This window comes from Pseudomonas sp. lyk4-R2A-8 (assembly GCF_030209095.1).
GTDB lineage: Bacteria > Pseudomonadota > Gammaproteobacteria > Pseudomonadales > Pseudomonadaceae > Aquipseudomonas > Aquipseudomonas quebecensis.
On sequence record NZ_JARVSS010000004.1, the window covers coordinates 172,003 to 382,663 of the forward strand.

General features: G+C 61.4%; 195 protein-coding genes, 1 other RNA gene and 1 riboswitch (1 of these 197 cut by a window edge). Of the genes, 86 read left to right on the top strand and 110 right to left on the bottom strand.

Annotated features, from left to right (window positions below; all coding sequences use genetic code 11):
• The 24 genes from QRN10_RS05135 to QRN10_RS05250 all read right to left on the bottom strand — a co-directional run.
• Positions 1 to 126, bottom strand: the beginning of a protein-coding gene (locus QRN10_RS05135; protein WP_181075843.1) for an STAS domain-containing protein. 180 nt of this gene lie to the left of the window's left edge; only the first 126 of its 306 coding nucleotides appear in the window; its start codon is at positions 124 to 126; its stop codon lies beyond the left edge, outside the window.
• A gap of 76 nt (positions 127 to 202) precedes the next feature.
• A complete protein-coding gene (fliJ, locus tag QRN10_RS05140; protein WP_181075845.1) occupies positions 203 to 652 on the bottom strand; it encodes a flagellar export protein FliJ in 450 nt (149 codons plus the stop codon).
• A gap of 3 nt (positions 653 to 655) precedes the next feature.
• Positions 656 to 2,014 (bottom strand): flagellar protein export ATPase FliI, encoded by a 1,359-nt coding sequence (gene fliI / locus QRN10_RS05145; protein WP_181075847.1) that lies wholly within the window; start codon positions 2,012 to 2,014, stop codon positions 656 to 658.
• Positions 2,004 to 2,768, bottom strand: coding sequence for a flagellar assembly protein FliH (gene fliH, locus QRN10_RS05150; protein ID WP_285427956.1), 765 nt, complete (start codon positions 2,766 to 2,768; stop codon positions 2,004 to 2,006). Before fliH ends, fliI begins: the two co-directional genes overlap by 11 nt.
• Before the next feature lie 10 nt (positions 2,769 to 2,778).
• Complete coding sequence (gene fliG / locus QRN10_RS05155) at positions 2,779 to 3,795, bottom strand: flagellar motor switch protein FliG (protein WP_181075851.1); 1,017 nt, start codon at positions 3,793 to 3,795, stop codon at positions 2,779 to 2,781.
• The gene (gene fliF, locus QRN10_RS05160) at positions 3,788 to 5,566 is read right to left on the bottom strand and encodes a flagellar basal-body MS-ring/collar protein FliF (RefSeq protein WP_181075853.1); all 1,779 of its coding nucleotides are present in this window, start codon (positions 5,564 to 5,566) and stop codon (positions 3,788 to 3,790) included. The genes fliG and fliF overlap by 8 nt, the downstream gene beginning before the upstream one ends.
• A 16-nt stretch (positions 5,567 to 5,582) precedes the next feature.
• Positions 5,583 to 5,912, bottom strand: coding sequence for a flagellar hook-basal body complex protein FliE (gene fliE, locus QRN10_RS05165; RefSeq protein ID WP_181075854.1), 330 nt, complete (start codon positions 5,910 to 5,912; stop codon positions 5,583 to 5,585).
• 128 nt (positions 5,913 to 6,040) lie between these two features.
• A complete protein-coding gene (locus tag QRN10_RS05170) occupies positions 6,041 to 7,417 on the bottom strand; it encodes a sigma-54-dependent transcriptional regulator (protein ID WP_266246284.1) in 1,377 nt (458 codons plus the stop codon).
• Between the two features lie 6 nt (positions 7,418 to 7,423).
• Positions 7,424 to 8,635: a sensor histidine kinase gene (locus tag QRN10_RS05175; RefSeq protein WP_181075858.1), complete on the bottom strand. Its 1,212-nt coding sequence runs from the start codon at positions 8,633 to 8,635 to the stop codon at positions 7,424 to 7,426.
• A 110-nt stretch (positions 8,636 to 8,745) separates the two neighbouring features.
• Positions 8,746 to 10,221 (bottom strand): sigma-54 dependent transcriptional regulator, encoded by a 1,476-nt coding sequence (locus QRN10_RS05180; RefSeq protein WP_181075861.1) that lies wholly within the window; start codon positions 10,219 to 10,221, stop codon positions 8,746 to 8,748.
• A 169-nt stretch (positions 10,222 to 10,390) separates the two neighbouring features.
• A complete protein-coding gene (gene fliT / locus QRN10_RS05185) occupies positions 10,391 to 10,687 on the bottom strand; it encodes a flagellar protein FliT (RefSeq protein ID WP_181075863.1) in 297 nt (98 codons plus the stop codon).
• A 25-nt stretch (positions 10,688 to 10,712) separates the two neighbouring features.
• On the bottom strand, positions 10,713 to 11,117 hold the full coding sequence (gene fliS, locus QRN10_RS05190; protein ID WP_181075865.1) for a flagellar export chaperone FliS: 405 nt from the start codon (positions 11,115 to 11,117) through the stop codon (positions 10,713 to 10,715).
• A 140-nt stretch (positions 11,118 to 11,257) separates the two neighbouring features.
• Complete coding sequence (fliD, locus tag QRN10_RS05195) at positions 11,258 to 12,658, bottom strand: flagellar filament capping protein FliD (protein ID WP_181075867.1); 1,401 nt, start codon at positions 12,656 to 12,658, stop codon at positions 11,258 to 11,260.
• 81 nt (positions 12,659 to 12,739) lie between these two features.
• Positions 12,740 to 13,090: a flagellar protein FlaG gene (locus QRN10_RS05200; RefSeq protein WP_285427957.1), complete on the bottom strand. Its 351-nt coding sequence runs from the start codon at positions 13,088 to 13,090 to the stop codon at positions 12,740 to 12,742.
• A gap of 74 nt (positions 13,091 to 13,164) precedes the next feature.
• Positions 13,165 to 14,580 carry a flagellin N-terminal helical domain-containing protein gene (locus QRN10_RS05205; RefSeq protein WP_253508763.1) on the bottom strand — a complete coding sequence of 472 codons (1,416 nt, stop codon included), beginning with the start codon at positions 14,578 to 14,580 and terminating at the stop codon, positions 13,165 to 13,167.
• Positions 14,581 to 14,855: 275 nt separating this feature from the next.
• A complete protein-coding gene (locus QRN10_RS05210; protein WP_181075873.1) occupies positions 14,856 to 15,785 on the bottom strand; it encodes a ketoacyl-ACP synthase III in 930 nt (309 codons plus the stop codon).
• 278 nt (positions 15,786 to 16,063) lie between these two features.
• The gene (locus QRN10_RS05215; protein ID WP_181075874.1) at positions 16,064 to 17,668 is read right to left on the bottom strand and encodes a flagellar hook-associated protein 3; all 1,605 of its coding nucleotides are present in this window, start codon (positions 17,666 to 17,668) and stop codon (positions 16,064 to 16,066) included.
• Positions 17,669 to 17,682: 14 nt separating this feature from the next.
• Positions 17,683 to 19,731 carry a flagellar hook-associated protein FlgK gene (gene flgK / locus QRN10_RS05220; RefSeq protein ID WP_181075876.1) on the bottom strand — a complete coding sequence of 683 codons (2,049 nt, stop codon included), beginning with the start codon at positions 19,729 to 19,731 and terminating at the stop codon, positions 17,683 to 17,685.
• Positions 19,732 to 19,741: 10 nt separating this feature from the next.
• Positions 19,742 to 21,010 (bottom strand): flagellar assembly peptidoglycan hydrolase FlgJ, encoded by a 1,269-nt coding sequence (flgJ, locus tag QRN10_RS05225; protein ID WP_285427958.1) that lies wholly within the window; start codon positions 21,008 to 21,010, stop codon positions 19,742 to 19,744.
• A gap of 4 nt (positions 21,011 to 21,014) precedes the next feature.
• On the bottom strand, positions 21,015 to 22,103 hold the full coding sequence (locus QRN10_RS05230; RefSeq protein ID WP_034099860.1) for a flagellar basal body P-ring protein FlgI: 1,089 nt from the start codon (positions 22,101 to 22,103) through the stop codon (positions 21,015 to 21,017).
• A 27-nt stretch (positions 22,104 to 22,130) separates the two neighbouring features.
• On the bottom strand, positions 22,131 to 22,826 hold the full coding sequence (gene flgH / locus QRN10_RS05235) for a flagellar basal body L-ring protein FlgH (protein WP_181075879.1): 696 nt from the start codon (positions 22,824 to 22,826) through the stop codon (positions 22,131 to 22,133).
• Between the two features lie 52 nt (positions 22,827 to 22,878).
• Positions 22,879 to 23,664: a flagellar basal-body rod protein FlgG gene (flgG, locus tag QRN10_RS05240; protein ID WP_181075881.1), complete on the bottom strand. Its 786-nt coding sequence runs from the start codon at positions 23,662 to 23,664 to the stop codon at positions 22,879 to 22,881.
• Positions 23,665 to 23,732: 68 nt separating this feature from the next.
• Positions 23,733 to 24,473: a flagellar basal body rod protein FlgF gene (locus QRN10_RS05245; protein WP_181075883.1), complete on the bottom strand. Its 741-nt coding sequence runs from the start codon at positions 24,471 to 24,473 to the stop codon at positions 23,733 to 23,735.
• A gap of 265 nt (positions 24,474 to 24,738) precedes the next feature.
• Positions 24,739 to 26,301: a sigma-54-dependent transcriptional regulator gene (locus QRN10_RS05250; RefSeq protein ID WP_181075885.1), complete on the bottom strand. Its 1,563-nt coding sequence runs from the start codon at positions 26,299 to 26,301 to the stop codon at positions 24,739 to 24,741.
• A 258-nt stretch (positions 26,302 to 26,559) separates the two neighbouring features.
• Between QRN10_RS05250 and phhA the strand changes: the two genes are divergently transcribed.
• From phhA to QRN10_RS05265, 3 genes are all read left to right on the top strand, one after another.
• Positions 26,560 to 27,351: a phenylalanine 4-monooxygenase gene (phhA, locus tag QRN10_RS05255; RefSeq protein WP_181075887.1), complete on the top strand. Its 792-nt coding sequence runs from the start codon at positions 26,560 to 26,562 to the stop codon at positions 27,349 to 27,351.
• A gap of 99 nt (positions 27,352 to 27,450) precedes the next feature.
• The gene (locus tag QRN10_RS05260; RefSeq protein ID WP_003192995.1) at positions 27,451 to 27,807 is read left to right on the top strand and encodes a 4a-hydroxytetrahydrobiopterin dehydratase; all 357 of its coding nucleotides are present in this window, start codon (positions 27,451 to 27,453) and stop codon (positions 27,805 to 27,807) included.
• On the top strand, positions 27,807 to 29,000 hold the full coding sequence (locus tag QRN10_RS05265) for an amino acid aminotransferase (protein WP_285427959.1): 1,194 nt from the start codon (positions 27,807 to 27,809) through the stop codon (positions 28,998 to 29,000). The genes QRN10_RS05260 and QRN10_RS05265 overlap by 1 nt, the downstream gene beginning before the upstream one ends.
• Before the next feature lie 106 nt (positions 29,001 to 29,106).
• Here QRN10_RS05265 and QRN10_RS05270 read toward each other — a convergent pair whose 3' ends face one another.
• The gene (locus tag QRN10_RS05270) at positions 29,107 to 29,925 is read right to left on the bottom strand and encodes a UDP-2,3-diacylglucosamine diphosphatase (protein WP_253508770.1); all 819 of its coding nucleotides are present in this window, start codon (positions 29,923 to 29,925) and stop codon (positions 29,107 to 29,109) included.
• Positions 29,926 to 30,062: 137 nt separating this feature from the next.
• Between QRN10_RS05270 and QRN10_RS05275 the strand changes: the two genes are divergently transcribed.
• From QRN10_RS05275 to QRN10_RS05285, 3 genes are all read left to right on the top strand, one after another.
• Positions 30,063 to 30,812: an AraC family transcriptional regulator gene (locus tag QRN10_RS05275; protein WP_285427960.1), complete on the top strand. Its 750-nt coding sequence runs from the start codon at positions 30,063 to 30,065 to the stop codon at positions 30,810 to 30,812.
• Between the two features lie 99 nt (positions 30,813 to 30,911).
• On the top strand, positions 30,912 to 31,796 hold the full coding sequence (locus QRN10_RS05280) for a DMT family transporter (protein ID WP_253508773.1): 885 nt from the start codon (positions 30,912 to 30,914) through the stop codon (positions 31,794 to 31,796).
• A gap of 130 nt (positions 31,797 to 31,926) precedes the next feature.
• Entirely contained in the window at positions 31,927 to 32,208 is a 282-nt protein-coding gene (locus tag QRN10_RS05285) for a hypothetical protein (protein WP_181075896.1), read from the top strand.
• A 39-nt stretch (positions 32,209 to 32,247) separates the two neighbouring features.
• Here the strand turns inward: QRN10_RS05285 and QRN10_RS05290 are convergent, their stop codons facing one another.
• Entirely contained in the window at positions 32,248 to 32,535 is a 288-nt protein-coding gene (locus QRN10_RS05290) for an Rdx family protein (protein ID WP_181075898.1), read from the bottom strand.
• Positions 32,536 to 32,618: 83 nt separating this feature from the next.
• Between QRN10_RS05290 and QRN10_RS05295 the strand changes: the two genes are divergently transcribed.
• Entirely contained in the window at positions 32,619 to 34,808 is a 2,190-nt protein-coding gene (locus tag QRN10_RS05295) for a patatin-like phospholipase family protein (protein ID WP_285427961.1), read from the top strand.
• 64 nt (positions 34,809 to 34,872) lie between these two features.
• On the opposite strand, the gene QRN10_RS05300 is transcribed toward QRN10_RS05295, so the two are convergent.
• Positions 34,873 to 35,307, bottom strand: a complete 435-nt coding sequence (locus QRN10_RS05300) for a MarR family transcriptional regulator (RefSeq protein WP_181075901.1) — start codon at positions 35,305 to 35,307, stop codon at positions 34,873 to 34,875.
• A gap of 121 nt (positions 35,308 to 35,428) precedes the next feature.
• Positions 35,429 to 37,555: a DNA helicase RecQ gene (gene recQ, locus QRN10_RS05305; RefSeq protein WP_181075903.1), complete on the bottom strand. Its 2,127-nt coding sequence runs from the start codon at positions 37,553 to 37,555 to the stop codon at positions 35,429 to 35,431.
• A gap of 274 nt (positions 37,556 to 37,829) precedes the next feature.
• Between recQ and QRN10_RS05310 the strand changes: the two genes are divergently transcribed.
• From QRN10_RS05310 to QRN10_RS05320, 3 genes are all read left to right on the top strand, one after another.
• On the top strand, positions 37,830 to 38,417 hold the full coding sequence (locus tag QRN10_RS05310; protein ID WP_253508779.1) for a UPF0149 family protein: 588 nt from the start codon (positions 37,830 to 37,832) through the stop codon (positions 38,415 to 38,417).
• 20 nt (positions 38,418 to 38,437) lie between these two features.
• Positions 38,438 to 38,821, top strand: a complete 384-nt coding sequence (locus QRN10_RS05315) for a YbaN family protein (RefSeq protein WP_181076170.1) — start codon at positions 38,438 to 38,440, stop codon at positions 38,819 to 38,821.
• 119 nt (positions 38,822 to 38,940) lie between these two features.
• Positions 38,941 to 42,411, top strand: coding sequence for a hybrid sensor histidine kinase/response regulator (locus QRN10_RS05320; RefSeq protein ID WP_285427962.1), 3,471 nt, complete (start codon positions 38,941 to 38,943; stop codon positions 42,409 to 42,411).
• A gap of 21 nt (positions 42,412 to 42,432) precedes the next feature.
• Here QRN10_RS05320 and QRN10_RS05325 read toward each other — a convergent pair whose 3' ends face one another.
• On the bottom strand, positions 42,433 to 43,797 hold the full coding sequence (locus QRN10_RS05325) for a DNA recombination protein RmuC (protein WP_285428013.1): 1,365 nt from the start codon (positions 43,795 to 43,797) through the stop codon (positions 42,433 to 42,435).
• Positions 43,798 to 43,972: 175 nt separating this feature from the next.
• A complete protein-coding gene (locus tag QRN10_RS05330; protein ID WP_181075909.1) occupies positions 43,973 to 44,296 on the bottom strand; it encodes an SEL1-like repeat protein in 324 nt (107 codons plus the stop codon).
• Positions 44,297 to 44,751: 455 nt separating this feature from the next.
• Here QRN10_RS05330 and QRN10_RS05335 point away from each other — a divergent pair, with 455 nt between their 5' ends.
• The 4 genes from QRN10_RS05335 to QRN10_RS05350 all read left to right on the top strand — a co-directional run bounded on the left by QRN10_RS05335 (position 44,752) and on the right by QRN10_RS05350 (position 47,912).
• Positions 44,752 to 45,057, top strand: a complete 306-nt coding sequence (locus QRN10_RS05335; protein WP_181075910.1) for a hypothetical protein — start codon at positions 44,752 to 44,754, stop codon at positions 45,055 to 45,057.
• 441 nt (positions 45,058 to 45,498) lie between these two features.
• On the top strand, positions 45,499 to 45,723 hold the full coding sequence (locus QRN10_RS05340; RefSeq protein ID WP_007898912.1) for a hypothetical protein: 225 nt from the start codon (positions 45,499 to 45,501) through the stop codon (positions 45,721 to 45,723).
• Positions 45,724 to 46,002: 279 nt separating this feature from the next.
• A complete protein-coding gene (locus tag QRN10_RS05345; RefSeq protein WP_181075913.1) occupies positions 46,003 to 46,485 on the top strand; it encodes a hypothetical protein in 483 nt (160 codons plus the stop codon).
• Between the two features lie 146 nt (positions 46,486 to 46,631).
• Entirely contained in the window at positions 46,632 to 47,912 is a 1,281-nt protein-coding gene (locus QRN10_RS05350) for an OmpP1/FadL family transporter (protein ID WP_181075914.1), read from the top strand.
• Between the two features lie 66 nt (positions 47,913 to 47,978).
• On the opposite strand, the gene QRN10_RS05355 is transcribed toward QRN10_RS05350, so the two are convergent.
• Genes QRN10_RS05355 through cobO form a run of 14 tightly spaced genes read right to left on the bottom strand, consistent with a single transcriptional unit; the run spans position 47,979 to position 59,212 of the window.
• The gene (locus QRN10_RS05355; RefSeq protein ID WP_181075916.1) at positions 47,979 to 48,530 is read right to left on the bottom strand and encodes a glutathione peroxidase; all 552 of its coding nucleotides are present in this window, start codon (positions 48,528 to 48,530) and stop codon (positions 47,979 to 47,981) included.
• Positions 48,531 to 48,564: 34 nt separating this feature from the next.
• Entirely contained in the window at positions 48,565 to 48,687 is a 123-nt protein-coding gene (locus QRN10_RS05360) for a hypothetical protein (protein WP_259743746.1), read from the bottom strand.
• Positions 48,684 to 49,892, bottom strand: coding sequence for an MFS transporter (locus tag QRN10_RS05365; RefSeq protein WP_409567520.1), 1,209 nt, complete (start codon positions 49,890 to 49,892; stop codon positions 48,684 to 48,686). The genes QRN10_RS05360 and QRN10_RS05365 overlap by 4 nt, the downstream gene beginning before the upstream one ends.
• 54 nt (positions 49,893 to 49,946) lie before the next feature.
• Entirely contained in the window at positions 49,947 to 50,351 is a 405-nt protein-coding gene (locus QRN10_RS05370; RefSeq protein WP_285427963.1) for a MarR family winged helix-turn-helix transcriptional regulator, read from the bottom strand.
• A gap of 42 nt (positions 50,352 to 50,393) precedes the next feature.
• Positions 50,394 to 51,122 (bottom strand): adenosylcobinamide-GDP ribazoletransferase, encoded by a 729-nt coding sequence (locus QRN10_RS05375; protein WP_285427964.1) that lies wholly within the window; start codon positions 51,120 to 51,122, stop codon positions 50,394 to 50,396.
• A gap of 2 nt (positions 51,123 to 51,124) precedes the next feature.
• Positions 51,125 to 51,700 (bottom strand): alpha-ribazole phosphatase family protein, encoded by a 576-nt coding sequence (cobC, locus tag QRN10_RS05380; RefSeq protein WP_253508786.1) that lies wholly within the window; start codon positions 51,698 to 51,700, stop codon positions 51,125 to 51,127.
• A complete protein-coding gene (gene cobT / locus QRN10_RS05385) occupies positions 51,697 to 52,752 on the bottom strand; it encodes a nicotinate-nucleotide--dimethylbenzimidazole phosphoribosyltransferase (RefSeq protein WP_285427965.1) in 1,056 nt (351 codons plus the stop codon). The genes cobC and cobT overlap by 4 nt, the downstream gene beginning before the upstream one ends.
• Entirely contained in the window at positions 52,749 to 53,270 is a 522-nt protein-coding gene (cobU, locus tag QRN10_RS05390) for a bifunctional adenosylcobinamide kinase/adenosylcobinamide-phosphate guanylyltransferase (RefSeq protein ID WP_285427966.1), read from the bottom strand. Before cobU ends, cobT begins: the two co-directional genes overlap by 4 nt.
• Positions 53,258 to 54,724, bottom strand: a complete 1,467-nt coding sequence (locus tag QRN10_RS05395; protein ID WP_285427967.1) for a cobyric acid synthase — start codon at positions 54,722 to 54,724, stop codon at positions 53,258 to 53,260. The genes cobU and QRN10_RS05395 overlap by 13 nt, the downstream gene beginning before the upstream one ends.
• Positions 54,721 to 55,710 carry a threonine-phosphate decarboxylase CobD gene (gene cobD / locus QRN10_RS05400; protein ID WP_285427968.1) on the bottom strand — a complete coding sequence of 330 codons (990 nt, stop codon included), beginning with the start codon at positions 55,708 to 55,710 and terminating at the stop codon, positions 54,721 to 54,723. The genes QRN10_RS05395 and cobD overlap by 4 nt, the downstream gene beginning before the upstream one ends.
• Positions 55,703 to 56,611 (bottom strand): adenosylcobinamide-phosphate synthase CbiB, encoded by a 909-nt coding sequence (cbiB, locus tag QRN10_RS05405; protein ID WP_181075932.1) that lies wholly within the window; start codon positions 56,609 to 56,611, stop codon positions 55,703 to 55,705. The genes cobD and cbiB overlap by 8 nt, the downstream gene beginning before the upstream one ends.
• Positions 56,608 to 57,258 (bottom strand): 5,6-dimethylbenzimidazole synthase, encoded by a 651-nt coding sequence (bluB, locus tag QRN10_RS05410; RefSeq protein ID WP_181075934.1) that lies wholly within the window; start codon positions 57,256 to 57,258, stop codon positions 56,608 to 56,610. The genes cbiB and bluB overlap by 4 nt, the downstream gene beginning before the upstream one ends.
• A complete protein-coding gene (locus tag QRN10_RS05415; RefSeq protein WP_181075936.1) occupies positions 57,255 to 58,604 on the bottom strand; it encodes a cobyrinic acid a,c-diamide synthase CobB in 1,350 nt (449 codons plus the stop codon). The genes bluB and QRN10_RS05415 overlap by 4 nt, the downstream gene beginning before the upstream one ends.
• Positions 58,601 to 59,212 (bottom strand): cob(I)yrinic acid a,c-diamide adenosyltransferase, encoded by a 612-nt coding sequence (gene cobO / locus QRN10_RS05420; RefSeq protein ID WP_181075938.1) that lies wholly within the window; start codon positions 59,210 to 59,212, stop codon positions 58,601 to 58,603. Before cobO ends, QRN10_RS05415 begins: the two co-directional genes overlap by 4 nt.
• A gap of 79 nt (positions 59,213 to 59,291) precedes the next feature.
• A riboswitch (cobalamin riboswitch) is annotated at positions 59,292 to 59,545 on the bottom strand.
• 99 nt (positions 59,546 to 59,644) lie between these two features.
• On the opposite strand from cobO, the gene QRN10_RS05425 reads away from it, so the two are divergent.
• A complete protein-coding gene (locus QRN10_RS05425; protein WP_285427969.1) occupies positions 59,645 to 60,958 on the top strand; it encodes a PQQ-dependent sugar dehydrogenase in 1,314 nt (437 codons plus the stop codon).
• Between the two features lie 47 nt (positions 60,959 to 61,005).
• On the opposite strand, the gene QRN10_RS05430 is transcribed toward QRN10_RS05425, so the two are convergent.
• The 5 genes from QRN10_RS05430 to QRN10_RS05450 all read right to left on the bottom strand — a co-directional run bounded on the left by QRN10_RS05430 (position 61,006) and on the right by QRN10_RS05450 (position 65,587).
• On the bottom strand, positions 61,006 to 61,545 hold the full coding sequence (locus tag QRN10_RS05430; RefSeq protein ID WP_181075942.1) for a C40 family peptidase: 540 nt from the start codon (positions 61,543 to 61,545) through the stop codon (positions 61,006 to 61,008).
• A gap of 144 nt (positions 61,546 to 61,689) precedes the next feature.
• Complete coding sequence (locus tag QRN10_RS05435; RefSeq protein ID WP_181075944.1) at positions 61,690 to 62,319, bottom strand: C40 family peptidase; 630 nt, start codon at positions 62,317 to 62,319, stop codon at positions 61,690 to 61,692.
• 209 nt (positions 62,320 to 62,528) lie between these two features.
• Positions 62,529 to 63,233, bottom strand: coding sequence for a DnaA regulatory inactivator Hda (gene hda / locus QRN10_RS05440; protein ID WP_025855817.1), 705 nt, complete (start codon positions 63,231 to 63,233; stop codon positions 62,529 to 62,531).
• A gap of 204 nt (positions 63,234 to 63,437) precedes the next feature.
• Positions 63,438 to 64,511, bottom strand: a complete 1,074-nt coding sequence (locus QRN10_RS05445; RefSeq protein WP_181075946.1) for an AI-2E family transporter — start codon at positions 64,509 to 64,511, stop codon at positions 63,438 to 63,440.
• Between the two features lie 44 nt (positions 64,512 to 64,555).
• Entirely contained in the window at positions 64,556 to 65,587 is a 1,032-nt protein-coding gene (locus QRN10_RS05450; RefSeq protein WP_253508797.1) for a DUF2066 domain-containing protein, read from the bottom strand.
• 356 nt (positions 65,588 to 65,943) lie between these two features.
• Here QRN10_RS05450 and purM point away from each other — a divergent pair, with 356 nt between their 5' ends.
• The 7 genes from purM (at position 65,944) to QRN10_RS05485 (ending at position 74,467) form a co-directional block, all read left to right on the top strand.
• The gene (purM, locus tag QRN10_RS05455) at positions 65,944 to 67,002 is read left to right on the top strand and encodes a phosphoribosylformylglycinamidine cyclo-ligase (protein ID WP_181075949.1); all 1,059 of its coding nucleotides are present in this window, start codon (positions 65,944 to 65,946) and stop codon (positions 67,000 to 67,002) included.
• The gene (gene purN / locus QRN10_RS05460) at positions 67,002 to 67,652 is read left to right on the top strand and encodes a phosphoribosylglycinamide formyltransferase (protein ID WP_181075951.1); all 651 of its coding nucleotides are present in this window, start codon (positions 67,002 to 67,004) and stop codon (positions 67,650 to 67,652) included. The genes purM and purN overlap by 1 nt, the downstream gene beginning before the upstream one ends.
• 8 nt (positions 67,653 to 67,660) lie before the next feature.
• Positions 67,661 to 68,374 (top strand): DUF3108 domain-containing protein, encoded by a 714-nt coding sequence (locus tag QRN10_RS05465; protein ID WP_181075953.1) that lies wholly within the window; start codon positions 67,661 to 67,663, stop codon positions 68,372 to 68,374.
• A gap of 275 nt (positions 68,375 to 68,649) precedes the next feature.
• Positions 68,650 to 68,838 (top strand): hypothetical protein, encoded by a 189-nt coding sequence (locus QRN10_RS05470; protein WP_266246295.1) that lies wholly within the window; start codon positions 68,650 to 68,652, stop codon positions 68,836 to 68,838.
• A gap of 370 nt (positions 68,839 to 69,208) precedes the next feature.
• Positions 69,209 to 71,134, top strand: coding sequence for an IucA/IucC family protein (locus QRN10_RS05475; protein WP_285427970.1), 1,926 nt, complete (start codon positions 69,209 to 69,211; stop codon positions 71,132 to 71,134).
• Positions 71,124 to 72,350, top strand: a complete 1,227-nt coding sequence (locus QRN10_RS05480; RefSeq protein ID WP_285427971.1) for an MFS transporter — start codon at positions 71,124 to 71,126, stop codon at positions 72,348 to 72,350. Before QRN10_RS05475 ends, QRN10_RS05480 begins: the two co-directional genes overlap by 11 nt.
• Complete coding sequence (locus QRN10_RS05485) at positions 72,347 to 74,467, top strand: TonB-dependent receptor (protein WP_285427972.1); 2,121 nt, start codon at positions 72,347 to 72,349, stop codon at positions 74,465 to 74,467. The genes QRN10_RS05480 and QRN10_RS05485 overlap by 4 nt, the downstream gene beginning before the upstream one ends.
• Positions 74,468 to 74,554: 87 nt before the next feature.
• On the opposite strand, the gene QRN10_RS05490 is transcribed toward QRN10_RS05485, so the two are convergent.
• The 7 genes from QRN10_RS05490 to QRN10_RS05520 form a co-directional block, all read right to left on the bottom strand.
• Positions 74,555 to 75,100 carry a DUF2058 domain-containing protein gene (locus tag QRN10_RS05490; RefSeq protein ID WP_034114768.1) on the bottom strand — a complete coding sequence of 182 codons (546 nt, stop codon included), beginning with the start codon at positions 75,098 to 75,100 and terminating at the stop codon, positions 74,555 to 74,557.
• Positions 75,101 to 75,125: 25 nt separating this feature from the next.
• Positions 75,126 to 75,959, bottom strand: a complete 834-nt coding sequence (gene mazG, locus QRN10_RS05495; RefSeq protein WP_181076174.1) for a nucleoside triphosphate pyrophosphohydrolase — start codon at positions 75,957 to 75,959, stop codon at positions 75,126 to 75,128.
• Between the two features lie 8 nt (positions 75,960 to 75,967).
• Entirely contained in the window at positions 75,968 to 78,214 is a 2,247-nt protein-coding gene (relA, locus tag QRN10_RS05500) for a GTP diphosphokinase (RefSeq protein ID WP_181075962.1), read from the bottom strand.
• 139 nt (positions 78,215 to 78,353) lie between these two features.
• The gene (rlmD, locus tag QRN10_RS05505; protein WP_285427974.1) at positions 78,354 to 79,706 is read right to left on the bottom strand and encodes a 23S rRNA (uracil(1939)-C(5))-methyltransferase RlmD; all 1,353 of its coding nucleotides are present in this window, start codon (positions 79,704 to 79,706) and stop codon (positions 78,354 to 78,356) included.
• The gene (cysM, locus tag QRN10_RS05510; protein ID WP_181075966.1) at positions 79,706 to 80,608 is read right to left on the bottom strand and encodes a cysteine synthase CysM; all 903 of its coding nucleotides are present in this window, start codon (positions 80,606 to 80,608) and stop codon (positions 79,706 to 79,708) included. The genes rlmD and cysM overlap by 1 nt, the downstream gene beginning before the upstream one ends.
• A gap of 185 nt (positions 80,609 to 80,793) precedes the next feature.
• Complete coding sequence (locus QRN10_RS05515; RefSeq protein ID WP_285427975.1) at positions 80,794 to 81,399, bottom strand: tRNA-uridine aminocarboxypropyltransferase; 606 nt, start codon at positions 81,397 to 81,399, stop codon at positions 80,794 to 80,796.
• Between the two features lie 7 nt (positions 81,400 to 81,406).
• Positions 81,407 to 82,300, bottom strand: coding sequence for a LysR family transcriptional regulator (locus QRN10_RS05520; protein ID WP_253508810.1), 894 nt, complete (start codon positions 82,298 to 82,300; stop codon positions 81,407 to 81,409).
• A gap of 148 nt (positions 82,301 to 82,448) precedes the next feature.
• Between QRN10_RS05520 and speB the strand changes: the two genes are divergently transcribed.
• Genes speB through QRN10_RS05540 form a run of 4 tightly spaced genes read left to right on the top strand, consistent with a single transcriptional unit; the run spans position 82,449 to position 86,747 of the window.
• A complete protein-coding gene (gene speB, locus QRN10_RS05525) occupies positions 82,449 to 83,399 on the top strand; it encodes an agmatinase (RefSeq protein ID WP_181075972.1) in 951 nt (316 codons plus the stop codon).
• Positions 83,399 to 83,821 (top strand): nuclear transport factor 2 family protein, encoded by a 423-nt coding sequence (locus QRN10_RS05530; RefSeq protein WP_253508811.1) that lies wholly within the window; start codon positions 83,399 to 83,401, stop codon positions 83,819 to 83,821. Before speB ends, QRN10_RS05530 begins: the two co-directional genes overlap by 1 nt.
• A 21-nt stretch (positions 83,822 to 83,842) precedes the next feature.
• Positions 83,843 to 85,339: a purine-cytosine permease family protein gene (locus QRN10_RS05535; RefSeq protein ID WP_285427978.1), complete on the top strand. Its 1,497-nt coding sequence runs from the start codon at positions 83,843 to 83,845 to the stop codon at positions 85,337 to 85,339.
• A gap of 25 nt (positions 85,340 to 85,364) precedes the next feature.
• On the top strand, positions 85,365 to 86,747 hold the full coding sequence (locus QRN10_RS05540) for a sodium:solute symporter family protein (protein WP_181075978.1): 1,383 nt from the start codon (positions 85,365 to 85,367) through the stop codon (positions 86,745 to 86,747).
• Positions 86,748 to 86,797: 50 nt separating this feature from the next.
• Here QRN10_RS05540 and QRN10_RS05545 read toward each other — a convergent pair whose 3' ends face one another.
• From QRN10_RS05545 to ptrR, 3 genes are all read right to left on the bottom strand, one after another.
• Positions 86,798 to 88,900 carry an FAD-dependent oxidoreductase gene (locus QRN10_RS05545; protein ID WP_253508813.1) on the bottom strand — a complete coding sequence of 701 codons (2,103 nt, stop codon included), beginning with the start codon at positions 88,898 to 88,900 and terminating at the stop codon, positions 86,798 to 86,800.
• Positions 88,901 to 89,120: 220 nt separating this feature from the next.
• On the bottom strand, positions 89,121 to 89,243 hold the full coding sequence (locus tag QRN10_RS05550) for a PA1414 family protein (protein WP_017737772.1): 123 nt from the start codon (positions 89,241 to 89,243) through the stop codon (positions 89,121 to 89,123).
• 159 nt (positions 89,244 to 89,402) lie between these two features.
• Complete coding sequence (gene ptrR, locus QRN10_RS05555) at positions 89,403 to 90,296, bottom strand: putrescine utilization regulator PtrR (RefSeq protein ID WP_181075982.1); 894 nt, start codon at positions 90,294 to 90,296, stop codon at positions 89,403 to 89,405.
• Between the two features lie 102 nt (positions 90,297 to 90,398).
• On the opposite strand from ptrR, the gene QRN10_RS05560 reads away from it, so the two are divergent.
• Positions 90,399 to 91,604: an MFS transporter gene (locus QRN10_RS05560; protein ID WP_285427979.1), complete on the top strand. Its 1,206-nt coding sequence runs from the start codon at positions 90,399 to 90,401 to the stop codon at positions 91,602 to 91,604.
• Here the strand turns inward: QRN10_RS05560 and QRN10_RS05565 are convergent.
• The 3 genes from QRN10_RS05565 to QRN10_RS05575 form a co-directional block, all read right to left on the bottom strand.
• Positions 91,516 to 92,958, bottom strand: a complete 1,443-nt coding sequence (locus QRN10_RS05565; RefSeq protein WP_181075986.1) for an NCS1 family nucleobase:cation symporter-1 — start codon at positions 92,956 to 92,958, stop codon at positions 91,516 to 91,518. The two genes, QRN10_RS05560 and QRN10_RS05565, sit on opposite strands and share 89 nt — an antisense overlap.
• A gap of 196 nt (positions 92,959 to 93,154) precedes the next feature.
• Positions 93,155 to 93,553, bottom strand: a complete 399-nt coding sequence (locus QRN10_RS05570; RefSeq protein ID WP_253508818.1) for a DUF2177 family protein — start codon at positions 93,551 to 93,553, stop codon at positions 93,155 to 93,157.
• A 52-nt stretch (positions 93,554 to 93,605) separates the two neighbouring features.
• Positions 93,606 to 94,442 (bottom strand): CvfB family protein, encoded by an 837-nt coding sequence (locus tag QRN10_RS05575; protein ID WP_181075990.1) that lies wholly within the window; start codon positions 94,440 to 94,442, stop codon positions 93,606 to 93,608.
• Between the two features lie 322 nt (positions 94,443 to 94,764).
• Between QRN10_RS05575 and QRN10_RS05580 the strand changes: the two genes are divergently transcribed.
• The 3 genes from QRN10_RS05580 (at position 94,765) to QRN10_RS05590 (ending at position 96,807) form a co-directional block, all read left to right on the top strand.
• Positions 94,765 to 94,944 carry a PFL_1563 family small protein gene (locus tag QRN10_RS05580; RefSeq protein ID WP_003193095.1) on the top strand — a complete coding sequence of 60 codons (180 nt, stop codon included), beginning with the start codon at positions 94,765 to 94,767 and terminating at the stop codon, positions 94,942 to 94,944.
• A 207-nt stretch (positions 94,945 to 95,151) separates the two neighbouring features.
• On the top strand, positions 95,152 to 95,874 hold the full coding sequence (locus tag QRN10_RS05585) for a TorF family putative porin (RefSeq protein ID WP_181075992.1): 723 nt from the start codon (positions 95,152 to 95,154) through the stop codon (positions 95,872 to 95,874).
• A gap of 66 nt (positions 95,875 to 95,940) precedes the next feature.
• The gene (locus tag QRN10_RS05590) at positions 95,941 to 96,807 is read left to right on the top strand and encodes a DUF6279 family lipoprotein (protein WP_253508823.1); all 867 of its coding nucleotides are present in this window, start codon (positions 95,941 to 95,943) and stop codon (positions 96,805 to 96,807) included.
• 44 nt (positions 96,808 to 96,851) lie between these two features.
• Here QRN10_RS05590 and QRN10_RS05595 read toward each other — a convergent pair whose 3' ends face one another.
• Positions 96,852 to 97,253, bottom strand: coding sequence for a transcriptional regulator (locus QRN10_RS05595; protein WP_253508825.1), 402 nt, complete (start codon positions 97,251 to 97,253; stop codon positions 96,852 to 96,854).
• Positions 97,254 to 97,407: 154 nt separating this feature from the next.
• Here QRN10_RS05595 and QRN10_RS05600 point away from each other — a divergent pair, with 154 nt between their 5' ends.
• Entirely contained in the window at positions 97,408 to 97,683 is a 276-nt protein-coding gene (locus QRN10_RS05600) for a hypothetical protein (RefSeq protein WP_253508827.1), read from the top strand.
• Positions 97,684 to 97,732: 49 nt separating this feature from the next.
• Here the strand turns inward: QRN10_RS05600 and QRN10_RS05605 are convergent, their stop codons facing one another.
• On the bottom strand, positions 97,733 to 99,079 hold the full coding sequence (locus QRN10_RS05605; protein WP_285427980.1) for a DEAD/DEAH box helicase: 1,347 nt from the start codon (positions 99,077 to 99,079) through the stop codon (positions 97,733 to 97,735).
• Positions 99,080 to 99,272: 193 nt separating this feature from the next.
• On the opposite strand from QRN10_RS05605, the gene QRN10_RS05610 reads away from it, so the two are divergent.
• From QRN10_RS05610 to QRN10_RS05635, 6 genes are all read left to right on the top strand, one after another.
• Positions 99,273 to 100,562 (top strand): mechanosensitive ion channel family protein, encoded by a 1,290-nt coding sequence (locus QRN10_RS05610; protein ID WP_266246301.1) that lies wholly within the window; start codon positions 99,273 to 99,275, stop codon positions 100,560 to 100,562.
• Between the two features lie 610 nt (positions 100,563 to 101,172).
• A complete protein-coding gene (locus tag QRN10_RS05615) occupies positions 101,173 to 102,195 on the top strand; it encodes an iron-containing redox enzyme family protein (RefSeq protein WP_285427982.1) in 1,023 nt (340 codons plus the stop codon).
• A gap of 12 nt (positions 102,196 to 102,207) precedes the next feature.
• A complete protein-coding gene (locus QRN10_RS05620) occupies positions 102,208 to 102,525 on the top strand; it encodes a Rieske 2Fe-2S domain-containing protein (protein ID WP_181076004.1) in 318 nt (105 codons plus the stop codon).
• 5 nt (positions 102,526 to 102,530) lie between these two features.
• On the top strand, positions 102,531 to 103,712 hold the full coding sequence (locus QRN10_RS05625; RefSeq protein ID WP_285427983.1) for an MFS transporter: 1,182 nt from the start codon (positions 102,531 to 102,533) through the stop codon (positions 103,710 to 103,712).
• Positions 103,713 to 103,724: 12 nt separating this feature from the next.
• A complete protein-coding gene (locus tag QRN10_RS05630) occupies positions 103,725 to 104,951 on the top strand; it encodes an ATP-grasp domain-containing protein (RefSeq protein ID WP_266246303.1) in 1,227 nt (408 codons plus the stop codon).
• A gap of 16 nt (positions 104,952 to 104,967) precedes the next feature.
• Complete coding sequence (locus tag QRN10_RS05635; RefSeq protein WP_181076008.1) at positions 104,968 to 105,633, top strand: phenylalanine--tRNA ligase beta subunit-related protein; 666 nt, start codon at positions 104,968 to 104,970, stop codon at positions 105,631 to 105,633.
• Positions 105,634 to 105,657: 24 nt separating this feature from the next.
• On the opposite strand, the gene QRN10_RS05640 is transcribed toward QRN10_RS05635, so the two are convergent.
• The 4 genes from QRN10_RS05640 to QRN10_RS05655 form a co-directional block, all read right to left on the bottom strand.
• The gene (locus QRN10_RS05640; RefSeq protein WP_181076010.1) at positions 105,658 to 106,074 is read right to left on the bottom strand and encodes an Lrp/AsnC family transcriptional regulator; all 417 of its coding nucleotides are present in this window, start codon (positions 106,072 to 106,074) and stop codon (positions 105,658 to 105,660) included.
• Between the two features lie 67 nt (positions 106,075 to 106,141).
• Positions 106,142 to 107,017, bottom strand: coding sequence for a carboxylate/amino acid/amine transporter (locus QRN10_RS05645; protein ID WP_253508841.1), 876 nt, complete (start codon positions 107,015 to 107,017; stop codon positions 106,142 to 106,144).
• A gap of 203 nt (positions 107,018 to 107,220) precedes the next feature.
• Entirely contained in the window at positions 107,221 to 107,820 is a 600-nt protein-coding gene (locus QRN10_RS05650) for an FMN-dependent NADH-azoreductase (RefSeq protein ID WP_253508843.1), read from the bottom strand.
• Between the two features lie 150 nt (positions 107,821 to 107,970).
• Positions 107,971 to 108,285: a 3-phosphoglycerate kinase gene (locus tag QRN10_RS05655; protein WP_253508845.1), complete on the bottom strand. Its 315-nt coding sequence runs from the start codon at positions 108,283 to 108,285 to the stop codon at positions 107,971 to 107,973.
• A 49-nt stretch (positions 108,286 to 108,334) separates the two neighbouring features.
• Here QRN10_RS05655 and QRN10_RS05660 point away from each other — a divergent pair, with 49 nt between their 5' ends.
• The 4 genes from QRN10_RS05660 to QRN10_RS05675 all read left to right on the top strand — a co-directional run bounded on the left by QRN10_RS05660 (position 108,335) and on the right by QRN10_RS05675 (position 112,557).
• On the top strand, positions 108,335 to 109,258 hold the full coding sequence (locus QRN10_RS05660; protein WP_181076018.1) for a PA3225 family LysR-type transcriptional regulator: 924 nt from the start codon (positions 108,335 to 108,337) through the stop codon (positions 109,256 to 109,258).
• 14 nt (positions 109,259 to 109,272) lie between these two features.
• A complete protein-coding gene (locus QRN10_RS05665) occupies positions 109,273 to 110,085 on the top strand; it encodes an alpha/beta fold hydrolase (protein WP_285427984.1) in 813 nt (270 codons plus the stop codon).
• Positions 110,079 to 110,642: a peptidylprolyl isomerase gene (locus QRN10_RS05670; protein ID WP_253508849.1), complete on the top strand. Its 564-nt coding sequence runs from the start codon at positions 110,079 to 110,081 to the stop codon at positions 110,640 to 110,642. Before QRN10_RS05665 ends, QRN10_RS05670 begins: the two co-directional genes overlap by 7 nt.
• Before the next feature lie 82 nt (positions 110,643 to 110,724).
• Positions 110,725 to 112,557 carry an ABC transporter ATP-binding protein gene (locus QRN10_RS05675; RefSeq protein ID WP_181076023.1) on the top strand — a complete coding sequence of 611 codons (1,833 nt, stop codon included), beginning with the start codon at positions 110,725 to 110,727 and terminating at the stop codon, positions 112,555 to 112,557.
• A 204-nt stretch (positions 112,558 to 112,761) separates the two neighbouring features.
• On the opposite strand, the gene QRN10_RS05680 is transcribed toward QRN10_RS05675, so the two are convergent.
• The 3 genes from QRN10_RS05680 to QRN10_RS05690 form a co-directional block, all read right to left on the bottom strand.
• The gene (locus QRN10_RS05680) at positions 112,762 to 113,010 is read right to left on the bottom strand and encodes a BrnA antitoxin family protein (protein ID WP_181076025.1); all 249 of its coding nucleotides are present in this window, start codon (positions 113,008 to 113,010) and stop codon (positions 112,762 to 112,764) included.
• Positions 112,988 to 113,266 (bottom strand): BrnT family toxin, encoded by a 279-nt coding sequence (locus tag QRN10_RS05685; RefSeq protein WP_181076027.1) that lies wholly within the window; start codon positions 113,264 to 113,266, stop codon positions 112,988 to 112,990. The genes QRN10_RS05680 and QRN10_RS05685 overlap by 23 nt, the downstream gene beginning before the upstream one ends.
• A gap of 79 nt (positions 113,267 to 113,345) precedes the next feature.
• The gene (locus QRN10_RS05690; RefSeq protein WP_285427985.1) at positions 113,346 to 114,470 is read right to left on the bottom strand and encodes a GNAT family N-acetyltransferase; all 1,125 of its coding nucleotides are present in this window, start codon (positions 114,468 to 114,470) and stop codon (positions 113,346 to 113,348) included.
• Positions 114,471 to 114,753: 283 nt separating this feature from the next.
• Here QRN10_RS05690 and QRN10_RS05695 point away from each other — a divergent pair, with 283 nt between their 5' ends.
• Positions 114,754 to 116,076, top strand: a complete 1,323-nt coding sequence (locus QRN10_RS05695) for a putative porin (RefSeq protein ID WP_181076031.1) — start codon at positions 114,754 to 114,756, stop codon at positions 116,074 to 116,076.
• 107 nt (positions 116,077 to 116,183) lie between these two features.
• Here QRN10_RS05695 and QRN10_RS05700 read toward each other — a convergent pair whose 3' ends face one another.
• The 4 genes from QRN10_RS05700 to hrpA all read right to left on the bottom strand — a co-directional run bounded on the left by QRN10_RS05700 (position 116,184) and on the right by hrpA (position 122,351).
• The gene (locus tag QRN10_RS05700) at positions 116,184 to 116,429 is read right to left on the bottom strand and encodes an anti-sigma factor family protein (RefSeq protein ID WP_181076033.1); all 246 of its coding nucleotides are present in this window, start codon (positions 116,427 to 116,429) and stop codon (positions 116,184 to 116,186) included.
• Complete coding sequence (locus QRN10_RS05705; protein WP_181076035.1) at positions 116,423 to 117,037, bottom strand: RNA polymerase sigma factor; 615 nt, start codon at positions 117,035 to 117,037, stop codon at positions 116,423 to 116,425. The genes QRN10_RS05700 and QRN10_RS05705 overlap by 7 nt, the downstream gene beginning before the upstream one ends.
• Positions 117,038 to 117,054: 17 nt before the next feature.
• Positions 117,055 to 118,176, bottom strand: a complete 1,122-nt coding sequence (locus QRN10_RS05710) for a beta-ketoacyl-ACP synthase III (protein WP_181076037.1) — start codon at positions 118,174 to 118,176, stop codon at positions 117,055 to 117,057.
• A gap of 263 nt (positions 118,177 to 118,439) precedes the next feature.
• Positions 118,440 to 122,351, bottom strand: coding sequence for an ATP-dependent RNA helicase HrpA (hrpA, locus tag QRN10_RS05715; RefSeq protein WP_266246308.1), 3,912 nt, complete (start codon positions 122,349 to 122,351; stop codon positions 118,440 to 118,442).
• On the opposite strand from hrpA, the gene QRN10_RS05720 reads away from it, so the two are divergent.
• Positions 122,301 to 123,047, top strand: a complete 747-nt coding sequence (locus tag QRN10_RS05720) for a hypothetical protein (RefSeq protein WP_285427986.1) — start codon at positions 122,301 to 122,303, stop codon at positions 123,045 to 123,047. The genes hrpA and QRN10_RS05720 overlap by 51 nt on opposite strands.
• A gap of 91 nt (positions 123,048 to 123,138) precedes the next feature.
• On the opposite strand, the gene aceK is transcribed toward QRN10_RS05720, so the two are convergent.
• The gene (gene aceK / locus QRN10_RS05725; protein ID WP_285427987.1) at positions 123,139 to 124,860 is read right to left on the bottom strand and encodes a bifunctional isocitrate dehydrogenase kinase/phosphatase; all 1,722 of its coding nucleotides are present in this window, start codon (positions 124,858 to 124,860) and stop codon (positions 123,139 to 123,141) included.
• A gap of 204 nt (positions 124,861 to 125,064) precedes the next feature.
• On the opposite strand from aceK, the gene QRN10_RS05730 reads away from it, so the two are divergent.
• The 3 genes from QRN10_RS05730 to QRN10_RS05740 all read left to right on the top strand — a co-directional run bounded on the left by QRN10_RS05730 (position 125,065) and on the right by QRN10_RS05740 (position 128,459).
• Entirely contained in the window at positions 125,065 to 125,961 is an 897-nt protein-coding gene (locus QRN10_RS05730; protein WP_285427988.1) for a DMT family transporter, read from the top strand.
• A gap of 67 nt (positions 125,962 to 126,028) precedes the next feature.
• Positions 126,029 to 126,820 carry a CPBP family intramembrane glutamic endopeptidase gene (locus tag QRN10_RS05735; RefSeq protein ID WP_253508859.1) on the top strand — a complete coding sequence of 264 codons (792 nt, stop codon included), beginning with the start codon at positions 126,029 to 126,031 and terminating at the stop codon, positions 126,818 to 126,820.
• A gap of 73 nt (positions 126,821 to 126,893) precedes the next feature.
• Positions 126,894 to 128,459 carry a methyl-accepting chemotaxis protein gene (locus QRN10_RS05740; protein ID WP_181076047.1) on the top strand — a complete coding sequence of 522 codons (1,566 nt, stop codon included), beginning with the start codon at positions 126,894 to 126,896 and terminating at the stop codon, positions 128,457 to 128,459.
• 80 nt (positions 128,460 to 128,539) lie between these two features.
• Here the strand turns inward: QRN10_RS05740 and QRN10_RS05745 are convergent, their stop codons facing one another.
• Positions 128,540 to 129,232 (bottom strand): alpha/beta family hydrolase, encoded by a 693-nt coding sequence (locus QRN10_RS05745; protein WP_285427989.1) that lies wholly within the window; start codon positions 129,230 to 129,232, stop codon positions 128,540 to 128,542.
• Between the two features lie 78 nt (positions 129,233 to 129,310).
• Between QRN10_RS05745 and ccoN (QRN10_RS05750) the strand changes: the two genes are divergently transcribed.
• The 18 genes from ccoN (QRN10_RS05750) (at position 129,311) to QRN10_RS05835 (ending at position 145,590) form a co-directional block, all read left to right on the top strand.
• A complete protein-coding gene (gene ccoN, locus QRN10_RS05750) occupies positions 129,311 to 130,735 on the top strand; it encodes a cytochrome-c oxidase, cbb3-type subunit I (RefSeq protein WP_181076051.1) in 1,425 nt (474 codons plus the stop codon).
• 10 nt (positions 130,736 to 130,745) lie between these two features.
• Positions 130,746 to 131,354: a cytochrome-c oxidase, cbb3-type subunit II gene (ccoO, locus tag QRN10_RS05755; protein WP_181076053.1), complete on the top strand. Its 609-nt coding sequence runs from the start codon at positions 130,746 to 130,748 to the stop codon at positions 131,352 to 131,354.
• A 3-nt stretch (positions 131,355 to 131,357) separates the two neighbouring features.
• A complete protein-coding gene (locus tag QRN10_RS05760) occupies positions 131,358 to 131,564 on the top strand; it encodes a cbb3-type cytochrome oxidase subunit 3 (RefSeq protein WP_003175459.1) in 207 nt (68 codons plus the stop codon).
• Positions 131,561 to 132,508 carry a cytochrome-c oxidase, cbb3-type subunit III gene (ccoP, locus tag QRN10_RS05765; RefSeq protein WP_285427990.1) on the top strand — a complete coding sequence of 316 codons (948 nt, stop codon included), beginning with the start codon at positions 131,561 to 131,563 and terminating at the stop codon, positions 132,506 to 132,508. The genes QRN10_RS05760 and ccoP (QRN10_RS05765) overlap by 4 nt, the downstream gene beginning before the upstream one ends.
• Positions 132,509 to 132,878: 370 nt before the next feature.
• Entirely contained in the window at positions 132,879 to 134,321 is a 1,443-nt protein-coding gene (gene ccoN, locus QRN10_RS05770) for a cytochrome-c oxidase, cbb3-type subunit I (protein WP_181076057.1), read from the top strand.
• Positions 134,321 to 134,929, top strand: a complete 609-nt coding sequence (ccoO, locus tag QRN10_RS05775; protein WP_181076059.1) for a cytochrome-c oxidase, cbb3-type subunit II — start codon at positions 134,321 to 134,323, stop codon at positions 134,927 to 134,929. The genes ccoN (QRN10_RS05770) and ccoO (QRN10_RS05775) overlap by 1 nt, the downstream gene beginning before the upstream one ends.
• A gap of 6 nt (positions 134,930 to 134,935) precedes the next feature.
• Positions 134,936 to 135,121: a CcoQ/FixQ family Cbb3-type cytochrome c oxidase assembly chaperone gene (locus QRN10_RS05780; protein ID WP_016775513.1), complete on the top strand. Its 186-nt coding sequence runs from the start codon at positions 134,936 to 134,938 to the stop codon at positions 135,119 to 135,121.
• Positions 135,118 to 136,080 (top strand): cytochrome-c oxidase, cbb3-type subunit III, encoded by a 963-nt coding sequence (gene ccoP, locus QRN10_RS05785; protein ID WP_181076061.1) that lies wholly within the window; start codon positions 135,118 to 135,120, stop codon positions 136,078 to 136,080. Before QRN10_RS05780 ends, ccoP (QRN10_RS05785) begins: the two co-directional genes overlap by 4 nt.
• A gap of 178 nt (positions 136,081 to 136,258) precedes the next feature.
• Positions 136,259 to 136,513, top strand: a complete 255-nt coding sequence (locus QRN10_RS05790) for a type II toxin-antitoxin system Phd/YefM family antitoxin (protein WP_181076063.1) — start codon at positions 136,259 to 136,261, stop codon at positions 136,511 to 136,513.
• Positions 136,513 to 136,923 carry a type II toxin-antitoxin system VapC family toxin gene (locus QRN10_RS05795; protein ID WP_285427991.1) on the top strand — a complete coding sequence of 137 codons (411 nt, stop codon included), beginning with the start codon at positions 136,513 to 136,515 and terminating at the stop codon, positions 136,921 to 136,923. The genes QRN10_RS05790 and QRN10_RS05795 overlap by 1 nt, the downstream gene beginning before the upstream one ends.
• Positions 136,924 to 137,130: 207 nt before the next feature.
• Positions 137,131 to 138,546, top strand: a complete 1,416-nt coding sequence (ccoG, locus tag QRN10_RS05800; protein ID WP_285427992.1) for a cytochrome c oxidase accessory protein CcoG — start codon at positions 137,131 to 137,133, stop codon at positions 138,544 to 138,546.
• Between the two features lie 30 nt (positions 138,547 to 138,576).
• A complete protein-coding gene (locus tag QRN10_RS05805) occupies positions 138,577 to 139,116 on the top strand; it encodes a FixH family protein (protein WP_266246315.1) in 540 nt (179 codons plus the stop codon).
• Positions 139,117 to 139,244: 128 nt separating this feature from the next.
• Entirely contained in the window at positions 139,245 to 141,695 is a 2,451-nt protein-coding gene (locus QRN10_RS05810; RefSeq protein WP_285427993.1) for a heavy metal translocating P-type ATPase, read from the top strand.
• A gap of 22 nt (positions 141,696 to 141,717) precedes the next feature.
• Complete coding sequence (ccoS, locus tag QRN10_RS05815) at positions 141,718 to 141,936, top strand: cbb3-type cytochrome oxidase assembly protein CcoS (protein ID WP_181076073.1); 219 nt, start codon at positions 141,718 to 141,720, stop codon at positions 141,934 to 141,936.
• On the top strand, positions 141,929 to 142,612 hold the full coding sequence (locus tag QRN10_RS05820) for a sulfite exporter TauE/SafE family protein (protein ID WP_181076075.1): 684 nt from the start codon (positions 141,929 to 141,931) through the stop codon (positions 142,610 to 142,612). Before ccoS ends, QRN10_RS05820 begins: the two co-directional genes overlap by 8 nt.
• 101 nt (positions 142,613 to 142,713) lie before the next feature.
• Complete coding sequence (hemN, locus tag QRN10_RS05825; RefSeq protein WP_181076077.1) at positions 142,714 to 144,096, top strand: oxygen-independent coproporphyrinogen III oxidase; 1,383 nt, start codon at positions 142,714 to 142,716, stop codon at positions 144,094 to 144,096.
• 129 nt (positions 144,097 to 144,225) lie between these two features.
• A complete protein-coding gene (gene fnr, locus QRN10_RS05830) occupies positions 144,226 to 144,960 on the top strand; it encodes a fumarate/nitrate reduction transcriptional regulator Fnr (protein ID WP_181076079.1) in 735 nt (244 codons plus the stop codon).
• An 81-nt stretch (positions 144,961 to 145,041) separates the two neighbouring features.
• Entirely contained in the window at positions 145,042 to 145,590 is a 549-nt protein-coding gene (locus QRN10_RS05835; protein ID WP_181076081.1) for an adenine phosphoribosyltransferase, read from the top strand.
• 199 nt (positions 145,591 to 145,789) lie between these two features.
• On the opposite strand, the gene recR is transcribed toward QRN10_RS05835, so the two are convergent.
• From recR to dnaX, 4 genes are all read right to left on the bottom strand, one after another.
• The gene (gene recR / locus QRN10_RS05840) at positions 145,790 to 146,392 is read right to left on the bottom strand and encodes a recombination mediator RecR (protein WP_014719453.1); all 603 of its coding nucleotides are present in this window, start codon (positions 146,390 to 146,392) and stop codon (positions 145,790 to 145,792) included.
• Positions 146,393 to 146,458: 66 nt separating this feature from the next.
• On the bottom strand, positions 146,459 to 147,493 hold the full coding sequence (gene curA, locus QRN10_RS05845; protein WP_181076083.1) for an NADPH-dependent curcumin/dihydrocurcumin reductase: 1,035 nt from the start codon (positions 147,491 to 147,493) through the stop codon (positions 146,459 to 146,461).
• A gap of 132 nt (positions 147,494 to 147,625) precedes the next feature.
• Positions 147,626 to 147,964 (bottom strand): YbaB/EbfC family nucleoid-associated protein, encoded by a 339-nt coding sequence (locus tag QRN10_RS05850; RefSeq protein WP_017527493.1) that lies wholly within the window; start codon positions 147,962 to 147,964, stop codon positions 147,626 to 147,628.
• 44 nt (positions 147,965 to 148,008) lie between these two features.
• Positions 148,009 to 150,054: a DNA polymerase III subunit gamma/tau gene (dnaX, locus tag QRN10_RS05855; protein WP_181076085.1), complete on the bottom strand. Its 2,046-nt coding sequence runs from the start codon at positions 150,052 to 150,054 to the stop codon at positions 148,009 to 148,011.
• Positions 150,055 to 150,187: 133 nt separating this feature from the next.
• Between dnaX and QRN10_RS05860 the strand changes: the two genes are divergently transcribed.
• Both QRN10_RS05860 and QRN10_RS05865 read left to right on the top strand, forming a co-directional pair.
• Positions 150,188 to 150,949 (top strand): substrate-binding periplasmic protein, encoded by a 762-nt coding sequence (locus tag QRN10_RS05860; RefSeq protein WP_253508874.1) that lies wholly within the window; start codon positions 150,188 to 150,190, stop codon positions 150,947 to 150,949.
• Positions 150,950 to 151,003: 54 nt separating this feature from the next.
• Positions 151,004 to 151,375 (top strand): VOC family protein, encoded by a 372-nt coding sequence (locus QRN10_RS05865; protein ID WP_181076089.1) that lies wholly within the window; start codon positions 151,004 to 151,006, stop codon positions 151,373 to 151,375.
• On the opposite strand, the gene QRN10_RS05870 is transcribed toward QRN10_RS05865, so the two are convergent.
• On the bottom strand, positions 151,349 to 152,248 hold the full coding sequence (locus tag QRN10_RS05870) for a DMT family transporter (protein WP_285427995.1): 900 nt from the start codon (positions 152,246 to 152,248) through the stop codon (positions 151,349 to 151,351). The genes QRN10_RS05865 and QRN10_RS05870 overlap by 27 nt on opposite strands.
• 102 nt (positions 152,249 to 152,350) lie before the next feature.
• On the opposite strand from QRN10_RS05870, the gene QRN10_RS05875 reads away from it, so the two are divergent.
• Positions 152,351 to 153,214, top strand: coding sequence for a LysR family transcriptional regulator (locus QRN10_RS05875; protein ID WP_285427996.1), 864 nt, complete (start codon positions 152,351 to 152,353; stop codon positions 153,212 to 153,214).
• 75 nt (positions 153,215 to 153,289) lie between these two features.
• The gene (locus tag QRN10_RS05880) at positions 153,290 to 154,201 is read left to right on the top strand and encodes a DUF2167 domain-containing protein (protein ID WP_253508878.1); all 912 of its coding nucleotides are present in this window, start codon (positions 153,290 to 153,292) and stop codon (positions 154,199 to 154,201) included.
• A gap of 58 nt (positions 154,202 to 154,259) precedes the next feature.
• On the opposite strand, the gene QRN10_RS05885 is transcribed toward QRN10_RS05880, so the two are convergent.
• From QRN10_RS05885 to QRN10_RS05930, 10 genes are all read right to left on the bottom strand, one after another.
• Complete coding sequence (locus QRN10_RS05885; RefSeq protein ID WP_253508880.1) at positions 154,260 to 154,856, bottom strand: hypothetical protein; 597 nt, start codon at positions 154,854 to 154,856, stop codon at positions 154,260 to 154,262.
• Between the two features lies 1 nt (position 154,857).
• A complete protein-coding gene (locus tag QRN10_RS05890) occupies positions 154,858 to 155,904 on the bottom strand; it encodes an N-acetylmuramidase family protein (RefSeq protein WP_285427997.1) in 1,047 nt (348 codons plus the stop codon).
• 156 nt (positions 155,905 to 156,060) lie between these two features.
• A complete protein-coding gene (locus QRN10_RS05895; RefSeq protein ID WP_285427998.1) occupies positions 156,061 to 158,022 on the bottom strand; it encodes a hypothetical protein in 1,962 nt (653 codons plus the stop codon).
• Positions 158,023 to 158,081: 59 nt separating this feature from the next.
• Entirely contained in the window at positions 158,082 to 158,510 is a 429-nt protein-coding gene (locus QRN10_RS05900) for a hypothetical protein (protein WP_181076102.1), read from the bottom strand.
• 172 nt (positions 158,511 to 158,682) lie between these two features.
• Positions 158,683 to 158,779, bottom strand: an RNA gene (gene ffs, locus QRN10_RS05905) — signal recognition particle sRNA small type.
• A gap of 147 nt (positions 158,780 to 158,926) precedes the next feature.
• Positions 158,927 to 160,093, bottom strand: coding sequence for a zinc-binding metallopeptidase family protein (locus tag QRN10_RS05910; RefSeq protein WP_285427999.1), 1,167 nt, complete (start codon positions 160,091 to 160,093; stop codon positions 158,927 to 158,929).
• A 105-nt stretch (positions 160,094 to 160,198) separates the two neighbouring features.
• Positions 160,199 to 162,565 carry an NAD-dependent DNA ligase LigA gene (gene ligA, locus QRN10_RS05915; protein WP_285428000.1) on the bottom strand — a complete coding sequence of 789 codons (2,367 nt, stop codon included), beginning with the start codon at positions 162,563 to 162,565 and terminating at the stop codon, positions 160,199 to 160,201.
• Positions 162,566 to 162,650: 85 nt separating this feature from the next.
• On the bottom strand, positions 162,651 to 163,511 hold the full coding sequence (gene zipA, locus QRN10_RS05920; RefSeq protein WP_253508888.1) for a cell division protein ZipA: 861 nt from the start codon (positions 163,509 to 163,511) through the stop codon (positions 162,651 to 162,653).
• A gap of 292 nt (positions 163,512 to 163,803) precedes the next feature.
• Positions 163,804 to 167,292 carry a chromosome segregation protein SMC gene (gene smc / locus QRN10_RS05925; RefSeq protein ID WP_253508890.1) on the bottom strand — a complete coding sequence of 1,163 codons (3,489 nt, stop codon included), beginning with the start codon at positions 167,290 to 167,292 and terminating at the stop codon, positions 163,804 to 163,806.
• Between the two features lie 2 nt (positions 167,293 to 167,294).
• Entirely contained in the window at positions 167,295 to 167,954 is a 660-nt protein-coding gene (locus QRN10_RS05930) for a GntR family transcriptional regulator (RefSeq protein WP_253508892.1), read from the bottom strand.
• A gap of 279 nt (positions 167,955 to 168,233) precedes the next feature.
• Here QRN10_RS05930 and xdhA point away from each other — a divergent pair, with 279 nt between their 5' ends.
• The 4 genes from xdhA to guaD all read left to right on the top strand — a co-directional run bounded on the left by xdhA (position 168,234) and on the right by guaD (position 174,345).
• Positions 168,234 to 169,682: a xanthine dehydrogenase small subunit gene (gene xdhA / locus QRN10_RS05935; protein WP_285428001.1), complete on the top strand. Its 1,449-nt coding sequence runs from the start codon at positions 168,234 to 168,236 to the stop codon at positions 169,680 to 169,682.
• The gene (gene xdhB, locus QRN10_RS05940; protein WP_285428002.1) at positions 169,675 to 172,074 is read left to right on the top strand and encodes a xanthine dehydrogenase molybdopterin binding subunit; all 2,400 of its coding nucleotides are present in this window, start codon (positions 169,675 to 169,677) and stop codon (positions 172,072 to 172,074) included. Before xdhA ends, xdhB begins: the two co-directional genes overlap by 8 nt.
• A 116-nt stretch (positions 172,075 to 172,190) precedes the next feature.
• A complete protein-coding gene (gene xdhC / locus QRN10_RS05945) occupies positions 172,191 to 173,033 on the top strand; it encodes a xanthine dehydrogenase accessory protein XdhC (RefSeq protein WP_181076117.1) in 843 nt (280 codons plus the stop codon).
• Between the two features lie 7 nt (positions 173,034 to 173,040).
• Positions 173,041 to 174,345, top strand: a complete 1,305-nt coding sequence (guaD, locus tag QRN10_RS05950; protein WP_253508898.1) for a guanine deaminase — start codon at positions 173,041 to 173,043, stop codon at positions 174,343 to 174,345.
• Positions 174,346 to 174,421: 76 nt separating this feature from the next.
• Here guaD and QRN10_RS05955 read toward each other — a convergent pair whose 3' ends face one another.
• Positions 174,422 to 175,186 carry a GntR family transcriptional regulator gene (locus tag QRN10_RS05955; protein WP_016979279.1) on the bottom strand — a complete coding sequence of 255 codons (765 nt, stop codon included), beginning with the start codon at positions 175,184 to 175,186 and terminating at the stop codon, positions 174,422 to 174,424.
• 225 nt (positions 175,187 to 175,411) lie between these two features.
• On the opposite strand from QRN10_RS05955, the gene QRN10_RS05960 reads away from it, so the two are divergent.
• Complete coding sequence (locus QRN10_RS05960) at positions 175,412 to 176,599, top strand: benzoate/H(+) symporter BenE family transporter (protein ID WP_253508900.1); 1,188 nt, start codon at positions 175,412 to 175,414, stop codon at positions 176,597 to 176,599.
• Positions 176,600 to 176,694: 95 nt separating this feature from the next.
• On the opposite strand, the gene QRN10_RS05965 is transcribed toward QRN10_RS05960, so the two are convergent.
• On the bottom strand, positions 176,695 to 177,039 hold the full coding sequence (locus QRN10_RS05965) for a YggL family protein (RefSeq protein WP_090400317.1): 345 nt from the start codon (positions 177,037 to 177,039) through the stop codon (positions 176,695 to 176,697).
• Positions 177,040 to 177,277: 238 nt separating this feature from the next.
• On the opposite strand from QRN10_RS05965, the gene dacB reads away from it, so the two are divergent.
• Positions 177,278 to 178,738, top strand: a complete 1,461-nt coding sequence (gene dacB / locus QRN10_RS05970; RefSeq protein ID WP_253508902.1) for a D-alanyl-D-alanine carboxypeptidase/D-alanyl-D-alanine endopeptidase — start codon at positions 177,278 to 177,280, stop codon at positions 178,736 to 178,738.
• Between the two features lie 73 nt (positions 178,739 to 178,811).
• Here dacB and QRN10_RS05975 read toward each other — a convergent pair whose 3' ends face one another.
• Together QRN10_RS05975 and rlmKL are read right to left on the bottom strand one after the other, a co-directional pair.
• On the bottom strand, positions 178,812 to 181,199 hold the full coding sequence (locus tag QRN10_RS05975; RefSeq protein WP_285428003.1) for a sensor domain-containing diguanylate cyclase: 2,388 nt from the start codon (positions 181,197 to 181,199) through the stop codon (positions 178,812 to 178,814).
• A 139-nt stretch (positions 181,200 to 181,338) separates the two neighbouring features.
• Positions 181,339 to 183,603, bottom strand: coding sequence for a bifunctional 23S rRNA (guanine(2069)-N(7))-methyltransferase RlmK/23S rRNA (guanine(2445)-N(2))-methyltransferase RlmL (gene rlmKL / locus QRN10_RS05980; RefSeq protein ID WP_181076127.1), 2,265 nt, complete (start codon positions 183,601 to 183,603; stop codon positions 181,339 to 181,341).
• A gap of 530 nt (positions 183,604 to 184,133) precedes the next feature.
• Between rlmKL and rmf the strand changes: the two genes are divergently transcribed.
• Entirely contained in the window at positions 184,134 to 184,349 is a 216-nt protein-coding gene (gene rmf / locus QRN10_RS05985; protein ID WP_002553055.1) for a ribosome modulation factor, read from the top strand.
• A 123-nt stretch (positions 184,350 to 184,472) separates the two neighbouring features.
• On the opposite strand, the gene QRN10_RS05990 is transcribed toward rmf, so the two are convergent.
• The 5 genes from QRN10_RS05990 to sctC form a co-directional block, all read right to left on the bottom strand.
• Entirely contained in the window at positions 184,473 to 185,501 is a 1,029-nt protein-coding gene (locus QRN10_RS05990) for a quinone-dependent dihydroorotate dehydrogenase (RefSeq protein ID WP_253508908.1), read from the bottom strand.
• 90 nt (positions 185,502 to 185,591) lie between these two features.
• Positions 185,592 to 186,050, bottom strand: a complete 459-nt coding sequence (locus tag QRN10_RS05995) for a transglycosylase SLT domain-containing protein (protein WP_181076131.1) — start codon at positions 186,048 to 186,050, stop codon at positions 185,592 to 185,594.
• Positions 186,043 to 186,432 carry a winged helix-turn-helix domain-containing protein gene (locus tag QRN10_RS06000; protein WP_253508910.1) on the bottom strand — a complete coding sequence of 130 codons (390 nt, stop codon included), beginning with the start codon at positions 186,430 to 186,432 and terminating at the stop codon, positions 186,043 to 186,045. Before QRN10_RS06000 ends, QRN10_RS05995 begins: the two co-directional genes overlap by 8 nt.
• A gap of 154 nt (positions 186,433 to 186,586) precedes the next feature.
• Positions 186,587 to 186,841, bottom strand: coding sequence for a FliM/FliN family flagellar motor switch protein (locus QRN10_RS06005; RefSeq protein WP_266246334.1), 255 nt, complete (start codon positions 186,839 to 186,841; stop codon positions 186,587 to 186,589).
• Entirely contained in the window at positions 186,828 to 188,279 is a 1,452-nt protein-coding gene (gene sctC, locus QRN10_RS06010; RefSeq protein ID WP_431196892.1) for a type III secretion system outer membrane ring subunit SctC, read from the bottom strand. The genes QRN10_RS06005 and sctC overlap by 14 nt, the downstream gene beginning before the upstream one ends.
• Positions 188,280 to 188,525: 246 nt before the next feature.
• On the opposite strand from sctC, the gene QRN10_RS06015 reads away from it, so the two are divergent.
• The 5 genes from QRN10_RS06015 (at position 188,526) to cobA (ending at position 194,195) form a co-directional block, all read left to right on the top strand.
• Positions 188,526 to 189,752: a CmpA/NrtA family ABC transporter substrate-binding protein gene (locus QRN10_RS06015; protein ID WP_285428004.1), complete on the top strand. Its 1,227-nt coding sequence runs from the start codon at positions 188,526 to 188,528 to the stop codon at positions 189,750 to 189,752.
• A gap of 13 nt (positions 189,753 to 189,765) precedes the next feature.
• Positions 189,766 to 190,341 carry an ANTAR domain-containing response regulator gene (locus QRN10_RS06020; protein ID WP_181076139.1) on the top strand — a complete coding sequence of 192 codons (576 nt, stop codon included), beginning with the start codon at positions 189,766 to 189,768 and terminating at the stop codon, positions 190,339 to 190,341.
• A gap of 208 nt (positions 190,342 to 190,549) precedes the next feature.
• On the top strand, positions 190,550 to 191,761 hold the full coding sequence (locus tag QRN10_RS06025) for a nitrate/nitrite transporter (protein WP_253508916.1): 1,212 nt from the start codon (positions 190,550 to 190,552) through the stop codon (positions 191,759 to 191,761).
• The gene (locus QRN10_RS06030) at positions 191,761 to 193,431 is read left to right on the top strand and encodes a bifunctional protein-serine/threonine kinase/phosphatase (protein ID WP_285428005.1); all 1,671 of its coding nucleotides are present in this window, start codon (positions 191,761 to 191,763) and stop codon (positions 193,429 to 193,431) included. Before QRN10_RS06025 ends, QRN10_RS06030 begins: the two co-directional genes overlap by 1 nt.
• 20 nt (positions 193,432 to 193,451) lie before the next feature.
• Complete coding sequence (gene cobA / locus QRN10_RS06035; protein WP_253508920.1) at positions 193,452 to 194,195, top strand: uroporphyrinogen-III C-methyltransferase; 744 nt, start codon at positions 193,452 to 193,454, stop codon at positions 194,193 to 194,195.
• A gap of 59 nt (positions 194,196 to 194,254) precedes the next feature.
• Here the strand turns inward: cobA and QRN10_RS06040 are convergent, their stop codons facing one another.
• From QRN10_RS06040 to ppsA, 8 genes are all read right to left on the bottom strand, one after another.
• Positions 194,255 to 195,235, bottom strand: a complete 981-nt coding sequence (locus tag QRN10_RS06040; RefSeq protein ID WP_181076146.1) for an OmpA family protein — start codon at positions 195,233 to 195,235, stop codon at positions 194,255 to 194,257.
• 107 nt (positions 195,236 to 195,342) lie between these two features.
• Positions 195,343 to 195,933 carry an RNA polymerase sigma factor SigX gene (sigX, locus tag QRN10_RS06045; protein ID WP_003193286.1) on the bottom strand — a complete coding sequence of 197 codons (591 nt, stop codon included), beginning with the start codon at positions 195,931 to 195,933 and terminating at the stop codon, positions 195,343 to 195,345.
• A gap of 87 nt (positions 195,934 to 196,020) precedes the next feature.
• Complete coding sequence (locus QRN10_RS06050; protein ID WP_181076148.1) at positions 196,021 to 196,845, bottom strand: mechanosensitive ion channel family protein; 825 nt, start codon at positions 196,843 to 196,845, stop codon at positions 196,021 to 196,023.
• Positions 196,846 to 196,849: 4 nt separating this feature from the next.
• Positions 196,850 to 197,095 carry a hypothetical protein gene (locus QRN10_RS06055; protein ID WP_005790375.1) on the bottom strand — a complete coding sequence of 82 codons (246 nt, stop codon included), beginning with the start codon at positions 197,093 to 197,095 and terminating at the stop codon, positions 196,850 to 196,852.
• Positions 197,096 to 197,181: 86 nt separating this feature from the next.
• Positions 197,182 to 198,177 carry a divalent cation transporter CmaX gene (cmaX, locus tag QRN10_RS06060; protein WP_181076150.1) on the bottom strand — a complete coding sequence of 332 codons (996 nt, stop codon included), beginning with the start codon at positions 198,175 to 198,177 and terminating at the stop codon, positions 197,182 to 197,184.
• 25 nt (positions 198,178 to 198,202) lie between these two features.
• A complete protein-coding gene (rraA, locus tag QRN10_RS06065) occupies positions 198,203 to 198,694 on the bottom strand; it encodes a ribonuclease E activity regulator RraA (RefSeq protein WP_181076152.1) in 492 nt (163 codons plus the stop codon).
• Between the two features lie 187 nt (positions 198,695 to 198,881).
• A complete protein-coding gene (locus QRN10_RS06070; protein ID WP_285428009.1) occupies positions 198,882 to 199,871 on the bottom strand; it encodes an alpha/beta fold hydrolase in 990 nt (329 codons plus the stop codon).
• A gap of 106 nt (positions 199,872 to 199,977) precedes the next feature.
• Positions 199,978 to 202,353, bottom strand: a complete 2,376-nt coding sequence (ppsA, locus tag QRN10_RS06075) for a phosphoenolpyruvate synthase (protein ID WP_181076156.1) — start codon at positions 202,351 to 202,353, stop codon at positions 199,978 to 199,980.
• Between the two features lie 177 nt (positions 202,354 to 202,530).
• Here ppsA and ppsR point away from each other — a divergent pair, with 177 nt between their 5' ends.
• On the top strand, positions 202,531 to 203,349 hold the full coding sequence (gene ppsR / locus QRN10_RS06080) for a posphoenolpyruvate synthetase regulatory kinase/phosphorylase PpsR (RefSeq protein ID WP_003193298.1): 819 nt from the start codon (positions 202,531 to 202,533) through the stop codon (positions 203,347 to 203,349).
• Between the two features lie 104 nt (positions 203,350 to 203,453).
• Here ppsR and QRN10_RS06085 read toward each other — a convergent pair whose 3' ends face one another.
• Positions 203,454 to 204,878: an aminotransferase-like domain-containing protein gene (locus tag QRN10_RS06085; protein WP_253508923.1), complete on the bottom strand. Its 1,425-nt coding sequence runs from the start codon at positions 204,876 to 204,878 to the stop codon at positions 203,454 to 203,456.
• Between the two features lie 160 nt (positions 204,879 to 205,038).
• Here QRN10_RS06085 and QRN10_RS06090 point away from each other — a divergent pair, with 160 nt between their 5' ends.
• From QRN10_RS06090 to QRN10_RS06110, 5 genes are read left to right on the top strand one after another with little or no spacing between them, the layout of a single operon-like run.
• Complete coding sequence (locus QRN10_RS06090; RefSeq protein WP_253511897.1) at positions 205,039 to 205,932, top strand: DMT family transporter; 894 nt, start codon at positions 205,039 to 205,041, stop codon at positions 205,930 to 205,932.
• 38 nt (positions 205,933 to 205,970) lie between these two features.
• Positions 205,971 to 207,833: a molybdopterin-synthase adenylyltransferase MoeB gene (gene moeB, locus QRN10_RS06095; RefSeq protein WP_285428010.1), complete on the top strand. Its 1,863-nt coding sequence runs from the start codon at positions 205,971 to 205,973 to the stop codon at positions 207,831 to 207,833.
• A 24-nt stretch (positions 207,834 to 207,857) separates the two neighbouring features.
• A complete protein-coding gene (locus tag QRN10_RS06100) occupies positions 207,858 to 208,772 on the top strand; it encodes a PLP-dependent cysteine synthase family protein (RefSeq protein ID WP_253511900.1) in 915 nt (304 codons plus the stop codon).
• Between the two features lie 37 nt (positions 208,773 to 208,809).
• Entirely contained in the window at positions 208,810 to 209,802 is a 993-nt protein-coding gene (locus tag QRN10_RS06105) for a serine O-acetyltransferase (protein ID WP_181076160.1), read from the top strand.
• A 2-nt stretch (positions 209,803 to 209,804) separates the two neighbouring features.
• The gene (locus tag QRN10_RS06110) at positions 209,805 to 210,533 is read left to right on the top strand and encodes an alanyl-tRNA editing protein (protein ID WP_253508927.1); all 729 of its coding nucleotides are present in this window, start codon (positions 209,805 to 209,807) and stop codon (positions 210,531 to 210,533) included.
• Positions 210,534 to 210,661: the final 128 nt, after the last annotated feature.

The window sequence follows — 210,661 nt, forward strand, 5'->3', positions numbered from 1 at the left end:
CTGCGGGACCTTGTAGAAACGCTCGTAGGAATCACGAAACTTCTGATGCTGGCCGAAATCGAACCGGCCTTTGATCACGATCGTCAACTTCTTCCCGTCCGGGGATACTTCTGACTCGACTGCCATGCGACTGCTTCCTTGTCGTGGGACTACACACAAGGTTTAGCAGGTGAACGGGATGTGAGCAACAGCGCACCCTGATTTAGAACTGCTCCGGACGCGGCAGACGCTGCGACAGTTCATCGAGCAGTTTCTGTTCGCGCTTGTCTTCGATCGCGCGTGCTTCGTCAATGTAACGCTGCACCAGCTTGCGCAGGCCTTCGACGCGGGCGAATGCCTGTTGCCAGCTCTCGCGGGCTTTTTCCAGGTTGTTCTGATGCCAGGCCAGGCTCTGGCGCTGCTGGCCGACTGCTGTTTCCAATTGGTTGAGAAAACCCTGATAACCCATCAGCCACTGGCCCGACACGCCTTTGGTGCCACGCTCGATCCATTGCTGCTGGTACTCGCCGCGAAAACGTTCGAGGTCGCCCAACTTGCTTTCCGCCAGGCGCACTTGGCCCTGGAAATACCCCAGGCGCTGCACGGCGGTTTTTTCGGCCTTCTCGGCCATTTCCACCACCGGGGCCAGGCGTGACGCGCGGCTGCTGGCCATGGCTTAGCCGCCTGGCGCCGGGGCGAAGATCGACTGCAGGTGCGCTTCGCTTTCGCCCATGCTGATCTTGTCGTTCAGGCCCTGGCGCAGGTAGGTCACCAACTGCGGCTGCAGGGCGATGGCCAGGTCGGTGTCGCGATCGCCGCCGGCCACGTAGGCACCGACACTGATCAGATCGCGGCTCTGTTGATAGCGCGACCACAACTGTTTGAACTGCTGCGCGCGAACCATGTGCTCGGGCGTGACCACCGCCGGCATCACCCGGCTGATGGACGCTTCGATGTCGATGGCCGGGTAATGCCCCTCCTCCGCCAGGCGCCGTGACAGCACAATGTGCCCATCGAGCACGCCACGCGCCGAGTCGGCAATCGGGTCCTGCTGGTCGTCACCTTCGGACAGCACGGTATAGAACGCAGTGATCGATCCTCCGCCGGCCTCGGCATTACCGGCCCGCTCCACCAACTTGGGCAGCTTGGCGAATACCGACGGCGGATAGCCCTTGGTCGCGGGCGGCTCGCCGATGGCCAGGGCGATTTCCCGCTGGGCCTGGGCGAAACGCGTGAGTGAGTCCATCAGCAACAGCACGTTCTTGCCCTTGTCGCGAAAATATTCGGCGATGCGCGTGCAATACATGGCGGCGCGCAGGCGCATCAGCGGCGCATCGTCGGCGGGGGACGCGACCACCACCGAGCGCTTGAGGCCCTCTTCACCCAGGCTGTGTTCAATGAACTCCTTCACTTCGCGACCACGTTCGCCGATCAGCCCGACCACGATAATGTCGGCCTCGGTAAAGCGCGTCATCATGCCCAGCAACACCGACTTACCCACGCCGGTACCGGCGAACAGGCCCAGACGCTGGCCGCGGCCGACCGTCAATAAACCGTTGATGCTGCGAATTCCCACGTCCAGCGGCACGCTGATGGGGTTGCGGTTGAGGGGATTGATGGTGGGGCCGTCCATCGGCACCCAGTCTTCGGCCTTCATCCCGCCCTTGCCGTCCAGGGCGCGGCCGGCGCCGTCGAGCACGCGACCGAGCATGCCCATGCCCATCGGCAGGCGACCGGTATCGGCCAGCGGCACCACGCGGGCGCCGGGGGCGATGCCCGCCAGGCTGCCCACGGGCATCAGGAAAATCTTGCTGCCGGAAAAGCCCATCACCTCGGCCTCGACCTGTACCGGATGATAGCTGTCGTCATTGATGACCATGCAACGGCTGCCCATGGCGGCGCGCAAGCCCTCGGCTTCGAGGGTCAGGCCGACCATGCGCAGCAGGCGACCTTCAAGGATCGGCTGGCCGGGCAACTCGGTGGCTTCGGTGTAAGCGCTCAAGCGCTTGGCGAAGCTGGTGCGATCAAGGCGCATCTGGGGTGTCCAGGTCGATGCTCAGGTCAGGTTCGGCAGGATTCAGGACCTGTTCGTGCTGCTGATCGAGCAACTTGGCCATGATCTGGCTGATACGGGTTTCCACCGTGGCATCGATACGGCTGTGCTCGGTCTCGACGCGGCAACCGCCGGGCTGCAGCGCCGCGTCCTCGACGATGCGCCAGGTTTCCTCATGGCGCTCGCGCAGGGCTTTGACCTGTTCGAAATCCTGCGGGTTGATGTACAACCGCACATTGCCGACGCCCAGGGGCAGCAGCTTGAGGGCCTCGCGCATCACGCTTTCGATCTGGCTGGAGTCCAGCGCCAGCTCACGCTGGATCACCTGGCGAGCGATGTGTTCCAACAGGCGCACCATGGCCTTTTCGAGCTGTGTGTCCTGCTCGGCGATCGGGTCGAACAGGCTGCCCATCAAGCGTTCCAGGCTGGCCAGCTTGACCGCCAGCGCCGCGTCGGCCTCCTGGCGCACCTTGAGGGTGGTGCTGCGAAAACCGTCTTTTTCACCGGCGGCAAAGCCCTCGTTGTAGGCTTCCTGGCGGATGCTTTCCAACTCTTCCAGGGTCAGTGGCTGGACTTCTTCCAGCGGCACTTCTTCCATTTCCACCGGAAGTTCTTCCACCGGTTCCGGCTCGGGCTCGGGCACGTGCGGATCGAAGCTGGGCAACGACCAGATGTCGAACCCGCCGACATCCCGCGCGCGAATCAGATCGCTGGGAGCCTCATCTTTGTTCGACATGGACAACGCCTTAGATCATTTCTTCGCCGCCCTTCCCACCGAGAACGATTTCTCCGGCTTCGGCCATACGGCGGGCAATGGTGAGGATTTCTTTTTGCGCGGTTTCCACGTCGCTGACGCGCACCGGCCCCTTGGCCTCCAGGTCGTCGCGCAACAGTTCGGAGGCACGCTTGGACATGTTCTTGAAGATCTTTTCCTTGACCCCGTCGTCGGAACCCTTGAGTGCCAACACCAGCACGTCGGAGGACACTTCGCGCAGCAACGCCTGGATGCCACGGTCGTCGACATCGGAGAGGTTGTTGAACACGAACATAAGGTCTTCGATCTGGCCGGACAGGGTGTCGTCGATCTCGCGGATCGAGTCCATCAACTGGCCTTCGACCGAGCTGTCGAGGAAGTTCATGATATCCGCCGCGCGCTTGATGCCACCCAGGGTGGTGCGCGAAGCATTGGAATTGCCCGAGAACTGCTTCTCCAGGATGGTGTTCAATTCTTTCAACGCCGCCGGCTGCACGGTATTAAGCGACGACACCCGCAGGATGATGTCCAGGCGCACTTTATGGTCGAAGTGGCCCAGCACTTCACCGGCCTGGTCGGGGTCGAGGTAAGCCACCACGATGGCCTGGATCTGCGGGTGCTCATAGCGGATCACATCGGCCACGGCGCGCGGCTCCATCCACTTGAGGCTGTCCAGGCCGCTGGTGTTGCCGCCCAGCAGGATGCGATCGATCAGGCCGTTGGCCTTGTCTTCGCCCAGGGCCGAGGTGAGCATTTTGCGAATGTAGCTGTCGGAGCCGACGCCCAGGCTGGTCTGGTCGCCGACGATCTCGACGAACTCGCTCATCACCTGTTCGACTTGCTCGCGGTGCACATTGCGCATTTGCGCCATGGCCACGCCCACCCGTTGAACCTCTTTGGGGCCCATGTGCCGCAGCACTTGGGCGGCGTCGGTTTCCCCCAGCGACAGCAGCAGGACTGCGGCTTTGTCGACCCGGGAGAGCTTGGCAACAGCGGCTCGATCACTCATCTGCGTTAATCCACTCTTTCACGACCTGGGCCACACGGCCCGGGTCTTCTGCTACCAGACTCTTGATTGCGTTCAACTGAGCGTCATAGCCTTCGCTCGGGCTCGGCAACAGGATGCTTTGCGGGCCGCCGAGGCTGACGCGGTCGTTGGCCAGTTCGCCGTCCAGGCCGCCCATGCCACCCAATTCGACATCGCTGCCGCCGGCCAGGGCCAGTTGTTTCTTGCCGTTGCCGGTGATGTTGTTCAGCACCGGACGCAGTACGCCGAACACCAGCACCAGGATGAACAACACGCCCAGCACTTGCTTGACGATGTCCCAGAACCAGGGCTGCGAGTAGAACGCAGGCTCGGCAATCACTTCGCCACGCTCGGCGGAGAACGGCATGTTGATCACGCTGACGCTGTCGCCACGGCTGGCGTCGAAACCGACGGCGTCCTGCACCAGACGGGTGAAGCGCGCCAATTCGTCGGCGCTCCACGGGGCACGGGTGACCGCACCGTCGGCCGCGTTGACCTTGACTTGGTCATCGACCACCACCGACACCGACAGGCGATTGACACGGCCCTGTTGCTGCTTGGTGTGGCTGATGGAACGGTCCAGCTCAAAGTTTTTGGTGGACTGGTTACGCTTGTCCGCCGGGTACGGCGCGAGCATCGGCTGGCCGGTCGCCGGGTCCATGATCTGTTGGCCGTTGGCGTCCAGCAGCGGTTGGCCAGGCTGGATCGCGCCGGCGGTGGCGGCGGCGCCACCGGTGGTCTGCGGAGCCGAAGCCGGCGAAGGCGGTTGGTTGCTCAGCGCGCCCGGTACGCCTTGCGGGCCATTGCTGGCGGTGCGTTGTTCGCTGGTGGACTGCTCGCTGCGCAGGGCCGGCTGGTCCGGGTTGAACTGCTCGGAGGTCGACTCGACGGCGCTGAAGTCCACGTCGGCGGAAACTTCGGCTTTATAACGGTCGTTGCCCAACACCGGTTGCAGAATGTTATGCACGCGCTGGGTCAGCATGCTTTCCACGCGGCGGCTGTAGTCGAACTGCTTGCCGGCCTGGGTCAGCGCCGAGTTCTCGGCCTGGTCGGACAGCAGGTTGCCCTTCTGGTCCACCACGGTGATCTGCGATTTGCTCAGTTCGGGAACACTGGTGGCCACCAGATTGATGATCGCCATGACCTGGCCCGGCTCCAGGGAGCGGCCGGAAAACAGCTCCACCAGCACCGACGCGCTGGGCTTGCGCTCATCGCGCACAAACACCGAGCTTTTCGGAATGGCCAAGTGCACACGGGCACCCTTGACGTTATTCAGGCTGGAGATGGTGCGTGCCAGTTCGCCTTCCAGGCCACGACGATAACGTGTGGCTTCCATAAACTGGCTGGTACCCAGGCCCTGGTCCTTGTCGAGGATCTCGAAACCGATGTTGCTGTCAGACGGCGTGACACCCGCAGCGGCCAGCTTCATGCGCGCACGGGCGACGTCGTCGGCCTTGACCAGCAGCGCGCCGGAGTTGGGCTCTACGGTGTAGGCGATGTCGGCCGCGGCCAGGGTTTCCATGATCTGCTTGGAATCCATGCCCGCCAGGCTGCCGTACAGCGGCCGGTAATCGGGCTGCTGCGACCACAACACCACAGCGAAACCAATCGCCACGCTGGCGGCCAGACCGACCAACAGGCCGACCTGACGCAACATGGTCATTTCCGAGAGGTTTTCCAGGAACGACAGGCCAAACAGCGGCGGCTTGCCGTCTGTCTTGGCGGGTACGTTGTCCACGACTGCTTCTGCCATGACTTAAATCTCGCCCTTAAACCGGCATCTGCATGATGTCTTGATAGGCCTGTACCAGCTTATTACGCACCTGGGTCAGAGCCTGGAACGAAACGCTGGCCTTTTGCGACGCGATCATCACGTCGGTGAGGTCCACGCCGCTCTTGCCGATTTCGAACGCGCTGGCCAACTGGTTAGAGGCTTGCTGGGTGTCGCTGACTTTGTTGATGGCCTGGCCGAGCATGTCGGCAAAGCTGCTTTGGCCCAGTTGCGGCGCTGGCGCGACGGATTTCGGTTGAGCCATGGCATCCATCTGCATGGAGCGCATATCCAACATCAACCGATTGAACTCAATACCCTGGCTCATGACCTTCTCTCTCCGACCCGCAAAAATTTGACACTACGCAGCAGTTACTAGGGGAGGTAGCAACAAGGGTGCCAGATCCGTGGCGACTCGTAAGAAAAGGCGACAAACCCTGTACGCCTTAGGAAATTTCAGGTGGCGAAAAGATACGCTTCCACATCCATGCCAGCGTCGCGCATCTGCGCCAGCTTGTAGCGCAGCGTGCGCGGGCTGATGCCCAGGCGCTCGGCGGCCTCTTTGCGGCGGCCGCGCTCGGCGCGCAGGGTGTCGATGATCATCTGGAATTCGCGGCGACGCAGGTCATCGCCCAAAGCGCTGACGGTTTCCACCTCGGCGACCAACGGTGCGGGGGCCAGTGTCGGCAGCGGCGCCGCGCCACTGCCCATGGCCAGGCAGAAATCCTGGGGCTGGATCAAGCCGCCCTGCTGCAGGATCAGGGCGCGCTGGATGGCGTTGTCCAGCTCTCGCACATTGCCCGGCCAGGGGTAAGCGATCAGGCACGCCTGCGCCTCGGCCGACAGCCGCGCCTGGGCGTGCTTCATTTTTTTGACGTGGTTATGCAGCAGGCGCTCGGCCAGCGGCACGATGTCCGCCGGGCGCTCGCGCAATGGGCGCCAGGCCAGGGGAAATACCGACAGGCGGTAGAACAAATCTTCACGGAAACGCCCCGCCGCGACTTCGCCGGCCAGGTCGCGGTTGGTGGTGGCAATCACGCGGATATCCAGCTGGATCGGCTTGCGCGCACCGACGCGCTCCACTTCGCGCTCCTGCAGCACCCGCAACAACTTGGCCTGCAGACCCAGGGGCATTTCTGAAATTTCATCGAGCAAAAGCGTGCCGCCGTCGGCCTGTTCGAACTTGCCCGCTTGCGCGGCGATGGCGCCGGTGAACGAACCTTTTTCGTGACCGAACAGCGTGGCTTCCAGCATGTTATCGGGGATCGCCGCGCAGTTGATGGCGATAAACGGCTGACTGGCGCGGGTCGATTGCTGATGGATGTAACGCGCCAGCACTTCTTTACCGGTGCCCGACTCGCCGGATATCAACACCGTGGAATCACTGCGCGCCACGCGGGCCGCCAACTCCAGCAACTGGGCACTGGCCGGCTCGATGGCGATCGGCCCCTCCCCTTCGCTCGCTGCGATCACGCCCAGGGCGTGACGCGCCACCAGCTCGATCAATGCCTTGGGCTCGAACGGCTTGACCAGATAATCCGCCGCGCCCTGGCGCATGGCATCCACCGCGCGCTCCACGGCGCCATGGGCAGTCATCAACAGCACCGGCAGTTGCGGCTGACGGGCGCGCAACAGGGCCAGTAACTGGTGACCGTCCATGCCGGGCATGTTGACGTCGCTGACCACCAGGCTGAACGCCTCCCGGGCCACTGCCTCCAAGGCCTCTTCGGCCGAACCGACCGCCCGGTAGTCATGGCCCGCCAGCAGCAGCGTGTCAGCCAATGCTTCACGCAGGGCGCGGTCGTCTTCGACCAATAGAACCTTGATAGCCATCGTTCGTTACTCCGTGCCGGCCGCGCCTGAAAACAGCGGCAAGCTCATCAATGCACAGGTGCCGCGCCCCAGTCGGGAACGCAGTTGCAAGTGTCCCTGATGCGCGCGTGCCACAGCCTTGACCACGGTCAGGCCCAGGCCGGTTCCGTTGGTCTTGGTGGTAAAAAAGGGTTCTCCCAGGCGCCGCAGCACCTCAGGGTCGATGCCGCTGCCGCTGTCGCTGATGCACAGGCGCAGCGTGTCTTCGCGACGGTACAGGTGCACCTTGAGCCGCGCGCCGGACGCGCTGGCCTGGGTGGCGTTTTCGATCAGGTTGAGCAGCGCACCTACCAGCGTGTCGCGATTGCACAGCAGCTCGCCCTGGTGGCTGTCGCACTGCCAGCGCACCTGCGCGTCCTGAATGTGGGGGGCGGCCGCAGCCTGCAGCGCGTGCATCAGTTCGGCCGGCGTGATGCGGTCGGTCAGCGGCAATTCTCCGCGAGCAAACACCAGCATGTCGCGAACCTGATGCTCCAGCTCATGCAGGCGCTCCTTGAGGCGCCCGGCAAAACGCTGGTGGGTGGCGGCCGGCAATTGCTCGTCAGTCAAATGACTGGCGTAGATCAATGCCGCCGACAATGGCGTGCGGATCTGGTGCGCCAAAGAAGCGACCATGCGCCCCAGGGACGACAATCGCTCATGGCGTGCCAACTGGTCCTGCAGGTGACGGGTTTCAGTCAGGTCGTTAAGCAGCACCAATTGGCCAGGTTCGGCGTCCAGGGAACGGGTGGAAATCGACAGGCGCCGCCCGTCCTTGAGGGACACTTCATGGCCGTCATCCTCACGCGGGGCGAAGCAACGGGTGATGACGTGACGCCACAGCTCGCCTTCCAGCGGCAGGCCCAACAGGTCGCAGGCGGCCGGATTGGCTTCGCGTACGCGGCCCTGATCGTCGATCACGATCACGCCGCCAGGGAGCAAATCGAGCAGGTTTTGCAGACGGTTGGCCAAGCGCTCTTTCTCAGCCAGTTCCTGCATGCGCTGGGCACTGACTACCGCCAGCTCGCCTTTGAGCTCGCAAACGCGCGCTTCAAGCAGGCTGTAGGAGTCGCTCAGTTGGCTGGACATCTGGCTGAACTGCGAGAACGCCTGTTCAAGACCCTGCCGGGCAAGCGGCTCTGCGGATGGAACAAGCCCCTGGATGGCAGGGGCTGAGGCTAATTGGGCGGCGTGGGGCATGATGCTCTCTCGCTTGGCTGACCGTCAGTTAAACGGAACGTTGCGAGGGCTGTAGCAATACCCGTGCCTAAAAAAATAGGCTTAGTTTTCAGTCAGTTGAAAAACAGGCGTCAATCATCCGCCTGTTCGTCTCCTTCCCGTCGGCTCATGCCGTACTTGCGCATCTTCTCCACCAGGGTGGTGCGACGGATGCGCAGGCGTTCGGCGGCACGGGCGACGATGCCACCGGCATCATCCAGGGCCTGCTGGATCAGGCCTTGTTCCAGGTTGCCGAGGTAGTCCTTCAGGTCCAGGCCTTCCGGCGGCAGCATGGCGGTGGAACCGAAGTCCGGGGTGTGGCCGTTGATGGCGACCCGTTCTTCCATGTCACTGCGCAGGCTGTCGACCAGCTGCTCGTCTTCGTCGTCGACGTAGCGGAATTTCTTCGGCAGCTCGACCACGCCGATCACACCGTAGGGATGCATGATCGCCATGCGCTCTACCAGGTTGGCCAGTTCTCGCACGTTGCCCGGCCAGCCATGACGGCACAGGGACATGATCGCGGCGGAGTTGAAGCGAATCGAGCCACGCTTTTCATGTTCCATCCGCGAGATGAGTTCATTCATCAGCAGCGGGATGTCTTCCACGCGCTCACGCAGCGGGGCCATCTCGATGGGGAATACATTGAGGCGGTAGTACAAGTCCTCACGAAAGCTGCCGATCTCGATCATGCTTTCGAGGTTCTTGTGGGTCGCGGCGATGATGCGCACGTCCACGCTCTGGGTCTTGTTGCTGCCGACGCGCTCGAACGTGCGCTCCTGCAAGACGCGCAGCAGCTTGACCTGCATAGGCAGCGGCATGTCGCCGATTTCGTCGAGGAACAGAGTGCCGCCGTTGGCCAGTTCGAACCGTCCGGCACGGCTGGTGATCGCCCCGGTGAAGGCACCCTTCTCGTGGCCGAACAGTTCGCTCTCCAGCAGCTCTGCCGGGATCGCCCCGCAGTTGACCGGCACGAAAGGCCCGTCGCGGCGCTTGGAGTGGTAATGCAGGTTGCGCGCGACCACTTCCTTGCCGGTGCCCGATTCGCCGAGGATCAGCACGCTGGCGTCGGTGTCGGCCACTTGCTGCATCATCTGGCGTACATGCTGGATGGCACGGCTGGTGCCGACCAGGCTGCGGAACAGGTTGGGTTCGCGGTGACGACCGCGCTCGCGGGCCTGGTCGTACATCTCGCGATAGACCTGGGCACGGTGCAGGGAGTCGAGTAATTTGCTGTAGCTGGGCGGCATTTCCAGGGTGGACAGCACACGGCGGCGCTGGTCTTCCGGCAGGTCCGCCGAAGAATTTTCACCCATCAGCAACACGGGAAGGAACTCATCCCAGGTCGACAGTGTCTTTAACAAGCCCAAAATAGCGCCAGGAGCGTTTACGGTCCCGATCAGCACACAAATGACTTCACGGCTCGACGACAACGAGCTGACCGCCTGCTGCCAGTCGTGGCTGCCGCAGGGCAGATTTTCTTCGCCGAGAAAATTCAAAATCACCGCTAAATCGCGGCGGCGGACGCTATCGTCATCAATCAGCAGAATTTTGGTTTCACGCCACATGCAATAGCAACTTCCCTAGTAAAACTTCCTGCCCCAGTGTAGGGACAATCGAGACGGCCGTAGGACTTCTTACTCTATAGACGTCTGAACTCTGAAAACAGCACTAGTTAAGTGAAAAAAGCTGGCACGGTCAAATTTATGACGCGCCGGTCGGATTAACTGCGTCTGTTCACCCGAACAGATGGTAGACCTTGGACGCATTCTTCGCCTGGTTGATCTGCGACATCTCCTCGAAAATCGCCTGGCGCTCGCCCGTCGTTACCGTCAGCAGCTGCTGGTACACCGCCAGCAGACTCTCCAGCTTCTCCCGCAGCGCACTTTCATCCACCGGGGCCTCATTGAGCACTTCGTCGATCACGCTGCGACAGCCCATATCCAGCTCGCCGATGGCTTCCCAGTTACGTTCCGCCAGCGCGCCGATCAAGGCTTCGCGGGTTTCATCAATGCGTTGCAGTGCGTGGCTCATGACGTGTTCCTCAAGACCCGTGGTCTTATTGTGCGACGCCCTGCGGCGCCCCGATGGCATCCCAGCCTTCTTTCACGGTAATCAGCAGTTGCGCGACTTCGTCGATCATGTCGGCATCGTTGTGCAGATTGGCCTCCATGAGGCGGTTGCTCATGTACACATACAGGCCTTCCAGGCGCTGGACGTATTCCTTGTTGTCGCTTTTTTCCGCATTCAGGCCATCACGAAGGCCGATAATGATATCGGTGGCCTTGCCCAGCATCAGACCCTTCTGAGCAATATCACCGCGCGCCAGGGCGCCCTTGGCTTGTGCCATACGGTCCAGGCCGCCTTCAAGCAGCATCTGTACCAGGCGATGCGGGCTGGCTTCGGAGATCTGGGCGTGGGAATTGACCTTCTGATATTGGCGAAGGGCTCTCATGGGATTCATGTTTCTACCTCGTGACAAGCAACAGCGAGAAGGATTTCACTAACTAATATGTCGACTGGGTTGCAGGAAACTTTAACCCGTCGGCGGCTTGAAGAACAAAGCCCAGGTCAATGAACCTGGGCTTTTTTTCGACCATTCAATCAGTTATCGCTTTTTGAATTACTGATCGCATTGAGCGTGCCGAGAATGCTGTTGCTCTGCTGCCGCAGCTGCGCCACCAAGGTGTCCATGGCGGTGTACTTACGAGTCAGCGCATCCTGCATGGTGGTTATGCGCTCATCCAGGCTGATCTGGTCTTTGTTCAGGTCTTTGAGGCTCTCGGACAACGACGCGGTGCGCGTGGCCAGGATGCCAGTGGACGCCTTCGCGTAGGGCTCGGTCGCCGCCTTCATACGCGCCAGCAGGCCTGACTTGCCACTGAAGATGCTGTTGATATCCGCCGGATTGCTCAGCACCGCCTTGTCCCATTGCTTGGCGTCGATGCTCAGTGCACCGGTGTCCTGATCGGTACTCACACCGAACTGCGCCAGTGACTTCAAGGTGCCGTTGCCGGACAACATATTGAACTCGTTGCGGATCGCCGATTGCAGGGTGCGCATGGTCGAGTCGCCGGTCAGCGTTGCCGCGACTGAGTTACCGGCGGCATCCTTGGTCACTTTGGTCTCGGCGTTCATGGCCTTGAGCAGAGCGTTGTAGGTGTCGACAAACCCCTTGACCCCGGACTTCAGTGCGGTAGTGCTGGTGCTTACCGAGATGGTCAGGGCATTGCGAGCCGTGGATGTCGTGTCGGAGGGTGTGGTTAAAGGCGACACAGTCAGCAGCTTGATACTCACGCCACTCACGGCATCAGTGATGCTGTTGGACTTGGATTCCGCCGCAATGCCGTCGATGGTGTACTTGGCGTTCTGCGGCACGTCGACCACTTTGTAGCCCGTGTCGATCCCGGAGTTGCCCGACATGGTCAGGTCAGACCCTACCCCGCCGTTGGTGGACGTCAGGATCATCCGCGAACCGTTGGAGTCGGTGAGAATGTTGGCACTCAGACCGGCAGTGCCGAACTGCGAGTTGATCGAATCGCGCACCTGTTGCAAGGTCGCACCGGCCGGCACACTCAGGTCGAAGTTCTTGCCTGACTGGCTGATGGTCAGCGTCGTCGCTTTGCCCGTGCTGTTGACGACCGTGGATTGACCACCGGCAAAACTGGTGGTCGACAGCTTCGAGGGTTTTGCGAGCTGGTTGACGACCAGCGAGAAACTGCCGTTGGCCGCGCCCTGGTTGGCCGTCATAGTGGCGACTTTTTCGTCCGAGGACGTGCCGGTCAAACCACTGAAGCTGTTATCGGTCGCCATGCTGTCCAGCGCGCCGCGGAACGCATCCAGCGCGGCCTGGATCTTGCCGATCGACGACAGCTGGGTCGTTGCCTTTTGCGACTGTGCGTTGATCTGCGCCTGCTTCGGCGCGCGTTCGGCATCCACCAGGGATTTCACAATTGCCTGGGTGTCGAAACCAGACCCCACGCCAGTAATCGTTGTACCCGCCATCATCTTTCTCCTAGTCCGGTGGCTGCCGTTATCTTGACGAATTACGCATCAGACAGTAGCAGCAACAAGTTTCATGCCAGCTCAAGCCTTGTCGTCAAACAGCACATGACTGGCGCTGGACAAGCTCTGCGCCAATTTCAAGGCCGTTTCCGATGGGATCTGGCGGATCACTTCACCGGTGTCGGTGGCAATGACCTTGACCACGACCCTGTGAGTGGAATCATCAATGGAAAAATCCAGATTGCGCTGGGCCGCTTGTACGAATTCTTTAATGTCGGTGACCGCTTTTTCCAGATCGCCAGGTTTGGTCTTATCCGGGGTTGGTGCAGTCGCTTCAACCTTGCTTTTGTCTTTATCCACAACCACAGGTGCCACAGCGCCTTGAGGGGCGAGCGACGGATAAGACAAGTTCAAATTTACGTTCATGTCCATGCCCAATCTCCTCTGATTGGAAAAGACGAAAGGGCACGTAAACGCGCCCTTCCGTCAGCTACCAAGCGCTTGAATTACTGAAGCAGCTTCAGTACAGCGGATGGCAGTTGGTTAGCCTGCGACAGGATCGCGGTCGAAGCCGACTGCAGGGTTTGCTGCTTGGTCAGTTCAGCGGCTTCGGAAGCGAAGTCGACGTCCTGAACAGTACTACGGGCAGCAGTGGTGTTTTTCTGGATGTTGGTCAGGTTATCCACAGTGCTGGTCAGACGGTTCTGAACAGCACCCAGACCCGAACGGGCGCTGGAGATGGAAGCGATAGCCTGGTCGATCACGGACACAGCGTTCTGTGCCTTGGTGGCGTCGGTCACGTCGGTTTGCGACACGGTGGTCTTGGCCGAAGCAGCCGAAGTACCGGCACCGAAGATACCAGTCACACCAGCGCCTTCCAGGGAGTAGCCCTTGGAGGAGTTCAGGTTCACAGCACCGGTAGCGATGATGCCGTCAGCCAGGGCGGTAGCAGTGCCGTAGGTACCCGAACCGTCTTTGGTGGCGACAGTGATGGTACCGGCAGCGGTCGAAGCGCTGAAGGCCAGGTTTTCACCGGTGTCGGATTTAACCGACAGGGTGCCTTTGGACTCATCGTAGTTAACGCTGATACCCAGTTTGGCGGAGTTGGACTTCAGCTGGTCAGCCAGGCTGGCGGTATCGGTCACGCCGACGAACGTAGTGGCTTGGCCGCCAACGGTCATGGTGAACGAAGCAGGAGCAGTAGCAGCACCTGCGCCGACCACGAACTGAGCTTCTGTGCTGGCGGTAGCGCCCAGGCCACCGATGGCGCCGTTCAGTTGGGCAGCGATGGTTTTGGCCGAAGCAGCAGCCGCTACGGTGACGCTGCTAGTCTGGCCGTTACCGGTTACAGCGATTGCGCCGCCAGCAACACCGGCACCTGGGGTGATACCAATGCTCTTGACTTGCTGCGAACCAATGTTGTTGGCCGCAACGTTGTCCAGGCTTACGTTGATGGTTTCGTTAGCGTTGGCGCCAACCTGGATGGCTTTGGTACCGTACGAACCGTCCAGCAGTTTCTGGCCACCGAAAGTGGTGGTTTGCGAGATACGGGTCAGTTCCGAAGTCAGAGCCTGGTATTCGTCGTTGTTCGACTTACGGTCGTCGGTGCTCAGGGAGCCGGTAGCCGAGGACAGAGCCAGGGTACGCATTTTTTGCAGAATGTCGGTCGAAGCCTGCATTGCGCCTTCAGCGGTCTGCGCGATGGAGATACCATCGTTGGCGTTCTTCACTGCTTGACCCAGGCCGTTGATCTGGCTGGTCATACGGGTAGCGATACCCAGGCCGGCAGCGTCGTCTTTAGCGCTGTTGATACGCAGGCCCGAAGACAGGCGCTGCATGGAAGTGGCCAGGGCGGTGCCAGCTTTGTTCAGGTTGCCCTGAGTGGAGACGGAAGCAATGTTGGTGTTTACTGTTAAAGCCATGACGAAATCCTCGTTGGATGGATACTGCGGCTTCCGGCCCTGGCAACTGCCGGGTGTGGCCTAGAGAACCTACGTAATAGTTATCGTCGTGGTAGCCGGTTGCTTGAGGGTTTTTTTGATTTTTTTTACTGGCGTGGTGCCACCCCTTGCAATTCAAGGGTTTAGCCCGAGCCCCAGCGTCGATTTCACGGGCTTTTTTGGCGCCAAATAAAAAACGCCGATGATTTTTCAATCATCGGCGTTTGCATTTACCAGAGAAGCCGTCTACTGAAACGTCACGGTCGATAGAGAATCGCCGATCCCCACGACAGGCCCACACCGAAACCACTGATCGCCACGCGCTTCCAGGTGGCGTCCATCACGTGCTTTTCCAGCAGCAACGGAATGCTCGACGACACGGTGTTGCCGGTCTCGACCATGTCCTTGATGAACTTGTCCACCGGTGCGTCTTCGAAACGACGGGCCACCGCGTCGACAATCGCCGCACTGCCCTGGTGAATGCAGAACGCATCGATGTCATCGGCCTTGAGCTCCGATTCATTGAGCAGCTCGTGCAAATGCGCCGGCACCTTGAGCAGGGCAAAGTTGAACACCTGCCGACCGTTCATGAAGAACACGCCGTCGCTGACCTTCAGGTGCGGCGCGCCGGAACCGTCGGTGCCGAACTTGGACTTGCCCAGCTGCCACGAAGCGTCTTCGCCCATCCAGGTCGCGGTGGCGGCATCGCCGAACAGCATGGTGGTGTTGCGATCTTCCGGGTCGACAATCTTCGAATACGGGTCGGCGGTGATCAACAGGCCGTTTTTCAGGCCGGTGGCTTCCATGAAGCCCTTCATCGCGTAGATGCCGTAGACGTAACCGGAGCAGCCCAGGGAAATATCGAACGCGGCGACGTGGGTCGGCAGGCCCAGTTTGTCCTGGACGATAGCGGCGGTATGGGGCAAGCCCTCCTCGTCGCCGTTCTGGGTCACGACGATCAGCGCGTCAATCGACTCGCGCTTGAGATCCGGGTTGTTGGCAAACAAGGCGTTGACCGCTTCGACACACAGATCGGAGGTTTCCTGCGCAGCTTCCTTGCGCGGCAGGAACGCCGAACCGATCTTGCCAATGATGAATTCTTCATCCTTGGCGAATTTGGCACCCTGGGCGTAGTTATCGATACCGTCCGCCGGCACGTAACTGGCGATGCTTTTTATGCCAATCATTGTGGCTTCCCAATACTAAATAGCTGGAGAACACCCCAAGGCCGACGCCTGGGGTGCTGACAATAAAGGGGGTAACCCCATAAAAATTTCGCTGAAAGCCGCCCCGCAAGGACCCTGTGACGACTTATCCTTTTCACACGATACAGTGAAGATGCGCTTTATGACTCACAGGTCACTCAATTTTCTGCGGTTTATGAAAACCTTTAAACAATTGAGCCGCGAAAACGACTGCGGCCCAACCTGTTTCCAGGCTGGGCCGCGGCGTTCACGCGCTGAAATTACATCTTATTGAACAGGCTCAACTGCGAGATCTTCACGAATGCCAGTTGCGAGGCTTGCAGCATGGTCTGCTGCAGCGACAGGTTGATTGCCGCCTCGCCCATGTCGATGTTGGCCAAGTCGCTCATCGTGCTGGTGTTGGCGATACCAATGCTGGCGTTTTCGTCGGACTGGATAGTCAACGCCTGGCCTCGCGCACCGATGGAGCCCCGCACGTTGACGATCTGGGACGTCGAATTGGCCAGGTTGGCGATGGACGTATCCAGTACGTCCTTCAGCTTGACGGTCGCCGCCGGGTTGCCATCGGCCGGCAGCTCCAGGGCATGACGCAACTGCCCCAGGGTATCGAGTGCATTCTGGGTCTTCTGGGTGTTGGCCCCGACGGAGAACTGATCACCCGGCTGCGGTGGCCCGGCACTCACATCGAAGGTCACGCCGGCCGCTGTCACCGTGGTACCGCCACCGGTATCACCGGTGGCAATGGTCTTGCTGTCGGTGGTGTACGGCTGGGCATACACCTCATAGGCCGTGGCACTGGTGAACTTGATGATCGCGCCGCTGTTGGTCGGAAAGGTGCTGGCATAGTCCGTCTGGTTTGACACACGAGCCCCGGTCAGTTGGGCGTTTGAGGCGTTGCTCGGCGTGCGCGAGACGCTGAAGGTGTCGGGTTTGGACTCCAGGCTGAACGTACGGTCCTTGACCAGCGCATCGGAGGGCGCGCCTGGCGCGACATCGTCGCCCAGCTTCAGGGTGATATCGAACTTCACACCACGCAGCGCAACGCTGGAGCTGCCTTCTTTGGAGGCATCGAACGTGCCGTTGCCGGGGATCTCGGAAGTGATATCGGTACCGTTTTTATCCTCCACCTTAAATTGCGTACTGCTGGTGAACGTGAGCTTGTATGGCTGGCCATCGGCAAATTTATTCGAGTAGTCAGCGCTCGACGTGACCAGGCCGGCGGACAGGGCCACCTTGTTGTCGTTGACAGTCGGCGGCACCGTCTGAGGCACCGGCGCCAGCCACGGGGCCTGGGTACGACCCGAGTTGGCCGCGCCTTCCAGGACAGTCTTGCCGGTATCGCCGGCGTTGATCGTCAGCGTATTGGAAACCTGCAGGCTCAGCGGTGTTTCATCACCCTGATAGCTGTAGGTCCCATCGTTGTTACGCGTATAAGGCGGAGTCTGGGTTTTGGAGCCGGAAAACAGATAGTTACCGGAAGAGTCTTTGCTGTTGAGCAAACCCAGCACCTGATCCTCGATCGCCCCCACTTCGCTGGCGATCGAGCGTCGATCCGCGTCGCTGACCGAACCACCGGCACGCAGCGCCAATTCAGTGGCGCGCTGCATGGCATCGCTGATCGCGCCCAGCACGCTCTCTTCGTTGGTCAGCTTGTCCTTGAGGCTGGTGATATTGCCGTTGTACTGGGTCAGCATGTCTTTCTGCTGCTGCAGCATCAACAAACGTGCCGCCGCCACCGGGTCATCCGCGGCGGTTTGCACGCGCACGCCGCTGCTGGCCTGGTCCTGGGCTTTCACCACGCCGGAATAGTTGTTCGAGTACTTGGTGGAACTGGTCTCGAAATACTGCTGGGTAGAAATGCGCATCGTCCCTGGCTCCCTTAAAGACTATTGATCAGCGTGCTGAAGGTTTCTTGCGCAGCCTTGATGATCTGCGACGACGCGGTGTAGTACTGCTGGAACTTGATCATGTCACCGGCCTCTTCATCCAGGTTGACCTGGGACACCGAATTGCGCGCGTTTTTATTGGCGGTTAACAGCGCGCCGGTGGCGCTGGTGTCGGTGCCGGCCGCAGCAGCCTTGGCACCGACGGTCGACACCAGCTTACTGTTGGCCCCTACCAGGCTGGTGCCGCCGGTGCCATCAGCCGCCGTGCCAATGGTTGCCTTGGTCTGCAGATTCAACAGTTGCAACGCATTGCGGTTGTCCGACTTGCCGCCGGCATTGAACGAGAAGGAAGTGCTGTCACCATCCGCTGGCACCCCGCCCACCGTGGTATCAAAACTGAAACTGGTGGCCGGCACTACCAATGCCCCGCTGGCATCGCGCATCGGCACATTAATGGTGACTTTGTTGCCCTGCCCCGGAACGATAGTCCCGCTGCCGATCGGATTACCCTGGGAATCATTGAGCTTATACGGCTGGGTGCCATCTGCCGCGGGCTTGCCGAACACCATCTTCACCGGCATCGAGTTTTCAATGCCGACGCGCAACTGAGCAGTGGCGGCGCCGCCCTGGATATCCAGGGGTACGGTCAGCGCCGGCGGTGTGAAGTTGCCGGTGCCCTGGTTGGTTTTGCTGGCTTCGCCCAGCAGCGGCGCGGCAAAAGCGAGCTTGGTAGGGTCGGTGAGAACGGTGCCGATTTCCTTCGCGCCGTTAGCTGTGGGGCTGACCTTGAAGCTGTCACCGGCCTGGACCGCACCACTCTTGACCGCCAGCGTGAACCCATCAATGACCGGCGGCGGCGTGGCACTGAGGTCGTAAACCCCCATGGCCTTGCCGTCGGAACGCAGCACGGTCGCCTTGGTGAGGTCGGTGCTGTCGTTGAAGGAAACCTTGTAATCGTAATTGGTCAGCTTGCTGGTGTCTTTGATCGTCACACCCAAGGCGCCATTACCGAGATTGCCTTGGGCAGCCTGGCTGCGCAGGGCAACGGCCGACGCACTGTTAATGTCCGTGAACAACGAGGAGCCGAACTCACCGTTGAGATCCAGGCCCTGGCCCAGCTGACTGTTGACCACATCAGCCGTCGTCACTGCAATGCGGCCCAGGTCATTGATCGCCGGGATCAGCGCATCGCTGCGATAACGCAACAGGCCACCGATACTGCCGCCGCTGATCACGTTGCCAAGATCGAGCTTGGTGCCGCCGGGTGCATTCAGCTCAATGGTGTACTGGCTGGTATCGCCTCTGCTCGGCACGGCGGAAATGGTGCTGAACTGGTCGCCCAGGACCAGGGACTGGCCACTGCCGGTGCTGACACTGAACACGCCATTCTTTTCGACTGCGGTCACGCCGATCAATTCGTTGAGAGAACGCACGGCCTCGGCGCGGGAGTCGAGCAGGTTGGCGGGTGTGGTGTTGGTCGAACCCTGCGCCTGATTGATCTGCTTGTTGAGCGAGGCAATCGAGGCAGTCAATTGGTTGACCTGATCGCTCATTGAAGTCAACTGACCATTGATGGTCTCTTTCTGCTGGCTCAACTGCGAGGAAATCGCGTTGAAGCGATTGCTCAACGTCTGAGCGTTGGTGATCATCACCTGGCGGGCGGTCACGTCGCTTGGGTTGCTTGCCGCCGTCTGCACCGCGGCAAAAAACGAACTGAGCACCGCCGACATGCCGGTCGTCTTGTCCGATAAGGTCTTGTCGATAGCACTGACCTGATCCTGATAAGCCTTGGCATCGCCGTTGAGCGCGGTGCTGTTCTGATAAGCAGTGTCCAGAAATTCGTTATACACCCGGCGCACATCGGCCAGAGTGGTACCGCTGCCGATGTACACGCCGCCGAACTGGTTCACGGCGTTCGCGCTTTGCGTGGTCTGCTGACGCGAATAGCCTGCGGTATTGGCGTTGGCGATGTTGTTACTCAAGACCGACAACGATCCTTGAGCGGCGTTAAGCCCCGACATCCCGATATTGAGCAAACTCATGGTTCAGACCTTATAAAAGAGTGGTCGCGCCCGCGGCGGCGTAATTCTGGTAACTGTTCATCGAATTGGCGATCTGCGAAATCTTGTTGGCGTAGTTAGGGTCGGTGGCGTACCCCGCCTTTTGCAACTCGCGTACAAAGCGTTCTGGGTTATCGGCCGATTTCACCACGTCTTTATAGCGATCATTGCTTTGCAGCAACGTCACCAGGTCGTGGAAGCTGTCCTGATAGGAATCGTAGGAGCGGAACTGCGCGGTCTCCTTGACCATCGCCCCATCGCGAAACTCGCTGGTAATCGCACGTGCCTGGCCGCCCTGCCAGCTCTTGCCGGCCTTGATGCCGAACAGGTTGTGGCTGCTGGTTCCGTCCTGGGCACGCATCACCGATTTGCCCCAACCGGTTTCCAGGGCGGCCTGGGCCACCAGGTACTTCGGATCGATGCCGATACGCTTGGCGGCCGCTTCGGCCATCGGCAGCATGGTGGCGACAAATTCGTCCTGGGAGCTGAACGCCTTCTTGGCCGGCGCCAACGGCGGTTGGGCCACGGCGCGGCCATAGACCTGCATGCTGCCGTTGGCCGCGGCAACGCTGCGTGCGCCGCTGTTGATCACGTTGTCCTGCAAGGCGCTGTTGCGCAGCGGCGCGGCCTTGGCCTCGGTGGCAACCTGGGTGCTCGGCACGATGCCGGCCAACAGGCGATCGGTCAGCTTGCTCGGCAAGGCAATGCGGCGCTGGTTCATCAGTACCATGTCGTTGCCGTGGCTGGCCGCAGCGCCGGCTTGAGGCTCGGCGACACGGAACGCCCACAGCGGACGTTGGCCATTGGAGCGTCCAAGCGGACCGTCGGCCTGGGTACCGGCGGCGATCTCGGTCGGCACATCGACTTTCTTGACCGCTTCGGCCGCTGCAGGCCCCTGCAATGTAGCCGCCTGCGCGTCCACCGGTTTGTTCTTCTGCATCTGGCGCATCAGCACGTCGGCCAGGCCAATGCCGCCGCCCTCGCGGGACAGCGAGACGGCCAGTTGCTGGTCGTACATTTCCTGGTACTGCTTGGCCGCCGGGGTGTTCATCGGGTTGTCTTTGCCCAGCGCTTCGGTAGCCGACCGCATGGATTTGAGCATTTCGCTCAGGAACAGCGACTCGAACTCCTGCGCCACTTTGCGCATGTTGCCTTCGCTGTTCTTGTCACCGACCTTGAGCTGGTTAAGCCGGTTCAGGTCGGAGTAAGACCCCGAGTCCGCCGTGCTGCTGATTCCGCTTTTATGCATATCCATGGCCATGGCCTCAGATGACGATCAGGTCGGCCTGCAAGGCGCCGGCCTGTTTCAAAGCTTCAAGGATCGCCATCAAGTCGCCGGGCGCCGCGCCCACCTGGTTCACCGCGCGGACAATTTCGTCCAGGGTGGTGCCGGGGCCGAATTTGAACATCGGCTTGGCTTCTTGCTGAGCGTTGACCCGCGAGCGTGGCACCACCGCCGTCTGGCCGTTGGACAACGGCCCAGGCTGGCTGACGATCGGGTCTTCGGTGATGGTCACCGTCAGGCTGCCGTGGGTCACCGCCGCCGGCGAAACCTTGACGTTCTGGCCGATCACAATGGTACCGGTACGCGAGTTGATGATGACTTTGGCCACCGCCTGGCCTGGATCGACTTCCAGGTTTTCCAGAATCGACAGGTAGTCCACGCGCTGGCTTGGGTCCAGCGGCGCGGTCACGCGGATCGAACCGCCGTCGATGGCCTGGGCAACGCCTGGGCCGAGCATGTCATTGACCTTGTCGACCACGCGCTTGGCGGTGGTGAAATCCGAGCGGTTGAGGTTCAAGGTCAGGCTGTTGCCCTGGTTGAAACCGCTGGGCACGGTGCGTTCCACCGTGGCCCCGCCGGGGATGCGACCGGCCGAAGGCACGTTGACGGTGATCTTGGAACCGTCGCGACCTTCGGCGTCGAACCCGCCCACCACCAGGTTGCCCTGGGCGATGGCGTAGACGTTGCCGTCAATACCCTTGAGGGGCGTCATCAGCAAGGTACCGCCGCGCAGGCTTTTGGAGTTACCGATGGACGATACCGTGATGTCCACCACCTGGCCCGGCTTGGAGAACGCCGGCAAATCGGCACTGATCGACACCGCCGCGACGTTTTTAAGCTGCACGTTGCCCGACCCCGGCGGCACTTTAATGCCGAACTGCGAGAGCATGTTGTTAAAGGTCTGCAGGGTAAACGGGGTCTGGGTGGTCTGGTCACCCGTACCGTTGAGCCCCACCACCAGGCCATAGCCGATCAACTGGTTGGAGCGCACGCCGGAAATACTGGCGATGTCCTTCAAGCGCTCGGCCTGGGCGACAGCGCTCAAGGAGAGCAGGAGTGCCGCCGCCATCAGCTGTTTGAATTTCAAAGTGGCCACCTAGAAAGGGAACAGCGGGCTGAGGAAGAACCGGTCGAACCAGCCCGGCTGGCTCGCGTCGGCAAACGCGCCGGTGCCGGAGTAGGTAATACGCGCGTCGGCAATGCGGGTCGACGGCACAGTGTTATCGGTGGAGATATCGTCGGCACGCACCATGCCGGCAATCCGCACCAGCTCGTCGCCGGTGTTGAGGGTCATCCACTTCTCACCGCGCACGGCGATGATGCCGTTGGGCAACACGTCGGCCACCGTCACGGTGATCGACCCCGTCAGGCTGTTGCCCTGCCCCGCCGCGCTCTTGCCGTTGGTGGCGCGATCGCCGCTGTAGCCGGCATTCAGGCTCAGGTCGCCGTCACCCAGCGGGTTGTTGGTGTTGGGAATGGCACCGAACAGCGAGGTCAGGCCGATCCCTGCCTTGCTGGTCTTGCCGACCTGGGAGTTGGCGTTCTTGCTGGCCTGGGTCTTCTCGTTCAGGGTAATGGTGATGATGTCACCGACCCGGAAGGCCTTGCGGTCGCTGTACAGGTTCTGTTCGAAACCGGCCTGGTAGATCGAGCCGTTGTTGGCCGCCGCCGGCAGCGGCGTGCGTGGCAACACCGGCGCGTAGTACGGGTCATTGGGTTTTGGCGTCGGGGCGACACAGCCCGCGAGCACGGCGATCCCACTCAATGCCAGAACGGAAACATAGCGATTCATGACCCTTACCTCACGGTGTTGCAGGCGCCGTCAGGGCGCCCCATAGACTTGATTACAGATTCTGCGTTACGAACGAGAGCATCTGGTCGGCGGTGGAGATCACCTTGGAGTTCATCTCGTAAGCGCGCTGGGTGGTGATCATGTTGACCATCTCTTCCACGGTGCTGACGTTGGAGGTTTCCAGGGTGCTTTGCAGCGTGGTGCCGAAACCGTTCAGGCCAGGGGTGCCGATCTGTGGCGCGCCGCTGGAGGCGGTTTCCAGGAACAGGTTGTTGCCCGTTGCCTGCAGGCCCGCCGGGTTGATGAAGTCGGCGGTCTGCAGGTTGCCGATCACCTGCGAGGCCGGGTTGCCGGCCACGGTGATGGACACGGTGCCATCATTGCCGACGGTGAAAGTCTTGGCATCGGCCGGCACCACAATCGCCGGTTCCAGGGCAAACCCGTTGGCGGTAACGATCTGACCGTTGGAGTCCAGGTGGAATGTGCCGTCACGGGTGTAGGAAGTAGTGCCGTCCGGTTGCAGGATCTGGAAGAAGCCACGGCCGTTGATGGCCATGTCCAGCGGCTGGCCGGTCTGTTGCAGGTTACCGGCGCTGAAATTCTTCTGGGTGCCGACGATCTGTACACCGGTACCCAGCTGCAGGCCCGACGGCAACTCGCTGTCCTGGGTCGACTGGGCGCCCGGCTGTTTCTTGATCTGATAGAGCAAGTCCTGGAACTCGGCGCGGTCACGTTTGAAACCCGTGGTCGACACGTTGGCCAAGTTGTTGGAAATGGTGGTCAGGTTGGTGTCCTGGGCGGACAGACCGGTTTTGGCAACCCATAGAGCCGGAAGCATATCGTTCTCCTTCGTGCGCCTGTTTGTTGGCGCTGCGCTGCAAAATTAGTGGTTCAGTGAAACCGCAATCAGCTCATCTGCATGACGCGCGTCATGGCCTGGTCGTCTTCCTTGGCGCTGTTCATCATCTTGACGTGCAGCTCGAACTGTTTGGAAAGCGCCAGCACCGCCGTCATCTCTTCCACGGCATTGACGTTGCTCGCCTGCAGGAACCCCGAGGTCAGCCTGACGCCCGCATCGGCCTGGGCCGGTTGGCCATCCTTGGTATGGATGGTGCCATCCAGGCCTTTATTCATGTTCTTCAAGTCCGGCTGAACCAGCTTGATGCGGTCCACTTCGGCCATTACCCGCGGGCCTTCGCCCATGGCGCGGATGCTGATGGTGCCGTCGGCGCCGACTTCGATTTTCTGCTGCGGCGGCACCGCGATCGGGCCACCGTTGCCCATGATCGGCATGCCGTTACCGGCACGCAGCACGCCCAGGGCGTCCACGTTCATGCTGGCGCTGCGCACATAAGCTTCTCCGCCGTCCGGGGTCTGCACGGCCATCCAGCCGTTGCCGTTGACGGCCACGTCGAGGTCGCGCCCTGTCTCGATCATCGCGCCGGGGCTGAAGTCGGTGGCGGGACGCTCGGTCATGGCAAAAGCCCGCGCCGGAAAGCTGTCACCAAACACCGGCATCGAACGCGCCTGCTCAAGGTCACGTTGGAAACCGTTGGTGGAAATGTTCGCCAGGTTGTTGGCATGGGCCTTCTGCGCCAGAGCATTCTGGCTGGCGCCGGTCATTGCCACGTAAAGGTACTTGTCCACGCTTTTTCCTCTTTCTGACGGACGCTTGCCGCCCACCGCTGTACTGATGAGGCTTAAGCAATTAGCGAACCAACTTTTGAAAAGTCAGGAAAGTCCAGGCGGGACGGGGGTTTGGCGGCAAGCCTCAATAAAGGCGCCGGGGTGGGAGTCGAAAAAACGGCGGACTTATGCCGCTTACGGCAAGTACCCGGGCTATGGGTGACAGAGAACCCATGTGGGAGGAGGCTTGCCCCTCCCTCATTTGTGCCCCCGCTGTGCCAGTTGATTATTTTTCGGTCTTGAAGATGTCGTAATCGCGCAATTTGTTGGCGACGGTGGTGTGCGATACCCCCAGTCGCTTGCCCAATTGCCGACTGCTCGGGTGCTCGGCGTACAGGCTCTCCAGCACCGCCTTCTCGAAACGCCCGACGATCGCCTCCAAGCTGCCCTCCAGGGAAAAATCGCCAAGCGGCTGACGCACGCCGTAATCCGGCAAGCGAATATGCTCAGCCTTGACCGTGCCGCCCTCGCACAACGACACCGCCTGAAACAGCACGTTTTCCAGCTGCCGCACATTGCCCGGCCAATGGTAATGGCTGAGGCGATCCATCGCCGCCGGCGCCAACCTGGGCAGCGGGCAGCCGATCTGGCGGCTGGCCTGGTCGAGAAAGTGCTCCACCAGGGGCGCGAGGCCGTCGAGGCATTCGCGCAGCGGCGGGATGTGCAGCGACAGCACATTGAGGCGGTGATAAAGGTCCTGGCGGAATTCGCCGCGCGCGCAGAGTTCGGACAGATCCACCTGGGTGGCGCAGATCACCCGCACATCCAGGTAGACCTCCTCGTCACTGCCGACACGACGGAAGCAACCGTCCTGCAAAAAGCGCAGCAATTTCACCTGCAGGCGCGCGCTCATTTCACCTACGCCATCCAGAAACAACGTACCGCCTGCAGTCAGCTCCAACAGCCCCAACTTGCCTTCGGCCCGCGCGCCTTCGAAGGCACCGGGGCCGTAACCGAACAGTTCGGTCTCGGCCATCGACTCGGGCAGGCCGGCGCAATTGAGCGCCATCAGCGGCGATTGCCCGCGCGGACTGGCCAAGTGGCAGGCGCGGGCCAACAGTTCCTTGCCGGTACCGGTTTCGCCTTCTATTAATAGAGGGGCGTCCAACGGGGCCATACGGCGTGCTTCACGCACCACCGCAGCCATGACCTTGGAGCTTTGGAAAATACTGTCAAACCCGCGCAGCTCCTGCTTGCGCACATTGTAGATACGCTCGCCGACGCGGTCAGCGCGGTGCAGGGTCAGCACGGCACCGGCCATGGCTTCACTGTCATCGTGCTCGGAGGATTGCAGCGGCGCGATATCCGCCAGGAACACGTCGCCCTTGACCTTGACCCGCAAGCCGTTGATCCGCGACTTGCTGGCGCGCACCAGTTCCGGCAAATCGAAATCCTCGGCGTAGCGCGACAGCGGGATACCGGGCACCTCATCGACCCGCACGCCGAGTAACTGCGCCGCTGCGCGGTTGGCCGCCACGATGGAGCCGCCCATGTCGATCGACAGCACCGGAAACTCCAGCGCGCCCAGCAAGGCGTTGAGTTCCATGTGTCGCCGCTCGCTGGGCATCAGCCCGACCCGCTTGACGCCGAACACCCCGGCAATCGCTTCGAACTGCGGGCGCAGGGCTTGAAACTGCATATTCACCAGGTTCGGGCAGAACAGGTAGATGGCATTGCCGTGCTCGCCGCCGACCTCGCCCTTGGCGACGTTGACGCCGTATTCCACCAGCAGGTTGAGAATGTCCCGCAGGATGCCGATGCGGTTCTGGCAATGCACTTTGATACGCATGAAAGAGGCCCGAAAAGTGGGGAGGCGCCGCGGCTTTTTGTCGCTGGGCGCAGATAGTCGTCAAGATTATGTGACAGTCCAGGCACATTTCCCAGCCCAACACTGCGCGCAACGGCGCGTGCGTAACGATTAGTTTACGAATATCAGTAAATATTCCTACGCAGGCGCGCGGCAGGTGGCTGGCACGCAAGCCTGAACGGGTTATCAATAGACCCATCGCAGGACATAACAAGAATGAATGCCTAGCAGGAGAGCCGTATGAAGCAGACGCACTACGTGGCCCGCGAGCCCGACGCGCAAGGTTTTATCCACTACCCGCCGGAAGAACATGCGGTGTGGAACACCCTGATCACACGTCAGTTGAAGGTGATTGAGGGCCGCGCCTGTCAGGAATACCTGGACGGCATCGACAAGCTCGGTCTGCCCCTTGACCGCATTCCGCAACTGGGCGAGATCAACCAGGTGTTGGCCGAGACCACCGGCTGGCAAGTCGCCCGCGTGCCGGCGCTGATTCCCTTCCAGACTTTTTTCGAATTACTCGCCAGCAAACAGTTTCCGGTGGCCACTTTTATTCGCACCCGTGAAGAATTGGACTACCTGCAAGAGCCGGATATTTTCCACGAGATCTTCGGCCACTGCCCGCTCCTGACCAACCCCTGGTTCGCTGAATTCACCCACACTTACGGCAAGCTCGGCCTGGCGGCGACCAAGGAGCAACGGGTCTACCTGGCGCGCCTGTACTGGATGACCATCGAGTTCGGTCTGGTAGATACCCCGGCCGGCCGGCGCATCTACGGCGGCGGGATTCTGTCGTCGCCCAAGGAGACGGTGTACAGCCTGTCCTCCGAGCCCGAGCATCAAGCCTTCGACCCGTTGGAAGCGATGCGCACGCCGTACCGCATCGACATCCTGCAACCGCTGTACTTCGTGCTGCCCGACCTCAAGCGTCTGTTCGAGGTGGCGCAGGAAGACATCATGGGCATGGTCGAGCGCGGCATGCAGTTGGGTCTGCATGCGCCGAAATTTGCGCCCAAACCAAAGGCCGCTTGAACCGCGCCTTTTAAGGCCAGGTGAGTCTGTTCCCTGGCCGCGCGTTGCTTTAGGGTAACGCCACTGACCTCTACCTATTCGAATTCAGGACACTTGCACATGACCACCTTGAACCAAGCCCACTGCGAAGCCTGCCGCGCCGATGCCCCGCAAGTCAGCGACGAAGAACTGCCGGTGCTGATCAAGCAGATCCCCGACTGGAACATCGAGGTGCGTGACGGCGTGATGCAGCTGGAAAAGGTTTTCCTGTTCAAGAACTTCAAGTTTGCCCTGGCCTTTACCAACGCCATGGGTGAGATCTCCGAAGCCGAAGGCCATCACCCTGGCCTGCTGACTGAATGGGGCAAAGTCACCGTGACCTGGTGGAGCCACTCCATCAAGGGCCTGCACCGCAACGACTTCATCATGGCCGCGCGCACCGATGAAGTGGCCAAGACCGCCGAGGGCCGCAAGTAATGCATTTCGACGCCATTGGCCGCGTGCCCGGCGATCCGATCCTGGGGCTGATGGACCTGTACGCCCAGGATGCCAATCCGAACAAGTTCGACCTGGGCGTGGGCGTGTACAAGGACGACCAGGGCCTGACGCCGATTCCGCCGTCGGTAAAACTTGCCGAACAGCGCCTGGTAGACCGGCAAACCACCAAGACCTACATCGGCGGTCACGGTGACGCCGCGTTCGGCCAACTGATCAGCGAGCTGGTGCTGGGCGCCGACTCCGCGCTGTTGCACGGGCGGCGTGCCGGCGCGACCCAGACGCCGGGCGGCACCGGCGCGCTGCGTTTGAGTGCCGACTTTATCGCCGCCAACCTGCCGGGCCGTGGTGTCTGGCTGAGCAACCCGACCTGGCCGATCCACGAAACCATCTTCGCCAAGGCCGGGCTCAAGGTCAGCCATTACCCCTACGTGGGCGCCGATAACCGCCTGGATGTGGCAGCGATGCTGGCCACCCTCGCCACCGTGCCGCAAGGCGATGTGGTGCTGCTCCATGCCTGCTGTCATAACCCGACCGGCTTCGATCTGTCCCACGACGATTGGCGCCGGGTGTTGGAGATCGTGCGCGAACGGCACCTGCTGCCGCTGATCGACTTCGCCTACCAGGGCTTCGGCGATGGCCTGGAGCAGGACGCGTGGGCCGTGCGCCTGTTTGCCGCCGAACTGTCGGAAGTGCTGATCACCAGTTCCTGCTCGAAGAACTTCGGCCTCTATCGCGACCGTGTCGGCGCGCTGATTGTATGTGCGGCGGATGCCGAGAAGCTCACGGATGTGCGCAGCCAATTGGCCAGCATCGCGCGCAATCTGTGGTCGACCCCGCCGGATCACGGCGCGGCGGTGGTGGCGACCATCCTCGGCGATGCCCAGCTGAAACAGCAGTGGAGTGAGGAAGTCGAAGCCATGCGGGCGCGCATTGCGCAGTTGCGCTCCGGGTTGGTGGAAGCTCTGACACCTCACGGTTTATCCGAGCGGTTCGCGCACATTGGCGCGCAACGCGGGATGTTTTCCTATACCGGCCTGAGTGCCGAGCAGGTCAAGCAACTGCGCGAGAAGCACAGCGTGTATATGGTCAGTTCGGGGCGGGCCAATGTGGCTGGGATTGATGCGACACGCTTGGCGTTGCTGGCCGAGGCGATTGCCGACGTCTGCAACTGAACACTGCGCATCTAAGTCAGTGAAGGGTTGACTGATACACCGCCATCGGGGGCAAGCCCCCTCCCACAAATGTGGGAGGGGGCTTGCCCCCGATGGCGATCTGAAGTTACAGAATGTGTGCCTGAGCCACCTCGGCCTTCAGTTGCGCTTCTTTGGCCTGGGCATCCGCCAATCGATACAACTCGATACTGCCATCCCAATGTTCAATCAACGCCGTGCACGACTCCACCCAGTCCCCGCAATTGAGGTAATCCACCTCGCCCACCTTGCGAATCTCCGCGTGGTGGATATGCCCGCACACCACCCCATGCAGTTCACGCCGCGTCACTTCGTGGGCGATCGCTTCTTCAAAATCGCTGATGAAACTCACCGCCGTCTTGACCTTATGCTTGAGGTACGCCGACAGCGACCAGTAGCCATAGCCATAGCGCGCGCGCCAGTGGTTTAACCAGCGGTTCAAGGTGAGGGTAAATTCGTAGGCCGAGTCGCCGAGAAACGCCAGCCAGCGGTGATAACGGGTAATCACGTCAAATTGGTCGCCGTGAATCACCAGCAGGTGGCGACCATCGGCGGTCACATGCACGGCTTCGTCGACCAACTGGATATTGCCCAGGATCAGCTTGGAATAACGGCGCAGGAATTCATCGTGGTTGCCGGTGACGTAGATCACCTCAGTGCCACGCTTGGCCATGGTCAGCAGACGGCGGATCACGTTGGTATGCGCCTGGGGCCAGTACATGCCGCCGCGCATTTTCCAGCCGTCGATAATGTCGCCCACCAGATAGACCTTGTCGGCATGGTAGCCCTTGAGAAACTGCGAGAGATGTTCAGCCTGGCAATCCCGGGTGCCCAGATGCACATCGGAAATCCACAGGGTACGCACCCGTTGCTTGCGGCTGGGCTTGGCGAACTCGGCACTGGTCATGGGCATCCCTCGACGGTGTTTTCGCGAGCTTGCGCCATGGCGGTTAATGCCCCATGACAAGTGTGGGTCAGTCTGATGACAGCGACCGGCGCCCGCGATGCGTTGTAGACTGGCGCCTCGCCGCCCAGGAGACCGTGATGAGACCGGCCCTCACCCTACGCCACTACCTCGAAGCGCCCATCGCCCACAGCCATGAGCATGCGCAACTGGTGTTCGGGCTGTCCGGCCATCTGGACCTGGAGGTCGATGGTCATGGCAGCCAGGTGCGCGAGAGCAGCGTGATGGTGCTGCCCTACTCCGCCCACCATGCCTGTGGCAGTCGCGATGGCAGTCGCTGCCTGGTGCTGGACGTACCCACCGAACACTGGGTAGTGCAGTCTCTGGGCGAGCACGCGGACGCCAGCCGCCGGCTGCTTGACCAGCCGGCGCGCCTGGCCCTGGATGCCCGCCAGCACCAGCTGGTGCAGTGGCTCGCCCAGAGCCCGGTGGACGACCCGCTGATGGTGCAGCAAGGCGCGGTATTGCTGCTCGCCAGCCTCAACCATCCGCAGGTCCAGCCCGTGCCAGGTCGACGCCTGCCTTATGCAGCCTTCAATGCGCATATCGAGCGGCACGTGTCGCACCCTCTGCAGGTGGCCGACCTGGCGCGCATCGCCGGCCTGTCGGTGGCACGCCTGCATGCGCGATTTGTCGCCGAGTGCGGTCAGACGCCCATGGACTACATCCGCAGCCGTCGCCTGCACAAGGCACGGCGCCTGCTGCAGGACACGGCGCTGCCCATCGGTGAAATCGCCGAGCGCGTCGGCTATGCCTCGCAAAGCGCATTCGCGGCCGCCATGTTGCGTGAGTTCGGCGCGTCTCCCGGAACCTTGCGGCGCTCGTCATAGGGCGAGTCCTGCGCTAAAACGCGCGAGCCCCACGACAGACGCCCGCCACCCCAAGCCACTAGACTGCGAGCTGTCACTCTCGTGGTTTGAAGGATCGCAATGACTCCCCGCACAGCCCTGGGCGCCCTGCATATCGGCGCATTGATGTTTGGCCTCACCGGCGTATTCGGCAAACTGGCGGCTGCCTCGCCGGCGATCATCGTATTCGGCCGGGCGCTGTTCGCGGTGCTTGCCCTGGCGATGTTCGCCCGGTTCGCCAGCCGCACCCCATGGAAGCGCCTTGAGCGCCGCGATGGGCGGCGGCTGCTGCTCAGCGGCGTGTTGCTGGCGGCCCACTGGGTAACGTTCTTTATCGCGGTGAAGGTGGCGGGCGTAGCGGTGGCGACGCTGGGCTTTACCGCGTTCCCGGCCTTCACCGTGATCCTGGAAGGGTTGATTTTTCGCGAACGTATCCGCGCCAACGAAGGGCTGCTCGTGGTGCTGGTCACAGTCGGCCTGGTGCTGGTGACACCCGACTTCAACCTGGCCAGCGAGGCCACGGGCGGTCTGCTCTGGGGCATCGCTTCGGGTTTGCTGTTTTCCCTGTTGTCGTTGAACAACCGTGCCGGCTCCGGGCGCATCCCGGCGGTGCAGGCGGCACTGTGCCAGAACCTGGTGGTAGCGGTGTGCCTGTTGCCGGTGGCGGCTCCGGGCCTGGCGGATGTGCGCGCGCTGGATTGGTTGTGGATCGGCCTGCTCGGGGTGTTCTGCACCGGCCTGGCCCACAGCTTGTTCGTGGCGAGCCTGGCGGTCATCAAGGCGCGCACGGCGTCGGTGGTGTTTGCCATGGAGCCGGTCTACGGCATCACCGCCGCATGGCTGCTGTTTGCCGAAACCCCTACCCTGCGCATGCTGTTGGGCGGTGCGTTGATCATCGTCGCGATCGTGATTTCCGGCCTGATGGGCAGCGCCGCCCCGGCAAAACAGCCCACCGCAGCCGCCTGATCTATACTCCTGGCATCCGCAACAGTCTGTCGTCGTTCAACGGATATCGATTCCTCGACGACAGCCAGGGCATGTTCCGCCATTGCTGCCGGCGCGGGGTCGCTCCCTTAACGCTACGCAGGAATTGATCATGGAAATGCTCATCAATGTATTGGTTCAGATCATCAGCGGCATCATTGGCGGCAATATCGCCGGCATGACCAAACAGAGCCTGGGGACCGGGCTCAACACGCTGCTCGGTGGCGTCGGCGGGTTGCTGCTGGGCCAGGTCGTCGCCGCGCTGACCGGCACCTCAGGCGGCGAACCGCTGGATGTCGCGGCCATCGGCGGCAACATCGCCGGCGGCGGTGTCGGTGGCCTGGTGCTGACCTGGGTGGTCGGCTTCATCAAGCAAAAGATGACCGCCAAATAGCAATCACGGTCGCCGTGCCGTTCGCTGCGGTGACCGTTTTTATTGCGTCCGGTCGTTGTGGCCAAGGTCGCGCGCCGGGTCGATCTGGTCACGTACGCGCTTTTTAAGCTCCTTGGCTTCGGGAAAACCGCCATCGGCTTTACGCTCCCAGAGCTGCACGCCGTCGCAGGTGATCTGAAACGCCCCACCGGTTGCAGGCACCAGCGAGACTTTGCCCAGGTCATCGGCAAATGTGCTCAACAGCTCCTGGGCCAGCCACGCGGCGCGCAGCAACCACTGGCATTGGGTGCAATACGTGATGACGACCTCGGGTTTGATCGAAGACATAATTTGACAGGTTCCTGGCATGACGGGCGCGGAGGATCGGGTGGCTATAATAGCCGCCTTTATCGTCCAGCCCCGAGATCAAGATGCGCCGCCTGTTGTCCTGCCTGTTCCTGTGTCTGCTGCCCCTCCTCGCGCACGCCGTCGACATACCACGCCCAAAGGTCGGCCTGGTGCTGTCCGGCGGCGCCGCCCGTGGCTTGGCGCATATCGGTGTGCTCAAGGCCCTGGAAGAGCAAGGTATCCAGATCGACGCGATCGCCGGCACCAGCATGGGCGCGGTGATCGGCGGGCTGTATGCCTCCGGCTACAAGATCGACGAGCTGGAAAAACTGGCGCTCAACATCGATTGGCAACAGGCGCTGTCCGACGCGCCGCCGCGCGAAGATGTGCCGTTTCGCCGCAAGCAGGATGACCGCGATTTCCTGGTCAAGCAGAAGCTCAGTTTCCGCGACGACGGCAGCCTCGGCCTGCCGCTGGGGGTGATCCAGGGCCAGAACCTGGCGCTGCTGCTGGAAAGCATGTTCGCCCACAGCAGCGACACCCGCGACTTCGACAAACTGCCGATCCCTTTCCGCGCGGTGGCCACCGATATCACCACCGGCGAAAAAGTCGTCTTCCGCAAGGGCCATTTGCCCAAGGTGATCCGCGCGAGTATGTCGATCCCGGCGGTGTTCGCGCCGGTCGAGCTGGACGGTCGGTTGCTGGTGGACGGCGGCATGACCGATAACATCCCGCTGGATGTCGCGCGGGAGATGGGCGTGGATATCGCCATCGTGGTGGACATCGGCACGCCGCTGCGCGCTCGCAAGCAACTGGCCACGGTGGTGGATGTGCTCAACCAGTCCATCACGCTGATGACCCGGCGCAATTCCGAAGAACAACTCAAGGCCCTGCAACCCAGGGACGTGTTGATCCAACCGCCGTTGGCTGCCTACGGGGTGACCGATTTCGGTCGCGCCAAGGACATGATCGACGCCGGTTACCGCGCCACCCGCGCCCTCGACGTGCGCCTGGCACACCTGCGCCCCGCTGCGCCGGTTGACCCGCAACTGGTGGCCGCACGTACGCCGGGTGAGCGCACGCCAGTGATCACCGCCATCCGCGTGGAAAACGACTCGAAAGTCAGTGACGATGTGATCCGCTATTACATTCGCCAAGCCTTGGGCGAACCGCTCAATCTAGGGCGCCTGCAAAGCGACATGGGCACGTTGTATGGCCTGGATTATTTCGACCAGGTGCAGTACCGCGTCATCAAGAAAGGCCAGGACAACACCCTGGTGATCAGCGCGCGCGGCAAACGCAGCGGCACCGACTACCTGCGCCTGGGGCTTAACCTGTCGGATGACATGCGTGGCGACAGCGCCTTCAACCTCGGCGCCAGCTACCGCGTCAATGGTATCAACCGCCTCGGCGCGGAATGGCTGACGCGGGTGCAGATCGGCGATCGCCAGGAACTGTACAGCGAGTTCTACCAACCGATGGACGCTGGCTCGCGGTACTTCGTCGCGCCGTATATCAGTGCCCAGGCGCAGAACGTGGAGCTGATCATGGACAACGACCCGATCTCCGAATACCGCCTGGAACGCTACGGTTTTGGCCTGAATGTGGGACGGCAGATCGGCAACAGCGGCGAGATCCGCTTCGGCATCGGCGAGGCCTGGGGCCAGGCCGACGTGCGCATCGGCGACCGCGACCTGCCGAGCGTGAGCTTCAACGAGGGTTTCTACGAACTGAAATACTCCTTCGACTCTCTGGACAACGTGTACTTCCCCCACACGGGGGAGGACATCGGCCTGGCCTACCGCGAATTCGAACCCGGCCTGGGTTCGGACCAGCGCTACCGCCAATGGGAATTCAAGCTGGACAAAGCCATGAGCCACGGCCCGGACACCCTGGTGCTGGGCGGGCGCTACGGACGCACTCTGGACGATTCGGACGTGGTGATTTCCAGCTTCCTGCTCGGCGGCGCGCGGCAGCTCTCAGGCTTTCGCCAGGACGCGATTTCGGGGCAGAACATCAGCCTGATGCGCGCGGTGTACTACCGCCGGCTGACACCGCGCTCGTACTTGCCGCTGGATTTCCCGCTGTATCTGGGCGCATCGCTGGAGCGCGGACGGGCGTGGAACAATGACAATGAATTTGATAGCGGTTACATCAACGCAGCCAGTATTTTCCTGGGCTTCGACACGCCGTTGGGGCCGCTGAATTTCAGTTACGGGTTTAACGATGACAACCAGAGAGCGGTTTACCTGAACCTGGGGCAGACCTTTTAAGGGCTCGGCAAGCTATTTATTTGTGGTGAGCGGGCTCACCACAACAAGCTCGGCCTGCTGAGGCTCAGGACTTTTCCAGATTCGCCAGAATATGCCCGTGCACACGCATGCACACTCGCAGGTCCGCCTCATCCACGCCCACGAACAGTTCATGGCGCAAGGCGGTGGCGATGGTTTCAATCTGATCGATCAACGGCCGCGCGCTGTCGCACAGGAGGATGCGCTTGGCACGTCGATCCTCCAGCACAGCCTGGCGTTGCACCAGGCCCTGGCCTTCGAGGCTGTCGAGCAGTCGTGCAAGGGTCGGCCCCTCCACCCCGACGCTTTGCGCCAGTTCACGTTGAGTGGGCGCTTCCTCGAAACGGGCCAGGTGCAACAGCACCAGCCAACGCGCCTGTGACAGGCCCAGCCCCGCCAAACGGCGGTCCAGTTCGGCGCGCCAACCTCGGGACATTTGCGCCAGTTGCATGCCAAAACGGTGTTGATCGGTTAACGGCATAAAAAACTCATGTTTTAGACTGAAAATAAAATGTGGCTAATTATTAGTCAGCTAAGCATGAGCCTTGCCCATAGGCAAGAGTGGCCATGTACTGATTCGTTACATTGTCGTAATTGGCACACTAAATTTCGAATTCCGACTGCAAAGCGGCGCGTACGCAGTACAGAACACCCTCAGGCACGCGGCCGGTAAACAACGGTGCAATCTCCGTCACCGGTGGCAATTCGCCTTCGCCGTCGAGGAAAGCGTCCTGTATTTCACCGAGCAAATCTTCCGGTAAATCAAGCGCCTGCTCCAGGGACAGCTGCTGCTTGCCAATGGATTCGGCCAGCAAGGTGTAGACGTTTTTTTCCGAGCATTGCAACTGCCCCGCGATCTGGATAGGGGTCATGCCCGCACGGGCCAGGCTGATCAATTCATGGCGAATGTCGGCCACTTCCTTGGGCGCTTCGGCCTGGCCACCGAGTACTTCAAGGAAGGCTTGGCCATAGCGCTCCAGCTTGCGCGCCCCCACGCCGCTGACACGCGCCATTTCCGCCAGGGTGGTGGGCTGCTCGCGCAGCATCTCCAGCAAGGTGGAGTCGGGAAAGATGACATAGGGCGGCACGCTGTGTTCCTGCGCCAGTTTGCGCCGCAGGGTGCGCAAGGCTTCCCACTGTTCGCGCTCTTCCCCGCGCACCAATTGGCTGGCCTGGCTGGTGCTGCTCTTGGCGGTGGTCTGCGGCTTGAGGTCGCGGCGCAATTGCAGGCTCACTTCGCCCTTGAGCAGCGGCCGGCAACTGTCGTTGAGGCGCAGCCCGCCATACCCTTCAAGGTCGATGTCCACCAGGCCGCGAGCGACCATCTGCCGGAACAACGAGCGCCACTCGCCTTCTGCGCGCGCTTTGCCGACGCCGTACACCGAGAGTTTTTCATGGCCGAAGCTGCGAATCTTTTCGTTGTCCTTGCCCAGCAACACATCCACCAGATGACCCACGCCATAACGCTGGCCGGTACGATAAATGGCCGACAGGCCCTGGCGCGCCGGTTCGGTGGCGTCCCAGGTCTGCACGCCGTCCACGCAGTTATCGCAATGGCCGCAAGGCTCGGGCATGTCTTCGTCGAAATAGGCCAGCAAGGTCTGACGACGGCAGCGGGTTTCCTCGCACAGCGAAAGCATGGCGTCGAGCTTGTGCTGCTCCAGGCGCTTGTGGCGCTCATCGCCTTCGGAGTTCTGCAGCATCTGCTTGAGCATCACCACGTCCTGCAGGCCGTAGACCATCCACGCATCCGCCGGCAGGCCATCTCGGCCGGCACGTCCGGTTTCCTGGTAATAGGCCTCGAGCGACTTGGGCAGGTCCATGTGGGCCACGAAGCGCACGTTGGATTTGTCGATCCCCATGCCGAACGCGATGGTCGCCACCATGATCAGGCCCTCCTCGTTGAGGAAGCGCTTCTGGTGATAGGCACGCAGGTCGTTTGGCAGGCCGGCGTGGTAAGGCAATGCCGGGTAGCCCTGCTCGCACAGGAAGGCAGCAACTTCATCGACCTTTTTACGCGACAGGCAGTAGACGATGCCCGCATCGCTGCGCCGCTCGGACAGGAATGCCAGCAACTGCTTGCGCGGCTGCTCCTTGGGCACGATGCGGTAGAAGATATTCGGGCGGTCGAAGCTCGACAGGAAGCGTTCGGCGTTCTGCAAGTGCAGGCGCTCGACGATTTCTTCGCGGGTACGCTTATCCGCAGTGGCCGTCAGGGCAATGCGCGGCACGTCGGGGAACAGTTCCGCCAACTGACCCAGCTGCAAATATTCGCGACGGAAATCGTGGCCCCATTGCGATACGCAGTGCGCTTCGTCAATGGCGAACAAGGCAATCTCCAGGCTCTGCAGGAACGCCAGCATGCGCGGCTGCACCAGGCGCTCAGGAGCGAGGTAGAGCATTTTGACTTCACCACGCTTGATCCGCGCGGCCAGGTCGCGTTGCTGCTCGGCGCTGAGGGTGGAGTTCAGGGATGCGGCGGCCACGCCGAGTTCCTCAAGGGTCGCCACCTGGTCGTCCATCAAGGCGATCAACGGCGACACCACCACCGCCAGCCCGTTGCGCAACAGCGCCGGCACCTGGAAGCACAACGATTTGCCGCCGCCGGTAGGCATCAGGACCAGGGCATCGCCACCACTGGCCACGCGCTCAATGATCGCACCCTGACGGCCACGAAAACTGTCGTAGCCGAAGATGTCCTTGAGGACGCGTTGAGCCTGCTCGAGCATGTAGAACTCCAAAAAAGTACCGAAACCCTCTGTACAGGCTGGCCGAAAAAAACCGGTGTCACGGGAAATAATCCGTAAGCGAAGTTTTCTCGGGTGGCAACCAGGCCGGCAGGGGCATCACAAAACGCGGCAGTATACCCGAGCGTCATCCGCCAAAGGGCGCCACTGACGAATTGCAGCCCGTCTTTAAAACCGGGCAAATATGCATGGCGGCTGGCCTGCGGGCGCAAGAACGCCTAGAATTCAGCATCGTTTATCCCCAAGGTAGTCCTTCATGTCCTTCGCTGAGCAACTAACCCGCCTGCAAGCCTTCCTCGACGCCGATGAGCTGCATGAGGAGGCGCTGGACTATGTAGCCGCCCACGGCTACCTGACCGCCCTGTCCATCTGTTCCGAGGTTGTGCCGGACCGCGAATGGATCGACGCGCTGTTTGCCGAAGAACCGCACTACGCCGATGCCGCCCAACGCGAAGAAATCGAATCTACCCTGCTGGCCCTCAAGGCCCACATCGGTCGCCAACTGGCGTCCGACGAGGAGTTCGAGCTGCCGTGCGAGCTGGACCTGGGCGACGACCCGGACGACTCCGACCTGCGCGGCTGGTGCATCGGTTTCATGGAAGGGGTGTTCCTGCGCGAAGCCGCCTGGTTCGAAACCGCCGAGGAAGAGGTCAGCGAGATGCTGCTGCCGATCATGGTCGGTTCGGGCCTGTTCGAAGAAGAGGCGGAATTTTCCGACATCGCTGCCGACGCCAACCTGATGGACGACATGATCGTACAGATTCCGGAAGCCCTCACCGCCCTGTACCTGCTGTGCAACGCTCCTGACGAAAAACCGGCGATCCTCAAGCCTCGTCACCACTGAGTCGCTTGCCCGTGACACCCATGGGCAAGCGCTCGCCGCTCCTGCGCTACGCGCTGCTGGCCATCGGCTGGCTGAGCGTGGCGTTGGGCGTAATCGGCATTTTCCTGCCGGTGCTACCGACCACCCCATTCCTCTTGCTTGCCGCCGCCTGCTTTGCACGAAGCTCCCCGCGTTTCTACCAGTGGCTGGTGGAGCACCCGCGCCTGGGCCCGTGGATCCGTGACTACCTGGATGGCAATGGCATACCGCTCAAAGGCAAGGTCTACGCCATCGGCCTGATGTGGCTGAGCATCGGCCTCTCCTGCTATCTGGTGCCGCTGCCCTGGGCACGCGGTTTCATGCTGACCAGCGCGGTGGTGGTCAGCATCTATATCCTGCGCCAGAAAACCCTGCCGCCGCGCTGATCGCCGCCTGCGACATAAGATCCCACACGACCTTGGTCGACACTGACTAACCCCAGGCATCATGCGAGACTGTCCCACCGGGCCTGGAATGCCCGGGTGTTCCCTTGCTCGGAGTTCCCATGACGCTGTCCAGCGGGCTGATCGCCGCCGTTGCCCTGGCCTATATGGCCATTATGTTTGCCATCGCCTTCTACGGTGACCGTCGTCGCGCGCCCTTGCCGCCGCGCATGCGTGCCTGGGTATACAGCCTGTCGCTGGCCGTTTATTGCACCAGCTGGACCTTCTTCGGCGCTGTCGGCCAGGCGGCCGAGCAGCTGTGGGCTTTTATACCCATCTACCTGGGACCGGTGCTGTTGCTGGTGCTGGCACCCTGGGTGCTGCAAAAGATGGTGCTGATCAGCAAGCAGGAAAACATCACCTCCATCGCTGACTTTATCGCGGCGCGCTACGGCAAATCCCAATCCCTGGCGGTGGTGGTTGCGCTGATCTGTCTGGTGGGCGTGCTGCCGTATATCGCCTTGCAGCTCAAAGGCATTGTGCTGGGCGTTAACCTGTTGATCGGCGCCGGTGCCGACACCACCGGCACGCGGGCCCAGGACACGGCGCTGGTGGTGTCGCTGGTGCTGGCGCTGTTCACTATCGTGTTTGGCACGCGCAACCTGGACGCCACCGAACACCATCGCGGCATGGTGCTGGCCATTGCCTTTGAATCCCTGGTCAAGCTGTTCGCTTTTCTTGCAGTGGGCGCGTTCGTGACCTACGGCCTGTACGACGGTTTCGGTGACCTGGTCGACCAGGCGATGCTTGCGCCACGCCTGGAAGAATACTGGCAGGAGACCGTTAACTGGCCATCGATGGTGGTGCAGACCGGCGTGGCAATGATGGCGATCATTTGCCTGCCCCGGCAATTTCACGTGACCGTGGTGGAAAATATCGAACCCCAGGACCTGCGCCTGGCCAAGTGGGTGTTTCCGGCCTACCTGGTGCTGGCCGCGCTGTTCGTGATCCCCATCGCCCTCGGTGGCAAGATGCTGCTGCCCGCCTCGGTGCTGCCGGACTCCTACGTGATCAGCCTGCCCTTGGCCGAGGCGCACCCGGCGCTGGCGGTGCTGGCGTTTATCGGCGGCGCATCGGCGGCCACCGGCATGGTGATCGTGGCGAGCATCGCGTTGTCGACCATGGTGTCCAACGACATGCTGCTGCCCTGGCTGCTGCGCCGCTCCAGCGCCGAGCGGCCGTTCGAAGTATTCCGCCACTGGATGCTGTCGGTACGCCGGGTGAGCATCGTGATCATCCTGCTACTGGCGTACGTCAGTTATCGCCTGCTGGGGTCCACCGCGAGTCTGGCGACCATCGGCCAGATCGCCTTCGCCGCCGTGACTCAATTGGCGCCGGCCATGCTCGGCGCGTTGTACTGGAAGCAGGCGAACCGGCGTGGTGTATTTGCCGGCCTCGCCGCAGGGACGTTCCTGTGGTTTTACACCTTGGTCCTACCGGTCACCGCGAAAAGCCTGGGATGGTCCTTAAGCCTTTTCCCTGGGTTGACGTGGATGCATTCCCACCCGCTGGGCTTGTCCGTGACTTCACTGACCCTGGGCACCGTGCTGTCACTCGCGGGTAACTTCACGCTGTTCGTCTGGGTTTCGATGCTGTCGCGCACACGGGTGTCAGAGCATTGGCAGGCCGGACGCTTTATTGGCCAGGAAATCAGTCAACGCGCCAGTGCCCGTTCGATGCTCTCGGTGCAGATCAGCGACCTGCTCAGCCTGGCCGCGCGGTTCGTGGGTGAGGAACGTGCCCAGCAGAGCTTTATCCGGTTTGCGTATCGCCAGGGCAAAGGCTTCAACCCCAACCAGAATGCCGACAATGAATGGATCGCCCACACCGAACGCCTGCTGGCGGGCGTGCTCGGCGCCTCTTCGACGCGCGCGGTGGTGAAAGCCGCGATTGAAGGTCGGGACATGCAGCTGGAGGACGTCGTGCGCATCGCCGACGAAGCCTCGGAAGTCTTGCAGTTCAACCGCGCCCTGCTGCAGGGCGCCATCGAGAACATCACCCAAGGCATCAGCGTGGTGGATCAGTCGCTCAAGCTGGTGGCCTGGAACCGGCGTTACCTGGAGCTGTTCAACTACCCCGAGGGCCTGATCAGCGTGGGCCGGCCGATTGCCGATATCATCCGCTACAACGCCGAACGCGGCCTGTGCGGACCGGGCGAAGCCGAAGTGCACGTGGCGCGCCGCCTGCACTGGATGCGTCAGGGCCGCGCGCACACCTCCGAACGCTTGTTTCCGAACGGCCGCGTCATCGAGTTGATCGGCAACCCAATGCCCGGTGGCGGCTTTGTCATGAGTTTTACCGATATCACCGCGTTCCGCGAAGCTGAACAGGCGCTGACGGAGGCCAACGAGGGCCTGGAGCAGCGCGTGGTCGAACGCACCCATGAACTGTCCCAACTCAACCTGGCACTGACCGATGCCAAAGGGGTGGCCGAAACCGCAAGCCAGTCGAAAACCCGCTTCCTGGCGGCGGTAAGCCATGACTTGATGCAGCCGTTGAACGCCGCGCGCCTGTTCTCCGCCGCGCTGTCCCACCAGAGCGACGGACTCTCCGACGAGGCCCGTCAGTTGGTGCAGCACCTGGACAGTTCGCTGCGCTCGGCAGAAGACCTGATCAGCGACCTGCTGGATATTTCTCGCCTGGAAAACGGCAAGATCACACCCCAGCGCCAACCGTTCGTGCTCAATGAGCTGTTCGATACCCTGGGCGCCGAATTCAAGGCGCTGGCCCAGGAGCAGGGCCTGCGCTTTCGCCTGCGCGGCAGCCGCCTGCGGGTGGACAGTGACATTAAATTGCTGAGGCGCATCCTGCAGAATTTTCTGACTAACGCTTTCCGTTATGCAGACGGCCCGGTGCTACTGGGCGTACGCCGGCGCGGGAGCCAATTGTGCCTGGAGGTATGGGACCGCGGTCCGGGCATCCCGCCGGATAAACAGAGCGTGATCTTTGAGGAATTCAAGCGCCTGGACAGCCACCAGACCCGCGCGGAAAAAGGTCTGGGCCTGGGCCTGGCGATCGCCGACGGCCTGTGCCGCGTACTCGGCCATCGCTTGAGCGTGCGTTCGTGGCCGGGCAAAGGCAGCGTGTTCAGCGTAAGCGTGCCGTTGGCGCGCAACCAGGCCATCGCGCAGCCCCAGGCGGCGCTGGAAAACGGTTTGCCACTGAGCGGCGCGCAGGTGCTGTGCGTGGATAACGAAGAAAGCATTCTTATTGGCATGCGCAGCCTGCTCAACCGCTGGGGATGTGAGGTATGGACGGCCAAGGACCAGGCCGAGTGCGCCGCCCTGCTGGCCGAGGGGGTGCGCCCGCAACTGGCGCTGGTGGACTACCACCTGGATCATGGTGAAACCGGCACCGAGTTGATGCGCTGGCTGCGCGCGCAGTTGGCCGAGCCGATTCCAGGCGTGGTCATCAGTGCCGACGGCCGTCCGGAGAGCGTGGCCGAAGTGCATGCGGCGGGTTTGGATTACCTGGCCAAACCGGTCAAGCCCGCGGCGTTGCGTGCATTATTAAATCGGCACTTGCCGTTGTAGGCCGGGTTTGCGCCGGGGCGTTCATTCAGGCAGGTGCGCCACGCCATCCGAGTCGCTCATCGCACGCTCCAGCAGATCCGTCGGCAGGCTTTTGCTCGCACGCGCGCCGAGCAACCTCAATTGCTCGGTACGGCTGACCAGATTGCCGCGTCCGTCTGTCAGCTTGTTTCGCGCCGCGCTGTAGGCTTTATCCAATTGCTGCAGACGATTGCCCACCTCATCCAGATCCTGGATAAACAGCACGAACTTGTCGTACAGCCAACCGGCACGCTCGGCAATTTCGCGGGCATTCTGGCTTTGGCGCTCCTGTTTCCACAGGCTGTCGATCACCCGCAGGGTCGCCAGCAACGTGGTGGGGCTGACGATGACGATATGGCGATCAAAGGCTTCCTGAAACAGGTTGGGCTCAGCTTGCAACGCGGCGGAAAACGCCGCTTCGATCGGTACGAACAACAGCACGAAATCCAGGCTGTGCAGGCCTTCCAGGCGTTTATAGTCCTTGCCGGCCAGGCCTTTGACATGGTTGCGCAGCGACAGCACGTGCTGCTTCAGGGCCGCCTGGCCGATCACGTCGTCCTCCGCGGCGACGTATTGCTGGTACGCGGTCAGGCTGACCTTGGAGTCCACCACCACCTGTTTATCACCGGGCAGCATGATCAGCACATCCGGCTGGAAGCGCTCGCCGTCCGGCCCCTTGAGGCTGACCTGGGTCTGGTACTCGCGGCCCTTCTCCAGCCCCGCGTGCTCCAGCACCCGCTCAAGAATCAGCTCACCCCAGTTACCCTGGGTTTTCTGGCCCTTCAACGCACGGGTCAGGTTGGTGGCCTCATCGGACAGACGCAGGTTCAGTTGCTGCAGGCGTTCAAGTTCCTTGGCCAGGGAAAAACGCTCGCGCGCCTCGTTCTGATAGCTCTCTTCCACACGCTTTTCGAAGGACTGGATGCGCTCCTTCAATGGATCGAGCAACTGGCCCAGGCGCTCCTGACTGGTCTCGGCGAAGCGCTGCTCGCGCTCATCGAAAATCTTGCCGGCCAGCTCGGCGAACTGGGCGCGCAGCTCATCGCGTGACCCCTGCAGGTCGGCCAGGCGTTGCTGGTGGCTCTCCTGCTGCTCGCGCAGCTCGGCGCGCAGGGCGGCCGCCAATGCATCAAGGCGACGCAGTTCGGTTTCCTTGGCGCTGCGGTCGAGGTTCCAGGCGTGGGCGGCATCGCGGGCGTTGTCGCGGTCGATCTGCAGCAGTTCGACTTCGCGACGCAGCGCTGCCAGGTCGGCTTGCTTGGCGGCATTGGCCTGGCTCAGATCGCTGATTTCATCGCGGCTGGCTTCCAGTTGGGCAATGAGGCCTTCCTGGGCCAGTTGCGCCATGGCCAGGCGCTCTTCGAGCAACTCCCAGCCGGCCATGCGCGCGCTCAAACGCCGTTGAAGCTGCCAGCACACAGCGAGTAAGGGCAGCGCGGCGCCCGCAAGGCCCAGGGCAATACTGGTCCAGTCAAAAGCCATAGCCATGTCTGCCATCACCGAAAAAGAGCAAGGTTAACCAAGCGCGGGGCTCGAGGACAGCTCAGTCTTCGACCTGACCCAGTTCGCGCCGGGCCTGCACATCGCCGGCGCGGGCGGCCGAGCGCAGCAGGTCGTGGCCGATGCGACGGTCACGGGCACTCCCGCATTCGCGGCACATCAATTGCCCCAGGCGGCTCTGGGCCGCGACCACACCTTCACGGGCCGGCTGCTTGAGCAGGCGCCCGGCGAAGTGCTTAACGTTGGTGTTATGCCCCAGGCGCGGGCTGTCGAGTAGCCACAGCGCGACTTTCAAGGAAAACCGCTTGGGTGCGGTAACAGTCTGGAGGGTATCGGTAACAGCAGGTGATACTGAGCGAAACTTCATAAAGCACTGTGGGACGGAACGGAAGGCGCGCCACTCTACTCTTTTTTTCGTACAGGTAAAGCTGAAAAAACCCTGCACGCCCGTTCTAGAGCAAGCGCTTGGGACAATCCACAGAAGCTGTGGATAACTCAGTGGACAACCCTCTTCGAACCCTCGCAAAGCCCCATGGAACGTGGCCCGCAGTCAAACTGACGATTTTTTCACCAATAAAAAAAAGCCAGATTTTTCATTGACTTAAATTTCCATTGCAGGCAAATGGCGGGGCGTTGCAGCGAACGTCCGCTTGGTTACACGCGACACAACTAATGTGCACAAGTACACATCCCGCGGTTATAAACGGGGCCTTTTTTGAAGCGACCCGTGCAAAAATGTTACCGGCAGGTCCTGCAAGGACTTTTCAAATCATTGCAGGCTGGCCACACTGCGCGACCTGCAACGCAATGGGGAATGGCTCGATGAAGGGAATGCTGGTGTTCGCGGTGCTACTGCTGGCCATCTGCGGCGTTTCCCTTGGGATCAATGCTGCGCTGCCTCCCCCGGACGGCGCCTTGTTCGCCATTGCGATCCTGCTGTCAGCTGCGTTCACCGCCATTAGTCTGTGCATCGAACTGGGTGAAGGCCGCATCAACGACATGAGCGATGTGCTCAAAGCCGTCGAAACCGGCCAGTCGCTGCGCCTGACGCTTGCCGCCTACGGGCTTGGCTGTTCCCTGGCGGCGGCCGCGACGGTGCTGGTCTATCGCGGCCTGCTCGGCGGCTGATGTAAACTTTTTGGCTAACACACTTCCCTTAGCTGTTTCAATCCGTTACTATCCGCCCCGTTAGTACCAAGCTGAAAGTCAATTCTGGTCGAACAACTCCCTTGAACAACATGGGATCGACCACCTCGATGGTTTCCAGGTATCACTTGCGACGACACGGCCTTTGAACAAGCAAAGGGTGTCGCGAAGTCCAGTACTCTGACCGAACCAACCTGCAAATTGATCAGGATCTTCACCCCGGGCCCAGAACCTTTGCCCCTGTTGTGTTGCCTGCCCTCCTAAGTACCTACCTGCCAGCCCAAGCGCGCCTATTGAATAGCGCTTCAAACTGGCTGCTTTGTTCCAGTCGGGTTCTTCGTTTGATCAATGGTGATCAACGTCACTGGAACGTTTTAACGTTGCACGGTTCTTAACCGTGTCATTTGTAGGAACACCAATAATATGTCCACTCAAATCCATACTCAGGATGCCATTCGCACCCTCACCAATGCTTTTGCCCCAATGAACTGCCTGATCATGGCCGCTCGCAAAGGCTGCTTCAGCTTCACGCTGGTCAACGAACACGGCATCGCGCGTCACAGCGAACGCCTGTACCCCGATCAATACTCCAGCGCGGAACCGCTGCAGGCTGTGATCGAGCGTACCCGCCAGGCACTGGTTGCCTGATCGACCCGAGTCGCCGAAGCACAAAAAACCCTGTTTGAAACACAGGGTTTTTTATTGCCAAAAATTTACTTCACAGCCCCAGCGCCTAAGTACAAATAGATATAAACGCTATAACTGAATGGATAAGACGTTTTAAAAACAATCCTTTACATCATAAATATGACACTACACTTCAACTCAAGCGGCATGATCCGCTTACGGCGAGCCTGAGATCCGATCCACCGCTGCCAAGCCCGACTCTCTCAGGACTCGCCTACCCTTTTCACGATTGAGGCGTCTATGGGTATCGCGGCCAGTGAATTGTGTCGTTATGTGATCCGGCCAACGCTGACCTACCTCGGCCAGCACAGCCCCACGGCAGAGTCCCTGCTGCTGGGCATCGCCGCCAGCCAGTCGGAGCTGGGCTCGGCGCTGCACGAACGCCGCGGCCACGGCCTGTATGGCATCACCAAACCGCGCCATTGCGCCCTCTGGGACAATTACCTGGCGCTCGATCCTGAACGTGCCAGCCTGGTGCGCGGCCTGGCCAGCCAACATGCATTCCTCAGCGCGCCTCAGCTTGAGCTCACGGTGAACCTGCGTTACGCCACGGCCATCGCCTGGTTACTGGTGGAACAGCACACCGTCACCCTGCCGGCGACCGGCGATGTGTTAGGCATGGCGCGTATCTGGAAAGAAATTTTTCACCCTCAAGGAAGGCTACGAGATTTCAGCCAAGCGTGGCAAACCTGTGTTTCGCCCAAGAATCACGTGAGCTGCTGACCGGGCAATTTGCAAGATTCGCCAAAAACTGCCGATTTTGGTCGGATTGTCCTACAAAACCGCTCTATCTCCTGCATTACAGCCTATAGCGCGATGTTAAATTTATTGATACTTTCCGCAGCGGTGATCACCACGGAGTTCTAATAATGAAAAAAGTAATGCTCAAGACCACACTTAGCCTCGCCGTTGCCATGGCATCCTCCCACCTGTTTGCAAGCGGTTTCGCACTCAACGAACAGAGCGTCAGCGGGATGGGTACGGGTTTCGCAGGTCGCTCTTCTTCTGCCGATGACGCAAGCACTGTGTACGGCAACCCTGCCGGTATGGCGCGCCTGAATGGCCAGCAAATCACCGGCGGCGTAGCAGCCATTGATGCCTCCACCGATATCAGCGATGTCAGCGGCCGTTCCCGCGGCAGCAACAAAGGCGACATGGTGCCTTTCACCGCCGTGCCTTTCGGTTTCTACACCAATAAACTCAATGATCAGTGGGCTGTCGGTTTTGGCGTATACGCCCCGTTCGGCCTGGTGACCGACTACGAAAGAGGCTTCCAGGGCCGCAGCTTCGGCAGCAACAGCGAAGTCAAGGTTATCACCCTGCAACCTACCGTCAGCTACGCCTTCAATGATCGCGTCTCGGTAGGTTTTGGCCCGACCATCAACCGCATCGCCGGTACCCTGGAATCGGACCTGTCGTTCAACCCGGCGGCGCCCGATACCAACATCAAGATCAAAGGTGACGACACCGCGCTGGGCTTTAACGTCGGCGTGCTGGTACAAGCCACCGATACCACGCGAGTGGGTCTGACCTATCACTCCAAGGTCAGCTACAAGCTGGACGGCCACACCGAGGTAAGCGCACCTACCGTGACTTCGGGCCTGTTGCGCAGCAACCGTTATGACGCCTCCCTGAAGATCGATACGCCTGAGTCCTACGACCTGTCGGTCACTCAAGACCTGACCGATGCCTGGAAACTCTACGCCGGTGCAACCTGGACCCGCTGGAGCCGCCTGAAGGACATTACGGTCAAGAACGAAGGCGTTGTCGGTGGCGCGAGCGGCGGCCTGCTCGCCCCGTCCCTGGTCAGCACCATCAAGGAAGAACAGAACTGGCACGATACCTGGGCCTACGCCGTGGGTACTTCGTATCAGTTGACCAAGCAGGTGGTACTGCGTACCGGCCTGACGTTCGACCAATCGCCGACCAACAACACTGATCGTTCGCCGCGTATTCCTACCGGTGACCGTACTATCTTCAGCCTGGGCCTGGGCTATGAAGTCATGCCGAACATGACGATCGACGTGGCCTACTCCTACCTGAAGGAAGAAGACGTCAAGGTTGCGCGCTCCAACCAACTGGCCAGCTACAACGCCAAGTACGAAAACAGCGCCAATGGTTTTGGCCTGGGCATGACCTATCGCTTCTGATTTCACCGAGGCGTAAAAAAGCCCCGCTCTCCTGCAAAGGAGGCGGGGCTTTTCAATGGGTGTCGATCAGGGTTTGGAAGCCAGTGCTTTCTCCACCGCCTCGATCAGATCCGGGCTGTCCGGCTTGGTCAGGCTGGAAAAATCGGCGATCACCTTGCCCTGTCGGTCGATTACGTATTTATAGAAATTCCATTTCGGTGCATTACTCTGCTGTGCCAGCACCTTGAACAAGTGCACCGCGTCCGGGCCCTTGACCTTCTGCGGTTCAGTCATGGTGAAGGTCACGCCGTAATTGACGTAGCAGACCTTAGCCGTCTCTTCACCCGTCTTGGCTTCCTGCTTGAAGTCATCGGAAGGCACGCCAATCACCTCCAGGCCCTGATCCTTGTAACGCTGGTACAACGCCTCAAGACCTTTGAATTGCGGGGCGAACCCACAGAAGCTCGCGGTGTTGACGATCACCAGCGGCTTGCCGGCAAAGCGCTGGCACAGGTCGATGGACTCCTTGGCGCGCAACTTGGGCAATTGGCCTTCCAGCAAGGGTGGACAGTCGGCTGCCAACGCTATGCCGCCAAAGGCAGCCATCAGCACGGGTACTGCAAGCCAGCGCATCTGCATGGGAAATGTCCTTTTAAGAATTCAGGGATCGAACTTAACAGATCGACATGCCCAGTTGCATCAACGCCAGGCCGCCGCGCTGCCAGCCCCACCAGGCCAGCGCCAGCAACAGCGCCGTGGCTGCTGCGCCGCCGAGCCAATACCAGGTTGAACTCATGCCGCCTCCATCTGCGCCTGCAAGCGCGCCACCGGACGCTCGCGCACCGGCCAGTTCAAGGCCGCGGCGAGCAGGCTCAATAGAATCGCCATCTGCCAGATCAAATCGTAGTTGCCGGTTCGATCATAGACCACCCCGCCCAACCAGCCGCCGAGGAATGAACCGAGCTGGTGAAACAGGAACACGATCCCGCCGAGCATGGACAGGTTTCGTACACCAAACAGCGTCGCGACCGTGCCGTTGGTCAGCGGCACGGTGGACAGCCACAAAAAGCCCATGGCCATGCCGAACAGGTAAGCCGAGAGCTCTGTGACCGGCGCCCACAGAAACAGCACGATCACCACCGCCCGCAGCAGGTACAAAGCCGTCAGCAGGCGCGGCTTGGACATGCGCCCGCCAAGCCAGCCGGCGGTGTAGGTGCCGAAGATATTGAACAGCCCAATCAGCGCCAACACCGTGGTGCCGACCGTGGCCGGCAGGTGCTGGTCCACCAGGTAGGCCGGCAGGTGCACCCCGATAAACACCACCTGGAAACCACAGACAAAAAAACCGAAGGCCAGCAGCCAGAAACCGGAGTGGGAGCAGGCTTCCTTGAGCGCCTCAGCCAGGGTCTGCTGGCCGGCCGTGACCGGCAGCGGCCGATCCTTGAGCATGCCGACCAGCGGCAGAATCAGCGCCACCATCAAGCCCAGCGCCAACAGCGCGGCCGACCAGCCCAACCAGCTGATCAGGCCCAAGGTACCCGGGACCATGGCGAACTGACCAAAAGACCCGGCTGCGCTGGCGATGCCCATGGCCATGCTGCGCTTCTCCGGCGCCACGGCGCGGCCCACCACGCCCAGGATCACCGAGAACGAGGTGCCTGACAGGCCAATCCCGATCAGCAGGCCTGCGCTCAGCGACAGCGACCACGCCGAATCGGACATGCCCATCAACACCAGGCCAGCGGCGTACAAGACCCCACCGACGAACACGGCCCTGGTCGCGCCGAAACGGTCGGCCAGGGCACCGGTGAACGGCTGCGCCAGGCCCCAGATCAGGTTTTGCAAGGCAATGGCGAACGCAAACGTTTCACGGCCCCAACCGAACTCGGAACTCATCGGCGCGAGAAACAGGCCGAATCCGTGACGCACGCCCAACGACAGCGCCAGGATCAGCGCACTCCCCACAAGAACCCAGCCACTGGTGCGCCACATCGAGGTCATTTCTTATTCTCCGTACGCGGGTATATACCCGCTTGTCATCGAACAAACCCGCGCTCAGGCGAGTTCGTCCAGCAAGGCCAACAGGGTCTCGCGTTTTTGCGCGCCCAGTTTATCGATCAACTTCTGCTGCGCCGCTTCCCATGCCGGCAGTGCGGCGGCCAGGCGTGCTTCACCGGCTGCCGTCAACTGCACCAGGCGATTACGCAGGTCGTCGCCCTCCACCAATTGCACTAACCCTGCCCCTTCGAGCACCCGCAGGTTGCGGCCGAGCGTACTGCGATCCAGGCCCATCGCATCGGCCAGACTGGAGATACTGGGTTGATCCAGACGCTGCAGATTGCACAGCAGAGAATACTGGGCAACGTTGATCCCGAAGCCGTCGAGAGCGCCGTCGTAGTGCCTGCTGACGCCACGGGCGGCGCGTCGCAGGTTGGTGCATAAACATTGGGAGGCAAGCATGGAACGTGTATATACCCGCGATTCTACAAATGCAAGAAAGTGTTACAGCGCCAGGCCGACCAGCACGACGACTTCCAGCAGCTCCAGTAACGCGCCGGCGGTGTCGCCCGTGGTGCCGCCGAGGCGCCTGACCATCAACTGACGCAGCGCCACAAACCCTAGGGCGGCCAGCAGTACGGCAATTGCGCCGCTGAACCCGCCGATCAGCACACAGGCCAGGCCGCTGAGGACCAGCACCAGTTGGCCGACAGCCCTCGGTAAATGCTCTGACAATGCCTGGCCTAATCCGCCGGCACGCACATACCGCGTGGTCAGGAATAACGCGAGCATCGACGCCCGGCCAATCAGCGGCGCCAGAATCAATGCGACGGTATTGTGCTGTTCGATCAAGGCCACCAGCGCAGCGAACTTGAGCAGCAGCACCAGGCCCAGCGTGACCACGGCAATCGGCCCGCTGCGCGGGTCCTTCATGATGGTGAGGGTGCGCTCGCGATCGCCGAAGCCACCCAGCCAGGCATCGGCGCTGTCCGCCAGGCCGTCCAGGTGCAGGGCGCCGCTGAGCAGCACCCAGGCAGTCAGCAGCAGCGCCGCGTGCAGCAGCAACGGCGCGCTCGCCAATGCGTTGCTCAGCCCCCATAACAGCACACCGAACAACCCACCGACCACCGGGTAAAACAACAGCGAACGTCCCATTTCCTGGGGCTGCGGCATGCCTGGCAGGCGAATCGGCAGGCTGCTCAGAAACTGCAGGGCAATCCAGAACGGCGACATCGTCAGTCTCCTTCGCGCAACACGCCATCGGCCGCGACACGCAGGCTGAACAACCCACCGTGACCGACTTCGACATTCAGCAGGTGCTCACGGGGCAGGCCTCGTGCGCGCGCCAGCAGCAGACGCATCACCCCGCCATGACTGATCAACAGGACGCGCTCACCGGCATACGCGCGATGCAGCCGTGCGACCGCACCCAGAACCCGCTGGGAAAAATCCTCAACCGCTTCACCCTCGGGCGGCGTGAAGCTGTACGGGTCGGCCCAGAACCGTCCGAGCCCGTCGGCATCGGTTTGCATCAGTGCGGCGGCACTCTGCCCTTCCCACGCGCCGAAGTGCAATTCCTGCAGGTCCTTTTCCAGACTCACGGGCAGGTTGAGCCGGGCCCCCAGCTCGTCGGCAAACCGTGCGCAGCGTTGCAGGGGTGAACTGATCAAACGATCCCAGGGCCCCTGCTGCGCTACGGCGGCGCGCATCTGTGCCCAGCCGTTGGCGGTGAGTGCGTCGTCCAGGCTGCCACGCAGGCCGCCGCCCAGTTCGGTTTCACCGTGGCGCAGCAGGTCCAGATGCAAGGTCATGCGGGGCGATCCGCCACGGCGGCTTCGGCGAAGGTCGCCATTTGCCCGTGCAGTGCGCAGGCCAGGCGCAACAACGGCACCGCCAGTGCCGCGCCGCTGCCTTCGCCCAGGCGCAGGCCCATGTCCAGCAGCGGTTGCGCGTCCAAGTGTTGCAGCACATGGCGGTGGCCTGGCTCGGCGCCGCGGTGGCCAAACAGCAGCCATGGGCGGCAGGCCGGATTCAAGCGCGTGGCCACCAGTGCGGCGACGCTGCAGATGAACCCGTCCACCAGCACGGCGATACCGGCCTGGGCACAGGCGAGATAAGCGCCCACCAACGCGGCGATTTCAAAGCCGCCGAGGTTGAACAGCGTCTGCAACACATCGCCGCGCTCGGCAGCATGCCGTGCCAACGCGCGTTCAATCACCGCTACCTTGTGACTGACGCCCTGGGCATTCAAGCCAGTGCCCGGCCCGGCCAGGTCGCTGACTCGGCAATCGAGCAAGGCACACGCCAGCGCGCTGGCCGCCGTGGTGTTGCCGATGCCCATTTCGCCGCCGATAAACAGCTGCGTGCCATGTTCCAACGCGCGCTGCGCGCTGTCACGTCCGGCCTGCAACGCCAACCGCCCCTGAGCGACGCTCATCGCCGGGCCGTCGACGAAATTGGCCGTACCCGCGCCGATATTCAGGTGACGCACACCCGGCAGGTCCAGCGCGGGTGTCACCGTGCCCAGGTCGACCACCTCCAACCGTGCCTGCAGTTGCCGCGCCAATACGCTGATGGCTGCGCCGCCGCTGACAAAGTTGTGCAGCATTTGTGCGGTCACCGCCTGGGGAAACGCCGACACGCCCTCGGCTACCACGCCGTGGTCGCCGGCAAAGATTGCGATCCACAGCTGATCCACCACCGGCTTGACCTGGCCTTGCAGGCCGGCCAATTGCACCGCCACCGCTTCGAGCTGGCCGAGAGAGCCGGCGGGCTTGGTCAATTGCTGCTGGCGTGCCAAGGCGTTTTCATACGCGATGGTGTCGACTGCCTTACAGGGATCCAGCCACCAGGTGTCAGTCATAACGCAATACCTTTCAATGTCAGGGGCAGTCCGGCGACCGTCAGCACCACGCGCTGACACCGCTCGGCCAAGGCTTGATGCAGCCAACCGGCTTCATCCACGTAGCGGCGAGTCAATTCGCCCAGCGGCACGACACCCAGACCGGTCTCGTTGCTGACAAAAATAATCTCCCCCGGCAGCGTGGCCAGGGTTTCAAGCAAGTGGTCGCGTTCCAGCGCCAGGCGCTCGGAGTCTTCGAGCATCAGCAGGTTGGTCAGCCACAGGGTCAGGCAATCCACCAGCAGACAGCGGTCGGTGGCGGCATTTTCGCGCAGCACCCGCGACAGCTCGATCGGTTCTTCGATCAGGCCCCAGTGCGCCGGACGCCGCTGGCGATGCAAGGCCACCCGTGCGTTCATTTCGCCGTCCCGCGGTTGACTGGTGGCGATATAGATAACCGGCAACGCGCTGTCGGTGGCGAGCGTTTCCGCCAGGCGACTTTTGCCGGAGCGGGCGCCGCCGAGGATCAGTTGGTGCATGGGGCCACTCCACACAGGGTGCGCAATAAATCGGTATCCAAATGCTGCTCCACCAGATCCGCCAGGCGCTCGATATCGCGCTCGCGCAGGGCGTGATAATCCACCGCCTGCACCTGCGCCAGCCCGGCCCAGCGCAGCAACGCGCCGCAAGCGGCCGGCGTTTCGAACAAGCCATGCAGGTAGGTGCCGAGGATCTGCCCGTCGGCACTGCGTGCGCCATCATGGCGGCCGTCGTCCAAGCGCACGGCGGGGCTTGCCAGGGCTTCGCCGGACGTCACCCCGGCATGGATCTCATAACCGTTGACCTCGGCATCTTCCAGCAGCAAGCGCCCGCGCACGTTGCGCAACTGCTTGTCCTCTTCCAGGGTGGTGCTGAACGCCAGCAGCCCCAGGCCGGCGCTGGAACCGGGCGGCCCTTCCAGGCCCAGCGGGTCATGCACCTGCTCGCCGAGCATCTGCAGCCCGCCGCAGATGCCCAGCACCTTGCCGCCGTAGCGCAAGTGTCGCGCCACGGCATTGTCCCAGCCATTGGTGCGCAGGTAGGCGAGGTCGGCGCGCACGCTTTTGGAGCCCGGCAGGATGATCAGGTCGGCGGCCGGGATCGGTTGGCCAGGGCCGATAAATTGCAGGTCCACCTGGGGGTGCAGGCGCAGTGGGTCGAAATCGGTATGGTTGCTGATGCGCGGCAGCACCGGCACGACTACTTTGAGCACCTGGGCGGCCTTGTCGATCTGGCGCCGATCGATGCCGTCCTCGGCTTCCAGGTGCAGATCCATTACATAGGGCAGGACGCCGACCACCGGTTTGCCGGTGTGCGCCTCCAGCCAGTCGAGGCCGGGCTGCAACAGTGCGATGTCGCCGCGAAAACGGTTGATGATAAAGCCCTTGACCCGCGCCTGTTCGCTGGGCGAGAGCAATTGCAGGGTGCCCACCAGGTGCGCGAACACGCCGCCACGGTTGATATCGGCAATCAGCAGCACCGGGCAGTCCACCGCTTCGGCGAAACCCATGTTGGCGATGTCATTGGCGCGCAGGTTGATCTCCGCCGGGGAGCCCGCGCCCTCCACCATCACCACCGGGTAAGCCGCGCTGAGTCGCGCGTGGGAGGCGAGTACGGCCTGCATGGCAATGGCTTTGTAATCGTGATAGGCCACGGCGTTCATGGTCGTGACGGCACGGCCATGGATGATCACTTGAGAACCGGTATCGCTGTTGGGTTTGAGCAGCACCGGGTTCATGTCGGTGTGGGGCGCCAGGCGCGCGGCCTGGGCCTGCACGGCCTGGGCGCGGCCGATCTCGCCGCCCTCGGCGGTTACGGCGCTGTTGAGCGCCATGTTCTGCGGTTTGAACGGGGCGACGGCGACGCCCTGGCGGATCAGCCAGCGGCACAGCGCAGTCACCAGCGTGCTTTTGCCGGCGTCGGAGGTGGTGCCTTGCACCATCAGCGTACTCATGGAAGGGCCTTGTAGGCAGCCAGGGCCTCATCGAGGCGCAGCCAGTCGGCCTCGGTGTCGGGCAGGCCGAAGCGCAAGCTGCTGTTGTGAACAAACAAGCGCAGCAGGATGCCGCGCTGGGCCATGAATTCATGCATGCGCTCGGCATGCGGGGTAATCAGCCACTGGAACAACGCGCAGCCGCCGTGGGGCTCGAACCCCTGTTGTTCAAGCAATGCGTACAAGCGCTGGCCGGCCTCCAGGCAGCGCGCGCGCTGGCGTGCCTGCCCTTCTGTGTCGCGCAGGCAGGTTTGCCCCACCACCCGCGTAGGGCCGCTGACCGCCCATGGCCCGACCTGCTCGGCGAGCAACTTGAGCAACTTGCGCTCGGCCAGCACAAAGCCCAGTCGCACGCCGGCCAGGCCGAAGAATTTGCCGAACGAACGCAGCACGATCAAACCGACAAGATGGGTTTGACCGGCCAGGCTCAAGTGCGGCGTCACATCCATGAACGCTTCGTCCACCACCAGCCAACCACCACGCTGGGCCAGGCGCGCGTGCCAATCCAACAGGCGTTGCGGGCTCAGGCTCAGGCCGGTGGGGTTGTTGGGGTTGACCACCACCAGCACATCGAGACCGTCGAGGAAAAAGTCGACTTCCTGCTCCTGCACCTCGCGCACCACGTAACCGGCGCGACGCCAGGCCTCAGCGTGTTCGGCGTAGCACGGCGACACCACCCCGACCTTGCCGGCCCGGCGCAGACGCGGCAGCAACTGGATCGCCGCCTGGGAACCGGGCACCGGCAACAGGTGGGCCGCGCCGTAGTACGCGCTGGCGGCCTGCTCCAAACCATCGTCGGTTTCCGGCAGGCGTGCCCAGGCGCGCAGCGGGATTTCGGGGATCGGCCAGGGCCAGGGCGCGAGGCCGCTGGACAAGTCCAGCCAATTGGCTTCAGCGATCCCGTATTGAATGGATGCCTTACGCAGTCGACCGCCATGTTCAAGCATAAAATTGCGCCCCCGCGCATAGGATCAGCAGCCACAACCATACGCCGCGCTGCACCAGTTGCCAGCCCCGCTCGATGGCGTCGGCGTCCGCTGCCGGGCCTTCGCCCAGTGGCGGGCGTTGGTGCAGTTGGCCGTGATAAATCGCTGCACCGCCCAACTCGACGCCCAATGCACCGGCGCCTGCCGCCATCACCGGGCCGGCGTTGGGGCTGTCCCAGGTCGGGCCCTGGGTGCGCCAGCATTTGAGCGCCAGACCGGTTTTGCCGAGCACGGCGTAGGTCAACGCCACCAGGCGTGCCGGAATATAGTTGAGCACGTCATCGATTTTTGCCGCCGCCCAGCCGAACCGTTCGAAGCGTTCGTTGCGATAGCCCCACATGGCATCCAGGGTGTTGCTCAGTCGGTACAGCACCACGCCAGGCACCCCGGCCACCACAAACCAGAACAGTGCGGCAAATACGGCATCGCTGCCGTTCTCGAGTACCGACTCGGTAGCGGCGCGGGCCACTTCGGTGCTGTCCAGTTCGCTGGTCTGGCGGCTGACCAGATAACTCACACGCGTGCGCGCTTCTGCCAGGTCATCGCTGCGCAGCGCCTGGGCCACGGGCAGCACATGCTCGCCCAGGCTGCGCATGCCGAGGGCGCAGTACAGCGCGAGGATCTCCAGCACCCAACCGATATAAGGCGCCCACGACAACGCCGTGGCCAGCAGGGTCAGCGGCACCACCACGATCACCCAGGCGGTGACCCCATGGCTGCGCCAGCCGCGCCCGCCGCTGTTGAAACGCTGCTCGATGCGCCCGGCAAAATTGCCGAACGCCACCAGCGGATGCCAACGCCTGGGCTCGCCCAACAGCGCATCCAACGCCACGGCGGCGACACACAGCAAAGCCACACTCATCGACTCACTCCCCACGTATTTTCATACAACATGTCACTCAGCGGTCGAGGCTCGGCCCAGCCTTCGAGCTGCAACATCGGTGCTGGGTAAAACTCGGCCACCGGGCCCAGGCATAACACCGCAAGCGGCTTGGCACCGGCGGGCAGCCCCAAAAGATCCGCCAGGGCCTGGGGCTCGAACAACGAGACCCAGCCCATGCCCAGCCCTTCGACGCGGGCCGCCAGCCACAGGTTCTGGATCGCACAGGACAGGGAAGCCATGTCCATTTCCGGCAAGGTGCGGCGACCGAAGATATGCCGCTCACGATCCTCCATCAGCGCCGCCACCAGGACTTCGGCGCAGTCGTGGATGCCTTCGACCTTGAGCTGCATGAACTCGTCAGAACGCTCGCCGAGCGCTTCGGCGGTGCGCACGCGTTCTTCCTCCACCAATTGTTGAATCTGCCCACGCAACACGCGGTCGCTGATGCGGATAAAACGCCACGGCTGCATCAGGCCGACACTCGGCGCCTGGTGCGCGGCCTGGAGCAGGCGCTGCAGCAATTGGGGAGCGACGGTGCCACCGGTGAAGTGGCGCATGTCGCGGCGCTCAGCGATGGCGCGGTAGACGGCGTCGCGGTCGGCCTGGGGGAAAGCGTTGTCGGTCATGACCCTATCGGGGGCAAGCCCCCTCCCACAGTGGAGGGGGTTTCAGCCAGGTCCGGGGCAAACAAGGCGGCGACCGCCGTCGGATTCGACGGGAAATAGAAGTGTACGTAAGAGGCAGTCATCCGCCCCTGTCGGAAGACTGCCTCGGCACCGCGCCCACCATTCGGGCTTTGGCCACGGGCAATCGGCTGCCACTCCGTGCTGGTCAGGGAATGATGGTAGGTATGGCCACGCAGTACGCCTTCGGGCAATTCGACGCTTTGCAGGGCCAGGGCGGCGAGTTTTTTCTGCATCACCGCATCGCCCTGCAGCAGGCCGACCAGTTCGGCTCGATTGCCGTCGACATCGGTGAGCGAGTCCAGCAGATATAACATGCCGCCGCACTCGGCGAGCAACGGTTTGCCGGCCGCATGGTGGGCGCGGATCGCGGCCAGCATCGGGGTGTTTTGCGCCAGGGCCTGATGATGCAGCTCCGGGTAACCGCCGGGTAGGTAGAGACTGTCGGCGTCGGGCAGTGCGCGGTCGTGGATCGGCGAGAAGAAGTGCAACTCGGCGCCCATCGCCCGTAGGAGGTCGAGGCTGGCGCCGTAGGTAAACGCGAAAGCTTCGTCGCGGGCCACGGCGATGCGCACACCGGCCAGCAACGGCTCGGCTTCCACGATCGTCGGCGCGGCGAAAGTGACCGGCGGCGGCACCGCGACTTCGCAACTGCTGCCCAGGGCTTGGGCGGCAGCGTCCAGGCGCAGGTCGAGGTCATTCAGTTCGCTGGCCTGCACCAGCCCCAGGTGACGGCTGGGCAGCTCGATCCCGGTTTCGCGGGACAGCGCGCCGTACCAGCGCAGGCCTTCGGTAAGGCTGCCTTCGAGCAGTTGCGCATGGCGCAGGGTGCCGACACGGTTGGCCAGCACCCCGGCGAACGGCAGGTCCGGCTGGTAGCGCGCCAGGCCCAGGGCCAGGGCGCCGAAGGTCTGGGCCATGGCGGTGCCGTCGATCACACCCAGCACCGGCACGCCGAAATGCCGGGCCAGGTCGGCGCTCGAAGGTGTGCCGTCGAACAGGCCCATCACGCCTTCGATCAGGATCAAGTCGGCCTCGCCGGCGGCTTCCCACAGCAGACGGCGACTTTCCTGCTCGCCCACCATCCACATGTCCAATTGGTACACCGGCGCACCGCTGGCGCGCTCGTGGATCATCGGGTCCAGGAAGTCCGGGCCGCATTTGAACACGCGCACCTTGCGCCCCAGGTTGCGATGCAAACGGGCCAGCGCGGCGGTGACCGTGGTTTTGCCCTGGCCGGACGCCGGTGCGGCGATCAGAACCGCCGGGCAATGACGGGGCTGATTCAAAGTTCGACGCCTTTCTGTGCCTTGATACCGGCCTGGAAGGCATGTTTGAGCATGCCCATTTCGGTGACGGTGTCGCCCATCTCGATCATTTCGGGCTTGGCGCCACGGCCGGTGACCACCACGTGCTGCATCGGAGGGCGGGCTTGCAGGTCGCTGAGCACTTGGTCCAGGTCGAGATAACCGTGCTTGAGGGCGATGTTCAGTTCGTCCAGCACCACCAGGCCGATGGCAGGGTCTTGCAGCATCGCGCGGGACACGGCCCAAGCGGCCTCGGCGGCGGCGATGTCGCGTTGGCGGTCCTGGGTTTCCCAGGTGAAGCCTTCGCCCATGACGTGAAAGCGCACTTGTTCGGGGAAGCGTCGGAAGAACAACTCTTCGCCTGTGCTGTGGCGGCCCTTGATGAACTGCACCACGCCGCATTGCATGCCGTGGCCCATGGCCCGGGCCAGCATGCCGAAGGCCGAGCTGCTCTTGCCTTTGCCATTGCCGGTCAGTACCAGCAGCAAACCGCACTGATTGGGGGAATTGGCGATGCGCTCGTCGATCACGGCTTTTTTGCGCAGCATGCGCGCCAGGTGGCGTTCGTCGCGGTCGGGGGAATCGGTCATGGCAGCTCTCCGTTGGGGCTGGACAAAAACGGCGGGCAGGAAAAAACACAATCAGACAGCCAAGCATCGCCCACCGTGATGCTGTTGAATGGTCCAGGCCGGTCTCCGGGCTCATAAGTGGCCGTACCCTGGCGAACCAGGAGCGGACCCACGCTGCGCCTTCCCATATCGCATGCGATACAGTGGCCAAAGGCAGCGTCTTGACTCATTTACCGTTGCGGGGGCAGCGCCGGAATTGCGGCAGCACTGTGTCTAAGTGCGCTCACTCACCGGCTTCCCTGTTTCACTCCGTCGACCCCTGGGTCACAGAGCACCTGAAACAAGCCGCGAAGGTTAGTGGGTTGGGGGTGGAGCGTCAATTAAAGCCGGCCTTGTACTTGAACCATCGTACCCGCGCCCTCCTCTATCCCTACAGGTATCAAGGAGAACACCATGCATAAAACCAGACTCGCCTTACTGATCATGCTCGCCGGCACTCTTGCCGCCTGTGGCGAAAGCTCCACGTTGCAGATCAGCGACGGCACCGGGCCATCGCCTAAGCTGCCGGAACCGAACAAGACGCTGATCCCCACCGTCAATATCGCCCCTGCCATCGGCTGGCCCGAGGGCGTCCAGCCCACCGCAGCACCCGGCCTGCAGGTGAGTGCTTTTGCCGAAGGCCTGGACCACCCGCGCTGGCTGTACGTATTGCCCAATGGCGACGTGCTGGTAGCTGAAACCAATGCACCGCCCAAGCCGGACGATTCGAAGGGTGTGCGTGGCTGGGTAATGGAAAAAGTCATGAGTCGCGCAGGCGCCGGTGTACCCAGCCCGAACCGCATCACCCTGCTGCGCGATGCCGACCACGACGGCGTGGCCGAAACCCGTACGGTGTTCCTGGAGAACCTCAATTCGCCGTTCGGCATGACGCTGGTGGGCAATGACTTGTACGTGGCCGACTCGGACAAACTGCTGCGTTTCCCCTACCAGCCAGGTGAAACCGCGATCAAGCAAGCCGGCACTAAAGTCGTGGACCTGCCGGGCGGCCCGCTGAATCACCATTGGACGAAAAACGTGGTGGCCAGCAAGGATGGCAACCAGTTGTATGTGAGTGTGGGCTCCAACAGCAACGTCGGCGAAAACGGCCTGGAGGCCGAACAGGGCCGCGCCGCGATCTGGGAAGTCGACCGCGCCAGCGGCCAGCACCGCCTCTTCGCCTCAGGCTTGCGCAACCCCAACGGCATGGCGTGGGAACCCCAGAGCGGCAAGTTGTGGACCGCAGTGAATGAGCGCGACGAAATTGGCAGCGACCTGGTGCCGGACTACATCACCTCGGTCAAGGACGGCGCTTTCTATGGCTGGCCTTTCAGCTACTACGGCCAGCACGTGGACGAACGCGTCACGCCGCAGAACCCGGACCTGGTGGCCAAGGCCATCGCCCCGGATTACGCGGTAGGGCCACATACCGCCTCTTTGGGCCTGACCTTCGCCGACGGCAGCAAGTTGCCAGCCGCCTACAGCAACGGCGCCTTTATCGGCCAGCACGGCTCGTGGAACCGCAAACCCCACAGCGGCTACAAAGTGATCTTCGTGCCATTCGAGGGCGGCCAGCCTAAAGGGCAACCGCTGGATGTACTGACCGGCTTCCTCGATAAAGATGAGAAAGCCATGGGCCGGCCGGTGGGCGTGGTGATTGATCGGCAAGGCGATTTGCTGGTGGCCGATGATGTCGGGAATAAGGTGTGGCGGGTGTCGGCCGCTCGATAGGCGCTGTGAAAACCTGTGGGAGGGCGTTGCACCCTCCCACAGCGGATTCAGGGATTGCGCGCCAGATGCTCAGCCGGCAATACGCGCTTGGCACTCAAGTAAGCATTCTGCCAATACGCCTTGGACAAGGTGTCCAGCTTTACCGTGCCGCCCGTTTGCGGGGCGTGCACAAAGCGGCCTTCGCCCACGTAGATGCCGGCATGGCTGACTTGGGAGCCTGCGCCGGTGGCAAAGAACAACAGATCACCGGTCTGCAGGTTCTGCGCGCTGACGTCCTGCGCACGCATGCCGATCAGCTCTCGGGTAGTGCGAGGCAGGGAAATGCCGGCGGCGTCGCGGAACACGAAGCCGATCAGGCCGCTGCAATCAAAGCCTGAATCGGGTGTGTTGCCGCCCCAGCGATAAGGCGTGCCGACCAGGCCGAGCGCGCGAAACAGCACGTCTTCGGCGACAGGCGAGTCATTCTGGGTGGTATAGGTGAAGACCGGCTTGGGCTTGACCGCAACAGGCGCGGGCGGTGGCCGGTTGGCGCAGGCGCTGATCAGCGCGGCGCAGAGGATAAGAATCAGGCGGGCCGAGGTCGACATGTGCAGAACAATCCTGGTCTGGATGCGGCTTTCGCTGCCGAACGTTGAAAACCAGAACGCGCGAGCAAGGCTCGCGCGAACGGATTACAACAATGTCCAGGGATTCTAGCGCTTACACGTCAAACTTCAAGTATCACTTTAACTTTACTTGCTGGCGGTAACCGTGGTCGGAGCCATCGCCAGGGCGCGCTTGGCCTCGATGAAGGTTTTGCTCCAGTAACTGTCACCCAGGCTGTCGACTCGGACACCGCCACTGCGACGGCTGCTGGAGTGAATAAACTGGTTATCGCCCAGGTAGATACCGGCGTGGCTTACGCGGCCACGACCACTGGTACTGAAGAAAAGCAGATCGCCGGGCTTGAGGTTGTTACGCGCGACCAGCGGTGCATTAACGTTGATCATTTCACGCGTAGAACGCGGCAGATTCATGCCGGCCTCTTCACGGAACAGATAACCGATAAAGCCGCTGCAATCGAAACCGGCTTCCGAGGTGCCGCCGAAACGGTAGCGAGTACCGATCAGGGACATGCCGCGTTCAAGGATGCTGTCGGCCAGAACTGGAAGCTGGTAAGGCTTGTTGCCGGAGAAGTCGGCCAGTTCCTTTTCGGTCGCCACTTCTTCCTCATAAACAGTGGAGGACTGGGCTGCGACGAATTTTGCCTGGTTTTGAACCTGTGGTTTCTGCTGTTCCGCCACCTGTTGAGGGTGGGACGCGCAACCAAACAACAGGGTAACGAGTGCGAGAGGCACGAGGGGTGCGAAGCGATTTAGCATGGGCACGACCGTGGCTGATGGATAAAGAAGCCGCGACTATGCCCTCTATCACATCGATTTGCAAATTCAATCGTGGCTTTTGTGACTTGGCGATTAGACGCTGACATCTAAGCCGTAATTCCATTTATCGACAAAATTGCGTAGCTCACCGGGCTTAAACGCAGGTTTTCTGACGCCTGTAAAATGTCGAAACATTGAAAATCAACGAGTTACCAACCCAACGTCTCTTTGAGAAAAGGGATCGTCAATTTTCTTTGCGCCTGCAATGAGGCCTGGTCGAGCTGTTCAAGCAGATCGAACAGCGCGCTCATGCTGCGGGTACCCCGGGTCAGAATAAAGTGCCCGACTTCATCGGTCAGGTGCAGACCGCGACGCGAGGCGCGTAGTTGCAACGCGCGCAATTTGTCTTCATCGGACAGAGGGCGCATCTGGAAGATCAGCGCCAGGGTCAGGCGCGATTTGAGGTCGGCGAGTTTTATCGGTAATTCCCGCGGCGAAGTCGAAGCCGCAATCAACAGGCGCCTGCCGCTGTCACGCAGGCGGTTGAACAGATGGAACAGTGCCTCTTCCCAATCCGCTTTGCCGGCGATGGCCTGCAGGTCGTCCAGGCACACCAGCTCGTATTGCTCGAGGTGGTCGAAAATCCCGATACCGCGATCCATCAACTCAGCCAGCGGCAAGTACACCGCCGGCTCGCCCATCTGTTCGAAACGCAGGCACGCGGCCTGCAACAGATGAGTACGCCCCACGCCGTGCTTGCCCCACAGATAAATCAGGCTTTCAGTCCACCCGGCGTCGGCTTCGCAGAGCCGCTCGACATAGCCGAGTGCAGCGGCGTTGGCGCCTGGGTAGTAATTGATGAAGGTGGCGTCGTCACGCAGACGCACACCCAAGGGCAGCTGAATCGGTTTCATGCTGACTGAACGGCTCCCATCGAACCGTTAGTGGCCTCTGTGAAAAGTTTGCGAAGTTTATACCCGTGACGTCGGGCGCACAATGCAGCAGACCCCAAGCAAAATCAAAGGTTTGCGTTAACCCGTTGGTTTTACGCGAATTGTTTGACGCCAAGCCTGCCTGAACGCCACACCCGGCGTTGCGCCGGGTGTGGGTCGTAGCGACTACAGGTCGGGGTCTTCAACCCCGGTATAGACATCCGAATCCTTGTAGAGATCATGCGCATGGCGCACCAGCACCATGATCACCGCCGCCACCGGCAGCGCCAGCAGGATACCGGTGAAACCGAACAGCTCACCTCCTGCCAGGATCGCGAAGATTACCGCCACCGGGTGCAGACCGATTCGGTCACCGACCAGCAGGGGCGTGAGCACCATGCCTTCCAGGGCCTGGCCGACCATAAACACAGCAACAATGCCCAGCATCGGGTACAGGTCACCGCCAAACTGGAAAAGACCCGCCACCAGCGCCGCGCCGATCCCGATGACGAACCCCATGTACGGCACGATGGCGGCCAGACCGGCAATCAGGCCGATCAACAGACCCAGCTCCAGGCCAATAGCCATCAAGCCTGCGGCATAGATAATCCCCAGTGCCAGCATCACCAGCAACTGGCCCCGCACGAATGCACCCAGGACTTCATGGCACTCTTCGGCCAGGGACACAATGCGCTCTTCGCGGTCACGCGGCAGCAGGCTGCGGACCTTGGCCATCATGATGTCCCAGTCACGCAGCAGGTAAAACGCCACCACCGGAATCAGCACCAGGTTGGTCAACCAGCCGATCAATGCCAGGCCGGACGCCGTGGCCTGGCTGAGTACCACCCCGACGATGTCGCCGGTCTGGCCCATATGCTCGCTGATCGCCGCCTTGACCTTGTCGAACTTCCAAAAGCCATCCGAAAGCCCCAGCTTGGCCTGGGCCCACGGCATCGCCGTGTGCTGCAGCCAGTCGAGCATTTGCGGTGCCAGTTCGTACAGCCGGTACAACTGCTTGACCAGCATCGGCACCAGCACCAGCACCAGAGCCGTGATGATCAAGGTGAACAGCGCGAACACCGTGACAACACCGAGCGTGCGCGACAGGCCAGCCTTCTCCAGGCGATCCACCACCGGATCGAACAGATAGGCCAACAGCAACGCGACCAGGAACGGCGTCAGGATCGAATGCAGCAAAAACACAAAAACGCACAGCAGGACGATCCCGCCAAGCCACACCCAACGACGCGTATCCGCCATAAACCACTCCATTTATTTGCTTCTATCTATATAAGGAAGAACATTTACCAGCGAAACCGCAATTGCGCCTGGGGTTCGGATGCGCTGGCCGGTGGCGTTCCATCGCCCACAGGCTGCGCTTCACCTGCCGCAATCTCCTGCAACTTGCCCAGGCTCAACTGGGTGCGCAACTGCTCGGCGTTGCCATTGACGCGATACACAATGCGATTGCCATCAACCAGCAGCGGCTGAGCGCCAAATGGCTCCAGCAGATGCCCCAGGGTCGCATAGCGCTCCAGATTCATGCCCTGCACCTCCAGTAACTGCTCAGTGCTGACACCCGGCTTGACCGCAAAGCGCGGCGCCAGCTTCTGGCTGACCGCCAGCATCACCGCATCCGCCAGCGCAGCGGTGTCTGTGCCTTGGGCGGTGCCCTGCTCGGCCTTGTCGCCCAACCACAGGCGCCACTTGGCCTGCCATTGATTGCCTTCCTGACGCGCGTGCACCGCCAGCAAGGCGTCGGCACCGTAGCGTTCGGAAGCGGCGCGCAACGGCGTGGCATCGGCGCTTTCCAGATTCGGCGCGGTGGCCACCACTTGCTCTTCCAGATCGCCCATGGGCAGACGCAGCGGCAAGCCGCGGTGTTGCGCTGCACGGCGCAGGGCCTGGGCAACGGCCTGGCCATCGCCGACCAGGCTGCTGCCTTCGGTGGAGTCGTTCAGCCACCAGCCCAGGATCGAAGGTCGATTGCTGCCCCAGATCGACAGGCCCGCGTCACGCAACGCGCGGTCGGTACTCACCGGGTCGAAATCCACCTGCAGGCTTTCCGGCGGACCGGCGTCGTAGCCGTACTGGCTGATGATTTGCTGCGGGTCTTTGCGCACCGCCGCCAGGCCCGGCCCTTCGGCGGCCTTGGCATCGCCGGTCAGGCGAATCACCAGCGTCTGCACCGCGCGCTGGGTGGCCTGGTCGCGCTCCTGGGGCGACTGGCTGCTGACCGGTTCAAGTACTTGATAAAGGCCATTGAGGGTTTCGGCATGACTCGCCAGGCTGACCAACGACAAACAGCCCACAAAAAACACATTACACAGACGCATGAAAGATTCCCGAACGACAGATTTAGCGGCTGGAACAAACCGCGCGAACTCGGTTTCGCCAGGCTGTGACCATGGCAACCGGTGAAACATTCGCGGGGTCTCGGTAAGTTTTCGTACTGTCACAGTACTAGCGGATTCAAGGCTATACCTTAATACGCGCTGAAGCCGAGCCGATTAGCATTTTTTAATCCGCTTTTTTAGTCGATATGGCCCTGCCCGTCGGCCCGAGGATGGCCGCTGCCCCGCAAGCCTGATAAAATCGCGCGCCTTCGCAGACCGTCAACGGCTGGGCCTCTTTTTCAAACGCCCCCGCCCGCCCGGTCGTTACCCAGAAATCCCCCCTAAAGGCCTGGATCATGAGCAAGCAACCCTCCCTGAGCTACAAGGACGCCGGTGTAGACATCGACGCCGGTGAAGCATTGGTCGAACGCATCAAGAGCGTCGCCAAGCGCACTGCGCGCCCTGAAGTCATGGGCGGCCTGGGCGGTTTTGGCGCCCTCTGCGAAATCCCGGCCGGCTACAAGCAGCCTGTGCTGGTGTCCGGCACCGACGGCGTGGGCACCAAGCTGCGTCTGGCCCTGAACCTGAACAAGCACGACAGCATCGGCATCGACCTGGTAGCCATGTGCGTCAACGACCTGGTGGTGTGTGGCGCCGAACCGCTGTTCTTCCTCGACTACTACGCCACCGGCAAGCTGAACGTGGACACCGCGGCACAAGTGGTCACCGGCATCGGCGCCGGCTGCGAGCTGGCGGGTTGCTCCCTGGTGGGCGGCGAAACCGCTGAAATGCCGGGCATGTACGAAGGCGAAGACTACGACCTGGCCGGTTTCTGCGTCGGCGTGGTGGAAAAAGCCGACATCATCGACGGCTCCAAAGTGGCCGCCGGCGACGCCCTCCTCGCCCTGCCATCCTCCGGTCCTCACTCCAACGGCTACTCGCTGATCCGCAAGATCATCGAAGTGTCCGGTGCCGACATCGAAAACACCCAGCTCGACGGCAAACCGCTGACCGACCTGCTGATGGCGCCGACCCGCATCTACGTCAAGCCACTGCTCAAGCTGATCAAGGACACCGGCGCGGTAAAAGCCATGGCCCACATCACCGGCGGCGGCCTGCTGGACAACATCCCGCGCGTGCTGCCAAAAGGCGCCCAGGCCATCGTCGACGTAGCCAGCTGGCAGCGTCCTGCAGTGTTCGACTGGCTGCAGGAAAAAGGCAACGTCAACGAGACCGAAATGCACCGCGTGTTGAACTGCGGCGTAGGCATGGTCATCTGCGTGGCGCAGGAACATGTGGAAACCGCGCTGAACGTATTGCGCGAAGCCGGCGAGCAGCCTTGGGTCATCGGCCAGATCGCCACCGCTGCGCAAGGCGCGGCTCAGGTTGAACTGAAGAACCTTAAGGCGCACTGATGCCTGCAACCTGTGATGTCGTGGTGCTGCTCTCCGGCACCGGCAGTAACTTGCAGGCCCTGATCGACAGCACGCGCACCGGCGACAGCCCGGTGCGCATCGCTGCGGTGATTTCCAACCGCAGCGACGCCTACGGCCTGCAACGCGCCAGGGATGCGGGGATCGAAACCCGCTCGCTGGATCACAAGGCGTTCGACGGCCGCGAGGCCTTCGACCGCGCCCTGGTCGAACTGATCGACGCCTTCAACCCCAAGCTGGTGGTACTGGCCGGCTTCATGCGCATCCTCAGCGGCGATTTCGTGCGCCATTACGCCGGACGCCTGCTGAATATCCACCCTTCCCTGCTGCCCAAATACAAGGGCATGCATACCCATCAGCGTGCCCTCGACGCCGGTGACCGCGAGCATGGCTGCAGCGTGCACTTCGTCACCGAGGAACTCGATGGCGGCCCTCTGGTCGTACAGGCAGTGGTTCCGGTAGAGTCTGACGACTCGGCGCAGACGCTTGCGCAACGGGTTCACACCCAGGAACACAGGATTTACCCGCTGGCGGTTCGCTGGTTTGCCGAGGGGCGGTTGATTCTCGGTGACCAGGGTGCATTATTGGACGGTCAGTTACTCGCGGCCAGCGGCCACTTGATTCGAACCTAGGAGATTTTATGCGTCGCGCCTTGCTCTTCGCTTTTGCGCTATTCGCCTTGCCTGCCGTGCAAGCGGCAGACCTTCATCCCTTCTCCGTAAGCTATACCGCCGACTGGAAACAGTTGCCCATGAGTGGTTCGGCCGAACGCAGCCTGACCAAGAACCCCGACGGCACGTGGACCTTGAACTTCAAGGCCTCGATGATGATCGCCAGCCTGACCGAAACCAGCGTGATCCTGTTTGACAAGGACAGCCTGCAACCGAAGAGCTACACCTTCGAACGCGGCGGCCTGGGCAAGGCCAAGAAAATCAACCTGGACTTCGACCAGGCGACCAAGAAAGTCACCGGCTTTGAAAACAAGGACGCGGTCAATGTGCCCCTGCAAAGCGGCATGCTCGATAAGTCGACCTACCAGTTGGCCCTGCAGCGTGACGTCGCCGCCGGCAAAAAGAGCATGAGCTACAACGTGGTGGAAGGCACCGACGTCGACACCTATGACTTCCGTGTAATCGGCCCGGAAAAAGTACAGACCAAGGTCGGCGCCATCGACGCGATCAAGGTCGAGCGCGTGCGTGATCCGACGCAAAGCAAGCGCATCACGCAGATGTGGTTTGCCAAGGACCAGGGCGGCATCCTGGTTGCCCTGCGCCAGGTCGAGACCGACGGCAAGGAATACAACATCATGCTGCAGGACGGCAAAGTTGACGGTAAAGAGGTCAAAGGCAGCTGATCCAAACGCAAGACCAGGAGCCCCGCAAATGCGGGGCTTTTTTTCGCCTGGGTTTTGTCGCTCGCACCCGTGCGATAAGCCTTTGCACATGAAACTTTCGTCATCTAACCCAGCGCTCTAAACCGCAACGCCTTGGTTTATCTGGCCTGCAGCATTGTTGCGTATGACGCAATGAATTGTTGCGGGCAAAACCGGTTTACTTAGCAAGCTAACAAAACATATAACGAAGGCCTGCGACGACTTGCCGCAGATCCACCAGAGATTGGAGCAAGCAGATGACTGTAAAAGTAACTGAACGCGACGATGCACATATGTCCCACGAAGCCTTGGGCCATGGGATTCACATCTGGGATGTACACCAACAAGACCTGCTGGTCGGCATGTTTCACAACGAGAGCGACGCTCAGAACTACAAGAACGAGCTCGAAACCCTTGAGATGAGACGCCAGGCACAAAACGCCTGAACCGCTGAAAGTGCGCAGGCGCTGCGTCCACGACACGGAGCACCTGCGAAACAAAACCCCGCCTTCGAGCGGGGTTTTGCGTGGTCAAGACGGTACTTTTTAATCACCGTATAAAACCAGACACGTCTTACAAAAATTGCATCTACGTACTACGGGCTGCGTTAAAAAACCTGAACAGGCCCATTCCAGAGCCTCCCAAGCCCGCCTCCCCGCCTCCAAAGCGACACAGTTGCCTTGAGACACCCCGCCCCAGCCAAGCGCGAATAAACGTGGGCGTCTATTCGAGTAACAAAAAATAGACATTTGATAATGGTTCTCGATACTATCGCGCCGCCTTCGACTCAGTACCCAGGATAAGGAATTCGACTTGATGTACGGAAACAGCATGACGCCTGAATCGTCCCTGCTCGCACGGTGGAGCGAAGCACTGGCCACCTCGACCTTCCAGGCGAATCACATCACCCTCGAAGACCTTGCCGGCACCTTGCAACCCGCCGCTGAACGTAGCTTTCAACGGCTGCTCCAGGCACTGTTCCGCGAAGCGCTGCTGGCTCCCGACACCTGTACTTACGACGGTCATGGCCATTGCTGGCTGGTGTTGCCGGACCAGTCGCGCCTGTGCTTCGAGCATCTGCGTCCAGGCCGTATGGCCAGCTGGGACCTGCGCGGGCGCGTCGTGCATGTGCGCGAGGGTCAGCCGGCGCTCAAACTGCAATTCCCCTCGCAATTGCTGACGCTGCTCAACAGTACGCTTCAAACCCCTGCCGCGCCGGATGTACTGAATCGTCTGAACACTGAAATTGACGACAGCTTCGTGAACGACACGCTGTGCCTGGCCTTTCACGCGCATTGGACGCTGAAGCTTCAGGCCGCCATGCCACCTGCCCACGCGGGCAACCTGCTCAGCTATCTCAAGCAGCATCCACAGGTCGCCAACCCGACCTGCGTGTTGGAGCAATGGGGCACGCTGGGCCATCCCTGGCACCCCAACTACAAAACTAAACTGGGCTTGAGCACCGAGCAGGTGATCGCGTTCTCGCCGGAGTTCGAAGCGCGCTTCCCGGTGTTGCTGTGCGCCTTGCACCGTCAATACGCACACGTTGAAACGCTGGCCGGTTCTGCGGATTACTGGCCGTGGTGGCAACAGCATTTTCCCCAGGCCGCCCGGGAATTGGCCGACGTGCTGACCGCGCAAGGCCTTGCACCCGCGGACTATCTGCCGCTGCCCGCTCACCCCTGGCAGGCTCGCCAGGAGTTGCCACAGCTGTTCGCCAATGAGATCAGCGACCGGCTGCTGGTGCTCACCGAGATTGTCGCGTTTACAGCCCACCCCACCATGTCTTTTCGCACCGTATTGCCGGACGGCCGCTGCGATGCACCGATGGTCAAGCTGCCAGTCTCGCTGCGCCTGACCAGCGTGCAGCGTACCGTTTCACCACGTTCGGCGCGTATGGGGCCGCGTATCAGCGAGCTATTGTTGAGCATTCTTTCCCGTGAGCCGGGTATCTCCAAGCGGCTCAGCATCGTACCGGAGCGAATCGGCGTGCACTTCAAGCCGCAACCGGCCAATTACGAACATTCCCGTCACCTCGCCGTGCTGTACCGCGATAACCCGCTGAGCCAGCTGCAATCGGGGGAAATGGCTGTGCCGGTCGGCAGCCTGTTCGCCCTCGACCAGCACGGCGAACCGCTGCTGCGACACTGGGTACGCCTGAGCCAGGGCCGGGACGATGCCCAAGGCATGCGCGCGTTTTTCCGTGATTACGCCGCGATCACGGTGCCGGCGCTGTTGGGCATGTACCTGCGCTACGGCGTCGCATTCGAGGCCCATCAGCAGAATTCCTTTATGGTCATGAGCGACGACGGGCAACTGAGCCGCCTGTTGCTGCGCGACTTCGGCGATATCCGTATCGACCGCAAGACCTTGCATGGCCAGGGTCTGGACATTGAGCTGCACGACCCGAAAATGACCTTGTACGACGACGCCAGCTTCGTACGCGACAAGTTGCTGCACACGGTTTTCATGTGTCATTTGGGCGAGCTGGTCCTGCTCAGCGCGCGTCATTTCGAAATGCCCGAGGCGCAGCTGTGGGATGAACTGTCAGCCCAGGTCAGCCAGTGTTTCGACGCGCTGCGCGACCAGGTCGAGCCCCAACGCTGGCGGACCGAACGCGCAGCACTGCTGGAGCAGGCATGGCCGGCCAAGTCGTTTATGCGCATGCGCCTGTTGGAAAGCCACGCCGATATTGTCGGGCGGCTGCCCAATCCGCTGAGTGCCGCCGCCAATGGGCTCTGACCGTACGGCGTTGCGGTTGCTGGTGATGATTCAGTTGGTGTCGATGGGCGCCATGGAAATGAGCGGGCCTTTCTGGCCGTTGCAAATCCAGAAACTGCTCGGCGTTGCCGATGCTCATTACACTGGGCTGCTGTCATCTCTGGTGTACGCCGGGCCGATGATGGCGGCGATGCTCCTGACACCGATGTGGGGCCGTCTGGGTGACCGCACCGGTCACAAGCCGATGATCCTGCGCGCGCTGCTGGCGCTGGCGGTGTGCCAGGCGCTGGCAGCGATCGCACAGGATCCTTGGTTGCTGGTGGCAATCAGGGTCGTGCAAGGCGCGTTGGCGGGCTTTATCGCAGCGGCCCAGGCCTACGCCCTGGCGTGCTGCGGCGACGGCGGACGCGGGCACATCCTAGCGCGGCTGCAATCGGCGACCGCCGTGGGTTCGCTGGCAGGCCCGGTATTGGGCGGCTGGCTGATGGACGTCTCGGGGTTCGCCCTGCTGTGCTACAGCGCCACTGCGGTCTGCCTGCTCTGCGCAGCGCTAAGCCTGTGGCTGCCCAGCGATGCACCGCGCGCACGACCGGCGCGCAACGCGACCCGCGCCGCGCTGCCCAAGGGCTGGCTCGGCGCGATGCTTGGCATCATCGTGTTGATCCAGGCGGCCAAAATGATGCCGCAGCCGTTCTATGCGCTGTACGTGGCCGATGTGCTGCACGCGCCGGCGTGGTTGATTGGCGCCAGCTATGCCGCCAGCGCGCTCACCCTGGCGCTTTCCGCGCCGCTGTGGGGTCGCCTGTTCGACCGGCACCCACCGGCGCATACGCTGCGCATCATCGAATGGGTCACGTGGGCCTGTGCCCTGACGCTGGCATTCACCGCCATGGCCAGCGAGTGGCTGGGGTTCCTCGCCAGCCGGCTGCTGTGGGGCGTATGGCAAGGCGCATTGCTGCCTGTCGCTTATACGTTAATCGCCAGCACCGTGCCCCCCAGCCAGCAAGGGTTTGCCCTTGGGCTGGGTAATAGCGCCGCCAAGGCCGGCGCGCTGTGTGGCGCGCTGATCGGTGGTATCGGCATGGGGATGGTGGGCCTGGCGCACAGCTTCTGGCTGGTCGCGCTCACCTATGCCGTGGCGGCCGTGGGCATCCGGGGGATCCGCGGGCTGGCGCGCGCGCCTGAGCCGTCCGATTTTTCTGTCAATACTTCTAATAACTCAAAGGCAAGGTCATGAATAAACCACACTTGGCACTTCTACTGCCCTTCCTCGGCTCACTCAGCAATGCTGCCTGGGCCGATACCGCGGAGCAAACCCAGGCAGCTCCCACTAACCTGCAGTTGCAGGCAACCGTGGTCTCGGCCACGCGCAATGAAACCAGCATCGCGGCGATCCCGGGCTCGGTGCAGGTCATCGACGAAGCGCAGATCCGTCAGCAAACGGGCGCCGGGCGCCGGGTCGCGGACATCCTCGGGCAGTTGGTGCCGGGCATCGCCCCTTCCAGCGGCGGAATGAGTAACTTCGGCCAGACACTGCGCGGGCGCAATACACTGATCCTGATCGACGGCGTGTCCCAGAACGCCACGCGCGACAACTTCCGCCAGCTCAACAGCGTGGCGCCGGAGAGCATCGAGCGTATCGAAGTAATTTCCGGCGCCAGCAGTGTCTACGGTGCGGGGGCCTCCGGCGGCATCATCAACATCATCACCAAGCGCAACAAAGGTGAGGACCTGGCGTTCAGCAGCAAAATCGGCATGACCTCCGGCAACAATTTCAACCATAAAGGCTTTGCCTACGAGGCATTCCAGAGCGCCACCGGCCGCCAGGGCCCGGCGGACTGGTATTTGTCCGCCAATACCGTGCAACGCAACGACCAGTTCGACGGCAACGGCAAGCGCATCCCCCAGGACACGTCCCAGGGCAGCAACATGGACACCGACACCTACGACCTGCAAGGCCGTTTCGGCTACGAGTTGGATGACGATAAAAAGATCAGCCTGTCGCTGCAGGACTACAAGGACGAACAGGATACCCGCTACACCAAGAACCCACGCATCACCAGCACTGCTGTTGCGGTCAAAGGCCTGGACCTGGACGACCAGCCGTCCACCCACAACCAGGCCGTCAACCTCAACTACACCGACCGGGACTTCTACGGTCAGGGCCTGCAGGTGGAAAGTTACTGGCGCCGCGCCGACGCGCTGTTCTTCCCGGACCTGTCTCGAGGCCGCGCCGGGGTATCGGACAATAACAGCGTGCAGGACGTGTACGGCCTACGCGCCGCCATCGACACGCAAATGCCGGACATCGGCCCCGCCACCGGCAACCTGGTGTGGGGCGCGGATTACGATCACGAGACATCCCGCCAACGCGGTGACCAGTACCGGGTCAATGGCCTGACCTACACCAAGACCGGCACTACCTTCGAGTTGGGCCCGGACATCCAGACCACTACCAAAGCCATCTTCGGGCAGCTGTCCTACGACATTGATGACTGGACCCTACGCGGTGGTGTGCGCCGCGAATGGATCGAAAGCGATGTGGACGACAGCATCGCCTACGGCGAAATCGTGCAGACCGGCAATCGCGCGACACTGCCGGGGGGCACCCTCAAGTATGACGACACCCTCTACAACCTGGGCGCGGTGTACCACCTGAGCGAAAACCAGGATGTGTTCGTCAATTTCAGCCAGGGGTTTTCCCTGCCGGATATCCAGCGTTTCCTGCGTGACGTGAGCAGTCGATACGATATCCAGAACCTCAACGCCCAGGCGCTGAAAGTCGACAGCTACGAGCTGGGCTGGCGTGGCAATTGGGACAAATGGCTGGCCAATGTCACCGTGTATGAAAACACCTCGGACGTCACACAGTTCTACGACGCCAACGACCGTGTGCTGCGCCTGGTCAGCCAGAAAGAGCGCGTGCGCGGTATCGAAACCAGCCTGACGTATAACGTTACCGATGAGTGGTCAGTCGGCGGAACCTACGCCTACGCCAAGGGCGAGACGCGCCAGAATGGCCAATGGATTGACCTTCCGGCCACGCGCATCGCGCCAGCCAAGACTACCGCCTTTATCGGCTATGACCGCGGCGACTACAGCCTGCGCCTGCAAGGTATGCGCCTGGCCGACTACGACGTCGCGTTCAAGGACAATAACGGTCGCGATATCAAGGGCTACACATTGGCCGATCTGCTGGGATCGGTGCGGTTGCCGGTGGGGCGCCTCGAAGGCGCGGTCTACAACCTGACTAATCGCAACTACCAGAACATGTTTGCCCAGGCGAATGCGCGCGCGCCCTATCCGAACGCAGAGGGGCGCACGTTCAGCTTGAGTTACGCCGTGGATTGGTGAGGGAAACTCCCCTTGTAAAAGCGCTTCAAGAAGAAAAACAAACCCCGCCATTGAGCGGGGTTTGTTGTTTGCAGCGGGACGCGCCGCTTACCACATCAGGTCGTCAGGGATCTGGTAAGCCGCGTATGGATCATCCTCGTCCGGCACCTGGCTCTCGGTGAGGATATTGAGCTGCACGATGCGCTCGGGTGCGCGTTCCTGAATCTTCAGCGCGGCTTCACGCGGGATCACTTCGTAACCGCCGCCGTGGTGCACGATCGCCAGGGAGCCGTTACTCAGTTTATTGCGCATCAGCGTGTTGACCGACAGGCGCTTGACCTTCTTGTCATCCACGAAGTTGTAGTAATCCTCGGTGGTCAACTTGGGCAGGCGCGAGGTTTCGATCAGTTGCTTGACCTGGGCCGCGCGGGCCTTGGCTTCGGCTTTTTCCTGCTGCTGACGGTTCAGTTCCTGGTCGCGCTTGACCTTTTCCGCCTTGGCTTCAAGGGCCAGGCGCGCCTGGGTGTCGTCGGCTTCGGCCTGGCCTTTGTGGACCAGGCGTTGCTGCTTCTGTTTCTCTTTGCCGACCTGTTTGGCCTGCTTTTGGTTGACCAGACCTGCTTTAAGCAACTGGTCGCGAAGGGAAAGGCTCATGGTGCTTACTCACTTAGGCAACTGCTCAACCGCAGCTGGACACGTTCTTTTCCTGACGTTTGGCTTCGCCCCACAGGGCGTCCAACTCTTCGAGGGTGCAATCTTCCATGGGACGCCGGGTCTCGCGCAATGCCTGTTCGATAAATCGGAAACGTCGTTCGAACTTGGCGTTGGCGCCACGCAGCGCGGTTTCGGGGTCGACCTTGAGGTGACGGGCCAGGTTGACCGCCGCGAACAGCAGGTCGCCGACTTCATCGGCAATGGCCGCCGGGTCGTTATCGGCCATGGCTTCGAGGACTTCATCCAACTCTTCGCGCACGTTGTCGACCACCGGCAAGGCGGACGGCCAGTCGAACCCGACCTGGCTGGCGCGCTTCTGCAACTTGGCGGCACGGGACAGGGACGGCAAGGCGTTGGGCACGTCATCGAGCAGCGACAACTGCTGCGGTGCGTCGGACTTTTCCGCACGCTCCTCGGCCTTGATCTGCTCCCAACGCTCCTTGACCTGGTCTTCGCTGAGTCGCGGAACGTCCAGCGGCGCATACAGGTCGCCGCTCGGGAACACATGGGGATGACGCCGAATCAGCTTGCGCGTGATGCTGTCGACCACCCCGGCAAATTCAAAGCGCCCCTCTTCCCGCGCCAGCTGGCTGTAGTACACGACCTGGAACAGTAGATCGCCGAGCTCGCCCTGCAGGTGATCGAAGTCGCCACGCTCGATGGCATCGGCCACTTCGTAGGCTTCTTCGAGGGTATGCGGGACGATGCTCGCGTAGGTTTGTTTGATATCCCACGGGCACCCGTATTGCGGGTCCCGCAGGCGATTCATCAAGTGCAGCAGGTCTTCGAGGCTGTACATCGGGTTACTCATGATGGCGTGCGATTACGCCGCGTCTCGATGATGTTCGGCAACTGGGAAATCCGCCCCAGCAACCGCCCCAGCGCATCCAGCCCGGGAATCTCGATGGTCAGGGACATCAGCGCGGTGTTGTCCTCTTTATTCGAGCGGGTGTTGACCGCCAGCACGTTGATCCGCTCGTTGAGCAGCACCTGCGAGACGTCGCGCAGCAAGCCCGAACGGTCGTAGGCGCGGATCACGATGTCCACCGGATAAGTGAGCACCGGCACCGGCCCCCAACTGACCTGGATGATGCGTTCCGGCTCGCGCCCGCCCAACTGCAGCACCGAGGCGCAGTCCTGGCGGTGAATGCTCACGCCACGGCCCTGAGTGATATAGCCGACGATGGCATCGCCCGGCAGCGGTTGGCAGCAGCCGGCCATCTGCGTCATCAGGTTGCCCACCCCCTGGATCTGGATATCGCCGCGCTTGCCAGGCTTGTAGCCGGTGGCTTTGCGTGGGATCAGCTCCAGTTGTTCGTTGCCGCGTTCCGGCTCGACCAACTGCTGGGCCAGGTTGACCAGCTGCGCCAGGCGCAGGTCGCCAGCACCGAGGGCGGCGAACATGTCTTCGGCGATCTTCATGTTGGCCTTTTCGGCCAGCTTGTCGAAGTCCACCTGGGGCAGGCCCAGGCGCGCCAGTTCGCGTTCGAGCAGGGTCTTGCCGGCAGCGACGTTCTGGTCGCGGGCCTGCAGTTTGAACCAGTGGACAATCTTGGCCCGCGCCCGCGACGTGGTGATGTAGCCCAGGTTCGGGTTCAGCCAGTCGCGGCTCGGCGTACCGTGCTTGCTGGTGATGATCTCGACCTGTTCACCGGTCTGCAGGCTGTAGTTGAGCGGCACGATGCGCCCGTTGATCTTGGCGCCCCGGCAGTTGTGGCCGATTTCGGTGTGCACCCGGTAGGCGAAGTCCAGCGGCGTGGCGCCCTTGGGCAAGTCGATGGCATGGCCGTCCGGGGTGAAGATGTAGACCCGGTCCGGTTCGATATCCACCCGCAGCTGTTCGGCCAGGCCGCCGATGTCGCCGAGTTCTTCGTGCCATTCCAGCACTTGGCGCAGCCAGGAGATTTTCTCTTCGTACTGGTTGGAGCCGGCCTTGACGTCGGTGCCCTTGTAGCGCCAGTGCGCGCACACCCCCAGCTCTGCCTCTTCGTGCATGGCGTGGGTGCGGATCTGCACTTCCAGCACCTTGCCCTCGGGGCCGATCACCGCGGTGTGCAGCGAGCGGTAGCCGTTTTCCTTGGGGTTGGCGATGTAGTCGTCGAACTCTTTGGGAATGTGCCGCCACAGCGTGTGGACGATGCCCAGCGCGGTGTAGCAGTCGCGCATTTCCGGCACCAGCACGCGCACCGCGCGCACGTCGTAGATCTGGCTGAAAGCCAGGCCCTTGCGCTGCATTTTGCGCCAGATGGAATAGATGTGCTTGGCGCGACCGCTGATGTCGGCATCGACGCCCGTGGCCTGCAGTTCGGCGCGCAGTTGGCTCATCACGTCACTGATAAAGCGCTCACGGTCCAGGCGCCGCTCATGCAGGAGCGTGGCGATCTGTTTGTATTGATCGGGTTCGAGGTAGCGGAAGGACAGGTCCTCCAACTCCCATTTGATATGGCCGATACCCAGGCGGTGCGCCAGGGGCGCGTAGATATCGAAGACCTCGCGGGCGACGCGATTGCGCTTTTCGTCGTCGGCGGTCTTGACCGCACGGATCGCACAGGTGCGTTCGGCCAGTTTGATCAGGGCCACGCGCACGTCGTCGACCATCGCCACCAGCATCTTGCGCAGGTTCTCGACCTGGCCCTGGGTGCCCAGCACCATCGACTGGCGCGGACTGAGGCTGGCGCTGATGGCGGCCATGCGCAGCACGCCGTCGATCAGCTTGGCCACCACCGCGCCGAAGCGCTGGCTGACCGTGGGCAATGGAATATGCCCTTCACGCACGCCGCGATAGAGCACGGCGGCGATCAGCGAATCCTGGTCCAGCTTGAGATCGGCGAGGATCTCGGCGATCTCAAGGCCGGTGCGAAAACTTGAAGTGCCTTCGGCCCACAGATTCTTCGCCGCGTTGTCCTGTTGTTCAGACTCACGGGCGAACTCGCAGGCGGCCTTCAAGGCTTCACGGTCCAATGCCGGATCGACACTGACCGCATGATCCAGCCATGCCTCGAGATTGATACTGCCGTCAGTGTTGATCGGCTGGTGTGCTCTCACCTGTACCATCTTGCTTACCTTCCCTACGACGCACCTTCGATGCGTCAAAAATCATCGCCGACCGGCTTTATCGCTAAAGCTCATCCTGCAGATTCCCTGGCGGATCATGGCCCTGGAGAATGCAGGCCAGTCGGATTAAACGGGCATCCTAGCCCGCCTCAAATAACGCCATGGCCTCGACATGCGCTGTCTGCGGAAACATGTCGAGGATCCCGGCACGTTTTAGCCGGTAGCCTTGCTTGACCAACTCAACCGTATCCCGCGCCAGCGTCGCCGGGTTACAGGACACATACACCAGACGCTTGGCCCCCAGGGTGGCGAGCTTGCGCACGACCTCCTGGGCACCGTCGCGAGGTGGGTCCAAGAGTACCGCAGAAAAGCCCTGTTTGGCCCATTCCGCGTCAGTCAAAGGCTGGGACAAATCGGCCTGAAAAAACCGCGCATTATGCAAATTGTTACTGACGGCATTGAGCGCCGCCCGGTCCACCATGGTCTGCACGCCTTCTACCGCCACCACTTCGCGCACTTGGCGCGCCAGTGGCAAGGCAAAGTTGCCCAGACCGCAAAACAGATCCAGCACCCGCTCGTCGGGTTGCGGCGCCAGCCACTCCAGCGCCTGGGCCACCATCGCGTCATTGACCGCCGCATTGACCTGGACAAAATCCCCCGGCCGATACGCCAGGTCCAGACCCCACGCCTCCAGGCGAAAGCCCAGGGCCGTATCGGGGTCCACCGGTGCCGGTGGCCCCTCGCCGTGCAGCCATAATTGAGCGTCATGGAACGCGCAGAACTCTTTCAACACCAGCAGGTCCGCTTCGCACAGCGGTGCCATATGCCGCAGTAACACAGCAATGGACGACCCACTGAACAACTCCACATGCCCCAGGGCTTGAGGTTTGCTCAAGCGACGCAGCATGTTCGGCAAGCGCTGCATGATCGGCTGCAAAGCCTGTACCAGTACCGGGCATTCATCGATGGCGACAATGTCCTGGCTGGCCACGGCGCGAAAACCCACTTCAAGGGTCTTGGCCTTGGCATCCCAGCGCACGGCCACGCGGGCCCGGCGACGGTAGCCGAATTCGGCGCCGCTCAACGGCTCCGCCCATTCCTGGGGTTCGACGCCGGCCACGCGGGTCAGCTGCTCGGCGAGCATGCGCTGTTTCAGGGCCAGTTGGTCGTCATGGGCCAGGTGCTGCACGCTGCAGCCACCGCAGCGGCCGAAGTGAGCGCAAGGGGCCGGACGACGCCGTTCACTGGCCGTGAATACCCGTTCGGTACGGGCCTCGACCACTTTGCCGTGGGCACCCAACACCCGCGCCTCAACCTCTTCACCGGCCAGCGCACCATTGACGAACCAGGTGCGGCCTTCGAAAAACACGATGCCGCGTCCGTCGTTGGCCAGGCGCTCGATGGTCAGGCGTTGTTTCTTGCCCACCGGAATCTGCGGCGCTCGGCTACCGCCCGTCGGTTGGAAGCGCAGGCCTCTTTCATGCTTGGCCATCAGTTGGGTTCGTCGAAAATGCCGGTCGACAGGTAACGGTCGCCGCGGTCACAGATGATCGCGACGATCACCGCGTTTTCCAGTTCTTTCGACAGACGCAACATGCCGGCCACGGCACCGCCGGAGGACACGCCGCAGAAGATGCCTTCTTCACGCGCCAGGCGACGAGTGGTGTCTTCGGCTTCGCGCTGGGCCATGTCGATGATGCGATCGACCCGCGAGGCGTTGTAGATCTTCGGCAGATACGCTTCGGGCCAGCGGCGAATGCCGGGGATGGCCGCACCTTCCATCGGCTGCAGGCCGACGATCTGAATCGCCGGGTTCTGCTCCTTGAGGTAACGCGAGTTGCCCATGATGGTGCCGGTGGTGCCCATGGAACTGACGAAATGGGTGATGGTGCCTTGGGTCTGGCGCCAGATTTCCGGGCCGGTGCTGGCGTAGTGCGCCTCGGGGTTGTCCCCATTGGCGAACTGGTCGAGCACCAGGCCGCGGCCTTCGGCGGCCATACGCTCGGCGAGGTCGCGAGCGCCTTCCATGCCGTCTTCCTGGGTGACCAGCACCAACTGGGCGCCATAGGCGGTCATCGCCGCCTTGCGCTCGGCACTGCCGTTGTCGGGCATGATCAGGATCATCTTGTAACCCTTGATCGCGGCGGCCATGGCCAGGGCGATGCCGGTGTTACCCGAGGTGGCTTCAATCAGGGTATCGCCCGGCTTGATCTGCCCGCGCAGCTCGGCGCGGGTGATCATGGACAGCGCCGGGCGGTCTTTTACCGAGCCGGCCGGGTTGTTCCCTTCGAGCTTGAGCAACAGGGTATTGCTGGTTTCACCCGCCATGCGTTGCAAGCGGACCAGAGGTGTATTGCCGACGCAATCGGCGATTGTTGGGTACTGCAAGGTCATGGCGTATTCGCAATCCAGACTGCGGGGCGGACATCATACCGGGAAAGGCTGGCGGGCCATATCACGCAAAGTGTGGTGCTTATGGCTTATGGGAATAAGCGAGGGAAATGGGCAGCTGTGAGGGCCTTATCGGGGGCGAGCCCCCACCCACATGCGAGCGCATTTCATGCTGCATCGCCCCCCGCCTACTCCCAATGCCCGCCGCCATGATTTTTCTGGAAAACCTCCTCCCCCATCGCCGCAATCTGCCCATCGATCAACGCTTCAAAAGGTTTGAGCAGCGGCTCGAAAGAAGTGGGTGCCTCCAGCACCTGCAACGCCTGCGCAATTGCTTCAACCGTCGACAAGGCTCCCGGCCCGGGTGCCTTGCGCAGCCGATAGCGCGACACACCGCCCTCGGCCAGCGACACCCGTGGCAACGCCGCCAACAACGGATTCAGGTGCAGCAATTTACGTGCTTTTCGCCAGGTGCCGTCGGGGACCACCAGCAACAGCGGCTGATCGACAGGCCCATAGGCTTGCAGCGGCTGGGCATCGTCAGCGGGAAACAATAACCGTGCCTGATAGCCGGGTGGATTCAGCAAGGTCTGCAGATCGTCGAATACCTCGCCCACCACCAGCTGCGCATTGTTCAGGCCCAACGCAGCCAGGCGTGCGGTATTGAGCGCATGGTTGACCTCGCTCGGGTGCTGCAAAACAAGCACACGTGTGCGGCTGTCGAGGCTGGGGATCAGTGCGCACAAGCAATGCGCAGCGGGCCTGAGGCAACGGGAACATTGGGGTCTGGGCATGGCGGTATCAGGCCTGATTGAGCTGGGCTTTAAGTAAATCGCGGAAAGTCTGAATCAGCGGTTCGCGGCTGCGGCCCCGGCGCATGATCATCGAAAACGGTGCCTGATAACCAAAGGTGGCCGGCAACAACACCCGCAGATCGCCTTTGTCGGCCCAGGCCTGGGCGTAGTGTTCAGGCAGGTAACCGATATAGGCGCCGGACAGCACCAGGATCAATTGCGCTTCCATACTTTCCACCGTGGCGGCGCTGTGCTTGAAGCCGTGGCGCGCCAGTTCCGCCTGGCTCCAGTAACCACGACCGACCATGCGCTGTTGAGTGATCACCTGTTCAGGGATGCGCCGCTCGCTGAACAACGGATGCCGCGAGCTGCAATACAGCCAATGCTGTTCGCGGTACAGCGGCATATACATCAGCCCACTCATGCGGTTGGAGAAGGCGCCGATGGCCAGGTCGAGGCGGTTGTCCTGCACGCCCAGCTGCAGTTCGTAGGGGCTCATGACCGACAGGTGCAGGTGCACCGCCGGATGCTCCTGGCTGTAGGCACCGATGACCTCGGCAAAAGGCAGGGCGTTGTCGCTGACCGTGGAATCCAGCACACCGAGCTTGAGCGTCCCGCGCAGCTCACCCTTGAGCGCGGCGGCGTATTGCTCGAAGCCTTCCAGTTCGCCGAGCAGGCGCAAGGTTTCCTGGTGGAACAGCTCGCCCTTGCTGGTCAGGCTGAACCCGCCCCGCCCGCGATGGCACAGCACCAGGCCCAGCGCGCTTTCCAACTGACTCATATAGGTGCTGATGGCCGAGGTGGACAGGTTGAGTTCGTGCTGGGCGTTGGCGAACCCCTGGTGCCGCACGACACTGACGAAGATGCGCAGGAGTTTCAGATCGGGCAAGGCGTTGGCCATGGTCGGCTCCGGGGGTCGAGAGCAGCAGTCTACCCGCCCCTTTAGTTTAGAAAAACCTGAACTAAGTATTTGCCTCAGCCGATTCTTCCCTCTCCAGGCTTTTCGCAGAATCGGCCCCCAACAACCAAAACAACGATGAGGCACTCCCGTGGACAAGATTTTTCACCAACCACTGGGCGGCAACGAAATGCCGCGCTTTGCCGGCATCGCCACCATGATGCGCCTGCCCCACCTGCAAACGGCCCAGGGCCTGGACGCCGCGTTTATCGGCGTGCCCCTGGACATCGGCACTTCACTGCGCGCCGGCACCCGCTTCGGGCCACGCGAGATTCGCGCCGAATCGGTGATGATCCGCCCTTACAATATGGCCACCGGCGCCGCACCGTTCGACTCGCTGTCGGTGGCGGACATCGGCGACGTGGCGATCAACACCTTCAACCTGCTCGACGCGGTGCGCATCATTGAAGAGGCGTATCACCAGATCCTCGAACACGACGTGATCCCCCTGACCCTGGGCGGCGACCACACCATCACCCTGCCGATCCTGCGGGCGATCCACAAGAAATACGGCAAGGTCGGGCTGGTGCACATCGACGCCCACGCCGACGTCAACGACCATATGTTCGGCGAGAAAATCGCCCACGGCACCACGTTCCGCCGCGCCGTGGAAGAGGGCCTGCTCGATTGCGACCGCGTGGTGCAGATCGGCCTGCGTGCTCAGGGCTATACCGCCGAGGACTTCAACTGGAGCCGCAAACAGGGCTTTCGCGTGGTCCAGGCCGAAGAATGCTGGCACCACTCCCTTGCGCCGCTGATGGCCGAAGTGCGGGAAAAAGTCGGCGGTGGCCCGGTCTACCTGAGCTTCGATATCGATGGCATCGACCCGGCCTGGGCGCCCGGCACCGGCACGCCGGAAATCGGCGGCCTGACCACCATCCAGGCGATCGAAATCATCCGCGGCTGCCAGGGGCTTGACCTGGTGGGTTGCGACTTGGTGGAAGTGTCGCCGCCCTACGACACCACCGGCAACACCTCGCTGCTGGGTGCGAATCTGCTGTACGAAATGCTCTGTGTACTGCCCGGCGTGGCGCACCGCTGATGAGCACGCAGGAGGTGCTGCAAGCGGCCGCCGACCTGGTGGCAGCCTTCGCCCGCAATGACCGCGCCGCTTACTTCGGCGCGTTCACGGCCGATGCCAGCTTTGTGTTCCACACCCTCACCCAGCCGCTGCTGAGTCGCGACGCCTACCAGTCGTTGTGGGACAGCTGGCGCAGGGACGATGGATTCGAGGTGCTGTCCTGCACGTCGAGTAACGCCCACGTCAGCCTGCACGGGGATGTGGCGATTTTCATGCATGACGTGGCCACCGCGTTGCGCATGCACGGGGAGCAATGCTTCAGCCAGGAACGCGAGACCATTGTGTTTATTCGACAAGGGTCTGGCACACAACAAGAACAAGGCCTGTGGCTGGCCTGTCACGAACATTTGTCCGCTATGCCGGAAGGGCTGCCGCCCCCTTAGCCAATGTGATCGGAGCTGATCATGAATAATAAAAACAACCAAAAAAGTATTCGCACCATAGAAACCAACGGGGTCGAACAGATCCCGGACCACGAGCGTACCGCCAGCCCCAAGGATCTGTTCCGACTGATCTTCGGCGGTGCCAATACCTTTGCCACCGCCGTGCTGGGCTCCTTCCCGGTACTGTTCGGCCTGTCGTTCCAGGCCGGCGTGTGGGCGATTGTGCTCGGCGTGCTGGTGGGCGCGCTGATCCTGGCGCCCATGGGCCTGTTCGGGCCGATCAATGGCACCAACAACGCCGTATCGTCCGGCGCGCATTTTGGCGTGCATGGGCGCATTGTCGGCTCGTTTCTCTCGCTGCTGACGGCGATTGCCTTCTTCTCCTTGTCGGTGTGGAGTTCGGGTGACGCACTCGTAGGCGGCGCGAAACGTCTGATCGGCCTGCCGGAAACCGACCTGACACTGGGCCTGGCCTACGGCCTGTTCGCCTTGCTGGTGCTGACGGTGTGCATCTACGGCTTTCGCTTCATGCTGTGGGTCAACCGCATCGCCGTGTGGGCCGCGAGCCTGCTGTTCCTGCTGGGCATCTTCGCCTTCGCACCGGCCTTCGACAGCCACTTCGCCGGCAGCGTGGCCCTCGGCCAGAGCGGTTTCTGGGCGGCCTTTATCGGCGCCGCGCTGGTGGCCATGAGCAACCCGATTTCCTTCGGTGCGTTCCTGGGCGACTGGTCGCGCTACATTCCGCGCCAGACGCCGAAACTGCGCATCATGCTGGCGGTGATTGCGGCGCAGATCGCCACGCTGATCCCGTTCCTGTTCGGGCTGGCCACCGCGACCATCGTGGCAGTCAAGGCACCGGACTACATCGCGGCCAACAACTATGTCGGCGGTCTGCTGGCGGTGGCGCCGACGTGGTTCTTCCTGCCGGTGTGCCTGATCGCAGTGATCGGCGGCATGTCCACCGGCACCACCTCGCTGTATGGCACCGGGTTGGATATGTCCAGTGTGTTCCCGCGTTTGCTCTCTCGGGTCAAGGCGACGTTGCTGATTGGGGTGATGTCGATTGCCTTCATCTTTATCGGACGTTTCGCCGCCAATCTGGTGCAGAGCGTGTCCACCTTCGCCGTGCTGATCATCACCTGCACCACGCCGTGGATGGTGATGATGATCATCGGCCTGATCGTGCGCCGCGGCTTCTACTGCCCGGATGACCTGCAGGTGTTCACCCGTGGCGAGACCGGCGGGCGCTATTGGTTCAGCCATGGCTGGAACTGGCGCGGACTGGGGGCATGGATCCCGAGCGCGCTGGTGGGCCTGTGCTTCGTCAACCTGCCGGGGCAGTTCGTCGGCCCGCTGGGCAACCTGGCCGATGGCATCGACATCAGCCTGCCGGTGACCCTGGGGCTGGCCTCGGTGGTGTACCTGACGCTGCTGCGGATGTTCCCGGAGCCGGCCTCGGTTTATGGACCGACCGAGTCGGCCAGGGCTTTGGCCACAACCCGCGCGCAAACCGCCTGAAAAAAACAATCGGAGACTCGCCGTCATGGCTTTGGATTTATTCGTCGTACTCATCTACGCCGCCGGCATGCTCGTGCTCGGCTATTACGGCATGCGTCGCGCCAAGACCCACGAAGACTATCTGGTGGCCGGCCGCAACCTGGGCCCGTCGCTGTACATGGGCACCATGGCCGCCACGGTGCTGGGCGGCGCGTCCACCGTCGGCACGGTGCGCCTGGGCTATGTGCATGGCATCTCCGGCTTTTGGCTGTGCGCTGCGCTGGGCATGGGGATCATCGCGCTGAACCTGTTCCTGGCCAAGCCGCTGCTCAAGCTGAAGATCTTCACCGTGACCCAGGTGCTGGAAAAACGCTACAACCCCATGGCACGCCAGGCCAGCGCGGTGATCATGCTGGCGTATGCGCTGATGATCGGCGTGACGTCGATCCTGGCCATCGGCACCGTGCTGCAAGTGCTGTTCGGCCTGCCGTTCTGGGTCTCGGTGCTGCTGGGCGGTGGCGTCGTGGTGGTGTATTCGACCATCGGCGGCATGTGGTCGCTGACCCTCACCGACATCGTGCAGTTCGTGATCAAGACCGTAGGCCTGATGTTTATTCTGCTGCCGATCTGCCTGTATCGCGTCGGTGGCTGGGACGAACTGGTGGCCAAGCTGCCGGCGTCGAGTTTCAGCTTCACCGCGATAGGCTGGGACACGATCATTACCTACTTCATGATCTACTTTTTCGGCATCCTGATTGGCCAGGACATCTGGCAACGCGTCTTCACCGCCCGCGATGAAAAGGTCGCGCAGTACGCCGGGACCTTCGCCGGCTTCTATTGCGTGCTCTACGGGCTGGCCTGTGCGCTGATCGGCATGGCGGCCCATGTGCTGATCCCGGACCTGGACAACGTCAACAACGCCTTCGCCGCCATTGTGAAACTGTCGCTGCCGGACGGCATTCGCGGCCTGGTGATCGCTGCGGCCCTGGCGGCCATGATGTCCACCGCCAGCGCCGGCCTGCTGGCAGCGTCCACGGTATTGACCGAAGACCTGCTGCCCCGACTGCGTGGCGGTAAACAATCGAGCCTGAGCATCAACCGTCTGTTCACCCTACTGACCGGCACCGCAGTGCTGGGCATTGCGCTGGTGGTCAATGACGTCATCAGCGCCCTGACCCTGGCCTACAACCTGCTGGTGGGCGGTATGCTGATCCCGTTGATGGGGGCGATCTTCTGGAAGCGCGCCACCACGTCCGGTGCCATTGCTTCCATGACCCTGGGCTTTGTGACGGCGCTGGTGTTCATGTTCAAGGACGGGCTGGATGCAAACACGCCGATCTACTACAGCCTGGCAGTGGGCTTGGTGAGTTTCGTGGCGGTGAGCCTGCTGTCGCGCAAACCACAAGGTGTGGCTGCGCGCGCGGTGTGAGGCGCGGGAATTTCTTCAACGGGTGCGACGTCGGAGGTCGCACCCGTTTTTTAGTGGGCGTTCATGGCCAAGACCATAGGCGCTTTGGCCTGGATAATTTCCTGCACCAGAGCGGCCCACAGCAACCCCTGTGTGGTGCCTGCGGCATAGGTTCCGCCGGCGGCGATGCGGTTGTGGGCGCAGTAGTACACGATGGATAAACCATCCTGGGTGCCCGGCCTGGCACATTCGATAACGTGCAAGTCACCGGTCTCAACAGCCATTCGATAAGACGTCGGAAAGTGTCTAGAAACGGCTGCCAGACAGGCGGCGAGTATTTGCTCTTTGTATTCCGGTGATGAGCCCGGCGGAACCTGCCCACCGGAGATCAAAATGCAATCTTCGTCCAGGCGGCAATTCATGACGCCGATGGGCAGTTCATACTGCAACTTAAGCCCACGTATACTTGCACCTTCATTAGCCATCGCGCGCAGTTTGAAAAACCAGCCGATGATTGGGAGCACTGCTTGTTCCTCTATCCCCATGGCAGTGACAACAATGTGCTCTCTACTGAGCTGGGCAATTTCGACCGCACTCAGGTGCCGGGACCTGAACTGTACCCCGGCACGCCGCAAAAGTACCTCTATCTCAGCCATCAGCTGGATAAACTCCAGATCGTACCCCGATACTTCAACCGCCTGATCGACCCCAGGAACTCCAAACTCTGCGCTGAATGTTTGCTGAGTAAGCGCTTTCAGTTCAGATCCCGGCTTACCACTCGGCCAAGGTCTATTTTCAATATCGCGTTGCTCGCCAATCGCTGCGTCGACGTCGCTGATATTATCGGTATAGGCTCTTACGATCTTTGATCGCGTGAAGGGCGCCAATGACGGATTGTCGACAAGTAGCTTCTCAAACAACTCGATACCAGCGCGATTGCACTCAACAGTCAAATATTGATTTATGGGAAATAAGTAGTCGTTGTGCAGTGGTTTTGCCATGGTCTCTGTTGCTGACATATGGCGCATGTTCACGAGCTTATGACTGGCACCATCGTTCTGTGAGTTTCCGCCATATACCACCACACGATAATTTGCCAGACGCAACATTACGGCTTGAAGCAGGCCATTGATACCTCGCCCGATAATAGATACCTGCGGCGCACCGGCATTTGCTGGCTGAGAAGGAATCGTCAGTGGCTGTGTAAGCTTACGCCTTACAAGCCCACGTAAAGCCGTCAAGCTCAATTGAACACTGACCGCGTAATCCAAGTCGCAATTGCAGTTTTCGGTTGTAGCCGCATGTGTAGTGAGCATCGGCGGTCTGCGCCAAGTTGCAATGGCGCAGTCGAGCTCCTTTGCGCGAATCCGAAACGCCTCCAGCGTCGCAGGGCCATAGTCCAGAATAAGCTGGACATCGTCAGTTACCGCCAACGCGCGCAAAGCCTCACTACTGAACACATCTGGCTTGGCGACGCAGATCAAGCGAGCATCACTGTGTAGACACTGTATAAGCGTCTGATCAATACGATGAGCAGACTCTTCATTCAGCGATAAGCAGATAGCTACAGCATGGGCCCCCTTCATTGCCTCATGCCAATCATCAAAAAATGAAACTCTATTATCGAGTTGAGCGCTCCCTCTATTGTTCAGGATTCGACTTTTTCGTTCCAAAACCCTGATCCGAGCGTCCGAATCTTGTTTCAACAGCAATTTAACCAGCTCTTTACCGACGTTTCCGTATCCGAGCACACAAATATCCAGGGGCATCGTATCGTTAGAAAGCGTCAGCCAGTGCGCCACATACGCCGCCACATGCGGCGCGTTCACGCCTGGGGTATTGATCACCCGGATATGGTTCGCTTCGCACAGGTCCAGCCGTACTTTATCCAGGCTGGTGCCTCTACGAATCAGACAAAGGTCGCCAAACGGGTGAGCGACGCGCCATCGCTCAATGAGGTCGGCATCGATGACTTGGTCCGCGACAATCAATGTGGACGGGCGCAACAGGGCGATCTGCAACAGCAGCGTTTGTTGGGGGATGGTTGGGGGAAGAAACACGACATTGCCGGGAGCCTCGGCCCGCCAGCGTCTCGACACCGGAGCGATGTGTAAGACTGTGTCTAGGGTGGCGATCAGTGAGGCGACGACGGGCGGCACACAAGAGAGGGTCATGTCCTCATCTCCAGCAGGTTCAAGTAGGCGCTGGAGAATTTTCTACGCTGATTTTTCGAATTAACTAAGCCAGCCGATTCTGACAAATAAGTAGTCTGATTCCGACGCTTGAAGACGAAAGTCTGACAGGCAGGGAAGCATAAGTATCTTATTGGCGAGGGAGCTTGCCACAGCAAGCCCTCTCCCGCGGTGGGGTCCTCAGTGTCCTATCAACCGCGGATTACCGGCGACGTGGGCGACGCTGTTCATCATCCGTACGAATCGGCACCGGTTGCAGCGGCGGCTCGATCAGGCCCAGCGCGACGCCGAGGTCATGGAGCCAGGTTTGAATTTTCTCTTTCATAGTGGTGCCCCCTTTGAGGGTAATGCGGATCGGCGGTAGCTGAATTGCCTTACATAAAATGTCGCCGCTTCCTACTGATAATAGCCCTAAGTACTACGTATTGCTTGAACCAAACCACAACGAACTATTACCGAATCGGTCCGAATCCTGACGGATCGCTCAAGCAATCGCGCGCGTGTCCGACAGCACCTCGGCCTTGCCTTTTTGCTGCAGGTCGATCCATGCGTTGAGGTTAGCGCCGAGCATACCCTTTCGCCACATTAACCAGGTGGTCGCAGTGGCAAATTGCCCTATCAGCGGATGAACGGACACGCTGTCCCTGCCCGGCAGGCTGGCAAGCATGGATTCGGACATCAATGCCACTCCCGAGCCGGCGATGACACAGGCGAGCATGCCCTGATATGACTCAATCTCGATGGCGCGGCCCATGGCTACGCGATCCTGGGCAAACCAGCTTTCCAGACGCGTACGGTAGGCGCAGCTGCGGCGGAAGGTGAACACTGAGCGGCCGGCCACATCCTGCGGCCCGCGTACCGGGGGGTGGTCCGCTTCACAGATCAGCACCAGGCGCTCCTCACATAGTGGGATCCCGTCCAGGGAGGCGATGGTCAGCGGGCCGTCCACCAAGGCCGCGTCCAGGCGTCCGGTGATCAGGCCTTCAAGCAATTCGCCGCTGGGCGCCGACTGGACCTGCAGGTTCACCATCGGGTAAGCCTTGTGATAACGCGCCAGCAACGTCGGCAAGTGAATCGCAGCGGTGCTGTACATGCTGCCCAGCACAAAATCCCCGGCCGGTTGGCCACCTTGCACCGCGCCGTGGGCTTCGTCATGCAAGGCCAATAGCCGCGTGCTGTAGTCCAGCAAGACTTTGCCGGCCGGGGACAGCTGCAAGCGCTGACGTTCGCGCACGAACAATTCGACGCCGAGCTGTTCCTCCATCTGCTTGAGGCGAGTCGACAGGTTCGACGGCACGCGGTGCAGGCGCTCGGCCGCGCGGGTGATGGAGCCCTCTTCGGCCACGGCTTGGAAGATGCGCAATTGACTGAACTCCATACCTTTCTCCAAAGCTGAACAAGTTGCTCACTATTATTCATTTTTACAGAAAGTCAATGCACCTTAGGCTGATCGTCATTCGCCTCTCGCCGGAGCCTGACCATGTCGCCGTTGATTCGCTTACTTGCCAGCTTTGTCGCCTTGATGATGGCCATGGGCATTGGCCGCTTCGCCCTCACCCCGCAGCTGCCGCACTTGCTCAACGAAGGTCAGATCGACCTGACGGGGGCGGGATTGATAGCCGCCGCCAACTACCTGGGCTATTTCGTCGGTGCCGTGGATTCGATGTTCGCCCGCAGCCATCACCACATTCGTGGCCGTTTGTACGGCGGGCTGTGGCTGTGTGCGCTGCTGACCCTGGCCTCGTACTGGGCCCACGGGTTCTGGCCGCACCTGCTGCTGCGATTCGGCACGGGGGTGGCGAGCGCCTGGGCGTTGGTGATGATTACCAGCCTGAGCCAGCCGCTGGCTATTGCCGCCGGCCGGCCGCGCGCGGGGACGCTGGTGTTTGCCGGGCCGGGGTTCGGGATTGTGCTGACCGGCCTGCTGGCGCTGGGCTCCAACCTGCTTGGGCAAAGCAGCGCAACGCTGTGGCTGGTGTATGGCGGCGTGGCGTTGGTGATGCTGCTTGGGATACTACCGTTCCTGCCGCCGGTCAACGCAACGGCCGCCCCGGTGGCCGACACCAGCGTCGGCGGCAACGCCAGCATCACGCATCTGTGCTGGACGTACGTGTTGTACGGCGTGGGCTACATCATCCCGGCGACGTTTCTGTCGCAGATGGCCAGCGCGCAATTCAAGGGCGCCTGGCAGGCAGACCTGTTCTGGCCCTGCTTTGGCCTGGCATCGGCTCTCGGTGTGGTGGCCGCGAGCCTGCGCCGCAAGGATGCGCACACCACACGCCGCTGGCTGATGACGACCCTATGGCTGCAAGCGGCCGGCGTATTCGCCTGCCTGCTGGGCAATGTCTGGGGCCTGGCTTTGGGGGTGCTGTTGTGCGGCGGGCCGTTCCTGGCGTGCATGCAGCTGGTGATGGCGCGCCTGCGAGAGATCGCGCCCCACGGCTACCAGCGCAACACCGGCCTGCTCACCGCCAGCTTCGCCATCGGGCAATTGAGCGGGCCTTTGCTGGCGTCGTTCAGCAGCCATTTGAGCGGCGGCCTGCAGCCGGCGCTGGTGATGGCCGGTGCAGGTCTGTTACTGGCGGGCGGGATCGTACTCAGCTCGCGACCAACGGCGCCGGCATGCGAACCTGCTCGCGTCGCGCCAGCACCAGGAAGAACAGCCCACCCAGCAAACACCCGGTGAACCAGGCGAAGTTGGCCAGCCCCTGCAATGCCGGGGTGAAGGTGATCGCGACGCCCACCAGCGTCGCGGGCACCAGCGCCTTGACCGCCGTCCAGTTCACGCCGCCGTCGAAGTAGTAACGCCCGCTCGGGCTGTCGTCGAACAGCGCATCCACGTCGATCCGCTGCTTTTTGATCAGGTAGAAGTCCACCAGCAGGATGCCGAACAACGGCCCGATAAACGCCGCGAGAATATCCAGGGTGTAGTGGATCATCAGTGGGTTGTTAAACAGGTTCCACGGGGTGATGAAGATCGAAGCCACCGCAGCGATCATGCCACCGGCACGCCAGCTGATTTTGCTCGGTGCGACATTGGCGAAGTCGAACGCCGGGGACACGAAGTTGGCGACGATGTTGATGCCGATGGTGGCGGTCACGAACGCGAAGGCGCCGAGCAGAACGGCCATGCTGTTATCGATCCGCGAGACGGTCGCGATCGGGTCGTGGAGCATCTCGCCAAACACCGGCAAGGTGCCTGAAACGATCACGACGGTGACCAGGGAAAACGCCAGAAAATTCACCGGCAGGCCCCAGAAATTACCGCGTCGCACGTCCTGCATGCTGCGGCAGTAGCGGCTGAAATCGCCGAAATTCAGGGTAGGCCCGGAAAAGTACGACACCACCAAAGCCGTAGCGACGATTACCTGGCCGAACGCCTGCCAACCCGAGAGGGATTTCTCCGCCAGGGTGAAACTGATATTCGCCCAGCCGGCCTTCCACACGATCCAGCCGGCCAGGATAAACATCACGGCGTACACCACCGGGCCTGCCCAATCGATAAAACGACGGATGGACTCCATCCCGGCCCAGAACACCGCGGCCTGCAGTACCCATAAGCTGAGGAATCCGAACCAACCCAAGTAGGAAAGACCCGCAAAATGCGGCTCGGCGTACACCGCCATCTGTGGGAAAAAGCGCAGCACCACAATGATCAAGGCACTCGATGCCAAGTAGGTCTGAATGCCGTACCACGCCACGGCGATCAGGCCGCGAATCACAGCAGGAATATTCGCACCGAACACCCCGAATGCCAGCCGGCAGATCACCGGGTAAGGTACGGCCGCCTGCTGGCTGGGCTTGGCCACCAGATTGGCGATCAACTGCACGATACAAATGCCGGCGAGCAAGGCGATCAACACCTGCCAACTGGCCAGCCCCAGCGCGAACAGGCTGGCGGCGAACACGTAGCCGCCGACGCTGTGTACGTCGCTCATCCAGAAGGCAAAAATGTTGTACCAAGTCCACTTCTGCGGCAGTGGTCCCAGGTCCTGGTTATACAGGCGTGGGCTGTAGCCGTTGGGCAATTGCTCGGTCATCGCTGGGCTCCTCGTCATACCCGCCTGCGCTGCCGTAGCGGGTGCATACGGAAGGCGGCATAGTTTGTATACGGAAGAGTCAGCAGAATACGTGCCAATGGCACACAATCCCTGTGGCACGGGGCTGCAAAGCGATCATCAAGCTTTAACCAACGGCACTTCGCTCAGCAACGGTGCAGGTTGATCCTGTACACAATCATCGGTGCACCCGATCTGCACACGCATAACCCACCGTGCAGCAGGCCGCTGTGAGGAAGGTGCCCCAGGCCATATCCATCATTGCCAATTGGGCGGACCACCCCTGCAGCGTGGCCCAATTGCTCAAGTCATAGGTGCCATAGGCCACCAGGCCCAACAATGCCCCCAGGCGCGCCGCACGTTGCCAGCTGGCACTGGGCAGCACCACGAACACGACGCATCCGAGTACATATAAGAGATAGAAGAGTGCTGCGGGCAACAACCGCGGCTGATCGAGCATCAGCGGGCCCAGCAGGGATTTGTAGGTGGGGCCCATGACCACGCCGAGCCAGAGGCCGTCCAGAATCAGAAACGCGAGCATAGTGCCGAGGTAGGCAAACAGGGTCTTCTTGGTCATGGAAACAGCCTCCGTAGGCACCGATTGGTGCCTACAGAAGAGCAAACCGCACTCAGCTTAGTTCAATGCGATCGGCATGAATCACAATCTGCCCCTGCTTGTAGAGCGCACCAATGGCCTTCTTGAAGTTGCCTTTGCTCACCCCGAACAAGTTGCTGATCAGCGCCGGGTCACTTTTATCGCTGACCGGCAAGGTGCCGTTGTTGTCGCGCAACTTGGCTAGGATCTTCGAGTTCAGGCTGGACGCCGCTTCCTGGCCGACCGGTTGCAGGCTCAGGCTGATGTTGCCATCGGCGCGGATCTCTTTGATAAAGCCCTTCTCTTCCTTGCCAGGACGCAGAAACTTGAACACTTCGTTCTTGTGGATCAGGCCCCAATGCTTGTTGTTGATGATCGCCTTGAACCCCATATCGGTGGCTTCAGCGACCAGCAGATCGACTTCCTGACCCACCTGATAGTTGGCGGGGGTCTTGTCCAGGTAGCGGTCCAGGCGCGCCGTGGCAGTGATGCGCTTGGTGTGCTTGTCGAGATAGACGTGCACCACGCAATACTCACCCGCGCTCAATTGACGTTTTTCTTCCGAATACGGCAGCAACAGATCCTTAGGCAGCCCCCAATCGAGAAACACGCCAATGCTGTTAACTTCCACCACTTTCAAACTGGCGAATTCGCCGACTTGAACTTTGGGTTTTTCGGTAGTGGCGATAAGTTTGTCATCGCTGTCCAGATAAATGAAAACGTTAAGCCAGTCTTCATCTTCACTGGGAATATCCTTGGGAATATACCGATTAGGCAAGAGGATTTCGCCATCTTGCGCACCATCAAGGTACAAACCAAAGTTCGTGTGTTTGACTACCTGCAAACTGTTGTAGCGCCCGACTAAAGCCATTTCCAAACCCCTCGTTACGTGGGCGGCATTCTACCCGAGTTGTGCCCGCCACGCGCGCACGCCTGAAAAATCGCGGGGTTGCGTGGCTTTCTACTGGCCCTGCTCCGCTCGTCAGATCATCGTGGTGAATTCCACTGTGGGAGAACGTCACGCCGATGCACGGCTTTCGAGTTAAAACAGCAAGTTAGCGGCTTATTTGCGTGACGAACTTCCGCCATTGCGGACAGCAGCACTTATTCCAAAGGGATATTTGCCAAGCAATTGTCAAGTATTTCCTGTACGATGCCTGGCCAAGTTAATTTTCTACAGGTTAGTGGCCGCCATGCGTGTAAAAGCATCCAACAGCAAAGCAAAGCCAGCTCCCGCCGTTGAAACCAGCGAATCGATCAACAGCCAGATCGCTGCGTTCCTCAAGTCCGGTGGCGAAATCCAGCAAATTGCCAAGGGCGTGAGCGGCCAGACTTTCGGCCCGTCCAAGCAAATCAGCCTGGGCAAGAAGTAACCCCCCGCACCACACCCTGGTTCCTGAGCGCCTTGCCTTCAAGGCGCTAGGGCTGGCGTCAGAAACACCCTCACATCGCATTCAATAGCACGCTAATCGACGAACGGAGCTCAACGCCCGCCATTCGCCGGTATCCTTGCACACGTCTAGCACGGGCATCCGCCCGATTTTCTCCGTCACTGCTCCTCGCTTTTCATGGAGTGAAGCATGTTCAAACCCTGCATATTCCTGATCACTGCCCTGGTCGCCAGCCCGCTGGCCGAAGCGCAAATCTTCCAGCGCGAATTGGGCGACTTCGACCTCAAGCTGGGCACCACCCCCAGCCGCAGCATGGCCCAGGGTCTGGTCAAACCGACGTCGCCGGGCAGTGATTCGTTTCACGGTGGCCTGGACCTTAGCCACGACAGCGGCCTGTACTTCGGCCAATTTTCGCCCAACATGGGCCTGTCATCGTCCAGCAACCTCGAAGTCGATTCCTACATGGGCTTCAAGCACCCCTTTGACCAGACCCTGGGCTATGAAGTGGGCCTGATCCACTACAGCTACCCCACGCTCAGCCCGATGAACAGCCAGGAGTTCTACGGTGGCCTGAACCTGCTGGGCAATCGCTTCGGCGCCTCATTCAGCAACGACCCGGACCGTCAGGACAGCACCCTCTTCGCTGACCTGGGCGGCACGCAGCCCTTCGGTATCGGCGTGAGCATGAAGTACACCACCCATCAGCTGGGCTCCCCGGTCTCGGTGAACGGTGGCTCCATCAGCAGTTTCAGCGATTGGTCGGTGCAATTTTCCCGCGCCTGGAAAGGCATCGACCTGGACCTGATTTACAGCGATTCCAGCCTCAGCGGCGGCGACTGCTCGGCCTACTCCGGGCACAACACAGAATGCGATGGCCTGCTGACCCTCAAGGCCGTGCGCTCGTTTTACTAACCGGCTGAACTGTCGGACCCGGCCAGCGTTCACATGCACTAATCCCCTCTGCGCAAGGTTTCGCTCATGCTGCGTCGGCTCAAATTAACGGTGGCACTGCTGGCCCTGAGTCTGCTGCTCGCCGGCTGCAATCGCGTGGGCCTGGCCTATCGCAACCTGGACGTGATCATTCCCTGGACCCTCAACGACTATCTGGACATGAACGCCGGGCAGAAAAGCTGGTTCAACGACAGACTCAAGGAACACCTGGCCTGGCATTGCACCACCCAATTGCCGGGTTATCTGGACTGGCTCGACCGCCTGCAACAGATGGTCGACAGCAACCAAGTCACCGACGTCGAACTTCAGGCCCGTACGGCAGAGGCCAAGCGAGCGATCGCCGAGGTCGCCCGCGAAATCACGCCCTCGGCTATCGAGCTGCTGAAGGGATTGGACGATGAGCAGGTCAACGCGATGAACGACGCGCTGGCCAAAGACCTGCGCAAACGCCAGGACGAGTACCTCAAGCCGCCACTGGAGCAACAGATAAAGGAACGCGCCGAGCGCATGCGCAAGCGCCTGGACAGTTGGATGGGCCCGCTCAGCGCCAGCCAGCAAGCGAGGGTCATGGCCTGGTCGGTAGCGTTGGGCCAGCAGAATGAGCAGTGGATCGGCAACCGCGCCCATTGGCAGGCGCAGTTTATCGACGCGGTGCAGCAACGCCGTAACGCCGATTTCCCACAAAAAATGCAGCAGCTGCTGGTGGACCGGGAAAGCCTGTGGACCCCGCAGTACCGAGCGGCCTACGCGCAGACGGAAGCGCAGGCGCGCAGCCTGATTATCGACCTGATGGCGGACAGCACTGCGCAACAGCGGTTGAAACTGACTCAGAAAATCGACGGGGTGCGCAGCGACTTCAAAGCCCTCAAATGCCTGAAGGCCACTGAGCGCTAACGGGGCGGGGTGCCCCCCCCCGCCACGACAGCGTCGTACAGACCTTAGATCGCGCCGCCCGCATTCGCCGCTTCGCAGGCCACACGCTCAAAGGTCGCTTCGTCCAACGCGTCTTCCTGTTCGTCCAGGATCTGACGCGAACGGGCATCGCCGGGAATGGAGCTGTCGATCAGCGCCAGCAAACTCGAACCCCGCGGGGTCAAGATGAAATTTTCACCGTTACCGCCCTCTTCTTCCGGGCGCGGTTGGATAAAGCCGCGCTTGAGCAGCAGCGCCTCATAATCGGCGGCGTTTTTTTTCAGTGCATCCAGATTACCGATGGATTCGCCGGCCGTGGCCTTATCGGCGGCTTCCTGCTCCGCATACTTGCGCGGGGCAAAGTTACCCTCGCCGTTCTGCACTTCATGCAGCAAACGTTCGATCAAATCCCAATTGTAAGTCGTCATCCTGATTCCTCCTGCGGGCGTGAGGAAAAGTAGCCCGTCAGCAGGTGTGACCTGTGACGTCAGCGGCCGTTCAGCCGAATGCACGGGCGGTATTTCTCTGAACTTTCCAGACGTTCGCCCCCTCAACTGACTACTAACGCCAAGGAGGTCGATCATGAAAACCCTGATGAAGCTGGCTGTCGCTGCCGCCCTGCTCACCGCCCTGCCCGCCTGGGCCTGTACTCCGGAAGAAGCCACCGCCAAGCGCGAGGAACTGGCCAGGCAAGTCACCCAGCTCACCGAACAGAACCCGGCCAAAGCCAAGGAGATGAACCAGCAATTGCAGAAAATGGACCTGGACACCGAAAGCGCGGAGTTTCCCGACAAATGCCAGTTGATCGACGCGCGCCTCAAAGAGTTGAAAGAGGCTGCCGCCAAGGCCAAAAACTGAGCCTATAAAAAAACCGGACATCGTCCGGTTTTTTTATATTGCCTCAGGCTTATTCAGCGGCCGGCACTTGCGGCTTGCGGCGCTTGAGCGGGGCCATGCCGTCCTTGCTTACCAACGACAGGTTGTCGGTCTTCGGGCGGTTGGCGATCTTGCGCTTGGTCGGCGACTTCGCGCCGGCTTTCTTCTTGTCGCCCTTGGCGTCGGTCTTTTTCTTCTTCACGCCGACGGCCTTGCCCGACGCCTTGACCTTTTTCGGCCCGGTGTAGGTGCCTTTGACTTCCTTGATGGTGCGGCGCTCGAACGACTGCTTCAGGTAGCGCTCGATGCTCGACATCAGGTTCCAGTCGCCGTGGCAGATCAGGGAGATCGCCAGGCCGTCGTTACCGGCTCGCCCGGTGCGACCGATGCGGTGCACGTATTCGTCGCCGCTGCGCGGCATGTCGAAGTTGATCACCAGGTCCAGGCCATCCACGTCCAGGCCACGGGCGGCGACGTCGGTGGCCACCAGGATCTTTACACCGCCGGCCTTGAGGCGGTCGATGGCGAGCTTGCGATCCTTCTGGTCTTTCTCGCCGTGCAGCACGAACGCCTTGTATTCCTGAGCGACCAGACGGCCGTAGATGCGGTCGGCGGCGGCGCGAGTGTTGGTGAACACAATGGCTTTCTGATACGTCTCGTTGGCCAGCAGCCAGTTGAGGATCTGCTCTTTGTGCACGTTGTGGTCGGCGGTGACGATCTGCTGGCGGGTGGTCGCATTGAGGTCGCTGACGTTGTTGACCTGCAGGTGCTCCGGGTTGTTCAGCACCTTGGCGACCATGTCGCGCAGGGTCGAGCCGCCGGTGGTGGCGGAGAACAGCATGGTCTGCTGACGGTTGACGCACTCGCCCACCAAACGCTGCACATCGTCGGCAAAGCCCATATCAAGCATGCGGTCGGCTTCGTCGAGCACCAGCACTTCGACTTCCTTGAGGTCCAGGTTGCCGGCGTTCAGTTGCTCGATCATGCGCCCTGGCGTGCCGATCAGAATGTCCGGCACTTTACGCAGCATGGCGGCCTGGACCTTGAAGTCTTCGCCACCGGTGATGATGCCGGACTTGATGAAGGTGAACTGCGAGAAGCGCTCGACCTCTTTCAGGGTTTGCTGGGCCAACTCGCGGGTCGGCAGCAGGATCAGGGTCTTGATGCTGACGCGGACCTTGGCCGGGCCGATCAAACGATTCAGGACCGGCAGGACGAACGCGGCGGTCTTGCCGCTGCCGGTTTGCGCCGTCACCCGCAGGTCACGCCCTTCAAGCGCGAGCGGAATGGCCGCGGCCTGCACTGGCGTAGGCTCGACAAATTTAAGCTCGGCCACGGCTTTGAGCAGGCGTTCGTGCAGGGCGAATTGGGAAAACACGGGTGCTACCTCGAAGAAATGCAAAATATCAGCTGCATAGGGTAACGGTTTCGGGCGTCCAAACCGAGTTTCTTTACGCGAGCGGTGCCAATCAGGCGTTTTTTTGTGCGTGATTGTGTCAATGACATCAACTTTGTCGCACTCAGATGCTCTAATCGCCCCCGACCTGTCTTACCGAGGAACCGCTTCATCCATGGATATCAAACAGCTTTGGCGTAACGTCCAAGACCTCTGGGGCGCACTGGATCAACACCCGCTGTTGCACGCGAGCCTGGGCCTGCTGGTATTGCTGGTGGTGGCGCTGGTACTGGGTCGGGTGGCGCGCTACCTGATCCTGCACGCGGTCAAATTGCTCGGCCGGCAACCGGCCCTGCACTGGCTCAACGACTTGCGCCACAACAAAGTCTTCCACCGCCTGGCGCAACTGACCCCGTCACTGGTGATCCAGTTCGGCCTGTACCTGGTGCCCGACCTGAGCAAGACCGCCACCCTGTTCATCGGCAACGTCGCCCTGGCGTTCACCATCCTGTTCCTGGTGCTGGCCATGAGCGCCCTGCTCAACGCCCTGCTGGACATCTATGCCCGCACCGAACATGCCCGCACCCGCTCGATCAAGGGCTATGTGCAATTGGCGAAGATGGTGCTGTTTGTGTTCGGCGCGATCATCATCGTCGCCACTCTGATCGACCGTTCGCCGTTACTGCTGCTATCCGGCCTGGGTGCGATGTCGGCGGTGATCCTGTTGGTCTACAAGGACACGTTGCTGTCGTTCGTCGCCAGCGTGCAGCTGACCAGCAACGACATGCTGCGGGTCGGCGACTGGATCGAAATGCCTCAGGTCGGTGCCGACGGCGATGTGGTCGACATCACCCTGCACACGGTGAAAGTGCAGAACTTCGATAAAACCATTGTCTCCATCCCGACCTGGCGCCTGATGTCGGAGTCGTTCAAGAACTGGCGCGGCATGCAGGTTTCCGGCGGGCGTCGCATCAAACGCAGCCTGTTCATCGACGCCAGCGGTGTGCGCTTCCTGCGTGACGATGAAGAAGTGCGCATGACCCAGGTGCACCTGCTCACCGATTACATCAGCCGCAAACAGGCCGAACTCAAGGCGTGGAACGAAGCCCAGGGCCACAGTGCGCAACTGTCGACCAACCGCCGGCGCATGACCAACCTGGGCACCTTCCGCGCCTACGCGCTGGCCTATCTGAAAAGTCATCCGGACATCCAGCCCAACATGACGTGCATGGTCCGCCAGATGCAAACCACCGCCGAGGGCGTGCCGCTCGAGATCTACTGTTTCACCCGCACCACCGTGTGGGCGGACTACGAGCGCATCCAGGGGGATATTTTTGACTATCTGCTGGCAGTGTTGCCGGAGTTCGGACTGAACCTGTATCAGCAACCCAGCGGCACCGACTTGCGCACCGCAATACTGACCTTGGCACGCGATACCCACGCCTCGCAATCCTCCGAGCATTGACAGCGATACCGGCGAGGCACTGGCAAGCGCCTCGCTCCAAGGTCAGCCACTGCTGACTCACCCGCCGTAAAAAAGCCCGCCACTATGTGTAGCCGCCACGGCCCATTCTTCAACCGGCACAGCCCACAAAGAAAATTCTTCCTACGCGTTTAGTGAATTTCACTACGCGCGCGCACTGTTTCTAATCTGTTTTTAAAAAAACCAACTGCTTAGCATCTGGGCCATCGAACCACGCCAGCAAAAGGCCCCCGCCATGTTATGGACAACTCAGCTTTCCGTTAATGCAGCAGATTTTGTATTAAGTTCGAATGCCGAAGCCCTGACCCACTATTGTGGTGCCGCCGCCTTTGCTCAACCCCAAGACTTTTATACCCAAAGCCCTTATCAGCGACCGTCGCGGCCACAGGACGTCACCGATTCAATCATTACCACCTGCCTGACCAGCGATCAACTTTCAAACAGTCAGCATCTCTTGGCACAGCGGTTATTGTTGAATATCTACGAACAGGATCTGGTCTTTTTACCCAAGCCGCCATTGGAACTGGATTTAAAGGCTTTTAAAAGTTTCTACGATCCCGTTCACACCGCCAGTGGTAAAAAGATCCGGCCCTTGTTGGAACACTATCTGTACAACTGGCTCAAGGAAGAAGTGCATATCAACGGCCCTTGGTGCCTGGATTCCTTTATCGCCCACACCGATAAAGTATTGGACGACGTCGCTCACTCCGAGTCCAAACTCCATGAAGTGTTAACCACCAGCCGCCAGCCGGAACGTGCCGCCAGGTTTTTCATGACGCAATGTGCGGGAGACTTTCTCAGTGAAGCATCGGCGATGGCCCGCAACGTACTGGGCAACAGCGGTGTGTACACCAGCGAATTGTTCAAGATCCTGATCGACGAGTATGGCTACGGCGTCGACAAAAAGAAGCACAGCACCATTTTCGAAGACATGCTCCAGGACATGGGCATGTCCCATCACGTACACCATTACTGGCAGTTCTATACACCGGCGTCGCTGTCGCTCACCAACTACTTCCACTACGTATCGGCCAACCACGGCGAACTGTTCCGCTATATCGGCGCGATGTACTACACCGAAGCCACGTTGGCACTGACGACCAAGCACCAGTCACGCGCAATCAAGACCATCTTCAACGGCGCCGTCTCCACGGACTATTTCGACGAACATGCCCACATCGATGTACACCACGGAAGAATGGCGCTGCAGCGCTTGATCATGCCCATGATCAAGCAGTTCGGCCCCCAGATCATTCCCGACCTTATACGCGGCTTCGAAGAGTTCAGGCTGCTTCAGGACATCGCCGACGAAGAGCTGTATGCCCATATCCAATGGCATGACGAATTGGATCAGCATCGCGCACAGGCAGCGGCGCTGCAGGGCCAAAAACCCGTGGACCTGAGGATTACCGAGACTGAACTCGAACTGTCGGTGCTGCATACCCACCCCAATGACGAACTGTTCTGGGTCGAATCAGGCGAGCTGGAGTTTGTCGCCAGCCCCGAACTGACGGTACGCCTCAAAGCCGGCGAAGGCGTTGTGATTCCCAAGGGAATGCTGCATGGCACGCGCATCTGCAGTCCCTCCTGCACCTACACCGTAACCGCCATTTGAGTGGGCAACCCCATGAAAGCCATCAGCCTGAATATCTCCCACGCCAACTATGTGGCCGTGGAGGAACGCACCTACTTTCTCAAGCGTCACGCGTATTCGACGCAATTGCTGCCCACCAAGTGCCCCCACCGTGGCGGCCCGCTGCACATGGGCGAAGTGACAGGCGACGGCCAAAGTGTGATCTGTCCCTGGCACGACAACGCCTACAGGGTCTGCAACCTGGAAAAGAGCGCACTGCCCACCGTGCGCGTCAGGAACCGGATCAGCACGGTCGTCGGCGACACAGAGCGTTGTGTGCCGCTGCTTAAAATTTCCCGCTACGACGGATGAAGCTCATGAAGACTAAATCGACACTGACAGCGTTCTACTCAATCGTGACGCTCTTCACCGGCCTCGACATGGCGATTGTCATCGCGATGGTCTGGTTCGGCCTGGAGACTACCGGTTCGACCTTCCTGGTCGGCGCCACCTTGTGCGTGGCGACCGTCGTGCCCTATCTGTGCGAACAGTACATCGGCCGGTTCTTCACCATTGAACTGAGCCTGAAACGGCTGTTGTACATTCGCCTGGTGGCCTTTGCGGCAGTCCTGGGCTTGTCGTTTACCGAGGCCGCCCTGCTACCGATCGGCTTCCTGGCCATTGCGTTCGTAGTGGGCGTGACCGACTACTTCACCATCAGCACACTGGAATCGAAAAATACCAAGCTGGTACTGGCCGGTCTCACCGACAGCGATACCTGCGCGCGGTTGATGCAAACCTCCATACAGATCGGTGCCTTCGGCGGCGCGCTCCTGGGCGGGTTGATTGTGGATGTGTTTTCGGTCAACCAGACGCTGCAGATCATCAGCCTGGCAGCGATTGTCTCGCTCGCGGCCATCCTTCTGGTAGCCGACAGCCCCAACGAACACGCCACCGAACAGGCCACGGCAACCTCCACCGCGCGGCCACTGGAGCTACCGCGAAACCTCTATATCCTGATCATCGTGTTGAGCATGATCGGTTTCCATATCGGCGCGTTCAACAGCCTGGTGCCCATCGTTTTTCAAAAACTCAATGAGTGGAATGCCACGCTGTTCGGGGTCGCCAGCGGCCTGGCGGGCCTGGGTGCCTTCAGCGCTGCGGTGTTGCCGCGCATCAAGCTCAACCGCTACGGCGCGATCTCGCTGGTGATACTGGCGGACGTGGCGATCGTCTACTTCCACAACCTCTACGTGATGATGGCCGCGGCCTTCCTGCTGGGTTTTTGCATCAACAGCCTGCGCATCCAATTGCGCAGAACCTTGATCGAGTCGGCACCCAACGCTCGGGTAGCCGACGTGATCGCGGCCAAAAGCTCGCTCTACTACCTGCTGGTCAGTGGCTCGGCGCCGATGATCCTGACCTTCTTCACCACCTCCGGCTTCCTAGGACTCGAAGGCGCCCGCCTGTTGATGATCGTCTCCGCCGGCCTGTTGGCCACTGCCGTACTGGCGTGGAACCTGACCCCGGCCCCCGCGTCCACCGCCACCACGGAATAAGGAATACACGACGTGACAGTAGTGAAAACCGTATTGATCGTTGACCCGTTCTCCACGGGCAAACTGTATGCCCCCCTGCTCAACGCGCAGGGCATCCGGTGCATCGCCGTGATCTCCACCCGTGACTTGCCGGAACACTTCACCCAAGACTTGATCGCAGACAACTTTGATCAGGTATATCACTGGGAAGAAAGCCTGTTGATCACTCTGGAAACCTTGTCGCTGAGCGCCGTGATCGCCGGTTGCGAAACCGCGATCTATCTCACCGACTACCTGACGGAGCTGCTCGACATCCCCGGCAACAGCCGCATCACCAGCGACCTGCGCCGTAACAAGTTCTCCATGCAGCAGGCATTGAAACACCACCAGTTGTCCCACATCGCCTCGCACCTGCTGAGCTCACCGAGCCGCATCGGCGAGGTGGTGGCCAAACTCGACGAGTCGGCCACCTATGTGGTCAAGCCACTGAACTCGGCCGCCACTGAAGGCGTGGTGTTTGCCCAGGGCAAGCGCGAAGTGGAAACCGCCTTGAAAAACGCCGCCTGGCAGCAGAAAAACGACCTCGGCGAAGTCAATCTCGGGTTTATCGTGCAGTCGTTCATAGCGGGGCCTGAGTACGTGGTGGATATGGTCGCCTTCGGCAGCACCTACATCGTCGCCAGCGTCTGCAAGTACACCAAGATCCAGAAGAACGGCAGCATGTTTGTCTACGAAAGCCTCGACACCCTCGACCCTCAGGCGCCCGAACTGCAACCGCTGACCGATTACGCCCGCCAGGCGGCGGCGGCCCTGGGCGTGCGCGTCGGGCCGATCCATATGGAGATCATTTGGTCCGACGCCGGGCCGGTAATGATTGAGGCCGGCGGTCGCTTGCACGGCGGCATCGCGCCCCTGCTGTTCCAGCAGGTGTATCTCCCCGACTTGCTGTCACTGTCGATCGACAGCTACCTCGGCCACCCTCGCCCCCAGGCCGCTGCGGCCAGCCAGATCAGCCATGGCCGGATCGGTTTCTTCTGCTCCGATGAAAGCCGAACCTTTGAGCCGCCGTCACCCCAGGCCTTACAAAGCGCCCAGGCGGACGAAGCCTACTGCGGGCACCGGTATTTCATGCGCGCCGGCGATACCACGCCGGTCACTATCGACTTCGCCACCTGTCCAGGGCTGTTCTGGCTGCAAAGCCCCTCGGCGCAGCAACTGGACGTGAGTACCGCCAATCTGCGAAAAAAACTGTGGGCCTAAGGTTATGAGAAGCCGTTTGATTATCAAAAAGTCAGCTTGCGAGCTGGGCATCAACAATGCATGCGCTGCCGTTATCGAGGACGTCACCGTCTCGGATGATCGGAGCTTCGTCGGGGTACTGCAAAGCAACCTGAACCACGTGGCCTCGCATCTTAACGAGCTGGATTCGAACGTCGTCTACGAAGGGTTTTCCAGGCAGCTCAAAAAACTCGGCTACGAAAATACCGTCAGCGCCAATGAGAAGCTGCTGCGACGCTTCATCGCCAAAGGCGTTTACCCCATCAACAATATCGTCGATGCCTATAACGCGGTCGCAATCCGGCATGGGGTCAGCATCGGCGTGCACACGTATCACCAGAAGGATGACATCTATGTGATGCGCTCGGACAAACCGAGGGTGCTACGCCCGCTGTTCGCCAAGAAGCCCATCACGATTCCTGTCGGCGACATCGTCTATACCTGCGGGGATGTGCCGTTGGCGAGCATCGGCAAGGTGGACGCCGATGCCCATGACTTCCGGCTGACGAAAGACTCATCGAGGCTGCTGGTGGTGATCCTGGGACATGACGACACATCGTTCCAATTCAACCAGGCGGTCATCGAAGAACTCGTGGACACCCTTCGTCAGCAAATGCCGAACCTGAGTCATCATTTTCTTGAAACCGTTCGCGATCATGCGTGAAGCCATGCCGGCCATGGCCTGGGCCTAACGCCAGGCCTTCAGCACAGGGTTGACCACCACTTCCTTCACATGCTCGATCTTCAACAGGCTTTCCTTGAACACCATCAGTTCTTCAAAGCTTCTGTAGCGAACGTCGAGCATCATGTCCACGTCGCCAAACAGTGAGTAGGCATGCACCACCTGGCTGAACTGCTGAAGCATCGGATACACGAGGTGACAGTGACTGCCATTGAGCGTCAGCATCAAAAACGCCGCTTGCAAGGTGCCATCGCCCTCCGCGACGTTGATGGTAAAGCCCAGGATGACGCCTTTTTCAATCAGCTTTTGTACGCGCGACTCTACTGCGGTTCGAGACTTGTGAACTTGCCGCGCCAATTGCGCCAGGCTGACGCGGGAGTCATCCTTCAAGGCCGCAATGATCAGTTCATCAATCTTGTCCACTCTGCCGCCCCCACACCGTTCTTTCCGATAGCAGACTTTCATCGCCGCTCACGCCGCCCAAGGCCCATCACGTCGCAGACTGTACGCCAGGCGCGGGCTTTACGCCCAATCGACTTATCCAGACCGCCGCCAGAATCACCAGGCCACCCAAGGCCAGGCGGCCCAGCGGCTCGTGCTGGTTCCAGATCAGCAGGTTGAGCAGCAGGCCCACCGGTACGTGCAGGTTGTTCATCACCGCCAGCGTGCCACCGTTGACCAGACACGCGCCTTTATTCCACCAGTACAGGCCCAGCGCCGTACTGACCAGGCCGAGGAACACCAGCACGCCCCATTGCAGCGGCGCCTCCGGCAGGAAGTCAGCCTTGCCGAACAGCAGGAACGCCGGCAACACCACCAGCAACGCGCCAAGGTAGAAGTAGCCGAAGCGTCGATAGTGCGGCAGGTCGCTCGGGTAGCGCGCCACCAGGTGCTTGTACATCACCTGCCCGGCGGCATAGGTGAAGTTGGCCAGTTGCAGCAGCAAAAAGCCCATCAGGAAGTGGGCGGTGATCTGGTCGAAGCGAATCACCGCCGCGCCCGCCACCGCTACCAGCGCGGCCAGCAGCGCCCAGAAGTTGAAACGCCGATTCAGGGCGTCCTCGATCAGGGTCACGTGCAACGGCGTAAGGATGGTGAACAGCAGCACCTCCGGCACCGTGAGCACGCGAAAGCTCAGGTAAAGGCACACATAGGTCACGCCGAACTGCAGCGCGCCGATCACCAGCATGCCGCGCATGAACGCAGGCTCCACCGAACGCCAGCGCGTCAGCGGGATAAATACCAGCCCGGCCAGCACCACGCGCACCAGCACCGCGAAGTAGCTGTCGACGTGACCGGCGAGGTATTCGCCGATCAAGCTGAAGGAAAATGCCTGAATCAGGGTGACAACCAGTAGATAGCCCATGCGCGCCTCGTTTCGAATGGGCGGGACATTAAAGCTTTTCGTCGCGGGACGAAACTGGAGGCAAAAAAAACCCGACCTCGCTATAGCGGCAGTCGGGCAGGAGCACTCAGGAGCAACAAGTGCAAAGGGAGGTTCGTTACGCGTACTTGAAGGGTTGGCGTGGAGCGATATAAACACCGGGCGATTACGTGGCGATTAAAGGATCACGCCACCTGGGCAATCAGCGCCTTGGCGTGGTTGATGCCCTTCTCCTGGAAGTCACCGCTCAGGTTCACCCCTTCGGCATGAATGAAGGTGACGTCGTGAATCCCGATGAAGGCCATGACCTGACGCAGGTACGGTTCCTGGTGATCGGAGCTGGCGCCGGTATGAATACCGCCGCGAGCGGTGAGCACGATGGCGCGCTTGCCGGTCAGCAGCCCCTGAGGCCCGGTGGGGGTGTATTTGAACGTCACACCGGCACGCAACACGTGGTCCAGCCAGGCTTTCAGCGTGCTGGGGATGGCGAAGTTGTACATCGGCGCCGCCAGCACCAGCACGTCGGCGGCGAGCAGTTCATCGGTCAATTCGTTGGAGCGGTCGAGGGAGATCTGTTCGTCGTCATTGCGCTGCTCCGCCGCCTTCATCCAGCCGCCGAGCAAATTCGCGTCCAGGTGCGGCACCGGGTTAAGGGCCACGTCGCGCACGCTGATGCGGTCCGCCGGGTGAGCGGCGCGCCATTGGCCGATGAACTGCCGGGTGAGCTGGCGGGAGATCGAATCCTGCTGACGTGCACTGCTTTCAATAATCAGAACGTTGGACATGGCTCTGTAGGCTCCATCTGAAACTGCTGTAAGTCGATGGAGAAAAGATTATCCAGGGCTGATTCGATTAAAAAGCGCAAAAAACTGCTATAACCCATCTAGAAATTTGTTGATTAACCGGGTATCCCTGTAGAGCGCTCCACCGGCGCGCTATTTCGGGGCGCACTCCAGAGCGATACGCATCTTGATAATGGAGCGGGTGAACTTGACCGTGGTGTTTGTGCTTTTGCCGGCCGGCACCGAGACATTACGTCGACGGGGCGATTCCGGACCGTTGGTGAAGACTACCGAACACTGTGCGTCAATGGTGCCGTAGTTATTCAGTTGAATCGAACTGATGTCATCGTCCACGTCGGACGCCGTGTAGTCCAGGCTCACGCCTTCGATCTTTTTGGTCACATCGATGGGGTAGGCAAACGCACTCATCGGCAACAGCGCCAGCAACACACAACAGAATTTTCTCATTCGGCAGTCTCCAATAAGGACCGCCAGCTTAGGACAAGAGGAACCTATCTTGAAAGCGCCCCGCGTTACCCTCGATCAATGGCGCACGCTGCAAGCCGTGGTCGACCATGGCGGCTTCGCCCAGGCGGCCGAAGCGCTGCACCGTTCGCAGTCTTCGGTGAGCTACACCGTGGCCCGCATGCAGGACCAGCTCGGCGTGCCGCTGCTGCGCATCGACGGGCGCAAGGCGGTGCTCACCGATGCCGGCGAAGTGCTGTTGCGCCGCTCGCGGCAACTGGTGAAGAACGCCAGCCAGCTGGAAGACCTGGCCCACCATATGGAGCAGGGTTGGGAAGCCGAAGTGCGCCTGGTGGTGGACGCCGCCTACCCCAACGCCCGGCTGGTGCGCGCCTTGAGCGCATTTATGCCACAAAGCCGGGGTTGCCGTGTGCGGCTGCGCGAGGAGGTGTTGTCCGGTGTCGAAGAGCTGCTGATCGAAGGCGTGGCCGACCTGGCGATTTGCGGGTTCAGTATCCCCGGCTACCTGGGCACCGAGATGAGCGATGTGGAGTTCGTCGCCGTGGCCCACCCCGAGCATGCCCTGCATCGCATGAACCGCGCGCTGAGCTTCCAGGACCTGGAGAGCCAGATGCAAGTGGTGATCCGCGACTCCGGTCGCCAGCAACCGCGAGATGTGGGCTGGCTCGGCGCCGAACAACGCTGGACCGTCGGCAGCCTGGCCACGGCGGCGTCCTTTGTGGGCAGCGGCCTGGGTTTTGCCTGGTTGCCACGCCACATGATCGAACGCGAACTCGCCGAGGGCGTACTCAAGCAGCTACCCTTGGAACAGGGCGGCAGCCGCCACCCGACGTTCTTTCTGTACTCAAACAAGGACAAACCCTTGGGCCCGGCCACGCAGATCCTTGTCGAATTGCTGCGCACCTTCGACACCGCCCCGCTGGACGCGCCTTTCGCCGCGCCTCGGCAAGCCTGAAACGGAGTTCGTGCATGGCCTGGTTCGACCATCAAGGCTGCACCCTGCACTACACGGAATACGGCCACGGTACTCCGCTGATCCTGATCCACGGCCTGGGTTCCAGCAGCCAGGATTGGGAGCTGCAGGTGCCGGTACTGTCCCGGCATTACCGCCTGATCGTGGTGGATGTACGCGGCCATGGGCGCTCCGACAAGCCGCGCGAGCGTTACAGTATCCCGGGCTTCAGCGCGGATCTGATCGCGCTGATCGACCACCTCGACCTGCCGCCGGCCCATGTGTCCGGGCTGTCCATGGGCGGTATGATCGCCTTTCAGCTGGCGGTGGACGCGCCCGGCCTGGTGCGCAGCCTGTGCATCGTCAACAGCGCGCCCGAGGTCAAGGTACGCAGCGTCAATGACCATTGGCAATGGGCCAAGCGCTGGACACTGACGCGCGTGCTCAGCCTGAGCAGCATCGGCAAGGCCCTGGCCGAGCGGTTGTTTCCCAAACCGCAGCAGGCCGATCTGCGTCGCAAAATGGCCGAGCGCTGGGCAACAAACGACAAACGTGCTTATCTCGCCAGCTTCGATGCGATTGTGGGCTGGAGCGTGCAGGAACGACTTTCCAGGATCGCCTGTCCAACCCTGGTCATCAGCGCCGACCACGACTACACCCCCGTGGCGCAAAAAGAAATCTATGTAAAACTGCTGCCCGATGCGCGACTGGTGGTCATCGAAGATTCCCGCCATGCCACGCCTTTGGATCAACCCGACGCCTTTAACACGACCCTGCTCGATTTTCTAAAGACCGTCGACACCACTACCAGGATCACTGACCCATGCTGAAAAAAATCGCCTTCTTCGCCGGTTCCGCCTTGTTCGCTGCCAACCTGATGGCGGCAGAGCCGGCCAAGGCGCCGCACGTTCTGCTCGACACCACCAATGGCCAGATTGAAATCGAACTGGACCCGGTCAAGGCGCCGATCAGTACCAAGAACTTTCTGGCCTATGTCGACAAAGGCTTCTACACCAACACGATTTTCCACCGTGTGATTCCGGGTTTCATGGTCCAGGGCGGCGGTTTCACTACGCAGATGGTGCAAAAACCGACCGAAGCCCCCATCAAGAACGAAGCCAGCAACGGCCTGCACAACGTGCGTGGCACGCTGTCGATGGCGCGCACCTCGAACCCGGATTCGGCCACCAGCCAATTTTTCATCAACGTGGCTGACAACGCCTTCCTCGACCCCGGCCGCGATGCCGGCTACGCGGTATTCGCCAAAGTGGTCAAGGGCATGGACGTGGTCGATATCATCGTCAACTCCCAGACCACCACCAAGCAAGGCATGCAGAACGTGCCAATCGACCCTGTCGTGATCAAGTCGGCCAAGCGCATCGACTGAAGTCTGCAGGACGCACCGCGCGCAGCCCACAAGGCTGCGCGCGCACCTGAAAGGAGAGCCCGCCCGGCGGGCGTCAACCCCAATGCTCTATCGTCGTTTCGAACAACTGATCGATATTTTCCGCGACGCGCCCAGCGCCGCCCCGCCTGACAAAGTCCTGCCCTTCTACCTCTATTACCTGCGCCAGGTATGGCCGCACTTCGCCGCCCTGCTGGTGGTGGGCTTGATCGGCGCGCTGATCGAAGTCGCGCTGTTCAGCTACCTGAGTCGCATCATCGACCTGGCCCAGGGCACGCCACCCGCGGACTTCTTCCAGGTACACAGCACCGAGCTGATCTGGATGGCCGTGGTTGCCCTGCTGCTGCGCCCGATCTTCGGCGCCCTGCATGACCTGCTGGTGCACCAGACGATCAGCCCCGGCATGACCAGCCTGATCCGCTGGCAGAACCACAGCTACGTGCTCAAGCAGAGCCTGAATTTCTTCCAGAACGACTTCGCCGGACGAATCGCCCAGCGCATCATGCAAACCGGCAATTCGCTGCGCGACTCCGCCGTGGCGGCAGTGGATGCCATCTGGCACGTGGCGATCTATGCCATCAGTTCCCTGGTGCTGTTTGCCGAGGCGGACTGGCGTCTTATGATCCCACTGGTGAGCTGGATCATTTGCTACAGCCTGGCATTGCGTTACTTCGTACCGCGGGTCAAGGAACGCTCGGTGATCTCCTCCGAGGCGCGCTCCAAATTGATGGGGCGCATCGTCGACGGCTACACCAACATCACCACCTTGAAGCTGTTCGCACACACTCAGTACGAGCAGCAATACGCCAAGGAAGCGCTGATCGAGCAGACTGAAAAAACCCAGTTGGCCAGCCGCGTGGTCACCAGCATGGACATTGCCATCACCACCATGAACGGCCTGCTGATCGTCACCACCACGGGCCTGGCGCTGTGGTTGTGGACCCAGTCGCTGATCTCGGTGGGCGCCATCGCCCTGGCCACTGGCCTGGTGATCCGCATCGTCAACATGTCCGGCTGGATCATGTGGGTGGTCAATGGCATTTTCGAAAACATCGGCATGGTCCAGGACGGCCTGAAAACCATCGCCCAGCCGCTGGCCGTGACCGACCGCGACAATGCTCCACGCCTGAACGTACCCCATGGCGAAGTGCGCTTCGAGCAGGTGGATTTTCACTACGGCAAAAAAAGCGGGATCATTGGCGGCCTCAACCTGAGCATCAAGGCCGGGGAAAAAATCGGCCTGATCGGCCCCTCCGGCGCGGGCAAATCGACGCTGGTCAACCTGCTGCTGCGCCTTTACGACCTGCAGGGTGGGCGTATCCTCATCGACGGCCAGAATATCGCCGAAGTGACCCAGGAGACCCTGCGCGAACAGATCGGCATGATCACCCAGGACACGTCGCTGCTGCACCGCTCGATCCGCGACAACCTGCTGTACGGCAAGCCCGATGCCACTGACGAAGAACTCTGGAGGGCGATTCATAAAGCGCGCGCCGATGAGTTCATCCCCTTACTGTCGGACGCTGAAGGCCGCACCGGACTGGATGCTCACGTCGGCGAGCGCGGGGTGAAACTCTCCGGCGGGCAACGCCAGCGCATCGCCATTGCGCGGGTGCTGCTCAAGGACGCGCCGATCCTGATCATGGACGAGGCCACCTCGGCGCTGGACTCGGAAGTGGAAGCGGCGATCCAGGAAAGCCTGGAAACCCTGATGCAAGGCAAAACGGTGATCGCAATTGCCCACCGCCTGTCGACCATCGCCCGCATGGACCGCCTGGTGGTGCTGGAGAAAGGCGCGGTCGCCGAAAGTGGCAGCCATGCCGAACTGCTGGCCCATGGCGGGCTGTATGCGCGGCTCTGGCAGCATCAAACCGGTGGCTTCGTCGGTATCGACTGACTGACAGATCGGTGAGGGGCCACGTTGTCGTGAGCGGGCTTGCCACAGGCAAGCTCCTCACGGGCAACACGGTAAGGGGATTACCGACGTGTATCGTCGCTCAGGTCAGCGACAGTACGGTCGCCGCAGCGCCGTTGTGAAAGTGGGGCTGGATAAAGGGCCTCAAGCTTGACACCCCATGCAAAGAAGGATCAGGGCACCTGCTCACCCCTGATGGGCCTGCATGTATTGGCGCAACAACTGGTTGATCCGCGTCTGATAACCCGTGCCTTGACCTTTGAACCACTCAAGAACGTCGGCATCCAGCCGAATAGTCACTGCCTGTTTTACAGGCACACGCAACTCCGCACGACGGAAAAATTCGGCGTCCAATTCAGGGATATCGCTGGTATCGATCTCTTTATCACTCATTTTGGCCAGGCGCTCCCAATCAGTTTTGGATGTTTGCGTCATAGTATTTGGCCTCCTTCTTAGTTGCCTTTCGCGCGGAGATGATACGAATCACATCACCACATCGCTCGGTGTATACGACTACACCCATTAACAGTTTTATCCAACCAATACATATCCAACGCTCTTCCCCATAATCCGCTCGATCATCGCGCAAGGCCAGCATTGGATGGCGAAATATATCGGGGACGTCATTGAAATCGATGCCGTGCTTGGAGATATTGGCCTTGTTCTTGGAATCATCCCATTCAAAATGCATGGCAAACGCCTGTATGTACTTTTGTACATACATGATAGCCAGATTATTACCTGTGAGTACCGATGCAGACCAACGGTCTTTATACCTGCCGATACGGCAGCGCCGCCCTCGCCTCCTCGGCATACGCCAGAATCCCTACCCGTTCGCGCTCGAGAAAATCCTCCACCGCGCTCTTCAAGCCCGGATGCCGCAGGTAGTGCCATGAACGCGTGATCACCGGTTCGAACCCACGGATCAGTTTGTGTTCGCCCTGGGCGCCGGCGTCGAATCGTTGCAGGCCGTGGGCGATGGCGTAATCCATGCCCTGGTAGAAACAGGTTTCGAAATGCAGGCGGTCGAACTCCGCCAGGCAGCCCCAGTAGCGGCCGTAGAAGCTGTCGCCGCCGATCAGGCTGAAGGCCATGGCCACCGGACGTGTGCCTTGCTTGGCCAGGACCACGCGGATCGCCTCGGGCATACGCTCGGCCAGCAGGCTGAAAAAGGCGCGGGTCAGGTACGGCGCCTGGCGACGGACCGCGTAGGTATTGGCGTAACAGGCGTAGACAAAATCCCACTGCGCCTCGCTCAGTTCGTGACCTTGCAGCCATTCGAACGCGATGCCCTGCCCCGCTACCTGCTCGCGCTCCTTGCGCATCTGCTTGCGCTTGCGCGAGCTCAGAGCGTCGAGGAAGTCCTGGAAGTCGCGATAATCGCGGTTCTGCCAGTGGAATTGACAACCCAGGCGCTGCAACCAGCCCGGTTGGCCGGCCAAGGCTTCATCGGCCAGCCCGTCGGTGAAGTTGATATGTGCGCTGCAGAGCCCTTCTATTTCCAGGTAACCGGGCAGACTGTTGAGCAGTTCGAAACCGTCCTCGACGCTGGCGGCCAGCAAACGCGGGCCGCTGACGGGGCTGAACGGCACCGCCACCAACAGTTTGGGGTAGTACTCGATCCCGGCACGCGCACAGGCATCGGCCCAGCCGTGATCGAACACGTACTCGCCATAGGAATGCCATTTGCGATAACCGGGCAGGGCCGCCACCAGTCGATCGCCCTCCCAGTGCAGCAAATGCTCCGCTTTCCAGCCTGACTGCGGACCGAGGCTGGCACTGTCTTCCAAAGCGCTGAGGAAGGCGTGACGCACAAAGGGCTGGGCGCTCGGCACCAGCGCATCCCATACCTGCGGGGAGATTTCGGACAGGTTGTCCAGACGTTGCAACGGCATCGGCATCCTCACTACATCATGGCGTGAAAGCCTGGCGAGTATCGCCTATCGCCAGCATCGATACACGCCCGAATCGCCGGACAAGGCTCTAAACCGATAGTTCCGCGCTCGATTCATTTGTCATCGACATGACATCACTTTGCCACCGCTCCGTCATAAACCATCGCGATACTGACGCCTGTTTTTAGAGCACCTGGTTCTAGCAGGTGGTTACTTTTCCGTCCGTCATCGGTCGGTTGTGTCCTGGATGGTTTGCCATCCCTCCTCACTTTCGGAGATTGATATGCGTCTTGCTTCCACTAAAACTGCGGCGGTCCTGTGCGGCGGCCTGTTGCTGGCCCTGAGTGTTCCGGCCAGCGCCGCAGTCGACGCTAAATTGCTCGACATGCTCAAGGCCAACGGCCAGATCACCGCGGCGCAGTACACCGAACTGCAAACCGAGTTGGCCAAAGACCAGAAAGAACAGCAGATCGCACGGCAAGCTCAACAAGAGACCAACGAACAGATCGCGGCCACCGCCAAAAAGACCAACGATTTGAGCGTGTTCGATCAGAAGCTGGCGTGGGCAGCCAAGACGCAATTCAAGGGTGATGTGCGTTTCCGCCAGGAAACCATCAAGATCGACGGCGAGCCCAACAACGGTGGCCGCGACAAGGATCGTCAGCGTATCCGTGCCCGTCTGGGCGCCTACACCGAGATCAACCCGCAAGTGGACACCGGTATCCGTATCGCCACCGGCGGCGGCGACGACGCCCGCTCCACCAACCAGGATCAGGATGGCTACTTCGACAAGAAGTCGATCTGGCTGGACCTGGGCTACATCGACTACCACCCTGACCAGATCAAGAACCTGCACGTAATCGGCGGCAAGATGCTGCAACCGTGGGTCAATATGGGCGACGTGATCTGGGATAGCGACATCAACCCTGAAGGTCTGGCGCTGACCTACAAGTATCCTCTGGGCAGCAGCGCCGAGCTGTTCGGCAGCATCGGCAACTACAACCTCAAGGACAACGTCGACGGCGACGGCGTGCAGTTCCGTCACGACCTGCGCCTGACCGCCGGCCAGTTGGGCTCGCGTATCTCGCTCACCGACAACCTGAAACTGACCGTGGGCGGCAGCGTCTACGCGTACAAGAACGATGAAGACAGCCGCTGCACCACGACCACCACGCCGTGCGCGCTGGCGGTCAACGGTAACTCGGCCAACGAAGAGTTCCGCCTGTACGAAGGTTTCAGCCAACTGGACATCGGCGGACTGGCTGTACCGCTGTCGCTGTACGGTCAATACGTGAAAAACAACGACGCCTCCACCGATCAGGACACCGCCTGGCTGCTGGGTGCCAAGTCCAAGGTGTTCGGTTTCAACCTGGACTACAACTACCGCGACACCCAGCGTAACGCCGTGGTCGGCGCCTTCACCGACTCGGACTTCGCCAACGGCACCACCGGTTCACGCGGCCATAAGTTCAAAGTGGGCTACGACATCGACAAGAACTTCGCCGTCGGTGCCACCTACTTCCTGACCAAAGCGGATTTCTCCAGCCGTACCCAGCGCGACGCCGACACCAACACCCTGCAGTTGGATGCCGAAGCCAAGTTCTGAAGCTAAGCGTTGTACACCTTGGGGCAGGAAGGCCTGAGGTGGTTGTCACAGTCTGGCGTGGGCGGGGCGATCCCCATCATCCGTTCGGCTCACCCACGCGAGCCTGGTTATTTCCCGTCTTTCTGGTCTTTGCGCCGCTCGTCAGCGAGCCGCTGCGCCAAGGCATCCACATCCGTGACCGGCGCATCAGGCATGATTTTCAAGGTCGCCTGCATCAGGCGCATCTGCCGGATAAAGCGACGGCAGTTCGGGCAGAACATCAAATGATGACGCACCAGCAGGCGCTCGCGAAAGGTTAATTGCCCATCGAGATAGTCACTGGAACGCGCCACTTGTTCTTTACAGGTCAGCATTCGCCGGTTTCCTCAAAATGCTCCACCGTGGCGAAGACTTTAAGCCGTGCCCGATGCAACAGCACTCGCACATTGGAGAGCGAGAGGGACAGCAAATTACAGATCTCCTCCAATGCCAGGCCCTGACGCTCGCGCAACACCAGCACGCTGCTTTGCAGCTCGGACAAACTGAGCAACGTATGTTCCAGGCAGTCGCGCAGTTCGTCCTCCGTGAGTAAAGCCTCCGGCGTGTCCTGGTGCCAGGCGTAGGGGGCGACGGCCCAGTGACCGTCATCGGGGCTGAAACGGTCATCGCCGATGGTGCCATGGGGCGAGGGCAAATCGTCGAGCAGCACTTCCCGACGATTCTGCTTGTAGCGGCCCTTGGCGGCGTTGGCCGTAATGGTCAGCAACCAGGTCTTTAAGCTGGAGCGCCCTTCGAACTTGCCGAGGTTGCGCACCACCGCCAGCCAGGCGTCCTGCACGATTTCATCGGCGTGGCGCTGGCCGACGATGGCATACGCCACCGCCCGCATCGCACTTTGATAGGTGCTGACCAGCTCCTTATAGGCACGCTGCTCGCCCTTGAGCAGGCGCTCAAGCAGGTGAGCGTCGTCCGCGGCTGCCATAGATGACCTCGGTGTTATCAACGTTTGCGCAGAATGACACTGCCGATCGAATAACCCGCGCCAAACGAGCTGAGCACCGCGACGGAGCCCTTGGGCAAATCGTCCTGGTAGGTGTGAAAGGCAATCACGGAACCGGCCGAACTGGTGTTGGCATAGGTGTCGAGAATCACCGGCGCCTCTTCCACGGAGGCTTCACGGCCCAACAGTTTCTTCACGATCAGGTGGTTCATGCTCAGATTAGCCTGATGCAGCCAGAAGCGCTTCACATCCGCCACATTCAGTTGGTTTTCTTCCAGATGTACACCAATCAGCTCAGCGACCATCGGGCATACATCGCGGAACACCTTGCGACCTTCCTGCACGAACAGTTTGTCCGGCGCGCCGATGCCTTCCGGCGCCGCGCGATTGAGGAAGCCGAAGTTGTTGCGGATGTTATTGGAAAACTTGGTCAGCAATTTAGTGCTCACCACCTCGAACTGATGCTCGGACGTGGCCAGGTCGGCGCGCTCCAGGATCACCGCCGTGGCTGCATCACCGAAGATGAAGTGGCTGTCGCGGTCACGAAAGTTCAGGTGGCCGGTGCACACTTCCGGGTTGACCATCAGGATCGCCCGCGCCTGCCCCAGCTGGATGCTGTTGGCGGCGTTCTGGATGCCGAACGTGGCGGAGGAACAGGCTACGTTCATATCGAAACCGAAGCCCGCAATACCCAGGGCTTCCTGGACTTCGATGGCGATGGCCGGGTAAGCGCGCTGCAGGTTGGAGCAGGCGACGATCACGCCGTCGATGTCGGCGGCGGTCTTGCCGGCGCGCTGCAGAGCCTGTTCGGCGGCGCCAACGGCCATCTGACAGAGCACCGACCACTCGTCGTTGCTGCGCTCCGGGAGGCTTGGGGCCATGCGCTGAGGATCGAGAATGCCGTCCTTGTCCATCACGAAGCGGCTCTTGATACCCGATGCTTTTTCGATAAAGGCCGCGCTGGATTCGGTCAGCGCCTGCACATCACCGCGCTCGATGGCCTCGGCGTTGTCGCGATTGAACTGATGCACGTAGGTATTGAAAGACTGCACCAGCTCTTCGTTGGAGATGCTGTTGGCCGGGGTGTACAGGCCAGTGCCGCTGATGACGACGTTATGCACGGTCGTTCCTCTAAATCTGTCAGGCAGAAGATATTGGTACCGTCGTACCAAACTGTAAGTAGTCCGATTCCGCACTGCGGACACCAAACTGGCATCGCTTTATTCCATCGCGTCGCAGACTTTTGCGACGATCCCGGCATTTATAGCGGCGAAGTTTGCCACAAACCCAGGGATTTGGCGTCATCTGCCAGATGGTTTCACCATGAGAGGGGACACGCACCCTCTCATATATTGGTCTGCCTGCCTGGATAACGAGAAAGAGATCAGGCCTCGACCAGGCTCCACTGCTTGCTCAATCGCTTGTCGGAAATCGGCACCTTGGTTCCAAGCTGCTGGGCAAACAGTGACACGCGGTATTCCTCCAGCCACCAGCGGTACAGCTCAAGTTGCGGGTCGCGCTTGCCTTCCTGGGTGTGTTTGTTCAGGCGGTTCTGGTACTGCATCCACAGGCCGCTGAGTTCGCCGCTCCACACCCGGTCTTTCTGTACCTGGCTGGGCAGCTTCTCCAGGCGCAGCTCGATGGCCTTGAGGTAGCGCGGCAGTTCCTTGAACCATTGCGCCGGGGTTTCGCGCACGAAGCCTGGGTACACCAGGTTGCTCAATTGCTGCTTGATGTCATTCAAGGCCACCGCCTGGGCCAGGTCGATCTTGCCTTTGAAGCGCTTTTGCAGGCCATGCCAGAGCTTCAGCACCTCAAGGGTCAGGCGCGCCAGGCGCTCGGCGTGCTCGGTCCAGCCGCCGCGCTTGCGGTCGGCCAGCGCTGCCAGGCCGGCACCGTCACGCGGCAGGCTGGTTTCGCCTTCCAACACACAGGTGTCGAGGCTGGCCAGCAGGATGTCCTCGACCAGCGCGTCGACACGCCCCAGTTCACGGTACATCAGGCCCAACTCGGTAAGACCGGGCAATTTGCCGCGCAGGAATTTGGCCGGTTCCGCCAGTTGCTGCATCAGCAGGCGCTGCAACGCCCGACGGTGCTGGAATTCAGCCTCGGCGGCGGTCGAGAAGCGCCCTTCCTTGACCGTGCCATTCTCTTCCACCAGGGCCGGGTACACCGTCATCGACAGCCCGGCGATGTTTTGCTGGGTCTTCTCGGCCACCGCCGCAAACACCTTGGCCTCCACGGGTTGCTGGCTCTTCGCGGTCTGCGGCACGGCCAACGCGGCCTGGCTGGCTTCGGCGAAGCGTGCGGTCAGTTCGGCCAGGTCACGGCCCTCGCCTAGGAACTTGCCCTGACCGTCGACCACTTCCAGGTTCATCTTCAGGTGACTCTCCACCTGCTGCGCCGCCTCGGCCCAGGCTTCGTCGCTGACCCGAGCACCGGTCATGCGCAGCAGTTCGCGCCCCAGTGCCTGGGGCAATGAGCCCTGGCCGAATTCGATGCGCTGCAGCGCAGCCTTGACGAAGTCCGGCACTGGCACAAAGTTCTTGCGCAGGGCCTTGGGCAGGTTGCGCACCAGCGCGATGCACTTGGCTTCGATCATCCCGGGCACCAGCCACTCCAGGCGTTCGGCGGGCAACGCCGGCAACAGCGGCGCCGGCACGCGCAGGGTCACGCCGTCGCGCGGATGATTGGGTTCAAAGTGGTAACTCAAAGCCAGCGCCAGATCGCCCAGGTGCAGGGTGTCGGGATAATGCGCGGCGGTGACTTCACTGGCCTCGCGGGCCAGCACGTCCTCTTCGCGCATGATCAGCAATTGCGGGTCTTTCTGGCTGTTGATTCTGTACCAGCTGTCAAAGGTCGCAGTCTGGTGGATCTCCGCCGGCAAGCGCGCATCGTAGAAGGCGTACAGGGTTTCTTCGTCGGCCAGGATATCGCGGCGGCGGGCCTTGGCTTCCAGTTCGTCGAGCTGTTCCAGCAAGCGCTGGTTGGCGCTGAGGCACTTGGCGCGCGACTGAATCTCACCGCGCACCAGGCCTTCGCGGATAAACAATTGCCGAGAGACGACCGGGTCGACCGGCCCGTAATGCACCGGCCGGCGGCCGACCACAATCAGCCCGAACAGGGTGATCTGCTCAAACGCCACCACTTGGCCGCGCTTCTTCTCCCAATGCGGCTCGAAGTGGTTTTTCTTGATCAGGTGCCCGGCCAGCGGCTCGATCCAGTCGGCGTCGATCTTGGCCACCATGCGTGCATACAGCTTGGTGGTTTCCACCAATTCGGCGGTCATCAGCCACTGCGGGCGCTTTTTGCCGATGCCCGAGGACGGGTGAATCCAGAAGCGTCGCTGACGCGCGCCCAGGTAATCGCCGTCCTCGGTTTTCTGGCCGATCTGGCTGAGCAGGCCGGACAGCACGGCCTTGTGCAGTTTGGGGTAGTCCGCCGGTTCTTTATTAAGGCTCAGCTGCATGTCGCGGCAAATCAGACTCAACTGGCGATGAGAATCGCGCCATTCGCGCAGGCGCAGGTAGTTGAGGAAGTTCTTGCGACACCAGTTACGCAGCGGGCTGGCTGTCAGCTCCTGGCGCTGCTCTTCAAAACCGCGCCACAGATTCACCAATCCGGCGAAGTCCGAGTCCGGATCCTTCCACTGCGCGTGGGCCTGGTCGGCGGCCTGCTGGCGCTCCGGCGGCCGCTCGCGCGGGTCCTGGATCGACATGGCGCTGGCCACGATCAGCACTTCCTGCAGGCTGCCAAGCTTGGCCGCTTCCAGCAACATACGCCCCATGCGCGGGTCCACCGGCAGGCGCGCCAATTGCCGGCCGAGCGGCGTGAGCTGGCTGTTGCGGTCCACCGCCGACAATTCCTGCAGCAGGTTGAAACCGTCGCTGATGGCCTTGCCGTCCGGCGGTTCGATAAATGGGAAGTCGGTGATTTCGCCCAGGCGCAGGTGCAGCATCTGCAGGATCACGGCGGCGAGGTTGGTACGCAGGATCTCCGGGTCGGTAAATTCCGGGCGACCGATAAAGTCCTCTTCGCTGTACAACCGCACACAGATACCCGGCTCGACCCGGCCGCAGCGACCTTTACGCTGGTTGGCGCTGGCCTGGGAAATCGCCTCGATCGGCAGGCGCTGCACCTTGGCGCGGTAGCTATAGCGGCTGATGCGCGCGGTGCCGCTGTCGATCACGTAGCGAATGCCCGGTACGGTCAGCGAAGTTTCCGCGACGTTGGTCGCCAGCACCACGCGCCGACCTGGATGTGACTGGAAAATCCGCTGCTGTTCGGCGGGCGACAGACGCGCGTACAGCGGCAGGATCTCGGTGTGCTTGAGCTGGGCCTTGCGCAGCATATCGGCGGCGTCGCGAATTTCGCGCTCGCCCGGCAGGAACACCAGGACATCGCCGGGGCTGCGGCGCTCGCTGCGCTCATAGGCGGCGATTTCATCGAGGGTGGCGAGGATCGCCTGGTCCACGGTCAGGTCATCCTCGACGCGGTTGCCCTCCTCGTCCTGCTCCAGCGTCAGCGGGCGGTACCAGGTCTCCACCGGAAACGTGCGGCCCGACACTTCGACAATCGGCGCATCGTCGAAGTGCTTGGAGAAGCGCTCCAGATCGATAGTCGCCGAGGTGATGATGACTTTCAGGTCCGGGCGGCGCGGCAGCAGGGTCTTGAGGTAGCCGAGCAGGAAGTCGATGTTCAGGCTGCGTTCGTGGGCTTCGTCGACGATGATCGTGTCATAGCGTTCCAGGTAGCGGTCGTTCTGGGTTTCCGCCAGCAGGATGCCGTCGGTCATCAGTTTGATCAGCGTGTTGGCGTCGCTCTGGTCTTCGAAACGCACCTGGTAACCGACCAGCGCGCCCAGGGGCGTGGCCAGTTCTTCGGCAACGCGGCTGGCCACGCTGCGCGCAGCGATCCGGCGAGGCTGGGTGTGGCCGATCAAACCGTACTGGCCGCGACCGATCTCCAGGCAGATCTTCGGCAACTGGGTGGTCTTACCCGAACCGGTTTCGCCGGCGATGATCAGCACTTGATGCGCTTGCAGCGCGGCCTTGATCTCATCGCGCTTGGCGGCAATCGGCAGGCTGTCGTCATAGCGGATCAGCGGCAGGCTGGCGCGCCGCGCTGTCACCTGGGCACAGGATGCCTGCATGCGCGCGACCCACTGCGCCAACTTTTCCTCGTCGGGTTTCTTGCGCAACTCAAGCAGTTGCCGACGCAAGCGGTGACGGTCGGCGAGCATGGCGTGATCGAGGTTTTTGAGCAGTTGGTCGATAGTGGGCGCTTGTTCAGTCATCAGGGCGGCAAGGGTCTTTTGGGTGAGGCAGGTGAGACCTGCGCAGCGTCGGTCGATGGAATGCGGGCGATTGTCGCAGATTTTGAGACGTCAGGAGATGTTGCATCACATTGCAATCCCTCGTGCCTGACCTGGCAGCGATTTTTACTACAGCTCCTTGTATTACTTTCGCACTACCCAAAAGCGGAAGTCCGATTTGATGGGTGGAATACGCAGGTTTCAATAGATTGCCGGGTATATCTGAATATCAAAACACTATCACTGAAAACGGAGCTTATTATGCCAATAGACCGTATGTCTTCCTCCCGCGACGGCGGCTATGGACACTCATTTGCGGTAAAGCACCAACGTACACCCGACAGCATGCCGCAAGGCGCATCGGCAGCCTCTTCCGGCTCGTGGAAGACAATTGAAACCTTAAAAAGTCTTCCCACCGACTTTCCCGCGACCAACTTCGATCGAAGCTCCGTTGATAGACCTATAGGTTTACTACAGAGAAAAATTGAACTGCAGGACAAGGGGCTTCCAACCAAAAATATTGACAACGCTTACAAGGAGTCGATGAACCAGCTCTATCAGGCAACTTCTAAAAGCCAGAGCACTTCGTCCAACGAAACCGACAGAAATCGTTTGAGCAACTGGAGTGACAAGCTGCTGGAAACTAACAAAAACACGCCCTTTCTGGCCAAAAAGTAAACTCGCCTCCTACTACCCTCAACTACTGGCAATTTTATAATTGCCGGTAGTTTGGGATAGCGCGCTCCAGAATTTGCTTAACGACCGTTGCTCAAGATATTTCTCCCCACCTGCGCCGGTACGGAAACACATCGATCACCTTGCCCGCGCGAATCGCCTCCTGCAGGCCTTTCCAGTAATCGGCGTTGTACAACTCGCCATGCAATTCATCGAACAGCTTGCGCTGGCCGGCGTCGGCAAACAGGAACGGCGGGAATTCTTCCGGGAACACATCCAGCGGACCGATGGAATACCAGGGTTCGCTGGCCATTTCGTCTTCGGGGGTGCGCGGCGCGGGTATGTGACGAAAGTTGGCCTCGGTGAGAAAGCAGATTTCGTCATAGTCGTAGAACACCACACGGCCATGGCGGGTGACACCGAAGTTCTTGAGCAGCATGTCGCCGGGGAAGATGTTCGCGGCCGCCAACTGCTTGATGGCCAGGCCGTAGTCTTCCAGGGCTTCGCGCACCTGGGCATCGTTCGCGTTTTCCAGGTAAAGATTAAGCGGGGTCATGCGCCGTTCGGTCCAGCAGTGGCGGATCAGCACGGTGTCGCCCTCCACTTCGACGGTGTCGGTGGCGACCTCCAGCAGTTCGGCCAGACAGTCGGGGTCGAATTTGCTCAACGGAAAGCGAAAATCGGCGAACTCCTGGGTATCGGCCATGCGCCCGACGCGGTCGACGCTTTTTACCAGCCGATACTTCTCAATTACCGTGGCGCGGTTGACGTTCTTGGACGGCGAGAAACGGTCCTTGATAATTTTGAACACCGTATTGAAGCCCGGCAGGGTAAACACGCTCATGACCATGCCGCGCACGCCTGGGGCCATGATGAACTGATCGTCGGTGCTCGCCAGGTGGTTGATCAATGCGCGGTAGAACTCCGACTTGCCATGCTTGTAGAACCCGATCGAGGTGTACAGCTCGGCGATGTGCTTGCCGGGCAGGATGCGCTTTAAAAAACCGACGAACTCCGCCGGCACCGGCACATCCACCATGAAGTAGGAGCGGGTGAACGAGAAGATGATCGACACCTCGGCCTCGTCGGTGATCAATGCGTCGATGCGGATGCCCTGGCCTTCACGGTGCAGCAGCGGGATCACCAACGGCCATTGCTCGTCGCGGGTATAGATGCGCCCCACCAGGTAAGCCCCTTTATTGCGGTAGAGCACCGAGGAAAACAGCTCGACTTTGAGGTCCGGGTCTTTGCACACCCAATCCGGCAGGTTTTCCCGCAGTTGGGCTTCGAGCCGGCGCAAGTCGGCCGCCAGGTCGGCGTAGGGCTCGCTGAACCGGAAGTCCTCAACGATCTGCCCGAGCATCTCGCCAATCTGCCCGGCCGGCGCGTAGACGCGGGTTTGCGCCGCTCGTGCGCGCCGCAGGCTGGGCCGGGTGGTGTGGATAAACATGCAGCCGTCGCTGATCAGGTCATGGCTGAACAGGCCGCAGAAGATCGAGTTGTACCAGGTCTCGGACAACTCATCGTCGAAGCGCAGATCGATCAGGCCGATATAGGCGCTTTTCACCAGGGGCCACAGGTCGATGTCCAGCAGATCGCCGGCATCGAACGCGGCGCGCAGACGCGCGGTGACTTCACCGACCTTTTCTTCATACAGATTGATACGCGCCGCCGATGCCGCCTGGCCCAGCTGCCACTGGGCTTTTTCGAACCGCTCGCGGGCACCGTCGGTGATCCGCCGAAAATGTTCGCGGTAATCGTCGAAGCCTTCGAGGATCGTACGGGCGATGGCGAGGGCGGGCGTGGGTTGCGACATGCGGGAAACCTCGAACGGGCATCTGGAAGCCCTTGAGCTTAGCCAGTGCGCGAACCCAGGAGAAGAAGGTTTTTTGCGGCGCGGGTCCGCCCCATGCAAACCCTGCATCCGCCATGGAGCGGCTTTACCTCGCCCTGCACTCAGGGATTGTGTCAGGCAGGCCTCTGGGCAACACTCGCCGGCTTATTGGCGTAGGAGTTTTCCGTGAGACCTGTCGACACCCTGTACCTGCTGGGGCTGGCCGCTATCTGGGGCGCGAGCTTTCTGTTCATGCGCATCATCGCGCCGGAAATCGGTACGCTGCCGACTGCATTTTTTCGCGTGTCGATCGCCGCCGCCGGGCTGCTGGTGATGTTGGCCGCGATGCGCGTGAAATGGGATTTCCACGGCAAATTCTGGACTGTCCTGCTGCTGGGGGTGATCAATTCCGGGATCCCCGCGACGATGTACTCGGTGGCCGCCCAAGTCCTGCCGGCCGGCTATTCAGCGATTTTCAACGCCACTACGCCGCTGATGGGCGTATTGATTGGCGGCCTGTTTTTCAGCGAACGCCTGACATTCTCGAAAATCGCCGGTGTGTGCCTGGGCCTGATGGGCGTGGCCGTGCTCACCCGCGCCGGGCCGATGGCATTCGACCTGTCCTTGCTGATGGGCGCCCTCGCCTGCCTGCTGGCCACCACTTGCTACGGTTTTGCCGGTTTCCTGGCACGCCGCTGGCTGGATCAACGCGGCGGCCTGGACAGCCGCCTCGCCGCCCTGGGCAGCATGCTCGGCGCTAGCTTGTTTCTGTTACCCCTTTTCGCCGTCAGCGCGGTGTATCAGCCTCCGGCCAGTTGGGGTGGCTGGCGGGTCTGGGTATCGTTGCTGGGCTTAGGGTTGGTGTGTACGGCGTTGGCCTACGTGCTGTACTTCCGCTTGCTGACGGCCATCGGTCCAGTGCGTTCGATGACCACCACGTTCCTGATCCCACCGTTCGGGGTGCTGTGGGGCGCGTTATTACTGGATGAACCCCTGTCGATGGCCCACCTGTATGGCGGGGTGTTGATTGCGGGCGCGTTGTGGCTGGTGCTGCGCGTGGGGAGCCGGGCCAAGACCTTGTAGCCAGGTTTCATGAGGGTTGCAGGGATGCTCGCTATAATGCCGCCCGTTTTTTTTCAAGGATCTTCCCATGCTGACATTGCCCTGGCTGTACCTGGCACTGCTTTCCATCGGTTATGTAACAGCCCTGGCTTACGGCCAACTCGGCGCGCTGGCGGTGGTGTCAGTCGCCCTGTTGTGGGTCGCCGGCTATGCCGTGCGCCGGCAACGCGCACCCTGGGCGCGCTACGTGGGCCATGGTTTGTTTATCGTAGTGGCGCTGGGCCTGGCGATGCACTGGCTGCCCGGTTTCTACAATGGTCGCGGGATCGACCCGCAGCGCTTCACCCCCGATGCGGTGCCGTTCTCGATGTACTTGAACCAGGACAAACCCCTCATCGGCTTCTGGCTGCTGCTGGCCTGCCCCTGGATCGTGGCCCGGCGTGCGTTGCGCCTGTCGATCTGCGTCACCGCCCTGGCCTTGACCCTTACCGCCATCGCGGCCCTGGGCGGCGCGGCCCTGCTCGGCGTCATCAGTTGGGCACCGAAATGGCCGGACCAGGCCTGGCTGTGGGTGCTCAATAACCTGCTGCTGGTCACGCTGGTGGAAGAAGCGCTGTTCCGTGGCTACATTCAAGGCGGCTTGAGTCAACGGTTCCAGCACCTGCCCTACGGCGACAACCTCGCACTGCTGCTGGCATCGCTGTTGTTCGGCCTGGTGCATGTGGGCGCGGGGTGGCACTGGGTACTGCTGGCGAGCATCGCCGGGGTCGGCTACGGCCTGGCTTACCGGTTTGGCGGCCTGGGCGCGGCAATTGCCACGCATTTTGGCTTGAACCTGCTTCACTTCGGGTTGTTTACGTATCCGATGCTGGCCGGCTGATTGTTGCAAAAATAAGTTAAATAAACCTCCGTGCCGGTCGATACCCCCTGAAAGCCTTGCGGATTGAACAATCATGCGTAATAACCAACCCGTTACCCAGCGCGAACGTACCTTCCCCGCTCAGCAACGGTTGATCTCCACCACGGATGCCAAGGGCGTGATCACTTACTGTAACGACGCGTTTGTCGAAATCAGTGGGTTCAGCCGTGAAGAACTGCTGCGTGCCCCGCATAACCTGGTGCGTCACCCGGATGTCCCGGCGGCTGTATTCGCGCACATGTGGTCGACGCTCAAACAAGGCTTGCCATGGATGGGCATTGTCAAGAATCGCTGCAAGACCGGTGATCACTACTGGGTTAACGCCTATGTAACGCCGGTCTTCGATGGCAACCAGGTGATCGGCTACGAATCGGTGCGGGTCAAACCCACCGCCGAGCAGATCCGCCGGGCCGAAGCGCTCTATCAACGCATCAACCAGGGCAAGTCGGCGATCCCACGGCGCGACAAATGGCTGCCGGTGCTGCAGGACTGGCTGCCGTTTATCCTGGTAAGCCAGTTGAGCTTTATGATCGGTGCGTGGCTCAATTCCCATTGGGGCTTCGCCCTGGCCGCCGCACTGTCGGTGCCGTTGGGCCTGTTGGGGCTGAGCTGGCAACAGCGTGGCCTCAAACGCCTGCTGCGCCTGGCCGAGCAGACCACCTCCGACCCGTTGATCGCGCAGATGTACACCGACAGCCGTGGCGCCCAGGCGCGCCTGGAGATGTCGATCCTCAGCCAGGAGGCACGCTTGAGGACATGTCTGACGCGCTTGCAGGACACTGCCGAGCATCTCAACGACCAGGCGGCGCAATCCAACACCCTGGCGCACAACAGCTCCAGCAGCCTGGAACGCCAGCGTGTGGAAACCGAGCAGGTTGCCACCGCCGTCAACCAGATGGCCGCGACCACCCAGGAAGTCGCCAGCCATGTGCAACGTACTGCCGATGCCACGCAGGAAGCCAACCGCCTCACCGGTCGTGGCCGCGATATCGCCGGGGAAACCCGCGAGGCGATTCAGCGCTTGTCCACCGCCGTGGGCGAAACCGGCGTGACCGTGACCCAACTGGCCAAGGACAGCGACGAGATCGGTGGTGTGGTCGACGTGATCAAAGGCATTGCCGACCAGACCAACCTGCTGGCCCTGAACGCGGCCATCGAAGCGGCGCGCGCCGGGGAAATGGGTCGCGGCTTCGCGGTGGTGGCCGATGAGGTGCGTCAGCTGGCGCAACGCACCACCGAGTCCACCGGACAAATCCATGCGTTGATCGCCAAGCTGCAACAAACCGCCAGCGCGGCCGTGCAGACCATGGACGCCGGGCATCGCCAGGCCGAAGAAGGCGTGGCGCGGGTGATGGAAGCGGATCAGGCGCTGGTGGGTATCAGCGAGGCGGTGGCGCACATCACCGACATGACCAGCCAGATCGCCGCCGCGACCGAGGAGCAAAGCTCGGTGGCCGAAGAGATCAGCCGCAATATCAGCACGATTGCGCTGCTGGCCGATCAAACCTCGGAACAGGCACTGAACTCGGCGCAACTGAGTGAGGAGCTGACTCATACAGCTAACAGCCAGTATTCCTTGGTCGAGCGTTTCAACCGATAGACCGCTATCGGGGTGTAGAACCCTCCTGCATTTTGATTGTGAGTACATCAAGTGTGGGAGGGGGCTGCCCCCGATAAGCCTTAACAGGCACCGAGAAACCTGCCCACCTGCACCGCCGCAGCCTCCAGATGCTGCTCATGACTGAACCCGGAAGCCTTCAATGGCTTCAAGTCATGATCCCCCGCCACCAGCCACATCACCTCGATGCTCGGCGATAACGCATAACTCTCTACCGCGGCCCGATTGCCCAAGGCATCGCGCTCACCCTGCACGATCAACGTCGGCGTCTTCAGCTCGGCCAAATGTTCGACCCGGGGTTTCTGCGGTTTGCCTACCGCGTAGAACGGGTACCCCAGGCACACCAGTGCGTCGGCGCCCAGCTCGTCGGCCAACAGGCTGGCCATGCGCCCGCCCATGGACTTGCCGCCAACAGCCACGGCCCCAGCGACATGACGTCGCACCTCGGTGTACACCTCGCGCCAGGCCTGCAGCAATGTCGGCGCTGGGTTTGGCGGGCGTTTTCCACCGTCGATGCGACGCTGGGCCATATACGGAAATTCGAAGCGCAACACGCTCACGCCATGCCCGGCGAGGCGTGCAGCCATGTCGTTCATGAAGGGTGAGTCCATCGGAGCGCCGGCGCCGTGGGCCAGGATCAGCGTCACCGGCCGCCCCGCCGCCGTGTTCGAGGCGACATCCCAGAGCCAGCCGCGTTCTCGCACACACTGCGCCCATTGATCCCCGTCAATACTGGCCTTGTGCTCTTTGCCCATGCTTGCCTCGCTATTCAGTCTGCCTATAACTCCAGCCCAAGTGCCGCTCTGCTTGGGTTGAACCGTGGATGGGGAACCATGAACACTACTTTAAGTACCGCCTATAACTACAAGGTGGTCCGCCAATTCGCCATTATGACGGTGGTGTGGGGCATCGTCGGCATGGGGCTCGGGGTTTTTCTCGCTGCCCAATTGGTCTGGCCTGCGCTCAACTTCGACTTGCCCTGGACCAGCTTCGGCCGCCTGCGCCCGCTGCATACCAACGCGGTGATCTTCGCGTTCGGTGGCTGTGCGCTGTTCGCCAGCTCCTTCTACTCCGTGCAGCGTACCTGCCAGACCCAGCTGTTCGCGCCGAAAATCGCTGCGTTCTGCTTCTGGGGCTGGCAACTGGTGATTCTGCTGGCCGCGATCAGCTTGCCGCTGGGCTACACCAGTTCCAAGGAATACGCCGAGCTGGAATGGCCGATCGACATTCTGATCACCATCGTCTGGGTGGCTTACGCCATCGTGTTCTTCGGCACGGTGATGAAGCGCAACACCAAGCACATCTACGTCGGCAACTGGTTCTTCGGTGCGTTCATCATCACCGTGGCGATCCTGCATATCGTCAACAACCTGGAAATCCCGGTCAGCCTGACCAAGTCCTATTCACTGTACGGTGGTGCGACGGATGCCATGGTGCAATGGTGGTATGGGCACAACGCAGTAGGCTTTTTCCTCACCGCCGGTTTCCTCGGCATGATGTATTACTTTGTGCCCAAGCAAGCCGAGCGTCCGGTGTATTCCTATCGCCTGTCGATCGTGCACTTCTGGGCACTGATCACCCTGTATATCTGGGCCGGTCCGCACCACCTGCACTACACCGCGCTGCCGGACTGGGCACAGTCCCTGGGCATGGTGATGTCCCTGGTCCTGCTGGCGCCAAGCTGGGGCGGCATGATCAACGGCATGATGACCCTCTCGGGCGCCTGGCATAAGTTGCGCAGCGACCCGATCCTGCGCTTTTTGGTGGTGTCCCTGGCGTTCTACGGCATGTCGACCTTCGAAGGGCCGATGATGGCAATCAAGACCGTCAACTCGCTCTCCCACTACACCGACTGGACCATCGGCCACGTACACGCCGGCGCCCTCGGCTGGGTGGCGATGATCTCCATCGGCGCGCTGTACCACATGATCCCGAAAGTCTTCGGTCGCGAGCAGATGTACAGCCTTGGCCTGATCAACGCGCACTTCTGGCTGGCCACCATCGGCACCGTGCTCTACATCGCCTCGATGTGGGTCAACGGCATCGCCCAGGGCCTGATGTGGCGTGCGATCAACGACGATGGCACCTTGACCTACTCCTTCGTCGAAACCCTGGTGGCCAGCCACCCAGGCTTCATCGTGCGGCTGGTGGGCGGTGCGGTATTCCTCAGCGGCATGTTGCTGATGGCTTACAACACTTGGCGCACCGTGCGTTCGGCACAGCCTGCCGAAGTTGCCACCGCCGCGCAGATGGCCTGAGGAGTCGATGATGAAACACGAAACGATTGAAAAAAACGTCGGCCTGCTGATGCTGCTGATGGTGCTTGCCGTAAGCATCGGCGGCCTGACCCAGATCGTCCCGCTGTTCTTCCAGGACGTGACCAACAAGCCGGTCGAAGGCATGAAGCCCTACACCGCGCTGCAGCTGGAAGGCCGCGACATCTACATCCGCGAAGGCTGCGTGCAGTGCCACTCGCAGATGATCCGCCCGTTCCGCGCCGAGACCGAACGCTACGGCCACTACTCGGTGGCCGGTGAAAGCGTGTGGGACCACCCGTTCCTGTGGGGCTCCAAGCGCACCGGGCCGGACCTGGCACGCGTCGGCGCGCGCTACTCGGACGACTGGCACCGTGCGCACTTGTACAACCCGCGCAACGTGGTGCCTGAGTCGAAAATGCCGGCCTACCCGTGGCTTGTCACGGCCCAGGTCGACAGCAGCCACACCGAGACCAAGTTGAACGTAATGCGCACCCTCGGCGTGCCATACACCGACGACGACATCAAGGGTGCCGTGGCCAGCCTCAAGGGCAAGACCGAGATGGACGCACTGGTGTCGTACCTGCAAGTGCTCGGCACTGCCATCAAGAGCAAGAGGTGAGCCATGGGATTTGAATTCGATGCGGGCACCATCCGCGGCCTTGGCACGCTGGTCGTCGCCATCGCTTTTATCGGCCTGTCGCTGTGGGTGTTCAACAATCGGCGCAATGCGGAGTTCGAGCAGGCGCGCCTGCTGCCGTTCGCCGATGAGCCCACCGCCACCCCATCCGACGCTCAAGAAGAGCCTGCAATAAGGAGCACTCGGCCATGACCCTGTTCTGGAGTACATGGATCTGCGTACTGACCCTCGGCAGCCTGATCGGGCTGACCTGGCTGCTGATCGGCACCCGCAAGGGCGAGACCAAGGGCAGTGTCGACCAGACCATGGGCCACGCCTTCGATGGCATCGAGGAATACGACAACCCGCTGCCCCAGTGGTGGTTCATGCTGTTCGCCGGCACCCTGGTGTTCGCGGTCGGCTACCTGATCCTCTACCCGGGCCTGGGCAATTGGAAAGGCGTGCTGCCGGGCTATCAAGACGGCTGGACCTCGGCCAAGGAGTGGGAGAAGGAGATGGCCAAGGCCGACACCAGGTTCGGGCCGATCTTCGCCAAATTCGCAGCGATGCCCGTGGAAGAAGTGGCCAAAGACCCACAGGCGCTGAAAATGGGCGGCCGCCTGTTCGCCTCCAACTGCGCGGTGTGCCATGGCTCGGACGCCAAGGGCGCGTATGGCTTCCCGAACCTGGCCGACAACCTGTGGCGCTGGGGCGGTTCGGCCGAGGCGATCAAGGCCACCATCATGAATGGCCGCCACGCAGCAATGCCGGCCTGGGGTGAAGTGCTGGGCGAGGACGGGGTGAAAAACGTCGCGGCCTATGTGCGTCATGACCTGGCTAAGTTGCCGCTGCCGGCCGACAGCGCCGCCGATCTGGCCGCCGGCCAGGCCACCTTCAATACCACCTGCGTCGCCTGTCACGGCCCGCAAGGCCACGGTGTGGAAGCCATGGGCGCGCCCAACCTGACCGAGCCCGGCGGCTTTATCTACGGCACCAGCCTGGCGCAACTGCAGCAGACTATCCGTCACGGCCGCCAAGGCCAGATGCCCGCGCAGGAAACCCTGCAGGGCAACGACAAGGTGCATTTGCTGGCGGCTTACGTGTACAGCCTGTCCCACAACGCTGATGGCGCAAAGCCAGAAAGCCAGGCGCAATAAGCGCTGACGGCCGCCCCTCCCGGGGCGGCCCTTTTTTTACCGGCGGCGGTTCCTGACCGAGCCGCGTGACCAAGTGTCGCACCCCTCTCAGGCAAACCTTTCCCCTCCTCCCATTCGGGTCTACGCTTGCTTGCACAGTGGACCGATCCTGGTGTGCGCGACGAGCAGCGTTGCGACCCGCAAATTTTCCTGTCCACTCGATCAGCTTTCGATTTCGGATTTTGTCCTTACGCTAAACATGGAAAGGGCGCAGAATCTGGCGTGGAACGCATTGATACAGGTCAGCCATTGCGTTGCAATGACCCCTCGCTTTCTACATACTTGCGGCCGATTTTTACCTATAAAAAAACCTAAACCGTGGAACCTTAGAATGAGCACAGCAATCAGTCCGACTGCTTATAACTATAAGGTAGTCCGCCAGTTCGCCATCATGACGGTGGTCTGGGGGATCCTTGGCATGGGGCTCGGGGTGTTCATCGCCTCGCAACTGGTCTGGCCGGAATTGAATTTCGACCTGCCCTGGACGACCTTCGGTCGCCTGCGCCCGCTGCACACCAACCTGGTGATCTTCGCCTTCGGCGGATGTGCATTGTTTGCCACCTCCTACTATGTCGTGCAGCGAACCTGCCAGACGCGACTGATCTCCGATAGCCTCGCCGCCTTCACCTTCTGGGGTTGGCAAGCGGTCATCATCGGCGCCATCGTCACCTTGCCGCTGGGTTACACCACCACCAAGGAATACGCCGAGCTGGAATGGCCGATCGCGATTTTGCTCGCCATCGTCTGGGTGACCTACGCAGTGGTGTTCTTCGGCACCATCGTCAAGCGCAAGACCAAGCATATCTATGTGGGCAACTGGTTCTACGGTGCCTTCATCCTGGTGACGGCGATGCTGCATATCGTCAACCACGCCTCGTTGCCGGTCAGCCTGTTCAAGTCCTACTCGGCCTACGCCGGTGCAACGGACGCGATGATCCAGTGGTGGTACGGCCACAATGCCGTAGGTTTCTTCCTGACCACCGGGTTCCTGGGGATGATGTACTACTTCGTGCCGAAACAGGCCGAACGCCCCATCTACTCCTATCGCCTGTCCATCGTGCACTTCTGGGCGCTGATCACCCTGTACATCTGGGCCGGCCCTCACCATCTGCACTACACCGCGCTGCCGGACTGGGCGCAGTCCCTGGGCATGGCCATGTCGATCATCCTGCTGGCGCCAAGCTGGGGCGGCATGATCAACGGCATGATGACCCTCTCGGGCGCCTGGCATAAGTTGCGCACCGATCCGATCCTGCGCTTTTTGGTGGTGTCGCTGGCGTTCTACGGCATGTCGACCTTCGAAGGGCCGATGATGGCGATCAAGACTGTCAACTCGCTCTCCCACTACACCGACTGGACCATCGGCCACGTACACGCCGGCGCCCTCGGCTGGGTGGCGATGATCTCCATCGGCGCGCTGTACCACATGATCCCCAAACTGTTCGGCCGCGTGCAGATGCACAGCGTCGGGCTGATCAATACGCACTTCTGGCTCGCCACCATCGGCACGGTGCTTTACATCGCTTCGATGTGGGTCAACGGCATCACCCAGGGCTTGATGTGGCGTGCGATCAACGATGACGGCACCCTCACCTACTCCTTCGTCGAAGCGCTGCAAGCCAGCCATCCGGGTTACATCGTCCGTGCCCTGGGCGGCGCGTTCTTCGCTACCGGCATGCTGTTCATGGCCTATAACGTCTGGCGCACCGTGCGTGCCTCCGACCCGGCCGAAGCCGAAGCCGCCGCCAAGATCGCCGTTGTGGGAGCCCACTGATGAAGCATGAAGTCGTCGAGAAGAATATCGGCCTGCTGGCCTTCTTCATGGTCATCGCCGTGAGTATCGGTGGGTTGACCCAAATCGTTCCGCTGTTCTTCCAGGACGTGACCAACAAACCGGTCGAAGGCATGAAGCCGCGCACCGCCCTCGAACTGGAAGGCCGCGACGTCTATATCGCCAACGGCTGCGTGGGCTGCCACTCGCAGATGATCCGCCCGTTCCGCGCCGAAACCGAACGCTACGGCCACTACTCGGTGGCCGGTGAAAGCGTGTGGGACCATCCGTTCCTGTGGGGTTCCAAGCGCACCGGCCCGGACCTGGCCCGTGTCGGCGGGCGTTACTCCGATGACTGGCACCGTGCGCACTTGTACAACCCGCGCAACGTAGTGCCTGAGTCGAAAATGCCGGCGTACCCGTTCCTCGTGGAAAACAAGCTCGACGGCAAGGACACCGCGAAGAAGATGGAAGTCCTGCGCACCCTGGGCGTGCCCTACACCGACGAAGACATCGCCGGTGCAGCCGCTGCGGTGAAGGGCAAGACCGAAATGGACGCATTGGTGGCCTACCTGCAGGGCTTGGGCACCATCATCAAAAGCAAACGGTGATTCTTCATGGATATCGGGATGATTCGTGGCCTGGGCACCGTTGTGGTGATGGTGGCCTTTATCGGCCTGGCGCTGTGGGTGTTCAGCCCCAAGCGCAAGTCGGAGTTTGACGACGCAACCATGCTGCCCTTTGCGGATGACCCCGAAGCCATCAAGCACGTCGAGCAAGCTTCTAGGAGTAACAAAGAATGACTACGTTCTGGAGTCTGTACGTCACAGTCCTCAGTCTGGGTACCATCTTCGCCCTGACCTGGCTGCTGCTGTCGACCCGCAAGGGCCAGCGCGCCGAGCAAACCGACGAAACCGTCGGCCACTCGTTCGATGGCATCGAGGAGTACGACAACCCGCTGCCTAAGTGGTGGTTCATGCTGTTCGTCGGCACCATCGTCTTTGCCCTCGGTTACCTGGTGCTTTACCCGGGCCTGGGCAACTGGAAAGGCCTGCTGCCGGGCTACAACTACCTGGACAACGACAAGCAAACCCCTTTCGCCAACGGCCAGACCGGCTGGACCGGCGTACACGAATGGGAAAAGGAAATGGCCAGGTCGGATGCCAAGTTCGGGCCGATCTTCGCCAAATTCGCGTCGATGCCGATTGAAGAAGTCGCCAAAGACCCGCAAGCACTGAAAATGGGCGGCCGCCTGTTTGCCTCCAACTGCTCGGTGTGCCACGGCTCCGACGCCAAAGGCGCCTATGGCTTCCCCAACCTGACCGACGCGGACTGGCGCTGGGGCGGCGAACCCAACACCATCAAGGAAACCATCCTCAAAGGCCGCCACGCGGTGATGCCAGGCTGGGCCGAAGTGATCGGCGAACAAGGCGTGGCCGATGTGGCCGGCTTTGTGGTGACCAAACTCGACGGTCGTAAATTGCCTGAAGGCGCCAAGGCCGACGTGGCCAACGGTGAAAAACTCTTCGCCGCCAACTGCGTGGCCTGCCACGGCCCTGCCGGCAAAGGCACCCCCGCCATGGGCGCGCCCGACCTGACTCATCCCGGCGCGTTCATCTACGGTTCGAGCTTCGCTCAGTTGCAGCAAACCATCCGCTACGGCCGCCAGGGCCAGATGCCTGCGCAGGAGCAACTGCAGGGCAACGACAAGGTGCACTTGCTCGCGGCGTATGTTTACAGCTTGTCACAGAAGCAGGATTAGAACTCAAGCCGCAAGCGACACGAGAAAAGCCCCGTACAGCGAACGCTGGCGGGGCTTTTCTCGTTCAAGATGCAGCGATAACTCAAACGACGCTCTACCCCTTGTGGCTTGCCGCTTGAAGCTTGCCACCGGAGAGTAGTAACGTAACTACATTCACCCCGACAAGTGGGAGGCCCCCATGACCATCACGACCATTTCCAGCCGCGAATTCAACCAAGACACAAGTGGTGCCAAAAAAGCCACCCGCCAAGGGCCGGTTTTTATCACCGATCGCGGCAAGCCTGCCCATGTACTGCTAAGCATTGAGGACTATCAGAAACTGACAGGGCTCAATGCCGACATCGTTGACCTGTTGGTGATGCCGGAAGCGGCAGAGATCGACTTCGAAACCGAACGTGCCGTGATCACTCATCGACCCGTGGACCTCTCTTGATGTATCTAATCGACACCAACGTCATTTCTGAACTTCGTAAACCCCAGGCTGATGCAAACGTGGTCGCCTGGGCCAAAAGTGTCATTGCTCCGCGTCTGTTTATTTCGGCAATCACCTTGAAAGAATTGGAAACCGGGGTCTTGCGTATGGAGCGGCGAGACCCGGCTCAGGGGAAAGTGTTGCGAACCTGGCTCAAGCGTCATGTGATACCCGCTTTCGATGCCAGAATTCTGCCGGTGGATGCAGCCGTCGCGCTGCGTTGTGCGCACCTGCATGTGCCGGACCAAGCGAACGAAAGCGATGCATTGATTGCCGCGACCGCTCTGGTCCATGGGCTCACAGTTGTCACGCGCAACGTCAGCGATTTCAAATCCAGCGGCGTTCCACTGATCAATCCGTGGGACGAATGACCGCCTAACCGATAGGAACCGTCCATACTTCCCAAGTCAATTGATCCAGATCACGTACACCATCAATTGATTTCCCCCAACGCGACCAAAGGTCGCACCCTTGACGTACCATCGGGGGCGTATCATTACGCTACTGCAACACCCCTAATTTGACCGCGGTTGGCACGTACTGGCCGAGGCAAATCTCCACCGCCGTGGGATGCAATGATGAACGACCAAATACCGGTACATGACGTTACCCCGCCTGCCAGACATTCGAGCCAGACGGTCGATCTCTACGCCGCGCGCGAGAAAATCTACACCCGCGCCTTCACCGGCCTGTTCCGTAATCTGCGTATGCTCGGCGGTGCCGGACTGTTCCTGCTGTACTTCGGCACAGTGTGGCTGAACTGGGGCGGTCACCAGGCCGTATGGTGGAACCTGCCGGAACGTAAGTTCTTTATTTTTGGTGCCACGTTCTGGCCCCAGGATTTCATCCTGCTGTCGGGCATCCTGATCGTCGCCGCGTTCGGCCTGTTCTTTATCACCGTGTACGCCGGGCGTGTGTGGTGCGGCTATACCTGCCCGCAAAGCGTGTGGACGTGGATCTTCATGTGGTGCGAAAAAGTCACCGAAGGCGACCGCAACCAGCGCATCAAGCTCGACAAAGCGCCGATGAGCGCCAACAAATTCCTGCGCAAGTTCAGCAAGCACAGCCTGTGGCTGATCATCGGTTTCGTCACCGGCATGACCTTCGTGGGTTACTTCTCGCCGATCCGCGAATTGGTATTCGACTTCTTCACCGGCCAGGCTGATGGCTGGTCGTATTTCTGGGTGGGCTTCTTCACCCTGGCCACCTATGGCAATGCCGGCTGGCTGCGCGAGCAGGTGTGCATCTACATGTGCCCGTATGCGCGGTTCCAGAGCGTGATGTTCGACAAGGACACCCTGATCGTCTCCTACGACCCGCGCCGTGGCGAACTGCGTGGGCCGCGTAAAAAGGGTGCGGATTACAAGGCCCAGGGCCTGGGCGACTGCATCGACTGCACCATGTGCGTCCAGGTCTGCCCGACCGGCATCGACATCCGTGACGGGCTGCAGATCGAATGCATCGGCTGCGCGGCGTGCATCGACGCCTGCGACAACATCATGGACAAGATGGAATACCCGCGCGGCCTGATCAGCTACACCACCGAACATAACCTGTCCGGTCAGAAGACCCACAAGCTGCGCCCTCGCCTGATCGGCTACGCACTGGTATTGCTGGCGATGATCAGCCTGCTGGTCACAGCGTTCTTCATGCGCTCGCTGGTGGGCTTCGACGTCAGCAAGGACCGCGTACTGTTTCGCGAAAACGCCGAAGGTCGCATCGAAAACGTCTACAGCCTGAAAATCATGAACAAAGACCAGCGCGACCATACCTACGTGCTCGATGCCGACGGCCTGCCGGACCTCAAGCTGCAGGGCCGACGCGAAATCAAGGTGGCCGCCGGGGATATCGTGAGCATGCCGGTGGAACTGTCGAGTGCGCCGGAACAGGTGCCGTCGAGCACCAACGAGGTGACGTTCATCCTCAAGGATGCCGATGACCCGAGCATTCACGTCGAAGCCAAGAGCCGATTCATCGGCCCCCAGGTTCGTTAACCAATACGCCGTTAGACAGAGAGCAGAACAATGCCCGCAGCCACTGCCGCAAGCCCTTGGTACAAGCACCTCTGGCCCTGGATCATCATCGGGATCCTCGCCTGCTCGGTGACCTTGACCTTGTCCATGGTGACGATCGCGGTGAACAACCCGGACAACTTGGTCAACGACAACTATTACGAGGCCGGCAAAGGCATCAATCGTTCGCTGGACCGCGAACGGCTGGCCCAGACCCTGCAACTGCGCGCCACGCTGCACCTGGACGAACTGACCGGTGAGGTCGAGCTGAACCTCACCGGCTACAGCAACCCCAACACCCTGCAGTTGAGCCTGATTTCGCCGACCCAGCCGGAGAAAGACCGCAAGATCAACCTGACCCGCAGCGACAGCGAACCGGGCCGTTACCTGGGCCAGGTCACCGACAAGGTCGAAGGCCGCCGCTTCGTGGAATTACTCGGCACCGAGGGTGACCGGACCTGGCGCCTGTTTGAGGAGGAAGAGGTCAGCCACGACAAGGATTTGCTGTTGGGTGATGAGCCGTTGCAGGGCGCCGAAGACCTGAAGAAGTAACTTGATTGATCGTTCCCACGCTCCGTGTGGGAATGCAGCCCGTGACGCTCAGCGTCACAAAAGCGGACGCGGAGCGTCCAGCGAGGCGTTCCTACGCAAAGCGTGGGAACGATCTGCGGAACTAAGCCATGACCAGCCCAACCCCCTGCTACCACTGCGCCCTGCCCGTGCCGCCCGGCAGCCGGTTCACCGCCCGGATCCTCGGCGAGCGCCGCGAACTCTGCTGCCCCGGTTGCCAGGCGGTGGCCGAAGCGATTGTGGCCGGGGGCCTGGAAAGCTATTACCAGCATCGCAGCGAAGCCTCGGCCAACCCCGAAGCGCTGCCGGTGCAACTGATAGAGGAGTTGGCGCTGTATGACCGCGCCGACGTGCAAAAACCCTTTGTGCGCCATGACGGCGAACTGGCCGAAACCACCCTGCTGATGGAAGGCATCAGTTGCGCGGCCTGTGGCTGGCTGATCGAAAAGCATCTGCGCAGCCTGCCCGCCGTGGCCGAGGCGCGACTGAACTTGTCCAACCATCGTTTACAGGTCCGCTGGGCCGATGGGCAGCTGCCGTTGAGCCAGGTGCTCGGCGAACTGCGCCATATCGGCTACGCCGCCCATCCGTATCAAGCGGACCGCGCCGCCGAACAACTGGCCAGCGAAAACCGCCTGGCCCTGCGCCAACTGGGTGTAGCCGGGTTGCTGTGGTTCCAGGCGATGATGGCAACCATGGCCACTTGGCCGGAATTCAATATTGATCTAAGCCCGGAGCTGCATGTGATCCTGCGCTGGGTGGCGATGTTTCTGACAACCCCCATTGTGTTCTACAGCTGCGCGCCGTTCTTCAAGGGGGCACTGCGCGACCTGCGTACCCGCCACCTGACCATGGACGTGTCGGTGTCCCTGGCCATTGGCGGGGCCTATCTGGCCGGAATCTGGACCGCGATCACCGGTGTCGGCGAGCTCTATTTCGATGCGGTGGGCATGTTCGCGCTGTTCCTGCTGGCCGGGCGCTACCTGGAGCGGCGAGCCCGCGAACGCACGGCTGCGGCCACTGCACAGTTGGTCAATCTGCTGCCCGCCTCGTGCCTGCGCGTGCAAAGCGACGGCCAGAGCGAACGCATTCTGCTCAGCGAACTGGCCGTGGGCGATCGGGTCCACGTACACCCGGGCGCGGTGCTGCCGGCGGACGGGGTGATCCTCGACGGTCAGTCCAGCATCGACGAATCGCTGTTGACCGGCGAGTACTTGCCGCAGGCGCGCCAGGTCGGCGATAGCGTCACCGCCGGCACCCTCAATGTCGAAGGCGCGTTGACCGTTGAAGTACGCGCCCTGGGCCACGACACCCGACTGTCCGCCATCGTGCGCCTGCTGGAGCGGGCCCAGGCCGAGAAGCCGCGCCTGGCCCGGATCGCCGACCGTGCCGCGCAATGGTTCCTGCTGGGCTCGTTGATCGCCGCCGCGTTGATCGGCCTGCTGTGGTGGCAGCTGGATGCGTCGCGAGCCTTCTGGATCGTGCTGGCGATGCTGGTAGCGACTTGCCCGTGCGCGCTGTCCCTGGCCACCCCGACAGCCCTCACCGCCGCCACCGGCACCCTGCACAAACTCGGTCTGCTGCTGACCCGCGGCCATGTGCTGGAGGGCCTGAACCAGATCGATACGGTGATTTTCGACAAGACGGGCACCCTCACCGAGGGGCGCCTGGCGCTGCGCGCGATTCGTCCCTTGGGCACGCTGGACAGCGACGCCTGCCTGGGCCTGGCCGCCGCTCTGGAAAACCGTTCCGAACACCCGATCGCCCGTGCCTTCGGACGCGCGCCGCTGGCCGCCGACGAAGTGCTCAGCAGCCCCGGTCTCGGCCTGGAGGGGCGTGTGGGCGAACGCCTGCTGCGCATCGGCCAGCCGGGGTTCGTGTGCGAACTCAGCGGCTGCCCGCTGCCCGCCTCGCCGGACGCCGCCGGGCAATGGCTGTTGCTCGGCGACAGCCAAGGCCCCCTCGCCTGGTTCGTGCTCGACGACCGCCTGCGCAGCGATGCACCGGCCTTGCTGCAGGCTTGCCAGGCACGTGGCTGGCGCACTCTGCTGCTGTCGGGGGACAGCTCGCCGATGGTCGCCAGCGTCGCCCTTGAACTGGGTATCGACGAGGCCCACGGTGGCCTGCTTCCCGACGACAAGCTGCACGTACTGCAACGCCTGCATCAGGAAGGCCGCACCGTGCTGATGCTCGGCGATGGCGTCAACGATGTGCCGGTACTCGCCGCCGCCGATATCAGCGTGGCCATGGGCTCGGCCACCGACCTGGCCAAGACCAGCGCCGACGCGGTGCTGCTGTCCAACCGCCTGGACGCCTTGGTGCAGGCCTTCAGCCTGGCGCGGCGCACCCGACGGGTGATCATTGAAAACCTGGTATGGGCGGGTCTATACAATGGCCTTATGCTGCCGTTTGCCGCCTTGGGCTGGATCACGCCCATTTGGGCGGCAGTGGGCATGTCCCTCAGTTCGTTGACCGTGGTGCTCAACGCCCTGCGCCTGACTCGCGTGCCGAGCGCGCCGGCCGCAGGCGCCCCCCAAGTAACCCGCCCGCTGCCGGCATGAGCCGCGCGGGCATGGAGTGCAGATGCCAGCTTTATACGTGATGATTCCGGCGGCGCTGCTGTTAGTCGGCGTGGCCATTTACATCTTTTTCTGGGCCGTGGACAGCGGCCAGTACGACGACCTCGACGGCCCGGCTCACAGCGTGCTGTTCGACGACCAGGACCCCAACCACCTGGCCGCCATCGACGAAGCCAACGGCCCCGAGCAGGCGTCCAAGCCCCAGGACCCACCCCGTGTTTGAACTGGCGCCATTGCTGGTCTCCGCGCTGATCCTCGGCCTGCTCGGCGGCGGCCATTGCCTGGGCATGTGCGGCGGCCTGATGGGGGCGCTGACCCTGGCCATTCCCAAGCAACAGCGCAGCCGCCGCTTTCGTCTGCTGCTGGCGTACAACCTGGGGCGTGTGCTCAGTTACGCCTGCGCCGGGCTGTTGATCGGCATGGCCGGCTGGGCCGTAGCCAATAGCCCGGCGGCGATGATCTTACGAGTGCTGGCCGGTCTGCTGTTGATCGGCATGGGCCTGTACCTGGCCGGGTGGTGGAGCGGCCTGACCCGCATCGAACAGCTCGGTCGCGGCCTGTGGCGGCATATCCAGCCGGTTGCCAATCGGTTGCTGCCGGTGTCCAGCCTGCCTCGCGCGCTGCTGCTGGGCGCGCTGTGGGGCTGGTTGCCGTGCGGGTTGGTGTACAGCACTTTGCTGTGGGCGGCCAGCCAGGGTAATGCGCTGGACAGCGGCTTGCTGATGCTCGCGTTCGGCCTTGGCACCTGGCCGGTGTTGCTGGCCACCGGGCTGGCGGCGGAACGCGTCACCGCGCTCCTGCGCAAACGCAGCGTGCGCATGGCCGGCGGCATGCTGGTAATGCTCTTCGGCATCTGGACACTGCCCGGCCCCCATCAGCACTGGTTGATGGGCCACTAGACAACGTGTGGCATAGCGCCGCTCCCCGTTGATGCAAATCAAGGCGCCCTCCCCGGCCAGCCCCTAGACTCGGCCCACTAGCCTATCCGGGGGACGCCCGCATGCTCGACGCCATTCGTTGGGACACCGATCTGATTAACCGCTACGACCTGGCAGGGCCGCGCTACACGTCCTACCCAACCGCCGTGCAATTCGACAGCCAGGTCGGAACATTCGACCTGCTCCACGCCCTGCGTGACAGCCGCAAGGCCACGCGGCCACTGTCGCTGTACGTGCACGTGCCGTTCTGCGCGAACATTTGCTATTACTGCGCCTGCAACAAAGTCATCACCAAGGACCGTGGCCGCGCCCATGCCTACCTGCAGCGCCTGGAACAGGAGATTCAACTGGTGGCTTGCCACCTGGACCCCAGGCAGGCGGTGGAACAGTTGCACTTCGGCGGCGGCACCCCGACCTTCCTGAGTCACGACGAACTGCGCCAGGTGATGGCCTGCCTGCGCCAGCACTTCAACCTGCTGGACGATGACTCCGGCGACTATGGCATCGAGATCGACCCACGCGAAGCCGACTGGGCCACCATGGGCCTGCTGCGCGAACTGGGTTTCAACCGCGTGAGCATCGGCGTGCAGGACCTCGACCCCGAGGTTCAGCGCGCAGTGAACCGCCTGCAAAGCCTGGAAGAAACCCGCGCGGTGATCGACGCGGCGCGCACCCTGCAATTTCGCTCGATCAACATCGACCTGATCTACGGCCTGCCCAAACAGACGCCGATCAACTTCGCGCGTACCGTGGAGGAAGTCATCAAGCTGCAACCGGACCGTCTATCGGTGTTCAACTATGCGCACCTGCCGGAGCGTTTCATGCCCCAGCGGCGCATCAACGGCGACGACCTGCCCTCGCCGGCGCAAAAACTGCTGATGCTGCAGACCACCATCGAACAGCTGACCCAGGCCGGCTATCGTTACATCGGCATGGACCACTTCGCCCTGCCCGATGACGAGCTAGCCATCGCCCAGGAGGAAGGCCGGCTGCAGCGCAACTTCCAGGGCTATACCACACACGGTCATTGCGACCTGATCGGACTGGGCGTGTCGGCGATCAGCCAGATCGGCGACCTGTATTGCCAGAACGGCAGCGACCTCAACAGCTATCAGAACACCCTGGCCGGCGCGCAGTTGGCCACCAGTCGTGGCCTGGTGTGCACCACCGATGACCGCTTGCGGCGCGAAGTCATTCAGCAGTTGATCTGCAATTTCAGCCTGGCTTTCGAACCCGTCGAGCAGCGTTTCAACATCGATTTTCGCGGGTATTTCGCTGACCTCTGGCCTCAACTGGAGGCGATGGCCACGGATGGCCTGATCGTGCTCGACGAGCAGGGCATTCGCGTCCTTCCGGCCGGGCGGCTGCTGGTGCGCTCGGTATGCATGGTGTTCGATGCCTATCTGGAGCATCAGAACCGGCAGCGGTTTTCGCGGGTGATCTGAAAGCCGAGCGACGCCGGGACGCTGCGCAGGTTGCTATACCATTGCTGCTTTTTTGTACAGGCTGGCCTGACTGCACCACAGTGCGTTACCCTTACGCATTATGTGTGTTTTCCCACAAGGATTTAAGAAATGTCTGAGCCAGTCAAACTGCGCGCTCACAGCCAGGCCCATTGCAAGGATTGCAGCCTGGCGCCCCTCTGCCTGCCACTTTCGCTGAATCTGGAAGACATGGATGCGCTGGACGACATCGTTAAACGCGGTCGCCCGCTGAAAAAAGGCGAGTTTCTGTTTCGCCAGGGTGACAAGTTCGATTCCGTCTATGCAGTACGTTCCGGCGCGTTGAAGACTTTCAGCCTGAGCGATGGCGGCGAGGAACAGATCACCGGCTTCCATCTGCCCAGTGAACTGGTGGGGCTGTCGGGCATGGACACCGAGATTCATCCGGTGTCGGCCCAGGCGCTGGAGACCACCTCAGTATGCGAAATCCCCTTTGAGCGCCTGGATGAGCTGGCTCTGCAATTGCCGCAACTGCGTCGCCAGTTGATGCGCGTGATGAGCCGCGAGATCCGTGACGACCAACAAATGATGCTGCTGTTGTCGAAAAAAACCGCCGACGAGCGCATCGCTACGTTCCTGGTCAACCTGTCGGCCCGTTTCCGTGCCCGTGGGTTCTCGGCCAACCAGTTCCGCCTGAGCATGTCGCGTAACGAAATCGGCAACTACCTGGGCCTGGCGGTAGAAACCGTGTCCCGCGTATTCACCCGTTTCCAGCAGAACGAATTGCTCGCCGCCGAAGGCAAGGAAGTGCACATCCTCGACCCGATCCAGCTGTGCGCGCTGGCCGGAGGCTCCCTGGAAGGTTGATGCAGACACCTGCGGCCGCGCCAATCGGCGAGGCCGCAGGTATACTTCGAGTCCGTTTTCCGCACCCAGGACTCTTCGACGATGACCTTCGACTCGTTCGACATCAAATCCCTGATCCGCCCCGTCATCGACTTCCCCAAGCCTGGGGTGATCTTCCGTGACATCACGCCGCTGTTCCAATCGCCCAAGGCCCTGCGCCTGGTGGCTGACAGCTTTGCCCAGCGCTACGTAGAGGCCGACTTCACCCATATCGGCGCGATGGACGCCCGTGGCTTTCTGATCGGTTCGATCATTGCCTACCAGTTGAACAAGCCGCTGATCCTGTTCCGCAAACAAGGCAAGCTGCCGGCCGACGTGCTGGCCGAGGGTTACCAGACCGAATACGGCGAAGCCTTCCTGGAAGTGCACGCCGACAGCCTGTGCGAAGGCGACTCGGTGCTGATATTCGATGATCTGATCGCCACCGGCGGTACCTTGATCGCAGCGGCGAACCTGGTACGGCGCATGGGAGCCAAGGTCTTCGAAGCGGCGGCGATTATTGATTTGCCGGAGCTGGGCGGCTCGCAACGCTTGGAAGATATGGGGATTCCGGTTTTTTGCCTGACGCAGTTTGCGTTGACTGATCGTTAACGGTTGCCCGGACTGACGCCATCGGGGGCAAGCCCCCTCCCACCTTTGACAGTCATTGCCTGGGCTGGATCATACGGCGCAGCACCGCGTAGTTTGCGGCATTGCCAATCCATACTGTTCCCCCAGTACTAACTGAAAGAACCGTCTCAAAATGTGGGAGGGGACTTGCCCCCGATAGCAGTGGGTCCTGCGGTGGTCTTTAGAGAGCGATCGGCTTGCGACCAGCGAACGAATGCGCCAGGGTGCCGCCGTCCACCAGTTCCAGCTCGCCACCCAACGGCACGCCGTGGGCGATACGCGAGGTGATCAGGCCTTTGTTGGTCAGCAGTTGCGCGATGTAATGCGCGGTCGCTTCGCCTTCCACCGTGGGGTTAGTGGCGAGGATGACTTCGGTAAAGGTGCCTTGTTCCTCGATGCGCGCCACCAGTTGCGGGATGCCGATGGCTTCCGGCCCCAGGCCGTCAAGCGGCGAAAGGTGGCCCTTGAGCACGAAGTAGCGTCCGCGATAGCCGGTCTGCTCCACCGCGTATACATCCATCGGCCCTTCCACCACGCACAGCAAGGTGTCGTCGCGGCGCGGGTCGGCGCATTGCGGGCAGAGTTCTTCTTCGGTGAGGGTGCGGCATTGGCGACAATGGCCAACGCCCTCCATGGCCTGGCTCAGGGCCTGGGCCAGGCGAGTGCCGCCGCTGCGATCACGCTCCAGCAGTTGCAGCGCCATGCGCTGGGCGGTTTTCTGGCCGACGCCCGGCAACGTGCGCAGGGCGTCGATCAGTTGACGAATCAGGGGGCTGAAGCTCATGGGGCATGGGTCCGACAAAACGACGAGACGCGGTTTATACCCGCGCCCCGGATTAGCGTCAAATGATCAATCCTGCGCGACGCGCACCACCAGCTTGCCGAAGTTACGCCCTTCGAGCAGGCCGATAAAAGCTTCAGGCGCCTGTTCCAGGCCGTCGACCACGTCTTCGCGGAACTTGATCTTACCGTCGCGCACCCACGGCGCCATGGCGCTGAGGAATTCGGGCTGGCGGTCGCCGTAGTCGTCGAACACGATAAAGCCCTGGATACGCACGCGCTTGGTCAGCAATGTGCGTTGCAGGGCCGGCAAGCGGTCGGGGCCGCTGGGCGCTTCATGGGCGTTGTAACCGGCGATCAAGCCGCACAACGGCACCCGCGCCTTGGGGTTGAGCAGCGGCATCACTGCATCGAACACCTTGCCGCCGACGTTTTCGAAATAGATATCTACGCCATTGAAGCAGGCCTGAGCCAGCTCATCGGCGAAGTCCTCGCTTTTATGGTCGATACAGGCATCGAAGCCCAACTCATCCACCACATAGCGGCACTTTTGCGCGCCGCCGGCGACGCCGACCACACGCAAGCCCTTGAGCTTGGCCACCTGCCCCACCACCGAGCCCACCGCACCGGACGCTGCAGCCACCACCAGGGTTTCGCCGGCCTTTGGCTGGCCGATGTCCATCAAGCCCATATAGGCGGTCATGCCAGGCATGCCCAATACACCCAGGGCCATGGACGGGCTGGCGAGGCCATTAGGCACCGGTATCAGGTTGCTGCCATCGGAAATGCTGTGACTCTGCCAGCCAGTGGCACCGACCACCAGATCACCCACTTCAAATTTCGGATGACGCGACTGTTCGATACGGCTTACAGCGCCACCCGTCATTACCTCGTTTATTTCAACCGGTGCCGCGTAGGACGGTGCGTCACTCATCCGCCCGCGCATATAAGGATCGAGGGACAGGTAAAGCGTCTTAAGCAGCACCTGGCCGTCCGCCAGCTCCGGCAGGGTCACACGTTCCAGGCGGAAATTCTCCGGTGTCGGTGCGCCTTTGGGGCGCGAGACCAGAACAATTCGCTGGTTGAGTGTCGGTTCTTGAGGCATCAGAGGGCTCCTTATCGAATTCGTCGGTATAGGGTGCAGACCATCGATGCCGGGCCGGGGTTCGATCGGATCGGCATAAACAAAAATGCCAGGCGCGATGCCTGGCATTTGAGTCTAGCCAATGCCTGTGGATCAGAACGGCAGCTTCATGCCCGGCGGCAGTTGCATGCCGGCGGTCACACCGGACATTTTGTCCTGGCTGTTGGCTTCGATCTTGCGCACGGCGTCGTTCACGGCAGCCGCGAACAGATCTTCCAGCACCTCACGGTCATCATCGCTGACGCCTTCGAGCAGGCTCGGGTCAATGCTCACGCGCTTGATGTCATGGCGACCCGTCATCACCACGCTGACCATATCGCCACCGGCTTTACCGGTGACTTCGGCGTTGGCCAGTTCTTCCTGCATCTTGGCCATTTTTTCCTGCATCTGCTGCGCCTGCTTCATCAGGCCGGCCATGCCACCTTTCATCATGGGAATCACCTCAAAAGTACGTGGATCAAGTTAGTAGCCCGGTGTCATGACGCCTGAGGCACCGGGGCTTCGACAGGTTCAATAGTATCGTGGCGGACCACTGCGCCGAACTGTTGCATCATTTGCTGGATGAGCGGATCGGTGTGGATCGCTTCCTCGGCTTCCCGCTGGCGGTTCAGACGTCGGCGGGTCGCGGCCTGGGCCGGGGTTTCCTGCTCAGGCTTGATCAATTCGATGCTGATCGTCAACGGGCGACCGTGGTACTGGTTCAACGCGTCGTTCAGGCGACGCTGCTGGGTCGCGTTGAACAGGGCGCTGTGGGCCGGGTCCAGGTGCAGCGACCAGTGGTCGCCCTCGATGGCGACCAGCGTGCAGTTGGCGGCGATGCTGCCGGTCATGCCGGAAATCGGCAATTTCGGGAACAGTTCCAGCCACTGCAGGGCCAGGCCGGTGGCCGGCGCCGCGGCGGGTTCCGGCTCGGGCTCCGGGGCCGGTTCGGCGGCGTGTTCGCTGGCCAACTCGTCCAGGTAGCTGTAGGCCGAATCCATGTCCGGTTCGATGTAATCTTCATCCAGCGGCGGCTCATCGTCGAGATCGATGCCCGGCGTGGCCGCTTCGACCTGTGCCACCGTTGGCTCGGGCACCGGCGCGCTGACCCACTCCGGCGCATCCGGCACTGCGCTGTCAGGCGTCGGCGTGGGCATCGGGGTCAGCTCGGGCTGCTCACCGAGGGTTTCCAGCACCGGCTCGACGGCGGGCTGCAGTTCGGGCTCGGGCTCGGCGTCCGCCGGCGCGTTCCACGGCAGGTCGACCTCCGCCACAGGCTCAGGGGGTTCAACCGCCACCGGTTCCACCACCGGCGCCGGCGCCGCTGGAGGCTCTACAAGCGCCGGCGCGGCAACGACTGGCGCGACCACGGCGACGCCAGCCACGGATTTGGCGGAATCAACTGTGGCCTGGCTGATTCCCACTGGCTTTAGCGGCTGTCTCGGTGCGTCCGCCGTATCGGCGGGCCGGAACGCCAGCATGCGCAACAGCACCATCTCAAACCCGCCGCGCGGGTCCGGCGCCAGGGGCAGGTCGCGACGGCCGATCAGGCCCATCTGGTAATAGAACTGCACGTCTTCGGCCGGCAATGCCTGGGCCAGCGCCAGCACGCGGTCGCGGTCGCCATGGCCGTTGTCGACCCCCTCGGGCAGCGCCTGGGCGATAGCCACGCGGTGCAGCACATTGAGAATTTCCGAGAGCACGCCGTTCCAGTCCGGGCCTTGCTCCGACAAATGGCGCACGGCTTCCAGCAATGCCTTGGCGTCACCATCGATCAACGCGTGCAGCACGTCGAAGACCTGGCCGTGATCCAGCGTGCCGAGCATGGCACGCACATCGGCGGCCATGACCTTGCCTTCACCGAAGGCGATGGCCTGGTCGGTAAGGCTCATGGCATCACGCATCGAGCCATCGGCCGCGCGGCCCAGCAGCCACAGCGCGTCGTCTTCGAACGGTACGTTCTCGACGCCCAGCACATGGGTCAAATGCTCGACCACGCGCTCGGGGGTCATGTTCTTCAGGGAGAACTGCAGGCAACGCGACAGAATAGTTGCGGGAAGTTTCTGCGGGTCGGTGGTCGCCAGGATGAATTTGACGTAGGGCGGCGGCTCTTCCAGGGTTTTCAACAAGGCGTTGAAGGAATGGCTGGAGAGCATGTGCACTTCGTCGATCAGGTAGACCTTGAAGCGGCCTCGGCTCGGCGCGTACTGCACGTTGTCCAGCAGCTCGCGGGTGTCTTCGACCTTGGTGCGGCTGGCGGCGTCGATCTCGATCAGGTCGACGAAACGTCCTTCGTCGATTTCCCGGCACACCGAACAGGTGCCGCAGGGCGTCGAGGTGATACCGGTCTCGCAGTTCAGGCACTTGGCGATGATCCGCGCAATGGTGGTCTTGCCGACCCCGCGGGTACCGGTGAACAGGTAGGCGTGGTGCAGCCGCTGGCTGTCCAAGGCATTGATCAGAGCCTTGAGCACATGGGTCTGGCCGACCATTTCGCGGAACGAGCGCGGGCGCCATTTACGTGCAAGAACCTGATAACTCATCGAAAACCGTCGCAACTGGGAAGCGGAAGCCGGTAATGCTAGCGGAGCAAGGGGGAAATTGCATCCGGCACGCTCGTCTAATCTGACTAAGCTCTGCTCACTGGCCCCCAATCGGCCTGAACCCGGAGAGTGTATGCGCGTAGTCCTGGGCGCTTTATGGATGATTACCACGGCCAGCCTGGCGGCGCCCGCCCCGCTGCGCTTTTCGGTTTCCGACAGCTGGGCGATGCCCATGGTGCAGCTGGAAAACGGCCAGCCTACCCAAGGGATTATGTATGACGTGATGGCGAGCCTGGCCAATCAGCTCGGCCAACCGGCCCGGTTCCAGGTGCTGGCACGCGCGCGCATCGCCACCGCCATGCTCCATGGCGATATTGATGTGCGCTGTTATGTCACCCAGGCCTGGCTGGATGACCTGCCGGGAGACTACGCCTGGAGCGTGCCGCTGATGATGCAGCGCAGTGTCCTGGTCAGTACGAGCGAGCAGCCGGTCACGCTGGCCGAGCTGGCGCCACAAGCCATCGGCACCGTGCTCAATTACCGCTACACCGGCCTGGCGGCACTGTTCGCCAGCGGCCGGCTGACCCGCGACGAGGCGCGCAGCGAGGAGCAGGTATTGCACAAACTCCTGGCCGGGCGCTTTCAGTATGCGGTGATCAACGAGTGGACGGTGGACCGCTTCAATCAGACCCTGACGCCTGAGCACCGTCTGCACAAGGTCGCGGTGGTCGATGAGCTGAGTCTTGGCTGCATCGTGCGCAACGATCCGAAACTGCCGGTACAGCAGATCCTGCGTACATTGCTGCGTATGAAAGTGTCGGGAGAGATCGACGAAATCATCCAGCTGTATACCGGCCAGGTTCCAACGCAAGCGCACGCTCCTGACAAGAACTGACAGTGCGACCTTTTAGACTGGACCCATTCAATCGCCTGCCCTCAAGGAACCTGCATGTCTACCGTCGCTCATTATTTCCTGCTGTATGTCGACAGTCCGGCCACCAGCGCCAATTTCTACAGCCGGCTGCTCGACAAGCCACCCGTGGAACTGAACCCGACCTTTGCCCTGTTCATACTCGATAACGGCGTCAAGCTGGGGCTGTGGTCGCGGCACACAGTGGAACCGGCCGCCACGCTGACGGGCGGCGGCGCTGAAGTGGGGCTATCACTGGCGGACAAAACCGCCGTGGACACCTTGCACGCGCAGTGGTCCGCACGTGGCGCCACGATCATCCAGTCACCGACGGCCGCGGACTTCGGCTACACCTTCGTCGCCCAGGACCTGGACGGCCACCGGTTACGCGCGTTTTGCCTGCACGACTAAGCGCCAGCGCCCCTCCAGACTGATGGCCGCCACGCTGGCCAGCACGATCAGCGCGCCGAGCACCACCCACGGCGTCACCTGCTCACCCAGCAGAGTGGCGGCCATCAGCATCGCCACTGGCGGAATCAGGTACATCGCCACCGCCGCGCGGCTGACCTCCACATGTTTCAACACATAGCCCCACGCCAGATAGGCCAGAGCGCTGGGGAAAATGCCCAGCACCAGCACCGCCAGGTTCTCTGCAACCGGTGCCCGCAGTACCGCCGCGGGCAGGTCCGGCAGGTTCACGCAGAGCATCAGGGTGCCCGCCCACACCATGTAGCACGCCATGGTCAGCGGGCTGTATCGATGGGCGTAGTGTTTCTGAAGGGCGAAATACACACTCCAGGACAGCGCCGCCAGCAGGATCAGCACGCCGCGTGGGTCGATCTCGCCGATGCCCCGATCACCGCAGATCACCACCCCTACCCCGACCAGCCCCAATGACACACACACCCAACGCCACACACTCACCCGCTCCTTCAAAACCAAAAACGCGATCAGCACACTGAACAGCGGTGCCGACTGCGCCAATACGCTGGAAGCCGCCGCCGTGACCCATTGCTGTCCATAGTTGAGGGCTGTGTGGTGCAGGAACACGCCGAAGAACCCCAGCACCAGCAACCAGGGCACGTCCCGCCAGCGCGGTCGGCCGATGCCCAGTACCAGCGCCACCCCGGCCATAAACAGCGACGCGATCAAAAAGCGCAACAACGCCAGCTGGCCGGGGCTGTAGCTGTGCAGACCCAGATGCACGCCAATCGGCGAATAGGCCCAGCAGAGGATCACGCTGGCGGTGACTAGCGTAAGCTTCAGGCGTGACGGGGTGTTCATCGAGAATGTCCAGAAACCGCGAAAGAAGGCTGTCAGTCTTGGCTGGGTCGCGGCGCAGGACAATTAAGCGTTTCTGACTTCTGAAATCACGGGAATTGAGCAATGGAACTGGCCCAACTGAAAATGGTGCGCGCCGTGGCGCAGACGGGCAGCGTGGCCCAGGCAGCCGTGCAACTGCATTGCGTGCCGTCCAACATCACCACGCGCATCAAGCAGCTGGAGAGCGAACTGGGCACGCCGTTATTTATCCGCGCCGGACGCGGGCTGGCGATCAGCGCGGCGGGTGAGATTTTTCTCGACTATTGCGAGCGCATCCTGGCTCTGGTGGATGAGTCCAAACGGGCAGTGGATGCCACTGCCATCCCCCGTGGCACCTTACGCATCGGCGCGGTGGAATCCAGCGCCAGCGGCCGTCTTCCGCCATTGCTGGCGGAGTATCACCGGCGTTACCCGCAGGTCAGCCTGGAACTGGTGACCGGCGCCTGGAGCCAATTACTCGACGACCTGCAACACCATCGCCTGGATGTGGCCCTGGTAGCTGCAGGCAGCCCGCGCGCCAAGCTCGAACACAGCGTGGTCTACCGCGAACGCCTGGTACTGGTCGCCAGCGCATGCAGCGCGCCGATCCAAGGCGCGCAGGACCTGGCGGGCCGCACCCTGCTGGTGTGGCCAACCGGTTGCCCCTATCGCGCGGCGCTGGAGAACTGGCTCAAACCCCATAACGTCACACCTAGCACGGCCAGCTACGCCAGTTGGGGCACGATTATCGGGTGCGTGAGCGCCGGCATCGGCGTGGCGTTGGCGCCGGAAGGCATTCTGGCTCGCTACGAGCAGGCCAGCCAGTTGACGTCCTACCGGTTCGCGGAGCTGCAGGCGGTGGACAATCTGCTGTTCTGGCACAAAGACACCCAGCGACATCTGGCGCGCGATGCCTTTGCCGCGCTGCTGCACGAGACGTTCGGTTGAGACTTATTTGAATGCCCCATAGCAGGTTTTTCAGTTATCCTTTCGCGAAATTAATTCAAATTGTAAGGGACTACCGTGAATTACCTCCGCTTATTACTCGCGGCGGCCGCTCTGAGCCTGCCCGCCCTCCCCGCCTTCGCCGCCGCCACGCCTGCTCCGGTCGAAGCCAGTGCCGCCGCCGAGCCGGCTGAAACCGCCGAACATTTCCTGGCCTCGCTCAAGAAAAAAACCGGTACGGTCACCCTGCCCAGCGGTATCGCCACCCTGAAACTCAACGACGAGTTCTACTACCTCGACCCGGCCGACACCGAGCGCCTGCTGACCGATGGCTGGGGCAACCCGCCGGGCTTCAAGACCCTGGGCATGATTGTGCCCAAAGCCGTCAGCCCGCTGTCCGAGCGCGGCTGGGGTGTGATCGTCAGCTACAAGGCCGATGGGCATATTTCCGACGAGGATGCGGCAAAAATCGACTACGCCGATCTGCTCAAACAGATGCAGGAAGAAGACGAAGCCGAGAACCAGGAGCGCCAGAAACAAGGCTACGCCGGCCTGCACCTGCTGGGCTGGGCCGAGCCGCCGCATTACGACGACACCACCCACAAAATGTACTGGGCCCGCGAACTGAAAGCCGACGACGCCGATCAGAACACCCTCAACTACAGCATCCGCGTGCTGGGCCGTGAAGGCGTGCTGGAGCTCAACGCCGTCGCCGCCATGGCCGACCTGCCTACCATCAAGCAAGAGTTGCCCAAGGTGCTGGCCTTTACCAACTTCACCGATGGCAACCTGTACACCGACTTCAACCCCACCACCGACAAAATGGCCACCTATGGCCTGGCGGCGCTGGTAGCCGGCGGAATCGCCGCGAAGGCCGGGCTGTTCGCCAAGATCGGCATTTTCCTGCTGGCGGCGAAGAAGTTTCTGGTGATCGGCGTGGTGGCACTGCTCGCCGGTATCCGTAAGCTGTTCAGCCGCAACAAGGGCTGAAACCCGCACACAAAAACGCCGCCGCGTGCCCTGGCACACGGCGGCGTTTTTTTACGGCTCAGTTTTGCGCGGTGGGCGCCGCCAGACGGCTGTACTGGTCCTGACTGATCCAGCCGATGGACGAACGGCCCTCGGCGTTGACGAACTCGACCTGCGCCCAGCCGTCCTTGTACGCCAGCACACCGACCACGTCACGCTTGACGATGTACGGGCGCTTGGCGACCTTGGCACCGGGGGTTTTCTGCAGGTAAGCCTTATCGGCGGACACCGTGACCAGGCCGATCCAGTTTTTGCTGGCGGTCTGGCTCAGGTCCAGGCCGGTGGCGATTTCCGGCATCAGCACGTTCAGGCAGCCGGGATGCTGGCGGCCCTGTTCCACGGTCAGGGTCACGCCATCGGCGGACGGTGCCACGCTGCCCGGATAAGCCTCCTGGCCCCAGGTCGTCAGCGCACCGGGCTTGCCCTGCAGGTAAAACGTGCAGCCCCGGGTGACGCCCTCGCCCATTTCTTCGGCGTAGTAACCTTCGACCTGCTGCTGCGGCGTAACCGCCAGCATCAGGCCCTCGTACTTGCCCGAATGCAAAGCGCTGCTGGCGGCCAATGCCGGCATTGCACAGCACAACGACAACACACCCATCGTCAGAAAACGCGTCATCCTATTTTTTCCCTTCAAGTTTTTCGTAGGCTTTCTTCATCAGGACATCGTAGTTGCCGTAGTCCTCGCCATTGTAGTTGCGCGCCATGCCGGTGAAATCCTTGGCCTTCATGGCTTTCATCAAGGCCGGGCTCTTGCTGCAGAAACCCAGGAAGGCTTTGAGTTGGTTGCCGGCATTCACTTTCAAGGCTGCCGCAAATTCAAACACCGTCTTGTAACCGCACGACGAAAAGTTGAACCCCATGATCTGGAACATGCCCCACGACGCCGACATCAAGGCCGCTTCCTGGTCCAGGGCAAACGCGGTGGCCATGGTTTCCCAGGCCTTGATCTGGTCCTTGTTATTGACCTGCCACTGCGGCCCGGCCTTTTTCACGTAGGGGTAAGACAGCAGCGGGTGCGCCTGGTCGTAGATGCCCTTGGTGTATTTGCGAAACAAGTGCCCTTCGAAGGCGATCACCGGCAACTTGGCCGGCCCGAACCCTGAACGCCCGCCCGATTCCACGGTGGCGAAGGCCTTGATGATGTTCACCGAAATGCCATTGCCCAACTGGGTGGCGGCGTTCTGGAAGTCTGTATCGGAGAGGGTCATGCCGCCGTCGCAGGTGGGCTGCAACATCAGTTGGCGGTTGCGCCGCTCTGCCTCGATCATCGCGCGCATGCGGTCCAGGTACACATTGACCGTGGCGTGCACCGCGTCGCCCTGGTTATTGCCGAAGCCGTTGAGGAACGTTGGGATACGCAGGGTCGGCGAGGCCTTCACCGGCACCTTTACCGCTTCTTCGATCAGGCTGTTGAACGTGCGGCCGGTGGGGTCGATCACGCCGTCGGGGTGAGCATATTTGAGGTGACGGAACTGGTACTGGCTGATGCACTGCACCAACTGGCCGTCGCACTTGCCGTTTTCGGCCAGTGGAGCGCCCATCTTCGGAATGATCAGATTGAAGAGATACTGGATGCACTGCACATCGGCGGGCAAATTGCGGGCTTTACCGGGAGCACCCACCGAAGCGCTGATCAGACGGGGCAACCCTTGCAGGCTTTTCATCGGAGACATCCTTGTTGGTTAAAGAAGTGATGCCACTTCAATATCAATGCGTTGCCGTTGTCATATTCTGAAACATGCGGCTGGCGGAAACTAGCAAGGCGATTTTGGGTTGTCCAGAGGGGCGCTTGAAAGTTGTGAAACAACCGAACCAATTTTCTAATAACCATGAGTTTCACGGGTCTTCTGATACTTGTGGTAATCGATCCACTCGACCACATCGTAAGGCAGGTACAGCTGCCGCCTGGCTCTTGAAATCGCGATATACACCTCGCACAGTCGCTGGTCGAACGCATAGGCATCCTTGAATTTCACATTGGTCAGCAGTGCCGGGGTGAGCAGCACGCTGTCAAACTCCATGCCGCCGGCCTCCTGTGCAAGCATCAGCCGGCAGCACTTGTCAGGCTGGCCGCTCAACCGGTTCAGACGGGTCACATCGGCCACATTGAAGCCTTTCTCCAGCTCGTCCTCGACCCACAGGAACGCTTCGTCGAACTGGCCGGCCTCGCGCACCTGCTGCCAGTCGGCCAGGTCGCTGAAATAGGCGTGAGGGCCTTTGTCGGTGTGTTCGGTGCTGTAAAACTGCGGTTTGAACAGGGCAATGGCGCTGATCATGAAACGTTCCAGATCGCGCTGCGCTGCGCTGTCGAACACGCCGAACGGGCAATTGGCCTGCTGCAACTGGATTGCCCACTTCATGGTGTCCCAGTGGGACGCGGTCAACACGACGCAGCCTTCGGGCGGCACGAAACCCTGAGGGTAATGCTCGATGCCGACATCGGCGTCCCGCGCGCCTTCGAACGGAACCTTGCTCTTCTGCGAGTGCACGCTGATCAACGGGTTGACCAGGCGTTCGACATTGCGACCGGAACGCACCGAGTAGCTGATATCGGTGTGCCGGACTTCGCGTTTGCGCCGCACCATCACGCCTGTGGCCAGCTGGTATTCGTCGCCCAAGGTAATCAACACCTGACGGCCGCGCTCAATGATCTGCAGCAACGAGGCCGGGATGTCCTGGCTTTCATCGATCAACACATGGGTAAAGCGCGGTGGCACCTCGCAGCCCGCCAGGCTGGCGCGCTTGATCAACCACAGGGTGGCAAACTCGGTCTGGCTGACCCACTGCGGGTTGCGCTCCAGGTACGTCCAAACGCGGCTTGCGTATTCCAGCAAGACTTGGGCATCCAGGCTGCTCAAGGCGTGCTTGAAGTGGGGCAAGTGCCGGGCCGAGAGGCTGTGATGGCTGGAGGTGCAGTAGTTCTCAAGCACCTTGAGGCACACATTCAGCGTCGCTTGGCCATCGTGGCCGCGCCACCCCAGGATATCCAGGGCTTGGGACACCGCCTGTTTGCCGGGCAATCGGGCCGGCGTTTTGTCCGCGCCGGGGCGCCCCGCCTGCAACAGGGCCTTGGCAAAGGCGGCGAAGGTCGAACCGGCCTTGCCGTCCCGCGCCAGCCCCATGCGCTCGCGAAGCGTGGCGAGTTTGGCCCCGGTGCGCGCCAGGACCAGAGTTTTTTCCGGGCGCAGGCATTCCAGCAACGCGCCCAGCAGATGGCTCTTGCCGATACCGGCGTAACCCTGCACATGCAGGTCTTCATTGAGATTCGCGCGAAAGGTGCGCACCAGCTTGTCCTGGGCCGGGCTGAGCCAACGCTCACGGTGCCGGGGGGTGATCATCTGCTGGCTGAAGGGGTCGTTGCTGCGCCGCTGTCGGACTTTGAAGGTCACATCCCACTGGCCGTCGGGCAACAGGTAATCGCGCGCCGCGACTTCTTCGGGCAATAGCAGGCGCAGGTTGAGGTTTTTGAGCGCATTGATGCCGAAGTACAACTTGCGCGGGTCAAACAGGCGCCGCGCTTCGGACAGCAATGCCGGCGTGCCGGACGTCGGCGCGTTCACCACCCACCCCATCAACTTGACGAGCACACGCTCGGCGGCCGCGCCGTTGAGGTCGGCTTGCGCGGCCTGCGCCAGATTCTGAATGACCAGTATCGCGGCCAGCTCCGGGTCCGTCAGGCTGTCCAGGTGCGCGGCACCGTCGGCACCGAGCAAGGCGCTGCAGGTTTCGTCGGTGACCGGCAGGAAGACGGGGCTGGATAAGTCGAAGTGTTCCGGTTGCATACATCCTCGCGGCCAGGGGCCGAATGAGGTCAATCAAATGGATTCAGCGGTCAAGCTTGTCAGGCATCCTGACCGACGCCCACCTCGAATTGATAACCGCCCAGAGAGCCCGTCATGCCGCCGGGGTAACGCCGTGGTTCGGTGGACGCCGAAGCGCCGGCCACTTCAATCTGCCGTTGCAGTTCGTGAACGGCCATATCGAGCAAACGCTGCAGATCTTCGGCGCTGTGGGCAGACACGTTCAAGTGCAATTGATAGGTAGCGGTGACCGATGGAGGCTGATCGATGCTGGGCTCAGGGCTTGGCTCGGCGGTGCGGATAAACTGCGCAGCGCTCATGATTTGAGCGTGCTCCTCGTCCATCAGGTCCAACACTTTCGACAACGCCAGCGTTTGCTCCGGATGGGCCTGGATACGGTCCTTGATCTCCAGGCGCCGCATCTGCCATTCCCGCAGTTTTTCTCGAGTGAGGTCGTCAACTTTTTCCACTTACGCTGCCTCCGAATGCCAGGCAGTGAAGTATGCCACCGATCAAACGACGGGCTGACGTGAGTTTTCAACCGTCGCGACAATGCCACCATCGACTGCTCGAAGGCAGATGGTTCGCATACGTTTTTTTAAGATTTGGATAGACAACAAAGGAAGAGCGTTATGGAGGCAACCCCACCAGCCACACCCCGGCACACAATGTTCCCGCTGTGGCTGCTCCCTTCCGGGCCTGACCAGGTTAACGGGTAATCGTTGCGGGGGGACCGATGGGGTCACCATAACGACGCTGGCCTCTCGGCAAGCCGCGCCATTGTACCGATCTCATGGGAAGTTACAACCGTTGGTGACCGATTAAAAATATGAAGAGGTTCAAGCACTTGCCTTGACCACACGCTTTGCCCTCACACACGGGTTAATCACTGTGCCTGCAACACCTCGTCCGCACGCCCGCCCTCCTCCTGGATCACCAGGTGGATAAAGTGCAGTTTGGCGATCACCGCCGGTGGGAGTACGAAGGGGTAGAAATCCGGCTGGCCCATGCTGCGCGAGAGTTCGTTCAGCATGCCGGCCAGTTCGATCCAGGCGTTGACGAACGAAAGAAATGCCGGACCGCCTGGGTGTTCAGGGTCGTAGAGGGTGGCGAGGGGGAACGGCTGATAATCCAGGTCCATCTCGCGGGCGCTCATGCCGAAGCCCAGGGCGGTGTCCACGGCGTCCATCATATGCAGGTAGTGCGCCCAGGTCTCGGCCCAGTCTTCCCACGGGTGCATGGTGGCGTAGGCGCTGACGCAGGTGTGTTGCCAGTCCGGTCGCGGCCCGTGCTGATAGTGCCGCTCGAGAGCATCGGCGTAGCTGGCGCGTTCGTCGCCGAATAATTGGCGAAAAGGTTCGAGCCAGTGGCTGTCGGCGATCAGGCGATCCCAATAGTAATGACCGACTTCATGGCGAAAGTGGCCGAGCAAGGTGCGGTAAGGCTCGTGCATCTGCACGCGGACTTGCTCGCGGTGGGCGTCATCGGCTTCTTTGATGTCCAGGGTGATCAGACCGTTGGCATGGCCGGTGGTGGGCGCGTTGCCCTGCAGGTCGATGCCGATAAAGTCGAAGGCCAGGCCGGTATCTTCGTCGACGCGCTTGGGCACCACTTGCAAGCCCAGGCTGATCAACTGCGCCACCAGGCGGCGCTTGGCGGTTTCCACTTTGCGCCAGCGCTCGTGGTTTTCCACGATGGACAGGTCCGGAATGGTGCGATTGAGGCTGCAAGCCACGCACAGCGGCGCGGTGCTGTGCGCCGGGATCAGCCAGTTGCAGGCCGCCGGCGTGTCGAGGTTGGCGCAGCGACGAAAAGCGCCGGCGTCGAGATTGCCGTCCTGCAGCCACGTTCCGGTCACGGGGCCGGGCTGCAGGGACGCGAGGCGACTCTGCTGCAGCTGATAACCCAGCAGCGCCGAGCAGGCCAGGCACTGACTGTTGCGAAAGAACAGCGCCTGGCCGCAACGGCATTGCCAGACCTTGCCGTTGCGCGAGGTATCGGCCATGAACGGTGCGGCAATGCGCGAACTGAGCTGCTCGAAATAGCGGAACATGGCGATCTCTCCCAGGGATGACCAAGACTAGATCATCGCGGACTCCGGATCGTTCCACTTGGCAGGCACGAGGTGCGCAGCGCAGCCCGCGCGCTGCTGACGCCGTCAGACAGATAAGTTGTGCCGGGCCAGGAAAGCGATAAATGCCTCTTCATCCAGTACTTTCAAACCGAGCTCGGTAGCCTTGGCCAGCTTGGAGCCGGCGCCGGGCCCCGCGACCACGCAGTGGGTCTTGGCCGATACGGAGCCGGCCACCTTGGCGCCCAGGCTTTCCAGCTTGTCCTTGGCCACGTCGCGGCTCATCAGCTCCAGCGAGCCGGTCAGCACCCAGGTGTGGCCGGCTTCGGGCAACCCTTCGATGACTTTTTTCTCGCTGTGCCAGTGCATGCCGAAGTCCTTGAGCTGCTGCTCGATCGCCAAGGCGCGGCGCGCATTCTGCGGGTTATCGAAAAAGTCACGCACGGCCTTGGCCTGCTTCTCGGGCAATGCCTGGCGCATGTCCAGCCAGTCGGCCTGGATTACGCCGTCGAGGCTGCCGAATCTGTCCGCCAGTTTCTGCGCGGCGCCGGGACCGACGCTGGGCACATTGAGCTTGTCGAGCAACCCGCCGAGGGTGGCGCTGGCGGCGAATTCGGCGCTCAGATCGCCCTGCTCCTGCAACTGCAGGCCGCATTCGTCCGGCGACAGCAACGCGCCGATCACCTGTTGGTTGTGGCCGTCCTCAAAGAAACTGTGGATCTCATGCGCCACTTCCAGGCCCACGTCCGGCAAGTACGTGAGCACTTCCGGCAAAGCCTGTTGCACGCGCGCAAGGGAGGCCAGCGAGCGCGCCAGCACCTTGGCGGTCTCCTCGCCCACATCGGGAATACCCAGGGCGTAGATAAAGCGCGCCAGGGTCGGCGACTTGCTGTTTTCGATGGCGGCGATCAGCTTTTTGCTGGAGATATCGGCGAAGCCTTCCAGGTCGATGATCTGCTCGTACGTGAGCTTATAGAGGTCAGCCGGGGAACCGATGAGGTGTTCATCCACCAGTTGCTCAATGGTCTTGTCACCCAGGCCGTCGATGTCCATGGCGCGACGCGACACGAAGTGGATGATCGCCTGCTTGAGCTGCGCGCCGCAGGCCAGGCGCCCGACACAGCGGTACACCGCGCCCTCGCTGACGGTTTCCTTGCCTTTGCTGCGCTTGACCAGTTGCGTGCGCTCCACATGGGAACCGCACACCGGGCAGCTTTCAGGGATCTGCACCGCGCGTGCGTGTTCCGGGCGGCGCTCGGTGACCACCGAAACCACCTGCGGGATGACATCGCCGGCGCGGCGGATTATCACGGTGTCGCCGATCATCAGGCCCAGTCGCGCCACTTCGTCCATGTTGTGCAAGGTGGCGTTGGCCACGGTTACACCAGCAACCTTGACCGGTTTCAAGCGCGCGACCGGCGTCACGGCGCCCGTGCGGCCGACCTGGAATTCCACATCGAGCAGTTCGGTCAGTTCTTCCATGGCCGGGAATTTGTGGGCGATGGCCCAGCGCGGTTCGCGGGCGCGAAAGCCCAGCTCGCGTTGGGAGGCAAGGCTGTTGACCTTGAACACCACACCGTCGATTTCATACGGCAGGCTGTTACGCCGCTCGCCGATGTCGCGGTAGTAGTCGAGGCATTCCTGAATACCCTTGGCCAGTTTCAGTTCATGACTGATGGGCAGCCCCCACTGTTGCAATTGCTTGAGGTTGCCGATATGGGTGTCGCTGATATCGGCGGTGACCTGGCCGATGCCGTAGCAGCAGAACTCCAGCGGGCGGCTGGCGGTAATCTTCGAATCCAGCTGGCGCAGGCTGCCGGCGGCGGCGTTGCGCGGGTTGGCGAAGGTCTTGCCGCCCACTTCCAACTGCGACGCGTTGAGCCGCTCGAAACCGGCCTTGGACATGAACACTTCGCCGCGCACTTCCAGGGTCGCCGGCCAGCCGCTGCCGTGCAGCTTTAAAGGGATATTGCGCACGGTACGCACGTTGACGCTGATGTCTTCGCCGGTGGTGCCGTCGCCGCGGGTGGCACCGCGTATCAACTCGCCGTCCTGGTACAACAGGCTGACCGCCAGCCCGTCGAGCTTCGGCTCGCAGCTGTATTCCACCGCCGCACCGCCGCCGAACAGATCGCCCACCGGCAGATCGAGGCCCTCGGTGACGCGGCGATCGAACTCAAGCATGGTGGCTTCATCGAACGCGTTGCCCAGGCTGAGCATCGGGATCTCATGCTTGACTTGAGTAAACGCCGACAACGCCGCGCTGCCGACCCGCTGCGTCGGAGAATCGCGCGTGACCAGCTCCGGGTGCTCGGCTTCGAGGGCCTTGAGCTCGTGGAACAGACGATCGTACTCGGCGTCCGGAATGCTCGGCTCGTCGAGAACGTGGTAGCGGTAGTTGTGCTGATCCAGTTCAGCGCGCAGTTCGAGGATGCGGGTGTGGGCGGCGGTCATGGTGTTCTCTCATAAAGCAAAAGAGCAGCCGAAGCTGCTCAAATGTTGGTGCGCTTATTCTAATGACAACGCTGGAAGCCAATCCTCAGCGTTTCTGTGTCAGGGCGCGACGCTCGAACTCGACGATACGCTGACGGTAGTGTTCGATGGTCTGGGCGGTCAGCACGCTGCGCTGGTCGTCCTTGAGCTCGCCGTTGAGCTCCTGAGACAGCTTGCGCGCTGCGGCCACCATCACGTCGAACGCTTGTTTGGGGTGACGCGGGCCCGGCAGGCCGAGGAAAAAGCTTACCGCCGGCGTGCTGAACAGGTCGATATCGTCCAGATCAAAAGTACCCGGTTTGACCGCGTTGGCCATGGAGAACAGCACTTCGCCATTGCCGGCCATGCTTTCGTGGCGGTGGAAAATATCCATCTCGCCGAAGCGCAGGCCGCTTTCGAGGATGTTCTGCAGCAATGCCGGGCCCTTGAAGCCGCCCGCATCGCGGCAAATAACGCTGATCACCAGGACTTCTTCGGCAGCCGGCTGATCGTTGACCGATTGGCGCGGCGCGTTCCTGCTGGTGTTTTCATCCGGGAAATCGTCGTCGCGGCTGCTGAAACCGGGGCCTTCGTTTACGTCCAGATTCAAGTCGCCCTGTTGTGGCTCGGCGACCGGGTTGGCACGCTTGCCGCGTTTGGACGACGGCTCGCGGGCTTCACGCACCGGCGCACTCATCGACGGCAGGTCGTGCTCGTCCAACTGAGGCTCTTTATGGGTGTCCAGCACACGGGGCGGGCCCAGCAACTCGGCGCTGCCGTCATCGTCGGGCAAGTTGGACAGGTTGCGGTCCAGGCGGAATTTGAGCTTGCCCTTGCCACCGCGCATGCGGCGCCAGCCATCAAAAAGAATACCGGCAATGACAATAATGCCGATGACGATCAGCCACTCGCGCAGACCGATTTCCATGTAATCCCGTGCCTCTAATAAAAAATGCTGAAAAATAAGGGGTTTAGCACCGTGCAAACCGCTTTAAAACGTGGCGCCAACTCTATGTTCTGACTGACGTTTTGCCCACGCACACGAAAAATTGACATTAAACTAGCACGACCAAAGATAACTTTACACAGTTGGCGCGAAATGTGTCGAATTGCCAGCTTTCAGGCGTAGCAGGCAATCTCCTACAGCAGACGCCAACTGTGACCCACAGGCCCTGAGCGACAAGCTTCAAGCTGACTCACTTGCCGCTTGAAGCTTGCCGTCAGGCGTCCACCATCGCCATCGCCTCTTCCACGTCCACCGCCACCAGGCGCGAACAACCCGGCTCGTGCATCGTCACCCCCATCAATTGATCAGCCATTTCCATGGCGATCTTGTTGTGGGTGATATAGATGAACTGCACGGTCTGGGACATCTCCTTGACCAGCCGCGCATAGCGCCCCACGTTCGCATCATCCAGCGGTGCATCCACTTCATCGAGCATGCAGAACGGCGCCGGGTTCAGCTTGAAGATGGCAAACACCAACGCCAACGCAGTCAGGGCTTTTTCGCCGCCGGAGAGCAAATGGATGGTGCTGTTCTTCTTCCCTGGCGGACGCGCCATGATCGTCACCCCTGTATCGAGTAGATCTTCGCCCGTCAGTTCCAAGTAGGCGCTGCCGCCACCGAAAACTTTTGGGAATAAGGCCTGTAAACCGCCATTAATCTGATCAAAGGTATCTTTGAAACGGTTGCGGGTTTCCTTGTCGATCTTGCGGATCACGTTTTCCAGGGTATCCAGTGCCTCCACCAGGTCGGCGTCCTGGGCATCCAGATAACGCTTGCGCTCGGACTGCTGCTGATATTCATCGATCGCGGCGAGGTTGATCGCGCCCAGGCGTTGAATCCGCGCGGCAATGCGTTCGAGTTCTTCTTCGGCGTCTTTCTCGTTGGCCTGGGCGGTCAAGGTATTGAGCACGCCGTGCAGGTCGTAGCCGTCTTCCAGCAATTGGTCCTGCAGGGTTTTGCGACGCACGGTGAGGGCCTGCCATTCCATGCGCTGTTGTTCGAGCTGGCCGCGGATCAACTGGGACTGCTGCTCGGCCTGTGTCCGGCGTTTTTCTGCGTCGCGCAATTCGCGGTCGGCATCTTCCAGGGCGATCTGCGCGGTCTTGAGCTCTTCGTCGACGGTCATGCGCTTGTCGAGCAACTCTTCGAGCTTGAGGCGCAACTCTTCCAGCGGCGCTTCGCCCTCCTCCAGGTTGAGGCTCAGTTGCTCGCGCTTTTCGGTCAGGCGTTCGGACTGCATCTCCAGGCGCTCAAGAGCCTGGGCCGTGGACGCGTGCTGGGCCTTGAGCGAGCCCAGGCGCACGGCCAACTGATGGGCGTGGTCCTTGTGCTGGCGCGCTTCCTGGCGCACACGGTCGAGGCGCTCGCGCAGGCTGTCACGCTGGGCCAGCAGCAGTTCGCGCTGTTCGGTGTCCTGGGCCATGCTGTCGAGCGCCTCCTGCAAGTGCAGGCGCGCTTCGCCGATCTGTTCGTGCTCCAGGGCGCGTTGTTCGCCCATCTCGGCGACCTCTTCGTCGAGCCGGGTGCGGCGCAGGGTCAGTTGCTCGACCTTGGCCTTGCTCGCCGACAGTTGCGCCTTGAGTTCGCCTTGCTGGCGCGCTTCATCCTGCAACAGGCGACGCAGGTGTTCGCGGCCGGTCTCTTGCTGGCGCTGGGTGGCGCGCAGGGTTTGCAGTTCGGTTTCGAGACGTTCGAGGGTGGCTTCGCGTTCTTCGCGCTCGGCGCTCAGGCTGACGATTTCCTGGCCACGGGCCAGAACGCCGCTTTCCGCTTCGCTGGCGCGGCGCACACGCAGGAAGTGGCGGCCAACCCAGTAACCGTCACGGCTGATCAGGCTTTCGCCTTCCGCCAGCCCACCGCGCTGGGCCAGGGCCTGCTCCAGGGAGTCGACCGGCTTGACCTGGCCCAGCCACGGCGACAGATCAATCGCGGCCTCGACCTTATCCAGCAGGCTGCCCGGCACCCGTGCGCCATCGGCGGCGGGGCTGAGCAAACGCAGATCGCCCTGGGCAAACCCGGCGAGGTCGAAGCCGCCGAAATCGTCCACCAGCACGGCTTGCAGGTCGGCCCCCAACACGGTTTCAACGGCCAGCTCCCAACCGGCGTCGACTTTCAAACCTTCGGCCAGACGCGGGCGCTCAGCCAGGTGCTGGTCGCGCAGCCATTCGGCGGTGCCGGTGCCGGGGTCCAGCGCGGCTTGCTGCAGGGCCTCAAGGGATGCCAGACGTCCGTTAAGCCGCTGTAAATCGCCCTGAGCCTGCTGCTGCGCCTGGGTCGCCTGTTGCAATTGCTGGCGCAGTTGCTCCAGGCGCTCGACTTGCTGTTCTTCGCTGGCTTCCAGCTCCTCCAGCGTCATTTCGCTTTCGGCCAGTTGCTCGCTGAGGTCCATGATCGCCGCGTCTTCCGGGTCGGCGGCAAGCAGCACGCGCTCTTCCTGCAAGCGGCGCTGGCGCTCGGCCAGGCGTTCCATGCTGGTTTCCAGTTGCTGGATGCGCGACTGCTGCACCTCGGCCTGGCGGCGCGGTTCGGCCGATTGCAGGTTGAAGGCGTCCCACTGTTCCTGCCAGCCGTGCATGGTGGCTTCGGCTTCCTCCAGGGCAGCGGCGGCTTCTTCAGCGGCGGCGCTGGTGATCTCTTGCTCGGGGATGAGCATGTCCAGCTCTTCGCCGAGGGTCAGCAGCAAGGTGCGGTCGTGGCCCAGGTGGGATTCGGTCTCCAGGCGCGCGCGCTCGGCTTCCTTCAGATCGTCCTGCAATTGGCGCAGACGCTGCTGGCCGTGCTGGATGCTCTGCTCGACTCGGGCGATATCGCCGCCCACCGAATAGAAGCGGCCCTGCACCAGATTGAAGCGCTCGGACAGATCGTGGTGCCCGTCGCGCAGGCGTTCGATGCTGGCGTCGGCGTTGCGCTGCTCGGCCACCAGCGCTTCGAAGCTGATTTCCTGGGTGCCGATGATCGCTTCGCGCTGGCCCACTTGATCGTTCAAGGCTTGCCAGCGCAGGGCCGACAATTGCGCCTTTAGCTGGCGCTCTTCGCCCTTGTATTCCTGATACTTCTCGGCGGCCTGGGCCTGCCGGTGCAGGCGCTCCAACTGGCGCTCCAGCTCTTCGCGCAGGTCGGTCAGCCGGGCGAGGTTTTCGTGGGTGCGGCGGATGCGGTTTTCGGTCTCGCGGCGGCGTTCCTTGTACTTGGAGATGCCGGCCGCTTCCTCGATAAAGTTGCGCAGGTCCTCGGGCTTGGCTTCGATCAGCTTGGAGATCATGCCCTGTTCGATGATCGAATAGCTGCGTGGGCCCAGGCCGGTGCCGAGGAAGATATCGGTAATGTCACGACGGCGGCACTTGGTGCCGTTGAGGAAGTAGCTGTTCTGGCTGTCGCGCGTGACTTTGCGGCGGATGGAGATTTCCGCATAGGCCGCGTATTCGCCGATCAGGGTGCCGTCGGAGTTGTCGAACACCAGCTCGATGCTGGCCTGGCTCACCGGCTTGCGGCTGGTGGAGCCGTTGAAGATGACGTCGGTCATCGACTCGCCGCGCAGGTTCTTGGCCGAGCTCTCGCCCATCACCCAGCGGACGGCGTCGATGATGTTCGACTTGCCGCAACCATTGGGCCCGACCACCGCCGCCATATTACTGGGGAAGTTCACCGTGGTCGGGTCGACGAAGGATTTGAACCCCGCCAGTTTGATGCACTTGAGCCGCACGTTTAGGCGCCCGCCAACGCTGCGATAACCAGCGAGCAACTGCGCTGACCGTAGGCCGACAGCACCTGGCGGATCTGCGGCAAGTCACGGGCCAGCACGGCGGCGAGCAGTTGCTCGAACAGCGCCAGGTACTCGCTCATCTCGGCCTTGCGCTGGTCCAGGGCCAGGTAATAGGCGCGGTTCATCGCCGGCTGCAGGTTTTCGACGGTTTCCTGCAGGTACGGGTTGTTAGCGAAGGGGTACGCGGCGCGCATCACATTGAAGCTTTCTTCGACGAACGCGCGGATGTCCTGACGTTCGAAATTGCTCACCAGACGCTGCTGGATCTGCACGAACGGCGCCATATCGGCCTGGGTCTGCCAGCCCTGCGCCACCGCATTGCCGAGCAGGATGTACAGCTCGCCCATCAACGTGCACAGGCTTTGCACCTTGTGCGCGGTGAGTTCGGTGACGTGGGCGCCACGGCGCGGCAGGATCGCGATCAGGTGCCGGCGTTCAAGGATCAGCAGGGCTTCGCGCACGGAGCCGCGGCTGACATTGAGCGCCAGCGTGACCTTCTGTTCCTGGATACGCTCCCCAGGCTTGAGATCGCCGCGAATGATACGTTCGGCGAGGTGGTGAGCGATCTGCTCGGCGAGACTGTCCGGCGCCTTGAACGTCATGGGTTTCCTTCAAAATCGTCTATCGATACAAGCGCGGCAGTGTAGCGCATTGGCCCGCTGATGGCGCTACGCCCACTGTCGCGAATTGGCATGAAATAAGCAGTTCTCCCCATCTACAAGCCGCCAAAAACGCCGGTTCCAGAAGACTGAACCATAATTGAATGGGTTGTGACCGCACTTTCTTGACCCTTAGGTCAGAAAACAATTGACCGAAAAGTCAGACATGACTAGATTCGGCCCACAGCGGTTAACAACAATAATGAGTCTGCGAGGCCTTCCGTGATCCAGTTTTTACTCAACCAGGAACTCCGTAGCGAGCACGCCCTGGACCCCAATCTGACCGTGCTCAATTATCTTCGCGAGCACCTGGGCAAACCCGGTACCAAGGAAGGCTGCGCCAGCGGCGACTGTGGTGCATGCACCGTGGTAGTCGGCGAGTTGCACACCGATGATCAAGGCGTCGAGCACATTCGCTATCGCAGCCTCAATTCGTGCCTGACCTTTGTGTCGTCATTGCACGGCAAGCAACTGATCAGCGTCGAGGACCTCAAGCACCAGGGCCAACTGCACAGCGTGCAGCAGGCCATGGTGGAGTGCCACGGCTCGCAATGCGGTTTTTGCACCCCCGGTTTCGTGATGTCGTTGTTCGCACTGCAGAAGAACAGCGACGCCCCCGACAGCGCCAAGGCCCACGAAGCGCTGGCCGGCAATCTGTGTCGCTGCACCGGTTACCGGCCGATTCTCGCCGCCGCCGAACAGGCCTGCTGCAACAAGCCCAAGGACCAATTCGACAGCCGCCAGGCCGACACCATCGCGCGCCTCAAAAGCATCGCACCAACCCAGACCGGCGAACTCAACAGCGGCGACAAACGTTGCCTGGTGCCCCTGACCGTGGCCGACTTGGCCGACCTTTACGACGCCTATCCGCAAGCCCGTTTGCTGGCCGGCGGCACCGACCTGGCGTTGGAAGTCACTCAGTTCCACCGCACGCTGCCGGTGATGATCTACGTCGGCAACATTGAAGAAATGAAGCGCATCGAGTCGTTCGACGACCGCCTGGAAATCGGCGCCGCCACCCCGCTCTCCGACTGCTACGCCGTATTGCACCAGGCATACCCGGACTTCGGCGATCTGCTGCACCGCTTCGCCTCCCTGCAGATCCGCAACCAGGGCACCCTGGGCGGCAATATCGGTAACGCCTCGCCGATCGGAGACTCGCCGCCGCTGCTGATCGCTCTGGGCGCACAGATCGTGCTGTGCAAAGGCAACACCCGGCGCACCCTGGCGCTGGAAGACTACTTCATCGATTACCGCGTCACCGCGCGCCAGGACAGCGAATTTATCGAGAAGATCATCGTGCCCAAGGGCCATACGCTGTTCCGCGCCTACAAGGTGTCCAAACGCCTGGATGACGATATTTCCGCCGTCTGCGCCGCTTTCAATCTGACCCTCGACAACGGTGTGGTCCAGACCGCCCGCGTGGCCTTCGGTGGCATGGCCGCCACGCCCAAACGCGCTCGACACTGCGAGGCCGTACTGGTGGGCGCCACCTGGAACGCCGCCACGGTCGAGAAAGCCTGCGCCGCCCTGGCCGAGGACTTCACGCCGCTGTCGGACTTCCGCGCCAGCAAGGAATACCGCCTGCTCAGCGCGCAGAACCTGCTGCGCAAATACTTTATCGAGCTGCAAACACCGCACATCGAGACTCGGGTGACCGCTTATGTCTAACCATCACGCCGTGGAAAAAACCCAGGCCGAGCTGGCCGAACTGTTCGCCCAGGACTTGACCAGCGGAGTCGGGCGCAGCGTCAAGCATGACAGCGCCGCCAAGCACGTCTCGGGCGAGGCGCAGTACATCGACGATCGACTGGAATTCCCCAATCAGTTGCATGTGTACGCTCGCCTGTCCGACCGCGCCCACGCGCGCATCCTCAGCATCGACACCGCGCCCTGCTACGCCTTCGATGGTGTGCGCATCGTCATCACCCATGAAGACGTGCCGGGCTTGAAAGACATCGGCCCGCTGCTGCCCGGCGACCCGCTGCTGGCCATCGACACCGTGCAGTTCGTCGGCCAGGTGGTGCTGGCCGTGGCCGCCCGCGACCTGGAGACCGCGCGCAAAGCGGCGATGGCGGCAGTGATCGAATACCAGGACCTGGAACCGGTGCTGGATGTGGTCGAGGCCTATCGCAATAAACACTTCGTGCTCGACAGCCACACGCACCAGCGCGGTGATTCGGCGGGTGCATTGGCCACGGCCAAAAATCGCATTCAGGGCACGCTGCATATCGGCGGCCAGGAGCACTTCTACCTGGAAACCCAGATCTCCTCGGTGATGCCCACCGAAGACGGCGGCATGATCGTCTACTGCTCCACCCAGAACCCCACCGAAGTACAGAAGCTGGTGGCCGAAGTGCTGGACGTGTCGATGAACAAAATCGTCGTGGACATGCGCCGCATGGGCGGTGGCTTCGGCGGCAAGGAGACCCAGGCCGCCAGCCCGGCATGCCTGTGCGCGGTGATCGCGCACCTGACCGGCCAGCCGACCAAGATGCGCCTGCCGCGGGTCGAAGACATGCTGATGACCGGCAAACGTCACCCCTTCTATATCGAATACGACGTGGGCTTCGACGACAGCGGTCGTCTGCATGGCATCCAATTGGAACTGGCGGGCAACTGCGGCTGCTCGCCGGACCTGTCGAACTCGATTGTCGACCGCGCCATGTTCCACGCCGACAATGCCTATTACCTGGGCGACGCCACGGTCAACGGCCATCGCTGCAAGACCAACACTGCTTCCAATACCGCTTACCGGGGTTTCGGCGGCCCGCAAGGCATGGTTGCGATTGAGGAGGTGATGGACGCCATCGCCCGTCATCTGGCGCTGGACCCGCTGGCGGTGCGCAAGGCCAACTACTACGGCAAAACCGAGCGCAACGTCACCCACTACTACCAGACCGTCGAGCACAACCTGCTTGAGGAGATGACCGCCGAACTGGAAGCCAGCAGCCAATACGCCGAGCGCCGCGAAGCGGTTCGCCGCTACAACGCCCACAGCCCGATCCTGAAAAAAGGCCTGGCGCTGACCCCGGTCAAATTCGGCATTTCGTTTACCGCCAGTTTCCTCAATCAGGCCGGCGCGCTGATCCATGTCTACACCGACGGCAGCATCCACCTGAACCACGGCGGCACCGAGATGGGCCAGGGCTTGAACACCAAGGTCGCCCAAGTGGTAGCCGAAGTGTTCCAGGTCGGCATCGATCGCGTGCAGATCACCGCCACCAACACCGACAAGGTACCCAACACGTCGCCGACCGCCGCTTCCAGCGGTGCCGACCTGAATGGCAAGGCCGCGCAGAATGCCGCCGAAACCATCAAGCAGCGCCTGGTGGAATTCGCCGCGCGCAAGTACGACGTCAGTGAAGCGGATGTGCAGTTTCACAACGGTCATGTACGCGTGCGAGAGCAGATCCTGACCTTCGAGACGCTGATCCAACAGGCGTACTTCGCCCAGGTCTCGCTGTCGAGCACCGGGTTCTACAAGACCCCGAAAATCTTTTACGACCGCAGCCAATCGCGCGGCCGACCGTTCTATTACTACGCGTTTGGCGCGGCCTGCTGCGAAGTGCTCGTCGATACCCTGACCGGCGAATACAAGATGCTGCGCACGGACATCCTTCACGATGTGGGCGCTTCGCTGAACCCGGCCATCGACATCGGCCAGGTGGAAGGCGGTTTCATCCAGGGCATGGGCTGGCTGACCATGGAGGAACTGGTGTGGAACGACAAAGGCAAACTGATGACCAACGGCCCGGCCAGCTACAAGATCCCGGCGGTCGCCGACATGCCGCTGGACCTGCGGGTCACGTTGGTGGAAAACCGCAAGAACCCGGAAGACACGGTGTTCCACTCCAAGGCCGTGGGTGAACCGCCGTTCATGCTCGGCATTGCCTCGTGGTGTGCGATCAAGGATGCGGTCGCAAGCCTTGCAGGTTATCGCCATCAGCCGAAGATCGACGCGCCGGCAACACCGGAGCGGGTGTTGTGGGGGTGTGAACAGATGCGCCAGTTGCAGGCGGCGACAGCCATTGAGACTGAAACCGAGATGGCTTCGCTCTAGATCGAGGTGCTGCCATCGGGGGCAAGCCCCTTCCACATAGTGATCTGCGAATGCTTTCAAATGTGGGAGGGGCTTGCCCCCGATAGCGGCCTGACAGGACACCACAAGAGGTGACTATGAACAACTGGATCAGCGCCCTCGCCGACCTGCAGAACCAGGGCGAACCCTGCGTCCTGGTGACCATCATCGAAGAACTCGGCTCCACGCCCCGCAATGCCGGTTCCAAGATGGTCATCAGCGCCGCCCAGACCTTCGACACCATCGGCGGCGGGCACCTGGAATACAAAGCGATGCAGATCGCCCGCGAGATGCTTGCCCGTGGCCAGCAGAACACCCACCTGGAGCGCTTCAGCCTGGGCGCGAGCCTGGGCCAATGCTGCGGTGGCGTCACCGTGCTGCTGTTCGAACCCATGGGCCAGGTGCAGGCGCAGATTGCGGTGTTCGGCGCCGGCCATGTGGGCCGCGCGCTGGTGCCGTTGCTGGCAGGCCTGCCCTGCCGAGTGCGCTGGATCGATTCGCGCGAGCAGGAGTTTCCGCAACAGATCCCCGAGGGCGTGCGTAAAATCGTCAGCGAAGAACCGGTCGACGAAATCGCCGACTTGCCGGTGGGCAGTTACTGCATCGTCATGACCCACAATCACGCCCTCGACCTGGAACTCAGCGCGGCCTTGCTCAAACGCAACGATTTCGCCTACTTCGGCCTGATCGGCTCGCAGACCAAACGCGTCAAGTTCGAACACCGCCTGCGCGATCGCGGCTTCGACACCGCCCAACTGCAACGCATGCGCTGCCCCATGGGCCTCGCCGAGGTGAAGGGCAAATTACCGGTGGAGATCGCCATCTCCATCGCCGGCGAAATCATCGCCACCTATAACGCCAATTTCGGCCAGCACAACGCAAGCGCCGAACCCATTGCCAAACTGCTGCCGGTGTCACGCCGCAGCCAAGCTACCCATTGAGACCACCATGCCTTTGACTCGCAAAGCCTACCGCGCCGCCATCCTGCACAGCATCGCCGACCCCGCCGAGGTGGGGATCGAAGCCTCCTATGAGTATTTCGAAGACGGCCTGCTGGTGATCGACAACGGCCGCATCAGCGCCGTCGGGCACGCCGGCGACTTGCTGCCGACGCTGCCGGCCGATATCGACGTGACCCATTACCAGGACGCGTTGATCACCCCCGGCCTGATCGACACCCATATCCATTTGCCGCAGACCGGCATGGTTGGCGCTTATGGCGAACAGTTGCTGGATTGGCTCAACACGTACACCTTCCCCTGCGAAAGCCAATTCGCCGATAAGGCCCACGCCGAGCAAGTAGCGGATATTTTCATCAAGGAACTGCTGCGCAACGGCACCACCACCGCATTGGTGTTCGGCAGCGTGCACCCACAATCGGTGAACGCGTTTTTCGAAGCAGCCGAGAAGCTCGACCTGCGCATGATCGCCGGCAAGGTGATGATGGACCGCAACGCCCCGGATTATCTGACCGACACGCCCGAGTCCAGCTATCAGGACAGCAAAACCCTGATTGAGCGCTGGCACGGCAAAGGCCGCCTGCATTACGCGGTCACGCCACGCTTCGCCCCTACCAGCACGCCGGAGCAATTGTCACTGGCCGGGCAGCTGCTGGGGGAATATCCGGATCTGTATATGCAGACACACATCAGCGAGAACCTGCAGGAAGTGCAGTGGGTGAAAGAACTATTCCCGGAGCGCAGCGGCTACCTGGACGTGTACGACCATTACCAGCTGCTGGGCGAGCGCTCGGTGTTTGCCCACGGCGTGCACCTGTGCGACGACGAATGCGCACGGCTGGCGCAAACCGGCTCGGCAGTCGCCTTTTGCCCGACCTCGAACCTGTTCCTGGGCAGCGGACTATTCAACTTGCCGATGGCCGAGAAGCACAAACTGAATGTCGGCCTGGGCACCGATGTGGGAGGCGGCACCAGTTTCTCGCTGCTGCAAACCCTTAACGAAGCCTACAAGGTCATGCAGTTGCAGGGCGCGCGGTTGAGCCCGTTCAAATCGCTGTACCTGGCCACCCTGGGCGGTGCACGGGCGCTGCGCCTGGAAGACAAAATCGGCACGTTGCAGCCGGGCACGGACGCGGACTTCCTGGTGCTGGACTACAACGCCACACCACTGCTCAGCTACCGCCTGAAGCAGTCCAACAGCATCGACGAGACGTTATTTGTACTGATGACCCTGGGGGATGACCGGGCGGTGCTGCAGACCTATGCCGCCGGCCAACTGGTGCACCAGCGCTGATCTCGGCCACAGCACAAAACCAATGTGGGAGGGGGCTTGCCCCCTCCCACATTTTGTCCCTGGCACATCAGGAAAATTACAGCTTTATCGAGGAACGCCCAGGCTTTTTGGTCTGCAACAGATGCGAGAACACCGCATGCAGATCATCCGACGCGCTCTCTTCGTCGAGGTTGAGCTTGCTGTCGATGTGATCCATGTGATGCATCATCAGGTTCACCGCCAATACCGCGTCGCGGGCTTCGATCGCATCGATCAACTGCGTGTGTTCATCGTAGGAACAGTGGGAACGGTTACCGCTTTCGTACTGGGCGATAATCAGCGAGGTCTGGGACACCAGGCTGCGCTGGAAGCTGATCAGCGGTGCGTTCTTCGCCGCTTCGGCCAGCTTGAGGTGGAATTCGCCGGAGAGGCGGATACCGGCACCGCGATCGCCACGGGAAAAGCTGTCGCGCTCGTCGTTGACCATCTGGCGCAACTCGGCCAGTTGCTCGGCGGTAGCATGCTGCACCGCCAATTCGGTAATCGCTCGCTCCACCAGCCGCCGGGCCAGGAACACTTGGCGCGCTTCTTCCACGCTCGGGCTGGCCACCACCGCGCCGCGATTGGGTCGCAGCAACACCACGCCTTCATGGGCCAGTCGCGACAGGGCGCGACGAATGATGGTGCGGCTTACGCCAAAGATTTCGCCCAGTGCCTCTTCGCTCAATTTAGTGCCGGGTGCCAGGCGTTGTTCAAGGATGGCCTCGAAAATATGCGCGTAGACGATATCGTCCTGGGTTCCGCTGCGACCGGCCTTGCCGGCACGCGGTTGTTTCTTGAGAGGTTGCAACTGTTCGTTCATGGGCACTCGGGTTTGGAGAACGGCGGCGAATTATCGGTAATACGGCAACAGCGGGTCGCTGGCAAGTATCCGCTAAAAACAGGGCACATTGTACACAACCCAATGAGCCAACACACTGTACGGCTGTTTGCGCCGCCGGCTGTATTGCAATGGGTATCAGCGTTTGAGTTTAGGCTTGAATCCGCACCTCCACCGGCCAAACCCAGGTAAAAGGAACACCTTTCCATGACCGAAGCCACCCAAGCGCGCCTGCGCCCACTGGCGGACACATCCCCATCGGCCGTTGTCGCCGGCTTTATCGCCATGATGACCGGCTACACCAGTTCCCTGGTACTGATGTTCCAGGCCGGGCAGGCCGCCGGCTTGACCACGGCGCAGATCTCTTCATGGATTTGGGCGATTTCCATCGGCATGGCGGTGTGCAGCATCGGCCTGTCCCTGCGTTACCGCACGCCGATCACCATCGCCTGGTCCACTCCCGGCGCGGCGCTGTTGATCACCAGTCTGGGCGGTGTGAGCTACGGTGAAGCCATTGGCGCTTACATCACCTGTGCGGTGCTGGTGACGCTGTGCGGCTTGACCGGCAGCTTTGAAAAACTGGTCAAGCGTATTCCAGCGTCGTTGGCGGCGGCGTTGCTGGCCGGCATTCTGTTCAAGATCGGCAGCGAGATTTTCGTCGCCGCCCAGCATCGCACCGGCCTGGTGCTGGGGATGTTCTTCACCTACCTGATCATCAAACGCCTGTCGCCGCGCTATGCCGTGCTCGCCGCGCTGATCATCGGCACCCTGCTGTCGGGGGCGATGGGGCTGCTGGACTTCAGCGGGTTTGAGTTGGAAGTCGCCACGCCGGTGTGGACCACGCCGCACTTCTCGCTGGCGGCCACCATCAGCATCGGCATTCCGCTGTTTGTGGTGGCGATGACCTCGCAGAACATGCCGGGCGTGGCGGTGTTACGCGCCGATGGCTACAACGTGCCGGCCTCGCCGCTGATCACCGCCACCGGCCTGGCCTCGTTGGTGCTGTCGCCGTTCGGCTCCCACGGCATCAACCTGGCGGCGATCAGCGCGGCCATCTGCACCGGGCCTCACGCTCACGAAGACCGTAACAAACGTTACACGGCGGCGGTCTGGTGCGGCGTGTTCTACGGCATCGCCGGTGTGTTCGGCGCGACATTGGCGGCGTTGTTCGCAGCGTTGCCCAAGGAACTGGTGCTGTCGATTGCGGCGTTGGCGTTGTTCGGCTCGATCATCAACGGCTTGAGCATTGCGATGAATGAACCCAGGGAGAGGGAAGCGGCGCTGATCACCTTCATGGTCACCGCGTCAGGCTTGACGCTGTTTTCCATCGGCTCGGCGTTCTGGGGGATTGTGGCGGGGGTGTTGACGCTGCTGATTCTGAATGGGCGGAGGTAGGGGTTAGCTGCAAGCTTCAAGCTTCAAGCTTCAAGCTTCAAGCTTCAAGCTTCAAGCCACATGAGCTTGCGGCTTGAAGCTTGTAACTTACCGCTTCAATTCTTGGAATTGATCGGCTTTTCCGGATACCACACGTCCAGCAGCGGGCTGACTTCAGCCTTGGTCAGCTCGGAACGGGTTTTCAGCCAGGCTTCAACTGCAGCGCGCTGCTCTTCGGAAACCGAGCCACGCTTCTGCAGGCAAACCAGACCGTAGTCATCGCCGCCGACGTAGCCCAGACCGTTGGCTTCCATGGCTTCTTTGATGAATGCTTCGAGGAAAGCGTCGATAGCTTCTTCACTCAGGCCTTCTTTGAAGTCCAGGTTCAGTTCGAAACCCAGCTCTTGAAATTCATCAACGCACAGTTTTTTGCGCAGACGCTGGGAACGGTTAGTCGCCATTGGAACAGTCCTCTTAAGTAATAACGGCCGGCACTTTAGCAGTTTAAGGCGACGATTGCCCGATTCTCTGGGACAGGCGGCATTCTGCTGGAAAAAAAACGCCGATTTCCAGCTATCGTTCAGCTACAAATACGCCCGCCTTGGGGCATAATGCCGACACTTTCATGACCATTGAGGGATTTTTCTTATTGTCCCCTCGCCTTTTTCACCCTCCCTCAGCAGTAGGGTTTTACTCTTTATGATCAAATCTTTGCGTCCCCTGTTACTGGCCGGTTTTCTTTTGCCACTGGCCTTTTCCGTCACCGCCGCCCCGATCAATACCACCCTGCCGCCCAACGTCGCGCAGGCCCTGCAAAAAGCCAAACTGCAAAATACTGCGTTATCCCTGGTTATGCTGCCGCTCAACGGTCCGGGCACGCCGACCGTGTTCAACGCCGACGTGTCGGTGAACCCGGCCTCCACCATGAAGCTGGTCACCACCTACGCGGCCCTGGAAATGCTCGGCCCCAACCATCAGTGGAAAACCGAGTTCTACACCGACGGCACCCTCAGCGGTGGCGTATTGCATGGCAACCTGTACCTCAAGGGCGGGGGTGATCCCAAGCTGAACATGGAAAAACTCTGGTTGCTGATGCGCGATCTGCGCGCCAACGGTGTGCAGCAGGTTACCGGCGACCTGGTGCTGGACCGCGGCTTCTTTATTCCGCCGCAATTGCCGGAGTTCAACGACGATGGCAACGACGAAAACAAGCCATTCCTGGTCAAGCCCGATGCCTTGCTGGTCAACCTCAAGGCCTTGCGTTTCGTGACACGCAATGATGGCGGCCGGGTGCTGGTTTCGGTGGAGCCGCCGATTGCGAGCATTCGTATCGACAATCAGGTCAAGGTTTCCAACGCCAAGCAATGCACCGGGGATGTGCGCTACAACCCGGTGACCGCCGCCGATGGCAGCGTGACCGTGACCGTCAGTGGCCAACTGGCCGACGGCTGCAGTTCACAGACGTACCTGTCGCTGCTCGACCACGCCACCTATACCGCCGGCGCAGTGCGGGCAATCTGGAAGGAGCTGGGCGGCAGCATCCAGGGCCGCGATATCCAGGCGCCGGTGCCCAAGGATGCCAAGGTGCTGGCCCGCGCGTTCTCGCCGGACCTGGCGGAAATCATCCGCGACATCAACAAATACAGTAACAACACCATGGCCCAGCAGTTGTTCCTGAGCCTGGGCGCGCAGTTCCGCAATGATGCCGACGGCGACGATGCCAAGGCCGCGCAGCGCGTGGTGCGCCAGTGGCTGGCGAAAAAAGGCATCACCGCGCCGCACCTGGTGATGGAGAACGGCTCCGGCCTGTCGCGCGCCGAACGGGTCAGCGCCCGTGAAATGGCAGCCATGCTGCAGGCAGCCTGGAAGAGCCCGTATGCGGCGGAATACATCAGCTCGATGCCTATCGCCGGCACCGATGGCACCATGCGCAAGCGCTTGAAGACGACCGCCATGCGCGGCGAGGCGCACGTCAAGACGGGCACGTTGAACACCGTGCGCGCCATCGCCGGGTTCAGCCGTGACAACAACGGCAACACCTGGGTGGTAGTGGCGATCCTCAACGATCCCAAGCCATGGGGCGCTTCGTCGGTACTCGACCAGGTCCTGCTGGACCTGTACCGCCAGCCAAAACTGACGGCGGCGGCGCCGGTGCTCTAAAACAGCGTTGGCCTGAGGGGGGCTTGTTGCGGTGAACCATTAAGACAGGTGTAGACACCTCTGCCACATGCCTTCAAGCCCGCGCCCTCTCGGCCTCAACCCGGTCCCTGCCCGCCTGCTTGGCCACATACACCGCCGAGTCGGCGCGCAGCAGCAGCCCATCGACGCCTTCATCGCCCCGCCAGCTGGCCACACCAAAGCTGGCGGTGACAACGCCCACCGGATCCATCGGCGCGGTGCGCAACGACTGCCACAAATCCGTTGCCAGGGTGTAGGCCTGTTCGGCATCGGTGGTAGGGCACAGCACCATGAACTCCTCCCCGCCCAGACGGCAGAACACGTCGGTGCGGCGTAGACGCTGGCTGATGCGCGCGCATAACTCCTGCAGCACTGCGTCACCCACCGCATGGCCGTGCTTATCGTTGATGCGTTTGAAGTGATCGATATCCAGCATGATCACCGACAGTGCCCCGTGGGTTCGATTGAGCCTGGCGATTTCGGCGCGCAAGCGATCCTGGAAGTAGCGCCGGTTGTGAATACCGGTCAGCGAGTCGGTGATGGACAAGGCCCGCAACTCCTCCTCCACTCGTTTGAGATCGGAAATATCCGACACATACCCGTGCCACAGCGTACCGCCGCCAGGTAACTCTTCCGGGGTGGCCTCGCCGCGAATCCAGCGCAGGCCGCGTTGAGGCAGCAACACCCGGTACTCCTCGCGCCAATGGCTCAACTGCAGGGCCGACAAGCGCACCGAGGCGCGCACCCGCTCCACGTCCAGCGGATGGATGCGCTCGAATACGCGCTTGGCATCCTGCTGCAACAACCCGGTTTCGATTTCGTAGATATCGCGCATCCCGTCGCTGGCATAGATGAAGCGCCAATTGTCCTGAGGCTCCAGGGTGAACTGGAAGATGCCGCCGGGCACATGGGCACTGAGTTTTTTCAGCAGGCGATCCCGTGCAGCCAGCGCTTCGTAGGCGCGCTTCTGTTCGGTAACGTCCAGGTAGATCGCCAGGTGCCCCACCCACAAGCCATGGTCATCGAGCAGCACAGTGCCGAGCATATTCACGTTCAACGGGCTGCCGTCCTCGCGGATCAGAGTCCACTCGCGGGCTTCGTGCAGGCTGTCGGGGCTTTCGACCAGCATGGCCTGGCTCGCGGGGATGCGCTTGCCCAAGGCCACGCCCAACTTGGCGGAACGCATTTCCAGCTCCGTCGCCAGGTGCAGGCTCTCCAGGGTCAGCTTGCCCACCACCTGATCGGCGGCAAAACCGAGCATCTTTTCAGCGCCGGCGTTGAAGGTATTGATGACACCGCGCAGGTCGGTGGCAATGATCGCGACCTGGGTGGCCGCGTTCAGCACACTGCGCAATTGGCCGTGTGCGCCGCGCAGCTCCTGCTCGCGCAGACGCAACTGCACAGTGCGCTGCTCCACCAGCTTCAAGGCACGCTGGCGTTGGCTCACGAGCACGTAGAGCAAGGCGCTGAGCAACAGGCTGAGCAAGCCGCCCATGATCAGGATGGCGCTCAACGAGGAATGGTTGGCCAGTTCGAACACTTTGCTCGGGCGCAGGGTCAGGGCATAGACATGATCGCCCAGGGTCAGACGACGAGCCCCGACGAGAGGGCTGTCGGCCACGACATTGTTCGATTCATACAGGACGCGTTGTTGCACATCGGATGTATCCACAATCTGCATGACGAGGTTGTCGCGTGGCGACTTGGGCAAGCCGTCGGCCACCAACTGGCGCATGCTGATCACCGCCATCACATAGCCGTAGGGTGGGTCGTTGCCCGCCTGGTTGCTTACCGGCGCTACCAGCAAAACCCCGGCGGCATACGCCGGCTCCACCCCCACCAGTTGTATGGGCTGCGACACCGCCAGCCTGCCACTTTTTTGCGCGCGCTCAAGGGTCGCGCGCCGCAGCGGCTGGGCGAGCAGATCAAAACCCAGCGGTGAACCCAACAGGCTCTGGGTCTGGCTGTAGAGCACCGGCACGTATTCATCGCGTTGCGGCGCCGGGACCAACTCGCCCGCCGTGTTCAATTCACGGATAACAAAGTCCACACCGCGATCGCGGGATACCTGGCGTTCGAACTCGCTGCGCTGCTCGCGAAACACCCGCGGCGCCCAGGCGTAAGCGCGGGCGCGCAGCAGCAAGGGCTGGGTGAACCCGTCGAATTCTTCGCGGGACACTTGCTGTGAATTGAGAAAGAAACGCCGCAGGCTGTTAAGGCGCTGTTCCTGATCCTCGAAGCGCTCCTGCAGGCGGGTATAGCGTTCGTTGACCAGCAATTGAAAGCGTTGGCGCACCTGCTGCTGATACAGGTCGTGAGTGGCCCAGGCGACGATACCCGTCAAGGTGCAACCGGCCAACAGCACCACCAATGCCACCAGCCAAGCCGACGCCTGCTCACTGATAAAGCCTAGGATTTTCGGGCGAACGGCTTGCAACGGCATAGGCAACACTCACAACGCCAGCGTGCGGGGGGTGTCACTTTGGCTAGGCCTTAAGTTATAGCTATCGGCCCATGGTTTGACCAGCGCAAAAAAGCCGCAAGCCCGGAATATCCTGGCTTGCGGCTTTTTTGTGCAACCGTCAGCGGGCGGTGATTTTCCAGGCCCGGTGGATCTTGGCGTTGCGCGCAAAATCCGGGTCGATGGTCTTGTCGCTGATTTCCTCGACCGCGTAGCGTTCGCTGAGGTTGTCTTCCAGCTGGAACTTGCGGAAGTTGTTGGAGAAGTACAACACGCCGCCCGGCGCCAGACGGGCCATGGCCAGGTCCAGCAACTGCACGTGGTCGCGCTGCACGTCGAAGATGCCTTCCATGCGCTTGGAGTTGGAGAAGGTCGGCGGGTCGATGAAGATCAGGTCGAATTCATCGCGACTGGCTTCCAGCCACGCCATCACATCGCCCTGCTCCAGGCGGTTCTTGTCGGAGAAACCGTTGAGGGAGAAATTGCGGCGCGCCCAGTCCAGATAAGTCTTGGACAGGTCGACACTGGTGGTGCTGCGCGCACCGCCCTTGGCGGCGTGCACACTGGCGGTGGCGGTGTAGCAATACAGGTTGAGGAAGCGCTTGCCGGCCGCTTCCTTCTGAATCCGCATGCGCATCGGGCGGTGGTCGAGAAACAGGCCGGTGTCCAGGTAATCGGTGAGGTTGACCAGCAGCTTTACGCCACCTTCGCTGACCTCGGTGAACTTGCCCTGGGCGCTCTGGCGCTCGTACTGCTTAGTGCCGCTCTGACGCTCGCGACGCTTGACCACCACCCGGCTCTTATCGATGTTCAGCGCCTGGGGAATGGCCGCCAGGGCATCGAACATGCGCGCGGAGGCTTTTTCCGGGTCGATGGACTTCGGCGCGGCGTACTCCTGCACGTGCACCCAATCGTGGTACAGGTCGATGGCCATGGAGTATTCCGGCATGTCGGCGTCGTACACACGGTAGCAATCCACGCCTTCGCGCTTGGCCCACTTGCCCAGCAACTTAAGGTTCTTTTGCAGGCGATTGGCGAACATCTGCCCGCCTTCGCTCAAGCGCGCCTGTTCGACCACGGGGGCCGGGGCCGGCTTGATCGGGTTGCCGTTCTTGTTGTACTGGCGTTCTTGCGGTTCGGTCGGCGCCTGGTCGTACGCGGCTTGCTCGCGTTCGGCCTGGCGCTGCTCCGGGGTGCGGCGCTCGCCGGTGACGAACTGGTCGGGGTTGACCTTGATCAGCAGCAACTTGCACGGCAAGGCGCCGTTCCAGAATGAGTACTGTTTGTGGCTGCGGATACCCATGCGCTTGCCCAGGTCCGGTGCGCCGGTGAACACCGCCGCCTCCCAACCCATGCACGCCTGGCGCAGGCGTTCGCCGAGGTTCTGGTAGAGGTACAACAGGCTGGCTTCGTCACCCAGGCGCTCGCCATAGGGCGGGTTGCAGATCACCAGGCCTTTCTGGTTCTGGTCCGGGCGCGGTTCGAAGGTGCCGACTTCGCCCTGGTACACCTTGATCCAGTGGCTCAGGCCGGCGCGCTCGATATTGTTGCGCGCGGGCTGGATCAGCCGCGGGTCGGCTTCGTAGCCTCGTATCCACAGCGGCGTTTTGTTCATGCCGATCGCGGCGCGCTCGGTGGCCTCGGCGTGCAGTTTTTTCCACAACGCCGGAACGTGGCCGAGCCAGGTGGTAAAGCCCCACAGTTCACGGTTGAGGTTGGGCGCCATGTCGGCGGCAATCATCGCGCCTTCCACCAGGAAGGTCCCCACGCCGCACATCGGGTCGGTCAGCGCGCCGCCTTCGGCAGCGATGCGTGGCCAGCCGGCCCGGATCAGGATGGCGGCGGCCAGGTTTTCCTTCAGCGGCGCCGCGCCCTGCTGCAGGCGATAACCGCGCTGGTGCAGGCTGTGGCCGGAGAGGTCGAGGGACAGGATCGCTTCGCCACGGTCCAGGCGCAGATGGATGCGCAGGTCCGGGTTGATCTTGTCGATGGACGGGCGTTCGCCGGTTGGGGTGCGCAGTTTATCGACAATCGCATCCTTGACCTTCAGCGCGCCGAAATGGGTGTTGTCGATGCCCGAGCCGTGACCGCTGAATTCCACCGCGAGGGTGCCATCGGAAACCATGTGATCGGCCCACTCGATATCCAGCACGCCGTGGTACAGGTCTTCGGCATCCTTCATGGGGAAGCGCTTGAGCACCAGCAGCACGCGGTTGGCCAGGCGCGACCAGAGGCATAGGCGGTAGGCGGTTTCCATGTCGGCCATGCCGCGCACGGCCGAGGTGTGCTCGCGGGCTTCCTCAAGGCCAAGCCCGACGGCTTCCTCGATCAGCAGGCCTTCGAGGCCCTTGGGGCAAGTGAGGAAGAGTTCAAAACGGTCCGACATGGGGCATTCCAGGCTTTTCAGCAATAAATGAACGGGCGACGCATCGCCGGCTCGGTTTTCAATCAAGCACGTTTCTTGAAGAGTGCTCGCGTGGCACGAATGTGCCGTCCCACCCCGTCTGCCAGGCCTTGGGCCTTTATCGACGGGGCAGATAAAGATGTGCAGCAACAAAAAGAAATATTCCGACCCTTCGTCGAATAATAACCGACTGCAACAGACGGTCATTCTTACTTAAGGATTAAACCTTTCCTCTATGCGGGGTGCATCATAGCTGGCTTTGCCAGACAAATGGGGCGTAAAGCCATCCCAGCTTATGGCTATAGCATCGTTATCGTTACGTGCTTATGACAAAACGATCATTGAATCCATGTGACCTATTGGTTAGAACTCAACACAGGTTGGCGCCGTAACGACGCCGACACATCGGCTCGCCACGCCGGCAGCGAGCCCACCAACGGCAGAAAAACTCTGCCCGGCCTCAGACGAGGCCGAAGGATATCAAGACAGTCAACAAGTGAGGGAAACACCCTATGAGAAGACTTAAGCGTGATCCGTTGGAAAGAGCGTTTTTACGCGGATATCAATATGGCGTTCATGGCAAATCCCGTGAGCTTTGCCCATTTACTCTACCGTCGGTACGCCAAGCCTGGATCAACGGCTGGCGAGAAGGACGCGGCGACAACTGGGACGGTATGACTGGCACTGCGGGAATCCACAGACTCAACGAACTTCACGCCGTCGGCTAATCAGGGCACTTAATTCCGACACATCACCTTTGAAGCAGTAACGACTTACCATGCACGCCCCATCCGGGCGGCGGGCTTCGGCCCAGGGGGCTCCTTGAAGGAGCCCTTTTTTATGGGCGGCTCTCAGGCCTTCTTCGGCAGCGCGGCGATCGCATCCACGGACTCGCGAATCAAGGCCGGGCCTTTGTAGATAAAGCCGGAGTACAGCTGCACAAGGCTCGCGCCCGCGGCGATCTTCTCGGCGGCGTGCCGGCCTTCGGTGATGCCGCCCACGGCGATGATCGGCAAGCGCCCGGCCAGCTCCGCCGCCAGTACCTTGACGATATGAGTGCTCTTGTCCCGCACCGGCGCGCCCGACAGGCCACCGGCCTCATCACCGTGGGCCAGGCCTTCGACGCCGACCCGGCTGAGCGTGGTGTTGGTGGCGATCACCGCGTCCATTCCGGAATCCATCAGGGCCTGGGCCACCAGCACGGTTTCTTCGTCGCTCATGTCCGGTGCGATCTTGATCGCCAGCGGCACCCGCTTGCCGTGACGCACAGCCAGGTCTTCCTGACGCTGGCGCAGGGCTTCGAGCAATTGCTTGAGGGAGTCACCGAACTGCAGGCTACGCAGGCCCGGCGTGTTCGGCGAGCTGACATTGACGGTGACATAGCTGGCGTGGGCGTAGACCTTGTCCAGGCAGATCAGGTAGTCATCGACCGCACGCTCGACCGGCGTGTCGAAATTCTTGCCGATATTGATACCGAGAATGCCGTTGTACCTGGCGGCCTGAACCCGGGCCAGCAGGTGATCGACGCCCAGGTTGTTGAAGCCCATGCGATTGATGATCGCCTCGGCTTCCGGCAGGCGGAAGATGCGGGGCTTGGGGTTGCCCGGCTGCGGTCGCGGCGTCACCGTGCCGATCTCGACAAAGCCGAAGCCGAGCTGGGCGAAGCCATCGATGGCCGCGCCGTTCTTGTCCAGGCCGGCAGCCAGTCCTACCGGATTGGGAAAGTCCAGCCCCATCACCGAGACCGGCATTTTCGCCGCAGCCTTGCAGACCAGGCCATTGAGTCCCAGGCGGCCACCGGCACCGATCAGGTCGAGAGACAGATCGTGGGAAGTTTCCGGGGAAAGTTTGAACAACAGCTGGCGGGCCAGGTTATACATGGGCGGGCTAGACTCGGATGGCGGCGAAAGGTGGCGGCGATTATAGCCGGGGTGACGGTGCGCAGGCGAGGCGTGCCGCGCCAAACGACATCAACGCTGCATGACCAGGGCCTCATACCGTGCCCAGATTTTTTCCGCATAGCGCCTGCGCAACGCATCACGTTCCGGCCCCGCACCCGGCCCCACGTTATAGGAACCCACCGCCGTCCAGTTGTAGCCGAAACGCTGGATAAACTCGGCAAGGATCGACGCCCCAACCTCTACCGACAAGCACGGCTCGCTCAACAACCGCTGCTCGGTAATCCCCAGCGCGAGCAGGCGCGGCAAATGGCTGCTGTTGATTTGCATCAGGCCGATATCCCAAGTGCCGTTGCCATTGGCGCGGTTGATCGCCCCCGCTTGATAACCCGACTCGACGGCCGCGATGGCCTGCAGCAACTCCGGCTCGATATCGTAACGGCTGGCGACCTCTTCCCAGCAATACGCCTGCGCTTGACGACTGCCGAATAACAGCCCCAACAACAATACCGTGGCCCAGCACCTACCCATGGTTGACCCGACCGCAGGCCGAACACACCTGCTCCTTATGCCCCTGACCGCCGCGCTGGACCCTCACCGGACACGTAAAGCGGTAACCGCGGCCATAGATCGTCTTGATAAACCCTTTATCGACACCCAAATGCTTGCGCAACGAATAGATGCAGCGCGTCAGCGATTCCTCGGCCACTTCGCCCTTGGGCCAGGCCAGCTCCAACAGGCGATCCTTGGTCATCAACACACCACCGGAAGCCAGCAGCAGCCGCAGGACATGCCCCTCCTTGGGCGGTAACTGAACATCACCGCCCTCTCCGCTCAAGCGCCCATCGGCGTGCAGCGTCCAACACGCAAAGACCAGGGAAACCGTCGCCAACTCATCATTCACGACGACCATATCTACCTCGGCATCCGACAACTGACATTGAAGTCCTTATTCCTTGACTGGCGTTTGCGCCTCTACAGCGACTATAAAAACCCGTCCGGCAACTCACGTTAGGAAAAAGCGCATAGATACAGCGTTTTCCGGAACAGCCCTGTAAGGCGTTTCTTCAGCGAAACCCACCAGGCGCCCACTCCTGATACACCTCGTGCAGTTCAACCCCAAGGCGGTCTTCCAACTGCACCAGTTCACCCAACGCCAGCAACTGGCCGTTCACCCGAACCTCGACGCAGTGAATGACCGCGGGCGCCAACGGCAATACCTTGCCCGGCGCAAAGGCGGCCAGGCGCCTGCGGCTGATCAACTGTTCCTGCAGAAGAATTTCCAGATGCATGACTGAACGCCTTATTTCACGGGAACACATCGCGACCCGGCCGCACAAACGCACGTTGCACGCGCTCATACTGCGCCGCGGTCAATGGCGGCGGCCCACCTGCGGCGGCCGCCCCTCTTTCCTCGCCTGCGACGGCGCGCGCCTGAATCACAAACAGGCGCACCTCACCCGAGGGCGCCGAGGCCCGTCCGCGATCTCGCTCACGCGAGTCACGCGGGAACGCCGCCAACCACAGACGCTTGCCGTGGGGCACACGAACCACGCTGCTGACCCCGATCCGCGCAACCGCGTCCGGTTTGCTGCCGCGCCGCTGGTCGTTGATCGGTCGAGCGTCCTCGACCTCCAGCAGCATCTCGATCTCATTGGCCTCGGCGAAGCGCGGCAGCACACTGACCTGGGTCGCATAACGCACCGGCTTCCATCCGGCGGCATCGTCGGCGAGGGGCGGCAAATGGAACGTGCGGTTGTCGTTGAACACTGCCGGCACATTTTCCTGCGTGAGGATCACCGGCAGCGCCACCACCTTGGCGCTCCGACGGCGCTCCAGCACGGCAAGCCGTGCCATCAAGCGGTTATCCTCCAGGGGTTCCATCACAGCGCTGGTCGAGGCCTCGCTGTTGTCGGCCCAGGCCGGCCGTAATGTGCTCAATGCGTCGCGGCCCACATCGACCAGCCACAGCGAGACCTCGATGGCTCGCTTGGGCGTGTCCAGCTCCGTCACCAGTTGCTCGATGAACCGTACCTGCGCAGGGTTGCCTTTGATCAGCAGACTGTTGGTGTCCGCATAGGCGATCACCACGAGCGCCTTGTCGGCAAGCACACCCTTGCGCTCACCCGCCAGCAGGGTCTCGATCGTCGACGCGATCCCCGCTACCCGGAGCGTGCGTTCACCCATCGTGTATTCACGGTCCGCGACATGGGTATTGAGTACCTGGACGACGCCAAAAGCCTGGTTACCCACGCGTAGATCCGCGCGCTGACGGTCCATCAGTTGCGCCAGGCGCAGCACCTGGTCCACGTAGTTGGGCGGGCCGGACACATAAAATGTCCGCCCCCCGCTGGCACGCAAGGGGTAGCGCGTTTCATCCAGCCCCGAGCGGCGCATGAGGCTGCGGAACCTGTCGATTGAAAGATGCCGCAATGCCACCGCCGAGCTTTTCGCTTCAGTAGCGTCATAGACATGGATCGCCTGCCCGTCGCCGTACCAGATCAGGCCCTGCTGCTGCGCCAGCCTCTCCAGGCTCTGCTGCGGCGCTGCCAAATCAAGCACACCACTCAAGCGCTTACGTGCCACCTCGCGGCTCACGACAATCGGCAGGCCCATGGGCACCGACAAGGCAGTGAACACGGTATGCAGGCTCTCATCCAGTGCCTGGTAGCTTTCGCCCCAGGCCATGCCATGGCCCAGCCACAGGACGGCACACAACAGCCAGCGGCATAGCGGGGTTTGGAGGAAGGCAGCGGGCACGGTAGGGGCTCCCGGGAGCTGGCGAAAGAAGCGGCCATACTGAGAGGCCACCTCTTTTCAATCTTGATGAAAAGTTGACGGCCGAGTCCCTTTCCCACCCGTGGCATGTGCCTTGCTAATGGACTCAGTATCAAAGCGCGCGCCAATGGCGGAGCGGGCTTACGGACAAAGGCGTCGTTACCCGCAATGGCCGGCATCGCCATCTGAGGGAACGGCGCTTTTTTTTGAAAGAAAAGGTAGGTGTGGATGAACGATTCGGTGGGCAACCGCCCGATAAGCGACGCGCTGGCGTGGGTCAGCGGCAGCGACGCTCCGGAAAAGAGCAGCCTCGACCTAGGGTTCATGGCCCTGAGCGATTGCGCCTCGCTGGTAGTAGCGGCGACCCAGGGTTTTGCGCAACCCTACGGCTTGACCCTTAACCTCAAGCGCCAGTCATCCTGGGCCAACCTGCGGGACAAGCTGGTCAGCGGCGAATTGGATGCCGCCCATAGCCTGTATGGCTTGATCTACGCCGTGCACCTGGGCATCGGCGGCGTGGCGCCCACCGACATGGCGGTGCTGATGGGCCTGAACCAGAACGGCCAGAGCATCAACCTGTCGCGCGGCCTGCAGCAACAAGGGGTGGTCACTCCTGAGGCGCTGGAGCGCCACGTGCACCAAAGCCGCACAAAACTGACCTTCGCTCAGACATTTCCCACCGGTACCCATGCCATGTGGTTGTACTACTGGCTGGCGAGCCAGGGCATTCATCCATTACAGGACGTCGAAAGCGTGGTAGTGCCGCCACCGCAGATGGTTGCGCATCTGCAAGCGGGACGCATCGATGGCTTTTGCGTGGGCGAGCCTTGGGCTGCCAGCGCCGTCGCCCAGGATCAAGGCTTCACGCTGGCCACCAGCCAGGCGATCTGGCCGGATCACCCTGAAAAGGTACTGGGCTGCACCCAAGCCTTCGTCGACCATTACCCCAATACAGCGCGCGTCTTGGTGATGGCCATTCTGGAAGCCAGCCGCTTTATCGAACAGAATCGCGAAAACCGACGTTCTACCGCGCAGCTGCTCAGCGGCGGCGATTACCTCGATGCGCCCCTCGAGTGCATCGAGCCGCGTCTGCTGGGGACCTACGACGATGGCCTGGGCAACCACTGGCAGGACCCCCACGGTCTGCGCTTTTTTGCCGAGGGCAGGGTCAATCTGCCCTACCTCTGCGACGGCATGTGGTTCATGACCCAATTTCGCCGCTGGGGGCTGCTGCGCGAAGACCCGGACTACCTGGGCGTGGCGCGCCAGGTCCAGCAACTGGCGCTCTATCGCCAGGCAGCCGCGGCACTGGGCATTACCGCCGGGGATCGGGACATGCGCAGCAGCCAGTTGATCGACGGCAAGGTCTGGGACGGTTCGGACCCGGCGGGTTACGCGCGCAGCTTCCGCCTGCACGCCCTGGTCGGCGACGCCAACCGCCAAGCCTTGCGCTGACAGGAGAAAGGCCATGCTGCGAATCCTGTTGATCAACGACACCCCGCGCAAGGTCGGGCGCCTGCGCACCGCGCTGATCGAGGCCGGATTCGAGGTGATCGACGAGTCGGGCCTGATCATCGACCTGCCGGCGCGCGTCGAAACAGTGCGCCCGGACGTGATCCTGATCGATACCGAGTCGCCGGGGCGTGATGTGATGGAGCAAGTGGTGCTGGTGAGTCGCGATCAACCGCGCCCCATTGTGATGTTTACCGACGAACACGACCCGACGGTGATGCGCCAGGCCATCAAGTCCGGCGTCAGCGCCTATATCGTCGAGGGCATCCAGGCCCAGCGTCTGCAACCGATCCTCGACGTGGCCATGGCCCGCTTCGAAAGCGACCAGGCCTTGCGCGCCCAGTTGCAGGCACGCGACCAGCAACTGGCCGAGCGCAAGCGCATCGAGCTGGCCAAGGGCATGCTGATGAAAATGAAAGGCTGCAATGAAGAAGAGGCCTACACCCTGATGCGCCGCCAGGCCATGAGCCGCCAGCAGAAACTGATCCAGGTGGCGGAGCAGATCATCGCCATGAGCGAGCTGTTGGGCTGATCTGGCTCAGCTTTTGCTAATCAAGCATTACAGGTAACCAACGGCGGTTGCCCCTCCACGACAAAGACGTCGCACATCCGGTTTGCCCTCGCGAACCCGGTGGCGGCGTTTTTTCGTTTTGGCCCCCTGCATGGGGCCGGTGGGGCGGCCGTTGCGGCTGTTCCATCACCCGGCCTTCTTACAACACTCCCAACCGTTGAGGTGCGTGATGAAATCAAGCTTCTGGAAATCCGGGCACACCCCGACCCTGTTTGCCGCGTTCCTGTATTTCGACCTGAGCTTTATGGTCTGGTATCTGCTGGGACCGCTGGCGGTGCAGATCGCCGCCGACTTGCAGTTGACCACCCAGCAGCGCGGCCTGATGGTCGCGACGCCGATCCTGGCCGGCGCGGTACTGCGTTTTCTGATGGGGATGCTGGCCGACAGGCTGTCGCCCAAAACCGCCGGGATGATCGGCCAGGTGATCGTGATTGTCGCGCTGTTCGGTGCCTGGAAGCTGGGGATACACAGTTACGAACAGGCCCTGGTGCTGGGGCTGTTTCTTGGCATGGCCGGCGCGTCCTTCGCCGTGGCACTGCCCCTGGCGTCCCAGTGGTACCCCGCCGAGCACCAGGGCAAGGCCATGGGGATTGCCGGAGCCGGTAACTCGGGCACGGTGTTCGCCGCGCTGCTGGCGCCGGTTCTCGCCGCAGCGTTTGGCTGGAGCAACGTCTTTGGCTTCGCATTAATCCCGCTGATCGTGACGCTCGTGGTCTTCGCCTGGCTGGCGCGCAATGCCCCTGAACGCCCGAAAGCCAAATCCATGGCTGACTATTTCAAGGCCCTGGGCGACCGTGACAGCTGGTGGTTCATGTTCTTCTACAGCGTGACGTTCGGCGGTTTTATCGGCCTGGCCAGCGCCCTGCCCGGCTACTTCACCGACCAATACCGCCTCAGCCCCGTAACCGCCGGCTATTACACCGCCGCGTGCGTGTTCGGTGGCAGCCTGATGCGTCCGCTGGGCGGCGCCCTTGCCGACCGGTTCGGCGGCATCCGCACCCTGCTGGGCATGTACAGCGTCGCGGCCATCTGCATCGCCGCAGTGGGCTTCAACCTGCCCAGTTCCTACGCGGCGCTGGCGCTTTTCGTCTGCACCATGCTCGGTCTCGGTGCGGGCAACGGGGCCGTATTCCAGTTGGTTCCGCAGCGCTTTCGCCGGGAAATCGGCGTAATGACCGGCCTGATCGGCATGGCCGGCGGCATCGGTGGCTTCGCTTTGGCAGCCGGCATGGGCGCAATCAAGCAAAGCACCGGCAGCTATCAACTGGCTCTGTGGCTGTTTGCCAGCCTGGCCGTTCTGGCGTGGTTCGGGCTGCATGGGGTCAAGCGTCGCTGGAGAACCACCTGGGGTTCTGCAGCCGTGACGGCAGCGCGCGTCTGATGAGCCTGCGACTGAGCGTCGCCCACGCCAGCGCCATCGGTCCACGCAGGGAAAACCAGGATGCGCTGCGGGTGGTCACGCCCGCGGCGGAACTGGCGGCCAGCAAAGGCTACCTGTGCGCGATGGCCGACGGCGTCAGCCAATGCGCCGATGGCGGATTGGCCGCGCGCTCGACCCTGCAGGCCCTGGCGATTGACTACTACGCCACGCCGCAAACCTGGAGCGTGGCCCAGTCGCTGGAGCGGCTGCTGCTGGCGCAGAATCGCTGGTTGCAGGCTAACGGCGGTGGCCAGCCGCTGCTGACCACCCTCAGCGCCCTGGTGTTTCGCGGTCAACGCTTCACCCTGGCGCATGTCGGCGACTGTCGGGCTTATCGCTGGCTGGATGGCATGTTGCAGCGCATCAGCGAAGATCACGTATGGGAACAGCCAGGCATGCAGCACGTGCTCAAGCGTGCGCTGGGCCTGGACCAGCACCTGGTGGTGGATTTTCTCGATGGCCAGTTGCGCGAGGGCGAATGTTTTCTGCTGCTCAGCGACGGCGTATGGGCAACGCTGGGCGATCACAGTATCCAGGCGATCCTGCGTGAACAGGCCGACCTGGACCTGGCGGTGACCACGCTGGTCAACGCGGCCCATCTGGGCGGCAGCCAGGACAACGCCAGCGCTGTGCTGGTCCGCGTGGATGCACTCGGTGCGGCCACCCTGGGCGACGCACTGGTGCAGTTGCAGCAATGGCCGCTGCCGCCGCTATTAAAAATCGGCCACCACTTTGAAGGCTGGCAGGTGGATGCCGTACTGGCGCAAAGCCGACAATCCTTGCTCTACCGGGTACGCGATACCCAACAGCAACCGTGGCTGCTGAAAACCCTGCCCTTGAGCCGCGAGGACGACAGCGACGCCGCTCAGGCGTTGCTGGCCGAGGAGTGGTTTCTGCGTCGGGTGGCCGGGCGCGCGTTCCCGCAGGTGCATGCCGCTGGTAGTCGGCAGCATCTGTATTACGTCATGCGCGAATATCCCGGGCAAACCCTTGCGGCCCTGTTCCAGCAGCAAGGTCCCCTGCCTCTGGCGCAATGGCAATCGATTGCCGAGCGCTTGCTGCGGGCGGTGGGCCTGCTGCACCGCAGGCAGATCCTGCACCGCGATATCAAGCCGGAGAACCTGTTGCTGGGGGACGACGGTGAGTTGCGCGTGCTGGATTTCGGCCTGGCCTACTGCCCGGGCCTGTCGGAGGACCATGCTCATGCGTTGCCGGGTACACCGAGCTTTATCGCACCCGAGGCTTTCAACGGCGAGAGTCCTACCGCCCAGCAAGATTTATACGGCGTTGGCGTCACCTTGTACTACCTGCTGACCGGGCACTATCCCTACGGCGAAATCGAAGCTTTCCAGCGACCCAGATTCAGTCAGCCCATCAGCGCCAGCCGCTATCGTCCTGACCTGCCGGAGTGGCTGGCGTTTAGCCTGGAACGGGCCGTGGCCGCGCAGCCGGCGCAACGCTATGAAACCGCCGAAGAATGGCTGCTGGCATTAGAGCAGGCTGACCGACGGGAGTTGAGTATTCGTCCCAGACCTTTGCTGGAGCGCGAACCGCTGAAGGTATGGCGTAGCGTGGCGCTGCTATCGGTGCTGATTAATCTGGTGCTTCTGTATGCACTCTTTCACAGCTGACCATCTCTGAGGGCAACTCTATGAACGCAAAAGTCTGGCTGGTGGGCGCAGGCCCCGGTGATCCGGAGCTGTTGACCCTCAAGGCGGTCCGAGCCCTGCATGCCGCCGATGTGGTGTTGATCGATGACCTGGTCAACCCGGCTGTGCTGGAACATTGCGCCATGGCGCGCGTCATCACAGTGGGCAAACGCGGCGGCTGCCGCTCCACGCCACAGGATTTTATCCATCGCCTCATGTTGCGCTATGCGCGCCAGGGCAAATGCGTGGTGCGCCTCAAGGGCGGTGATCCGTGCATTTTCGGGCGGGGCGGCGAAGAGGCGCTATGGTTGCGCGAGCGAGGCGTTGAGGTGGAGTTGGTCAACGGGATTACCGCGGGCCTGGCAGGCGCGACGAATTGCTCGATTGCGCTGACGCTGCGCGGTGTAAGCCGTGGCGTAACGCTGGTCACTGCGCACACCCAGGACGACAGTCGTCTGAACTGGCGGGCACTGGCCGAAGGCGGCACCACCCTGGTCGTGTACATGGGCGTGGCCAAACTGGAAGAGATCCGCCAGCAACTGCTCGACGGCGGGATGGCAGCCGACATGCCGGTGGCGATGATCGAAAATGCCTCGCTGCCCCAACAGCGCGAGTGTCGCAGCACGTTGTCACACCTGTACGAGGATGCCCAGGCATTCGCGCTGAAAAGCCCAGCGATCCTGGTAATCGGCCGCGTTGCCGCCGGCGACCAGGCCGCGTCTGTCGCGACCGTCGCCAGTGCCTGAGATTAAATGGCAGGCGAAAAAAAACCCGGCCTGAGCCGGGTTTTTTCTACAACTCAGTATTACTGAGCGGTAGCTTCAACCGACGCTTCTACGCGACGGTTAACAGCACGACCAGCTTCAGTTGCGTTGTCAGCAACTGGGCGGGATTCGCCGTAACCTACAGCAGTTACACGGCTAGGAGCCACGCCGTCTTTAACCAGGACTTGCTTAACAGCGTCAGCACGACGCTGGGACAGCTTCTGGTTGTAAGCGTCTGGACCTACGGAGTCAGTGTGACCAGCTACTTCTACGTTAGTAGATGGGTACTGAGCCATGAAGTCGGCCAGGTTTTTCACGTCGCCGTAGCTGTTAGGCTTAACAACGGCCTTGTCGAAGTCGAACTTCACGTCCAGCTCAACACGAACAACCTGAGCAACTGGAGCTTCTGGCTCTGGAGTTGGCTCTGGAGCTGGTGCTGGGGTAGGAGCTGGAGCAGCTGCGCCAGCGTTACCGCCGAAGTTTACGCCCAGGCCGACCAGTGCGGAGTAGTCCCACTTGCCGTTGTCCAGACCGTAGTCAGCTTCAACACCGGCACGAGCGTACAGGTTGTTGGTGAAGTAGTACTTAACGCCGGTACCGACAGTGGCGAAAGTGGTCTGATCGCGACCGCTGTGACCGTCAGCCTGTACGTTGGTACGGCTCTGGTGACCGAAACCGCCTTCTACGTATGGACGCAGGGAGTCGACGCCAGCTTGACCGAAGTGATACTGGGCAACCAGGCTGCCGGTATCGCCTTTGATTTTCTGGCTACCAGTACCGTCGTTCGAACGGGTGTGGTTGGTCTTGTCGTAGGACAGGTTCAAGGACAGGTCGTCGGTCAGGAAGTAACCGATGCGAGCGCCAGGATTGAAGCCGTCTTCGATGTGCTTGACGCTATCGTTGTACTGCTTCTTGTAGAACAGCTCGCCTTCAACTGCGCCTTGGCCTTGTGCCAGAACGCCGAAAGAAGTAGCGGCAATAAGAGAACCAATGGCCAAGCCCAAGGTGTTTTTCAGTTTCATCCGTTAAATCCCCATCTGGTGATTGTAAAGCAGTCCCACAAACCGGGGGACAACTCGGCGACAAGTCTAACAGAACTTGCCTACACGTAAGAGATATTTGCTACGCACTAAGTTTCAGTCTCGCCCGCAAATTTCTCACGTAATTTATCAAGAGCACGCTTGTAACGCATTTTTGTAGCACTCAAACCCATGTGCATGATGTCGGCGATTTCCTGGAACTCCAGCTCTGCGACAAATCGTAGCACCAGAATTTCCCGGTCAATCGGGTTCACATGCACCAGCCAGCGATCGAGTCCGCCCTTCTCCTCGGGTGCCGGCGCCTTTTCTTCAGACGCCTCCTCAAGGGGGTCCAGACTCAAAGCGTCCATCAAGCGACGCTTTCGCCGTTCCTTCCGATACTGCGTGATGCACTCGTTGTACGTGATGCTGTACAGCCAGGTCTTGAACTTCGATTTGCCCTCGAAGTTCTTGAGGCCGTAAAGCACCTTGAGCATCACTTCCTGACAGACATCGTCCGCATCTCTATCGTTCCCCAAATACCTTGAACAAACGTTGAACAGAGTGCGTTGATATCTGCGCATTAATTCTTCGTACGCGCGTGTTACGTGAAACAGCTCCGTATGCGAGCGCGCGACCAGCTCCTCATCAGAGAGCTCACGGGGGTCATAGCGCGTAGACAGCGTTTGGGCTTTATTCAAAACAAGTCGTGCCGACAGTCAGGTCAATGTCCGCTGCTGCCCGGTCACCCGGGTTCGCGGCGGCGTACATTAGCAGGGTTTGCCGGTTTAGCGGCTACTGACCTGCTGCTCGAGAAGAATCCGGTTCGACAACGACACCAGGTCGCCGTCGTCGGTCAGCACTGTCGTCTTGACGGTACCGATCTCCTCGATTTGCCCTTCGACCTCGCCCACACGCACCTGTTGCCCTACCTGGTACAACTCGCGCACGTAGATTCCCGCAAGAATCTGGCCGGCAATTTCCCGGCTTCCTAACCCCATGGCCAGCGCAACGGCCAGACCAACGGTAATCAAAACAATCACAATCACGTGGTTAAGCAGGTCGGTTTTGACCTCCAACTGGCTGATCGCGACCGAAATACTGATGATGATCACCAGCCCCTGAGCAATTCGCCCGAGGCCGGCGGCATAGTCCAACCCCACGCCTTCGGCGGCGCCGCGCACCAGCCCATTGGCCAGTTGCGCCAGCAATACGCCTACCAGCAACACCAGCGCGCCGCCGAAAACCTTCGGCAAATACAGCGCAAGCATGTCGAGCGTAGCTGAAACTCGCTCAAGTCCAAGGGACTGGGCCGCAGAAACCAGAAAAATCAACAGAACGAACCAGTAGACGATCTTGCCCACCAGCGTAGAAATCGGCACTTGCAGCCCGGCGCGCCCCAGCAGCTTGGTCAGGCCGGTGCCGGCCATCAAACGGTCCAGGCCCAGCTTTGCCAGCAGTTTGGACAACAGGGTGTCCAGCAGCTTGGCCACCACAAAGCCCAGCAGTACCAGGACCAGCGCCCCAAACAGGTTGGGAATGAAATTCGCCACCTTGGTCCACAATGCGGTCATCGCAGTAACCAGGCTCTGGGTCCAGAGATCAAGTTCCATAGTTTCAATCAGCCTTATCAGCAGTGCGAGCAAGAGGTTTACGCCGGGAAACCGGTGACACATGGGCCGAACCGTTGTTCAGCGCCATCATCAATGCCGGCAGCCAACGACCCAACAACCCGAACAGATCCCCCGCCCCTACCTGACGGTTGGCGGTTTTCAGCACGCGACCCAGGCACGCATCGTCGTCGCGGTTGGACGGCGAAGCATTGAGCATGTCACGCAAAGACTGTTCGAACGGATCGTGCATAAAGACCTCTCGCAAGTGATTTAAAAGACGAGGGTAAATTTCATCGGGTCACATAAGACCCTTCCTACGTTCAGCTCATATTCAGCTCAAACCCAGCGCAATCGTCGAAACAGCCACCATTGCCCGAGTGCCACAGTGACCATCAGCAGGCACGCAATCATGAATCCGTAGGGGCTGGCCGAGAACGGGATACCCCCAACATTTATGCCCAGCAGGCCGGTCAGGAAACTCATCGGCAGGAAGATCCCGGTGATGATCCCGAAGCGGTACATGGTGCGGTTCATGCGCACGCTCAAGCGCCGGTCTTCGGCCTCCAGCACAAGCCCCACGCGCTCCCGGGTCAATTCGAGCTCTTCCAGGTAGCGGGTCAGGCTGTTGTTCAATTCGTTCCAGTAGTCGGCATCGTCGTCACAAAACCAGGGCAATTTAATCCGAGTGAGCTGGGCAAAAATATCTCGCTGCGGGGCGAGAAAACGCTTGAGCCCGGCTGCGCGCCGACGGATCTGCAAAATGCTGCCGTGCTCCGGAGTATACCGTTCGTCGGTATCGAGTTTTTCTTCTTCGGTATCGACGATTTCAGACAAATCCGTGACCAGGTCCTGCACTTTATTGGTCAGGTACTGCGCCATATAAAGTATGAGTTCGGACGCAGTGCGCGGCCCCTTGCCATCCGACAACTGCACCAGCAGCTCATCGGTAGCGCGCAGCGGGCGCAGACGCAGGGAAATCACGCGGTTGGCGGCGGCGAAAATACGCACCGAAACCATGTCCTCCGGCTCGGCGCCCGGGTTGAGGTTGACCCCACGCAGAAACAGCAGCAACTGCGAATCCGGCAGCGGCAACAAGCGCGGCCGGGTGTTCTCTTCCAGCAGCAGGTCACAGGCGAATTCACTCAAGCCACTGGATTTACGCAACCAGGTCTGGGTTTGCGGATGACTGCGATCCCAATGCAGCCACAGGCTTTCCTGAGGCTGCAGTTGCAGGTCATCAAGCTCAGTCCGGGCAATCGAACGCGCACCGCCTTTACCGTCCAGCACCAGGGCATGCACCAGCCCCCATTGCGCGTTTTCTTCCTCGAACATCCTCACCCCAGTCGGCTATTGCAGTTTATTCAGGCATTTTCAGCGGGCTGGGCGACACGATCACGCCGTTATTGTCGGCATAGATGTATTCGCCCGGGCGGAAGGTCACGCCGGCAAAGGTGACCACGACATTCAGATCGCCAATGCCGCGCTTATCCGTTTTCATCGGGTGACTGGCCAAAGCCTGCACGCCAAGATCGGTCTGGGCGATGACGTCGACATCGCGGATGCAACCGTAGATCACCATCCCTTCCCAGCCATTTTTCGCGGCTTTCTCGGCAATCATGTCACCCAGCAGCGCGCGGCGCAGCGAACCACCACCGTCGACCACCAGCACCTTGCCGGCGCCCGGCTGGTCGGCCTGTTCCTTGACCAGCGAGTTATCTTCGAAGCACTTGATGGTGACAATCTCGCCACCAAAGGAATCTCGGCCGCCGAAATTGCTGAACATAGGCTCGACCACCTGCACCAATTCGGGGTAGGCGTCGCACAGGTCGGGGGTCACGTAATGGTTCATCGAAAAATTCCTTTCTGCCAAAGAAGTGTCTTTCAAGGAAGTACCGGGCGAAACGGGTGAGAAACATCCCACTGGTATCGCTGCAACGCAATAGCCTCTACGCGACTGAATATGACCAGAAGCGTTTGGCGCGTCATATCTTAGCCGCAACCTCACAGGAGCGAAACGCCCTTGGCAGAGCGCTGCGTCAAACCGCCGCGAGGGCCTGCGCCGGCACACCGAACAACGGTGTGATGGGGTCTTTCAACCACTGTTCCACCAAAGGCCAGACCTCGGCCTGGGCAGCCTTGCTCACCAGCATCTCGACATGCCCGAAATCATCGGTAAATCCGTGCCTGCGCCCCAGGCACAGGTACTGGCGATGCTCAGTGCCGACCTGCTCGAACAACTTGCGGCAGGCCCAGTCCGGGTCTTGATGGTCACCCGCCGCACTCACCGCCAACAACGGCACGTCGACGTCCGCCAAGCCCTTCCACCAATCACGCTCGGCATCGCCGAAACGCCCGAACAACCCGTGCCAGCGCATGGTTTCAATCAATACCCCCACCGGCTCATCTTCAGGCCCGCGTTTGAAACGCGCACCGGATACCTCGGCCATTCGCTTGAGAATAAAGCGCCCGCCCCACTCCACCGGGGGAATTTTCAACGGCCAGTAGTTGCGACTGACCTGACAGCCAAATAACGCGACCGAAGCCACCGCCGGGGCGCCTAAATACTGGCCCCCCAGCGCCGCCGCCAGGGTCGTGCCGCCCAGGGAGTGTCCGATCCAGTGCGGGATCTGCGCGCTTTGCTCACGCACGAACGCACCGATGGCTGGCAAGTCGTACCGCGCATAATCTGCCACCCGGTTGCACGCATAGGCCTGATTGCGCTTAGACAAACCATGGCCGCGCATTTCCGGAATCCACACGTCAAAGCCTCGCCGCGCCAGATAGGCGCCCAGGCCTATGCCTTTGGGCGAATACCAGAAGCGTCGATTGGAAAAACTGCCGTGCAACAAAATTACCGGGGTGCCCCGGTTTTCCGGGACATCGGCCAGGCCCAGACGGGTCACGGCCAACTCGACGGTGCCGTCGGGGCTATTGCCGGGTTTGAGGCGATACACATCTTCACTCAGGTCGCCACGACGCTCAGCGCTGATCAGGGCGACAGGAAACAGATTGCTGCTGCTTTGCATAATGCTCTTGCACAAAAAAGGGCGGCGTCCACACGGATTCCCGCCCTGTACAGATAAGAATGCCGGTCAACCTTCACAGTTGACCGGCACTTTTGACGGATCGCCCTCAGGCGGACGCTTGGCCTTCCGCCAGGAAGAACCAGGTTTCCAGCACCGAATCGGGGTTCAGCGAAACGCTTTCGATACCTTGCTCCATCAGCCATTTGGCCAGGTCAGGGTGGTCCGAAGGGCCCTGGCCGCAGATGCCGATGTACTTGCCGGCCTTATTACAGGCCTGGATGGCATTGGCCAGCAACTTCTTGACCGCCGGGTTACGCTCGTCGAACAAGTGCGCGATGATCCCGGAGTCACGATCCAGGCCCAGGGTCAGCTGGGTCAGGTCGTTGGAGCCAATGGAGAAACCATCGAAGAACTCCAGGAACTCTTCGGCCAGGATCGCATTGGATGGCAGCTCGCACATCATGATCACGCGCAGCCCGTTTTCACCACGGGACAGACCGTTTTCGGCCAGCAGATCCACCACCTGGCTCGCTTCACCCAGGGTGCGGACGAACGGCACCATAATCTCGACGTTGGTCAGGCCCATCTCATTGCGCACGCGCTTGAGGGCACGGCATTCGAGCTCGAAGCAATCACGGAACGCTTCGCTGATGTAGCGCGAGGCACCCCGGAAGCCCAGCATCGGGTTTTCTTCTTCCGGCTCGTAGAGCTTGCCGCCGATCAGGTTGGCGTATTCGTTGGACTTGAAGTCCGACAGACGCACGATGACTTTTTTCGGGTAGAACGCCGCCGCCAGGGTGCTGATGCCTTCCACCAGCTTCTCAACGTAGAAACCAACCGGGTCGTTGTAGCCGGCGATGCGCTTGTCGACGCTTTCCTTGATATCCAGCGGCAGGCCGTCGTAGTTCAGCAGCGCCTTGGGGTGCACGCCGATCATGCGGTTGATGATGAACTCCAGGCGAGCCAGGCCTACACCGGCGTTCGGCAATTGCGCGAAGTCAAAGGCGCGGTCCGGGTTGCCGACGTTCATCATGATCTTGAACGGCAGGTCCGGCATGGCGTCGATGGAGTTCTGCTTGATATCGAAGCCCAGCTCGCCTTCGAAGATAAAACCGGTGTCGCCTTCGGCACAGGAAACGGTCACGCCCTGGCCGTCCTTAAGCAGTTGCGTGGCATTACCGCAACCTACCACCGCAGGAATCCCCAGCTCACGGGCAATGATCGCCGCGTGGCAGGTACGCCCGCCACGGTTGGTGACGATGGCACTGGCGCGTTTCATCACCGGTTCCCAGTCCGGGTCGGTCATGTCGGAAACCAGTACGTCGCCTGGCTGAACCTTGTCCATCTCGGACACGTCCTTGATGATCCGCACCTTGCCCGCACCGATGCGCTGCCCGATGGCGCGACCTTCCACCAGCACGGTGCCGGTTTCCTTGAGCAGGTAACGCTCCATGACGTTGGCGGAGGTACGGCTCTTCACGGTTTCCGGGCGCGCCTGCACGATATACAGCTTGCCGTCGTCACCGTCCTTGGCCCACTCGATGTCCATCGGGCACTTGTAGTGCTTCTCGATGATCATCGCTTGTTTGGCCAGTTCGCTGACTTCAGCGTCGGTCAGGCAGAAACGCGCGCGCTCGGCCTTGTCGACTTCAACGGTTTTTACCGAGCGACCGGCCTTGGCCTCGTCGCCGTAAATCATCTTGATGGCCTTGCTGCCCAGGTTGCGACGCAGGATAGCCGGGCGACCCGCTTCGAGGGTGCCTTTGTGTACGTAGAATTCGTCGGGGTTGACCGCGCCTTGTACGACGGTTTCGCCCAGGCCGTAGGCGCCGGTGATAAACACCACGTCACGGAAGCCGGATTCGGTATCGAGGGTGAACATCACGCCGGCGGTGCCGGTTTCCGAACGCACCATGCGCTGTACGCCGGCAGACAGGGCCACCAGTTTGTGGTCGAAACCCTGGTGCACGCGGTAGGAAATCGCGCGATCGTTGAACAGCGAGGCAAACACTTCCTTGGCCGCGCGGATCACGTTTTCCACGCCGCGAATATTCAGGAAGGTTTCCTGCTGGCCGGCGAAGGAAGCGTCGGGCAGGTCTTCGGCGGTGGCCGACGAGCGCACGGCAACGGCCATGTCCGGGTTGCCCGCCGACAAGGTGGCAAACGCCGCGCGGATTTCTTCGTTGAGCTTTTCGGGGAACTCGGCTTCCATGATCCACTGGCGGATCTGGGCACCGGTCCTGGCCAGGGCATTGACGTCGTCGACGTCCAGGGCATCCAGCGCGGCGTGGATCTGAGCATTGAGGCCGCTCAGTTCGAGGAAATCGCGGTAAGCCTGGGCCGTGGTGGCGAAACCACCCGGCACCGAGACACCAGCGCCTGCAAGATTACTGATCATCTCGCCGAGGGATGCGTTCTTGCCCCCCACATGCTCTACATCATGGACGCCGAGCTTATCGAGGGAAACTACGTACTCTACCAAGGTGATCTCTCCACTAACTGTGTTGGAAAAGCTCAGGACGCCGACTGCTCGTAGGAGCGTTCGCCAGCGTTTGTGGCCTGGACCTGGAAAATAAGTGAGAATGCGGCCCTCTGTGGGACGGCAAAATCGCGCCTATCATATCCAAGATTCGTCATCAGCTTAAGGCCCAGGGCTCAAATGAAACGATCTGCTTTCTTTATCTCCGACGGCACCGGCATCACAGCCGAAACCCTGGGCCAAAGCCTGCTCGCGCAGTTCGAAAACATTACCTTCGCCAAATTCACGCGACCCTATATCGACAGCGTGGATAAAGCGCGGGCCATGGTACAACAAATCAATCTGGCGGCTGAAAAAGACGGTTTTCGGCCGATCATTTTCGACACCATCGTCAATCAGGACATTCGTGAGATCCTCGCCACTTCGAATGGTTTCATGATCGACATCTTCTCCACGTTCCTGGCGCCACTGGAACAGGAGTTGAGCGAACATTCCTCTTATTCGGTAGGAAAGTCCCATTCCATTGGGCATAACTCCAATTACATGGAGCGCATCGAAGCGGTGAACTTCGCCCTCGACAACGACGACGGCGCCCGCACCCATTACTACGACAAGGCCGACCTGATTCTGGTGGGGGTGTCCCGCTGCGGCAAAACGCCGACCTGTTTATATATGGCCATGCAATTCGGTATCCGTGCGGCCAATTACCCGCTGACCGAAGACGATATGGAGCACCTCACCCTGCCCGCGGCCCTGCGCGCCCATTCGCACAAACTGTTCGGCCTGACCATCGACCCGGACCGCCTTACCGCGATCCGTAACGAGCGCAAGCCCAACAGCCGCTACTCCAGCTACGCCCAATGCGAATTTGAAGTTCGCGAAGTGGAAAACCTGTTCCGCCGCGAGAATATTGCGCACATCAATTCCACGCATTTTTCGGTGGAAGAGATTTCGGCCAAGATTCTGGTGGAGAAAGGTGTGGAACGAAGGTTTAAGTAAGGCAAACTCAAGCCGCAAGCCGCAAGCTGCAAGCTAAAGCCACTCCGCTCTCGTCTTGCAGCTTGAAGCTTGAAGCTTGAAGCTTGCAGCTTGCACCTCAAACCTTACAACTGAAACCTCCCCCCACCCTGTCCCAAAGCCGTCGCCAACGCGTCGAATCCCGCCCTCAGCAGCTGATCGTCTCCCGACGTGTTGCAGATGCTTGCACGAATAAACTGCGGCACCGCCGTCTGCCCCACGGCAAAGGCTTCGGCGGTGGCGATCAGGTAATTATTCTGCTTGAGCTCCGCCTCAATTTCCGACGCGCGCCAAGGCTCCGGCACTTCAATCCAGAAGTGCGGACTGTTGAGGTGGGTGCGGTATTGAAGGCCCGCCAACAAGTCGCGCACCAATGCCTTGCGCCGGCTGATTTCGCTGATCTGCTGGCTGAGCAGGTACTGCGCCGTGCCGTTCTCGATCCACTGCGTGGCCAGTTCCAGAGTCACCGGCGTGGCCATCCAGCAGGTTGAACGCAACGCCGCCGAGATGCGGCTGACCAACGCCGGCGGTGCGTGCACATAGCCCACCCGCAGGCCCGCCGAGACGGCCTTGCTCAGGCTGCTGATTAAAATCGTGCGTTCGGGGGCGAAAAAACTCAGCGGCGGTGGCCGGTCTTCCACCAGTACACCGTGGGCCTCGTCTTCAAGGATCAACAGGTTGTGTTCCCGGCATACTTTGACCAGCGCTTCACGCCGCGCCACCGACAGCACCGCGGTGGTCGGGTTCTGAATCGTCGGCGTGCAGTACAGCGCCGAAATACGGTGATTCCGACAGACTTCATCCAGCGCGCTCGGCAACAGACCCTCTTCATCCATTTCCAGCCCGATCAGGCGGATGCCAAGCATCCGCGCGGCGGTGATCAGCCCGGGATAGGTCAGCTGTTCGGTGACCACCGTGTCCCCTGCGCGCAGCAACGCCATCATCGCGCAGAGCAACCCATGCTGGCCGCCATTGACGCAGATGACCTGTTCGGGAATCGGATGAAAATCGCGCTGCACCAGCCACTGCGCACCCGCGTCGCGATAGCGCGGCAGGCCGGCATCCGGCGTGTAGGCGCTGATGTCCTGCAAAAACTTGGCATTGGTCGCCAGGGTCTGGAAGCTCTGGGCCAGGAAGGCAGTCTCCTGCCCCGGAATATGCATGTTGCGACTCATGTCGAAGTACTGGCGCGGCTCTTCGCTGACATTGCGAAACCCTTCATCGCGCTGACGTTCCATCCCCCGCTTGCGCACAAACGTGCCGTCGCCCACGCGCGCCACTACCAGCCCGAGGCGCTCCAGTTCGCCGTAGGCCCGGCTGATGGTGCCGATGGTTACACCCAGGTTGTCGGAAAGCACCCGATGGGGCGGCAGTTTTCGTCCAGGTTCAATCAAGCCTTCAAGGATGCCGCGCTCCATCACATCGGACAGGCGCTTGTACTTGACGCCCTGCCCGTTGGACAACCCCTCACGCATAATTGACACCATGTCAATATTTGTTTTGACAGCCATCTTTAGCCCTAATAGTGTGCTTTTACGGGTTCAATCGCCGATTTTAACAACTCATTACAAGTTCAATATAGAGTTCAATTCTGGCTCAGGGAAGCAATAAACGATGCCAATGTCCGCCGTCCTCGAAAACACCGCTAAAACAAAAACGCAAAAACAGTGGGTGGCCGGACTGGTCACCAGCGTGTTGTTCCTGATCGTGTGCCTGAGCTGGGGCACGACCTGGCTGGGCATCAAGATCGCCGTGGAAAGCGTGCCGCCGCTGACCTCAGCCGGGCTGCGCTTTCTGATCGCCTTCCCACTGTTCCTGTGCTTTGCCCTGGCCCGACGCGAGCCGATCCTGTTTCCCCGCGAGAGTCGCTGGTTCTTTGTCTTCGTGACGTTGTCGTATTTCAGCGTTCCCTACTACCTGCTCAATTACGGCGAGATGCACGTATCGTCCGGCCTTACCGCCCTGTTGTTCAGCTGCATGCCGGTATTCATTCTGATTTTTTCCGCGCTGTTCCTTCGCGAGCGCATCTACTTTTCCCAGGTGGTCGGCATCGGCATCGGTTTCGGCAGCCTCTACATGATCATCAGGAGCCAGGGCCTGCACCTGGACCACGCCGAATTCCTGGGCGTACTGGCGATTTTGACCGCTGCGATCATGCATGCCCTGTGCTACGTCATCACCAAGCTCAAAGGCAGCGCCATCAGCGTAATCAGCTACAACACCCTGCCCATCGGGATTGCCGGGCTGATGCTGTTCATCGCCGGCCTGTTCTTTGAAACACCGAGTTTCGACGCCATCACCCTGCGCTCATGGAGCGCGTTGCTCTACCTGGGGCTGGTGGCCTCGGTGGGCGGATTTATCGTGTACTTCATGCTGCTCAAGCGCCTGAGCCCGATCATCCTGTCGTTCGTGTTCATCATTTTCCCGGTATTCGCGGTCATCATCGGCGCCTGGTATGAAGGCGTGCCGATCTCCCATGACTTGATGCTCTACTCGGCGATCCTGCTGGCCGGCTTTGCAATCACCAAACTGCCGATTGAAAAACTGCTGGCCAAGAAAAATTGACCCGCCCGACCCAACCACCCCAGCAACGCGAGAGAAACATGGAAGTGCTCCGCCCCGATGCCCTGGAACAGATCTACGCCCACGCCAGCCGCAGTTATCCCGAGGAATGCTGTGGTTTTGTCTTCGCCGACGGCAGTGTGTACCTGGGCAGCAATATCCAGAATGAACTGCACCGCAAGGACCCCGAGATGTACCCGCGCAGCGCGGCCGATGGCTACACCTTCTCGGTGGCCGACACGCTGCTGCTGAACAAGGCGTTTCGCAGCGACAACCCGGTAGTGGTGATCTACCACTCGCACCCGGATGTCGGTGCCTATTTCAGCGACGAAGACCAGGACAAGGCGCTGTTCATGGGCGAGCCGATCTACCCGGTCAGCTACCTGGTAGTCGACGTTCGCCAGGGCCAGGCCCTGGGCTCCAAGTTGTTTGCCTGGGACGGCAAGCATTTCGCCGCACAACCTTTCAACGACCTGCACACGGAGTTGTCCATGAACGCTGTCTCTTTCCCCGACATTCTGGTTCGCGTGGCCAAGCTACCGGAATCGACCCTCGAGGGCGCCGGATCGACATTGCGCGAAGTCATTGAAAACCTCTGCAACAGCCACCCGCAATTGCGCCCGCATCTGTTCCACGAAAAGAACAACCAGCTCAAGGAACACTTCCTGTTCACCGCCGAAGACGAATTGATCGCGGCCGACGACCTGCTGCCCGAAAAGGCCAGCATCGAAGTGCTGCTCGCCACCTCCGGCGGCATCGACCTCGACACCTTGAGCAATGAAGAAGTGCAGCGCTACGTGCGTCACATCACCCTGCCCGGCGTCGGTCGCGAAGGCCAGTTGAGCCTCAAGAAAGCCAAGGTGCTGATCATCGGCACCGGCGGCCTTGGCTCGCCGATCAGCCTGTACCTGGCGGCGGCCGGCGTCGGCACCCTGGGACTGGTGGATTTCGATGTGGTGGAGAGCAGCAACCTGCAACGCCAGATCGTGCATGGCAACAGCACCCTGGGCCTGCCCAAGGTCGAGTCCGCCAGACGGCGCCTGCAGGATCTCAATCGCCATATCCGCATCAACGCGCACGACACCGCGCTGACCGCCGACAATGCCCTTGAGCTGGTGGGTGCCTACGACCTGGTGATCGACGGCACCGACAATTTCGACACGCGCTACCTGGTCAACGACGCCTGCGTACAGCTGGGCAAGCCCTTGGTATATGGCGCCATTTACCGCTTCGACGGTCAGATCAGCGTGCTCAACTACCAAGGTGGGCCGTGTTATCGCTGCCTGTTCCCAAGCGCCCCGCCCGCCGAACTGGCGCCCAATTGCAGCGCCGGCGGTGTGATCGGCGTGTTGCCCGGCGTGGTCGGGATGATCCAGGCCACCGAGGCGATCAAACTGCTGATCGGCCTTGGCGAACCGTTATCCGGCCGCCTGATGCGTTTCGATGCCCTGGCGATGAAATTCAGCGAAATCCGCTTCAAGCGTCGCGCCGATTGCCCGTGCTGCTCGGAACTGCGCCACAGCGAAACCGTGGCGCCAGCCGTGTGCGCCGATGCCGTGCCACGCCAACCCGCACTGGCCGAGGAACGCTACATCCAGCCGCAAGGGCTCAAACAGGTCATCGAACACCCCAGCAGCGCCGACGTGCTGCTGGACGTACGCGACGCCAGCGAACTGGAGGTGTGCAAACTGCCGGGCGTGGTGCATATCCCCCTGGCCGAGCTGGACGGGCAACTCGATCGCCTCAGCCGCGATAACACCCATTACCTGATCTGCTACGCCGGCAGCCGCGCCGAGCAGGCCGCCAGCACGTTGCTGGCGGCGGGCTTTGCCAACACCAAAGTCCTGCGAGGCGGCATGAAACACTGGGTTCGCGACGTCGAACCCGACATGCCTTTGTACTGATCACCCGCCATGGGCTCCTACCTGATGTTGCATAACTCTATTCTCGACGCCATTGGCCAGACGCCCATCGTGCGCCTGGCGCAGTTTTCCGAAGACCTTGGTATCGAGGTCTACGCCAAGCTCGAATCCCTCAATCCCGGCGGCAGCCACAAGGCGCGCATCGCCTTGGGCATGATCCTCGACGCCGAGCGCCGCGGCGTACTGATCCGCGACTCCGGGCAAACGATCATCGAACCCAGCGGCGGTAATACCGGTATCGGTCTGGTGATGGCCGGCAACGTGCTCGGCTACAAAGTGGTGCTGGTGATCCCCGACAATTACAGCCCGGAAAAACAGAAATTGCTGCGCCTGTATGGAGCCAAGGTAGTGCTGTCGGACAGCCGCCTCGGTAACAATTCCCACGGTGAGAAGTGCATGGAACTGCAGCTGGAAAACCCCAGCTACGTGATGCTCAACCAGCAACGCAACGGCGCCAACCCGCAGACCCACCGCGATACCACGGCACGGGAAATCATCCGTGCCTTCGGCGACCGCCGCGTGGACTATTTCGTCAGCGGCATCGGCACCGGCGGGCATATCACCGGGATTGGTGAAACGCTGAAGACCACCTGGCCGGCCATCCGGGTGATGGGCGTGGAACCGGAGGAATGCGACCTGTTGCAAAACCGGCACGCGCCGCACCACATCCAGGGCCTGTCGATCGGACTGATTCCCAGCATCCTCAACCTGGATGTGATCGACGGCATGCTCAAGGTGTCGCACCAGGACTGTCTCGACATGATGAAGCGCATCATGCGCACCGATGCCATCAGCCTGGGCCTGTCCTCCGCCGCCAATATGGTGGCCATTGCCAGGCTCGCCCCCGAACTGCCGCCCGAAACGGTGGTGTTGACCATGGTCTACGACAATGCCGACAGCTACCTGCCCAGTTTCGAATAACCGGTTTTTCAATGATCCAGAACGCGGGGGTGCCTCCATGGGTGGCTTTATCGACATGCAACATCTGCACGATGAGTTGCTCACCCATCTCATCAAGACCCTCACGCCCGCGCAGATGAAGCAGCTGGAACCCCATCTGGCGCCGCTGATCCAGAACGCGGCCCAGGCAGTGGCCGAAGACTTGATCGCATACGCCTACCGCGACCCGGCCTCCCGAGGGCGTGGTGAGCTGATCCTGGAGTCCTACGCGTCATTCAAGGCCGTGCTGTATTACCGCCTCGCCCACCTGGTGTGGAATTTCCCCGACCGCATCAACGGCGTCTTCTCGCGTATCGCTTTGAAGCTCAGCAACCAGGGCAAGGTGTTGTCCGGCGCCGAGATACACCCGGCAGCACGCATCGGACGGCGTTTCGTGCTGGACCACGGCTACGGCACGGTGATCGGCGAAACCTGCGAGATCGGCAATGACTGCTACATCCTCTGCGGCGTAACCCTGGGCGCCCGGGGCATCGCCAATAACCCCGACGGCAAGCGCCATCCGCGCCTGGGCAACAATGTCGAGGTTGGCTCCGGCGCCCGTGTGCTCGGCTATGTGCAGATCGGCGACAACGTATTTATCAGCCCGTCCTGCGTGATTACCCAAGACGTGCCCGCCGGCACCAAGGTGAAGGTGGTCAACCAGATCCAGTTGCAAAAGAACGATGAGTCGGACCACAGCCAGTACCTCGGTGCCTTTGCCCTGGACGAACGCTTGCACGTGGTGGGCGAGATCACGGCCAGCCACAAGGTCACGGTACTGGACGCCGACTTCCACCCGCTGCCGGGGTTGATGCTCGAGCCCACGGTGAAGGAGCGCCACCACCTGCAATTTCGCCTGCACCGGCTAGAGCCCGCCAGCCACCTGCCGCGCCTGCCGCTGAACCTGAAGGTCTGCGGGCCGGAATTTGAAATCACCCTGCTCTCCCCCCCTGGCTTGAGCGCAATGGTGCGCCACCTGTTGCAAGCCAGCCCATCGATCGTCGGAGGTTGAACATGTCCGTGCACACCATGGAAACCCTGGCGCTGTTCGACAGCGCGCCCTATCAGAACGCCTTCAGCGCCCGGGTGATTGCCGTCAGCGAACACGGCATCGCCCTGGAGCACACCTTGTTCTACCCTACAGGCGGCGGCCAACCGGGCGACACCGGGCATATCACTCTGCCCGACGGAACCCGAGTGGCGGTGACGGGCACGGTGCGCGACCCGGTGCTGCGCTCGATCATCTGGCATCAGGTCGAGCAGTGCCCCGAGCAATTGACCGCCGGCGTACAGGTGGACGCCGGCCTCGACTGGGAGCGGCGTTACCAGCACATGAAGATGCACACCTGCCTGCACTTGCTGTGCTCGCTTATCGACGCGCCTGTGACCGGCTGCAGCATCAGCGCCGATAAGGGGCGCCTGGATTTCGACCTGCCGGAAATGACTCTCGACAAAGATAGCATCACCCGTGACCTCAACGCCTTGATCGAACAGGCGCATCCGGTCAAGACGCTGTCGATGCCGGCCTCGGAATACACCACCCTGCTGCAGATCACTCGCACCCAGGCCGTCGCACCACCGGTAGTGCAGGGTTCGGTGCGCGTGATTGAAATCGCTGGGATCGATATCCAGCCATGCGGCGGCACCCACGTGCTCAACACCGAGGAAATCGGCCGGGTGTTCTGCGAAAAGATCGAAAAAAAGAGCAAGCACAACCGCCGGGTGATCCTGCGGTTCGAGTGAATACCCCTCAAATATGGGAAGGGGTTGTGGTGAGCAGGCTATGGTGGTGAGCAGGCTTGCCCTGCGCTGGGTCGCGAAGCGGCCCCAAACCCAGGCACCTCGGTGTGTCAGCTAAACCACTTCGCCTC

Excerpts from the sequence above, each read along its gene's own strand:
- QRN10_RS05335 (WP_181075910.1), top strand. The coding sequence starts at position 44,752 with ATGAAGGGAATGCTGGTGTTCGCGGTGCTACTGCTGGCCATCTGCGGC.
- QRN10_RS05295 (WP_285427961.1), top strand. The coding sequence starts at position 32,619 with ATGCGCCGCCTGTTGTCCTGCCTGTTCCTGTGTCTGCTGCCCCTCCTC.
- QRN10_RS05490 (WP_034114768.1), bottom strand. The coding sequence starts at position 75,100 with ATGAGCCTTTCCCTTCGCGACCAGTTGCTTAAAGCAGGTCTGGTCAAC.
- QRN10_RS05890 (WP_285427997.1), bottom strand. The coding sequence starts at position 155,904 with ATGAAAAGCCTGCAAGGGTTGCCCCGTCTGATCAGCGCTTCGGTGGGT.
- QRN10_RS05780 (WP_016775513.1), top strand. The coding sequence starts at position 134,936 with ATGGATATCGGGATGATTCGTGGCCTGGGCACCGTTGTGGTGATGGTG.
- dnaX (WP_181076085.1), bottom strand. The coding sequence starts at position 150,054 with ATGAGTTATCAGGTTCTTGCACGTAAATGGCGCCCGCGCTCGTTCCGC.
- QRN10_RS05485 (WP_285427972.1), top strand. The coding sequence starts at position 72,347 with ATGAATAAACCACACTTGGCACTTCTACTGCCCTTCCTCGGCTCACTC.
- QRN10_RS05450 (WP_253508797.1), bottom strand. The coding sequence starts at position 65,587 with ATGCGTCTGTGTAATGTGTTTTTTGTGGGCTGTTTGTCGTTGGTCAGC.
- ccoP (WP_285427990.1), top strand. The coding sequence starts at position 131,561 with ATGACCCTGTTCTGGAGTACATGGATCTGCGTACTGACCCTCGGCAGC.
- QRN10_RS05430 (WP_181075942.1), bottom strand. The coding sequence starts at position 61,545 with ATGTCGACCTCGGCCCGCCTGATTCTTATCCTCTGCGCCGCGCTGATC.
- fliI (WP_181075847.1), bottom strand. The coding sequence starts at position 2,014 with ATGCGCCTTGATCGCACCAGCTTCGCCAAGCGCTTGAGCGCTTACACC.
- QRN10_RS05810 (WP_285427993.1), top strand. The coding sequence starts at position 139,245 with ATGACCAGCCCAACCCCCTGCTACCACTGCGCCCTGCCCGTGCCGCCC.
- dacB (WP_253508902.1), top strand. The coding sequence starts at position 177,278 with ATGATCAAATCTTTGCGTCCCCTGTTACTGGCCGGTTTTCTTTTGCCA.
- rmf (WP_002553055.1), top strand. The coding sequence starts at position 184,134 with ATGAGAAGACTTAAGCGTGATCCGTTGGAAAGAGCGTTTTTACGCGGA.
- phhA (WP_181075887.1), top strand. The coding sequence starts at position 26,560 with ATGAAGCAGACGCACTACGTGGCCCGCGAGCCCGACGCGCAAGGTTTT.
- QRN10_RS05540 (WP_181075978.1), top strand. The coding sequence starts at position 85,365 with ATGGCTTTGGATTTATTCGTCGTACTCATCTACGCCGCCGGCATGCTC.
- QRN10_RS05330 (WP_181075909.1), bottom strand. The coding sequence starts at position 44,296 with ATGAAGTTTCGCTCAGTATCACCTGCTGTTACCGATACCCTCCAGACT.
- QRN10_RS05865 (WP_181076089.1), top strand. The coding sequence starts at position 151,004 with ATGTCTACCGTCGCTCATTATTTCCTGCTGTATGTCGACAGTCCGGCC.
- QRN10_RS05650 (WP_253508843.1), bottom strand. The coding sequence starts at position 107,820 with ATGTCCAACGTTCTGATTATTGAAAGCAGTGCACGTCAGCAGGATTCG.
- mazG (WP_181076174.1), bottom strand. The coding sequence starts at position 75,959 with ATGTACAGCCTCGAAGACCTGCTGCACTTGATGAATCGCCTGCGGGAC.
- cobC (WP_253508786.1), bottom strand. The coding sequence starts at position 51,700 with ATGACCTTGCATCTGGACCTGCTGCGCCACGGTGAAACCGAACTGGGC.
- QRN10_RS05685 (WP_181076027.1), bottom strand. The coding sequence starts at position 113,266 with ATGCATTTTGAATGGGATGATTCCAAGAACAAGGCCAATATCTCCAAG.
- ccoN (WP_181076057.1), top strand. The coding sequence starts at position 132,879 with ATGAGCACAGCAATCAGTCCGACTGCTTATAACTATAAGGTAGTCCGC.
- QRN10_RS05265 (WP_285427959.1), top strand. The coding sequence starts at position 27,807 with ATGCATTTCGACGCCATTGGCCGCGTGCCCGGCGATCCGATCCTGGGG.
- recR (WP_014719453.1), bottom strand. The coding sequence starts at position 146,392 with ATGAGCTTCAGCCCCCTGATTCGTCAACTGATCGACGCCCTGCGCACG.
- QRN10_RS05170 (WP_266246284.1), bottom strand. The coding sequence starts at position 7,417 with ATGGCTATCAAGGTTCTATTGGTCGAAGACGACCGCGCCCTGCGTGAA.
- QRN10_RS05480 (WP_285427971.1), top strand. The coding sequence starts at position 71,124 with ATGGGCTCTGACCGTACGGCGTTGCGGTTGCTGGTGATGATTCAGTTG.
- ccoP (WP_181076061.1), top strand. The coding sequence starts at position 135,118 with ATGACTACGTTCTGGAGTCTGTACGTCACAGTCCTCAGTCTGGGTACC.
- QRN10_RS05210 (WP_181075873.1), bottom strand. The coding sequence starts at position 15,785 with ATGATTGGCATAAAAAGCATCGCCAGTTACGTGCCGGCGGACGGTATC.
- fliG (WP_181075851.1), bottom strand. The coding sequence starts at position 3,795 with ATGAGTGATCGAGCCGCTGTTGCCAAGCTCTCCCGGGTCGACAAAGCC.
- QRN10_RS05515 (WP_285427975.1), bottom strand. The coding sequence starts at position 81,399 with ATGCCCAGACCCCAATGTTCCCGTTGCCTCAGGCCCGCTGCGCATTGC.
- QRN10_RS05625 (WP_285427983.1), top strand. The coding sequence starts at position 102,531 with ATGAAGACTAAATCGACACTGACAGCGTTCTACTCAATCGTGACGCTC.
- QRN10_RS05280 (WP_253508773.1), top strand. The coding sequence starts at position 30,912 with ATGACTCCCCGCACAGCCCTGGGCGCCCTGCATATCGGCGCATTGATG.
- fliD (WP_181075867.1), bottom strand. The coding sequence starts at position 12,658 with ATGGCGGGTACAACGATTACTGGCGTGGGGTCTGGTTTCGACACCCAG.
- QRN10_RS05705 (WP_181076035.1), bottom strand. The coding sequence starts at position 117,037 with ATGGCAGCCGCGGACGACGCTCACCTGCTTGAGCGCCTGCTCAAGGGC.
- QRN10_RS05520 (WP_253508810.1), bottom strand. The coding sequence starts at position 82,300 with ATGGCCAACGCCTTGCCCGATCTGAAACTCCTGCGCATCTTCGTCAGT.
- purM (WP_181075949.1), top strand. The coding sequence starts at position 65,944 with ATGAGCAAGCAACCCTCCCTGAGCTACAAGGACGCCGGTGTAGACATC.
- cbiB (WP_181075932.1), bottom strand. The coding sequence starts at position 56,611 with ATGAGTGTGGCTTTGCTGTGTGTCGCCGCCGTGGCGTTGGATGCGCTG.
- QRN10_RS05550 (WP_017737772.1), bottom strand. The coding sequence starts at position 89,243 with ATGAAAGAGAAAATTCAAACCTGGCTCCATGACCTCGGCGTCGCGCTG.
- QRN10_RS05230 (WP_034099860.1), bottom strand. The coding sequence starts at position 22,103 with ATGGCGGCGGCACTCCTGCTCTCCTTGAGCGCTGTCGCCCAGGCCGAG.
- QRN10_RS05340 (WP_007898912.1), top strand. The coding sequence starts at position 45,499 with ATGTCCACTCAAATCCATACTCAGGATGCCATTCGCACCCTCACCAAT.
- flgK (WP_181075876.1), bottom strand. The coding sequence starts at position 19,731 with ATGAGTTTGCTCAATATCGGGATGTCGGGGCTTAACGCCGCTCAAGGA.
- QRN10_RS05545 (WP_253508813.1), bottom strand. The coding sequence starts at position 88,900 with ATGACCCTCTCTTGTGTGCCGCCCGTCGTCGCCTCACTGATCGCCACC.
- QRN10_RS05560 (WP_285427979.1), top strand. The coding sequence starts at position 90,399 with ATGTCGCCGTTGATTCGCTTACTTGCCAGCTTTGTCGCCTTGATGATG.
- QRN10_RS05425 (WP_285427969.1), top strand. The coding sequence starts at position 59,645 with ATGCATAAAACCAGACTCGCCTTACTGATCATGCTCGCCGGCACTCTT.
- QRN10_RS05310 (WP_253508779.1), top strand. The coding sequence starts at position 37,830 with ATGTCCTTCGCTGAGCAACTAACCCGCCTGCAAGCCTTCCTCGACGCC.
- QRN10_RS06085 (WP_253508923.1), bottom strand. The coding sequence starts at position 204,878 with ATGGCTGTCAAAACAAATATTGACATGGTGTCAATTATGCGTGAGGGG.
- QRN10_RS05670 (WP_253508849.1), top strand. The coding sequence starts at position 110,079 with ATGCTGAAAAAAATCGCCTTCTTCGCCGGTTCCGCCTTGTTCGCTGCC.
- cobO (WP_181075938.1), bottom strand. The coding sequence starts at position 59,212 with ATGACCGATTCCCCCGACCGCGACGAACGCCACCTGGCGCGCATGCTG.
- QRN10_RS06025 (WP_253508916.1), top strand. The coding sequence starts at position 190,550 with ATGAAATCAAGCTTCTGGAAATCCGGGCACACCCCGACCCTGTTTGCC.
- QRN10_RS05795 (WP_285427991.1), top strand. The coding sequence starts at position 136,513 with ATGTATCTAATCGACACCAACGTCATTTCTGAACTTCGTAAACCCCAG.
- QRN10_RS05565 (WP_181075986.1), bottom strand. The coding sequence starts at position 92,958 with ATGACCGAGCAATTGCCCAACGGCTACAGCCCACGCCTGTATAACCAG.
- QRN10_RS05585 (WP_181075992.1), top strand. The coding sequence starts at position 95,152 with ATGTTCAAACCCTGCATATTCCTGATCACTGCCCTGGTCGCCAGCCCG.
- QRN10_RS05270 (WP_253508770.1), bottom strand. The coding sequence starts at position 29,925 with ATGACCAGTGCCGAGTTCGCCAAGCCCAGCCGCAAGCAACGGGTGCGT.
- ccoN (WP_181076051.1), top strand. The coding sequence starts at position 129,311 with ATGAACACTACTTTAAGTACCGCCTATAACTACAAGGTGGTCCGCCAA.
- QRN10_RS05595 (WP_253508825.1), bottom strand. The coding sequence starts at position 97,253 with ATGACGACTTACAATTGGGATTTGATCGAACGTTTGCTGCATGAAGTG.
- QRN10_RS06020 (WP_181076139.1), top strand. The coding sequence starts at position 189,766 with ATGCTGCGAATCCTGTTGATCAACGACACCCCGCGCAAGGTCGGGCGC.
- ligA (WP_285428000.1), bottom strand. The coding sequence starts at position 162,565 with ATGACCGCCGCCCACACCCGCATCCTCGAACTGCGCGCTGAACTGGAT.
- QRN10_RS05895 (WP_285427998.1), bottom strand. The coding sequence starts at position 158,022 with ATGCAACCGGAACACTTCGACTTATCCAGCCCCGTCTTCCTGCCGGTC.
- QRN10_RS05200 (WP_285427957.1), bottom strand. The coding sequence starts at position 13,090 with ATGGACATGAACGTAAATTTGAACTTGTCTTATCCGTCGCTCGCCCCT.
- QRN10_RS05300 (WP_181075901.1), bottom strand. The coding sequence starts at position 35,307 with ATGCCGTTAACCGATCAACACCGTTTTGGCATGCAACTGGCGCAAATG.
- QRN10_RS05600 (WP_253508827.1), top strand. The coding sequence starts at position 97,408 with ATGAAAACCCTGATGAAGCTGGCTGTCGCTGCCGCCCTGCTCACCGCC.
- fliH (WP_285427956.1), bottom strand. The coding sequence starts at position 2,768 with ATGTCGAACAAAGATGAGGCTCCCAGCGATCTGATTCGCGCGCGGGAT.
- QRN10_RS05620 (WP_181076004.1), top strand. The coding sequence starts at position 102,208 with ATGAAAGCCATCAGCCTGAATATCTCCCACGCCAACTATGTGGCCGTG.
- QRN10_RS05610 (WP_266246301.1), top strand. The coding sequence starts at position 99,273 with ATGGATATCAAACAGCTTTGGCGTAACGTCCAAGACCTCTGGGGCGCA.
- QRN10_RS05580 (WP_003193095.1), top strand. The coding sequence starts at position 94,765 with ATGCGTGTAAAAGCATCCAACAGCAAAGCAAAGCCAGCTCCCGCCGTT.
- ccoO (WP_181076059.1), top strand. The coding sequence starts at position 134,321 with ATGAAGCATGAAGTCGTCGAGAAGAATATCGGCCTGCTGGCCTTCTTC.
- QRN10_RS06005 (WP_266246334.1), bottom strand. The coding sequence starts at position 186,841 with ATGTGTTCCCGTGAAATAAGGCGTTCAGTCATGCATCTGGAAATTCTT.
- cysM (WP_181075966.1), bottom strand. The coding sequence starts at position 80,608 with ATGACCTTGCAGTACCCAACAATCGCCGATTGCGTCGGCAATACACCT.
- recQ (WP_181075903.1), bottom strand. The coding sequence starts at position 37,555 with ATGCTCGAGCAGGCTCAACGCGTCCTCAAGGACATCTTCGGCTACGAC.
- QRN10_RS05250 (WP_181075885.1), bottom strand. The coding sequence starts at position 26,301 with ATGCGTATCAAAGTGCATTGCCAGAACCGCATCGGCATCCTGCGGGAC.
- purN (WP_181075951.1), top strand. The coding sequence starts at position 67,002 with ATGCCTGCAACCTGTGATGTCGTGGTGCTGCTCTCCGGCACCGGCAGT.
- flgH (WP_181075879.1), bottom strand. The coding sequence starts at position 22,826 with ATGAATCGCTATGTTTCCGTTCTGGCATTGAGTGGGATCGCCGTGCTC.
- QRN10_RS05465 (WP_181075953.1), top strand. The coding sequence starts at position 67,661 with ATGCGTCGCGCCTTGCTCTTCGCTTTTGCGCTATTCGCCTTGCCTGCC.
- xdhB (WP_285428002.1), top strand. The coding sequence starts at position 169,675 with ATGTCTAACCATCACGCCGTGGAAAAAACCCAGGCCGAGCTGGCCGAA.
- ccoS (WP_181076073.1), top strand. The coding sequence starts at position 141,718 with ATGCCAGCTTTATACGTGATGATTCCGGCGGCGCTGCTGTTAGTCGGC.
- fnr (WP_181076079.1), top strand. The coding sequence starts at position 144,226 with ATGTCTGAGCCAGTCAAACTGCGCGCTCACAGCCAGGCCCATTGCAAG.
- flgG (WP_181075881.1), bottom strand. The coding sequence starts at position 23,664 with ATGCTTCCGGCTCTATGGGTTGCCAAAACCGGTCTGTCCGCCCAGGAC.
- ccoG (WP_285427992.1), top strand. The coding sequence starts at position 137,131 with ATGAACGACCAAATACCGGTACATGACGTTACCCCGCCTGCCAGACAT.
- cobA (WP_253508920.1), top strand. The coding sequence starts at position 193,452 with ATGAACGCAAAAGTCTGGCTGGTGGGCGCAGGCCCCGGTGATCCGGAG.
- QRN10_RS05675 (WP_181076023.1), top strand. The coding sequence starts at position 110,725 with ATGCTCTATCGTCGTTTCGAACAACTGATCGATATTTTCCGCGACGCG.
- moeB (WP_285428010.1), top strand. The coding sequence starts at position 205,971 with ATGGAAGTGCTCCGCCCCGATGCCCTGGAACAGATCTACGCCCACGCC.
- QRN10_RS05445 (WP_181075946.1), bottom strand. The coding sequence starts at position 64,511 with ATGGCGGATACGCGTCGTTGGGTGTGGCTTGGCGGGATCGTCCTGCTG.
- QRN10_RS05760 (WP_003175459.1), top strand. The coding sequence starts at position 131,358 with ATGGGATTTGAATTCGATGCGGGCACCATCCGCGGCCTTGGCACGCTG.
- QRN10_RS05530 (WP_253508811.1), top strand. The coding sequence starts at position 83,399 with ATGAGCACGCAGGAGGTGCTGCAAGCGGCCGCCGACCTGGTGGCAGCC.
- QRN10_RS05350 (WP_181075914.1), top strand. The coding sequence starts at position 46,632 with ATGAAAAAAGTAATGCTCAAGACCACACTTAGCCTCGCCGTTGCCATG.
- QRN10_RS06050 (WP_181076148.1), bottom strand. The coding sequence starts at position 196,845 with ATGGAACTTGATCTCTGGACCCAGAGCCTGGTTACTGCGATGACCGCA.
- QRN10_RS05960 (WP_253508900.1), top strand. The coding sequence starts at position 175,412 with ATGACCGAAGCCACCCAAGCGCGCCTGCGCCCACTGGCGGACACATCC.
- QRN10_RS05740 (WP_181076047.1), top strand. The coding sequence starts at position 126,894 with ATGCGTAATAACCAACCCGTTACCCAGCGCGAACGTACCTTCCCCGCT.
- QRN10_RS05570 (WP_253508818.1), bottom strand. The coding sequence starts at position 93,553 with ATGACCAAGAAGACCCTGTTTGCCTACCTCGGCACTATGCTCGCGTTT.
- fliE (WP_181075854.1), bottom strand. The coding sequence starts at position 5,912 with ATGAGCCAGGGTATTGAGTTCAATCGGTTGATGTTGGATATGCGCTCC.
- QRN10_RS05665 (WP_285427984.1), top strand. The coding sequence starts at position 109,273 with ATGGCCTGGTTCGACCATCAAGGCTGCACCCTGCACTACACGGAATAC.
- fliS (WP_181075865.1), bottom strand. The coding sequence starts at position 11,117 with ATGAATCCCATGAGAGCCCTTCGCCAATATCAGAAGGTCAATTCCCAC.
- QRN10_RS05910 (WP_285427999.1), bottom strand. The coding sequence starts at position 160,093 with ATGTTCCGCTATTTCGAGCAGCTCAGTTCGCGCATTGCCGCACCGTTC.
- QRN10_RS05575 (WP_181075990.1), bottom strand. The coding sequence starts at position 94,442 with ATGGCTTTAGTCGGGCGCTACAACAGTTTGCAGGTAGTCAAACACACG.
- QRN10_RS05790 (WP_181076063.1), top strand. The coding sequence starts at position 136,259 with ATGACCATCACGACCATTTCCAGCCGCGAATTCAACCAAGACACAAGT.
- QRN10_RS05320 (WP_285427962.1), top strand. The coding sequence starts at position 38,941 with ATGACGCTGTCCAGCGGGCTGATCGCCGCCGTTGCCCTGGCCTATATG.
- QRN10_RS05990 (WP_253508908.1), bottom strand. The coding sequence starts at position 185,501 with ATGTATAACCTGGCCCGCCAGCTGTTGTTCAAACTTTCCCCGGAAACT.
- QRN10_RS05955 (WP_016979279.1), bottom strand. The coding sequence starts at position 175,186 with ATGAACGAACAGTTGCAACCTCTCAAGAAACAACCGCGTGCCGGCAAG.
- cobU (WP_285427966.1), bottom strand. The coding sequence starts at position 53,270 with ATGCACCAACTGATCCTCGGCGGCGCCCGCTCCGGCAAAAGTCGCCTG.
- fliF (WP_181075853.1), bottom strand. The coding sequence starts at position 5,566 with ATGGCAGAAGCAGTCGTGGACAACGTACCCGCCAAGACAGACGGCAAG.
- QRN10_RS06100 (WP_253511900.1), top strand. The coding sequence starts at position 207,858 with ATGTTGCATAACTCTATTCTCGACGCCATTGGCCAGACGCCCATCGTG.
- QRN10_RS06110 (WP_253508927.1), top strand. The coding sequence starts at position 209,805 with ATGTCCGTGCACACCATGGAAACCCTGGCGCTGTTCGACAGCGCGCCC.
- QRN10_RS06040 (WP_181076146.1), bottom strand. The coding sequence starts at position 195,235 with ATGAAACTGAAAAACACCTTGGGCTTGGCCATTGGTTCTCTTATTGCC.
- QRN10_RS05370 (WP_285427963.1), bottom strand. The coding sequence starts at position 50,351 with ATGCTTGCCTCCCAATGTTTATGCACCAACCTGCGACGCGCCGCCCGT.
- QRN10_RS05835 (WP_181076081.1), top strand. The coding sequence starts at position 145,042 with ATGACCTTCGACTCGTTCGACATCAAATCCCTGATCCGCCCCGTCATC.
- QRN10_RS05745 (WP_285427989.1), bottom strand. The coding sequence starts at position 129,232 with ATGGGCAAAGAGCACAAGGCCAGTATTGACGGGGATCAATGGGCGCAG.
- aceK (WP_285427987.1), bottom strand. The coding sequence starts at position 124,860 with ATGTCGCAACCCACGCCCGCCCTCGCCATCGCCCGTACGATCCTCGAA.
- ppsR (WP_003193298.1), top strand. The coding sequence starts at position 202,531 with ATGAAACGATCTGCTTTCTTTATCTCCGACGGCACCGGCATCACAGCC.
- QRN10_RS05995 (WP_181076131.1), bottom strand. The coding sequence starts at position 186,050 with ATGGGTAGGTGCTGGGCCACGGTATTGTTGTTGGGGCTGTTATTCGGC.
- rraA (WP_181076152.1), bottom strand. The coding sequence starts at position 198,694 with ATGAACCATTACGTGACCCCCGACCTGTGCGACGCCTACCCCGAATTG.
- QRN10_RS06105 (WP_181076160.1), top strand. The coding sequence starts at position 208,810 with ATGGGTGGCTTTATCGACATGCAACATCTGCACGATGAGTTGCTCACC.
- QRN10_RS05680 (WP_181076025.1), bottom strand. The coding sequence starts at position 113,010 with ATGACGCAAACATCCAAAACTGATTGGGAGCGCCTGGCCAAAATGAGT.
- rlmKL (WP_181076127.1), bottom strand. The coding sequence starts at position 183,603 with ATGTCGGACCGTTTTGAACTCTTCCTCACTTGCCCCAAGGGCCTCGAA.
- QRN10_RS05965 (WP_090400317.1), bottom strand. The coding sequence starts at position 177,039 with ATGGCGACTAACCGTTCCCAGCGTCTGCGCAAAAAACTGTGCGTTGAT.
- cmaX (WP_181076150.1), bottom strand. The coding sequence starts at position 198,177 with ATGTTCGAGGAAGAAAACGCGCAATGGGGGCTGGTGCATGCCCTGGTG.
- QRN10_RS05355 (WP_181075916.1), bottom strand. The coding sequence starts at position 48,530 with ATGCAGATGCGCTGGCTTGCAGTACCCGTGCTGATGGCTGCCTTTGGC.
- QRN10_RS05805 (WP_266246315.1), top strand. The coding sequence starts at position 138,577 with ATGCCCGCAGCCACTGCCGCAAGCCCTTGGTACAAGCACCTCTGGCCC.
- cobT (WP_285427965.1), bottom strand. The coding sequence starts at position 52,752 with ATGACTGACACCTGGTGGCTGGATCCCTGTAAGGCAGTCGACACCATC.
- flgJ (WP_285427958.1), bottom strand. The coding sequence starts at position 21,010 with ATGGCCATGGATATGCATAAAAGCGGAATCAGCAGCACGGCGGACTCG.
- QRN10_RS05275 (WP_285427960.1), top strand. The coding sequence starts at position 30,063 with ATGAGACCGGCCCTCACCCTACGCCACTACCTCGAAGCGCCCATCGCC.
- QRN10_RS05215 (WP_181075874.1), bottom strand. The coding sequence starts at position 17,668 with ATGCGCATTTCTACCCAGCAGTATTTCGAGACCAGTTCCACCAAGTAC.
- QRN10_RS05290 (WP_181075898.1), bottom strand. The coding sequence starts at position 32,535 with ATGTCTTCGATCAAACCCGAGGTCGTCATCACGTATTGCACCCAATGC.
- QRN10_RS05975 (WP_285428003.1), bottom strand. The coding sequence starts at position 181,199 with ATGCCGTTGCAAGCCGTTCGCCCGAAAATCCTAGGCTTTATCAGTGAG.
- QRN10_RS06030 (WP_285428005.1), top strand. The coding sequence starts at position 191,761 with ATGAGCCTGCGACTGAGCGTCGCCCACGCCAGCGCCATCGGTCCACGC.
- fliT (WP_181075863.1), bottom strand. The coding sequence starts at position 10,687 with ATGAGCCACGCACTGCAACGCATTGATGAAACCCGCGAAGCCTTGATC.
- fliJ (WP_181075845.1), bottom strand. The coding sequence starts at position 652 with ATGGCCAGCAGCCGCGCGTCACGCCTGGCCCCGGTGGTGGAAATGGCC.
- QRN10_RS05860 (WP_253508874.1), top strand. The coding sequence starts at position 150,188 with ATGCGCGTAGTCCTGGGCGCTTTATGGATGATTACCACGGCCAGCCTG.
- QRN10_RS05870 (WP_285427995.1), bottom strand. The coding sequence starts at position 152,248 with ATGAACACCCCGTCACGCCTGAAGCTTACGCTAGTCACCGCCAGCGTG.
- QRN10_RS05395 (WP_285427967.1), bottom strand. The coding sequence starts at position 54,724 with ATGAGTACGCTGATGGTGCAAGGCACCACCTCCGACGCCGGCAAAAGC.
- QRN10_RS05175 (WP_181075858.1), bottom strand. The coding sequence starts at position 8,635 with ATGCCCCACGCCGCCCAATTAGCCTCAGCCCCTGCCATCCAGGGGCTT.
- ccoO (WP_181076053.1), top strand. The coding sequence starts at position 130,746 with ATGAAACACGAAACGATTGAAAAAAACGTCGGCCTGCTGATGCTGCTG.
- QRN10_RS05535 (WP_285427978.1), top strand. The coding sequence starts at position 83,843 with ATGAATAATAAAAACAACCAAAAAAGTATTCGCACCATAGAAACCAAC.
- bluB (WP_181075934.1), bottom strand. The coding sequence starts at position 57,258 with ATGACCGACAACGCTTTCCCCCAGGCCGACCGCGACGCCGTCTACCGC.
- QRN10_RS05850 (WP_017527493.1), bottom strand. The coding sequence starts at position 147,964 with ATGATGAAAGGTGGCATGGCCGGCCTGATGAAGCAGGCGCAGCAGATG.
- QRN10_RS05375 (WP_285427964.1), bottom strand. The coding sequence starts at position 51,122 with ATGTCGCCGTTCTGGATTGCCCTGCAGTTTCTGAGCAGCCTGCCGATT.
- QRN10_RS05360 (WP_259743746.1), bottom strand. The coding sequence starts at position 48,687 with ATGAGTTCAACCTGGTATTGGCTCGGCGGCGCAGCAGCCACGGCGCTG.
- QRN10_RS05470 (WP_266246295.1), top strand. The coding sequence starts at position 68,650 with ATGACTGTAAAAGTAACTGAACGCGACGATGCACATATGTCCCACGAA.
- QRN10_RS05345 (WP_181075913.1), top strand. The coding sequence starts at position 46,003 with ATGGGTATCGCGGCCAGTGAATTGTGTCGTTATGTGATCCGGCCAACG.
- QRN10_RS05435 (WP_181075944.1), bottom strand. The coding sequence starts at position 62,319 with ATGCTAAATCGCTTCGCACCCCTCGTGCCTCTCGCACTCGTTACCCTG.
- QRN10_RS05260 (WP_003192995.1), top strand. The coding sequence starts at position 27,451 with ATGACCACCTTGAACCAAGCCCACTGCGAAGCCTGCCGCGCCGATGCC.
- relA (WP_181075962.1), bottom strand. The coding sequence starts at position 78,214 with ATGGTACAGGTGAGAGCACACCAGCCGATCAACACTGACGGCAGTATC.
- rlmD (WP_285427974.1), bottom strand. The coding sequence starts at position 79,706 with ATGGCCAAGCATGAAAGAGGCCTGCGCTTCCAACCGACGGGCGGTAGC.
- QRN10_RS05590 (WP_253508823.1), top strand. The coding sequence starts at position 95,941 with ATGCTGCGTCGGCTCAAATTAACGGTGGCACTGCTGGCCCTGAGTCTG.
- QRN10_RS05475 (WP_285427970.1), top strand. The coding sequence starts at position 69,209 with ATGTACGGAAACAGCATGACGCCTGAATCGTCCCTGCTCGCACGGTGG.
- QRN10_RS05885 (WP_253508880.1), bottom strand. The coding sequence starts at position 154,856 with ATGACGCGTTTTCTGACGATGGGTGTGTTGTCGTTGTGCTGTGCAATG.
- xdhC (WP_181076117.1), top strand. The coding sequence starts at position 172,191 with ATGAACAACTGGATCAGCGCCCTCGCCGACCTGCAGAACCAGGGCGAA.
- QRN10_RS05735 (WP_253508859.1), top strand. The coding sequence starts at position 126,029 with ATGCTGACATTGCCCTGGCTGTACCTGGCACTGCTTTCCATCGGTTAT.
- QRN10_RS05365 (WP_409567520.1), bottom strand. The coding sequence starts at position 49,892 with ATGACCTCGATGTGGCGCACCAGTGGCTGGGTTCTTGTGGGGAGTGCG.
- hemN (WP_181076077.1), top strand. The coding sequence starts at position 142,714 with ATGCTCGACGCCATTCGTTGGGACACCGATCTGATTAACCGCTACGAC.
- QRN10_RS06070 (WP_285428009.1), bottom strand. The coding sequence starts at position 199,871 with ATGCAAAGCAGCAGCAATCTGTTTCCTGTCGCCCTGATCAGCGCTGAG.
- hrpA (WP_266246308.1), bottom strand. The coding sequence starts at position 122,351 with ATGACTGAACAAGCGCCCACTATCGACCAACTGCTCAAAAACCTCGAT.
- QRN10_RS06000 (WP_253508910.1), bottom strand. The coding sequence starts at position 186,432 with ATGGTCGTCGTGAATGATGAGTTGGCGACGGTTTCCCTGGTCTTTGCG.
- QRN10_RS05180 (WP_181075861.1), bottom strand. The coding sequence starts at position 10,221 with ATGTGGCGTGAAACCAAAATTCTGCTGATTGATGACGATAGCGTCCGC.
- QRN10_RS05285 (WP_181075896.1), top strand. The coding sequence starts at position 31,927 with ATGGAAATGCTCATCAATGTATTGGTTCAGATCATCAGCGGCATCATT.
- QRN10_RS05930 (WP_253508892.1), bottom strand. The coding sequence starts at position 167,954 with ATGACGTTCAAGGCGCCGGACAGTCTCGCCGAGCAGATCGCTCACCAC.
- curA (WP_181076083.1), bottom strand. The coding sequence starts at position 147,493 with ATGCCTCAAGAACCGACACTCAACCAGCGAATTGTTCTGGTCTCGCGC.
- QRN10_RS05645 (WP_253508841.1), bottom strand. The coding sequence starts at position 107,017 with ATGGGCTATCTACTGGTTGTCACCCTGATTCAGGCATTTTCCTTCAGC.
- zipA (WP_253508888.1), bottom strand. The coding sequence starts at position 163,511 with ATGGAAATCGGTCTGCGCGAGTGGCTGATCGTCATCGGCATTATTGTC.
- QRN10_RS06055 (WP_005790375.1), bottom strand. The coding sequence starts at position 197,095 with ATGCACGATCCGTTCGAACAGTCTTTGCGTGACATGCTCAATGCTTCG.
- QRN10_RS05700 (WP_181076033.1), bottom strand. The coding sequence starts at position 116,429 with ATGCTGACCTGTAAAGAACAAGTGGCGCGTTCCAGTGACTATCTCGAT.
- hda (WP_025855817.1), bottom strand. The coding sequence starts at position 63,233 with ATGAAACCGATTCAGCTGCCCTTGGGTGTGCGTCTGCGTGACGACGCC.
- ptrR (WP_181075982.1), bottom strand. The coding sequence starts at position 90,296 with ATGGAGTTCAGTCAATTGCGCATCTTCCAAGCCGTGGCCGAAGAGGGC.
- QRN10_RS05875 (WP_285427996.1), top strand. The coding sequence starts at position 152,351 with ATGGAACTGGCCCAACTGAAAATGGTGCGCGCCGTGGCGCAGACGGGC.
- QRN10_RS05315 (WP_181076170.1), top strand. The coding sequence starts at position 38,438 with ATGGGCAAGCGCTCGCCGCTCCTGCGCTACGCGCTGCTGGCCATCGGC.
- cobD (WP_285427968.1), bottom strand. The coding sequence starts at position 55,710 with ATGCTTGAACATGGCGGTCGACTGCGTAAGGCATCCATTCAATACGGG.
- QRN10_RS05690 (WP_285427985.1), bottom strand. The coding sequence starts at position 114,470 with ATGCCGTTGCAACGTCTGGACAACCTGTCCGAAATCTCCCCGCAGGTA.
- QRN10_RS05695 (WP_181076031.1), top strand. The coding sequence starts at position 114,754 with ATGCGTCTTGCTTCCACTAAAACTGCGGCGGTCCTGTGCGGCGGCCTG.
- QRN10_RS05655 (WP_253508845.1), bottom strand. The coding sequence starts at position 108,285 with ATGAGAAAATTCTGTTGTGTGTTGCTGGCGCTGTTGCCGATGAGTGCG.
- guaD (WP_253508898.1), top strand. The coding sequence starts at position 173,041 with ATGCCTTTGACTCGCAAAGCCTACCGCGCCGCCATCCTGCACAGCATC.
- QRN10_RS06015 (WP_285428004.1), top strand. The coding sequence starts at position 188,526 with ATGAACGATTCGGTGGGCAACCGCCCGATAAGCGACGCGCTGGCGTGG.
- QRN10_RS05205 (WP_253508763.1), bottom strand. The coding sequence starts at position 14,580 with ATGGCTTTAACAGTAAACACCAACATTGCTTCCGTCTCCACTCAGGGC.